Annotated in this window: 225 protein-coding genes, 2 tRNA genes, 2 pseudogenes and 1 other annotated feature (2 of these 230 cut by a window edge); of the genes and pseudogenes, 99 read left to right on the top strand and 130 right to left on the bottom strand. The window is 53.6% G+C overall.

Features of this window, described 5'->3' with window-relative positions:
• The 7 genes in view from N1689_RS07090 to N1689_RS07060 are tightly spaced (at most 58 nt apart) and all read right to left on the bottom strand, a layout consistent with a single transcriptional unit that may run on beyond the window.
• Window positions 1-1,015: the 5' portion of a phage late control D family protein gene (locus N1689_RS07090; RefSeq protein ID WP_260058380.1), read on the bottom strand. It extends 161 nt beyond the left edge of the window; the window shows 1,015 of its 1,176 coding nt (coding positions 1-1,015); its start codon is at window positions 1,013-1,015; its stop codon lies off the left edge, out of view.
• Window positions 1,012-1,539 carry a phage tail protein gene (locus tag N1689_RS07085; protein WP_260058379.1) on the bottom strand — a complete coding sequence of 176 codons (528 nt, stop codon included), beginning with the start codon at window positions 1,537-1,539 and terminating at the stop codon, window positions 1,012-1,014. The genes N1689_RS07090 and N1689_RS07085 overlap by 4 nt, the downstream gene beginning before the upstream one ends.
• Window positions 1,540-1,542: 3 nt before the next feature.
• A complete protein-coding gene (locus N1689_RS07080) occupies window positions 1,543-4,005 on the bottom strand; it encodes a phage tail tape measure protein (protein WP_260058378.1) in 2,463 nt (820 codons plus the stop codon).
• On the bottom strand, window positions 3,995-4,120 hold the full coding sequence (locus tag N1689_RS07075; protein ID WP_260058377.1) for a GpE family phage tail protein: 126 nt from the start codon (window positions 4,118-4,120) through the stop codon (window positions 3,995-3,997). Before N1689_RS07075 ends, N1689_RS07080 begins: the two co-directional genes overlap by 11 nt.
• Window positions 4,121-4,152: 32 nt before the next feature.
• Entirely contained in the window at window positions 4,153-4,431 is a 279-nt protein-coding gene (locus N1689_RS07070; protein WP_195857979.1) for a phage tail assembly protein, read from the bottom strand.
• Between the two features lie 58 nt (window positions 4,432-4,489).
• Entirely contained in the window at window positions 4,490-4,999 is a 510-nt protein-coding gene (locus N1689_RS07065; protein WP_010246672.1) for a phage major tail tube protein, read from the bottom strand.
• A gap of 12 nt (window positions 5,000-5,011) precedes the next feature.
• Window positions 5,012-6,181 carry a phage tail sheath protein gene (locus tag N1689_RS07060; RefSeq protein ID WP_260058376.1) on the bottom strand — a complete coding sequence of 390 codons (1,170 nt, stop codon included), beginning with the start codon at window positions 6,179-6,181 and terminating at the stop codon, window positions 5,012-5,014.
• A gap of 164 nt (window positions 6,182-6,345) precedes the next feature.
• Here N1689_RS07060 and N1689_RS07055 point away from each other — a divergent pair, with 164 nt between their 5' ends.
• The gene (locus N1689_RS07055) at window positions 6,346-6,471 is read left to right on the top strand and encodes a tail fiber assembly protein (RefSeq protein ID WP_260058375.1); all 126 of its coding nucleotides are present in this window, start codon (window positions 6,346-6,348) and stop codon (window positions 6,469-6,471) included.
• Between the two features lie 237 nt (window positions 6,472-6,708).
• Here N1689_RS07055 and N1689_RS07050 read toward each other — a convergent pair whose 3' ends face one another.
• The 20 genes from N1689_RS07050 to N1689_RS06955 all read right to left on the bottom strand — a co-directional run bounded on the left by N1689_RS07050 (window position 6,709) and on the right by N1689_RS06955 (window position 18,774).
• On the bottom strand, window positions 6,709-7,311 hold the full coding sequence (locus N1689_RS07050; RefSeq protein ID WP_260058374.1) for a hypothetical protein: 603 nt from the start codon (window positions 7,309-7,311) through the stop codon (window positions 6,709-6,711).
• Between the two features lie 217 nt (window positions 7,312-7,528).
• A complete protein-coding gene (locus tag N1689_RS07045; RefSeq protein WP_260058372.1) occupies window positions 7,529-7,933 on the bottom strand; it encodes a tail fiber assembly protein in 405 nt (134 codons plus the stop codon).
• Window positions 7,934-8,893 carry a phage tail protein gene (locus N1689_RS07040; RefSeq protein ID WP_260058370.1) on the bottom strand — a complete coding sequence of 320 codons (960 nt, stop codon included), beginning with the start codon at window positions 8,891-8,893 and terminating at the stop codon, window positions 7,934-7,936.
• On the bottom strand, window positions 8,890-9,498 hold the full coding sequence (locus N1689_RS07035; protein WP_260058368.1) for a phage tail protein I: 609 nt from the start codon (window positions 9,496-9,498) through the stop codon (window positions 8,890-8,892). Before N1689_RS07035 ends, N1689_RS07040 begins: the two co-directional genes overlap by 4 nt.
• Window positions 9,491-10,399 carry a baseplate assembly protein gene (locus tag N1689_RS07030; protein ID WP_260058367.1) on the bottom strand — a complete coding sequence of 303 codons (909 nt, stop codon included), beginning with the start codon at window positions 10,397-10,399 and terminating at the stop codon, window positions 9,491-9,493. The genes N1689_RS07035 and N1689_RS07030 overlap by 8 nt, the downstream gene beginning before the upstream one ends.
• Before the next feature lie 4 nt (window positions 10,400-10,403).
• Window positions 10,404-10,754, bottom strand: coding sequence for a GPW/gp25 family protein (locus tag N1689_RS07025; protein ID WP_260058366.1), 351 nt, complete (start codon window positions 10,752-10,754; stop codon window positions 10,404-10,406).
• Complete coding sequence (locus N1689_RS07020; protein WP_260058364.1) at window positions 10,751-11,341, bottom strand: phage baseplate assembly protein V; 591 nt, start codon at window positions 11,339-11,341, stop codon at window positions 10,751-10,753. The genes N1689_RS07025 and N1689_RS07020 overlap by 4 nt, the downstream gene beginning before the upstream one ends.
• A 72-nt stretch (window positions 11,342-11,413) precedes the next feature.
• Window positions 11,414-12,352, bottom strand: a complete 939-nt coding sequence (locus N1689_RS07015; protein WP_260058363.1) for a reverse transcriptase family protein — start codon at window positions 12,350-12,352, stop codon at window positions 11,414-11,416.
• Window positions 12,315-12,644, bottom strand: a complete 330-nt coding sequence (locus tag N1689_RS07010; RefSeq protein WP_010256704.1) for a helix-turn-helix domain-containing protein — start codon at window positions 12,642-12,644, stop codon at window positions 12,315-12,317. The genes N1689_RS07015 and N1689_RS07010 overlap by 38 nt, the downstream gene beginning before the upstream one ends.
• A 556-nt stretch (window positions 12,645-13,200) precedes the next feature.
• Window positions 13,201-13,623, bottom strand: coding sequence for a phage virion morphogenesis protein (locus tag N1689_RS07005; protein ID WP_260058362.1), 423 nt, complete (start codon window positions 13,621-13,623; stop codon window positions 13,201-13,203).
• Window positions 13,620-14,087 (bottom strand): phage tail protein, encoded by a 468-nt coding sequence (locus tag N1689_RS07000; RefSeq protein WP_260058361.1) that lies wholly within the window; start codon window positions 14,085-14,087, stop codon window positions 13,620-13,622. Before N1689_RS07000 ends, N1689_RS07005 begins: the two co-directional genes overlap by 4 nt.
• Window positions 14,020-14,292 carry an Rz1-like lysis system protein LysC gene (lysC, locus tag N1689_RS06995; RefSeq protein ID WP_242462570.1) on the bottom strand — a complete coding sequence of 91 codons (273 nt, stop codon included), beginning with the start codon at window positions 14,290-14,292 and terminating at the stop codon, window positions 14,020-14,022. The genes N1689_RS07000 and lysC overlap by 68 nt, the downstream gene beginning before the upstream one ends.
• On the bottom strand, window positions 14,189-14,611 hold the full coding sequence (gene lysB, locus N1689_RS06990) for an Rz-like lysis system protein LysB (protein WP_260058360.1): 423 nt from the start codon (window positions 14,609-14,611) through the stop codon (window positions 14,189-14,191). The genes lysC and lysB overlap by 104 nt, the downstream gene beginning before the upstream one ends.
• Window positions 14,608-15,117 (bottom strand): lysozyme, encoded by a 510-nt coding sequence (locus N1689_RS06985; protein ID WP_260058359.1) that lies wholly within the window; start codon window positions 15,115-15,117, stop codon window positions 14,608-14,610. The genes lysB and N1689_RS06985 overlap by 4 nt, the downstream gene beginning before the upstream one ends.
• Window positions 15,101-15,319 (bottom strand): HP1 family phage holin, encoded by a 219-nt coding sequence (locus N1689_RS06980; protein WP_010255079.1) that lies wholly within the window; start codon window positions 15,317-15,319, stop codon window positions 15,101-15,103. The genes N1689_RS06985 and N1689_RS06980 overlap by 17 nt, the downstream gene beginning before the upstream one ends.
• A 2-nt stretch (window positions 15,320-15,321) precedes the next feature.
• Window positions 15,322-15,525, bottom strand: coding sequence for a tail protein X (locus N1689_RS06975; RefSeq protein WP_064704198.1), 204 nt, complete (start codon window positions 15,523-15,525; stop codon window positions 15,322-15,324).
• Window positions 15,525-15,995 carry a head completion/stabilization protein gene (locus N1689_RS06970; RefSeq protein WP_260058356.1) on the bottom strand — a complete coding sequence of 157 codons (471 nt, stop codon included), beginning with the start codon at window positions 15,993-15,995 and terminating at the stop codon, window positions 15,525-15,527. The genes N1689_RS06975 and N1689_RS06970 overlap by 1 nt, the downstream gene beginning before the upstream one ends.
• 92 nt (window positions 15,996-16,087) lie before the next feature.
• A complete protein-coding gene (locus N1689_RS06965; protein ID WP_260058353.1) occupies window positions 16,088-16,756 on the bottom strand; it encodes a terminase endonuclease subunit in 669 nt (222 codons plus the stop codon).
• 3 nt (window positions 16,757-16,759) lie between these two features.
• Window positions 16,760-17,872, bottom strand: coding sequence for a phage major capsid protein, P2 family (locus N1689_RS06960; protein ID WP_260058351.1), 1,113 nt, complete (start codon window positions 17,870-17,872; stop codon window positions 16,760-16,762).
• A gap of 53 nt (window positions 17,873-17,925) precedes the next feature.
• Window positions 17,926-18,774, bottom strand: a complete 849-nt coding sequence (locus N1689_RS06955) for a GPO family capsid scaffolding protein (RefSeq protein WP_260058350.1) — start codon at window positions 18,772-18,774, stop codon at window positions 17,926-17,928.
• 144 nt (window positions 18,775-18,918) lie between these two features.
• On the opposite strand from N1689_RS06955, the gene N1689_RS06950 reads away from it, so the two are divergent.
• Both N1689_RS06950 and N1689_RS06945 read left to right on the top strand, forming a co-directional pair.
• Complete coding sequence (locus N1689_RS06950) at window positions 18,919-20,682, top strand: terminase ATPase subunit family protein (protein WP_260058459.1); 1,764 nt, start codon at window positions 18,919-18,921, stop codon at window positions 20,680-20,682.
• Window positions 20,682-21,710, top strand: coding sequence for a phage portal protein (locus N1689_RS06945; protein ID WP_260058349.1), 1,029 nt, complete (start codon window positions 20,682-20,684; stop codon window positions 21,708-21,710). The genes N1689_RS06950 and N1689_RS06945 overlap by 1 nt, the downstream gene beginning before the upstream one ends.
• 42 nt (window positions 21,711-21,752) lie before the next feature.
• Here N1689_RS06945 and N1689_RS06940 read toward each other — a convergent pair whose 3' ends face one another.
• From N1689_RS06940 to N1689_RS06890, 11 genes are all read right to left on the bottom strand, one after another.
• Window positions 21,753-22,862, bottom strand: a complete 1,110-nt coding sequence (locus N1689_RS06940) for a serine/threonine-protein kinase (RefSeq protein ID WP_260058348.1) — start codon at window positions 22,860-22,862, stop codon at window positions 21,753-21,755.
• Entirely contained in the window at window positions 22,859-23,926 is a 1,068-nt protein-coding gene (locus N1689_RS06935; protein ID WP_260058347.1) for a protein kinase family protein, read from the bottom strand. Before N1689_RS06935 ends, N1689_RS06940 begins: the two co-directional genes overlap by 4 nt.
• A 32-nt stretch (window positions 23,927-23,958) precedes the next feature.
• Window positions 23,959-25,068: a PP2C family serine/threonine-protein phosphatase gene (locus tag N1689_RS06930; protein WP_260058346.1), complete on the bottom strand. Its 1,110-nt coding sequence runs from the start codon at window positions 25,066-25,068 to the stop codon at window positions 23,959-23,961.
• Between the two features lie 337 nt (window positions 25,069-25,405).
• Complete coding sequence (locus tag N1689_RS06925; RefSeq protein ID WP_260058460.1) at window positions 25,406-25,585, bottom strand: hypothetical protein; 180 nt, start codon at window positions 25,583-25,585, stop codon at window positions 25,406-25,408.
• A gap of 106 nt (window positions 25,586-25,691) precedes the next feature.
• The gene (locus N1689_RS06920; RefSeq protein ID WP_260058344.1) at window positions 25,692-27,920 is read right to left on the bottom strand and encodes a replication endonuclease; all 2,229 of its coding nucleotides are present in this window, start codon (window positions 27,918-27,920) and stop codon (window positions 25,692-25,694) included.
• On the bottom strand, window positions 27,920-28,144 hold the full coding sequence (locus N1689_RS06915; RefSeq protein ID WP_260058343.1) for a TraR/DksA family transcriptional regulator: 225 nt from the start codon (window positions 28,142-28,144) through the stop codon (window positions 27,920-27,922). Before N1689_RS06915 ends, N1689_RS06920 begins: the two co-directional genes overlap by 1 nt.
• Entirely contained in the window at window positions 28,144-28,374 is a 231-nt protein-coding gene (locus tag N1689_RS06910) for a DUF2732 domain-containing protein (protein ID WP_260058341.1), read from the bottom strand. Before N1689_RS06910 ends, N1689_RS06915 begins: the two co-directional genes overlap by 1 nt.
• A gap of 67 nt (window positions 28,375-28,441) precedes the next feature.
• Complete coding sequence (locus N1689_RS06905; protein ID WP_260058340.1) at window positions 28,442-28,783, bottom strand: DUF5347 domain-containing protein; 342 nt, start codon at window positions 28,781-28,783, stop codon at window positions 28,442-28,444.
• Window positions 28,747-28,893 (bottom strand): phage filamentation protein Fil family protein, encoded by a 147-nt coding sequence (locus N1689_RS06900; RefSeq protein WP_404927776.1) that lies wholly within the window; start codon window positions 28,891-28,893, stop codon window positions 28,747-28,749. Before N1689_RS06900 ends, N1689_RS06905 begins: the two co-directional genes overlap by 37 nt.
• A 51-nt stretch (window positions 28,894-28,944) precedes the next feature.
• Window positions 28,945-29,454 carry a phage regulatory CII family protein gene (locus tag N1689_RS06895; RefSeq protein ID WP_260058336.1) on the bottom strand — a complete coding sequence of 170 codons (510 nt, stop codon included), beginning with the start codon at window positions 29,452-29,454 and terminating at the stop codon, window positions 28,945-28,947.
• Window positions 29,455-29,485: 31 nt separating this feature from the next.
• Window positions 29,486-29,887 (bottom strand): hypothetical protein, encoded by a 402-nt coding sequence (locus N1689_RS06890; protein ID WP_003854592.1) that lies wholly within the window; start codon window positions 29,885-29,887, stop codon window positions 29,486-29,488.
• A 108-nt stretch (window positions 29,888-29,995) separates the two neighbouring features.
• On the opposite strand from N1689_RS06890, the gene N1689_RS06885 reads away from it, so the two are divergent.
• On the top strand, window positions 29,996-30,838 hold the full coding sequence (locus N1689_RS06885; protein ID WP_260058335.1) for a phage repressor protein CI: 843 nt from the start codon (window positions 29,996-29,998) through the stop codon (window positions 30,836-30,838).
• Between the two features lie 137 nt (window positions 30,839-30,975).
• Window positions 30,976-32,265 carry a hypothetical protein gene (locus tag N1689_RS06880; protein WP_260058333.1) on the top strand — a complete coding sequence of 430 codons (1,290 nt, stop codon included), beginning with the start codon at window positions 30,976-30,978 and terminating at the stop codon, window positions 32,263-32,265.
• 371 nt (window positions 32,266-32,636) lie between these two features.
• On the opposite strand, the gene N1689_RS06875 is transcribed toward N1689_RS06880, so the two are convergent.
• The gene (locus N1689_RS06875; protein ID WP_253418868.1) at window positions 32,637-33,011 is read right to left on the bottom strand and encodes a phage baseplate assembly protein V; all 375 of its coding nucleotides are present in this window, start codon (window positions 33,009-33,011) and stop codon (window positions 32,637-32,639) included.
• A 382-nt stretch (window positions 33,012-33,393) separates the two neighbouring features.
• Between N1689_RS06875 and N1689_RS06870 the strand changes: the two genes are divergently transcribed.
• The 3 genes from N1689_RS06870 to N1689_RS06860 all read left to right on the top strand — a co-directional run bounded on the left by N1689_RS06870 (window position 33,394) and on the right by N1689_RS06860 (window position 35,356).
• A complete protein-coding gene (locus tag N1689_RS06870) occupies window positions 33,394-33,678 on the top strand; it encodes a hypothetical protein (protein ID WP_202604893.1) in 285 nt (94 codons plus the stop codon).
• A gap of 302 nt (window positions 33,679-33,980) precedes the next feature.
• A complete protein-coding gene (adhP, locus tag N1689_RS06865) occupies window positions 33,981-35,003 on the top strand; it encodes an alcohol dehydrogenase AdhP (RefSeq protein ID WP_161733103.1) in 1,023 nt (340 codons plus the stop codon).
• A gap of 215 nt (window positions 35,004-35,218) precedes the next feature.
• Entirely contained in the window at window positions 35,219-35,356 is a 138-nt protein-coding gene (locus N1689_RS06860) for a hypothetical protein (protein ID WP_167493426.1), read from the top strand.
• A gap of 104 nt (window positions 35,357-35,460) precedes the next feature.
• On the opposite strand, the gene N1689_RS06855 is transcribed toward N1689_RS06860, so the two are convergent.
• The 8 genes from N1689_RS06855 to betI form a co-directional block, all read right to left on the bottom strand.
• Window positions 35,461-35,646, bottom strand: a complete 186-nt coding sequence (locus N1689_RS06855; RefSeq protein ID WP_150015032.1) for a hypothetical protein — start codon at window positions 35,644-35,646, stop codon at window positions 35,461-35,463.
• A 116-nt stretch (window positions 35,647-35,762) separates the two neighbouring features.
• Window positions 35,763-36,023, bottom strand: a complete 261-nt coding sequence (locus N1689_RS06850; RefSeq protein ID WP_013358126.1) for a hypothetical protein — start codon at window positions 36,021-36,023, stop codon at window positions 35,763-35,765.
• Window positions 36,024-36,186: 163 nt separating this feature from the next.
• Window positions 36,187-37,329, bottom strand: coding sequence for an acyltransferase (locus N1689_RS06845; RefSeq protein ID WP_260058331.1), 1,143 nt, complete (start codon window positions 37,327-37,329; stop codon window positions 36,187-36,189).
• Between the two features lie 200 nt (window positions 37,330-37,529).
• Window positions 37,530-37,859 (bottom strand): multidrug/spermidine efflux SMR transporter subunit MdtI, encoded by a 330-nt coding sequence (gene mdtI, locus N1689_RS06840; RefSeq protein ID WP_161733099.1) that lies wholly within the window; start codon window positions 37,857-37,859, stop codon window positions 37,530-37,532.
• The gene (mdtJ, locus tag N1689_RS06835; protein ID WP_150015024.1) at window positions 37,846-38,196 is read right to left on the bottom strand and encodes a multidrug/spermidine efflux SMR transporter subunit MdtJ; all 351 of its coding nucleotides are present in this window, start codon (window positions 38,194-38,196) and stop codon (window positions 37,846-37,848) included. Before mdtJ ends, mdtI begins: the two co-directional genes overlap by 14 nt.
• Before the next feature lie 427 nt (window positions 38,197-38,623).
• Entirely contained in the window at window positions 38,624-40,306 is a 1,683-nt protein-coding gene (gene betA, locus N1689_RS06830) for a choline dehydrogenase (RefSeq protein WP_260058330.1), read from the bottom strand.
• A gap of 23 nt (window positions 40,307-40,329) precedes the next feature.
• Window positions 40,330-41,802, bottom strand: coding sequence for a betaine-aldehyde dehydrogenase (gene betB, locus N1689_RS06825; protein ID WP_161733095.1), 1,473 nt, complete (start codon window positions 41,800-41,802; stop codon window positions 40,330-40,332).
• Between the two features lie 14 nt (window positions 41,803-41,816).
• Window positions 41,817-42,410, bottom strand: a complete 594-nt coding sequence (gene betI, locus N1689_RS06820; protein WP_161733093.1) for a transcriptional regulator BetI — start codon at window positions 42,408-42,410, stop codon at window positions 41,817-41,819.
• Window positions 42,411-42,665: 255 nt separating this feature from the next.
• On the opposite strand from betI, the gene N1689_RS06815 reads away from it, so the two are divergent.
• The 4 genes from N1689_RS06815 to N1689_RS06800 all read left to right on the top strand — a co-directional run bounded on the left by N1689_RS06815 (window position 42,666) and on the right by N1689_RS06800 (window position 47,457).
• Window positions 42,666-44,696, top strand: coding sequence for a choline transporter (locus N1689_RS06815; protein WP_161733091.1), 2,031 nt, complete (start codon window positions 42,666-42,668; stop codon window positions 44,694-44,696).
• Window positions 44,697-44,830: 134 nt separating this feature from the next.
• Window positions 44,831-46,192 carry an MFS transporter gene (locus N1689_RS06810; RefSeq protein WP_222925380.1) on the top strand — a complete coding sequence of 454 codons (1,362 nt, stop codon included), beginning with the start codon at window positions 44,831-44,833 and terminating at the stop codon, window positions 46,190-46,192.
• 146 nt (window positions 46,193-46,338) lie between these two features.
• Complete coding sequence (locus N1689_RS06805) at window positions 46,339-46,551, top strand: DUF1272 domain-containing protein (protein ID WP_161733087.1); 213 nt, start codon at window positions 46,339-46,341, stop codon at window positions 46,549-46,551.
• A 258-nt stretch (window positions 46,552-46,809) separates the two neighbouring features.
• Window positions 46,810-47,457: a metallophosphoesterase gene (locus tag N1689_RS06800; protein ID WP_161733085.1), complete on the top strand. Its 648-nt coding sequence runs from the start codon at window positions 46,810-46,812 to the stop codon at window positions 47,455-47,457.
• 1 nt (window position 47,458) lies between these two features.
• On the opposite strand, the gene rsmF is transcribed toward N1689_RS06800, so the two are convergent.
• From rsmF to yebS, 3 genes are all read right to left on the bottom strand, one after another.
• A complete protein-coding gene (rsmF, locus tag N1689_RS06795) occupies window positions 47,459-48,886 on the bottom strand; it encodes a 16S rRNA (cytosine(1407)-C(5))-methyltransferase RsmF (protein ID WP_405038542.1) in 1,428 nt (475 codons plus the stop codon).
• A 329-nt stretch (window positions 48,887-49,215) separates the two neighbouring features.
• Complete coding sequence (locus N1689_RS06790) at window positions 49,216-51,849, bottom strand: PqiB family protein (RefSeq protein ID WP_260058327.1); 2,634 nt, start codon at window positions 51,847-51,849, stop codon at window positions 49,216-49,218.
• Window positions 51,818-53,062 (bottom strand): membrane integrity lipid transport subunit YebS, encoded by a 1,245-nt coding sequence (gene yebS / locus N1689_RS06785; protein WP_161733079.1) that lies wholly within the window; start codon window positions 53,060-53,062, stop codon window positions 51,818-51,820. The genes N1689_RS06790 and yebS overlap by 32 nt, the downstream gene beginning before the upstream one ends.
• A 214-nt stretch (window positions 53,063-53,276) precedes the next feature.
• Here yebS and N1689_RS06780 point away from each other — a divergent pair, with 214 nt between their 5' ends.
• The 4 genes from N1689_RS06780 (at window position 53,277) to htpX (ending at window position 57,760) form a co-directional block, all read left to right on the top strand.
• Window positions 53,277-53,777, top strand: a complete 501-nt coding sequence (locus tag N1689_RS06780) for a GAF domain-containing protein (protein WP_161733077.1) — start codon at window positions 53,277-53,279, stop codon at window positions 53,775-53,777.
• Window positions 53,778-53,873: 96 nt separating this feature from the next.
• The gene (gene proQ, locus N1689_RS06775; protein WP_033732888.1) at window positions 53,874-54,575 is read left to right on the top strand and encodes an RNA chaperone ProQ; all 702 of its coding nucleotides are present in this window, start codon (window positions 53,874-53,876) and stop codon (window positions 54,573-54,575) included.
• Between the two features lie 19 nt (window positions 54,576-54,594).
• Complete coding sequence (prc, locus tag N1689_RS06770) at window positions 54,595-56,634, top strand: carboxy terminal-processing peptidase (protein WP_260058326.1); 2,040 nt, start codon at window positions 54,595-54,597, stop codon at window positions 56,632-56,634.
• 244 nt (window positions 56,635-56,878) lie between these two features.
• Entirely contained in the window at window positions 56,879-57,760 is an 882-nt protein-coding gene (gene htpX, locus N1689_RS06765) for a protease HtpX (RefSeq protein ID WP_161733073.1), read from the top strand.
• Window positions 57,761-58,100: 340 nt separating this feature from the next.
• On the opposite strand, the gene N1689_RS06760 is transcribed toward htpX, so the two are convergent.
• Entirely contained in the window at window positions 58,101-59,471 is a 1,371-nt protein-coding gene (locus N1689_RS06760) for an MFS transporter (RefSeq protein WP_161733071.1), read from the bottom strand.
• A gap of 187 nt (window positions 59,472-59,658) precedes the next feature.
• On the opposite strand from N1689_RS06760, the gene kdgR reads away from it, so the two are divergent.
• Entirely contained in the window at window positions 59,659-60,450 is a 792-nt protein-coding gene (gene kdgR / locus N1689_RS06755; protein ID WP_222925382.1) for a DNA-binding transcriptional regulator KdgR, read from the top strand.
• 30 nt (window positions 60,451-60,480) lie between these two features.
• Here kdgR and N1689_RS06750 read toward each other — a convergent pair whose 3' ends face one another.
• On the bottom strand, window positions 60,481-60,717 hold the full coding sequence (locus N1689_RS06750; protein ID WP_161733067.1) for a YobH family protein: 237 nt from the start codon (window positions 60,715-60,717) through the stop codon (window positions 60,481-60,483).
• Between the two features lie 204 nt (window positions 60,718-60,921).
• Here N1689_RS06750 and N1689_RS06745 point away from each other — a divergent pair, with 204 nt between their 5' ends.
• The 4 genes from N1689_RS06745 to rlmA all read left to right on the top strand — a co-directional run bounded on the left by N1689_RS06745 (window position 60,922) and on the right by rlmA (window position 64,021).
• On the top strand, window positions 60,922-61,194 hold the full coding sequence (locus N1689_RS06745; protein WP_150014979.1) for a YebO family protein: 273 nt from the start codon (window positions 60,922-60,924) through the stop codon (window positions 61,192-61,194).
• Between the two features lie 18 nt (window positions 61,195-61,212).
• Window positions 61,213-62,217 carry an MBL fold metallo-hydrolase gene (locus N1689_RS06740; RefSeq protein ID WP_161733065.1) on the top strand — a complete coding sequence of 335 codons (1,005 nt, stop codon included), beginning with the start codon at window positions 61,213-61,215 and terminating at the stop codon, window positions 62,215-62,217.
• A 647-nt stretch (window positions 62,218-62,864) separates the two neighbouring features.
• Window positions 62,865-63,074 (top strand): transcription antiterminator/RNA stability regulator CspE, encoded by a 210-nt coding sequence (gene cspE / locus N1689_RS06735; protein ID WP_003852684.1) that lies wholly within the window; start codon window positions 62,865-62,867, stop codon window positions 63,072-63,074.
• Between the two features lie 137 nt (window positions 63,075-63,211).
• Window positions 63,212-64,021, top strand: coding sequence for a 23S rRNA (guanine(745)-N(1))-methyltransferase (gene rlmA, locus N1689_RS06730; RefSeq protein ID WP_161733063.1), 810 nt, complete (start codon window positions 63,212-63,214; stop codon window positions 64,019-64,021).
• On the opposite strand, the gene N1689_RS06725 is transcribed toward rlmA, so the two are convergent.
• From N1689_RS06725 to manX, 4 genes are all read right to left on the bottom strand, one after another.
• Window positions 64,018-64,476: a DUF986 family protein gene (locus tag N1689_RS06725; RefSeq protein WP_161733183.1), complete on the bottom strand. Its 459-nt coding sequence runs from the start codon at window positions 64,474-64,476 to the stop codon at window positions 64,018-64,020. The genes rlmA and N1689_RS06725 overlap by 4 nt on opposite strands.
• 94 nt (window positions 64,477-64,570) lie before the next feature.
• Window positions 64,571-65,416: a PTS mannose transporter subunit IID gene (locus N1689_RS06720; RefSeq protein ID WP_161733061.1), complete on the bottom strand. Its 846-nt coding sequence runs from the start codon at window positions 65,414-65,416 to the stop codon at window positions 64,571-64,573.
• A 15-nt stretch (window positions 65,417-65,431) separates the two neighbouring features.
• Window positions 65,432-66,232, bottom strand: a complete 801-nt coding sequence (locus tag N1689_RS06715; RefSeq protein WP_033733019.1) for a PTS mannose/fructose/sorbose transporter subunit IIC — start codon at window positions 66,230-66,232, stop codon at window positions 65,432-65,434.
• Window positions 66,233-66,295: 63 nt separating this feature from the next.
• Window positions 66,296-67,258 (bottom strand): PTS mannose transporter subunit IIAB, encoded by a 963-nt coding sequence (gene manX / locus N1689_RS06710; protein WP_222925383.1) that lies wholly within the window; start codon window positions 67,256-67,258, stop codon window positions 66,296-66,298.
• Between the two features lie 509 nt (window positions 67,259-67,767).
• On the opposite strand from manX, the gene N1689_RS06705 reads away from it, so the two are divergent.
• Window positions 67,768-69,360 carry a TerC family protein gene (locus tag N1689_RS06705; protein ID WP_161733057.1) on the top strand — a complete coding sequence of 531 codons (1,593 nt, stop codon included), beginning with the start codon at window positions 67,768-67,770 and terminating at the stop codon, window positions 69,358-69,360.
• Between the two features lie 133 nt (window positions 69,361-69,493).
• Here N1689_RS06705 and N1689_RS06700 read toward each other — a convergent pair whose 3' ends face one another.
• From N1689_RS06700 to pabB, 4 genes are all read right to left on the bottom strand, one after another.
• Window positions 69,494-71,056, bottom strand: a complete 1,563-nt coding sequence (locus N1689_RS06700) for an EAL domain-containing protein (protein WP_161733055.1) — start codon at window positions 71,054-71,056, stop codon at window positions 69,494-69,496.
• Window positions 71,057-71,280: 224 nt separating this feature from the next.
• Window positions 71,281-72,645 carry an L-serine ammonia-lyase gene (locus N1689_RS06695; RefSeq protein WP_161733053.1) on the bottom strand — a complete coding sequence of 455 codons (1,365 nt, stop codon included), beginning with the start codon at window positions 72,643-72,645 and terminating at the stop codon, window positions 71,281-71,283.
• 188 nt (window positions 72,646-72,833) lie between these two features.
• Window positions 72,834-73,397, bottom strand: coding sequence for a CoA pyrophosphatase (locus tag N1689_RS06690; protein WP_222925384.1), 564 nt, complete (start codon window positions 73,395-73,397; stop codon window positions 72,834-72,836).
• A complete protein-coding gene (gene pabB, locus N1689_RS06685) occupies window positions 73,381-74,760 on the bottom strand; it encodes an aminodeoxychorismate synthase component 1 (RefSeq protein ID WP_222925385.1) in 1,380 nt (459 codons plus the stop codon). The genes N1689_RS06690 and pabB overlap by 17 nt, the downstream gene beginning before the upstream one ends.
• A 110-nt stretch (window positions 74,761-74,870) precedes the next feature.
• On the opposite strand from pabB, the gene N1689_RS06680 reads away from it, so the two are divergent.
• A complete protein-coding gene (locus N1689_RS06680) occupies window positions 74,871-75,065 on the top strand; it encodes a YoaH family protein (protein ID WP_013358092.1) in 195 nt (64 codons plus the stop codon).
• 12 nt (window positions 75,066-75,077) lie between these two features.
• On the opposite strand, the gene N1689_RS06675 is transcribed toward N1689_RS06680, so the two are convergent.
• Entirely contained in the window at window positions 75,078-75,422 is a 345-nt protein-coding gene (locus N1689_RS06675) for a RidA family protein (protein ID WP_260058324.1), read from the bottom strand.
• Between the two features lie 67 nt (window positions 75,423-75,489).
• Entirely contained in the window at window positions 75,490-75,849 is a 360-nt protein-coding gene (locus tag N1689_RS06670; RefSeq protein WP_260058323.1) for a hypothetical protein, read from the bottom strand.
• 341 nt (window positions 75,850-76,190) lie between these two features.
• Here N1689_RS06670 and N1689_RS06665 point away from each other — a divergent pair, with 341 nt between their 5' ends.
• The 7 genes from N1689_RS06665 to rnd all read left to right on the top strand — a co-directional run bounded on the left by N1689_RS06665 (window position 76,191) and on the right by rnd (window position 84,409).
• Window positions 76,191-76,358: a hypothetical protein gene (locus N1689_RS06665; RefSeq protein WP_202604891.1), complete on the top strand. Its 168-nt coding sequence runs from the start codon at window positions 76,191-76,193 to the stop codon at window positions 76,356-76,358.
• A gap of 644 nt (window positions 76,359-77,002) precedes the next feature.
• On the top strand, window positions 77,003-77,740 hold the full coding sequence (locus tag N1689_RS06660; RefSeq protein ID WP_260058322.1) for a carbonic anhydrase: 738 nt from the start codon (window positions 77,003-77,005) through the stop codon (window positions 77,738-77,740).
• A gap of 249 nt (window positions 77,741-77,989) precedes the next feature.
• Entirely contained in the window at window positions 77,990-79,906 is a 1,917-nt protein-coding gene (locus N1689_RS06655) for an ATP-dependent DNA helicase (protein WP_260058321.1), read from the top strand.
• A gap of 44 nt (window positions 79,907-79,950) precedes the next feature.
• Window positions 79,951-80,649, top strand: a complete 699-nt coding sequence (tsaB, locus tag N1689_RS06650) for a tRNA (adenosine(37)-N6)-threonylcarbamoyltransferase complex dimerization subunit type 1 TsaB (RefSeq protein ID WP_260058320.1) — start codon at window positions 79,951-79,953, stop codon at window positions 80,647-80,649.
• Between the two features lie 60 nt (window positions 80,650-80,709).
• Complete coding sequence (locus tag N1689_RS06645) at window positions 80,710-81,306, top strand: Slp family lipoprotein (RefSeq protein WP_260058319.1); 597 nt, start codon at window positions 80,710-80,712, stop codon at window positions 81,304-81,306.
• A 206-nt stretch (window positions 81,307-81,512) separates the two neighbouring features.
• A complete protein-coding gene (gene fadD, locus N1689_RS06640) occupies window positions 81,513-83,189 on the top strand; it encodes a long-chain-fatty-acid--CoA ligase FadD (protein WP_161734044.1) in 1,677 nt (558 codons plus the stop codon).
• Between the two features lie 98 nt (window positions 83,190-83,287).
• Entirely contained in the window at window positions 83,288-84,409 is a 1,122-nt protein-coding gene (gene rnd / locus N1689_RS06635) for a ribonuclease D (RefSeq protein WP_161734042.1), read from the top strand.
• 53 nt (window positions 84,410-84,462) lie between these two features.
• Here rnd and minE read toward each other — a convergent pair whose 3' ends face one another.
• From minE to minC, 3 genes are read right to left on the bottom strand one after another with little or no spacing between them, the layout of a single operon-like run.
• Window positions 84,463-84,732, bottom strand: coding sequence for a cell division topological specificity factor MinE (gene minE, locus N1689_RS06630; protein WP_008925314.1), 270 nt, complete (start codon window positions 84,730-84,732; stop codon window positions 84,463-84,465).
• A gap of 3 nt (window positions 84,733-84,735) precedes the next feature.
• The gene (gene minD, locus N1689_RS06625; RefSeq protein ID WP_003852716.1) at window positions 84,736-85,548 is read right to left on the bottom strand and encodes a septum site-determining protein MinD; all 813 of its coding nucleotides are present in this window, start codon (window positions 85,546-85,548) and stop codon (window positions 84,736-84,738) included.
• A 33-nt stretch (window positions 85,549-85,581) separates the two neighbouring features.
• Window positions 85,582-86,295: a septum site-determining protein MinC gene (gene minC / locus N1689_RS06620; RefSeq protein WP_161734040.1), complete on the bottom strand. Its 714-nt coding sequence runs from the start codon at window positions 86,293-86,295 to the stop codon at window positions 85,582-85,584.
• A gap of 155 nt (window positions 86,296-86,450) precedes the next feature.
• Here minC and N1689_RS06615 point away from each other — a divergent pair, with 155 nt between their 5' ends.
• The 3 genes from N1689_RS06615 (at window position 86,451) to N1689_RS06605 (ending at window position 88,214) form a co-directional block, all read left to right on the top strand.
• The gene (locus tag N1689_RS06615; RefSeq protein WP_161734038.1) at window positions 86,451-86,726 is read left to right on the top strand and encodes a YcgL domain-containing protein; all 276 of its coding nucleotides are present in this window, start codon (window positions 86,451-86,453) and stop codon (window positions 86,724-86,726) included.
• Window positions 86,727-87,042: 316 nt separating this feature from the next.
• Window positions 87,043-87,702: a fumarylacetoacetate hydrolase family protein gene (locus tag N1689_RS06610; protein ID WP_222925393.1), complete on the top strand. Its 660-nt coding sequence runs from the start codon at window positions 87,043-87,045 to the stop codon at window positions 87,700-87,702.
• A 65-nt stretch (window positions 87,703-87,767) separates the two neighbouring features.
• Complete coding sequence (locus N1689_RS06605; RefSeq protein ID WP_013358078.1) at window positions 87,768-88,214, top strand: YcgN family cysteine cluster protein; 447 nt, start codon at window positions 87,768-87,770, stop codon at window positions 88,212-88,214.
• Between the two features lie 72 nt (window positions 88,215-88,286).
• On the opposite strand, the gene dsbB is transcribed toward N1689_RS06605, so the two are convergent.
• Window positions 88,287-88,817, bottom strand: coding sequence for a disulfide bond formation protein DsbB (dsbB, locus tag N1689_RS06600; RefSeq protein WP_161734034.1), 531 nt, complete (start codon window positions 88,815-88,817; stop codon window positions 88,287-88,289).
• Between the two features lie 471 nt (window positions 88,818-89,288).
• Between dsbB and fadR the strand changes: the two genes are divergently transcribed.
• Window positions 89,289-90,008, top strand: coding sequence for a fatty acid metabolism transcriptional regulator FadR (gene fadR, locus N1689_RS06595; protein WP_013358075.1), 720 nt, complete (start codon window positions 89,289-89,291; stop codon window positions 90,006-90,008).
• 43 nt (window positions 90,009-90,051) lie between these two features.
• Here the strand turns inward: fadR and N1689_RS06590 are convergent, their stop codons facing one another.
• Entirely contained in the window at window positions 90,052-91,587 is a 1,536-nt protein-coding gene (locus tag N1689_RS06590; RefSeq protein WP_033732860.1) for a SpoVR family protein, read from the bottom strand.
• Between the two features lie 504 nt (window positions 91,588-92,091).
• Here N1689_RS06590 and N1689_RS06585 point away from each other — a divergent pair.
• Together N1689_RS06585 and dadX are read left to right on the top strand one after the other, a co-directional pair.
• The gene (locus N1689_RS06585; RefSeq protein WP_013358073.1) at window positions 92,092-93,393 is read left to right on the top strand and encodes a D-amino acid dehydrogenase; all 1,302 of its coding nucleotides are present in this window, start codon (window positions 92,092-92,094) and stop codon (window positions 93,391-93,393) included.
• A 19-nt stretch (window positions 93,394-93,412) separates the two neighbouring features.
• Window positions 93,413-94,483, top strand: a complete 1,071-nt coding sequence (dadX, locus tag N1689_RS06580; protein ID WP_260058315.1) for a catabolic alanine racemase DadX — start codon at window positions 93,413-93,415, stop codon at window positions 94,481-94,483.
• Here dadX and N1689_RS06575 read toward each other — a convergent pair.
• From N1689_RS06575 to yeaG, 6 genes are all read right to left on the bottom strand, one after another.
• The gene (locus N1689_RS06575; protein WP_222925397.1) at window positions 94,476-95,669 is read right to left on the bottom strand and encodes a multidrug effflux MFS transporter; all 1,194 of its coding nucleotides are present in this window, start codon (window positions 95,667-95,669) and stop codon (window positions 94,476-94,478) included. The two genes, dadX and N1689_RS06575, sit on opposite strands and share 8 nt — an antisense overlap.
• 127 nt (window positions 95,670-95,796) lie before the next feature.
• Window positions 95,797-97,263: an undecaprenyl-phosphate galactose phosphotransferase WbaP gene (gene wbaP / locus N1689_RS06570; protein WP_161734028.1), complete on the bottom strand. Its 1,467-nt coding sequence runs from the start codon at window positions 97,261-97,263 to the stop codon at window positions 95,797-95,799.
• 376 nt (window positions 97,264-97,639) lie between these two features.
• The gene (locus tag N1689_RS06565) at window positions 97,640-97,873 is read right to left on the bottom strand and encodes a DUF1480 family protein (RefSeq protein ID WP_013358069.1); all 234 of its coding nucleotides are present in this window, start codon (window positions 97,871-97,873) and stop codon (window positions 97,640-97,642) included.
• Between the two features lie 78 nt (window positions 97,874-97,951).
• Window positions 97,952-99,679: a potassium/proton antiporter gene (locus N1689_RS06560; RefSeq protein ID WP_161734026.1), complete on the bottom strand. Its 1,728-nt coding sequence runs from the start codon at window positions 99,677-99,679 to the stop codon at window positions 97,952-97,954.
• A 248-nt stretch (window positions 99,680-99,927) separates the two neighbouring features.
• Window positions 99,928-101,202, bottom strand: a complete 1,275-nt coding sequence (locus tag N1689_RS06555; RefSeq protein WP_095707105.1) for a YeaH/YhbH family protein — start codon at window positions 101,200-101,202, stop codon at window positions 99,928-99,930.
• Between the two features lie 89 nt (window positions 101,203-101,291).
• The gene (gene yeaG, locus N1689_RS06550) at window positions 101,292-103,226 is read right to left on the bottom strand and encodes a protein kinase YeaG (RefSeq protein WP_003852739.1); all 1,935 of its coding nucleotides are present in this window, start codon (window positions 103,224-103,226) and stop codon (window positions 101,292-101,294) included.
• Between the two features lie 420 nt (window positions 103,227-103,646).
• On the opposite strand from yeaG, the gene N1689_RS06545 reads away from it, so the two are divergent.
• Both N1689_RS06545 and N1689_RS06540 read left to right on the top strand, forming a co-directional pair.
• Window positions 103,647-104,396 (top strand): MipA/OmpV family protein, encoded by a 750-nt coding sequence (locus N1689_RS06545; RefSeq protein ID WP_222925399.1) that lies wholly within the window; start codon window positions 103,647-103,649, stop codon window positions 104,394-104,396.
• A gap of 72 nt (window positions 104,397-104,468) precedes the next feature.
• Window positions 104,469-105,320: an aldo/keto reductase gene (locus N1689_RS06540; protein ID WP_222925400.1), complete on the top strand. Its 852-nt coding sequence runs from the start codon at window positions 104,469-104,471 to the stop codon at window positions 105,318-105,320.
• Here N1689_RS06540 and N1689_RS06535 read toward each other — a convergent pair.
• Window positions 105,317-106,216 carry a D-hexose-6-phosphate mutarotase gene (locus N1689_RS06535; protein ID WP_260058314.1) on the bottom strand — a complete coding sequence of 300 codons (900 nt, stop codon included), beginning with the start codon at window positions 106,214-106,216 and terminating at the stop codon, window positions 105,317-105,319. The two genes, N1689_RS06540 and N1689_RS06535, sit on opposite strands and share 4 nt — an antisense overlap.
• 74 nt (window positions 106,217-106,290) lie before the next feature.
• Entirely contained in the window at window positions 106,291-107,289 is a 999-nt protein-coding gene (gapA, locus tag N1689_RS06530) for a glyceraldehyde-3-phosphate dehydrogenase (RefSeq protein ID WP_013358063.1), read from the bottom strand.
• A 342-nt stretch (window positions 107,290-107,631) separates the two neighbouring features.
• On the opposite strand from gapA, the gene msrB reads away from it, so the two are divergent.
• Window positions 107,632-108,042 carry a peptide-methionine (R)-S-oxide reductase MsrB gene (gene msrB, locus N1689_RS06525; protein ID WP_222925402.1) on the top strand — a complete coding sequence of 137 codons (411 nt, stop codon included), beginning with the start codon at window positions 107,632-107,634 and terminating at the stop codon, window positions 108,040-108,042.
• Between the two features lie 4 nt (window positions 108,043-108,046).
• The gene (locus N1689_RS06520; protein WP_013358061.1) at window positions 108,047-108,328 is read left to right on the top strand and encodes a YeaC family protein; all 282 of its coding nucleotides are present in this window, start codon (window positions 108,047-108,049) and stop codon (window positions 108,326-108,328) included.
• Window positions 108,329-108,358: 30 nt separating this feature from the next.
• Here N1689_RS06520 and pncA read toward each other — a convergent pair whose 3' ends face one another.
• From pncA to sppA, 3 genes are all read right to left on the bottom strand, one after another.
• Window positions 108,359-108,967, bottom strand: a complete 609-nt coding sequence (gene pncA / locus N1689_RS06515) for a bifunctional nicotinamidase/pyrazinamidase (protein ID WP_161734016.1) — start codon at window positions 108,965-108,967, stop codon at window positions 108,359-108,361.
• Between the two features lie 16 nt (window positions 108,968-108,983).
• Window positions 108,984-109,997 carry an asparaginase gene (ansA, locus tag N1689_RS06510; protein ID WP_161734014.1) on the bottom strand — a complete coding sequence of 338 codons (1,014 nt, stop codon included), beginning with the start codon at window positions 109,995-109,997 and terminating at the stop codon, window positions 108,984-108,986.
• An 85-nt stretch (window positions 109,998-110,082) separates the two neighbouring features.
• Entirely contained in the window at window positions 110,083-111,945 is a 1,863-nt protein-coding gene (sppA, locus tag N1689_RS06505) for a signal peptide peptidase SppA (RefSeq protein ID WP_260058313.1), read from the bottom strand.
• A 173-nt stretch (window positions 111,946-112,118) separates the two neighbouring features.
• On the opposite strand from sppA, the gene N1689_RS06500 reads away from it, so the two are divergent.
• The 3 genes from N1689_RS06500 to N1689_RS06490 all read left to right on the top strand — a co-directional run bounded on the left by N1689_RS06500 (window position 112,119) and on the right by N1689_RS06490 (window position 115,087).
• The gene (locus N1689_RS06500; protein WP_161734010.1) at window positions 112,119-112,670 is read left to right on the top strand and encodes an NAD(P)H nitroreductase; all 552 of its coding nucleotides are present in this window, start codon (window positions 112,119-112,121) and stop codon (window positions 112,668-112,670) included.
• Window positions 112,671-112,862: 192 nt separating this feature from the next.
• Window positions 112,863-114,779, top strand: coding sequence for a DNA topoisomerase III (locus N1689_RS06495; RefSeq protein ID WP_260058312.1), 1,917 nt, complete (start codon window positions 112,863-112,865; stop codon window positions 114,777-114,779).
• On the top strand, window positions 114,776-115,087 hold the full coding sequence (locus N1689_RS06490; RefSeq protein ID WP_161734006.1) for a DUF1496 domain-containing protein: 312 nt from the start codon (window positions 114,776-114,778) through the stop codon (window positions 115,085-115,087). The genes N1689_RS06495 and N1689_RS06490 overlap by 4 nt, the downstream gene beginning before the upstream one ends.
• 33 nt (window positions 115,088-115,120) lie before the next feature.
• On the opposite strand, the gene xthA is transcribed toward N1689_RS06490, so the two are convergent.
• The 5 genes from xthA to N1689_RS06465 all read right to left on the bottom strand — a co-directional run bounded on the left by xthA (window position 115,121) and on the right by N1689_RS06465 (window position 117,896).
• Window positions 115,121-115,927, bottom strand: a complete 807-nt coding sequence (gene xthA / locus N1689_RS06485) for an exodeoxyribonuclease III (RefSeq protein ID WP_161734004.1) — start codon at window positions 115,925-115,927, stop codon at window positions 115,121-115,123.
• A 258-nt stretch (window positions 115,928-116,185) separates the two neighbouring features.
• Window positions 116,186-116,270, bottom strand: a tRNA-Tyr gene (locus N1689_RS06480).
• 36 nt (window positions 116,271-116,306) lie between these two features.
• A tRNA-Tyr gene (locus N1689_RS06475) sits at window positions 116,307-116,391 on the bottom strand.
• A gap of 144 nt (window positions 116,392-116,535) precedes the next feature.
• Entirely contained in the window at window positions 116,536-117,384 is an 849-nt protein-coding gene (gene purU, locus N1689_RS06470; protein ID WP_111140030.1) for a formyltetrahydrofolate deformylase, read from the bottom strand.
• A 56-nt stretch (window positions 117,385-117,440) separates the two neighbouring features.
• On the bottom strand, window positions 117,441-117,896 hold the full coding sequence (locus N1689_RS06465) for a YchJ family protein (protein WP_260058311.1): 456 nt from the start codon (window positions 117,894-117,896) through the stop codon (window positions 117,441-117,443).
• A 96-nt stretch (window positions 117,897-117,992) separates the two neighbouring features.
• On the opposite strand from N1689_RS06465, the gene rssA reads away from it, so the two are divergent.
• The 5 genes from rssA to N1689_RS06440 all read left to right on the top strand — a co-directional run bounded on the left by rssA (window position 117,993) and on the right by N1689_RS06440 (window position 123,501).
• On the top strand, window positions 117,993-118,898 hold the full coding sequence (rssA, locus tag N1689_RS06460; RefSeq protein WP_161734000.1) for a patatin-like phospholipase RssA: 906 nt from the start codon (window positions 117,993-117,995) through the stop codon (window positions 118,896-118,898).
• A 99-nt stretch (window positions 118,899-118,997) separates the two neighbouring features.
• Complete coding sequence (gene rssB, locus N1689_RS06455; RefSeq protein ID WP_161733998.1) at window positions 118,998-120,014, top strand: two-component system response regulator RssB; 1,017 nt, start codon at window positions 118,998-119,000, stop codon at window positions 120,012-120,014.
• A 193-nt stretch (window positions 120,015-120,207) separates the two neighbouring features.
• The gene (galU, locus tag N1689_RS06450; RefSeq protein ID WP_161733996.1) at window positions 120,208-121,116 is read left to right on the top strand and encodes a UTP--glucose-1-phosphate uridylyltransferase GalU; all 909 of its coding nucleotides are present in this window, start codon (window positions 120,208-120,210) and stop codon (window positions 121,114-121,116) included.
• A gap of 22 nt (window positions 121,117-121,138) precedes the next feature.
• Window positions 121,139-122,479, top strand: a complete 1,341-nt coding sequence (locus N1689_RS06445) for a UDP-glucose/GDP-mannose dehydrogenase family protein (protein WP_222925404.1) — start codon at window positions 121,139-121,141, stop codon at window positions 122,477-122,479.
• Window positions 122,480-122,493: 14 nt separating this feature from the next.
• Window positions 122,494-123,501, top strand: coding sequence for an NAD-dependent epimerase (locus N1689_RS06440; protein WP_253418772.1), 1,008 nt, complete (start codon window positions 122,494-122,496; stop codon window positions 123,499-123,501).
• 77 nt (window positions 123,502-123,578) lie between these two features.
• On the opposite strand, the gene hns is transcribed toward N1689_RS06440, so the two are convergent.
• The gene (hns, locus tag N1689_RS06435; protein ID WP_161733990.1) at window positions 123,579-123,989 is read right to left on the bottom strand and encodes a histone-like nucleoid-structuring protein H-NS; all 411 of its coding nucleotides are present in this window, start codon (window positions 123,987-123,989) and stop codon (window positions 123,579-123,581) included.
• Between the two features lie 408 nt (window positions 123,990-124,397).
• Here hns and tdk point away from each other — a divergent pair, with 408 nt between their 5' ends.
• The gene (gene tdk, locus N1689_RS06430) at window positions 124,398-125,018 is read left to right on the top strand and encodes a thymidine kinase (RefSeq protein WP_033783265.1); all 621 of its coding nucleotides are present in this window, start codon (window positions 124,398-124,400) and stop codon (window positions 125,016-125,018) included.
• A gap of 68 nt (window positions 125,019-125,086) precedes the next feature.
• Here tdk and adhE read toward each other — a convergent pair whose 3' ends face one another.
• On the bottom strand, window positions 125,087-127,774 hold the full coding sequence (gene adhE / locus N1689_RS06425) for a bifunctional acetaldehyde-CoA/alcohol dehydrogenase (protein WP_161733988.1): 2,688 nt from the start codon (window positions 127,772-127,774) through the stop codon (window positions 125,087-125,089).
• 448 nt (window positions 127,775-128,222) lie between these two features.
• Between adhE and N1689_RS06420 the strand changes: the two genes are divergently transcribed.
• The 7 genes from N1689_RS06420 (at window position 128,223) to oppF (ending at window position 136,831) form a co-directional block, all read left to right on the top strand.
• On the top strand, window positions 128,223-128,870 hold the full coding sequence (locus N1689_RS06420; RefSeq protein ID WP_161733986.1) for a YchE family NAAT transporter: 648 nt from the start codon (window positions 128,223-128,225) through the stop codon (window positions 128,868-128,870).
• Window positions 128,871-129,451: 581 nt separating this feature from the next.
• Window positions 129,452-131,077 (top strand): ABC transporter substrate-binding protein, encoded by a 1,626-nt coding sequence (locus N1689_RS06415; RefSeq protein ID WP_260058307.1) that lies wholly within the window; start codon window positions 129,452-129,454, stop codon window positions 131,075-131,077.
• 154 nt (window positions 131,078-131,231) lie between these two features.
• A complete protein-coding gene (gene oppA, locus N1689_RS06410; protein WP_161733982.1) occupies window positions 131,232-132,872 on the top strand; it encodes an oligopeptide ABC transporter substrate-binding protein OppA in 1,641 nt (546 codons plus the stop codon).
• Window positions 132,873-132,964: 92 nt separating this feature from the next.
• Entirely contained in the window at window positions 132,965-133,885 is a 921-nt protein-coding gene (gene oppB, locus N1689_RS06405) for an oligopeptide ABC transporter permease OppB (RefSeq protein WP_161733980.1), read from the top strand.
• A 14-nt stretch (window positions 133,886-133,899) separates the two neighbouring features.
• The gene (gene oppC / locus N1689_RS06400; RefSeq protein ID WP_161733977.1) at window positions 133,900-134,808 is read left to right on the top strand and encodes an oligopeptide ABC transporter permease OppC; all 909 of its coding nucleotides are present in this window, start codon (window positions 133,900-133,902) and stop codon (window positions 134,806-134,808) included.
• 11 nt (window positions 134,809-134,819) lie between these two features.
• A complete protein-coding gene (locus tag N1689_RS06395; protein ID WP_161733975.1) occupies window positions 134,820-135,833 on the top strand; it encodes an ABC transporter ATP-binding protein in 1,014 nt (337 codons plus the stop codon).
• Window positions 135,830-136,831: a murein tripeptide/oligopeptide ABC transporter ATP binding protein OppF gene (gene oppF / locus N1689_RS06390; protein ID WP_161733973.1), complete on the top strand. Its 1,002-nt coding sequence runs from the start codon at window positions 135,830-135,832 to the stop codon at window positions 136,829-136,831. The genes N1689_RS06395 and oppF overlap by 4 nt, the downstream gene beginning before the upstream one ends.
• Before the next feature lie 43 nt (window positions 136,832-136,874).
• Here the strand turns inward: oppF and N1689_RS06385 are convergent, their stop codons facing one another.
• Together N1689_RS06385 and cls are read right to left on the bottom strand one after the other, a co-directional pair.
• Complete coding sequence (locus N1689_RS06385) at window positions 136,875-137,198, bottom strand: HI1450 family dsDNA-mimic protein (protein WP_003853921.1); 324 nt, start codon at window positions 137,196-137,198, stop codon at window positions 136,875-136,877.
• A gap of 45 nt (window positions 137,199-137,243) precedes the next feature.
• Entirely contained in the window at window positions 137,244-138,704 is a 1,461-nt protein-coding gene (cls, locus tag N1689_RS06380) for a cardiolipin synthase (protein WP_260058304.1), read from the bottom strand.
• A gap of 170 nt (window positions 138,705-138,874) precedes the next feature.
• Here cls and N1689_RS06375 point away from each other — a divergent pair, with 170 nt between their 5' ends.
• Entirely contained in the window at window positions 138,875-139,048 is a 174-nt protein-coding gene (locus N1689_RS06375; protein ID WP_095707117.1) for a YciY family protein, read from the top strand.
• Between the two features lie 22 nt (window positions 139,049-139,070).
• Here N1689_RS06375 and N1689_RS06370 read toward each other — a convergent pair whose 3' ends face one another.
• Complete coding sequence (locus N1689_RS06370) at window positions 139,071-139,388, bottom strand: hypothetical protein (protein WP_161733971.1); 318 nt, start codon at window positions 139,386-139,388, stop codon at window positions 139,071-139,073.
• 345 nt (window positions 139,389-139,733) lie between these two features.
• Here N1689_RS06370 and ycgZ point away from each other — a divergent pair, with 345 nt between their 5' ends.
• The gene (gene ycgZ / locus N1689_RS06365) at window positions 139,734-139,976 is read left to right on the top strand and encodes a regulatory protein YcgZ (RefSeq protein ID WP_260058303.1); all 243 of its coding nucleotides are present in this window, start codon (window positions 139,734-139,736) and stop codon (window positions 139,974-139,976) included.
• 199 nt (window positions 139,977-140,175) lie between these two features.
• Here ycgZ and N1689_RS06360 read toward each other — a convergent pair whose 3' ends face one another.
• Together N1689_RS06360 and N1689_RS06355 are read right to left on the bottom strand one after the other, a co-directional pair.
• On the bottom strand, window positions 140,176-140,361 hold the full coding sequence (locus tag N1689_RS06360) for a hypothetical protein (RefSeq protein WP_253418760.1): 186 nt from the start codon (window positions 140,359-140,361) through the stop codon (window positions 140,176-140,178).
• 76 nt (window positions 140,362-140,437) lie between these two features.
• On the bottom strand, window positions 140,438-140,734 hold the full coding sequence (locus N1689_RS06355; RefSeq protein WP_003853909.1) for a YciI family protein: 297 nt from the start codon (window positions 140,732-140,734) through the stop codon (window positions 140,438-140,440).
• 197 nt (window positions 140,735-140,931) lie between these two features.
• On the opposite strand from N1689_RS06355, the gene tonB reads away from it, so the two are divergent.
• Window positions 140,932-141,681, top strand: a complete 750-nt coding sequence (tonB, locus tag N1689_RS06350) for a TonB system transport protein TonB (protein ID WP_161733965.1) — start codon at window positions 140,932-140,934, stop codon at window positions 141,679-141,681.
• A gap of 36 nt (window positions 141,682-141,717) precedes the next feature.
• Here tonB and yciA read toward each other — a convergent pair whose 3' ends face one another.
• From yciA to N1689_RS06330, 4 genes are read right to left on the bottom strand one after another with little or no spacing between them, the layout of a single operon-like run.
• Window positions 141,718-142,140: an acyl-CoA thioester hydrolase YciA gene (yciA, locus tag N1689_RS06345; RefSeq protein ID WP_161733963.1), complete on the bottom strand. Its 423-nt coding sequence runs from the start codon at window positions 142,138-142,140 to the stop codon at window positions 141,718-141,720.
• A gap of 58 nt (window positions 142,141-142,198) precedes the next feature.
• Window positions 142,199-142,738: a septation protein A gene (locus tag N1689_RS06340; protein WP_161733961.1), complete on the bottom strand. Its 540-nt coding sequence runs from the start codon at window positions 142,736-142,738 to the stop codon at window positions 142,199-142,201.
• Between the two features lie 51 nt (window positions 142,739-142,789).
• Window positions 142,790-143,524, bottom strand: coding sequence for a YciC family protein (locus N1689_RS06335; protein WP_222925409.1), 735 nt, complete (start codon window positions 143,522-143,524; stop codon window positions 142,790-142,792).
• Window positions 143,525-143,551: 27 nt separating this feature from the next.
• Window positions 143,552-143,968: a YkgJ family cysteine cluster protein gene (locus N1689_RS06330; RefSeq protein WP_161736509.1), complete on the bottom strand. Its 417-nt coding sequence runs from the start codon at window positions 143,966-143,968 to the stop codon at window positions 143,552-143,554.
• Between the two features lie 254 nt (window positions 143,969-144,222).
• Here N1689_RS06330 and ompW point away from each other — a divergent pair, with 254 nt between their 5' ends.
• Complete coding sequence (ompW, locus tag N1689_RS06325) at window positions 144,223-144,855, top strand: outer membrane protein OmpW (RefSeq protein WP_237566755.1); 633 nt, start codon at window positions 144,223-144,225, stop codon at window positions 144,853-144,855.
• Window positions 144,856-144,901: 46 nt separating this feature from the next.
• Here the strand turns inward: ompW and N1689_RS06320 are convergent, their stop codons facing one another.
• The 6 genes and pseudogenes from N1689_RS06320 to N1689_RS06295 form a co-directional block, all read right to left on the bottom strand.
• A complete protein-coding gene (locus N1689_RS06320; protein ID WP_009089937.1) occupies window positions 144,902-145,216 on the bottom strand; it encodes a BON domain-containing protein in 315 nt (104 codons plus the stop codon).
• A 149-nt stretch (window positions 145,217-145,365) separates the two neighbouring features.
• Window positions 145,366-146,169, bottom strand: coding sequence for a tryptophan synthase subunit alpha (gene trpA / locus N1689_RS06315; RefSeq protein ID WP_161736508.1), 804 nt, complete (start codon window positions 146,167-146,169; stop codon window positions 145,366-145,368).
• Window positions 146,169-147,359 carry a tryptophan synthase subunit beta gene (gene trpB / locus N1689_RS06310; protein ID WP_161736507.1) on the bottom strand — a complete coding sequence of 397 codons (1,191 nt, stop codon included), beginning with the start codon at window positions 147,357-147,359 and terminating at the stop codon, window positions 146,169-146,171. The genes trpA and trpB overlap by 1 nt, the downstream gene beginning before the upstream one ends.
• A gap of 45 nt (window positions 147,360-147,404) precedes the next feature.
• Window positions 147,405-148,766, bottom strand: a complete 1,362-nt coding sequence (trpCF, locus tag N1689_RS06305) for a bifunctional indole-3-glycerol-phosphate synthase TrpC/phosphoribosylanthranilate isomerase TrpF (protein ID WP_260058302.1) — start codon at window positions 148,764-148,766, stop codon at window positions 147,405-147,407.
• Between the two features lie 2 nt (window positions 148,767-148,768).
• Window positions 148,769-150,363, bottom strand: a pseudogene (trpD, locus tag N1689_RS06300) (bifunctional anthranilate synthase glutamate amidotransferase component TrpG/anthranilate phosphoribosyltransferase TrpD).
• Window positions 150,363-151,928: an anthranilate synthase component 1 gene (locus N1689_RS06295; protein ID WP_260058301.1), complete on the bottom strand. Its 1,566-nt coding sequence runs from the start codon at window positions 151,926-151,928 to the stop codon at window positions 150,363-150,365. Before N1689_RS06295 ends, trpD begins: the two are co-directional and overlap by 1 nt.
• Window positions 151,929-151,951: 23 nt before the next feature.
• Window positions 151,952-152,053: a sequence feature (Trp leader region), on the bottom strand.
• A gap of 120 nt (window positions 152,054-152,173) precedes the next feature.
• Here N1689_RS06295 and N1689_RS06290 point away from each other — a divergent pair.
• Both N1689_RS06290 and N1689_RS06285 read left to right on the top strand, forming a co-directional pair.
• Complete coding sequence (locus tag N1689_RS06290; RefSeq protein ID WP_260058300.1) at window positions 152,174-153,091, top strand: RNase RNM; 918 nt, start codon at window positions 152,174-152,176, stop codon at window positions 153,089-153,091.
• A 12-nt stretch (window positions 153,092-153,103) separates the two neighbouring features.
• Complete coding sequence (locus tag N1689_RS06285; protein ID WP_013358020.1) at window positions 153,104-153,724, top strand: L-threonylcarbamoyladenylate synthase; 621 nt, start codon at window positions 153,104-153,106, stop codon at window positions 153,722-153,724.
• 12 nt (window positions 153,725-153,736) lie between these two features.
• Here N1689_RS06285 and N1689_RS06280 read toward each other — a convergent pair whose 3' ends face one another.
• Window positions 153,737-154,384, bottom strand: a complete 648-nt coding sequence (locus tag N1689_RS06280) for a serine protease (protein ID WP_161736502.1) — start codon at window positions 154,382-154,384, stop codon at window positions 153,737-153,739.
• Between the two features lie 781 nt (window positions 154,385-155,165).
• Between N1689_RS06280 and rluB the strand changes: the two genes are divergently transcribed.
• Entirely contained in the window at window positions 155,166-156,056 is an 891-nt protein-coding gene (rluB, locus tag N1689_RS06275; RefSeq protein ID WP_061062581.1) for a 23S rRNA pseudouridine(2605) synthase RluB, read from the top strand.
• 54 nt (window positions 156,057-156,110) lie between these two features.
• Here rluB and cobO read toward each other — a convergent pair whose 3' ends face one another.
• Together cobO and N1689_RS06265 are read right to left on the bottom strand one after the other, a co-directional pair.
• Window positions 156,111-156,701: a cob(I)yrinic acid a,c-diamide adenosyltransferase gene (cobO, locus tag N1689_RS06270; RefSeq protein WP_222925412.1), complete on the bottom strand. Its 591-nt coding sequence runs from the start codon at window positions 156,699-156,701 to the stop codon at window positions 156,111-156,113.
• The gene (locus N1689_RS06265) at window positions 156,701-157,462 is read right to left on the bottom strand and encodes a YciK family oxidoreductase (protein WP_222925413.1); all 762 of its coding nucleotides are present in this window, start codon (window positions 157,460-157,462) and stop codon (window positions 156,701-156,703) included. The genes cobO and N1689_RS06265 overlap by 1 nt, the downstream gene beginning before the upstream one ends.
• 171 nt (window positions 157,463-157,633) lie before the next feature.
• On the opposite strand from N1689_RS06265, the gene sohB reads away from it, so the two are divergent.
• The gene (gene sohB, locus N1689_RS06260; protein WP_161736499.1) at window positions 157,634-158,680 is read left to right on the top strand and encodes a protease SohB; all 1,047 of its coding nucleotides are present in this window, start codon (window positions 157,634-157,636) and stop codon (window positions 158,678-158,680) included.
• A 27-nt stretch (window positions 158,681-158,707) separates the two neighbouring features.
• On the opposite strand, the gene N1689_RS06255 is transcribed toward sohB, so the two are convergent.
• Entirely contained in the window at window positions 158,708-158,956 is a 249-nt protein-coding gene (locus tag N1689_RS06255) for a YciN family protein (protein WP_150015109.1), read from the bottom strand.
• Window positions 158,957-159,327: 371 nt separating this feature from the next.
• On the opposite strand from N1689_RS06255, the gene topA reads away from it, so the two are divergent.
• The 4 genes from topA (at window position 159,328) to acnA (ending at window position 167,122) form a co-directional block, all read left to right on the top strand.
• Window positions 159,328-161,952 (top strand): type I DNA topoisomerase, encoded by a 2,625-nt coding sequence (gene topA, locus N1689_RS06250; protein ID WP_260058299.1) that lies wholly within the window; start codon window positions 159,328-159,330, stop codon window positions 161,950-161,952.
• Window positions 161,953-162,211: 259 nt separating this feature from the next.
• Window positions 162,212-163,186: an HTH-type transcriptional regulator CysB gene (gene cysB / locus N1689_RS06245; protein ID WP_013358012.1), complete on the top strand. Its 975-nt coding sequence runs from the start codon at window positions 162,212-162,214 to the stop codon at window positions 163,184-163,186.
• Between the two features lie 496 nt (window positions 163,187-163,682).
• Window positions 163,683-163,841, top strand: a complete 159-nt coding sequence (locus tag N1689_RS06240; protein WP_003853864.1) for a YmiA family putative membrane protein — start codon at window positions 163,683-163,685, stop codon at window positions 163,839-163,841.
• 599 nt (window positions 163,842-164,440) lie between these two features.
• Complete coding sequence (acnA, locus tag N1689_RS06235) at window positions 164,441-167,122, top strand: aconitate hydratase AcnA (RefSeq protein ID WP_222925415.1); 2,682 nt, start codon at window positions 164,441-164,443, stop codon at window positions 167,120-167,122.
• A gap of 31 nt (window positions 167,123-167,153) precedes the next feature.
• On the opposite strand, the gene ribA is transcribed toward acnA, so the two are convergent.
• Entirely contained in the window at window positions 167,154-167,747 is a 594-nt protein-coding gene (gene ribA / locus N1689_RS06230; protein ID WP_161736302.1) for a GTP cyclohydrolase II, read from the bottom strand.
• A 227-nt stretch (window positions 167,748-167,974) separates the two neighbouring features.
• Here ribA and pgpB point away from each other — a divergent pair, with 227 nt between their 5' ends.
• The 5 genes from pgpB to yciH all read left to right on the top strand — a co-directional run bounded on the left by pgpB (window position 167,975) and on the right by yciH (window position 171,591).
• Window positions 167,975-168,733, top strand: a complete 759-nt coding sequence (gene pgpB / locus N1689_RS06225; protein ID WP_253418755.1) for a phosphatidylglycerophosphatase B — start codon at window positions 167,975-167,977, stop codon at window positions 168,731-168,733.
• A gap of 134 nt (window positions 168,734-168,867) precedes the next feature.
• Entirely contained in the window at window positions 168,868-169,176 is a 309-nt protein-coding gene (locus N1689_RS06220; RefSeq protein WP_013358009.1) for a LapA family protein, read from the top strand.
• A gap of 6 nt (window positions 169,177-169,182) precedes the next feature.
• Window positions 169,183-170,352, top strand: a complete 1,170-nt coding sequence (lapB, locus tag N1689_RS06215) for a lipopolysaccharide assembly protein LapB (RefSeq protein WP_161736300.1) — start codon at window positions 169,183-169,185, stop codon at window positions 170,350-170,352.
• A gap of 196 nt (window positions 170,353-170,548) precedes the next feature.
• Window positions 170,549-171,268 carry an orotidine-5'-phosphate decarboxylase gene (pyrF, locus tag N1689_RS06210; RefSeq protein WP_260058298.1) on the top strand — a complete coding sequence of 240 codons (720 nt, stop codon included), beginning with the start codon at window positions 170,549-170,551 and terminating at the stop codon, window positions 171,266-171,268.
• Window positions 171,268-171,591, top strand: coding sequence for a stress response translation initiation inhibitor YciH (yciH, locus tag N1689_RS06205; protein ID WP_013358006.1), 324 nt, complete (start codon window positions 171,268-171,270; stop codon window positions 171,589-171,591). The genes pyrF and yciH overlap by 1 nt, the downstream gene beginning before the upstream one ends.
• 79 nt (window positions 171,592-171,670) lie before the next feature.
• On the opposite strand, the gene osmB is transcribed toward yciH, so the two are convergent.
• On the bottom strand, window positions 171,671-171,886 hold the full coding sequence (osmB, locus tag N1689_RS06200; protein WP_003853848.1) for an osmotically-inducible lipoprotein OsmB: 216 nt from the start codon (window positions 171,884-171,886) through the stop codon (window positions 171,671-171,673).
• 348 nt (window positions 171,887-172,234) lie between these two features.
• On the opposite strand from osmB, the gene araD reads away from it, so the two are divergent.
• The 3 genes from araD to N1689_RS06185 all read left to right on the top strand — a co-directional run bounded on the left by araD (window position 172,235) and on the right by N1689_RS06185 (window position 175,136).
• Entirely contained in the window at window positions 172,235-172,933 is a 699-nt protein-coding gene (gene araD, locus N1689_RS06195; protein ID WP_222925418.1) for an L-ribulose-5-phosphate 4-epimerase, read from the top strand.
• Between the two features lie 207 nt (window positions 172,934-173,140).
• On the top strand, window positions 173,141-174,124 hold the full coding sequence (kdgT, locus tag N1689_RS06190) for a 2-keto-3-deoxygluconate transporter (RefSeq protein ID WP_260058295.1): 984 nt from the start codon (window positions 173,141-173,143) through the stop codon (window positions 174,122-174,124).
• A gap of 145 nt (window positions 174,125-174,269) precedes the next feature.
• The gene (locus N1689_RS06185; RefSeq protein WP_003853843.1) at window positions 174,270-175,136 is read left to right on the top strand and encodes a crotonase/enoyl-CoA hydratase family protein; all 867 of its coding nucleotides are present in this window, start codon (window positions 174,270-174,272) and stop codon (window positions 175,134-175,136) included.
• A 12-nt stretch (window positions 175,137-175,148) separates the two neighbouring features.
• Here the strand turns inward: N1689_RS06185 and pdeR are convergent, their stop codons facing one another.
• From pdeR to N1689_RS06160, 5 genes are all read right to left on the bottom strand, one after another.
• Window positions 175,149-177,134, bottom strand: a complete 1,986-nt coding sequence (gene pdeR, locus N1689_RS06180) for a cyclic di-GMP phosphodiesterase (RefSeq protein ID WP_161736297.1) — start codon at window positions 177,132-177,134, stop codon at window positions 175,149-175,151.
• A gap of 159 nt (window positions 177,135-177,293) precedes the next feature.
• Window positions 177,294-177,584, bottom strand: coding sequence for a YbdD/YjiX family protein (locus N1689_RS06175; protein ID WP_013358002.1), 291 nt, complete (start codon window positions 177,582-177,584; stop codon window positions 177,294-177,296).
• Window positions 177,577-179,646, bottom strand: coding sequence for a carbon starvation CstA family protein (locus N1689_RS06170; protein ID WP_222925420.1), 2,070 nt, complete (start codon window positions 179,644-179,646; stop codon window positions 177,577-177,579). Before N1689_RS06170 ends, N1689_RS06175 begins: the two co-directional genes overlap by 8 nt.
• A 200-nt stretch (window positions 179,647-179,846) precedes the next feature.
• Window positions 179,847-181,781, bottom strand: coding sequence for an exoribonuclease II (locus N1689_RS06165; protein WP_161736295.1), 1,935 nt, complete (start codon window positions 181,779-181,781; stop codon window positions 179,847-179,849).
• Between the two features lie 112 nt (window positions 181,782-181,893).
• Window positions 181,894-184,197: an FdhF/YdeP family oxidoreductase gene (locus N1689_RS06160; RefSeq protein ID WP_161736294.1), complete on the bottom strand. Its 2,304-nt coding sequence runs from the start codon at window positions 184,195-184,197 to the stop codon at window positions 181,894-181,896.
• A 261-nt stretch (window positions 184,198-184,458) separates the two neighbouring features.
• Here N1689_RS06160 and N1689_RS06155 point away from each other — a divergent pair, with 261 nt between their 5' ends.
• The 6 genes from N1689_RS06155 to N1689_RS06130 all read left to right on the top strand — a co-directional run bounded on the left by N1689_RS06155 (window position 184,459) and on the right by N1689_RS06130 (window position 192,137).
• The gene (locus tag N1689_RS06155; protein WP_260058291.1) at window positions 184,459-186,045 is read left to right on the top strand and encodes a PTS transporter subunit EIIC; all 1,587 of its coding nucleotides are present in this window, start codon (window positions 184,459-184,461) and stop codon (window positions 186,043-186,045) included.
• 186 nt (window positions 186,046-186,231) lie between these two features.
• Entirely contained in the window at window positions 186,232-187,776 is a 1,545-nt protein-coding gene (locus N1689_RS06150) for a methyl-accepting chemotaxis protein (RefSeq protein ID WP_161736292.1), read from the top strand.
• A gap of 143 nt (window positions 187,777-187,919) precedes the next feature.
• Window positions 187,920-188,651, top strand: coding sequence for a YoaK family protein (locus N1689_RS06145; protein WP_161736291.1), 732 nt, complete (start codon window positions 187,920-187,922; stop codon window positions 188,649-188,651).
• A 684-nt stretch (window positions 188,652-189,335) separates the two neighbouring features.
• Complete coding sequence (locus tag N1689_RS06140; RefSeq protein WP_260058288.1) at window positions 189,336-189,521, top strand: general stress protein; 186 nt, start codon at window positions 189,336-189,338, stop codon at window positions 189,519-189,521.
• A 228-nt stretch (window positions 189,522-189,749) separates the two neighbouring features.
• The gene (locus tag N1689_RS06135; RefSeq protein ID WP_161736806.1) at window positions 189,750-190,319 is read left to right on the top strand and encodes a DUF4142 domain-containing protein; all 570 of its coding nucleotides are present in this window, start codon (window positions 189,750-189,752) and stop codon (window positions 190,317-190,319) included.
• A 921-nt stretch (window positions 190,320-191,240) separates the two neighbouring features.
• A complete protein-coding gene (locus tag N1689_RS06130) occupies window positions 191,241-192,137 on the top strand; it encodes a LysR family transcriptional regulator (RefSeq protein ID WP_161736805.1) in 897 nt (298 codons plus the stop codon).
• A gap of 5 nt (window positions 192,138-192,142) precedes the next feature.
• Here N1689_RS06130 and N1689_RS06125 read toward each other — a convergent pair whose 3' ends face one another.
• The 7 genes from N1689_RS06125 to sapA form a co-directional block, all read right to left on the bottom strand.
• Window positions 192,143-193,252, bottom strand: coding sequence for an oxidoreductase (locus N1689_RS06125; protein WP_222925424.1), 1,110 nt, complete (start codon window positions 193,250-193,252; stop codon window positions 192,143-192,145).
• Between the two features lie 217 nt (window positions 193,253-193,469).
• Window positions 193,470-194,258: an enoyl-ACP reductase FabI gene (gene fabI / locus N1689_RS06120; protein ID WP_090960651.1), complete on the bottom strand. Its 789-nt coding sequence runs from the start codon at window positions 194,256-194,258 to the stop codon at window positions 193,470-193,472.
• A 141-nt stretch (window positions 194,259-194,399) separates the two neighbouring features.
• On the bottom strand, window positions 194,400-195,203 hold the full coding sequence (gene sapF, locus N1689_RS06115; protein WP_161736802.1) for a putrescine export ABC transporter ATP-binding protein SapF: 804 nt from the start codon (window positions 195,201-195,203) through the stop codon (window positions 194,400-194,402).
• Between the two features lies 1 nt (window position 195,204).
• Window positions 195,205-196,200, bottom strand: coding sequence for a putrescine export ABC transporter ATP-binding protein SapD (sapD, locus tag N1689_RS06110; RefSeq protein ID WP_161736801.1), 996 nt, complete (start codon window positions 196,198-196,200; stop codon window positions 195,205-195,207).
• A complete protein-coding gene (sapC, locus tag N1689_RS06105) occupies window positions 196,201-197,091 on the bottom strand; it encodes a putrescine export ABC transporter permease SapC (protein WP_013357991.1) in 891 nt (296 codons plus the stop codon).
• On the bottom strand, window positions 197,078-198,043 hold the full coding sequence (sapB, locus tag N1689_RS06100; protein ID WP_161736800.1) for a putrescine export ABC transporter permease SapB: 966 nt from the start codon (window positions 198,041-198,043) through the stop codon (window positions 197,078-197,080). Before sapB ends, sapC begins: the two co-directional genes overlap by 14 nt.
• On the bottom strand, window positions 198,044-199,666 hold the full coding sequence (gene sapA, locus N1689_RS06095; protein ID WP_161736799.1) for an ABC transporter substrate-binding protein SapA: 1,623 nt from the start codon (window positions 199,664-199,666) through the stop codon (window positions 198,044-198,046).
• Between the two features lie 170 nt (window positions 199,667-199,836).
• Between sapA and N1689_RS06090 the strand changes: the two genes are divergently transcribed.
• The gene (locus N1689_RS06090; RefSeq protein WP_260058279.1) at window positions 199,837-200,040 is read left to right on the top strand and encodes a hypothetical protein; all 204 of its coding nucleotides are present in this window, start codon (window positions 199,837-199,839) and stop codon (window positions 200,038-200,040) included.
• Here the strand turns inward: N1689_RS06090 and N1689_RS06085 are convergent.
• From N1689_RS06085 to N1689_RS06075, 3 genes are read right to left on the bottom strand one after another with little or no spacing between them, the layout of a single operon-like run.
• The gene (locus N1689_RS06085) at window positions 200,001-200,441 is read right to left on the bottom strand and encodes a hypothetical protein (protein ID WP_260058277.1); all 441 of its coding nucleotides are present in this window, start codon (window positions 200,439-200,441) and stop codon (window positions 200,001-200,003) included. The genes N1689_RS06090 and N1689_RS06085 overlap by 40 nt on opposite strands.
• Window positions 200,419-200,835 carry a polymorphic toxin type 44 domain-containing protein gene (locus N1689_RS06080; protein ID WP_222925426.1) on the bottom strand — a complete coding sequence of 139 codons (417 nt, stop codon included), beginning with the start codon at window positions 200,833-200,835 and terminating at the stop codon, window positions 200,419-200,421. The genes N1689_RS06085 and N1689_RS06080 overlap by 23 nt, the downstream gene beginning before the upstream one ends.
• A gap of 3 nt (window positions 200,836-200,838) precedes the next feature.
• Entirely contained in the window at window positions 200,839-201,324 is a 486-nt protein-coding gene (locus N1689_RS06075; protein WP_122458382.1) for an Hcp family type VI secretion system effector, read from the bottom strand.
• Window positions 201,325-201,746: 422 nt separating this feature from the next.
• Between N1689_RS06075 and N1689_RS06070 the strand changes: the two genes are divergently transcribed.
• Window positions 201,747-202,982, top strand: coding sequence for an MFS transporter (locus tag N1689_RS06070; protein ID WP_405038494.1), 1,236 nt, complete (start codon window positions 201,747-201,749; stop codon window positions 202,980-202,982).
• A gap of 93 nt (window positions 202,983-203,075) precedes the next feature.
• Here N1689_RS06070 and pspF read toward each other — a convergent pair whose 3' ends face one another.
• A complete protein-coding gene (gene pspF / locus N1689_RS06065; RefSeq protein WP_260058272.1) occupies window positions 203,076-204,077 on the bottom strand; it encodes a phage shock protein operon transcriptional activator in 1,002 nt (333 codons plus the stop codon).
• 164 nt (window positions 204,078-204,241) lie between these two features.
• Between pspF and pspA the strand changes: the two genes are divergently transcribed.
• Genes pspA through N1689_RS06035 form a run of 6 tightly spaced genes read left to right on the top strand, consistent with a single transcriptional unit; the run spans window position 204,242 to window position 208,257 of the window.
• Window positions 204,242-204,907, top strand: a complete 666-nt coding sequence (gene pspA, locus N1689_RS06060; protein WP_161735236.1) for a phage shock protein PspA — start codon at window positions 204,242-204,244, stop codon at window positions 204,905-204,907.
• A gap of 35 nt (window positions 204,908-204,942) precedes the next feature.
• Window positions 204,943-205,170, top strand: coding sequence for an envelope stress response membrane protein PspB (gene pspB / locus N1689_RS06055; RefSeq protein WP_161735233.1), 228 nt, complete (start codon window positions 204,943-204,945; stop codon window positions 205,168-205,170).
• Window positions 205,167-205,517, top strand: a complete 351-nt coding sequence (gene pspC, locus N1689_RS06050) for an envelope stress response membrane protein PspC (RefSeq protein WP_013357981.1) — start codon at window positions 205,167-205,169, stop codon at window positions 205,515-205,517. Before pspB ends, pspC begins: the two co-directional genes overlap by 4 nt.
• Before the next feature lie 55 nt (window positions 205,518-205,572).
• Window positions 205,573-205,821, top strand: coding sequence for a phage shock protein PspD (gene pspD / locus N1689_RS06045; RefSeq protein ID WP_003853796.1), 249 nt, complete (start codon window positions 205,573-205,575; stop codon window positions 205,819-205,821).
• Window positions 205,802-207,199, top strand: a complete 1,398-nt coding sequence (locus N1689_RS06040) for a YcjX family protein (RefSeq protein WP_222925428.1) — start codon at window positions 205,802-205,804, stop codon at window positions 207,197-207,199. The genes pspD and N1689_RS06040 overlap by 20 nt, the downstream gene beginning before the upstream one ends.
• Window positions 207,196-208,257, top strand: a complete 1,062-nt coding sequence (locus N1689_RS06035) for a YcjF family protein (RefSeq protein ID WP_260058269.1) — start codon at window positions 207,196-207,198, stop codon at window positions 208,255-208,257. The genes N1689_RS06040 and N1689_RS06035 overlap by 4 nt, the downstream gene beginning before the upstream one ends.
• Before the next feature lie 42 nt (window positions 208,258-208,299).
• Here N1689_RS06035 and N1689_RS06030 read toward each other — a convergent pair whose 3' ends face one another.
• Genes N1689_RS06030 through N1689_RS06020 form a run of 3 tightly spaced genes read right to left on the bottom strand, consistent with a single transcriptional unit; the run spans window position 208,300 to window position 211,073 of the window.
• On the bottom strand, window positions 208,300-209,718 hold the full coding sequence (locus N1689_RS06030; RefSeq protein ID WP_260058268.1) for a hypothetical protein: 1,419 nt from the start codon (window positions 209,716-209,718) through the stop codon (window positions 208,300-208,302).
• 48 nt (window positions 209,719-209,766) lie between these two features.
• The gene (locus N1689_RS06025) at window positions 209,767-210,717 is read right to left on the bottom strand and encodes a glycosyltransferase family 2 protein (RefSeq protein ID WP_161735221.1); all 951 of its coding nucleotides are present in this window, start codon (window positions 210,715-210,717) and stop codon (window positions 209,767-209,769) included.
• Complete coding sequence (locus tag N1689_RS06020) at window positions 210,717-211,073, bottom strand: GtrA family protein (protein WP_253418714.1); 357 nt, start codon at window positions 211,071-211,073, stop codon at window positions 210,717-210,719. Before N1689_RS06020 ends, N1689_RS06025 begins: the two co-directional genes overlap by 1 nt.
• Before the next feature lie 229 nt (window positions 211,074-211,302).
• On the opposite strand from N1689_RS06020, the gene tyrR reads away from it, so the two are divergent.
• Window positions 211,303-212,868: a transcriptional regulator TyrR gene (gene tyrR / locus N1689_RS06015; protein WP_260058264.1), complete on the top strand. Its 1,566-nt coding sequence runs from the start codon at window positions 211,303-211,305 to the stop codon at window positions 212,866-212,868.
• Window positions 212,869-213,197: 329 nt separating this feature from the next.
• On the opposite strand, the gene tpx is transcribed toward tyrR, so the two are convergent.
• Window positions 213,198-213,701, bottom strand: a complete 504-nt coding sequence (gene tpx, locus N1689_RS06010; RefSeq protein ID WP_161735213.1) for a thiol peroxidase — start codon at window positions 213,699-213,701, stop codon at window positions 213,198-213,200.
• A gap of 146 nt (window positions 213,702-213,847) precedes the next feature.
• On the opposite strand from tpx, the gene ycjG reads away from it, so the two are divergent.
• Complete coding sequence (gene ycjG, locus N1689_RS06005) at window positions 213,848-214,831, top strand: L-Ala-D/L-Glu epimerase (protein ID WP_222925432.1); 984 nt, start codon at window positions 213,848-213,850, stop codon at window positions 214,829-214,831.
• Here the strand turns inward: ycjG and mpaA are convergent.
• Window positions 214,806-215,513 (bottom strand): murein tripeptide amidase MpaA, encoded by a 708-nt coding sequence (gene mpaA, locus N1689_RS06000; RefSeq protein WP_161735208.1) that lies wholly within the window; start codon window positions 215,511-215,513, stop codon window positions 214,806-214,808. The genes ycjG and mpaA overlap by 26 nt on opposite strands.
• Before the next feature lie 152 nt (window positions 215,514-215,665).
• On the opposite strand from mpaA, the gene N1689_RS05995 reads away from it, so the two are divergent.
• The 3 genes and pseudogenes from N1689_RS05995 to N1689_RS22080 form a co-directional block, all read left to right on the top strand.
• A complete protein-coding gene (locus tag N1689_RS05995) occupies window positions 215,666-217,285 on the top strand; it encodes an ABC transporter substrate-binding protein (protein WP_260058457.1) in 1,620 nt (539 codons plus the stop codon).
• A gap of 118 nt (window positions 217,286-217,403) precedes the next feature.
• The gene (zntB, locus tag N1689_RS05990) at window positions 217,404-218,387 is read left to right on the top strand and encodes a zinc transporter ZntB (protein ID WP_161735206.1); all 984 of its coding nucleotides are present in this window, start codon (window positions 217,404-217,406) and stop codon (window positions 218,385-218,387) included.
• A gap of 300 nt (window positions 218,388-218,687) precedes the next feature.
• Window positions 218,688-218,792 (top strand): annotated as a pseudogene (locus N1689_RS22080) (hypothetical protein); the annotation flags it as partial.
• An 86-nt stretch (window positions 218,793-218,878) separates the two neighbouring features.
• Here the strand turns inward: N1689_RS22080 and ttcA are convergent.
• Together ttcA and N1689_RS05980 are read right to left on the bottom strand one after the other, a co-directional pair.
• Complete coding sequence (gene ttcA, locus N1689_RS05985; protein ID WP_161735202.1) at window positions 218,879-219,814, bottom strand: tRNA 2-thiocytidine(32) synthetase TtcA; 936 nt, start codon at window positions 219,812-219,814, stop codon at window positions 218,879-218,881.
• Window positions 219,815-221,415: 1,601 nt separating this feature from the next.
• The gene (locus N1689_RS05980; RefSeq protein ID WP_150010231.1) at window positions 221,416-222,072 is read right to left on the bottom strand and encodes an MgtC/SapB family protein; all 657 of its coding nucleotides are present in this window, start codon (window positions 222,070-222,072) and stop codon (window positions 221,416-221,418) included.
• 184 nt (window positions 222,073-222,256) lie between these two features.
• Between N1689_RS05980 and N1689_RS05975 the strand changes: the two genes are divergently transcribed.
• A complete protein-coding gene (locus tag N1689_RS05975; protein WP_260058261.1) occupies window positions 222,257-222,532 on the top strand; it encodes a DUF333 domain-containing protein in 276 nt (91 codons plus the stop codon).
• A gap of 46 nt (window positions 222,533-222,578) precedes the next feature.
• Here the strand turns inward: N1689_RS05975 and N1689_RS05970 are convergent, their stop codons facing one another.
• Entirely contained in the window at window positions 222,579-223,571 is a 993-nt protein-coding gene (locus N1689_RS05970; protein ID WP_161735199.1) for a 2-hydroxyacid dehydrogenase, read from the bottom strand.
• Window positions 223,572-223,716: 145 nt separating this feature from the next.
• On the opposite strand from N1689_RS05970, the gene N1689_RS05965 reads away from it, so the two are divergent.
• The 3 genes in view from N1689_RS05965 to N1689_RS05955 are tightly spaced (at most 11 nt apart) and all read left to right on the top strand, a layout consistent with a single transcriptional unit that may run on beyond the window.
• Entirely contained in the window at window positions 223,717-226,344 is a 2,628-nt protein-coding gene (locus N1689_RS05965; protein WP_161735196.1) for a YdbH family protein, read from the top strand.
• Window positions 226,341-226,529: a YnbE family lipoprotein gene (locus N1689_RS05960; RefSeq protein ID WP_260058260.1), complete on the top strand. Its 189-nt coding sequence runs from the start codon at window positions 226,341-226,343 to the stop codon at window positions 226,527-226,529. The genes N1689_RS05965 and N1689_RS05960 overlap by 4 nt, the downstream gene beginning before the upstream one ends.
• An 11-nt stretch (window positions 226,530-226,540) precedes the next feature.
• Window positions 226,541-226,806 carry the 5' portion of a YdbL family protein gene (locus N1689_RS05955; protein ID WP_161735194.1) on the top strand. It continues 73 nt past the right edge of the window, so 266 of the gene's 339 nt are visible here — the first part of the coding sequence; its start codon is at window positions 226,541-226,543; the stop codon falls past the right edge of the window.

Raw genomic sequence — 226,806 nt, 5'->3', positions numbered from 1 at the left:
CCCTGACCGGCGTTTCCGGGTAAAGGTCGGCGCGGCCCATTGCGAGCGTGAGCGAGAACTCAGCGACGCCGCGCTGCAGCTTATCCCACTTTGCTTTAGCTGCCCGCATCGCTGCCGTTTTCGTCGCATACACGGTCGTTAGCATGAATATGTTGTCTTCTGTCCCTGCGAGATAATCCCCCTCTCTGGCCTCCGGTGTTTTGGCCGTGGTCGCCTTTTTCTTTTTAGCCGCCGGGTGCTCCAGCGCGCGCAGGTGCTTAACCTTCGGCTTTCGCTTCACTTTAACTTTCTTAGGCTTAGGGTCTTTTGTATGCAGCCAGCTCGCCGAGACGCCAGTGTATGCGCCACGGTCGGCAATGCTGAAGCTGTGCCGGTCGCCATCCTGCCGCGTGATAGTCATCTGCGGAATTGGCTTGCCGCTGGCGGTAACGCCGTTACCGGGTTTTATAAACAGAAGCCGACCGGCCTTCACTGCAGCAACCGCGCCGTACAGCGTGGCGAGCCGCGTCAGAAATTTAGCGTCAGTCTCCTGCGTCTGGTCGATGTGAGCCACGGCAATTCCGGCGAATCCATCGGCCAGCATTGGCTTTAAGTTATTGCGCCCGGCTATCTGCGTCACAACTTCCCCCAGGGTTGTGTCGTGATAGGACACCTCCCGGCGGGAATTGAGCGAGCCACGGAAATCAGCACTTCGGGCACGGATGGTCATGGTGTCCGGCGCGCCGTGGTGCTCTACCTCATCCACCGTGAAATTACCTTTGCCGAAAAGCGTCTGGCCTTTCCAGCCGAGAAACAGCGTAATCACTGCGCCGCGTACCGGCATAGTCAGCTGCCCGTCGGCGTCGTCCAGCTCAATATCCAGCTGGTCAGCCTCAAAGCCGCGATTATCGGTCAGCGTCATCGAGATAAGGCGATCTCGGATATTGGTTGTAACGTCTTTGGAGTTAACCTTGAGCATGAAATCCGGCGTCAGTTGCGCCCCGGCCTGCACCGGCAGGCTGCTTATCCCGATCATCCGAGCAGCCCCCCTGCAGATGAAATCAGACTACCGGCCGCAGACTTCACGCCGTCGATTGCTGACGTAAGCTGCCCTGACAGACTGCCGGAACCGCTAATAAGTCCGTCAGCCTGTTTCTTCAGATCGCCAAACATAGAGGTAAGCGACTCATCAACGCGCTTCAGGCTCAGGGTAAACATGATTTTACTTGCCGTCCCGTTGGGGTAAAACTCGCTGAAAGTGTTAGAAATACTCTCGATCACGTACATGCCGTAGATCATGCCGCTGCCGCCAATCAGCGGCCACGCCATCCCCTCGTCAGCCATCAGGCGGACGGTCATCAGCGACACCGAGCCGCCCGTGATTTCCGGGCGCAGCTCCCCGGAAAGCGTGATTTTTTCATCGCCCGGCCCGATAAACTGCGCCGACGGGCGCTGCCCGAACCGGCTGTTAGTGGGCCAGCGATAGTCGATATTCTGCTGCATATCCCCGTAAGGCAGGGTCTGTCGCATAAGCGGCATCATGCCGTAAATCATCATCATCGGTTAATCCTCCCAGCCCATTTTGCTGCGGTTCTGCGCCTGACGATTTCGCTGCTCTTTTGCCTGGTGCTGCGCCATCAGCGCCATTGCGTCGTCTTTGGTCATGCCCTCGTGCATGTTGATTTCATACTGATAAGTATTCTGGCTGCGGTCGGTGAATCCGCCCCCGGCTGACGGGGCTGAAACCGGGCGGTAAGGCGCGCCACCATAGGCGATGTTGTATTGCAGCCCGCCGGTATCTGCGCCCGCGCCGCCGGTTGCTACCGGATCCGGGGACGGGACTTTGTCTTTCAGGCCATCGGATTTCGTGTCGATAATGCCGAGCTTATCCAGCACCCAGTTGATGCCGCCCATAAGCTGATCGAGCGCGTGGCTCGGGATTTTCAGCGCCTCGGCCAGCATGTTGCCGAACTTTTTACCCATGTCTCCGGCGGCGGCAAGTTCGGTCTGCGTGGATTTCACCGGCTCCAGCAGTTTGCCGAACCAGTCCCACAGCTCTTTGACCTTGCCGCCTACCCACTCAAAAACCGGCTTCAGCGAACCAAAGGAATCACTGATCGGCCCCATCGCTGCGGTAAACCCTTCGGCCATGCCTGCTATAAAGGCGCTGATAGGCTCCCAGTATTTGCGCACCAGTAGCGCCCCGGCCACGATTGCCGCCACGACGGCCACCACCGGCAGCGTGATAGCGCCGAGCGCGGCCGTAATGGCTCCGCCCGCGATGCTGAATGCCGTGCCGAGAAACCCCGCACCGGCAATCAGGGTATTCACGCCCGCAATTACCGGCCAGGCTACCAGCCCGATTGCGCCCAGCGCCCCGGCCAGCATCAGCCCGCCCATTACCACTTTTGCTATACCGCCTGCCAGCGCAGGGTTAGCTTTAATCCAGTTATCAACCGTCAGCAGCAGTGCTGCCGTGTCCTGGGTAAGTGCGCGCAGGCTGCCGTCGTTCTGATCAAAGAGATCGGTGCCAATAGCCTCATAAGCAGACTGCAGCTCTTTCAGATCGCCGCCGAGATTATCCTGCATGACCTGGACCAGCTCGGACGTTTTACCATCAGAGGCTTTAAACGTGGCGGTCAGCTGATCGAGCTTACCTGTTGAGGCTGCGGTCATCAGCACGGCGGCCGATGAGCTGGCCTCCTCGCCGAATATGGTTTTCATGTACTCGGCGCGCTGGCCCGTTCCCAGCTTGTGACTATCAAAACTCGCCTGCATTTCTTTCAGGATGGTGAATATAGGGCGGGTATTTCCTTTGCCGTCAGCCGTTTTAATACCCAGCTCTTTGATAGCCTTGAATGATTCACCGGTAGGAGCCTGCAGCCTGCTCAGCACGGCGCGGCTTCCTGTACCTGCCATTGAACCTGTGATTTTGGCATCGTGCAGAGCGCCGACCATTGCTGCCGCCTGTTCGATGCTGACGCCCGCGTTTTTTGCTACCGGGGCGACGTAGGTCAGCGAGTCGCTAAGCCCGTCAAAGTCAGCGGCCGTTTTATTCATGGTCATCGACAGCACGTCGCCGATGTGTGCGACCTTATCGTTTGAGAGCTGGAAGGCTGATTTCATCCCCATCAGCAGCCCGGCGTTTTCCTCCATCTTGCGCTTGTTTGCCAGCGCCATGTTGAGCGTAACCGGCGTAACGGCCTGAACGGCAGCGGCATCGCCGCCGCCTTTGGCAATAACGATTTGCGCACCTGCCGCATCATCGGCAGAGGCGGCGGTTGTATCACCCAGCTGACGGGCCTGCGCACGCAGGGCTTTCATTTCCTGCGATTCTTTTCCCACGCCGAGCACGGCCTGCAGCTCGGAGTTCTTCTGTGCGAAATCAAACCCCGGCATCAGCAGCGACGTAGCCGCCATGCCGCCAACCGTTGCGGCACCGATACCGGCCGCGCCCATGTTGCGCACCTTACCCGACAGCTCCTGCCCTTTGCGGTAGCGCTCGCTTGTCTGGTTCAGTCGCTCCTGCTGTGCATTCAGCCGCTGCAGCTCCATTTTCTGGCGGCTCAGGCTGACCGTAGCCTGCGCCGAGGCGGATTTCAGGCGCTGTTGCTCGCTGCTCAGGGCTTTAGTGGAAATCCCCGCTGCGTTAAGCGCCTCGCGCTGCTGCTGCACCGAAAGGCGCAGGCTGTTGGACTTCGTCTGCAGCTCAGACGCTGCCTGACGGGCCTTTTCCAGTGCGCGGGCCTGCTGTGTCGTCGGGCGCTCCGTGTTTTTAAACTGCACGGCCAGCGCTGCCGCCTCCTGCTTTGCGTCTTTGAGGCTCTGCTGCGTGACGGCCAGCTGCGCACTGGCCTTGCGGAAGCCATCAATTTTCCCCGCCTGCGCGTCCAGTTCCTTAATCGTCGTCTGCGTCTGGCGTATGTCAGATGACAGATTTTTGGCAGCGGTCTGCACGGCTTTGAAGGGCCGCGAGGCTTTGTCTACCGCATTCAGCAGCACCTGCACTTTAAGGTTATTGCTCATCCGGGGTCGCTCCGCTGCGGATTAAGGCTTTATGCCGCCAGCCCATCAGCTCGGCCAGCGGCATGTCGTACATCTCGGAAGGTTGCCAGTGAAATATCGTGGCAATGTCGGCCATCAGGTCATTGACCGTCAGGCCGCGCGGCCAGTCTATTCGTCCGACTTCGACTGCAAAAAACCAATCACCTTGCCGCCCAGCGCAATCAGGTCAACCGGATCAAGGGCGTTACATTCGGCCTTAGTCAGTGCTGGCAGGGTAATGCGGGGCAGCACGGTCAGCAGGGAATCAACATCTGACTGGCACAGATCAGCCAGGCGCACGCCGCGCAGACTACCGGCAGTCGGCTTAATCAGCTCAACGCTTTTGATTTCGGTTTCGCCACGCAGCAGCGGGGTTTCAAACTCAACAACATTCTCTTTCTTTTCCATGATTATTCTCTGTTCACTGTAATCAGGTAAAGCCAGCGGCGGGCGCTGGCGTCAGGGTTTATACCAGGCCGAGGTTTTTACGGCGCTGCTCAAGACGGTCAACACCGTTGACCTTCTCCACCATGTTGATGGTGTCGATTTCGATCAGCTCTTTGCCGTTAAAGGTCAGCTTGTAATAGGTGTTTTTGGAGGTGATTTTGGTTTCGGTATCTTCACCCTGTTTGGCTTCGCCAAAATCAAACGACTGATGCTTACCGCGCACCTCAATCTCTACCGCGATTTCCTCGCCGGTATCGTCGCGCTGGTAAGAGCCGGTAAAGCGCAGGGGAATGTCAGACGCGCCCCATTGCGTGAGAACCAGCTCATCAATGCCGCCGATGCTCCATTCAACATCGAGTGCGTCATCTTCCAGACCGTTATCGATAAAGGCCGCGCCGCTCATGCCGCCTGCGCGGAACGGGTCGAGCTTGCGCGCCAGCTTCGGCAGGGTCACGGCGGTGACGACGCCCTGATAGCTGTTGGCGTTATTAAAAAGGTTCATACCCTTTAGTTTGCGTGGCAGTGCCATTTATCCGGCTCCTCAGCTGTTTACGGATGCGGCGAAGTTCGCCAGATAGGTGTCGGTAATGCGCTGGCGAAGGGTTAAATCTTCCAGCGGCGGCACCGGCGTGTAGTCGTAGTCAATAAAGAGCTTGCCTGCCTTCAGGGTGTCTTTATCGTTGGCACTTTCGTCATACCAGGCGGATGCACCCAGCAGATAACCGGCGTTAACCAGCTCGCGGAACTTCGCATTGATGCCCGCGATAATCTCGCGCACCAGAACCGGCGTCAGCGGCTTATCAACCGCCCACATGTGCGCCTCGGCCATCGTGTCGGCCAGCACCTGCGCCGTGCGGGTGTAGTTCTCAAACTGAAACAGCGGATCATCACTGCAGGTACGGTTGCCCCAGAAGCGGAAACCGTCTTTACGAATCAGCGTGGTGACGTCTGCCTCATTGAGCAGGTCGGCGTCGGTGCCGGTCTGCTGCAAATCCCAGAACACTGATGCGGAAATCCCGGTCACACCGTTGACGCCGACGTTAGACAGGGTTTTATGCCAGCCGGTGTCGTTGTCGATTTTGGCGCGCAGGCCCAGCGCACGGGCAGTGGCATAGGCCGTGTCGGATTTACTGTTCGCGGTGTTCCACGCAAGGAAATCAGGCCAGATAATCATCAATTCACGCTGGCTGAAGTTCTGGCGATACAGGCGGGCTTCGGAAATGGTTTTGCATTCCCACGCAGAAACATAGGCAAAGGCGCGCAGCTGCTGCGCGATGCTGGCAAGCGCGGTTGCCACCGCAAGCGAGTCCAGCCCCGGCACGCCGAGAATACGCGGCTTAACATCGAGCTGTGTCTGCGCGGCGAGCAGCGCTTTCATGCCGGTATACTGGCCGTTTTCATCCGTGCCGCCGATGATATTGGACGTGGTTTCGGCTTCGTCGGCACCTTCAGCCACGCGCACGACGACGGTCACAGGTTTGGACTGGTCAGCAATGGCCTGCAGCGCAGCCGCAAGCGTGCCTTTTTTGCCAGCCTTACCGACCGCGCCCTGCACATTGGTGATAAGTACCGGCGTATTGAGCGGAAAGGTTGCCGCATCCGCATCCTGCGCGGTGCAGACCATGCCCACGATTGCGGTTGATACGGTTGTAATGGTGCGCGTGCCATCGTTGACTTCGACGACGCGCACACCATGATGATAATCAGACATCTGATGCACTCCGTTTTGAGGGTGTGCTCAGGGTGTCAGGTCACGTACAGCAACGCATCTGATGGGGGTTTGCTGGTCAGTCAGCAGACAGAATTAATAATCTGGCGCTGCCTGTCGGCCGGAATGTACCGGTAAAGGGTTTTTACTGATACCACGAGAATGCAGTGCTGATTGCCAGCAGCAGACTGGCCGCTGAAATGGATAAGGCAAACCGGACCATTGCGCCGCTGCAGGATGCGGTTGATATTAGTATTGCATGTGATACGGAGATCACCCGCCTTGCAGAATGAAAACGGTATGGGTGGCGCTGAGCCGGATCGATACCAGCAAAGCGCCAGATATCGAATAGCCTTAAAGGGCGAAATAAAATAAGCGTGTCAGCTAAAATTTAAGCTAAAACTGTTCCTGAGAGAAATATATTTTCTTGAGTCCGCTTTATGTCAAAGGCGGACTCTGGTTACTGCACAACATCAATTATTATTAAAGATAAATCTATTAAGATTTTGCGAATCTCATTGAAAAGCAACTCAGCATGTTGATATCGTCAAAGATGAATTTGCATTAAAAAAGCCTTGATAGTCCTCATATAGCCCATGTGCACGTGCAAAACTTATTGCTTCATTAAGCTTGGATCTGGCGATGTTATACTGTTTCCAACCTTCTTTATCATTACATTCAGGAGTTGCCCTTAAATTAGCACCTGTTGCAGAAATTTCAGACATTAAGCTATTTAGTTTCTCTTCTGCTATTTGCCTACGCATTTCCACTGATGAAGCTCTCGCACTCTCATTAAGCTCAGCATTTAATTTCTCATATTTAATCTTTAAACTATCTAATTCCAAGAGTTTCTTGGCGTATGTTTCTTTTTCGCTTTTAATTGAGATCTCTTGCTTATATACTTCTTTCTCCCTTTTTAAAAACTCCTCCTGTTTAATGAGACCTTCATCGTAAAAAGCTTTAACCTGCTGGTCTAATTCATTTTTCTTATCATATAGAACTATATATTGCTGTACTAAAAAAGCACCAAAAGCGCCAAAAATAAGTAAAGAAACAATACAGGCGGCAAGGTTTTTACGAATGAAATTCGACATCTCTTTTAAATTCATGGCTTCCTCTTGTTGTTTGAGCATACATATAGCTTAATAAATCAATGCCAATTCTACTTTAAAATGTTATAAAATATCCAAGTATACTTGCCGTTCAAAAAATAATCACGCTCGTTATGTCTATCAGGTTGAGAGAATAATGTGGATTTATGTATGTTGCTCATGGCTGGCGGTGGGTTTTAAGTTTGGCTCAGCTCCACAATGCAGAACAAATACTGAGCCAGACAGTAACGCAGCCTTCTTATTGGACAGGCTGTTCAGGCCATATTATTTTTTTAGCATCTTCCGGGTTCACCCGCATCAGCATGATACGGTATTTTTTCCAGGCGATAAGCTGGCTTGCCTCATCATCTGTCGCTATCCCTAAATCGTTCGCATCTTGCAGGGGCTGGATAGCCGCGTCAGCTTCAGCCCTCAACCTGCTGCGCTTGTCTTCTGCCTGGCTGATAAGTTCATCTGCTGTCGGTAATGGCTGTTCAGTCAGGCAGGGCCGCATATCAGCACCACAGGCAATCAGCTTTCCTTCTGCCTGCCCGGACAGTAAATCAGCCCAAGCCTGTTCGGTAATATTGATCGCATCTTCCGGGATATCCCGATTAATGGCGGTATCATAAAAGGCATTATTCGAAGGCGAATATTTTTTCATTTAAATTCCTAACGCTATCCACCAGATGCCCTGCTGAGTAGTATCCGGGCCGCTGTTTGTAAGAGAGAAAGATGATTTATCGCGATATTGCACACCTACTGCGTATTCGCCTTTTGACGGAATTGAAGATCCCTTATTAGCAACAAGTGAAAATCCGGCACTTGGAAACGACACAGGAAGCGTAACAGTCGTGGTTGACTGCTGTGCAAAGGTGCCACTCCCCCATTGCAGGATTAGGCCGTTCGGGAATTTGCAGTACCCGTTACCGCTCTTAACTATTGAGAAGAAACTCATGTCAGGCAGCTGGCCGGTGCCATTACCTACGGTCTTTTTTGCCGCGTCGCCTAAACCGAGGTTTTTGAGAACGTCAGCAACCAGCCCGGCGTCTTTGATTTCTGCCAGGGCGCTTGCGATCTGCAGGTACTGGCTGTGTGGATTTTTAGCATCGGTGTGAGTTTTCATTACGCTGTCAGCGTAGGCTTTCACCTCGATCACAGCATCATCAACATATTTACGCGTCGCCAGCACTACTGATGGATCAATTTTCAGCGTGACGGCGGCTGTGCTGTTCACGATTAAAATCATACGCACGGTCTGCGTGCGCCCGCTGCCCTCGGCCAGCTGTGGCTTGTAGGTTTCCGGGCAGTTCGCCACCGCAATTAGCACGCCGTCGGCATCGTACAGGCCGATTTCACGGATCCAGAATCCGCCCTCGCTTTCCGGGATAATCTGCTCCGCGATAATCTGGCTGCTGTTTGCTGAGTCAATGGTCAGCGAATTAAGCTGCGCGCGGCGCTTCTCGCCGATGAGCTTAGTCTGTGCCGCGTCAGGCGTCGGCAGTGTGCCGCCACCATCCCCGACGCCCAATGATGTGATATTCACTTTCGAGCCGAGTGCGGCGGCGTTCGCCAGCTTTGCCGCGCCCTGATTGGTCAGCAGGGCAAAATATTTTGTCGTCATGCGCTCACTTCCGTCAGGTCAATAAGATGCACCGCCGCGCCGGAATAGACCGGCCCGCCGACGCTGATAAGTTCAGGGGTATAAGGATAAACAGTCAGCTCATCGCCGCTGTAGCTGGCAACGGCGACCGGCAGAGTGCCGTTAGCATCGAGATTAATGGACAGGCCGATAAGGTGACGGCTGCAGGGCTTGGCATCAGCTATCAGGCGCTCCAGTTCGTTATACATTTCCTCGGTAATGCCGGTATCCAGTACGCCCACGTCCAGCCGGAACGTGCCTGGCGCTTCACCAGTTTTCCACCACTCGATTATTTTGATGAGATAGCCCAGCGGCTCAACGACGCGCCGGATTGCCCCGATAGTGCCCTTGTGCCGGTGCACGTACTGCGAGGCGGCAACCACGGCGCGCTTTGTCGATTCAGGCCAGGCTGAATCCCAGCGGTCAACTGACCACGCCCACGCCAGATAGGGCAAAAGCTCCACCGGGCATGTGTACGGATTCCATAACTGGCGCAGCGGTACGCTCATCGCGCCTGGACTCGCCAGCGCCTCGGCAGCAGCAATCTCAAGGGGGGTCGAGCCGGTCGGTAGCAGGCGCTCATTCATCCGAGCCTCCGACGGTCAGCGTGTAGCCTGTGCAGTAAGCGGCCTGTGTTTTATCAAGTACCACATCTGCAGCAGGCTTAATCAGATTGACGCGCTGCACGCCCTCAACGTGCATAGCGGCATACAGCGCAGACAGGCGAATGTCGCGGCCGAGGCGCTTCTGTGCGCTTACAAAGGCGGCGAGCTTTGCCTCTGAGGCGGCGCGGATTGGCTCCGCTTCCGGCCCCGGATAGAGGTACAGCTCGGCCACGATTTCGTATTCCACAATCTTTGCTGACTGCACGCTCACCCGGTCGGCAACCGGGCGCACGTCCTCATCATTGAGCGCTGTATTCACCACGGCCAGCAGATCATCACCGGCCACGCCGTTGCCCTCACGCGCGAGCACTGTCACCGTGACCACTGAAGGCGACGTGCTGATGGCTGATGCATCGGCTACCCGGCCGTCAGCACTTCTGGCATGGTACTCATAAGCGCCGGTTGGCCCGGCCACGCTCAGCCCTTCAAAGGCGGAGGCGATGCGCAGCCGGAAATCATCGTTACTTTCCATCACTGCGGGGGTTGGCGGAATGGTTGTATCGTCGGCCGGGGTAATGATCAGGCGGGTTACGCCATTATTCGCGCCGAGCTGGTCAAGATCGGCATCCATGGAATAAGCCACCATGACGGCTTTTGCCGCCTCGTTGATGCGCTGGCGCAGGATCAGCTCACGGTAGGCATTTTCCTGCAGCAGCTTAACGATGGGTTCCGACTCCAGCGTCAGCGTGCGGGCGACGGCGTCCTGCTGGTCAGCAGAGTAAAGGGAAATCAGCGTAGCCTTTCGCTCGGCCAGCAGGGTTTCATAGTCCAACGACTCCACCACATCGGGCGCGGGCAGCTGGCTTAAGTCAATAGTTGCCATAGTCTCAGCTCACAGGAACGGTTAAGGAAAAAGGCTGCGCGCCGTCGGTGCGGTTGCCGAACAGCTCAACCACCATTGCGCCGTTGATATCCCACTCAAAGCTGATGGCGGTCAGCTTTACGCGCGGCTCCCATTTCAGGATCGCCATATAGCAGGCCGACATAATCTGCAGGCGCAGCGCCTCGTTTTGCGGCTGGTCAATCAGGGCGGATAAAAGCGAACCATACTGGCGGCGCATCACCCTGGTGCCGACAGGAGTCAGCAGAATGTCACGCACCGATTGCCGGATATGATCGAGGTCGGTCAGCGTGCCGCCGGTTTCCCGGTTCATGCCGATGTATTTTGCGGTCGTCATTGTGGGCCATCCGTTCTGCTACCGCCGCGCTGCACGCCGCCATGATCGTGGTCATCCACGACGACACCGTTAGAACTCAACTTGCCACCGCTATGCGTAACGTTGCCTTTCATCGTTGCGCCCTTTGTGACTTCCAGTTGCGCAGTTTTGAGCAGCGCTGTGCATTCCACTTCTGGCGAGTCGAACAGGATTTTTACCGCCGCTTTGATGGTTGCTGTCTGTATGCCGGTTGCGTTCAGCGCGCCGGTTTCCGGCTCGTACTCGATCACCGCGCCGTCAGGAAATGACCAGTGCAGCGCATCGGCCGAGGCAGACGGCGCTGGGTTGGCATCCGAGAAAATGCCCGGCAGTACAAAGCCGGTATCGAGTTCGCCGCCCAGGCACAGAATAAGAACCTGCTCACCCACTGACGGTGCATTCCAGGAGCGGGTTTTACCCGCGCGGGCGGTCAGCCAGTGCAGCCAGGCGGTCGTATTTTTTCCCGTATCGACACGGCAAAGCCCGCCGTCAAGGTTAACGGCCGACACGGTTCCGATGCGGATCAGGTTGCGCAGCAGGCGCTGGATTTCTGCGATTTGTTCGTTCATGGCGGTGAGAGTGCCTGGATATTTGGGCAATCTCAAAGGGGGAATGTTCTGTGATGAATCAGCAAACGAAATTTAACTGATGAGTTTAAAGCTTCTTAATTTATCTTTAAACCTGATATCAATATTTGATGCAGCATTTATTCTGCCAATCAATTTTGGTTCAACAGAGTTTGGCTCAAGCGTGTTGAGACTTTTTAAGACACGCCACTCTCTGAAGTCCTGATGAATATTTTTAAGAAGTTTATTTCTCACCTTAATTCCATCGCCTTGAACTATAACTCCTGTTATAAGCTTTGGATCAGCAGCTCGGTATAGCCTTGATTTTTCAGGGTGAGCGATGTGTTTGTATTGTGAAATTATTCTCTTCACATTATGAGCAAATCTTACATCAACAGCCGCTCCAGAAAACGTAAGATCATCAACGTAAATAGTCATTCGAATTGATCGTGAATCTGCAAAGGCGTGTAAACTTTCAAACATTTCGAAGTTAGCCCAGAAGGCAATAGGCATACTAATCCTGCTGCCTGTAGGGATATGTCTTTTATAGGTGCAGATGTTTGCGAGGATGTGGGAAACATCGCTTGCACACTTCAAATTTTTATAAAAAAAATTGAAGATCATACGATGAGTAGTAGAGGGGAAAAACGAAGTCACATCTGTAGTAAAAACAGGATGAAACCCCATGTGTTTTTTTGCATTAGTTATATTTGTACGCGATTTCGTTCCTGAATGTAAGTAGTCCGGGGTCGCGATACGGCATAGTAGCGATGCAATGCGTGTATGAACTATGTCTAGCTTTTTTTTGGGGCACTCGATGAGTCTTTTCTTTCCACCTTCCTTGTCTGTATAGAATGTATCGTAATTACTATCTGATTGGTAAAAAAGGAGATCGGATGGTTTGATGAAAAGAATTTCAGAAAGCTTTTTTTTAGAGGTGATTTTATACAAAGCGCTATCCTTCAAATTATAACACTTATCTTTCCTCTGTAGTTTTAGCTTTTTCCCTTTCATTCTTTTCGACACTCCATTCGAGAACTTTAAGAATCTTATCGGCGCAGCCTAGCCTAAACTTTTCAGCCAGACCATTTTTCTTTCCACTATCAAGCTCTTCCGAAAAGAAGACCATTGCAGAAATAGGAATATCAAATTCTTTGGAATATTTTTCTAACATATCGAAACTAACAGTTTTTTTGCCAGATTCGATTTCAGAAAGATAAGACTTAGAAATTAATAAGCTTTCTGCTAAATCAGATTGCTTAACATTATGATAAAGTCTTAGTGTCTTAAGGGCACGATTAATCATATAAACCTCTTTTGAACTTAGGCACACTTAAGAGTCGCTATGCTTGTCAATAAACTCCAGAAGGCGATAAATTCGCCATGCCCACTTGATGCACCAAACAGCTGCTCCGAGTAAGACACGAGTTTTTTTAAAGCGTTCGCTCGTCTTAAGTGCCTGCCAAAAACTGTTACCATTATTGTTCATCTTGCTTTCTCCTTGATACCAGGCCACGAAAGTGTGACCTGTTCGCCCTATCAAAGAAGAGAGTTTTTGGCAGTGAACCTATTTCAAGTGCATCGAGTGTCGTCACTCGATGCACACCCCCGGCTTTCGTCTACTGGAACTATCATCATTGGTACATTTGCAGCACATTGGATGGTAGCAGCGAGAGTGCGCGGGAATATTGTAGAGAATTAAATTCTCCGCGAGTGTTAAACACTCATGTCCTACTTGGCGACGTTCTCTCTTAAGTAACAGCCAAAATAGAATAAGATAAAAGTTCGCTATTCGTCAACTTTTTTCGCTATTTGCGAACAATAAATCATTTAACGCCTCCACAAAAAAATAAGTAAATGATTTAATTGATGTTTTTTTCATCCTCTGAATTCAATCCTAGTAATGGTCGCGTCTCATACTGCACTTCTTTACCTTTGCGCGATGGCCGGTCACGCAGCCCGTAATGATGCACGCGGGCCATGCGCTGCACGTTACCCGCAAACTCGATCACGGCCTCATTCGGGCTGGCCTGCATCTTCATGTATTTAGCCGTGCGCAGCTTTGCAAACATCTCGCGCTTTATGCGGCCCTTTTTGCTGCGCACCGGCTGCGTTTTACGGGCTTTAAAGGGCGTGCCGTCAGGTGCCTGCTGGCGCTTAATGTTCTGCTGCTGACTCGCGCGCAGCTTGCGGCCAATGCTGCGCGCCATTTCTTTACGCGCCGGGGCTGACAGGCTGCTGATAAGTGCCTCCAGACGATCATTTACCAGCTGCAGCTCGCTCATGCCTGAAGCTCGCTGACCAGCTCGCCGTGAACATAAAGCTGCGCCGGCCGCGTGTCATTCTCCGGCAGCGGGTTCTCGCCGACGTGGGTCACGTGCAGCCCGTCTTCGGCCTGCTTCACGATCACGCGCTCGCTCAGCTGCAGCTCAATACTGATATCGCTGGCCGTGTCGCTGATAACATCTGCCTCAAAGGTAAAGCCCGTCCGGCGCTTTTCCTCGGTTGCCATAATGTCGGGTTCATTCGTGCGCAGCCATGCCAGCAGCGGCACGATCAGCAGGTCGATGTTACCGGCGTAATCAGTAAAGACCATGTTAAGCCGGTACTGGTATTCAAACGACAGCGAGCTGGCAAGCGTCGAGACGATGCGCCCGCTGTCGATAAACACGTTCAGCGCGTCAGGGTTTCGCTGCAGCTCCGGCACGCTGTCGGTCAGCGCCTGGCGCAGTTGTTGAGGTTTCAGCATCGTGTTGTTCCTGGCAGTCTTTGATGATTTCGACCTGCAGCCCGCAGGCAGCGAGCGCAGCCTCTAACTGGCGATTATCCGCCGCCAGATCGCCCGCCGTTTTAAGGCTGTTTCCCGGCACCGGGCAGCTTGTCACGCGCGGACACCCAATCCAGATAATCTCTGGCGCTGGCGAAGGCCGGACGGGCGTGCAGCCGGATAACATCGTCAGGCAAAGCAGCAGCAGACCAGTCACGCAGTATCGGATTTGCATCGGTTTCTCTCTGTATGGTCATTTCACGGTTAAGCGCGGCTGTGCTGGCGCGCCCCTGCATCAGCCGCAGCTCGGCCTCGCGCTTCTGGCTGGCTCTCGCGTCGGCATCCAGCCTGGCTATTGCTTTATCCCGGCTCTCGATACCGGCCGACAGCGTACCGATAATGCGCTGTGCGCTGGTCAGGTCGTCCTTAGCGACTTTCCACTGCCAGCCGTTCACGCCCAGCACCAGCAGAGTGACGGCCAGCAAAGCGGCAATCAGGCGCGTCATGACACGCCCCGTAGGCAGTAGGCTGCCTCATTCGCGCGGCGGTTCTCCAGCCCGCGATTTCTCACGCCCTTAACAAACACCCAGCGCCGCAGCTCATTGCAGGCATCAGGCCAGTGCTGCAGCCTGATATAACGGGCAAAGGTCGAGCTGCAGGCGGCGCTCACACCGACGTTAAAGGCGAATGAAACGGCCGTGTCATAGACCGGCTGTGGCATATCGCTGCGCATACAGGCATCGATCCCGCGCTCGACGCGCATCACGTCATACACCAGATTAACCGCCGCCTGCCGCTCGCTGACCTGGCTTTGCGGCGTCACACCCTCTGTGTGACCGATACCGTTCGTCCAGACTCCGGCGCTGCACTGATAGGGCGAGGTGCGGCACCCCTCGGCGTTGGCGATGAGCGCAAGCCCGGCCTCGGACGTTTTCAGTGTTTTGAACTGTGGCAGCAGCGCCGCAATTGCCAGCACGGCCACCACGGCGCAGCGTTTAACGGTCTGGCTCAAGGCTCACCCCCCGCAGGCGCTGCAGCTCGTAGGTTTTACGGCGGTAATGCCAGTTGATAAAGAACGTCGCCACGTTAGTGATAAGCGTGATAACAGCCACGCCGGAACCGACCATAAAGGCGATATCCTGTGGCGTATGACGACCGAACCACATCAGGATGAGGCCAATCAGGTAGTTGATCACAGAGCTGATTTTTTCCATTTTTAGTCCCACAGGTTGACGGTTTCACCTGCTGAAGATTCAGGCAGATCAGGCAGAGTCACCTCGCAGCCGTGCGGCAGTACCGGCCCGCTTTCGGCGAGGCCCGGATTAGCCGCGTAAACTAGCTCGACGGCCTGACCGGTTCGCCCGTAATAGCGCTGACAGATTTCGTCAACGGTATCACCCTGCTGTGCGTAAACGTTCATCAGAGCAGATCCACAATGCAGCCAGGCTTACCGGCGATGCGGCTGATACTGAATCGCGCATCGCGCCAGTACTCGTCGGCGCTCGCCTCAATCTCTGCCGCCTTTTTCGTGCCGCTGGCGTCATAGCCGCGATAGCGCTCAGCGATGGTGGCGGGGGTCAGCGCACTGACGGCGGCAAGGTAGGCCGTAACCTTTTCGCTATCGCCGTCCAGCGCCTCCGCAGGCACGTCGGCCAGCGCCTTAAAGCCCGCCGCAATCTGTGCGGCGCGCCAGTCGTACAGCTCGGCGTTAACTTCTGAAATCGCCGTTTTCACGGCAAGGCGCAGGCGCTGCGCCGTGATCGTTCCCTCATAGCGCAGCGAATCGCGCAGCTGCTGCAGGTCAACGTCAGGCCAGAAAAACGTATTCTTTACCGGCGGCTCGGCAGCGTCTGCCGGTCGCGGGGCGGGGATAACAACCGTGTTATTCATAATCGGCCTTTGAAATAGGTGGGCGGTGGAGGACGGCGCAGACACTGAAAGTGCGTTGCCGTCCTGCCGCCCGTGCGCGGGGTCGCGTTAGGTCAGCGGCGGGCGATGGCCTGTTTTTTCATCGCCGTTCCCAGCCGCTCAATGTCTTTTTTGACGCCGCAGCCGTCATGCAGCTGATGCGCCCTTACAAAGTGGGTCATCGCCTCCGAAGCCCTGCCCGCATCGCGAAGCACATACCCGGTTATCTTGTGCAGCTTGGCGCGCACCTGATCGGGCATGTCTTCAGATTCCGTCATCGCAATGGTTGTCAGCAGCGGGTCAATATCGACCGGCTCTTTTGCCGTCCAGGCGCGCGTTGCCGCGCTGGCGACTTCCTCGGCCAGCAGATAGGGCAGGCTGGCGCGCTTGAAGCCGTCAGGCGACACAAGACCATGCGTCAGCGCGTACCGGGCAATCTCCAGCGCGCCGGGCACGTCGCCCGCATCGAGCCGCCAGATCATGACGGTCATCAGTACGGCATCCTGTGCGCCTTTGCCTTTCTCCAGCACGCCGGACACCCACGGCAGGTACTCAGGCAGCAGCTGACGCTTCATTTCCGCCTTGCGCTCGTTAGAGTGCACTTTCTTCAGGCGGCGCTTATCGTCGTTCAGCTTGATGAGCATCTGCTCATAGCCGCTGGCGTGGCGCAGCGGATTGTCGGCGTTCTGCGAGGCTTCGATAGCCTGCTGGCGCATGCGGTGACGTCGGGCAGGGCTTAACATGCGTTACGCCTCCGCTTTTCCGGTGCCAGCAGCGCCGCCGTTTTCTGCCGCTGCTTCCTGCGTTGTGGCTGCAGGTTCAGCGAACACGCCGACTTCGATGTTTTCAACCAGGCAACCGGCCGCGTAATCCTCGATCACGTAGTCCTCGTTAATGGACTCGTAGTTTTCGATGCGGTCGCGCTTCGGCACTTCGTCAATCAGGCGGCGGTGCGTACCTTCCTGCCAGTAAATCGACAGGTTATCGGTGCGGGTAATAAACATGGCGTCGGCCGGGAAGTACGGCACGCGCACCGCTGGCAGACCGCCGATGCGTTTCTGACTGATAATGACGTCAGCGGCCAGCTGCTCGGTATTGGCCTGCGACTGGTTGACGATCGGGAAGTACTTGTCAGCCAGCAGCTGACGGCCCACGATAACAACCAGCTCCGGGTCTTCCTGATACCACGGCTCGATCAGGGTGTTGGTGGCATCCATCACCAGCGCGTCGAGGTTGGTATAATCGCCGTTTTTGCCGACGCGGATTTTTTCAGAAACGACGGTGCCGTCTTCCTCGGTGATTTTGCTCATCACGCGCGCCGGTGCATCGTTTCGGTACTTCTGCAGCCAGCCTACGGCCACGTCCTGCAGCATCGGATTCTTGGCGCGGTTCGAGGTTTTGGCGCGGGTCACGCCGTTGAAGCCGATCATGATGCGGTCAAGCGCCTGGCGCTTTACGATGGCATCACGCAGGCGGGCCTGAAAATCTTCATAGCGCGCCCACAGGTCGAGCGTGTTATAGCGGATATGAAAGTCATAATTGACCTGCACACACTCATAACCCTGCTTATCCAGCGCGGCAAAGTCAGCGGTTTCGCGCTCGTCCCCGCCTGCCGTATCGGTCACGCTGGCAATCGAGCCGGACACGCCGATCCCGATTTTCTCTCCCTTCATTTCGGACACCGGGACGATGTTGATGCGGGTCAGGAAGTCAGAAGACTCCTGCACGCGGTTCATCAGGGTCTGCGTGACCGTCGGCTCAACGGTAAATTTCTTGTTCATGTCGTCGGTTTCGACGCCGTTCAGCTCGGCGAGGCGGGTCATGAACTGGTTAAACTTAAAGCGGGTATTCTTGCGCATTGGCGTTCCTGTTTTTATCTCTGTGTTAGGTTTAACGTTCAGGCAACGCCTGATTAGCAGTCGGTCTGCGCGCCGTACTTCGGATCGCTGCCGGTTGCCGCCGGGCGGCGTGTAAAGCTGCCGTCGGTCTGCGAAAGCTGGTCCTGCAGCGCAGCGAAAGCGGCGCGGTCTTCCCCGGCCTGCTGCTCGATAGCCTCAAGGCGTGCGCTGACGGATTGCTCCAGTGCCGACAGCTCCTGCGTCTGGCTCTCCGCGTTCAGCTGCACCTGCTCAGCGACGGCCGTTACCGCCGCACTGACGTCGGCGAACTGCTCGCCACTGGCCTTTTTCTGGCCGGTAAACATGGCGGTGATACGCGTCAGAAGGGACGGCGACGGCTCGGCCACTTCTTCAAACTCAATGACAGTTTCTTCAGCGGCGCTGAAAAGGTTGTCTTTATGCTGCTTGCGGGATTCCAGCGGGTTAGTGTTCGCCGAGGCGCTGAAGCTCAGGATTTCCGTGCCGAGGCTGGCCGGATTGTCGGTAACAGCCAGGCCGATTAGATATGCCTCACCGGTATCCGCGAACTTGGGGTTGTACTGAATTGAGGTATAGATTTTCTGGCGTGCTTTGGTCATAGCAACCAGCTCATCTGTTGGATCGATATCCCCATATAGCGCCAGCTTGCCTTTTAGCGGCCCGTCAGCAATTTCTTCAGCTGACAGCGCCACCACGTCACCAAAACGGCGAAACGGGCTGTCAGGCGTGATGCCTTTGATGTGCTCAAGGTCAATTCGTGCCCCGTACATCGTCGGGTCATAGTTTTTCGCCATTTGCGCAATGTGCTCACGCGGAATTGCGCGGCCATCAGTGGTTGCGCCTTCAACTGCGATACGAAAACGCTTTGCTTTGATTGCTGCCATTAATCAGGCTCCGGTCAGGTGATGGGTCGTTTCGGGGCCAGTTTCCCCGTCGCCACACAATCCCTCAACGAATGCCAGCCCGCTGATGCATCAGCAAACAGGGACAGCAGGCGCGCCATTTTCGGCACCGGTAGCCTTGCCGGTATGAAAACGACACCGACAACCATCATCAGCGATCCGCGCCGTCAGGCCGCGCTGCTTTACTGGCAGGGTTATTCCGTGCGCCAGATTGCGGAGACACTCGGACAGAAAACGCCAACCGTGCAGAGCTGGAAACTGCGCGACGCGTGGGACAACGTCGCGCCCATCAGTCGCGTGGAATCCAGTATGGAAGCCCGGCTGATTCAGCTCATCATGAAAGAGGTAAAGGGGAATGGTGATTACAAAGAGATAGACGCGCTCGGCCGTCAGATTGAGCGCCTTGCCCGCGTTGAGCGCTACCGCAGCAGCGGCAACGAGGCCGACTTAAACCCGAACGTGCGTAACCGGAACAAAGGCGAGCGCCAGCCGGTCGTTAAAAACGAGTTCAGCGACGAGCAGATCGACAAGCTGACCGGCGTGTTTATGGATAACTGCTTTGAGTATCAGCTCAACTGGCACCGCGCCGGGCTGACTCACCGCATCCGCAATATCCTGAAGTCCCGCCAGATTGGCGCCACGTTCTACTTTGCCCGCGAGGCGCTGATCGATGCGCTGACAACCGGCCGCAACCAGATTTTTCTTTCGGCCAGCAAGGCGCAGGCGCACGTCTTCAAAAACTACATTATTGACTTCGCCCGCCAGGCTGACGTTGACCTGAAAGGCGATCCGATTGTGCTGCCGAACGGCGCGCGCCTGATATTCCTCGGCACCAACGTGCGCACCGCGCAGAGCTATACCGGCAACCTCTATCTGGATGAATATTTCTGGATCCCGAAATTCCAGGAGCTGCGCAAAGTTGCCAGCGGCATGTCGCTGCACAAGAAGTGGCGCACAACCTACTTTTCCACGCCGTCGGCCCTGTCGCACAGCGCTTATCCGTTCTGGTCAGGCGAGCTGTTTAACAAGGGGCGGCGCAGCAAAGATGATCGTATCGAGATAGACCTGTCGCATTCACACCTGGCGAAAGGTGCGCTGTGCGGTGACGGCCAGTGGCGGCAGATTGTGACGGTTGAGGATGCGCTGACCGGCGGCTGCAACCTGTTCGACATTGACCAGCTGCAGCTTGAATACAGCCCGGCGGAGTATCAGAACCTGCTGATGTGTGAGTTTGTCGACGACGAGGCGAGCGTGTTCCCGTTCGCCGAGCTGCAGAGCTGCATGATCGACAGCCTGGAAGAGTGGGAAGATTTTAACCCATACCTGCCGCGCCCGTTTGCATACCGGCCGGTCTGGATTGGGTATGACCCGTCGCACACCGGCGACAGCGCAGGCTGTGCGGTAATCGCACCGCCGCTCGTTGCGGGCGGTAAGTTCCGCGTGCTGGAGCGTCACCAGTGGCGGGGCATGGACTTTGCCGCGCAGGCGAAATCTATCGAGGACTTAACGAAAAAATACACCGTGGAATATATCGGCGTTGATGCGACCGGCATCGGCCAGGGTGTTTTCCAGCTGGTACGCCAGTTTTACCCGGCCGCGCGCGAAATCAAATACTCACCGGAAGTGAAAACCGCAATGGTGCTGAAGGCGAAAGACACCATCAGCAGCGGACGGCTTGAGTATGACGCAGGGGCAACGGACATCACGCAGTCGTTTATGGCAATCCGTAAAACCATGACGGCCAGCGGCAACCGCTCGACCTACGAGGCGAGCCGCAGCGAAGAAGCCAGCCATGCTGACGTCGCCTGGGCAATCATGCACGCACTGTTAAACGAACCGCTTACCGCAGCCAGCGGCGGCGCTAATCCCTCAATTCTGGAATTTTACTGATGAGCAAACGCAGAGGCCGCAAGGCTCACACCGCCACCGCGCAGCCGGTACAGGCTACCGCAACGCAGCAGCACGCCGAGGCATTTACCTTTGGCGACCCGACACCGGTTATGGATAAGCGCGACATTCTGGATTACGCCGAGTGTATCGGCAACGGGCGCTGGTTTGAGCCGCCGGTCAGCTTTAGCGGGCTGGCTAAGAGCCTGCGCTCGGCTGTACATCACAGCTCGCCGATTTACGTAAAGCGCAACATTCTGGCCTCAACGTTCATTCCGCACCCGATGATGAGTCAGCAGGAGTTCAGCAAGTTTGCGCTGGATTATCTGGTCTTCGGTAACGCCTTTGCCGAGCTGCGCCGCAATGGTCTGGGTAAGCCGCTGCGCCTTGAAACCACCCCGGCCAAATTCACTCGCAGAGGCGTTAAGGATGGCGTTTACTGGTTTGTGAATGACTGGAAAGAGCCGCACGAATTTTCGGCCGGCAGCGTGTTTCACCTGCTGGAGCCGGATATTAATCAGGAGCTGTACGGCCTGCCGGAATACCTTAGCGCGCTTAACTCCGCCTGGCTGAATGAGGCGGCGACGCTGTTCCGCCGCAAGTATTACCAGAATGGTGCGCACGCCGGTTATATCCTTTACATGACCGATGCGGCGCAGAGCAGCAGCGACGTTGACCGGATGCGCCAGGCGATGCGTGACACGAAAGGGCTGGGTAACTTCCGCAACCTATTTATGTACGCACCTAATGGCAAGTCAGACGGGATCAAGATTCTGCCGCTCAGCGAAGTGGCGACGAAAGACGATTTCTTTAACATCAAGAAGGCCAGCCGCGACGACCTGTTAAGCGCCCACCGCGTACCGCCGCAGATGATGGGAATTATCCCGGACAATACTGGCGGGTTTGGGGATGTAGAAAAGGCATCAAAAGTTTTTGTTAGAAATGAACTTATTCCACTTCAGGAAAGATTTAAAGAATTAAATGCAAAGTTGAACTTAGACATAATCAACTTTAAAAGTTATGTATTCTAAAATGAGGCCTGATGTGTCACGTACATCAGGCCAAAATATTAGTCAATTTTTTAAGATGAGTATGGTTGCACATCGCCCTCGTGGATACCCGGGAAAAGTATTAAAACAAACCTCTTCACCGGCCTCAAAAGATGACTTGCCATATACTTCAGAGGAATGATAAAACCACTCCACGGCAGTATCGAGATCTCTTATAAATCCTGTTGAATCGAATGGAATACCATATGATGCTATGACACCCCTAAATCTTTCATCATTTGAATAACAAATTTTGTCGAAGCGAGCTAAAACCTCATCTGCAGTTGGACGAATGCTTGCATCAGGATTTAAACATTCTTGAATTAGATGCCATAACTCATCTTCAAGAGCTTCTACAGATTTGTGTCTTCCGAAAGTAGTAGGTTTTTTTAACTTGAATATCCCATCTTGATACCTAGCAACGTCTCGAATTGCTCTTCTACCTGTACCGAACGGAGGCTCGCCATTTAGGAGATGATAAGCAATACAACCTAGAGCCCATATATCCATAGGTTGACCAGCATTTTTCCAATCATCCCAGCATTCGGGTGCCATGTATGGTACGGCTCCAAAAAGAGTTTGAGACGTTGTCAGAGTATTATTATCTTTCTCGAATAACTCAATTTCCCTAGCTATTTCATTTTCTGCAAGTTTTGATATGCCAAAATCAGTAAGTTTTATGTTAGACATATTTAAATCATTGGAAACCATGATGTTGCTAGGTTTTAAGTCTCGGTGGCAGATACCATTCCCATGAGCTTCAACCAATGATTTCGTGAGATTCTTTATTACATGTGATGCAAGGTGAGGATCCAGATAATAAAAATCTTCTTCTAGCCTCTTTCCTAAATCCATACCCTCAATGTACTCTTCAATCATGAACGTTAGTTCGTCATCTTCATAATAGTCTAAGGTAGAAGCAACGTTAGAGTGATGTATTTTAGCTCCCATTTCTGCTCCACGCTTAAACCGCCTATCTTTAACACCGTGCTTGGGAGTTTTCAAAACAACAAATCTATCTAAAACAGTATCATGTGAATAATAAACCTCTTGCATCCCTCCCGCAGCGAGGTATTCAACTATGGTATATCTATCGATTAAAATATCACCTTTGTTAAATTTTGTAGTAATCATATAACAAGTTCCGGATGAGAAGATAAGAAAGTAACAAATCGACGGCTGGAGCCAAGATCTGGCTTTCCAAAAGTTATTAAACAAGCATTAGGAAGAGAGTTCCCTACTTGAGCTGGTGAGTTATTAATATATACATCTCCCAGAACCCCGCTAATTATGAAATCAAACCCGGTATAATTCACCACAATCTCACCATGACTAAGTTTGATTCTAACGCCAGTTTTTGAGTAAGATAGCTCATAAATACTGCTAGATTTTTCAACAAACAATCCTTTATGTTTATTATATAAAAGATGCTTGTAAATGATCGAAACTAACCTCTCTGCGTTCGGTCTCAAACTAGGGTCATAGCTTAAACAAGAATCTATTAGGCTAACTATTTCATTATTAACTTTTCCACCTAAGATATTCCCTATAGATGTATACGCACTATAAGACATTGGAGGCCTTTCGAGTAAAGCAGTGCAAAATCCTTTAAATGAAGAAACTAAGTTCCAAGCGCATATACCAAAGGCATAAATGTCCATTTCAGGGGTTATTTTTGCGTTATCTTTATATAATTCAGGGGCTGCGTAAATAACCGTCCCTCTATTTAATTTAGTTAAGTAATCCTCATCCGTAGAAGAAAGTCCAAAATCAAAAATTTTCAACACGCCTGTTTCAGTAGACTTTATATTTTCTAGTTTAAGATCACGATGTACTATGTTTGAGCTATGCAGGTCAAACAAAGCCTGACTTATTTGATATAATATAATTAGATATGAATAAGAATTAAAAGGAGTCTCTTTATGATAGCTTAAATAATCTCGACCTTTTAGATACTCAATTATTATCCCTTCAAGAAGGCCCGAGTCGGGGTTTATTATTAAGTCATAAATCTCAATTACATGGCGAGATCTTGCCTTAGATAACGATTGTATTTCGTTAACTAACTGATCGTTATCTTTGGGTTGACTCATTTTTTTGTAAAGAACCTCTCTGTCCAGGTAGGTATCTCTTACTAACTGGAGATTTCCAAACCCACCAGAAAAAGTCCTTCCTTTGATAGGTGTGTACCTTTTCAATTTTTTAATCCTTTATACTTATCCAGAGGTTATTATTCGGGTTTAGTGTCACTTTTGAGATGGAACTCCTCAATAATAATATCTTCCTTTTCTTTCTCTTTTTTTTCATTTTCCTTTTTCTTTAAGTCACCACTGCTTATTTTTTTACTACTTTTTTTATAGTTATTTTTTTTAAATTGGACATTCATTTCTTGAGATGTCAGAGCGAATTTAGTTTTACAATCACCACACCACAGTGAAATAGTATTGTAAAAATAAGAATCTTTGATATCTTCAATTTTTTGTTGGAGCGTTGCCAGTGAAGGAACAGCAATTACAGAAGAATTATCACCACCTCCTAGCCAATTAGAGGAAATTACAACTCTTCTAGCAACCTCATTAGGCGGAGAGTTTTTTATAATCTTCAAAAAGACCTCTTCCGACTCCTTCCATGCACCATCACTAGCTAAAATAAAACCTTCAGGGAAATTATCCTTATTATGGAAATTAAAATTTAAGTCAAATTCAGATCTGTTTTTTTCTCCCAAGGCTTGGCTTAAAGTTCCTCCTAACTTCATTTCTTTAAGAGCAGACATATCCTTTATCTTAAGATGAGCTAGTTCGTTTTCGAGAGTGTCATCAATGCTTATTTGATTTAAGTTTTTAAGAGAAGGCTGCCAAGAATAAACTCTACTATCACCAATATTTAATGCAATAGTCTCTCCAGATGAAGATGCGAGAAATAAGCTAAGTGTAGTGGCCCCTCTACCTGACAAAACTTCCCTGATTAATTTATCAGATTCTTGCACTACCTGTGTTAATTGATCACCAAGTGAGCCTCTATTATAGGAGTAGCTGAGTTTGGTTAATATAGTACTAATTGCTAATGATGCCGCAATGTCGCCAAACTCTGAGCCACCGACTCCGTCACACAGTAAAGCACAAAAATAATACTCTTTATTACTAAAATTAATAATACTTAATGCAAGCCTATCTTCATTGCGTTTTCTAACTAACCCAGGGTGTGTAGAAAAAAATAAATTGAAATCATCATCTTTGATGGTAAAACCCTGATTAAAAGAAGCATTAATGATTTCATTAAATACTTGTGCATGAAGAGGATCATTTAACATCTTAGAAATATCTTTGTTTCCTATCAACATATTCATGCCTATTAGCTATATGATTGCGAGCTAGATTTTTTTAGATATTTGTCATTGACTGTTTAACTAATCTAAACCTGAGGCTTTACAAAATCAAGAAGATGTTAATGCTTAGATTTCCCCTAGCGCGCAATGCTATCCCCGCCACGCCTGCCCGCTTTATGCATCGCTTTTCATGCAGGTGCATGTGTTACCTCTGAACGCGCCAGCACCGGCCTCACACACGCTAAGCGATCCAATTTGGATCATGCGGATTCATGCAAGCATATGCACTTTGATGCAGAAGCAAAAAGCCACCTGAAAGGTGGCTAGTGAACGGTAGGGAAGGGGCAATTAATCATTCAGCCTGGCGGTATATGGCAGCTTCGAAAACAGATGTGTCGATTGTCCCTGCCAGGTCGCTGATCATCGACAGTGCCATTTTTAATTCATCTTCTTTGCAGTGTGCGATCAGTGATACGTCAGCAATGAACTGGATGCGTGCAACCGTCTCGCTTAGATTATCTATGTCCATCAAATGATTAACTCCTTCTAGTCAAAATATACTGTATGTATAAACAGTATCATGACGTTTTGGAATCGTAAAGAATCGTGCGGTTCAGATTAGTCCGACTGCCGTTTTATTAATCAGGCAGCTGTATGCCTCTTTTTCTCGCGAGCGCTATGAAGCGCTTTAATGGAGTGGGATTTTTGCGCCGTCTATGAAAGAGGTAGCCGCTTGTACCGCTCCAGTAAGAAAGCTCCCCTACCTTGATTGTGTGGCCTTTCATCATGCGTAAAGCTTCACCGTCGGACAGTGTTAACCAGGAGATCTCGAAGAAACTCTTTTTCAACGCTTCCCGTTCTGTGCAATGACTTAGTTCAGTGTGATATTTGTCCGGCTCAGGTTGCTCCTGCGCTGGCTTTTCTCTTATTTGCTTAATAATCCTTCTTCGCTCGGCGCGAGTAGGGGACTTTGTGAAATCGATAGCTGCTTCAGAACCTGTTGGCTCCGTACAGTTATTGACAGAACTCCGAGAGGACGCGGGCGCGTCCTTAAATTCAAAACCCAAATCAACGGCACGTTTCTGGACAATCTTCCATTGCATCAGACGGGTTAAAATTGGCGTATCGTCGCCAACTTCAGTTGCGTAAACACCCTTGATGCGCACGGTTTCCTCGCCGTACTCATTCACGTCTTCGCTTGCCTGATACCATGTGCGCACAGCCAGCTCGTCACGGCGCACGAATGGGCCTCCCTGCGCGTTAACGTATCCGGCCCAGTCGCCTGCGTCGGCTGCATCATGCGCTGCCGCAAACTCAACGCTAAGTCCGTGTGCGGTTTCGCTGTCAGCCATGCGGCGCAGTTCGCGGTAAACCGTGACCGGCGCGCCGCCTACGAACTGGAATTGACGGATGTGCCAGCGTGCCGCCCAGGCAGAAACGGCCGAGGCGGTTTCTTTAAGGTCTTTGCCGCTTTCGTCGTCCGTCTCGCCGTCCAGCGCGTAGCCATCGATATTCTTGGAAATGTATTTAGCAACGTAACCCGTCGCGCTGCCTTTCTCCGGGTCGATAGCCTCGGCGTGAAAGCGGGCCTTACGGGCCTTGTCTGTTGTCAGCTCGCTGCCGTCTTCCTGCCTGGCGTATTCGCGCACAATCTCGCGCACGCGCTCAGCCTGCTTCGGGCGCATAAACATGAGCATGTGCCAGTGTGGAGTCGCATCATGATGAGGCTCAGCAACGCGGATCCCGAAGATGCGAATTTCTTCGCGGTGCAGCTTGGCGCGAATTTTCTGCCATACACTGCAGAGATAACGCTGGGTGTCGGCCGGGCTGGAACCGTTCCATTTACGGTTACGATGCCCGGTTTTGATTGTGGCGTGATAACGCGCGGGGGCGGTCAGCGTGTAGAATTCGCCGATAAAGCCCATTTCATTGCAGATGTTTTCGAAGCCACGAATGCGGGTCATTAGCTCGCAGCGGCGAATAGCCGGATTGGCCACACTGCCGTCATATTTCTCGATCAGGCTGATACGGTTGCCTTCTTCGTCTTCCAGCTCCATTCCCTTCAGAAACTCACGGGTGCGGCGCTTCTGCTCGCGCCACTCTGAAACGGTCATGCTGCTGGCATAGGGGGTATGCTTTTTGCTGACGTTTGCCAGTGCGATTTGGAGATGTTCACGCCATGATGCGGCGACGCGACGCAGCCTGCCTTTCCACCATTTTTCCTTCTGCATACGCAGGATTGCCGGAGTAACTTCCTCCGGGGCAAAAAGACGCGACGTGACCTTTTCCCACAGTGGAGGCGTCTGGCTCAGCTCGCGGGTGATGGTGGCAGCGGTCATGTAAACACGGTGCGTGTATTTGTAATCTGACTCGTCGCTGGCCTGCGCGTGCGCCTGCAACAGCTCGGCGAGGATGAAATTAGCAACATCCCCGGCCAGTAGATCGACGTCGGCGCGCGCCATGTCAGGCAGTCGGTTGAAGCGGCGCATTAGATTGAAAAGCTGACCACCTGCTACAGCCGTGTTGTCACGCTCAGTTGCGTTACCCCCGAGTAAATTTAATGTGCTCCCCTTCATTACGCCGACACGATATTGAGCGTTAACGGTTTCAACGCGTGGCAATGTGCGCTCAACAAATGTCTTTGTTAAGTACGCATTGGCGCGGGCTGTTCCCTGTGTCTTTTCCAGATCACTAACGCGGCGTTTAACGTCGAGCTGTATCACAGTCGGCTGCTTTTCAAGTAGCTCCTGCGCACGCACTAAAGCCGCAATCATCTGACTGCGGCTGCGCATTTCCTCATAGGTGGGATAGGGGCTGGCGATGGCTTCCCGTGGAGCATTCCACGGGTAAGCAAATTCCTCTTGCATCAGGCATTACCCTGCCGGTGTTTATTGCGATGTTCTTCAATTTCCTGGCAGGAAACACAGCGAGTTACACTCAAATACGCGCGGCGGCGCTTTTCAGGAATTGGGGCATCACAGTCTTCACAAAATGAGGCGCTTATAGCAGGCGCGCGATTGACGATATTGGCGATGTTGCGAGCCAGCATTTCATCGGTGCGCTGTTGCACGATGTCCATTGAGTCAGCCATTAATGCGACTCCTCAACCTGTGCCTGGATTTTTTCTGCTTCCTGATTAAGTAGCTCGGCTGCTTCGACACAGGTTAATTCTTCCCGACGAATTTTCGAGGCCAGGATGTTAAGGCGATATATCATGAGGTCAGCACGACCGCGACGTTCTTCGCGACGCGCATCATTCAGCATCATATCGAGTTCGATATAGGAACTAGGCTTAGTGGTACCAGATGATTTATTCAGCATGTGATTTTCCTTTCTTCAGGCAAAGCGAATCCCGGCGGGTTTACGCCAATTAATTGCTTTGGGTTATTTAGCTTAAAAGAGTCATTCGTTTGGGAAATAAACTCACAACGGCTTTCAGGTGGTTCATTGCGCAAATCAACGCGTTTCTTTCATCAGTAGTGAGATCAGTAAAATCGGCTGAGTGCCGGTCTTTACCGATGTTTGCCAGAAAGAAAATGGCACTTAAAGCACGTTTGTTATCCTGATAATTGCTGTCAGTAACATCGCGCATTTCAGCAATAAAACGGGCTACATCTTTTTCGCAATTACCGCCCATCAGATGAGCCCGAAGCAGAGCTACATGATTCAACGCGGCAACACGTTGACCGGCTGTCAGTTCGACCAGCATGGAATCGCCTTCGATAGCCATGATTTACTCCTCTTGGGTAATGCCTGTGCTTTGACTTCTGAAGCTGACGGCGTTACTGGATTCCAGCGCTTACCGTTTTCTCCCATGATCCAGCCGTGTCCGTATGACATGGATGGGCTTTGGCGTTTAAGCCTTGCTGCCAATGAGATCATGACTACCCCTCAACTTAAGCCAAATGATGCACCGATGCCGCTCATAGCATCGACAGTTGAGGACAGTGCCGGGTTAGCCTGAATTCGCGCCTGTACTGCCATTGCGGCTAGTGTTAAGCAGCGAATACCGCTATTAACGTTTTGCAGAAGGCCACGTTTACAGTTGGCTGTCATAGGTTCTGTAGAGGTTGCGCCTGCTGCTAACTGGCCTACTTCTGCGGTGGCTTTCATGACATACAGGGGGAATTTTTCATCTGCGACTTCATTTACCGGCACGCAGGGGAGGCACTGGATTTGTGCCAGCAGGCCATCAACCAACGTTGCATCCTCAGTGACATCGGTAAGGGCTAAAACCTCTAAGACGGTAAGCTGATGTGGCTGGTCTGGATTCAGCTTGTTACGCAACGTTTGCGCACGCATGCCGGACTGCTTAGCGACGTCTTCCATGTTGTGAGCTAACGCGAATTTGCGACAGGCATCGTCGTAATGGGTATGGGTAGAAACCTTGAAATCAAACATGCTCAGATCCTTCTTAACTTGCAAAATCAAGTTAGGGTTTGATGTAGCGGCATTTGATTGCCTGCTGGCGATTCTTCTCACGCCATGCAGCAACATTGATAAGCGGATTGCCATGTTTCGTCATGGTGGTCTCTACCACTTCGCCGGTCTTACGATTGGTGCGGTTCTGTGTATATGTGAAAGATGGAGTAGGGGCGAGCAGCACAACCCCGTTAGCAATCCATTTCTCCAGCACTGACAGGCTAATGCGGTTAGCTGCAGCAAAGTCCTGTTTGGACATTGTTGGGGATGTGGCGAGCGTGACGGCTTTGTTTACGGCGTCGTTTACCGCTTCGCTGATGGCTGGCATCAAAATCGCTGCGACATTGGCAATAAAATCTTGAGATTGCACTAAGTCAAATGCGTTCTGGCTGTTTGCATTTTCAGTATGCATAACGCAATATCTCCAGTTAAATAACGTGTTCTACGGTGTTACATGTGGTGTGTACATACGTTAGATCACAATTGTGCTCATGTAAACTACTTTTGTGGTTGGTTATGTATGCCTAACTTAGAGTCAAATGCCCAAGAAGTGATTGAGAGGTTGCTTTCGGCTTATGGTGTAACGACACAGCGCGCATTGGCTGAAGCCCTCAAGGTTCCCTCGAATAACGTAAGTGCATGGTCACAACGCAATAGTGTGCCGGGTAGCGCAATTATTAAGTGCGTGCTTGATACCGGCGTAGATCTGCAATGGCTTTTGTATGGGAAGCTTGCAAATGCAAGCTTGGAGCGAGCTGTAAACCTGCCTTCTGGCGAAGCTCTTTTGAAGGAAATCACATCCAATGGTGGTAAAGCAGTGCTGCGCAGAATCATGGATGCGTATGGATTCACCCTTCAAAAGCAACTTTGTGACCTGCTTGGCATTTCTTCTGGAACAGTAAGTACCTGGGTACGAAGAAATTATTTTCCTGGTGATGTAGTTGTGACATGCGCACTTGATACTGGTGTGTCACTGGAATGGTTAGCAACAGGGAAGGGGTCACACCTTAGAAAAATTACAGAAGACACTTATAACCAATATATACCACACAAGAGCTTGATATCAGGCGTGCTGAAAGACGTTGGGACTTGGTTAATCGACTTAAGCTTTATTCCGAACACGCTAACTAAGCCAGTTTTTATTTCAAGTAGCTTAGGGGCTTGGGTTGTCGACCTTAATGTCACGAGCATTAGCAATGGTCGATGGTTAATCGGCATTGATGATAAATATGATGTTTATGATATAACTCTGCTACCTGGACGTAGAATTAATGTGGCAGGTAGTGGAAGCCAATTTGTTTGCAATGTTCATGAAGTCAATCCGGCAGGTAAAGTAATTTTGACTATGAATTACACGGCATAAAATTCTTTTAAAAAATTCTATTATTGATTTAAAAATTAGATAGTAAGTATTAATGAAAGCAGTAAGCTGGTGCAAGCTTATTTTGGTTTTCTGTTTATGTGAACATGGGGTTTAGACTATTATAAGGATTTATTTAGATGAGCATAAGTGTATCTTCAAATAGCATAGATAGTATAATTAACCATCAATATTCATCATCTTCACCTACCAGCGAGCTGGGGCAGTTAGGTTTATTGTTTACTCCAGGATTTATAGATCAACTTGTTAATCTATTATTTAACACCACAAAACAAACTACACCTCCCAATGCATTAGTAACATTTGACGTTTCTTTTGGATGGATAGACAAAGTACCTTTGGCAAAATTTCTCAACTCTGAATATGATCACAACGGAAATAAAATTACTGAAAAAGTTGAGATAGGAGATATGCATTTTGTCTATAATGATAATCTCATTACAAATGGCAGTGGAAAAAGCTCTTGTGTTTCAGGGTCTTACGGATTAATTCTTCAGGCCAAAAGGGCGCCATCACTTGATATTCCTTCTGTGCCAGTTACAAAGAGTAATGCTATAAATAGCAGTACAGCTAAAGAATTTCATTTGTTGAGTAAATGGCCTTTGTTTGACCTTTATAAGACGTCGAAGAATAAAAATTCAATTTTGAATGGAATAAACATCAATAACAACCAAGCCAACATTTTAAGCTATGGTTGGTATGCTGCATGTCCGCCTACTAATAAAATTACGACAAATTGGTCCTGCAGATGGATGTGCAGTGAAGCCAAAATTAATTCTTCATGTGATTTATCGTTGGGGAGCGTTTTGGCAGCGTTTTATAATCGAACCATTTTGCGAACATTCAATGTTGGCGTGGGCTTCGATTTTATTGTTGGTTGGGAAAATTTCGTTAATAAAAATGCTGTACCACATTGGTCCGCGTTAAATAATCAGATTATTAGTATTTGTAATGAGCTTAAACTGCCATCTGTCGCGAACGTAAAAGCCAAGCGACTAATAAAAATGTCTATAATCAGAAATGATATATTCAGCAAGCTCCGTTTGTTGTATTCACGTAACCCACAGTTATTGCAGGCTATTCTAAAAAGAATTCTTGATGAAAGATATATCGAAGATTCTGAATTAAGAGAGTTGTTCTTATTCTTGGATGATCAGGGCCTTGAAAATAAGGATATATTAGAATTTGTTGGGAGGATGTTTAATCATGGAGAGGTGAGTAGAATCTTACCACATTTACGGGGCAGCAGAAATAAAGGCGATGATTTAAGCTTCGATGAAATACAGAATATTTTTCGAATGAATATAATCAACTTTGGTCGCAATGTTAAATCAGCCACGAAAGGTATATATGTGTTAAATATCTCTAGAACAATTCAGATTACTGATGGTGAGCCTAATAGGCTTTGATGACTGATTAATTGCATATTGGCTTTGAAATTGAGTGTTTTGCAAATTTCTCAGCCAATGAATCGCCATTTGTTGCTGTAAGCTATTGAAATAAAACAACTTAAATAGTATTCGGTCTTTTTTTGGCTGGAATTTAAAAAATTTAATACCTAAATCAACCAGTTAAAACCCATTCTGTTACCTGAATTTCTATTCTGCTGGAATTTTACCCGCCACTTTGTCGCCATTTTTCTTCGCCAGGAACGCCAGCGGATTGCATCCTCAGGATGAGCGGGCGCGAAGTGGATGTAATACATAATTATCCGCATCAACGTTATGCTTACGCTTGAACACGGCCGCTTGCACTCACTGCCATATGTGCTCAAGATCGGTCAGCGTGCAGCCTTGGGTGACTTCCAGCTGCGCAATTTTCGCAGCGTTTTGTATTCCACTTCAGCCAGGTCGAACAGGATTTTTAACGCCGTCTTGATGGTGGCCGTTTGTTTGCCGGTTTCGGCCAGTAGGCCAGTTCCCGGCTCGTACTCGATCACCGCGCCGTCATGAAATGACCAGTGCAAAGCATAGGCCGGGGTGTTGTCAGATAAAATATCTGACAGCATAAAGCCGGTATCAATTTCATCGCCCAGACACAGAACAAGAACTTGTTCGCCCACTGACGGCGCATTCCATGAGCGGGTTTTATCCGCATCGGTGCTCAGCCAGTTGATTGTGTTTTCAGGTAACAACACGGCATAAAGGGCTATCAATATTGAGGGCCGACACGGTTCCGATGCTGGTCACGTTGCGTAGCAGGCGCAAATCTTTAAGATTTGTAAGTTGATGGGGCTAGAGTGTCCCATCAACCAGAGAAAAAAGGGATTTAGCGTTTGTTCATGTATAGCTAAACATCAGAGGAAGTCAGAAAAGAAATAGTACCAAACCTCATCTTAGGTTCAGTAAGTTTCTGGGGACACTCTCGCTTAACTAGCAGCCCAACAGCAGAGAATAGCCTTTAAGGAACACAATCCTACCTAAAATTGACCTCAATCAACCTCTTCCAACATCCTCCCCAAACCCCTCACCATGTTTACCCAACGTATAAAAACTCAGTCGTAACCTGCCCCCGGTGATATTCAATCAGGATCTGTTATGTTCTTAAAAAAAGTTATCCCATGTGTAATTGTAGCGTTAGCGAGTGCCGCAACGTCAGGTTGTGTGATGGCTGATGGTGGTCATCATCGTGGCCCATCTTCTGACTGGCATCGTCATCATGAAAACCATCATAATGACGCCAGCTGGAGTCAGCACGCCGGACCTGCTTCGCCAGTAAACAATGCTTCTCAGCATATGGGACCACCACCAGCGCCGGATAGTGCCGCTCAGCATATGGGGCCGCCACCCGCTGACAGTGGCATCCACCGCTGGCACTCTTAAGACGCGTTTGAGCAAATAGTACGAAATCATCTGAAGCGACAAGGGGCTTTATTGCCCCTTTTAACGGGCAATCTTTACCTGACTAAAATCGTACCGTAAGCGCGCTTTATTTGTCCCCGACAGAAAACTCAAGCCTGACGAAGCGTTGCCGCTAAACACAATCCCGCGGCTTCACCTAAAAAACCGACCCCACTCGCAAAAGCCACAACAACTCCCGCAGCAAGCACCCAAAGCTTACCTGTCATCTTGTCATCACCGCGGTTTGGCTTATTCTTAACCTCCAATCAAATGGAGGAACGTTTATGAAAGCGGCAATTGCTAATAGTGAACACCAGGTTGAAGTGGTTGAGAAGACGCTACGTCCTCTCAAAACCGGCGAAGCGCGGCTCAGGATGGAATGCTGTGGTGTATGCCATACCGATTTACATGTGAAGAACGGTGATTTTGGTGATAAGACCGGTGTAACGCTGGGTCACGAAGGGATCGGTATCGTTGAGGAAGTCGCGCCGGATGTCACCTCGCTCAAGCCGGGCGATCGCGCCAGCGTCGCCTGGTTCTTCAAGGGCTGCGGACACTGTGAATACTGTAACTCCGGTAATGAAACGCTCTGCAGGGACGTCATCAATGCCGGTTTTACCGCCGATGGCGGCATGGCTGAAGAGTGTATCGTCGTTGCTGACTACTCGGTCAAAGTTCCCGACGGACTTGATCCCTTTGCCGCCAGTAGCGTTACCTGTGCCGGTGTCACTACCTACAAAGCGGTAAAAGTATCAGAGGTCAAACCGGGACAGTGGCTGGCGATTTATGGCCTTGGTGGGCTGGGTAATCTCGCTCTGCAGTATGCGAAAAACGTCTTCAACGCTAAAGTGATTGCGATTGATGTCAGTGATGGACAGCTGGCGCTGGCGAAAGAGATGGGAGCCGATCTGGTCGTTAACTCTGCCAGCGAAGATGCGGCACGCTTTATTCAGGAGAAGACCGGTGGGGCACATGCTGCTGTGGTCACAGCCGTCGCCAAAGCGGCCTTTAATTCAGCGGTGGACGCGGTCAGAGCCGGAGGTCGGGTCGTAGCAGTCGGACTGCCGCCGGAAGCAATGAGCCTGAATATCCCGCGACTGGTGCTTGATGGCATCCAGGTGGTGGGATCGCTGGTCGGAACGCGCAACGATCTGGCGGAAGCTTTCCAGTTTGCGGCAGAAGGCAAGGTGGTGCCGAAAGTGACCAAAAGGAAGATTGGTGAGGTCAATGCCATCTTCGATGAGATGATTCACGGCAAAATCCGCGGCAGGATGGTTATCGACTTTACCGGTCAGCCTGCCAGTTAGAACCCAACTGAGCGTTACTAAAGCCCGCGCATTGTGGGCTTTTTTATGTCAGCAGCGCCTGGTCCTGCCACGTGAAGGCCTTAACGCGTATTCCCCACAAACATTAATAAGCACGGCTTTATGTTTCATTGTATGATTTTCGCTTGCACTTTACCGGTAACATTATAGTTTATGAGGGGAAGGCATGATTACACACAACTGAAGGAGGGTTATTTATGGCGAAGCATCACTTACTTAAATCCATTGAAATTGCTGCAATTGTACTGTTTGTCCTGATACTGGCGTATCTGGCTGTGACCGGTCTGATGTCATCGACGGGCATGGATCACGCCTGGCCTTATCCCACTAAGTAACTGAGTGCGGCACCAGGGAAATTATAAATAATATAAATAATATAAATAGATAACCTTTCCCTCTCGAAAGGGATAAACCCCGCTATCGCGAGGTTAATCAGAGGTTACACCAGACTTACCGACAGCAGCGTCAGTTCTTCAGTTTCCAGCGACAGGCTTTTTTTGGTTTCGAACATAAAGGTCTCAAGCGCCTCCTCAACATCATCACCTTCAATAAAGGCATGCGTCGTAACATGATTTTCACCTTTTGGCTTAATGACGTAGGAAACAAACCACTTCTTCTTTTCCATGATGCTTTTCCTCTTCTGAAAATAGTAATGCCGCGTGGCGATAATGCCTTAACAGGCCGTTCTTTCGCCGGACTCTCAGCGGAACCTGACCTTAAACGCACCGTGGCCGATAAAGGCTAATCAAGCGGGGCAGGATGCAGCAGGTCAATTACGTCATCGATTTCATTGCTGGCTGCGTGGCGATCAAGGGCAACCGCATAATAGCGTCCCTTGCAGTAGTGCTTTGTTACCGCCACTCGATGGCCGGTATCGCTGTCAGCTTCACCGCCGCTCAGGGTCTGCAGATGGGGCGGGATAACCAGCTCACTTTCGAGTTGTTCTGCTTCAATGATCACCGCGCCACCGTCACTGGATAGCAGCAGATGCTGAATGCTCATGTTCTCTCCTTTGCTTCAGATTGCTAACCGGGAAAGTGTAGTTCACCTCAGCAGGCGTGCTGGCGAGGGCGCTTAATCATTGCGTGTACAGGGCTGATAAACGGTGTCAGAGGCAATAAAAAAGCCCCAGACAGGGGCTTTTAAGAAATGAGTGGACTGAAACTTAGCTGGTCTGATTGGCCAGCTTAGGCTTCAGTACGCGCTTACCCATCTGAATGCCGGGCTTCTCAACATACTTATAGAGTAAAGAGGCCAGCGCATAGGTCACCGGGATGGCAGATATGCAGACAATCAGGAAACGCATCATGTCGCTCTTAAACTCAAAGTCAGTATGAGTGAGCAGCAGGGCGATCAGCGGGATCACGATCAGCAGGTGCAGCAGGTAGACCGAGAACGAGACGTCGCCCAGCCACGTGCTGAGTCGGTTGTTCAGAAGTTTCCGCGGCAGGGCAATCAGCTGAGCCATCATGCTGCCCTGCGGGTATTGCCACAGAATCGCCGTCATACCGACGATCATCAGCGCCTCCATTATCACCTGCAGCTTAATCGCGTCCATGCCAATCGCCACGGTGACGACCGGGCCGAGCAGCGCATAGCCGACATAGAGCAGCGATTTACGGCGAATTGCCTCGGCCAGCAGCATTCCTGCCAGAAACATGTTCAGCTTAATCAGGATCATCGAAGGCATCTCAAACGCCTCATAATAATCGGCCAGCATGTACCGACCGGCGCAGCAGAGCGCCATGATGCCAATCAGGGAGGCGGCATAACCAAAGCGCAGCGTGACCAGCATGATGAACGGGAACAGCAGATAGAACTGCATCTCCAGCCCAATACTCCAGTCAGGTAGCACGGTTTTAAACCCATACTCGGGCAACATGCCGAACAGGAAGCTGAAGTGAGTCAGGATATTTGCCAGCGACTGGTCGTTGTAACGCGACGACTCCGTGGCGGTGCCGGAATAAAAATGCGCAATGGTGTCACGCATTTCACCAAACCACGGGCCATAAATCAGGGCAATGATTAACAGCAGATAGTAGAGCGGGGCGATACGGAAGAAGCGGCGGATCCAAAACTTCTTAATCGTCTCCGCGCTCTGCCATGGCTCTTTCTGCTGGCGCTCGACGTAGTTTTTCGCCATCAGATAACCCGATAACAGAATAAAAAGGTCGACCCCGATGCCCGGTGATGAAATTAGTGTGATATGGCAATGAACCAGTAAGCTGATATGGCCAACCAGTACCCAGAGAGAGGCAATGCCGCGTAACCCTTCCAGCTCCGTTGACCAACCTCGTGTTGCAGACATAACTTTTCCTCGTTTTTATCCGGCTTTTGGCGCTCACTAAGCCTTAAGGCAAAAGATATGTAAACGGGCCTTTACAAAAGTAAGAGGATTCCGAGCATAGAGATTAGGAAGAAATCAACTGCAAAAGGGCTGGAAAGCACGCAAAGGTAAGAGTGTACAAGCGCACACCCTTAACCAGAATTACTGATTGAGATAAGCGATCAGGCCAGCTTTAACAGGATCATGCCAGCCAGCAGAAGAGTCAGACCGGCCCAGCCTTTGCGGTTCAGTCGCTGGCCAAACAACACCCATCCAGCCGCGACAGTGGCAATAATCCCAAAACCGCCCCAGACTGCATAGGCGATCGACAGATCGATGCCTTTGACCGCCTGAGCGAGTGCGCTGAAAGCGAGCAGCACACAGCAGAGTGATAGCAGACCGTACAGCGGTTTCTTAAACCCATCAGAATATTTAAGGAATATGTTGGCGGCAATCTCCAGCACGATAGCAAGTGCCAGCCAGACGGCATGAATAAAATCAGCGATGACCATGATTAACCTCCGCTGATGATTGGGTGCCAGTCTTGATCAGCACAATCCCGACGATCAGCGTTACCAGACCGCAGATTTTCAGCGCTGACAGCGCTTCGCCAAATAGTTGTACGCTGAATAACGTAATCAGCATGATGCCAATCCCTTCCCATAGGGCATAAGCCACACCCAGGGCGATACGTTTGATGGCGAAACTCAGCAGAATATAGGAACAAGCGATCATGCCCAGCATCATGAGATAGCCTGAATGGCTGCCATTGAGGCTGGACCATTTCATGAAAAGGGTACCAATTATTTCAGTAACAATAGCGAGTGATAGTAAAACCCAGGCGCGCATGGGTGCTCTCCAGCAACGATAAAAGACGACCTGCCACAGTACACAGGGCAGACTCAGAACAGTGTCGAAGTGGTGAGGGGACTACAGGGCGTTACGCCAGTGCTGATCGGCGACGTTCCAGCCAGAAAGGAAGGTGGGGGTAAGATGTGACATGAACATTCTGCTCATAAAATTTACAACGCATCCACATTGTTGCTTCTCGTCAGTGGACGGATAATGCCTCCGGTGAAATACACGCCGGATTTATACCATTCTGCACATCATGAAATCAACAGCAGATGCTGCTATTTTTGATTCCTGTTGAGGTTTGATGGTTCAAAAATCAGTTTTTTTTAAAACGTATGTAGGGAAGCGCGAGTTCGTAAAACAGTGCAAAAAAAACCGGGCAACAGAATGCCCGGTTTTTGTTACGTGACACCGTCACGAATCACTCAGCGCGCTGCGGCACGGTGCGAACCGGCGCATCACCCGCGACATAGTAAGTGGCGGTGCTGCGTGGCAGCGGATTGCGGCCACGAATCTTATCGGCAATCTTCTCGCCAATCATGATAGTGGTGGCATTCAGGTTACCGGTGATAATCAGCGGCATAATCGACGCATCAACGACACGTAAACCTTCCAGCCCATGTACACGACCTTCGCCATCCACGACGGCCATCGGGTCGTTACCCATCTTACAGGTGCCGCACGGATGATAGGCGGTTTCGCCGTGGTTGCGCACGAACTCGTCCAGTTGCTCATCCGTCTGGCAATCCAGACCCGGACTGATTTCACGGCCACGATATTTATCCAGCGCTGGCTGATTGATTATCTGACGCGTAATGCGGATAGCATCGCGGAACTCATGCCAGTCCTGCTCATGTGACATGTAGTTGAACAGAATAGCCGGATGACGACGCGGATCGCGTGACTTCAGGCGCACATGACCACGGCTTGGCGAACGCATAGAGCCGACGTGACACTGGAAGCCGTGGGCATCAACAGCGTTAGAACCGTTATAGTTAATTGCTACCGGCAGGAAGTGATACTGAATGTTCGGCCAGCTGAACTCTTCGCGGCTGCGGATAAAGCCGCCTGCTTCAAACTGGTTGCTGGCACCGATTCCGGTGCCGTTAAACATCCACTCTGCACCGATTTTCGGCTGGTTCCACCACTTCAGGGCCGGATAGATAGAAACCGGCTCTTTACACTCATACTGCAGATACATCTCCAGATGGTCCTGCAGGTTTTCACCCACGCCCGGCAAGTCGTGCACCAGCGGAATGTCGAATTGCTTCAGCAGCTCAGGCGAACCCACGCCAGAACGCTGCAGGATCTGTGGCGAGGCGATAGCACCCGCGCACAGCAGCACTTCACGACGAGCCATCACTTTATTGATGGTGTTGCTGTCGCCCTGCAGATACTCCACGCCAACCGCGCGCTTGCCGTCGAAGATGATGCGATCGGTGGTGGCATGCGTAATGATCTTCAGGTTGGGGCGACCTTTGGCCATATCGAGATAGCCACGGGCAGTGCTGGAACGACGACCCTTTGGCGTCACGGTACGATCCATCGGACCAAAACCTTCCTGCTGGTAGCCATTCAGATCGTCGGTGCGTGGATAACCCGCCTGTACACCCGCCTCAATCATCGCTTCAAACAGCACGTTGTTGCCCGCTTTCGGCGTTGCCACGCAAACCGGGCCATCGCCGCCGTGGAAATCGTTCGGGCCGATATCACGGGTTTCCGCTTTACGGTAGTAGGGCAGGCAGTCCAGATAACTCCAGTTCTCCAGTCCCGGCTCGCTGGCCCAGTTGTCCAGATCCATCGCGTTGCCGCGGATGTAACACATGCCGTTAATCAGGGATGAACCACCCAGGCCTTTGCCGCGACCACACTCCATGCGGCGGTTGTTCATGTAAGGCTCTGGCTCAGTCTCATAGGCCCAGTTATAGCGTTTTCCCTGCAGCGGGAAGGCAAGGGCCGCAGGCATCTGTGTACGAAAATCAAAACGGTAATCCGGGCCGCCCGCTTCGAGCAACAGGACGCTCACGTTGCTTTCCTCGGTAAGACGGGTCGCCAGAACATTACCTGCGGATCCGGCTCCAATAATAATGTAATCAAATTCCATTCGTCGTTCCTCAGGTTAAGTGATTAAAAGACTGACTGAAAACGCGTCAGCTCAACCTGCACGGACTTCACCTGGGTGTAGCTCTGCAGCGTCATCAGACCATTCTCGCGGCCAATACCGGAGTGCTTGTAGCCGCCCACCGGCATCTCTGCGGCGGACTCGCCCCAGGTGTTGATCCAGCAGATACCGGCTTCGATCTGATGAATCACGCGGTGCGCTTTATTCAGGTCCTGCGTCACCAGTCCGGCGGCCAGACCAAACTCGGTATCGTTGGCGCGGCGGATCACTTCTTCTTCACTTTCATAGCTCAGGATCGACATCACCGGCCCGAAGATCTCTTCACGGACAATCTTCATCTCATCACGGCAGTTGGTGAACACGGTGGGGGCCACCCAGGCACCCTGGTCGAAATCACCACCAGTCAGACGTTTGCCGCCACACAGCACGCGTGCGCCTTCAGCAATGCCGGATTCGATGTAGCGCATCACGTTGTCGCGATGGCTGAAGCTGACCAGCGGACCAAAGTTGGTAGCCGGATCACGCAGATCGCCTGCTTTAATACGGGCAACGCGTTCGCTGATTTTGGTCTCGAACGCCGCCTGCAGTTTTGCAGGGATAAAGACGCGGGTGCCGTTGGTGCAGACCTGACCGGAGCTGTAGAAGTTCGCCATCATGGCGATGTCAGCGGCCAGATCGAGATCGGCATCATCAAAGATGATCAGCGGTGATTTACCGCCCAGCTCCATAGTGACCTCTTTCAGCGTTGACCCCGCTGCATTAGCCATCACTTTTTTGCCGCTGACAACGCCGCCGGTAAAGGAGACTTTGTCGATGCCCGGATGCTCGGTGAGCAACTGACCGGTCACCGAACCGATGCCCGGCAGCACGTTAAACACGCCATCCGGCAGGCCCGCTTCGGTGTAGATTTCTGCCAGCTTCAGGGCAGTAAGCGGAGTCATTTCGCTGGGTTTGAAAATCATCGCGTTACCCGCTGCCAGCGCGGGTGCGGATTTCCACAGGGCGATCTGAATCGGGTAGTTCCAGGCACCGATACCGGCGACCACGCCCAGCGGTTCGCGGCGGGTATAAACAAAGGAGGTTTCACGCAGTGGGATCTGCTGACCCTCCAGCGCCGGAACCAGACCCGCGTAGTACTCCAGCACGTCTGCACCGGTGACGATATCGACCGCTGAGGTTTCGCTGTAAGGTTTACCGGTGTCCAGCATTTCCAGCTCTGCCAGCTCATCATTACGCTCGCGCAGGATGTCGACGGCGCGACGCAGGATGCGTGAGCGCTCCATGGCGGTCATTGCCGCCCAGACCTTCTGGCCTTTTCTGGCGGCAGCAACGGCGCGATCGACATCTTCCTGGCCGGCGGCATGAACCTCTGCCAGGACTTCGCCGTTGACCGGGTTGATTGTCTGGAACGTTTCGCCAGACGCTGCGGCAACATAAGCGCCATCGATGTAGAGTTTCTGCTCGGTGAATCGGGACATGTTTTCTCCTTCCGTTATTCGTGCTCGCCAGCCAGTTGCTGACGGATGAATTGGGTGGTCAGTGTGAGCGCGATAGCGGGATCGAATGGCTTACCGCTTAGCGCGGCGCGCAGCCACAGACCGTCGATCAGGGCAGCCAGACCGTGTGCGGCCATGCGTGCTTTTTCCAGCGGCAGTTCACGCCGGAATTCGACCACCAGCGTTGAGTAGAGCCGACGGCTGCTGACCCGCTCAAGCCGGTTAAGCTGGGGCTGATGCATGCTACTCGACCAGAAGTCGAGCCAGGCTTTCATCACCGCGGTGTGCACCTGGGTTTCATCAAAATTTCCATCAACAATGGCACACAGCCGCTGTTCTGCAGAGGCATCGGCCAGCGGTTTTAGCCGCGACAGTACTGCCTCGCGTAGCTGACGCGTCACATCACGCATCGTAGCTTCCAGTAAACCGTTCTTGTCCTTGAAGTAGTGACTGATGATGCCGGTTGAGACCCCCGCCCGCCGGGCGATCTGGGCAATCGTGGCATCATTAATCCCCATCTCATTAATCGTGCTCAGGGTCGCATCAATCAGTTGCCGACGTCGTATCGGCTGCATCCCTACCTTTGGCATAGCTCCAGCTCCACCCTCAAATCGAGCCCCTATTTAATCTTTTTTTGATTGCACGTTCAATATAAAAAGAAAATTTGTTAGGATGCTGTTTTTTAAATGTAGCGTAAGCGAAACGGCAATGAGTGCTAAAATAGGCTGGATTGTCATAGCGATTAACAGGAAGTGACAGAACGAAACAGAGCCGCACGGCCTGAACACCGTGGGCGGCAAGACGTATCCATTGCGAATTTTCAGGACATTAACCAGAGGTAATCGATGAATAATCCACCTTCCGGTGAAAAAGACAGACTCAATCCCGTTGTATTTTATACCTCTGCCGGATTGATTCTGACGTTTTCACTTGTGACGATTCTCTACAGTGAACTGGCCGCGAGCTGGATCCTCAAGGCGGTCAACTGGGTTTCCGCCACCTTCGGCTGGTACTACATGCTGGCTGCCACCCTCTACATCGTCTTTGTGCTCTATATGGCCTGCTCACGCTTTGGCTCTATTAAGCTTGGGCCGGAGCACTCTAAACCCGAATTCAGCGTGCTCAGCTGGTCCGCCATGCTGTTTGCTGCCGGGATCGGCATCGACCTGATGTTCTTCTCGGTCGCCGAACCGGTGACGCAGTATATGCAGCCGCCGGAAGGAGCAGGGCAGACGCTGGAAGCCGCCCGCCAGGCGATGGTCTGGACGCTGTTCCACTACGGACTGACCGGCTGGTCGATGTACGCACTGATGGGCATCGCGCTGGGCTACTTCAGCTACCGTTATAACCTGCCGCTGACTATTCGTTCGGCGCTCTATCCCATATTCGGTAAACGCATCTATGGCCCCATTGGTCACACGGTAGATATCGCAGCCGTGGTCGGCACCATCTTTGGTATCGCTACCACGTTAGGGATAGGGGTCGTACAGCTGAACTACGGCCTGAAAGTGCTGTTTGATATCCCGGAAGGCCTGACCGCGCAGACCGCGCTGATTGTCCTCTCTGTGGTGATCGCTACCATCTCTGTGACGTCGGGTGTTGATAAAGGGATCCGTTTCCTCTCCGAACTCAACGTGATCATGGCGCTTGGCCTGATTCTGTTTGTGCTGTTCTTCGGCAACACCGAGTTCCTGCTGAATGCTCTGGTGCTGAACGTTGGCGATTACATCAACCGCTTCATGGGCATGACGCTCAATACCTTTGCCTTTGATCGTCCAACCCAATGGATGAACAGCTGGACGCTCTTCTTCTGGGCGTGGTGGGTGGCGTGGTCGCCGTTTGTCGGCCTGTTCCTGGCGCGTATCTCACGCGGTCGTACCATTCGTGAGTTCGTGCTGGGCACGCTGATTATTCCGTTCACCTTTACACTGCTGTGGCTGTCCGTGTTCGGTAACGCCGCGCTGTATCAGATCATTCACGGTAATACGGAATTTGCGCAGGAAGTAATGAACCATGCAGAGCGTGGCTTCTACAGCCTGCTGGCGCAGTATCCGGCGTTTAAACTCAGCGCATCGGTTGCCACCATCACTGGCATGCTGTTCTACGTGACCTCTGCGGATTCCGGTTCGCTGGTGCTGGGTAACTTCACTTCGCGGCTGAAAGACATTAACAGCGATGCGCCAAACTGGCTGCGCATCTTCTGGTCCGTGGCGATTGGGGTGCTGACGCTGAGCATGCTGATGACCAACGGTATCACTGCCCTGCAGAACACCACGGTGATCATGGGACTGCCGTTCAGCTTTGTGATCTTCTTTGTGATGGCGGGTCTGTTTAAATCACTGAAGATTGAGGATCACCGCCGTGCCAGCGCCACGCGCGACACTGCGCCCTATCTGGCGCATGCGACCGACCGTCTGACCTGGAAGAAGCGTCTGTCACGCCTGATGAACTACCCGGGTTCGCGTTACACCCAGCAGATGATGGAAAAGACCATTTTCCCGGCGATGCAGGAAGTGGCAAAAGAGCTGGAACTGCGTGATGCCCGCGTCACACTGGAAAGCGTCGAGGCAGATGAGGCGAACCCGATTGGCTATCTGGATCTGCGTGTTCATCTGGGCGAAGAGCAGGACTTCATTTATCAGGTCTGGCCGCAGCAATATTCGATTCCGGGCTTTACCTACCGCGCCCGTAGCGGTAAGTCGACCTACTATCGACTGGAAACGTTCCTGATGGAGGGCAGCCAGGGTAACGACCTGATGGATTACAGCAAAGAGCAGGTGATCATCGACATACTGGATCAGTATGAGCGACACCTGAACTTCATCCATCTCAACCGTGAAGCGCCGGGCAGCAATATCAGCTTCCCAAGCGTGTAAACCAGGCCCGTCAGCACTGTGCTGGCGGGTTTTTTTTTGCCATCGACGAGCCGTTACACGCCGTCGCCTGCCGATATCGTCTATCTTTAGGGCTTTGCTGGCCTGATGCCTGAAGGGTATAGACAGGGAGTCATATGGGAAAAATATTCAGTACGTTTCTGCCGCTCTACACCACCACGCTGCTGATGCTGCTTGGTTCCGGTTTACTGACCACCTATGTCTCATTACGGCTGGCCAGCGAGCAGGTTAACGGCGCGCTGATTGGTGCAATTATCGCGGCAAACTATATCGGGCTGGTCATTGGCGGCAAGGTGGGGCACAACCTGATCGCCCGCGTCGGCCATATCCGTGCCTACGTCGCCTGCGCCGGGATCATTACCGCCTCCGTGGTGGGTCACGGCCTGACTGACTTTATTCCGCTTTGGGTCTTTCTGCGTCTGATTATCGGACTCTGCATGATGTGCCAGTACATGGTGCTGGAGAGCTGGCTCAACGATCAGGCGGAATCGTCGCAGCGTGGCATGATTTTCGGCTTATATATGGTCGCTACCTACCTTGGGCTGAGTGGCGGGCAGGTGATACTGAGCCTGCAGACCGGATTTGGTGTGAGTACGCTGCTGATTGTCGCACTCTGCTTCGCGCTCTGTCTGGTGCCGATAGCGCTGACCACCCGCACCCATGTCAGGCCGATGACGCCCGCACCCATGGAACTGGGCTATTTTATCCGCACCATCCCCAAACTGCTCGGCACCACACTGGTAACCGGCATGGTAATTGGTGCCTTCTACGGTCTGGCACCCGTTTATGGCAGCAGCAAAGGCTTCACCACCGGTCAGACCGGCTATTTTATGAGTCTTACGATCTTTGCCGGGCTGGTGTCGCAGTTTCCACTGAGCTGGCTTTCTGACCGCTACGATCGTCAGCGACTGCTGTTTATTATTGCGATGCTGTTTGCCGTCATCTGCGTGCCACTTATCCTGCTGCCGCATCTGACGTTTGACTGGATGATCGGCATCGCCTTTGCCGCCAGCATGATGCAGTTCGCGCTCTACCCATTGCAGGTGGCGCTGGCCAACGATCAGGTGGCCGCCGAGCGCCGCGTGTCGTTAACCGCCTGTCTGCTGATGGCGTTTGGTATTGGTGCCAGTATCGGCCCGCTGGTGGTCGGTGCGCTGATGCAGCCGCTGGGCAGCAATATGCTCTATCTCTTCTTTGCGCTCTGTGCGCTGGTGATTGGCGGACTGAGTTTTGTCCGTGCGCCAGGTCCGCTTCCGACAACCGAAGTCCCGCTGCCGCACGTGGTCATGCCTGACAGTCTGGCGACCTCGCCACTGGGTGCTGCGCTGATCCCGACGCTGGAAGAGGAGGTGATTCAGGCGTCAATGGGCGGTCAGGCACCGGAGGAGGAGTACGGTGGGGACGAGGGCGCGACTGATGAAGAGGCATTGTCCGACGATCATCCCGGGGAGGTTTCCGAAGATCAGCGCCATAAATAGCCGCGACAGGGCAGGACCTTGTTCGCCAGGCTTTGCATGGCTTTATGCATAATGTCCGGATCTGGCTCACTTCTGTCCGGTCACTGGCTCGACAGGCGGGCCAGCAGCAGCGATGCTGAGTCACCCGCTTCTTCAGGAGTCATACCATGCTGGAACTGCGCCCGAACTGTGAACACTGTGACGTCGATCTGCCGCCATCGTCTCTGGCGGCACGCATCTGCTCGTTTGAATGCACCTTCTGCGCTGACTGCGATGAGCATTTCGCGCATGTTTGCCCCAACTGCGGCGGTGAACTGGTGCGCCGTCCGGTGCGTCCGGCAGAGAAACTACAGAAATATCCGGCCAAAATGCGCAGCTGATCTCAAATGACGACGATTACGTCAGAGGCAGAATAGCCTGCGTGGCCCGATGCCGTTATGATGAATCTCGTCCCTGACAGAGCTACCACCTTAACTGAGTGCCGGAGATAAGCGCCGGGAGGGACGCACTTTTCTTCCACCCTCTGTTTCTCTTCGCCCCACAGCCTTACTGGTTCTGTTTCCCCGTTCATCACGCCGATTCGTGGCCAGCCCTGACTATACTCTGATAATGTTTTCAGCAGAGAGGCGCATGCACCCATGTATTACGACGTCCTGAATGGCGCAGCATGGCGACGGATCTGGGTGGTGGGCGATATCCATGGATGCCGCCGCGAACTCGATGCGCTGTTGCAGCAGCAACAGTTTGACTCTCAGCAGGATTTACTGATTTCGGTAGGCGACATTATTGATCGCGGGCCCGACAGTCTGGGTTGTCTGGCCCTGCTGGACGAGCCCTGGTTTCGCTGCGTGCGCGGCAATCATGAGGAGATGGCGCTGGCGGCGTTGCAGGGACAGGAAATGGCGCTCTGGCGGATGAACGGCGGCGACTGGTTCTTCCGGCTGCGGGGCGCAGCGTTAATCGCGGCACGTCATGCGTTGCGGCGCTGTGGTGAACGGCCGCTGATACTGCATCTGCAATTGGGTGAGCGCACTATTGTGATTGCCCATGCAGATTATCCGGCCCGGGAATACGCATTGAATAAGTCACTCGACTGGCAAAAGGTGGTCTGGAGCCGTCAGCGGCTGGAGGACCTGGAGTCAGGTGAGCAGGCGGGCATCCATGGCGCAGATGCCTTTTACTTCGGTCATACCCCGCTGAAACAGCCGCTGACGATTGCCAATCTGCATTACATCGATACCGGCGCCGTGTTTGGCAATCATCTGACGATGCTGCAACTCAAGTGAGTTAGCGGAACAGGCGACCGTCGCGCACCAGTTCGCGCGGATAGCTGTTCTTGATGCGGGTGCCAACTTTCTTCGCCAGCCCCAGCGGCTGCTGCTGATAGGTCACAATCATCTCATTGTTAACGGGTGCCGTTTCCGGATAGATATCCCGGCCGCGATACCACTCTTCAGCTTCTGCCGCCGTGAGCTCAAAGGCCTGCGTCGCATCGGGTTGCGCCAGTGCAATCACGGCTTCATGCTGCCAGCGATAGCCTTTAGCAAAGGTTTCTGCCAGCTTCAGGCCAATGCGCGAAAAGCGCACTTTGCCCAGCAGCGGGGTGACAGCTTTCGGGAAGAGCCAGATCTCTTTATCACGCTGCCACAGCTCCAGTGCGTCATCCCATTTGATAGAGACAGTGGCGGCGGCCTGTACGATCTCACTTTCCAGCTTACGGTTGAGATGGGAGAAGGGCAGCTTACCCACTTTGTAGCCCGGCAGGGGTAAGGGCTCGACTGACGCGATTTTACGCAGACGCGCCACGAAAAAGCCTTCGCTGTCGAACATCTGCGGAAAGACATGCAGATAGCCTTCGGGCGTCGCGGCCTGATCACCACCCTCAAAAAGCCTGTCGAGCGGCACGACCTCAACCGCGTCCGGATAGCGCTGCAGCAGCCAGCTAATCACCTGCTGATTCTCAATCTGATTCAGGGTGCAGGTTGAATAAACCAGCGTGCCGCCAGGTTTGAGTGCGTGAAAGGCACTGTCGAGCAGATCACGCTGGGTCGCGGCGATCTCTTCGGTACTCGCCAGCGACCAGTTTTTCAGTGCATCCGCATCTTTACGAATCACGCCTTCGCCGGAGCAGGGTGCGTCGAGGAGGATGGCGTCGAACTGCTCCGGCAGGGCGGGCCCGAAGACCCGCGCGTCAAAGTGCGTCAGGGCACTGTTGCTGACGCCGCAGCGGCTGATGTTAGCGTGCAGCACTTTGACCCGGCTGGAGGAGAATTCGTTTGCCAGGATTACGCCCTGATTGCCCATTCGCGCCGCAATCTGGGTGGTTTTGGAACCCGGTGCCGCCGCCATATCCATCACGGCGCTGACCTCTGGCTGGGTATCAAACAGTGCAGTTACCGGCAGCATGGAGCTGGCTTCCTGAATGTAGAACAGGCCGCTGAGATGCTCAGCGACGCTACCCAGCGGCAGGCTCTCATCTTCCCGGCTGATCCAGAATCCCTCTTCGCACCACGGCACCGGCGTCAGCTTCCAGTCATACCCGGCGGTCTGGCTCAGGAAGGCAGCTACGCTGATCTTCAGGGTATTGACGCGAATACTGCGGCGCAGCGGTTGCTGACTGTAGGCGATAAACTGCGCGAAGCTCGCCTCATCGGGCAGGCTCTGACGCATTAATGAGAGAAAATCGGCGGGGAAAAACGAAGACGCATCTGACACGGGCACATTCCAGTTAAGGCAAAGGCGGCAGTGTAACATGAGGAAAGAAAACGGGCAGCCAGGCTGCCCGTTTGAGAGTGAGAATAACGTGAAGGCTCAGGGAGCATACGCCTTTCGCAAAGACGCTAAAGACGCCATCCCAGGCATGCTCAGCGCGGGCGATTACGCACCTCATCCCTGAGGTGCGCCCGTAAACGGGCCAACGCGTTGCGTTGTTCAAAAACGCTCCCGGCGTTTTTGTCCATGGCCCGCGATGCTTTGCTACAGGCGTATACTCCCATCGCTTTACGTTTTGAGCCGTCTGAAAGAGGCGGCTCGTTCAGAGTAAATTAACGCGGAGACGGAATCGCCGTTCCCCAGGTACGCCACTCTTTCGGCGCTTCATCCTGCAGCAGGAAATGTTTATCCGGGTTCGCCTGTGGCGCCAGCGGCACCGTTGGTGGCGTCGCAAACTGAATACCGCCGCGAATAAACTGCTGGAAGGTCCCGGTTTTCACCACGCCGCCCACCAGACCGAAGTCGAGGTTGTATCCGGACGCCAGCCAGAACACCGAATTGTTCCGCACCAGATGCTGGTACTTCTTACTGATGCGAAGGGCGATCTGCACGCGGTCGGCCATATTACCCAGTGACGTGCCGGTGACGGTACCCACTTCCACACCCCGGAACAGCACCGGCGTACCCAGCGACAGTGAACCGGCCTCAGTGGCATCAACATAAATGTTCAGGCCATTCAGGTAGCGCGAATCGGTAATGGTGCTTTCCTGCAATTCAAAGGTGCGTGCAGCACCGCCTTTGCCCGGATCAACGTTGACGTACGGCTGTAACAGGGTCTCCAGATGATTTACACCCGTAGCGGAAATCTCCGGTGAAACCACTGAGAAACGGCTGCCGAGGCGGGCAAAATCATTCACATATTCAGGGTAGAGTACGGCTTTCGCCACGACCTGATTGTTATCTTTGCTTAACGACAGTGACTCCACCTGACCGACGTTGATACCCAGATAACGAATCGGCATCCCGGCAGAGAGCTTGCTGGCGTCATAGGTGTGCAGCGTAATCTGACTGCCCACCGCGCGGGCGGCGGTTTCAGAGGAGTAGAGCATGCGTTTAGCCCCTGTGACCGACTGCGCACCACTCATATTGTCGAAGCTGATTGCGCCTTTCAGCGCACGGTTAAGGGGCGATGCCTGCACCGTCAGACCGCTGCCGTTAAGGCTGACGCGTGCGCCACCCTCAGCCCAGAACACGCTTTCGCTGGTCAGCAGCTTGCGATACTCCGGCTGAATATGCACCGCAATATCAAAAGCGTCAGCGCGCGGCGTCACTTTGACAATCTCGCCCACCTGGAATTTACGGTAAAGCACGACCGAACCGGCCTGTACGTCAGGCAGGCTGTTGGCGGTCAGCATCAGCGTCGTGGACGGGCCATCGCCGGTAATGCCTTCGTCCGCTTTTTCAGCATCGGCAAACAGCGGATAGGCGCTTTTTGGCTCGCCTTTTTTGCCCGGCTCCAGCCGGATGCCGCCATCTACCCACTCGCGGGCGCTGGCACCTAATACCTGCATGCCATCAAGACCGAACTTCACATCGAGGCGACTGTTGACGATAAATTTGCTGTCGCCATGCACCAGATTGCGATTTTCAGGATTGACCGCGACGACGAAATTGACGCCATTTTCATCCAGCGAACGTGACATGACCTGACCAATCTGCATACCGTGCAGCATCAGCGGCTGGCCCTGATCGATGCCGTAGCTCTCTGGTGCGCTGAGTTTGACCGTGAGTACGTTGGGTTTCTGCAGCAGGGTCTCATTCGACGCCAGCACGGTGAAGTGCTGCTGCGGCTCGCCTTCACCCGGCACCAGTTCCAGCGTATTACCGGTCAGCAGCGCGCTGAGGCTGGTATCGGTCAGGCTGATTTTCGGGCTGTGCATTTCGATGCGGGTACCGCTGCGCATCAGTCCAACCACAGAAGGATCAATCGTCAGCTCGCCGGTCACCTTGCCGCCATCCAGCAGGTTCAGTTTAGTCAGCGTACCCACCTCCAGGCCCTGGTACATCAGCGGGGTGCTGCCGGCCTTGAGATTTTTACCATCAGGCAGGTCAAGCGTGATTTGCACGCCGCGCTGGCTGTGCGCCAGATCGGGATAGAGCCGGTAGTTCTGCTCCGCTTTGGCGGTTTCCGCCCCCTGCGGTGAGTCAAACGCAATCGCGCCATTGACCAGCGCCGCCAGACTCTCCAGCTGCACTTTAGCGCCGCTCAGGCTGACGTCCGCATTGACGCCCGACACGTTCCAGAAGCGGCTGTTGGTCTTCACCAGATTAATAAAGCGACGCTCAATCAGCACATCAATTGCCACGCCATCGGCCTTATTATCAATACTGTAGTCATAGACCCGACCAACCGGAATTTTACGGTAGTAGACCAGCGAGCCAGTGTTGAGAGAGCCAAGATCGGGCGCATGCAGATGGATCATCAATTCGCCGGTATTGACCCGGTATTTCGGTTGCGTATCCAGCGCGGTAAACGCCTCGCTGGGTTTACCTTTACCCGGCATCATCCCGATATAGTTACCGCCGACCAGCGCATCCAGACCCGAGACGCCCGCCAGTGAGGCTTTGGGCGTCACCAGCCAGAACTGAGTATCCTCACGCAGCGCGTCGCGCATGTCGCTCTTGATGCTGGCTTTAATCTGGATTCTACGATAGTCGTCGCTGAGATTAATGCCCTGCACGGTGCCCACTTCTACGCCCTGATAACGGATCGGGGTACGACCCGGCACGATACCATCCGCCGTCTGAAAATTGATGGTGATGGTGGTGCCGCGCTCCTGATAATTAGTCCAGAGCAGCCAGCAGGCGATCAGCATCGCAATGACCGGCAGCAGCCAGAAGGGCGAAATTTTGCGCTTATTACGCAGCGTTGCGTTAGTCGGTGTAGTCGGCGTTTCCTGTTGCATGTGCATCCCAGAGCAGGCGGCTGTCCAGCCACTCAACAGACATAATGGTCAGGATGACGGCCGCGCCAAAAAACAGCGCAGCCGGTCCCATGGTAAAAGCCAGCAGCTGATCACGGTTGACCAGCGACATGGTTAACGAAATGACAAACAGATCGAGCATGGACCAGCGGCCAACCCAGGTCACAAACCGCAGCAACCGGATGCGGGTTCTCAGTCCCTGTTCACAGCGGAAATGAATGCTAAGCAGCAGCGTCAGCATGACCAGTACCTTGGTAAAGGGCACCAGAATACTGGCGATAAACACAATCGCTGCCACCGGAATATTGCCTTCACCCAGCCCCAGGATGCCGGAGAAGATGGTGTCCTCGCGCCGTGAACCGTTCAGGTAAACCACGGAAATAGGCAGCAGATTCGCAGGGATCAAGAACACAATCGACGCGATCAGCGCAGCCCAGGATTTCTGCAGGCTGTGGCGGCGACGGAAGTCGAGCGGCGTATGGCAGCGCGGGCAGCGGCCCCGTTCATCAGCGATGCCGGTGTTATGACAGTTGAGGCAGACCTGCATGTCGTCACGGGCCATATTGCCGGGGCTTTGCGGGTAGAAATGCTCCCACAGCTGTTCCATATTCAGATGGATCATGGTCAGCACGCTCAGCACCGTCAGGGCAATGTAGGCCGCCAGCCCATAGCCAATCTCCAGCGAAGCATAGTCCTGCACCTTGATGGATGCCACGGCGATGCCGACCAGGTAAATATCGAGCATTACCCACTCTTTGAGCTTCTCCAGCATGATCAATACGGGCCGCAGGTTCATGCCCAGACGATGACCAATACCGAGATAACAGATGCCGGCGACCAGCGTTACCGGCGCACCGATGGTGCAGAACGCCACCATTGAAGCGGTCAGCACATCACCCTGCTGAGTCATCTGAATCACCCCTTCCAGCACGCTGGCATTAATGCGCATACCCAGCAGCCGGATATCCACCAGCGGCAGGGAAAAAGCGAAGGGCATTAACACGATCATGGTGGCGGCCATGGCCATCAGTCGGGTCATTGGCCAGTCGCGTCCACTGAGAATCTCAGCGTTGCAGCGCGGGCAGTGTGCCGACTGATGCGTTTTCACATCCGGTAAGGAAAAAAGGGTATCGCATTGCGGGCAACGCTGATAACGTGCGTGAGGCAATGTCTGGCTGATAGCGTGAATTTTCATAGGGTGATGCAATTTTCGCTCTTCAGAGGGAACAGATATTGGTCATTAAGACATTGTCTGTGTGCCTGTCTCGGGCATCACGCTTCGATCCACAGAATGCTAAGGGTATAGCAACTAACGCTATGATTCACCTTGTGGCTCTGGATATTTAAAACTTATTTTTAACGAACGGTCTCTATTGCCCCGTTCAGATGTCATTGGTAACGGTTAAATAATGAACAAAACTGCCTTTTACGCCGATTTGAATCGCGATATGCGCGCCTTGCTGGCGGGAGAAACGGCGTTCCTCGCCGCAATGGGAAACTTTAGCGCGCTGCTGTACGAACGTCTCGATGGCGTGAACTGGGCAGGTTTCTATCTGCTTACGGAAGCCGATACGCTGGTGCTTGGCCCGTTCCAGGGGAAAATCGCCTGTGTGCGCATTCCGGTCGGTAAAGGTGTGTGTGGCACGGCGCTGGCAGAAGAAAAAGTGCAACGAGTCGATGATGTGCATGCTTTCCCGGGCCACATCGCCTGTGACGCTGCCAGTAATGCTGAGATTGTGATTCCTCTGAAAGTGAATGGCACTGTGGTTGGGGTGCTGGACATCGATAGCGTGGAGTACAATCGCTTTGACAGCGACGACGAATCGGGGCTGGTCAAACTGACTGATGGGCTTTGTGAAGTGCTTGCGAACAGCGACTTAGAAAAATATCTGCAGCTGACGCGCAGCTAATCGACTGGATCACATGGCATTTAGCGATGTTGTCATTATAATGTCGCCTGTTCATGCCTGCGCTGGTCGGCAAACCCGTTGTAATCAGGAAATTTCATGGAAAATCAACCTAAGTTGAATAGCAGTAAAGAAGTCATCACTTTTCTGGCGGAGCGCTTTCCGCACTGCTTTAGCGCTGAAGGTGAAGCGCGTCCGCTCAAAATCGGTATCTTTCAGGATCTGGTCGAGCGTGTTCAGGGCGAAATGGGTCTGAGCAAAACACAGCTGCGTTCCGCGCTGCGTCTCTATACGTCAAGCTGGCGTTATCTGTACGGCATCAAAGCCGGTGCGATTCGTGTCGATCTCGACGGTAACGCCTGTGGCGTGCTGGATGAGCAACACGTTGAGCATGCACGTAAGCAACTGGAAGAAGCGAAAGCACGCGTCCAGGCGCAGCGTGACCAGCAGCGTGCTGCACGTCGTGAAGCGGGTGAAAGCGAAGAGGGCGCGGCACCGCGTCGTCCACGCAAGCCCGCGCCACGTAAGCCTGCAGAAGGCGATGCTGCGCGTAAACCACGTCCGCAGACGACTGCACCGCGTGCGACCGCCTCACAGCATCGCAAGCCAGCCCCACGTCCGGAGCAGGAAGCCCGACCCATCACTGATACCTCAACTTTGCAACCCGGCCAGAGTATTAAAGTTAAAGCAGGCAAAAGTGCGATGGACGCTACCGTTCTTGAAGTATCAAAAGACGGCGTTCGGGTCCAGCTCGCTTCCGGCATGGCAATGATTGTGCGCGCAGAACACTTGCAGTTCTGAAACGGAGGCTAACCCCGGCATGAACACCCTTTTTAAAGTTGGACTTATTGCGGGCCTGCTCTTAGCAGGCCCAACCTTCGGCGCAGAGAATATTACCCGCGCCGATCAGATTCCCCAGCTTCACGAAGACCCGCAGGATCCGACGGTCAGTGAGCGCGTCACCTCGCGCTTTACCCGTTCCCACTACCGCCAGTTCGATCTGGATCAGAACTTTTCAGCGAAAATTTTTGATCGCTACCTGAACATGCTCGACTACAGCCACAATGTGCTGCTGGCGTCAGATGTGGCGCAGTTTGCCAGCAAAAAAACCACCGTCGGCGATGAGCTGCGCAGTGGCAAGCTGGATCTCTTTTACGATATTTATAATCTGGCGCAGAAACGCCGTTTTGAGCGCTATCAGTATGCGCTGACGGTGCTGGCACGTCCGATGAATTTCAGCGGCAATGACACAATCGACATTGACCGCGCCAAAGCGCCCTGGCCGAAAGATCAGGCTGAACTCAATGCGCTCTGGGATGCCAAGGTCAAATATGACCAGCTGAGTCTGAAGCTGGCGGGCAAAGAGGATAACGAGATCCGCGACGTTCTGACCAAGCGTTACAACTTTGCTATCCGTCGTCTGGCCCAGAGCAACGGTGAAGACGTTTTCCAGCTGGTGATGAACGCGTTCGCCCGCGAAATCGATCCGCACACCAGCTATCTGTCGCCGCGTAACACTGAGCAGTTCAACACGGAGATGAGCCTGTCACTGGAAGGCATCGGTGCGGTACTGCAGATGGATGACGACTATACCGTGATCAACTCGATGGTCGCAGGTGGCCCGGCCGCGAAGAGCAAAGCCATTACCGTTGGCGATCGCATCGTCGGTGTTGGTCAGCCAGGCAAGCCGATGGAAGATGTGATTGGCTGGCGTCTGGATGATGTCGTGGCAAAAATTAAAGGACCCAAGGGCAGCAAAGTGCGCCTGGAAGTTCTGCCCGCCGGTAAGGGTACTAAAACCCGTACTGTGACGCTGACGCGTGAGAAAATCCGTCTTGAAGATCGCGCGGTTAAACTGACCATCAAAAATGTCGGCAAGCAGAAAGTGGGCGTGCTCGATATTCCTGGTTTCTATGTCGGCCTCACCGACGACGTGAAAGTACAGCTGCAGAAACTGCAGAAACAGAACGTCGATAGCGTCGTGATCGATCTCCGTACCAACGGCGGTGGTGCGCTAACCGAAGCGGTCTCGCTTTCCGGCCTGTTTATCCCGAGTGGTCCGGTGGTGCAGGTTCGCGACAATAATGGTCGGGTGCGTGAAGACAGTGATAACGACGGCGTGGTCTACTACAAAGGTCCGCTGGTGGTGCTGGTCGATCGCTTCAGCGCCTCCGCCTCTGAGATCTTTGCTGCTGCGATGCAGGACTATGGTCGTGCAGTGATTGTCGGCGAGCCAACCTTTGGTAAAGGCACCGTTCAGCAGTATCGCTCGCTGAACCGCATTTACGATCAGATGCTGCGTCCGGAATGGCCAGCGTTAGGCTCCGTTTCTTATACGATCCAGAAGTTCTATCGCATTAACGGCGGCAGTACACAGCGTAAAGGCGTCACGCCGGATCTGCTGATGCCAACCGGCGTTGAAGCGGCTGAAACCGGTGAGAAATTTGAAGATAACGCGCTGCCGTGGGACAGCATCAAAGCGGCAACCTATACCAAAACCGGTGATGTTAAACCGCTGGTTGCGCAGCTGACGAAGCAGCATGCGGACCGTATCGCTCAGGATCGCGAGTTCCAGTACATCATGAAGGACATTGCCCGTTACAATGCTCTGAAAGATAAGCGCAACATCGTGTCACTCAATCTTGCTCAGCGCGAGAAAGAGAACCACGAAGATGATGCGTCACGACTGGAACGAATCAACGCGCGCTATCAGGCCGAAGGCAAAAAACCGCTGAAAAACCTGGATGAGCTGCCGAAAGATTATAAAGAGCCGGATCCCTATCTCGACGAGACGGTGAAGATCGCGAACGATCTTGCGCAACTGGAGAAATCCCAGCCAGAGGCGCCAGCGGCGAAATAATCCGCTATTGCCAGAAAAAGCACCGCTCAGCGGTGCTTTTTTTTGTACTCAGAAAAGTTTCCAGTAAGCAATGATTAGCGCTGGTGAAGGTGCCTGAAGGCTGGGCTACTCATCAGGCGTGTCAGAATGTAAAGTTATGTCTTTTTAGGCACTTAAACGTTAAGGTCGCTTGAAAAGCCGCCCAATGCTCATAGGATATGTATCCGCGTATAGGCGCGTGAACTACTGAGGAAGATTAACAAAAATGATGCGTATTGCTCTTTTCCTGATGACCAACCTGGCTGTGATGTTGGTATTCGGGCTGATTCTCAGCCTGACAGGGATCCAGTCAAGCAGTGTTCAGGGCCTGATGATCATGGCAGGCCTGTTTGGCTTCGGCGGTGCGTTTGTTTCACTGCTGATGTCGAAGTGGATGGCGCTGCGTTCGGTTGGCGGTGAAGTGATTGAACAGCCACGCAATGAAACCGAGCGCTGGCTGGTGGATACCATTGGCCGTCAGGCCCAACAGGCGGGCATTGCGATGCCACAGGTCGCGATCTATCACGCACCTGATATCAATGCCTTTGCGACTGGTGCGCGTCGTAACGCCTCACTGGTGGCTGTCTCAACCGGTCTGTTGCAGAACATGAGCCGTGATGAGGCGGAAGCGGTGCTGGCGCACGAAGTGTCGCACATCGCCAACGGTGACATGATCACCATGACGCTGATCCAGGGTGTGGTGAACACCTTCGTGATTTTCGTTTCACGTATTCTGGCACAGATTGCGGCGGGCTTTATGTCCGGCAACCGTGATGGCGAAGAGAGCAGCAACGGCAATCCGTTGGTCTACTTTGCGGTGTCGATGGTGCTGGAGCTGGTATTTGGTATTCTTGCCAGCATCATCACCATGTGGTTCTCGCGTCATCGTGAGTTCCACGCCGATGCCGGTTCAGCGAAGCTGGTCGGTCGTGAGAAGATGATTGCGGCGTTGCAGCGCCTGAAAACCAGCTACGAACCACAGGAGCCGAGCAGCATGCTGGCATTCTGTATCAACGGTAAAGGTAAATCATTCAGCGAGCTGTTTATGTCGCATCCGCCGTTAGATAAGCGTATTGAAGCACTGCGCAGCGGTCAGTATCTGAAGTAGCGTTAAGCAGAGCAAAAAAGGCGACCCGCGGGTCGCCTTTTCTGTTTAGAAACCATAATCAGACTGCCTCTGACAGCAATATCTTAGCTCAACATGCAGGGAACCCGGGCAGAGGAGGAAAGCGTCCCGCGCCAGGACAAAAACGCCGGGAGCGTTTTTAAACAACGCAACCGTTGGACCGTTTACGGTCGCACCTCAGGGATGAGGTGCGCAATGGTGCGGGACGACCGTCATGGATGACAGAAGTCTTTCCGAGCTGACCGGGTTCCCTGTGAAGGCCCGGCCTGACAGCGAATCGGCTCACCCTCTGCCAGGTGGGTCGCCTTTTCTGTTTCTGCCATCAGGCGCGGGTCTGCGTCATCCGCGACACACTGACCAGTGCGGCCACGGCGGCAAAGCTGCCCGCCAGCAGCAGCGAAACGTGCGTCCCACGTTCATTAAACAGATTAAACATCAGTGCGACCAGCGCGGCACCCATACTCTGTCCCAGCAGGCGCGCAGTACCCAGCATGCCGCTGGCACCGCCACTGCGATTACGTGGCGCGGAGGTGACAATCGTGTGGTTGTTGGGTGACTGGAACAGCCCGAAACCGGCACCGCACAGCATCATGCGCCAGATAATATCGCCATCATCCGGATTTACCGGCAGCCACGCGAGCAGGAACAGTCCCAGCGCGAACATCGCCAGTCCAATTCCACCCAACAGCCCGGCATGCACCCGTTCAATCAGGCGGCCGGCAATCGGCGCAAATACCATCGTTGCCAGCGGCCAGGGCGTCAGCAACAGACCGGTTGCCACCTCATTACGCTGCAGGACGTTCTGCAGAAAGAAGGGCAGTGAAACCATCGCCAGCATCTGGGCGCAGAACGAACAGACCGACGTCCCCATCGACAGGCTGAAAATCGGGATACGCAGCAGATCAACCGGCAGCAGCGGCACCGCCATGTTGAGCTGACGACGAATAAAGAACCAGCCAATGACCAGCAGCGCAATGACCTCGGAGAGCACCAGCAGATGACTCTGTCCCTGAGCAAAGCCGCTCAGCGCGGAGATGATCAGACCAAAGAACAGGGCATTCATGATCGCGCTGGGCACATCGAATTTTTGTGTTGTGGCTTTCTGCGGGTTATCAGGCAGCGTTCGCAGCGCCAGCCAGAGCGCAATGGCACCCAGCGGAACATTAATCAGAAACAGCCATTTCCAGCTGGCGACCGAGAGTATTGCTGCCGCTACCGTCGGCCCTGCCGCAGTTGACACCGCCACCACCAGCGAGTTGATCGCCATACCGCGTCCCAGATACCGCTGTGGATAGATAATGCGTATCAGCGCGGTATTCACACTCATCAGCGCCGCGCCGCCCAGGCCCTGCAGCACACGGGCAAAGGTCAGCATGGTTAGCGTGGTCGAAAAGGCGCAGAACAATGATGTCGCAATAAACAGTGCCAGGCCTGCCTGGTAGACGCGGCGGTAGCCCAGCATATCGCCCAGAAACGAGAGCGACAGCAGCGAGACGATAATCGCAATCTGATAAGCATTCACAATCCAGATCGACTGCGCCGGGCTGGCATTCAGCTCACGCGATATGGTCGGTAACGCGACATTGGCAATCGCGCCGTCTAACACCGCCATGGTCAGGCCCAGCGCAATGGTAACGATGGCCATATAGCGCTGACGCGTGGGTAATCCATCCTGAGGAGGAGAGCGTGTCATAAGTTAATTACTAAAGAGGGTGAATATCATCATGCTAATGAAATAAGCGCGGAAAAGCAGCGTCCGGACGAATAAAAAACTGTCTTAAAATATGACTCAATGGTTAAAGCATTGCTGCCGACCTGTGCGTCACTCTATACTGACAGTCCGTTCCATTTTTTTTGAAACAGATTTAACAAGGTGCGCGATGTCCTCTGCTGAAAATGATAAACAGCCCGATTCCGTCTCTTCAGTGCTTAAAGTATTTGGCATTTTGCAGGCGCTGGGTGAAGAGCGCGATCACGGTATTACCGAGCTTGCGCAGCGCGTGATGATGTCAAAAAGCACCGTCTACCGTTTTCTGCAGACCATGAAGTCGCTGGGCTATGTCACGCAGGAAGGTGAAAGCGAGAAGTATTCACTGACGCTGAAGCTGTTTGAACTGGGTGCCAAAGCGCTACAGAACGTCGATTTAATCCGCAGCGCGGATGTGCAGATGCGCGAGCTGTCGCGTCTGACCAAAGAGACGATTCACCTTGGGGCGCTGGAAGAGGACAGTATTGTCTACATCCATAAAATCGACTCGCTTTACAATCTGCGCATGTATTCGCGCATTGGCCGCCGCAACCCGCTGCATACCACCGCAATTGGTAAAGTCCTGCTCGCCTGGCGCGATCGCAGCGATGTTGAGGAAATTCTGCGGGATGTGGAGTTCAAACGCAGCACGGCCAATACGCTGCTGAGCGCGGAGGCGTTGATCACGACGCTGGATCAGGTCAGAGTGCAGGGTTATGGCGAAGATAATGAAGAGCAGGAAGAGGGGCTACGCTGCCTTGCCGTGCCAGTGTTTGATCGGTTTGGCGTAGTGATTGCGGGACTCAGTATCTCATTTCCCACCATTCGTTTTTCAGAAGATGCCCGCCAGGATTATGTGGCGATGTTGCATCGGGCGGCCCGCACGCTCTCAGCAGAAATGGGCTATCACGACTACCCATTCTGAACAAAGCGGGCCATCCGGCCCGCTTTATCACTAGTTATCGATCACTTCTCCGCTTTTCTTCAGCAACGGACAATCCGTCACGCCCACCACACCGCTGTCAGTATGCAGATACTGCGCGTTGATGACGCCGCGAGCGGTAAGATAGCTGCACTGCAGGCCAAGTCCGGCGGCATTTTTAGTACTGCCGGTTAACACGCCATAGCCGGTAAACAGCATTGCCAGCCAGATCACCGCCAGCAGGCCTATTGTGCGAATAAACAGTTTCATTGTGTCTCCTTGTGAAAGATAACTCAGCGCGCCACCTGGTGCTGCCGGTTATGATGATACCAGCATGCCTCGCTTTTCTGACGGGATCGATCAGAGATAACTGAAACGGCAAATTCTGCATTGATGTATCTCCCATTATCTTTTGCGATGGCTACAGGTAGAATGAGCGGTTGTTTAATTTCCACTGAGTTTTACGAGGCAGTTATGAATGAGTTAGCCGCAAATTCGGGCCCCCTGGTCAGCTATGGTCTGCTGGTCATTATTTTGATTGTGGCGTTTATCGCCTGGTTCTTTGTAAACCGGGCCAGCGTGCGCGCGGGTGAGCAGATCCGTTTACTGGAATCCTTACTTGAAGAGCAGAAGAAACAGAATCAGCTGCTGCGCCGTCTGATTGAGATGCAGCCTGGGGCAGAAAGTAAAAAAACCGAAGACGATCGGGAAAAGCGCGACTTTATCCGGTTAATCCCGGAACGTTAATCACACCAGAGAGACGGAATGGCCTGGAAAAATCCGTGGTATGACAGCAGCAAAACGCATCACACGCCAGAGGGATTTCGTAATCCTGAACCGGAGCAGCGCAGGCCGGGTGACCTGAAACGCTGGCGCAGGGAGCGCAAAGCACTGGGGCTACCAATACCCCCACAGCAGGGTTATGCGGCGTTCACCAGGCAATGGTGGCAGCCCGCGGATATCAGCGGCAGTGACGATCGTATCTGGTGGCTTGGACATGCTGCCGTACTGTTACGGCTTAAGGGACAATATATCCTGATCGATCCGGCACTCGGCTCACGCGCCTCGCCGCTGGCGTTTGCGGGGCCACAGCGTAAAACACCCGCACCCATCAGCATCGCTGATCTGCCACGGCTTGATGTCGTGCTGATTTCACACAACCATTACGATCATCTGGATAAACCGACGGTTAAAGCGATTATCCGGCATTTTCCGCAGGCGACCTTTATTGTGCCGCTGGGACTGGCGAAATGGTGCAGAGCGCAGGGCGTAAATCAGGTGCACCAGCTCGATTGGTGGCAGCAGGTAACGCTCGGTAATCTCTGTTTTGATGCGGTGCCAGCCCGTCACTGGAGTATGCGAACCCCATGCGATCGCAACCGTTCACTCTGGTGCGGTTGGGTCGTACGCTCTGCCTCACTGCGTTTCTGGTTTTCTGGCGACAGTGGCTACAGTGACCGCCTGCAGGAGATTCCGGCCCGGCTTGGCCCGTTCAGCGTGACTGCGTTACCGATTGGCGCGTATGCACCTAAATGGTTCATGGCAAGCCAGCACATGGATCCCGATCAGGCGGTGGCGTTATGGCAGGCAGCAGGCAGGCCATTGACGCTGCCTATTCACTGGGGCGTGTTTGAACTGGCCGATGAGTCGCTGGATGCGCCACCACAGGAACTGGCGAATGCGCTACAGCGGGCAGACGAACATAATGGCCGCTTCGCCCCCTGGCGAATAGGCGAAGGTCGCAGTCTGAATAATTGCAGCCAGGAATAATCCTAAAGCCTCCGGTGTAAATAAAAGACGGAGGTTTTTATCAGACATCAATTTTTCAAATCGAAAGTTAAATTCTTAATAAGTAAAATCCGCATCCCTGCTTTTATTTGGAGCAAGGCTAATGGCTGGCTCCTGCTTTTGGTGCAAAAAAAGCGTTATTTGTACGAAATAAAAGGCGCTGTACAGGATTGACGCCAGATTTTGGATATCTACAACCGTTACCGCTTCGCTTATTCATTTCGCCATTGCCATATTTGTGAAATATTAATTTCTTATGGTATCCATCGGGTTATGCCTGGCAACACAGGCAGGAGCGCGCGCTGGCCGCGCATGGACTTTATTCTCAGACACATTTGTAGACCCCGCGGAACAGGCAATGTGAGCCTTCTGGCAAATATGTGCGCAGGCGCGTCAGGGCTTTAAAAATGGCTTGCCATTATTTTTGGGATATGTGATAACAATTCGTGGGTTAAACGAGGTACAGTTCTGTTTATGCATGGCATCTTCAGTAAAGAAGTACGAGTAAAGACGTTGACGTTGAATACCGCTTCCTTGCCGAACCTTAATTAGTGCCTCATGCAGTAATGTCTCTGGTTTTTCTGTAAGACAGCTTTCGGGCTAAATAAACATCTAAAGGAATTTGCAAAATGGCAAAGATTAAAGGTCAGGTTAAGTGGTTCAACGAGTCTAAAGGTTTTGGTTTTATCACTCCTGCTGACGGCAGCAAAGATGTGTTCGTACACTTCTCTGCTATTCAGGGCAACGGTTTTAAAACCCTGGCTGAAGGCCAGAGCGTTGAGTTCGAAATTCAGGACGGCCAGAAAGGCCCGGCAGCTGTTAACGTCACTGCTATCTGATTCGACTCCGCCTCGGTGCATTGCACCCTGACACGGAATCTTAAAGCCCTGGCTCTACAGCCGGGGCTTTCTTTATGCTTCCGATGCGGAAACGTTAAGGTTACACTGCGCCGCGTTATCTGATGCCGGAGCACCTGATGTCCCTGACTTGCCCTCTTTGTCACTCTCCATTGACCTTTACCGACCGCAGCTGGTGCTGCGAAAACCGCCATCAGTTCGATCAGGCAAAAGAAGGGTATGTCAATCTGCTGCCCGTTCAGCATAAACGGTCACGTGAACCGGGTGACAGTGCAGAGATGATGCAGGCACGACGGGAATTTCTTGAGGCAGGCTATTATCAGCCGCTGCGTGAGCAGGTAGTCAACCTGCTTGCGCCGGTGCTGAATCAGCCAGAGTGTAAAATCCTGGATATCGGCTGCGGTGAAGGGTACTACACCGCAGCACTGGCAGAGGCGGCAGGCGAAGAGGCCCAGATTTATGGGCTGGATGTCGCCCGAATGGCCATCCGGCTGGCAGCAAAGCGTTACCCTGCGGTGCGCTTCTGCGTCGCCTCCAGCCAGCGCTTACCCTTTGCCGATCACTCACTGGATGCGATTGTACGCATCTACGCACCCTGCAACGAAGCGGAACTGGCCCGTGTGCTGAAGCCGGGTGGCCTGGTGCTGACGGTTACCCCAGGCCCGCACCATCTGCAACAGTTCAAAGCGCTGATTTACCGCGAAGTGCAGCTGCATGTGCCAGAGCAGAAAGATTATCCCGGCTTCCGGCAGGTAGCGCAGCATGCCCTGCGCTACCCGATGGCATTAACCGGCGCAGCCGCCACAACCCTGCTGCAGATGACGCCTTTTGCCTGGCGGGCACGTGAAGACGTCTGGCAAACGCTGCAGCAGAGTGAGCTGTTCGGTTGCGATGCGGATTTTACCCTGACAATGTGGCAGCGCGACTAGCGCGCGTCGACCAGCGTATTGTAGATGCGCTCCAGGTCGTCGAGCTGCTGCACGGCAATCAGCAGACGGCGCTGTTCCAGCTGAATGACCAGAATGCCATCCTCAGAAAGATTCATGCCCTGAATCCGCCGGTAATCGATCCAGACGCCGGCGTAAAACAATCCCTCATTCTTCATCAGCAGCGTGGGTTTGCGCAGCCAGAAGAGCCAGAACGCCATAAAACTCAGCACCATCAGCAGTGAGGTGGTGAGCTGCGGGCCATGATGACTGACATTGTTCCACAGCAAAATCAGCAGCAGGCCGATGAAAATCAGACTGTCGAGTTTATGCTGCCTGCGCAGTGTTACCCGTAGGCGGGTCGGCCCGTGCCGACGTGGCAGAATAGCCTCATGGTAAACGGCAAATCCCATCAGGACGGCGACACAACACGCAATCAACGCGTCAGTTAAAGACATCACTTCTTCTACCTCAAACAGGGTGAGCTCAGCCGGTTGTGGCTCAGCTCACCACGCTTAAAAGCCGGGAGCAGAGGCTCCCGGCAGGATGAAATTACAGACCGAGCAGGCCGATCCAGTAACCAAAGATACCGATGGCAAAGAAGCCGACGATAATCCATAGCGCATTCACTTTACGGCGTAACAGCCACATACACCCAAAGGTCAGCAGCAGTGGCACAATGCCTGGCATCAGCTGATCGAGGATCGACTGTACCGTGGTAACAGTGGTTTTGCCGGTAGAGTCAGTGATGCGCGACACCACCAGCGGGATGTTGACGTGCGTCCACTTGTTGACCAGCGCCCCCATGACAAACAGCCCCAGAATCGAGGCGCCCTCCGTGAGCTTCTGCAGAAAACCGCCGCCCATGTCGCTAACGATGTCGATCCCTTTGCGATAGCCATACGCCACGCCGTAGTAGCGGGTCAGCAGACGAGCCAGGTTAAACAGTATAAAGAACAGCAGGGGACCCAGCAGACTGCCGCTCATGGCGATACCGGCACCCAGTGCGGCAAACACCGGACGTACCGTACCCCAGAAGATCGGGTCGCCAACACCGGCCAGCGGTCCCATCAGCCCGACTTTCAGGCCGTTAATCGCACCGTCGTCGATAGGTGCGCCGTTGGCACGCTGCTCTTCCATCGCCATGGTGACGCCCAGTACCGGTGCGGCGACATAGGGATGGGTATTGAAAAACTCCAGATGACGTTTTATCGCCTGCCTGCGCTCATCGTTATTCTCAGGATAGAGACGGCGGATGACCGGCACCATTGAGAAGCAGAAGCCCAGCGCCTGCATACGCTCAAAGTTCCATGAACCCTGGAAAAGGTTAGAGCGCAGAAAGACGGCGCGGACATCACCGGGGGTCAGTTTCTTTTCAACTTTCGTCATATCAACCATGTGATCACCTGTTCCTTAATCGAGTTCGTTATCAAGATCGTTTGCGGTTGCAGCACCTGTGGGTGCTCCCGCCACACGGTTGTATTTCGGGCTGAGCTGAATATAGAGCACTGCCATAACCACGCCAATCACGCCCAGCGCCACCAGGTTAAAGTTGGTGAACGCTGCGGTTACAAAGCCGAGGTAGAAGAACGGCATCAGATAGCCTGCGCGCATCATGTTGATGACCATCGCGTAACCGACCACCACAATCATGCCACCGGCGATATTCAGGCCATTGGTGACCACTTCAGGAATAGAACTCAGCAACGCATGAACGGCACTGGTGCCGACAGAAATCGCCACAATCAGCGCCGGGATGGCGATACGCATTGCCTGTAACAGCAGGGCAGAGACATGAATCCAGGAGATGGCCGTAAGATTGCCTTTCTCGGCGGCTTTATCAGCCGCGTGCTGGAAGGCCACGGTCAGCGTACGCACGATAATGGTCAGCACCTGTCCGGCTGCAGCCAGCGGAATCGCCAGCGCGATACCGGCACCCACACTCTGACCACCAGCGATGACCAGGATTGTCGAGATGATAGAGGCGAGGGCGGCATCAGGAGCAACCGCTGCACCGATGTTCATCCAGCCCAGCGCAATCATCTCCAGCGTACCGCCGATGATAATACCGGTTTTCATATCACCCAGTACGATACCAATCAGCGTACAGGCGACAAGCGGACGGTGAAACTGGAACTCATCCAGAATTGACCCCATACCGGCAATACAGGCGACAATAAAAATCAAAATAATTTGTAGCGAGGTTATTTCCATCATACTTCTTGTCCTCAGCAGGTTAATCAGGAGCCCGGAAACGCAGGCGCAGAAGTGCTTCTGTTACGCGTTTACTTTCGCAATCAGATCCATCATTTTCAGTTTTTGATCGCTGGAAACTTTACGCACTTCCAGTTCAATATTACGTTCATTGAGTTTGCGGAATGCGGCAATATCTTTCTCATCAACCGAGACCGCATTATTGACCTGGGTTTTCCCCTGGCGGAACGCCATACCACCGATGTTGACCGTTTTAATATCGACACCCTGTTCAACTACGCGCAGGACATCGGTAGGGTTGGTAAACAGCAGCATGACGCGATCCTGACCATACTTCGGGTTGTTCCATACCCGGACCATTTTGTCGACATCCACCACATGAGCCGTCACGCCGGGCGGCGCGACCTGCGTCAACAGGGTTTTGCGCACATGATCGTTGGCCACTTCATCGCTGACCACAATAATACGCTGAACGTTTGTCTCTTTAGTCCAGCGCGTCGCGACCTGCCCATGAATCAGACGATCATCAATGCGCGCCAGCCCGATCTTCATGTGATCCCCGGGGGCCATCGGCTTAGCTGGTTGCGCCGCCGCGGCCGGTTTCTCAGCAGCCGGTGTCGGTGCTTCTTCTTTGGCTTTCAGGGCTTTGACCCCTTCACGACCGGTCTCCACCGCCACGGCGACCAGTTCGTCAAATCCGGGATCGTCATCGCGCGCCATCAGCGTTTCAACCAGCATCGGAATATTGACCCCGGCAATAACCTCATAGTGTGGCTTGTCGACAACAATGCGGCTGGCCGCATTGAACGGGCTGCCGCCCCAGGTATCGACCAGAAAAAGAACCCCTTTACTGGTATCCAGTTCTGCCAGTCGTGCCTGATATTTTTCAATCAGCGTTTCTGCATTTTCACCGGGGACAAAATCTATCCAGCCGATATTCTCCTGCTCGCCTAAGAGCATTTCTGCTGTTTTCAGCAGTTGTTCCGCTGCCCAGCCGTGTGTACCAATTACAATCGCAATGGTCACGTGCTACCTCCGTTCGCTAGAGATGCTCATCTGAGTAAATGAACTGTATTGAGACATGTTTTGATTATACGTTTAACCCGGTCATTCGACTTTCTGATATAGCGTCGAAAAAACAGGGGTTAACTTCATCAAGGCGGTAAAGTCGCGATTTATTTTAGTGATCGAAAAAATAAATTATGTGATGTCCGTCAGCTATTCACCCCGTGAAGTGGCGCTTTACCTTTTTTATGCGCCCGATCATCCCTTACAGAGATTGTAAAAATAAGAAAATTTTTTGACGCAATTTGCCGACCTGATACATTAACGTTCTGTTTATTGCTCAGGAGTAACGGGCTTCAGCCCACCTTTATGGATCGTCACCGACGTCGCTTAATCTGTTCTTTGCGCCTGCTGGCGCGTCACCCTTCGCCTCACGGCGTTTTCACCGCTTTCCCGACTACCCGGATGTCACGCTTCGCTGCGCTGACAGGCACCGGCTCGATCTGTTCCCTGTTCTGGAGTCATAAATAATGGAATTTTTATTCGACCCCTCAATCTGGGCGGGTTTACTGACGCTTATCGTGCTGGAAATCGTACTGGGTATCGATAACCTGGTGTTTATTGCCATCCTGGCCGACAAACTGCCGCCAAAGCAGCGTGATAAAGCACGCCTGATCGGCCTGTCGCTGGCGCTGGTGATGCGGCTGGGTTTGCTGTCGCTGATCTCCTGGATCGTCACGCTGACAACGCCTCTCTTCAGCGTAGGCGGTTTCAGCTTTTCCGGACGAGATTTAATCCTGCTGTTCGGTGGTTTCTTTCTGTTGTTTAAAGCGACCATGGAGCTACACGAGAGGCTGGAGAACCGTCAGCTTGATGGTTCCGCAAATCGCGGATACGCCAGTTTCTGGGCAGTGGTGCTGCAGATTGTGGTGCTGGACGCGGTCTTCTCGCTGGATGCGGTGATTACCGCCGTAGGTATGGTGAATCACCTGCCGGTGATGATGACCGCCGTGGTGATTGCCATGGGGGTGATGCTGCTGGCGTCTAAACCGTTAACCAACTTTGTTAACGCGCATCCGACCGTAGTGGTGCTCTGTCTGAGCTTCCTGTTAATGATCGGTCTGTCGCTGGTGGCAGAAGGCTTTGGTTTCCATATTCCTAAAGGCTACCTCTATGCGGCGATTGGCTTCTCAATTCTGATTGAGCTGTTCAACCAGATTGCACGTCGTAACTTTATTCGCCATCAGTCAAATCGTCCAATGCGTGAGCGTACCGCAGAGGCCATTCTGCGCCTGATGGGCGGCCGTAATCGTGCGCTGGCATCCAGCAATGGCAATAGCAGCGGTAACACCAGCACCAGTGAAGAGTCTGCGCTGACGGAAGCGATGCCGCAGGAAGCGTTTAAAGATGAAGAGCGTTACATGATTAATGGTGTGCTGACCCTGGCTTCCCGCTCGATTCGCAGCATTATGACGCCGCGCGGTGATATCTCCTGGGTCGATGCGAATCGTCCGGTGGATGAGATTCGCGGTCAGCTGCTGGATACGCCTCACAGCCTGTTCCCGGTCTGCCGGGGTGAACTGGATGAAATTGTTGGCGTGGTGCGCGCCAAAGAGCTGCTGGTGGCGCTGGAGCAGGGTGTTGATGTGGCGACCTTCGCGGCGAATACACCGACCATTGTGGTGCCGGAGACGCTGGATCCGATCAACCTGCTTGGCGTGCTGCGTCGTGCTAAAGGCAGCTTCGTGATCGTCACCAATGAGTTTGGCGTGGTGCAGGGTTTGATTACGCCGCTGGACGTGCTGGAAGCGATTGCGGGTGAATTCCCGGATGAAGACGAAACGCCTGATATTGTTGCAGATGGCGATGGCTGGTTAGTGAAAGGCGGAACCGATCTGCACTCGCTGCAGCAGTTACTCGACTTCCATGAGCTGGTCGATCCGACAGAAGATCACGCCTCGCTGGCGGGCCTGCTGATTGAACAGAAAGGGCAGTTACCGCTTCCTGGCGAGGTGATTGATATTACGCCGCTGCACTTCCAGATTATCGAAGCGACGGATTACCGTATCGATCTGGTGCGTGTCACCAAAGATAAACCGCATGACGAAGAGGAAGAGGGTTAACGCTTCCCGTTGTTGCTGAGGCGCTGCCGGTATTACCGGCCGCGCTGAATCTCTCTGACAGCCGCTGCTGAAACGCCGCGGCTGTTTTTTTGTGGGGAAGTCGTATAAGGGCGGAACGGCGCTGACGCGGCAGTTAACGGTGCGTATCAGCCTGATGCAGCGTCAGCCAGGCTGGAAAATCTTCCAGCGGCATCGGGCGGGCAAAATAGTAGCCCTGCAGATGATCCACACCGCGTTCGCGCAGATAAGCTGCCTGTTCAGCCGTCTCTACCCCTTCGGCGACCAGACTGATATTCAGGCGCTGGGCCAGCGAAATCACCATATCCGTTACCGTGGCGTTAATGGCATCCGTACCGATGGCCGCTGTGAAAATCTTGTCGATTTTGAGCACGTCTGGCTGTAAATCTTTCAGGTAGGAGAGCGAGCTGTGACCGGTGCCAAAGTCATCAATCGCCAGCCGGACGCCAATGTCGTGCAGTTGTGCAATCACCGACTGATCGACGACCGGCAGGGCATCCCGTTCAGTGAGTTCCACCACCAGTTGCGGCACCGGACTGGCAGGCCACCACAGGTTCTGCAAATCTTCCAGAATGGCGCGGTCGCGGAAATGACTGGCGGCCACATTGATGGCGATATGAAAGGCGGGATCATTGGGCAACTGAGGCAGATGCCTTACTACCTCGTTCAGCACAAAGCGCGTCAGCGGCTTGATCAGGTTCTGGCGCTCGGCCAGCGGAATAAAGACATCCGGTGCGATCCAGCCCTGTCGGGCGTTATGCCAGCGCAGCAGTAATTCTATCCCGTCACACCCGCCGCTTTTGCTGTTGATCAGCGGCTGACAATAGACCATAAACTCACGGGCCGTGATGCCATAACTGATTTGCCAGCTAAGGCTCATGCGATTTGCCGTCGCAAGCCAGATAATATAGCCCATCAGCAGGCTCAGCAGCAGCGCCAGCGGCAACTGTGAGGGAAGTGTCGCCAGCGCCAGCCGTGTCGGCGAAGGGCCATAGAGGGTAAGGGTAAACGGGTAGCGCAGCGAGCCCTGCTCGTAGCTCACTTCGTCATCTGCCGGCACCGTTGGCTGTATCAGCGGATTGCCATATTCCAGGCTCTCACCATTGACGTTAAACACGGCGCGTTCCACCCAGGGCAGTTGGGGTTCCAGCAGATAATTGCTCATCATTTCAATGTTGATGACCTGCAATATTCCCGACCGGTTATCCAGACTTTTTGGCGTCCATAGCAGTAAGACCGGCGAGCCTTTCAGCAGATACTGGTCGGTTGACAGGGTCATACGCTGGCTGTTGAAGGCAAGGTCAGGATAAGTCTGGCTGAAAGGGATATTGCGCGAGCCGTAAATACTGGAGCAGTAAAGCATGTCGTTTTCGACCAGTAGAATGGCACGAACCGTCTGCAGTGATGAAATTTTTTCGACGAGCGGAAAACGCACGTCCTGACAGGGAACGCCTACCAGCCCCAGCGTATTATTGGCTGAAACCTCCAGCGGTGAAAACATCCTGTCAAACCGCATAATCGCTTTGTCGGCAAAAGCCATCGCCTGCTGTTCAATACGTGACTTCTCTTCGATATAGCGAAAGGCCAGCGTTAATATCAGCATTACGGTGGCGATTGACAGGGCGATCAGCAAACGCTTGCGCCTGAATTGTCCAACAAATTGCTGGGCCATAAACATCAGTATCCACCTTCCCAAAAAGCCAGAAAAAAGCAAAAAATACGGGGTTAGTATCGGCACGGCCAGATCAATATTGAGGCCGGAATGCAGAAAAGCGGGTCTGGAAAGCTGCGCAGACCGGACGGCTGCGCGGAAAACACTCTACCGTTTAAACCTGCGCTGAGATAGCGCAGGATGCGGATTTTATTACGTTTGCATGTTATTTAAACGATTAAACGTTTCGCTTAGTCACACTGAACTTTAATCGCCAGACCGCCACGGGAAGTTTCACGGTATTTCGCGTTCATATCCTTGCCGGTCTCATACATGGTCTCAATAACCTTATCCAGCGAGACGCGGGGTTCACTGGTGCGACGGAGTGCCATACGCGCCGCGTTAATGGCTTTTACCGAGGCGATAGCATTACGTTCAATGCAGGGAACCTGAACCTGACCGGCCACGGGGTCACAGGTCAGTCCAAGGTTATGCTCCATGCCGATTTCAGCGGCGACGCACACCTGCTCCGGGCTACCGCCCAGCAGCTCTGCCAGACCAGCGGCCGCCATCGAACAGGCGACACCCACTTCACCCTGGCAGCCCACTTCCGCGCCTGAAATAGAGGCGTTCATTTTGTACAGCACGCCTATAGCGCCAGAGGCGAGGAAATAGCGCAGGAAAATATCGGGCGTCACCGGCTCGATAAAGTGATCGTAGTAAGCCAGCACTGCAGGCACGATACCGCAGGCACCGTTCGTCGGCGCGGTCACCACACGGCCACCCGCGGCGTTCTCTTCGTTGACCGCCAGGGCATACATATTGATCCAGTCGATAACAATCATCGGATCGCTGGAGTGCTTGGTGGAGGAGGTCAGCAGGCGACGCAGGGAGGCGGCTCGACGGGGTACGCGCAGCGGTCCGGGCAACACGCCTTCAGTATTCAGACCGCGATCAATACAGGCCTGCATGGTCTGCCAGATGTGGGTGAAATAGGCATGAATCTCGTCGCGGCTATGCAGTGCCAGCTCATTTTTCATCACCAGACCCGACAGCGACAGACCGGTTTCGCGGCAGTGCGCCAGCAGATCTTTGGCGGAGTGGAACGGCCAGGGCACAGAGACTTCATCCAGTGCCGACTGACCGAAGTGCTCTTCATCCACAATAAATCCGCCGCCCACAGAGTAATAGGTTTTCGACAGGATCAGCAGGTCGCCCGCGAATGCCAGCAGGCGCAGGCCATTTTCATGCAATGAGAGGTTCTCACTGCGGAACACCATGCCGCCTTCACGCGGGAAATCGACTTCATGCGCGCCTTTCGCCAGCAGCAGTCGCTCACGCTGTTCGACATCTTTAATGAAAGCGGGGATCGCATCGATATCCACCGTGTCCGGCGATTCGCCCGCCAGACCCATAATAATGGCGATATCCGTGTGGTGGCCTTTACCGGTCAGAGACAGAGAACCGTAAACATCCACGGCGATCCGGGTGACCTCCTGCAGCTTTTCCTGTTCGCACAGCAAATCCACAAATTGTTTACCCGCTTTCATCGGGCCGACAGTATGCGAACTCGAGGGGCCAATGCCCACTTTGAACATGTCGAAAACACTAATCACAGGTGACACTCCTCACATTTATTCTCAGTCTGCCGGGGCAGTTTATGGCGCCCATAGTAATGGTCATGCACCGGAAAAGAGCAGCTTTTCGCATGAAATAAACTTATCAAAACAGATAGAAAAAATTATAGCGCAGCCCGGCAGGTCGCTGATGGGCTGGAAGGGAATAAAAAAGAGGAAGAAAGGTCTCAGAAGGCGATCTGCGTACTCAGTGAACGGATAATTCCTGCTGTCATGCCCCACACCAGATAATCCTGATAGCGCGACAGCCAGACCGGATGGCGTACACCCGCCCGATGCACCTCCAGCGCGCTGTAGCGGCTGAGCTGCAAAGCCTCGGCCAGTGGCATCTCGAAGGCACTGCTCACCTCATCCGGATTAATCGTTAAGCGCAGGTCGGCCGGAATAATGCCCAGCACGGGTGTCACCTGAAAGCCGGTGCTGCTGGTGACAGCGGGCAGCGCGCCTAATATCTCGACCTGATGTGGATCGATACCGACCTCTTCCTGCGCTTCACGCAGGGCGGTGGCGATCAGCGAGGCGTCGGTGTCATCCTGCATCCCGCCGGGAAAGGCGACCTGTCCGGCGTGTTTGCGCAGGGCGTGCGAGCGCTGCGTCAACAAAAGCCCCGGTTCATGGCGGGCTATAATCGGCACCAGCACCGCGGCATGACGTCCGGAGAGATGCTGCGTGCTGCGGGCCGGCTGCTGAAGCAGAAAACGGCTGCGAAAAACCTCAAGCGTCAGTGCCAACTGAACCTCCTGTCTGTTCCAGTGCCGGTAAAATCCGGCTGACTTTATCGAGCGTTTCCTGATATTCCGCTTCAGCATCGCTGTCTGCTACCAGGCCGCCACCCGCGGCACAGTAAAGCTGTTGGCCTTCGGCGATCAGCGTGCGGATCGTGATACTGGTGTCCATCCGGCCACACAGGCTGAGATAGCCGATACTGCCGCACCAGGCATTGCGCCGCTGCGGCTCCAGCTCATCAATAATCTCCATCGCCCGAATTTTGGGCGCACCGGTTATCGAGCCGCCCGGAAAACAGGCGCGCAGCAGATCGGTGGCCTGCAGGGTGTCAGGCAACTGTGCGCGCACCGTGCTCACCAGATGATGGACGGCGGGGAAGGGTTCAACCACAAACAGTTCAGGCACCGTGACCGAGCCGGGCTGCGCCACGCGGCCAATATCGTTGCGCAGCAAATCGACAATCATCAGGTTTTCAGCCCGATCTTTCTCCGCATGGCGCAGTGCCTCAGCCTGTTGCGCATCGGCAATCGGATCGGCACAGCGTGGCCGGGTACCTTTAATCGGTCGGGTTTCAATCTGGTTTTGATTCAGCGACAGAAAGCGCTCCGGCGACAGGCTGAGAATCGCACTTTCCGGCAGGCGCAGAAACGCGCTGAACGGCGCCCGGTTAGCCGCGTTAAGCAGAGTAAACGCCTGCCACTCATCACCCTGATAACCGGCCTGAAAACGCTGCGCCAGGTTAACCTGATAACAGTCACCGGCCTGAATATAGGCCTGAACCGCGGCAAAGCGTGCGGCGTAATCGGCATAGCTCAGATTGGAGCGCCAGCGGCTGGTCAGTGAAAAGGGCACGATTTCACGCGCGGGCCACTGCGCCAGCCAGGCGGCGCGCGCTTCAGCGTTCTTCAACGCCACCAGCGTCAGGGTTTGCTGATGATGATCGGCAATCAAGGCCCAGTCATAGATCCCCACCGCCATGTCCGGCGTGGTGAGATCGGCTGTGGCTTTTTGGGGCAGTGACTCAAACCGGCGGCCCAGGTCATAACCAAACAGGCCCAGCGCACCGCCCTGAAACGGCAAAGCCTCACTGGCTGTGGGTCTGATGCCCAGCGCATCACACTGCTGCTGCACCAGCAGCAAGGGATCCGCGGTCGATTCGGTGGTGCCGGTCGTGTCGCTGATGGTCGTGATCGGCCCGCGGGTCACCAGGGTGACGCGGGGATCGGCGGTCAGAATGTCGAAGCGGTTGTCGCTGTGGCTGGCCTGCGCGGAGGAGAGCAGCATCGCCCACGGCAGATGGGCAAGGGTGGCAAAACGCTGTGTCAGCGCATCCGGGGTATAATCAAGCGTGAGGGTTTCAACAATCATCAGGCAGATAAATCAGAAAGCAAAGAGGCGGTCAGACTGACATATTTTTTCCCGACTGGCACCTGTTAGTTCCGCATGGGATACTGTCTGCCCCAACGCAGGAGTAGAACATGTTTATTGGATTACCGGCTCTCTCACATGAGCAGCAACAGCAGGCCGTTGAACGTATTCAGGAGTTGATGACGGGTGGTTTATCGAGCGGTGAAGCGATCGCCCAGGTGGCGCAGGAAATCCGTCAGAATCACAAGGGCGAACAGATTCGGGCGTTATTCGACGACGAAGATGAAGAAAACGAAGAGGAATAACACCCGACATCGTTAACGTGCAGCGATAATTTTAATTTCGATTTTGTACTTTGGATTCAGCAGGCCGGCCTGAACGGTGCAGCGCACCGGCGCATTACCCGGTGAGACCCAGGCGTCCCAGGCCCGGTTCATGGCGGGGAAATCGGCTTTATCCACCAGAAACAGCGTCGCATCCAGGATCTTACTTTTATCACTGCCGAGGCGAATCAGGATCGCGTCAATGACCGCCAGCGCATTGGCGGTCTGCGCTTCTGCGTCGGCATCCAGATTCTCAGGCACACTGGTGTAATAGATGGTGTCGTTGTGGATCACAGCTTCGGACATACGATGTTCCGGGTCAATGCGGGTAATACTCATCGGTTTCTCCCTGGTTAAGTGCGCATTAGCCTGGCACACTCCCGACATCGCTGTCACGCCTTACGCCTTACAGGCAGCGTTGCACAATCGCCTGTCTGTCCGCTATTACCTGAGGAGCCATCCGGAAGGTCGTGAAATATTTTACCTTTGCCCCTTTTCTGTGGGGAGAGATATCCGCAAAAATCGAATCTTCCCAGGTAAAGACGCTGATCTCGTTGCCGTTCGGCTGGGTGTGGGTGGTGTTATCTCTGGCAATAACGCTGGTGGTTGACCAGCCACGATAAATACAGTCGCTGAGCTGAGGGACGGTACGGGTGCTTTGACCCTGAAAAACGGGTGGCTGCAGACGAGCCTGATCAGAAGTGGGAGCCTGGCAGCCGCAAAGCAGCAGCACGCCAGCCAGAGAGCCGATGCGGTAATAGTTCATAACATGCCTCCGCCTGAGTCAGGCAGTCGGGTTAAGGCCATCTGCATAACATCGCCTGAACGACAATGTTAAGCCAGTCTCAGCACGTCAGCTTACGGGTGCCACATCCCAACAGTAAGCTGATTTAATCATTATAAGCCGGGCCTTTGTTTCCTCGCTGCGTTCCTCTGCATTTGATAACTGCATCACACTGTCGGGCTGGCAGCTTTCAGGGTGGAGGGCGATTGCCGCTCCTGCTGCCAGCCCTGACAGGCGGGCAACGGGACAGAATTCAGGACAGTGCCGGCTTAAAAATGTTATAAATCAGCCGTAAAATCGCGCCACTGGATGAGGATGAGAGCATGGCGAATACGCAGTATCTTTTTTGGGTTATGGCTGGCGCACTGACGCTGCTGTTTATTGTTATCGCGGCGTTTGTGGGTTTATCCAAAGGCACTAAGCCAGGCGTGATCACCTTTGCGGTGCTGTTTATCATCATGCTGGCGGGCGCGCTCTACATACGCCATTAGCGCCATGCGGTGAGTTCATTTTCAGTCTATTACAGCAAGTTTACGCCTGGCTCACACTTCAGGCGGAAAATATGCGGCCGGTGGTGACAGTTAACTATGCTCAGTTGAAATAGCAGCACTGCTATTTATCACCGGAGGTAATTATGTCTGAACGTCCTGATTATGATGAACCGTTGCCAGATGATGCTGAGATCTATCCGGAAGATGAAGAAGAGGATGAGGAGGACGATCCGTTAGAAAAGGATGTTTAACCGTCTCAAAGGGATAGTTGTCGAGGTGCCTTTCTTCTGATTCAGGCTTACACCGCAAAACCGCCAGTCGTGCAGTTTTGCGGTTTCTCACTTCTGTAGCCTGCACCGATTCACCTCTTTCTGTGCTGTTTTCTCTCTGAGCCTGCCGACCCATTTTTTCTTCAGGTTTGTTGCTGAGTCGATTTCCTGAAGCAGGAAGTCCATATTAATGATCGTAAAAATCGTTATTTGAAATAAAAAATCTACAAGTAATATTTATTAAATTAACATCGATAGAAATTATAGACTCATTATTCATTCCTGTTTTAATTAACCGCATTTTGTCATCTTGCTGACGCAAAGCTGAGAGGAATAGTATTCCAGCCGCACATTAGCTTATTAAGCAGGGATAAAATGAAACAACTAAAAATGTTAAGTCTGGTTATAGCGATTTCGTCTGTCAGCGCAGCAGGTGCCGCGGAGCCGCACTGGACCTATGAAGGCAAAGCCGGTCCGGCGCACTGGAGTGAACTGACCAGCGACTTCCATATGTGTCACGAAGGCAAGTCACAGTCGCCCATTAATATTACAAATCCGATCGAGGGACATTTACAGCCACTTGATCTGGCTTATCACACATCCGCTGAGAAGGTGATTAACAACGGTCACACCATTCAGGTAACGGTTGATGAGGAAGATGACTTTGTGCTGGATGGTGAAAAATTCACACTGCGTCAGTATCATTTTCATACACCGAGTGAAAACCAGATTAACGGAGAAACCTTTCCGCTTGAAGCCCACTTTGTTCACAGCAAAGAGGATGGCGATCTCGCCGTGGTCGCGGTGATGTTTAAGGTTGGTAAAGAGAATCCGGCACTGGTGCCCTTAATTGACGCAATGCCGAAAGAGGAAAACAAACAGGTAAACATTAACCGGCAGGTAGATTTGCGCGCACTCTTTCCCAGAGACCTGCACTACTATCGCTTCAGTGGTTCCCTTACGACGCCACCCTGCAGCGAAGGTATTCGCTGGCTGGTGCTGAAAGAGCCGGTTACGCTCTCTCAGGCGCAGCTCGACGCCTTTAAACAGGCACTGAAAACCACCAATAATCGTCCGCTGCAGCATCTGAATGGCCGGATGATTGTGCAGTAATAACGGTTTTTAGCGCTTCTTCTGCCTGTGCAATTGACTGATATGTCATCAGGCATATCGGCAACGCGACGGGTTTTTTTCAGGCGGCTTCGGGCCGCCTTTTCTGTGCCTGTCAGCTGTAAATCGGGCTGATATAAGAGGGTGTTGGTATCGGCATGAGAATTATAAGTTTTTGATATTTTTCGATTTTGCTTTGTTAATCCAATACTGACATAATTACAGTGTTTTTGCCGTTCTTAGTGAGGGTATGTGGCAGACGATTTTGCAGTGGATGGCGCGCTGGCGCTGGCGATCGCAGGCTTTAAGCCGCGTGAAGCACAACGTGAGATGGCGCAGGCGGTATCTGAAGCCGTAAAACAGCAGGGTGAACTGGTGGTCGAAGCCGGAACCGGCACCGGTAAAACCTATGCTTACCTGGCACCCGCTTTACGGGCTGGTAAAAAAGTGATTGTCTCCACTGGATCCAAAGCGCTGCAGGATCAGCTCTATGCCCGCGATCTGCCCACGATGATCAAGGCGCTGAAGTTCAAAGGTAAAACCGCCTTACTGAAAGGGCGCTCCAACTATCTCTGTCTGGAACGTATGGAACAGCAGTCGATGGCGGGCGGCGATCTCACCGCGCAGGGGCTGACTGACCTGGTGACGCTGCGCAGCTGGTCATCACAGACGGAAGATGGTGACATCAGCAGCTGTGCGGGCGTCACCGAAGACAGTCCGGTCTGGCCGCTGGTGACCAGCACCAACGATAACTGCCTCGGCACCGACTGCCCGCGCTATAAAGAGTGCTTCGTGGTCAAAGCGCGTAAGCGCGCCATGGACGCCGATGTGGTCGTCGTTAACCACCATCTCTTTCTTGCCGACCTGGTGGTGAAAGAGGGCGGCTTCGGCGAACTTATTCCCGAAGCGGATGTGATGATCTTCGACGAAGCTCATCAGTTGCCTGACATCGCCAGTCAGTATTTTGGTCAACAGCTTTCCAGCCGTCAGTTACTCGATCTCGCCAAAGATATCATTACCGCCTACCGCACCGAAGTTCGCGATGCCCAGCAGCTGCAGAAATCCGCTGACCGCCTGGCGCAATGCGCGCAGGATTTCCGCCTGTCACTGGGCGATCCCGGCTATCGCGGAAATCTACGCGAGCTGCTGAGCGATAATCAGATTCTGCGTATGTTCACCCTGCTGGATGATGCACTGGAGCTCTGCTATGACGTCATCAAACTCTCGTTGGGTCGCTCAGCTCTGCTGGATGCCGCCTTTGAGCGCGCCGCGCTCTACCGTACCCGGTTAAAACGGTTACGGGCGATTAACGAGCCGGGCTACAGCTACTGGTATGAATGCACTTCCCGCCACTTTATCCTGGCGCTCACGCCGCTCTCGGTAGCGGAACGCTTCCGTGAGGTGATGGATAACCGCAAGGCCGCATGGATTTTCACCTCGGCCACCCTGGCGGTAGATGAGAAAATGGCCCACTTTGCCGAACGGCTGGGTGTCAATGCGGCAAAGAGCCTGATCCTGAACAGTCCGTTTGACTTTGCGAAGCAGGCTTTGCTCTGTGTACCACGCAATCTCCCGGAACCTAACCGTCCCGGTGGCGCGCGCCAGCTGGCCGCAATGATGAAACCGTTGATCGATGCGAATAAAGGCCGCTGTTTCTTCCTCTGTACTTCGCATCTGATGATGCGAGAGCTGGCCGCAGAGTTTCGCGCCTCGATGACACTGCCGGTGCTGGTGCAGGGTGAAACCAGCAAAGGTCAGTTACTGAAGCAGTTTATCGAGAAGGGTAATGCTCTGCTGGTGGCGACCAGCAGCTTCTGGGAAGGCGTGGATGTGCGGGGTGATGCGCTGTCCCTGGTGATCATCGACAAACTACCGTTCACCTCACCGGAAGATCCGCTGCTAAAAGCCCGAATGGAAGATTGCCGGATTCGCGGCGGCGATCCCTTTGCGGATGTGCAGTTGCCGGATGCGGTGATTACCCTGAAGCAGGGTGTAGGCCGTCTGATCCGTGATACGGACGATCGTGGTGTGCTGGTCATTTGCGATCAGCGTCTGGTCTCACGGCCTTATGGCGCACTGTTTCTTAACAGCCTGCCGCCGACGCCGCGCACCCGCGACATTGCTCAGGCCATCGCCTTTATCCGCCAGCAACCCGAACCAGACGCGTAATTTTATGCTAAGATGCGCGCCGTTTTCTTTCTTCTGAGGTAGTCATGTCAGCCCGAATTTTAGCGCTGGATACGGCGACAGAAGCCTGTTCAGCCGCCTTGCTGAATCAGCAACAGATTGATGCCCGATTCGAGATTGCTCCGCGCGATCATACGCAGCGTATTCTGCCGCTGGTCGAGGAACTGCTGCTGGCGCAGCAATTGGAACTGACCGAACTGGACGCGCTCGCCTTTGGCCGGGGTCCTGGCAGTTTTACCGGCGTGCGGATCGGTATTGGTATTGCTCAGGGCCTGGCACTGGGCGCATCACTGCCGATGATCGCCGTTTCCACCCTGGCGACGCTGGCGGAAGGGGCCTGGCGTCTGCACGGTGCAACCCGGGTGTTAACCGCTATCGATGCGCGAATGGGCGAGGTTTACTGGGCCGAATATCAGCGTGATGAGCAGGGTGTCTGGCAGGGTGAAGCCAGCGAATGCGTGCTGTCCCCTGAGGCAGCACTCACCCGGATGCAGGCGCTCTCTGGCGACTGGATGACCGCCGGCACCGGCTGGCAGGCCTATCCTGCCCTGCAGCAGGGACACGATCTGACCCTGAACACCAGCGACGTTACTTTGCCTGCCGCACAGGATATGCTGCCACTGGCGATGCTTGCGCTGGCGCAGGAGAATACGTTGCTGCCGGAGACGGCGGAGCCGACGTATCTGCGTAATGAAGTCGCCTGGAAAAAATTACCTGGCCGGTAAAATACACGCAACTTATTGTTATGCATCCAGTCTAACGCTTTACCTAACGGGAGAACGTCTATGTCGTCAATGTGTGGTAAAGGCCTTTCAGGTCTGCTGCTGACCTGTGTGCTGGCGTTAACCGGTTGTGTCTCCGTTCCTGACACACTGCAGGGCAGCTCACCTCAGCCACAGCAGGATCTGTTGCGGGTGATGAGCGATCCTTCGCTCTTTGTCGGGCAGGAATCGCGCTTTGGCGGCAAGGTAGTGAATGTCACTAACCTGAACGGCAAAACCCGGCTTGAGATTGCGGCACAACCGCTGGATGAGAGCGCCAGACCGCGTCTGGGGGCGGCCTCGGTTGGCCGGATTTATGCAGACATTCACGGCTTTGTTGATCCGGTGGATGTCAGAAACCAGTACGTTACCGTGCTGGGTACGCTGAAGGGCACGGAGCAGGGTAAAATTGGTGAGGCCGATTACAAATTTGTGGTCATTGATGTGCGCGGTTATCAGCGCTGGCGCATTGCCCAGCAGGTAACCGCACCGCCACAGCCAATGGATCCCTGGATCTGGTATGGTCCGACCCGTCATCGCGGCGGATACTGGGGACCTAATCCCTACTGGGGAATGGTCAACACCGGACCCTCAGAGGTGCAGACCATCCTGACCGAATAAGTGTAAACATGATTTATCCAGCCCGGTCGCGGCGCTCGCTACCGGGCTTTTTATTGGCCTGTTTTCCCGGCACGAAATTTAGTGATGCACTTCGCAACCTCAACATGCCGAAACAGGCAAACTGGTACAATCAGTTAAAATATTGTTAACAAACCAGATTGGCTGAGGCAGCGATGGAAATACAACATAATTATCGGGGTGGATCCTTGAATAAGGTTTGGCTGAAACGCTACCCGGCAGATGTACCTGCCGAAATAAGTGCAGATCGTTACACCTCGCTGGTGGATCTTTTTGAGCAGGCAGTAAAACGCTACGCCGATCAACCCGCATTTCTGAACATGGGTCAGAAGATGAGTTATCGTCAGCTGGAAGAGAAGAGCCGTGCCTTTGCTGCTTATCTCCAGCATCAGCTGGGCCTGAAAGCAGGTGATCGGGTGGCGCTGATGATGCCTAACTTACTGCAGTATCCGGTGGCCCTGTTTGGTGTACTGCGTGCCGGTATGGTCGTGGTCAATGTGAATCCGCTCTACACGCCGCGTGAGCTGAAGCATCAGCTCAATGACAGTGGTGCCAGCGCCATCGTTATTGTCTCAAATTTTGCGCATACCCTGGAAAAAGTGGTGGCTGAAACCGCTGTGCGGCATGTCATCCTGACCCGGATGGGCGATCAGCTGGCACCGATAAAAGCCACACTGGTTAATTTTGTTGTCAAGTATGTGAAGAAGCTGGTGCCCAAATACCATTTACCCGGCGCCATTTCGTTTCGTCAGGTGCTGGAAGTGGGTGCCACGCTCAATTATCAGCGACCGACTGTCTCGAATGACGATCTTGCCTTCCTGCAATATACCGGCGGCACCACCGGCGTGGCGAAAGGGGCAATGCTGACCCATCGCAACATGCAGGCGAATCTGGAGCAGACCCGTGCGACATACGGTAAGGTACTGCGTGACGGAAAAGAATTTGTTGTCACCGCGCTGCCGCTTTACCACATCTTCGCTTTAACCGTGAATGGCCTGCTGTTCCTGGAGCTGGGCGGTCAGAATCTGTTAATCACTAATCCCCGCGATATTCCCGGCTTCGTTAAAGAGCTGGGTAAAGTTCCGTTTACCGCGATTACCGGCGTGAACACGCTGTTTAATGCGCTGCTCAACGATGAGCAGTTCAATAAACTCGATTTTTCAACGCTGCGCCTCTCTGCGGGTGGCGGAATGGCAGTGCAGAAAGTGGTGGCTGAGCGCTGGGAAAAGCTCACCGGACACTATCTGCTGGAAGGCTACGGCCTGACCGAATGTTCGCCGCTGGTATCCGTCAATCCGTATGACATCAGCTGCCATACGGGCAGTATCGGCCTGCCGGTTCCTTCGACCGACGTACGCATTCTCGATGATGCCGGAAACGAAGTAGTGCCGGGGGAGCCGGGCGAACTCTGTATCAGTGGTCCGCAGGTGATGCTGGGCTATTGGCAGCATCCGGAAGCAACAGCGGAAGTGCTGAAAAATGGCTGGCTCCACAGCGGTGATATTGTTACCGTTGACCAGGAAGGGTTCATTCGCATCGTTGACCGCAAAAAAGATATGATTCTGGTCTCCGGTTTTAATGTCTATCCGAATGAGATCGAAGATGTACTGATGCAGCACCCGAAAGTGCGTGAAGCCGCGGCAATTGGCGTGCCCAGCGACCTGTCAGGCGAAGCAGTAAAAGTCTGCATCGTGAAAAAAGAGGCGTCGCTGACCAAAGAAGAGGTGCTCGATCACTGTCGCCGCCAGCTGACCGGTTACAAGGTGCCAAAAATCATTGAGTTTCGTGATGAGTTACCGAAAACCAATGTGGGCAAGATACTGCGACGTGAGCTGCGCGACGAGGCGAAGCCCGGCGCGAACTGAATCTGTATAAGAATTGAGGTTGAACGCCGGCATGTCCGGCGTTTTTATTGTTTTTAACATGGAGCGCCGCGCGTTGTTGGCTGCGGTGGAAATCAGACGTGAATTATTCCCTTATCGACCAGGATGAACAACTGGCTGACGTGTGTCAGAAAGCCCGCCAGCATACAGCGGTGGCACTGGACACCGAATTTGTCCGCACCCGCACCTACTACCCTCAGCTTGGCCTGATCCAGCTGTTCGACGATCACCAGCTGGTGCTGATTGACCCGCTGAATATCCGTGACTGGTCACCCTTTATTGCGCTGCTGACCGACACCCGCGTGACTAAATTTCTGCATGCCGGAGGGGAAGATCTGGAAGTCTTCCTGCACCGTTTCGGCGTGCTGCCGACGCCTATGATTGACACTCAGATTCTGGCAGCCTTCTCCGGCCAGCCACTTTCCTGGGGCTTTGCTTCCATGGTGGCGCATTTTACCCAGGTCGAGCTGGATAAAAGTGAATCCCGTACCGACTGGCTGGCGCGCCCTCTGACCCAGCGTCAGTGCGAGTATGCGGCGGCGGACGTTCACTATCTGCTGCCGATTGCCCGTCAGTTGATGATCAACACGGAAGAGGCTGGCAACATGGCGGCGGCACTCAGTGAGTGCGATAACCTCTGTCAGCGCCGTCTCGACAGCGTGGCACCGGATGAAGCCTGGCGGGATATCACCAATGCCTGGCAACTGCGTCCGCGTCAGCTGGCGGCACTGCAGCGGCTGGCGGCCTGGCGTCTGAAACTGGCGCGTGAAAAAGATATGGCGGTGAATTTTGTGGTGCGCGAAGAGCATCTGTGGAAAGTGGCGCGCTTTATGCCTGGCTCTCTGGGGGAGCTGGATCATCTGGGGCTGTCAGGCCACGAAATCCGTTTCCACGGCAAAACGCTGGTGGCGCTGGTGGCCGAAGCGGAGGCGCTTGACGAGAATGAACTGCCGGCACCGCTGGGCAATCTGATCGACCATCCGCACTATAAGCAGGTGTTTAAGGCGATGAAGGCGCTGGTGCAGCAGGTCAGTGAGCAGAGCGGATTCAGTCAGGAGTTACTGGCGTCACGACGTCAGATTAATCAGGTATTAAGCCAGCACTGGGGCCTGAAGCCACAGGGACGTCAGCCGGAATTACTCACCGGATGGCGGGGCGAACTGCTGAAACCCGGCATTGAGGAGATTCTTGCGGGTTGTTAACCGGTTAAACTTCCCCTGCCACTGCGCAGGGGAAATTCAGGAAACGGTCAGCGTCATTTAGTCACTTCATCCGTTTCTGGCAGCGTGACGTTCAGCTCCAGAATCGAGATGTCATCACCTTTCTGATCGAGCTGTACCGTGACCATTTCCGGATCGATCTTCACATATCTGCAAATCACTTCCAGAATGTCGCGCTTAAGTTGCGGAAGATAGTGGGGCTCACTGTCGCCCCTTCTCCGTTCTGCCACGATAATCTGCAGCCGTTCCTTGGCTATGTTGGCAGTGTTCTTCTTCCGGGATAAAAAGAAATCAAGTAATGCCATGGTTTATCCCCCGAACAGGCGTTTCAGGAAACCCTTCTTCTCTTCTTCGATAAAGCGGAAGGGGCGTACTTCACCGAGTAACCGTTCAACGGTATCGGCATAGGCTTTGCCAGCATCAGATTCGCCGTCAAGAATCACCGGCTCACCCTGGTTAGAGGCACGTAACACCGATTGATCTTCAGGGATCACACCGACCAGAGGAATGCGCAGAATTTCCAGCACATCTTCCATGCTCAGCATATCGCCACGGTTTACCCGGCCAGGGTTGTAGCGGGTCAGCAGCAGATGCTCCTTCACCGGGTCCTGACTGTTTTCAGCGCGGCGGGATTTCGATGAGATGATGCCGAGGATACGGTCGGAGTCGCGGACAGAAGAGACTTCCGGGTTAGTGGTGATGATTGCTTCGTCCGCAAAGTAAAGTGCCATCAGTGCGCCCGTTTCAATCCCTGCCGGTGAGTCACAGACGATGAAGTCAAACTCCATTGCGGCCAGATCGTTCAGGACTTTCTCAACACCTTCACGGGTCAGCGCATCTTTATCGCGGGTCTGCGATGCAGGCAGAATGTAGAGCTGCTCAGTGCGTTTGTCGCGAATCAGCGCCTGGTTCAGCGTGGCATCGCCCTGGATAACGTTAACGAAGTCGTAGACCACACGGCGTTCACAGCCCATGATCAAATCCAGGTTACGCAGACCGATATCAAAGTCGATAACGACCGTCTTTTTGCCTTTCTGCGCTAAACCGGTGGCGATGGCCGCGCTTGACGTGGTCTTACCAACGCCCCCTTTACCGGATGTAACTACAATAATGCGTGCCATAAATGTTGATTTCCTTAACAAAAGAAAAGGGGCCTAATTAAGTGTCTGGATAGTCAGCGCGCCATCCTGCAGGCACAGGCGCGCGGCTTTACCAAAAAATTCTTGCGGGATCTGATCCATGATCCAGTACTCTCCGGCAATCGAGACCAGCTCGGCAGCCAGGTTAGTACAGAAAATCTGGCAGTTGCGATCGCCGCTGGCACCTGCCAGAGCGCGACCGCGCATCATGCCGTAAATATGAATGTTGCCATCGGCGACCAGTTCGGCACCGGCACTGACGCTGCTTGTGATGATTAAGTCGGCGTCACGCGCATAAATCTGCTGGCCTGAGCGCACCGGCGTGTTCACGATGCGGGTTTTCGCTGCTGCCGTCTCGGTTACAACCGGCTGTGGTTCAGGAATGGGGGCCGGCTGCTGTGTCTCGGCGCGCGGTCTGGACTCTTTGCCTTCTGCCAGTACCGGCAGCCCTGCACGGGCGATCATGCGTTTCAAAGCATCATCTTTGCAGCCGCTTACGCCGACAATGCGTAAACCGGTAGCAAGAATGGCCTGCTGTAGCTGTTTCCAGTTAACATCGGCACTCAATGTGGCGACGTTTAGCACCACCGGGGCGTTTTTCAGGAAATCGGGAGCCTGGTCAATCTTGTCCTGGAGTGCCTTGCGAATCACCACAGGGTCATGGTGATGCAAATGGACGACAGACAGGGTGAAACTGCTACCTTTGAATTCGATTGGCGTTTGCGACATCTGTCCCGACTCAGTCCTGTTTTCACTACCGTTAACCCGGCGATGATAAAATCATCGCTGAAGCGCTAACGGTGAATATTCGAAGTTCTGCAAGCATGTTATAGTTACAGCTATATTCAGACAAGCCTCAACGCCGGTTAATTCGAGTAAAAAATATGTTTTGTGTGATCTACAGAAGCCCGTTACGTGACCAGACTTATCTCTATGTTGAAAAAAAGGACGATTTTTCGCGCGTTCCGGAAGAATTGCTGAAAGGATTTGGCAAGCCGCAACTGGCGATGGTGCTGAAGCTGGCGGACCGCGACAGGCTGGCTAACGCAGATATCAATAAAGTTAAGCAGGGATTGAGCGAGCAGGGTTATTATTTACAGCTTCCACCGCCGATTGAAAGTCTGCTAAAAATTCATTTAGAGGCCGATAAAAAAGTTTAACTCGGATTCTTCTGTAAATATAAATCCTGTCGGTGCGATACTGCAGGGTTAATATTGCTCTGAAGCTGCGCAAAATTAACGGCGCAGCTTATCTGTTTACCCCTGTTTAAATACCCAGTCCACATTTTCACACCTTATTTGTACGATTATTCAGCACGCCAGGGGCATCGTTTACGCTTTTTGACAAATTCCGCACCCCGGATGGTTAAAAGGATCTTATTATCACGCTCTGTTGCTGGCATTTCGATCAACGCATCAGCAAACATCAACCCGCCAGCCGCGCTGGCACAACACCTAACCTGAACAGGGGATGAGCATGTATCAGCATCATAACTGGCAAGGCGCTCTGTTAGATTTTCCGGTCAGCAAAGTGGTTTGCGTCGGCAGTAATTATGCAAAACACATTAAAGAGATGGGCAGTGCGACCCCAACCGAGCCGGTAATCTTTATCAAACCGGAAACAGCGCTATGTGATTTGCGCCAGCCGCTCTCTATTCCCGACGCCTTTGGCGAAGTTCATCACGAAGTAGAACTGGCGGTGCTGATAGGTGCGACGCTGAAGCAGGCGAGTGAAGAACACGTGGCTAAGGCGATTGCAGGCTATGGCGTGGCGCTGGATCTGACGCTGCGTGACCTGCAGTCCGGGTTGAAAAAAGCGGGCCAGCCATGGGAAAAATCCAAAGGCTTTGATAACGCCTGTCCCATCTCCGGTTTCATCCCGGTAGCCGAATTCAGTGATGATCCACAGAATGTCGAGCTTAAGCTGGTGGTAAACGGAGAAGTGCGTCAGCACGGCAACACAGCCGATATGATTCACAAAATTCTGCCGCTGATTGCACATATGAGCCACTATTTTACGTTGCGTGCAGGCGATGTCATTCTGACCGGGACACCTGAGGGTGTGGGGCCGATGCGCTCGGGTGACAAGCTGGACGTGTCGCTGGCGGGTCACGGCATCAGCACGCGTGTACTCTAAAAACTTGCATCACCGCAGCATAGGCTTTATAAGGTGCGTTTCAGGCATAACCCGGACAAATCATCATGACTGACACCCCTTTCTGGCAACAAAAACGCCTGGCACAAATGAGCGATGAGGAATGGGAATCCTTGTGTGATGGTTGTGGCCAGTGTTGCCTTAACAAGTTGCAGGACGCTGACACGGATGAGATTTACTTTACCAACGTCGCCTGCAATCAGCTCAATATTAAAACCTGCCAGTGCCGTAACTATGAACGCCGCTTCGAATTAGAAGAGGATTGCATCAAGCTTACGCGCGAAAATCTGACCACCTTCAACTGGCTGCCGCGCACCTGCGCCTACCGGTTGCTGGGCGAGGGCAAAGGATTGCCGGTCTGGCATCCGCTGCGGGCTGGTTCGAAAACCGCGATGCATGCGCAGCGAATTTCGGTGCGTTATATTGCAGTGCGGGAGAGTGAAGTGCGGGACTGGGAAGATCACATTATTGATCGTCCCGATCGCAACGGCTAAGCGCCACTGCCTCATCTGAAACGTAAAAAGGCTGCCACTGGCAGCCTTTTTTGATCTCAGCAACGTTTCGTGTCAGCGACTAAAGAGATCGCGACGCTTAGGTTTGAAAGGCTGGGCAATCAGTACCAGCACTGCGACCAGCAGATAACCGGCAAATACCCCTATCATCCACTGCGGCATGCTGAGCGTCAGGAAAGTCCAGCTACGTTCTGCGCAGTCACCGCTGGCCAGAAACACCGACGGCAGCCACTTATCCAGCGGTAATCCGCTGGGGAAACGGGCGGCAAAATCACAGGTAGTAAACGGGTTTGGATGCAGCTGAATCATCGTGTGTTCATAAGAGAGACGCAGACCCTCCCAGGCACTGTAGATCCATAACGCCAGAGCGCCCAGACGCAGCGGTGATTTCGGTGCAATCGCACCCACCAGACCCGCGCCCAGTACACCAAACAGCGCATTACGTTCATAAATACACATCACGCAGGGCTTTAGTCCCATCACGTGCTGAAAGAAGAGTGCCGTTAATTCCAGTGCAAGCGCTGTCAGTGCCAGTAATAACCAGGCTCCCCGACCACGAGAACATTGATTCAGATATCGCAACATATTGCATTCCCTGTAAACGTTAATGCCACGCAGTGTAAACCAAAAGCGCGGGCAAACCAGCCAGGGACAGGGAAAAATCGTGTGCAAACATGACCTGATTCTGATCCAGAGCAGGTTACATGAGGATAAGCGGAGGCCCTCAGGGTTTTGCCTGCTCAGTAAACAGCTTGAAGGTGGGGACGTTAAGAAAACCCGGCTGCGATCGACAGGAAGCGAAACGGCAAGCGCAGGCCATCCGGTACCAGCATGCTGTACTTTCAGGATGTTTTTCTGCTGGTTTTTGAGACTGAATGTTCCCGCGCAGAAAAACGTGCACCCGGCCGTCGCCTTATAACAGTTGCACTCGTCGCCAGCCAGTCTGAAATATGCGCCCGCGCCCGGTTTTAATGGTTACGCAGGCTATATCCGCTATAGGGCGTCTGGTATGATGAGTCCCCATCATGATTAGAAAAGCAACGAGAACACATTGCTATGGTTATAAAGGCTCAGAGTCCAGCGGGATTTGCTGAAGAGTATATTATTGAAAGCATCTGGAACAGTCGCTTTCCGCCCGGATCGATTCTTCCTGCTGAGCGTGAGCTTTCTGAATTGATTGGGGTGACACGCACTACATTGCGTGAAGTGCTGCAGCGTCTGGCACGTGACGGCTGGCTGACGATTCAGCACGGCAAACCGACGCGCGTGAACGATTTCTGGGAGACATCTGGCCTGAATATTCTGGAGACGCTTGCCCGCCTTGATCACGACAGTGTGCCGGTGCTGATTGACAACCTGCTGTCAGTCCGCAGCAATATTTCATCAATTTTTATCAGCCGTGCGCTGCGCCATCATCCGGACAAGGCGCGTGAAGTGCTGGAGACGGTAAGTGCCGCGGCCGATCAGGCGGATGCCTATACCGAACTCGACTATCGGGTGTTCCGCGGTCTGGCATTTGCATCAGGTAATCCGATTTACGGTCTGATCCTCAATGGCCTGAAAGGCCTCTATACCCGTGTAGGTCGTCACTACTTTTCCAGTGCGGAAGCGCGTCAGGTCGCGCGTGATTTCTATCTGACACTTCTGGCGCTGTGCGACAAAGAGCCAGGACAGGATGAGATTGTAGAGGTGGTGCGCAACTATGGCCGCCGAAGCGGCGAAATCTGGCACAGTATGCAGAAGAACCTGCCAGACGACCTCGGTAATAAGCGATAAAAAAAACCGGACATCGCGTCCGGTTTTTTTTATGTTTAGCCTGTCAGAGCGATGAACCGCGCGGCGGATTACGATCCAGTAACTCAACGCTACCATCTTCGTTCTGCTGTTCCAGAATCACATCAAATCCCCACAGACGATGCACATGCTTCAGCACCTCGCGACGACTCTTATCGAGCGGCGTCCGGCTCTGCGGCACATAACGCAGAGTCAGTGAACGGTCACCGCGCACATCCACGTTATAGACCTGAATGTTGGGTTCGAGATTACTCAGGTTGTACTGCGCAGAGAGCTGCTGGCGAATTGCCCGATAGCCTGCTTCATCATGAATAGCGGCGATTTCGAGATAGTTATTGCGGTCATCATCCAGCACGGTAAACAACCGGAAGTCACGCATCACTTTCGGCGACAGGAACTGGCTGATAAAACTCTCATCCTTGAACTCACGCATCGCAAAATGCAGCGTTTCCAGCCAGTCTGAACCGGCGATATCCGGGAACCAGTAGCGATCCTCTTCGGTCGGTGACTGACAGATGCGCTTAATATCCTGCATCATCGCAAAGCCTAAGGCGTAAGGATTGATGCCGTTATACCACTGACTGTTATAGGGTGGCTGAAACACGACGTTAGTATGGCTGTGCAGGAACTCCATCATAAAGCGTTCAGACACTTTGCCTTCGTCATAGAGGTGATTCAGGATGGTGTAGTGCCAGAAGGTTGCCCAGCCTTCATTCATCACCTGGGTCTGTTTTTGCGGATAGAAATACTGGCTTACCTTGCGCACGATGCGCAGAATCTCACGCTGCCAGGGCTCCAGTAGCGGAGCGTTCTTCTCCATAAAGTAGAGCAGGTTTTCCTGCGGCTCAGAAGGGTAGCGCGCGGCTTCAAAGGCCACGGCTTCTGTTTCACGCCGTGGCAGCGTACGCCACAGGGTGTTCACCTGGCTCTGCAGATACTCTTCGCGGCTTTTCTGTCGCGCCTTCTCCTCCTGAAGGGAGATTTTTTGCGGGCGTTTATAGCGATCAACGCCATAATTCATCAGGGCATGGCAGGAGTCGAGCAGCCGCTCGACTTCTTCGACGCCATAGCGCTCTTCGCAGTCACTGATGTAGTTTTTGGCGAACAGCAGGTAATCGACAATCGATCCGGCATCCGTCCAGCTGCGGAACAGATAGTTATTCTTGAAGAAGGAGTTATGGCCATAACAGGCATGCGCCATCACCAGCGCCTGCATGGTCATGGTGTTCTCTTCCATCAGGTAGGCGATGCAGGGGTTGGAGTTGATAACGATTTCATAGGCCAGACCCTGCTGACCATGCTTATAGCGCTGCTCGGTCTCAATAAACTTTTTACCGAATGACCAGTGTGAATAGTTGATGGGCATGCCAACGCTGGAATAGGCATCCATCATCTGTTCTGAGGTAATCACTTCAATCTGGTGCGGGTAGGTATCAAGCCGGTACAGTTTAGCAACCCGGTCTATCTCTGCTAAATAGACATCAAGCAGTTCAAATGTCCAGTCTGGTCCGTCATTGAGTCGTTTGCTGTCTCTGATGGCTTCGTCAAAGATCGTCGTCATAGCGCACCTCTTTTTTGCAAACCGGCTGACCCGAAAGACAACCCGTTCTGGTTATTTAAGGCTTCATCCTGAAAAAGGGAACCCGAAAAAAACTGAGCGAACACAACAATGATAGCCCACTGTCGCTTATCCGAAATGCGAACTCAAACGAATTCTTTGGCACAAAATCATTCAGACAGATGCGGCAGAGAAATTAATAGCTTTTAATTCGAACGTTATTTTAAAACGCGGAATATCATCCTGTTTATAAGCAGAATGTATGGGGTTGAAGCATTCTCCTGCCATGCGCAGATTTAACTGCCTCCGTTGTCATTTATTTCTGTGTTTATGGAATAAGACGCATAAAGCGCTGAAATTGGCTGTGCGACAAGATTTTAGTTACCTGAAAAGTGAAAAAGATGTGAAATAGATGCTGAATTTATGGGGTGGTGTCCGCTGTGTAAATCCGCTGACTATCATCTCCTGAACAGTGAATTATGCTTTTACATGCCGGGTGGGGGAGCTATGCACGTAGTCATTCTTGGAAGTGGTGTGGTTGGCGTGGCAAGTGCCTGGTATCTGGCGCGTGCCGGACATCAGGTTACGGTCATTGATCGTCAGCCTGCTGCGGCGATGGAGACCAGCGCAGGAAATGCTGGTCAGATCTCACCAGGTTATGCCGCGCCCTGGGCGGCACCAGGCGTGCCGCTGAAAGCAGTGAAGTGGATGTTCCAGCGTCATGCGCCGCTGGCTATCCGGCTGGATGGCAGTAGTTTTCAGCTGGAGTGGATGTGGCACATGCTGCGTAATTGCGACATCAACCATTATCAACAGAACAAAAGCCGCATGGTGCGGATTGCCGAATACAGTCGTGACTGTCTGAAAGCGTTGCGCGCTGAGACCGGCATCGCCTATGAGGGTCGTCAGGGCGGAACATTGCAGCTTTTCCGCACGCAGCAGCAGTTCGACAGCGCCAGTAAAGATATTGCGGTGCTCCGCGACGCGGGCGTGCCCTATGAGCTGCTGGAGGCGCATGAGCTGTCTCGCGTGGAACCGGCGCTGGCGGCAACCCAGCATAAACTCACTGGTGGACTGCGCCTGCCTAACGATGAAACCGGTGACTGCCAGCTCTTTACGCAGCGACTGGCAAAAATGGCCGAAGAGGCGGGCGTGGTTTTCCGTTTTAACACCCCGGTCGATCACCTGCTGCGCGATGGCAATCGCATTTATGGTGTGAAGTGCGGCGAGGAGATCATCAAGGCGGACAGCTATGTAGTGGCCTTTGGTTCCTACTCGACCGCACTGCTGAAAAACGTCATTGATATTCCGGTCTATCCGCTGAAAGGCTACTCACTCACTATTCCGATTAAAAATCCTGAGGCTGCACCGGTTTCGACGATTCTGGATGAAACCTACAAAGTGGCGGTGACCCGGTTTGACGATCGTATCCGCGTCGGCGGGATGGCGGAAATTGTTGGTTTTAACACCAGACTCACCGAAGCGCGGCGGGAAACGCTGGAGATGGTGGTCAGTGATCTCTATCCTGAAGGCGGTCATCTCGCGCAGGCGAGTTTCTGGACCGGTCTGCGTCCGATGACGCCAGACGGTACGCCGATTGTCGGTGCCACGCCACTCTCCAATCTTTATCTCAATACCGGTCACGGTACGCTGGGCTGGACGATGGCGTGTGGTTCTGGTCAGTTGCTGGCCGATCTCATCTCCGGTAAAAAGCCAGCCATTGCGGCGGATGACTTAGCGGTGTTCCGCTACTTACCCGGTTTCGCGGCGACCTCATCGCCGCTGCGTAACGCCAACGCAACTCGTTAAGTATTCAGGGAGAGAGAGGATGTCACGTCCGATTGTCGCTACCATTAACCAACAGGCGCTTCGTCATAACCTGACTGTTGTTCGCCAGGCGGCGCCCGTATCCCGCGTCTGGTCAGTGGTGAAAGCCAATGCTTATGGCCATGGCATTGATCGTGTACGCGAAGCGTTATCTGCCACCGACGGCTTTGCGCTGCTTAATATGGAAGAAGCCATTCTGCTGCGCGAGCAGGGCTGGAAAAAACCGATTCTGCTGCTGGAGGGATTTTTCCAGCCAGAGGATCTGCAGCTGATTGACCGCTATCGCCTGACCACCAGCATACACAGTAACTGGCAAATCAAGGCGCTAGCCAGTGCGAGCCTTTCTGCGCCGATTGATATCTATCTCAAAATGAACAGCGGCATGAACCGTCTGGGCTTTCGCCCGGAGCAGGTTTCTGGCGCCTGGCTGAAGCTGCGGGCGCTGAGCAATGTTGGTGAGATGACGCTGATGGCCCATTTTGCCGATGCCGAAAATCCGCAGGGCCTGATTGCACCGCTGCAGCGTGTTGATCAGGCGGCGGAGGGGCTGAACTGCCCGCGGTCGCTCTCGAATTCCGCCTGCACCTTATGGCATCCTGAAGCGCATTTTGACTGGGTCCGGCCCGGTATTATTCTGTACGGTGCGTCGCCCAGCGGTGACTGGCAGGACATTGCCGGCAGTGGCCTGAAGCCAGTGATGACCCTGAGCAGTGAGATTATTGCGGTTCAGCAGTTACAGGCGGGCGATGGCGTCGGTTACGGCTACCGTTATCACGCCAGCACGTCGCAGCGGATTGGCGTCGTAGCCTGTGGTTACGCCGATGGCTATCCGCGCCATGCCCCGACGGGCACGCCGGTCTGCGTCGATGGCGTGATGACGCAGGTGGTTGGCGCCGTTTCCATGGATATGATCACGGTGGATTTAACCCCCTGTCCGCAGGCGGGCATCGGTTCTTCTGTTGAGCTGTGGGGTGAGCAGGTGAAAATCGATCAGGTGGCAAAAGCGGCCGGAACGGTAGGGTACGAACTGATGTGCGCGCTGGCACCCCGCGTCCCGGTCACGGTTATTTAAGCGCCGTCAGGCTGCCGCGCATCTTTCTGCTGCAGCGCCAGGCGATAAAGGCCAGCGCTGCACCCAGCAGCATCATCAGACTCAGCGACAGCTTCTCCGCCACCGGCAGCGCGACGGTCACCAGGCTGCCTGCCGCACCACCGGCCATCTGAATAAAGCCCTGCAGGGCGGACGCCACGCCCGCCTGTTGCTGATAGGGCTCCAGCGCATAGCTGGTGGCCGGTCCCACCGTAAAGGCCAGTCCGGCCACCGACACGGCGACCGGGAACATGTAGAGCGCCCAGTGCGTCTGCATCTCCGCCGGGAAAATCTGCATCCCTGCCACCAGCAGCACCGCGCCCAGCAGCATGGTGAAGAATCCCATTGCCAGGCAGAACGGCCGACCTGCTTTACGAATCGCTTTATTCACGAACATACTGACAAACATGATCCAGAAACCGTTAGCGCCGAACGCAAACGAGAACTGGATCGGCGTCAGCCCGCCTTCGGTCATTAGTACCTGCGGTGCCAGCGACACATAGGTCAGCACCATACCCAGCGCACCGGCATTGGCAAAGGCGAAGGCCAGGAAGCGCGGCTGACGCAGAATTTCAGCGTACTGTTTAACCGGTAATCCTTTTACCCGCAGCGTATCAGCCGGACGTGTTTCTGGCAGCCATATAATCACCAGCAGCGTAATCAGCACGCCGTAGGCGCAGAGGAACCAGAAGGGTGCGCGCCAGTCGAAGGCGCTGGCCAGGAGTCCGCCCAGCAGCGGTGCCAGGGCTGGAACGATGTTCAGTGCACCGTTCAGAAAACCATAGGCGCGGGCGGCATCATCACCGCTGAGGCGGTCGCGGACGCCGCTAAAGGCGACTACCGCGCTGCAGCAGACGCCACAGCCCTGCACCAGACGGGCAAGGACGAATAGCGGAAATGAGGTGGCGGTAGCGGCGATGGCGCTGCCGGTGATGTAAAGGCCCAGCCCCAGCAGGGCAATCGGCTTACGGCCATAGTTGTCCACCAGCGGACCGGTCACCAGCTGGCCCAGTCCCATCACCAGCAGAAACAGAGGAATGGTGGTCTGTACCAGTGAGACCGGCGTATCCAGCCCTTCAGCGATTTGCGGCAGCGTGGGCAAATAGAGATCGATGCCTAAAGGTGCCAGCAGCACCAGGCTTAATAACAGCAGAGTAAATTTTTGCATAACAACCAGAGGGTAAACGTTCTGTTAAAAAACGAGCGCAGAGGGTAATGATTCAGAGGCAAAAAAGATAGAGGAAGTCGTGCGGAAAGTGCGATGCCTGCTGTAAACAGGCATCGCAGGGTCTTGCTTAGTAAGCACCGTCGCGGCGTAGCACCACGCCTGCGGTTTTGAACAGGATCGCGATATCGGTCCAGAGCGCCCAGTTTTTGACATACCAGGAGTCAAAATAGACGCGGGTATCATAGTCGATATCGTTACGTCCGCTGACCTGCCAGAGGCCGGTCATGCCTGGCTTGGCCATCAGGTAGTAGTCGACGTCACCGGCATAACGCTCCAGTTCAGCTTCGATGACCGGACGCGGGCCGACCAGACTCATCTCACCGCGAATCACGTTCCAGAGCTGCGGCAATTCGTCGAGGCTGGTTTTACGCAGGAAGCTGCCAATCCGGGTTACGCGCGGGTCATTCTTCAGTTTGAAATCTTTGTCCCACTCCATCCGTGCCTCTTCACTGGTCGCCAGCAATTTCTCCAGCACCTCTTTGGAATTGGTCACCATGGAACGGAATTTCAGACATTTGAATTTTTTGCCATTCTGGCCCACACGTTCGTGACCATAAATTGCATTGCCGCCGTCACGTTTCACCATATAGCAGAGCAGGGCGAAGATTGGGCCAAGGAACAGCAGCAGCATCGACGCTACGACGATATCAAAGGCACGCTTCATGAAACGTGAAGAGTGCTTCGCCAGGTTATTGCTGACTCGCAGGATCATCACTTCATGACTGAAGATAAAGGACATGTCGGTGCCGTAAAGCGGCACGCCGCGCAGCGTCGGGATCACCGAGACGGACCGGCAGTTCATCTTCGACAGGAATTTCAGCCAGCGATCGCGCATCGGCTGCTGCTCATACTCCATGGCAACAATAAACTGCACATTGTCACGGTCAATGGTCTGCCAGTTAATGTCTTTCCAGGTGATCACTGGCACACCATTCACGCTCTGCTGAGCAGGAACCTCATCCACCGAGATAAAGGCCTGCACGTTGTAGCCCAGGATCTCTTCACTCTGCAGCGCCGCATACGCTTCAGTGGCGTTGCGGCCGGAACCGATAATGATGGTTTCTTTCTGCCACTGGCCCGCCTTGTTAATGGCACGTTTAACCAGAGCACGCATCAGCGGCAGCAGCAGCAGGGCATATGTCCAGCTGAAGACCCACACCATGCGGGAGAAGTCCCATTTAGAGAAGGCGATAAGCGCCAGGTCAAGCAGCGAGAAAACAAATAATGTTTTAACGATCTCTTTCAGTTCAAACCAGAAGGGTTTGCGATAGGTGTAATGGCGCAGACGTACCCAAAACCAGCCGGTACACATGACTGACATAATAAACTGAGCCACAAAACGATATTCAATCTGATGCGGTGGAATAAAGGTATCCAGCTCGCCCCAAATACCCTGTATCGTCGCGGCAGATAAAAACAGCGCCAGGTTGAGTGCAATCAGATCGGAAAAACTCAGGGCGAATTTCACGATGATATTTTTACGCGTTCCGCTCCACGAGCGGCTCGGGCTATTCATTATCAATGTACTTGCCATAAAACCTGCTCTCTTTCTCAAGTAAAAGATGGCCTGATCAGAATCAAATACGCGCTCAGGAGTGGGCCTCTGAAAAATTAAAAAATAATTTTCAGTCTGTTGCAGTCAGTACAGCCAGTGCAGCTGCAAAAAAGGTAACGATTAAAGCGTGATGGTAATCACGAAATGTTGCAGCATTGAGAATGAGTATGCAGGAGTTATTTGACAGAGTTAATACGGAAAAAATCTGAAAACATCAAAAGTGATTAAAGTTTTAAATCTATAACTACATGTTTTTGTTTAATAAAATAAGGAAGAGGTCAGTTATAACCAAACTGTTTAAGACACTTTTTAGGAATTACCGCCAAATCATATGACTGGCGGTAGTGATAGTGACTCAGGCAGGTTTCTTTAAAATCCAGCGGTCCTGCTGTTTATCGTAGTGGCCAATCTGCAGATTCACTGGCTCCCCGTCAATCCAGGCCGGTACGCTGGTATCACGATCCCAGCCATCGAGTTGGGTAATTAAGCCGGGATTGGTGTGACAGGGGATACTGACGGTGTCGGCGTTCTCACTGTCAAGATCGGCATCTACAATCTCATAACGACCAATTTTAACCACGTGTCCCATTCATTTCTCCCGTTTTAACTGGCATTGACTGTTAAGCTTAGCGCACTGAGAGAAAATAACGTGGCTGAATGATTAGGATTATTCCTTCTCTTCAGCCGGACGGACACCAATCTTAACGATGCGGTTATCCTCTTTCTCCGCGACGGTCCAGGTCAGCTGATTCCACTCCACCTGATCGCCGACGACTGGCGAGCCACCCAGCATCGCCAGCACCAGTTGCCCCAGCGACTGCTGATCGTTGGTGCGCTCATCAAGCTCGAGTCCGTAAATCTGCGCAACGTCGCGCAGGCGGGCCTCTGCATCCAGAATAAAGTCACCAAAGAAGCGCTGGTCGAGCGAAACCGGCGGCGACTGGCTAAACATTTTGCCCAGCGCCGGAAGATCGCGCTCACGGCCAATCACGCAGATGACGTCGTTCTCTTTCAGCCGTGTGCCGCCGTTGGGGTGCATCAGTACATTGTCACGGAACAGGGCAGCGATGCGGGTCTCGCGCGGCATCTTTAGGTCACGCAGCGCGGCACCGACGCACCACTTGTCGGCGCTGAGCTGATAGACAAACTGCTCCCACGGGTTTTCCGGGTGAATGTCCAGACCGATACGGCTGATCGGCGAGGCGGTCGGCGGCACCACTACTTTGGCTTTTTTCGCCGCAAAGCCCAGCGAGGTACCCTGCAACATCAGGGAGACCAGCACCACAAAGAAGGCGATATTGAAATAGAGCGAGGCGTTCTCTAAGCCGGCCATCATCGGGAAGACTGCGAGGATAATCGGCACCGCACCGCGTAAGCCGACCCAGCTGATAAAGACCCGCTCGCGGGTGGTGAAGTTGCGGAATGGCAACAGGCCAATAAACACCGACAGCGGACGCGCCACCAGAATCAGCCACAGGGAGAGGATCATCGCGGGTACCGCGATATGCCATAAATCAGACGGCGTCACCAGCAGACCCAGCACAATAAACATGCCAATCTGGCTCAGCCAGGCCATCCCATCAAAGGTCTGCAGAATGCCGTGACGGTTACGAATCGGGCGGTTGCCCAGTAAGAAGCCGCACAGATAGACCGCCAGGATGCCGCTGCCCTCTAACACGGTGGTGAGGGCAAACACCAGAATGCCGCCACTCAACGCCAGTAGCGGATAAAGCCCTGGGGCCAGACTGATCCGGTTAATCAACTGCTGCAGCGCCCAGCCACCACCCAGGCCCAACACGATACCCAGACCGAACTGCTGCACCAGATGCACCAGGAACATCCAGTCAAGGCCGCTGCGGCCCTGTTCAATCATCTCTATCAGGGTGATGGTCAGAAACACCGCCATTGGGTCGTTACTGCCCGACTCAATCTCCAGCGTAGAGCTGACGCGCTCATTCAGGCCTTTGTCACCCAGCAGGGAGAAGACGGCGGCGGCATCTGTGGATCCGATAATGGCGCCAATCAGGAAGCCCTGCATCATGTCCAGGTTAAATAGCCAGGCGGCCACCACGCCGGTCAGACCTGCGGTGATCATTACCCCGACAGTGGCCAGCGACAGCGCAGGCCCCAGCGCGACTTTAAACGAGCTGGCTTTGGTTCGCATGCCACCATCCAGCAGGATGATCGCCAGTGCCAGGTTTGAAATCAGATACGCCGCGGGATAGTTATCAAAGGCGATGCCGCCGATACCATCAATACCGGTCAGCATACCCAGTGCAAGGAAGATAACCAGAATAGGAATGCCCAGCCGGGACGAGAAAGAGCTGAGCAGAATACTCGATGCGACCAGCACGGAACCAATGATAAACAGACTGTAGACAATAGTGTGGTTCAAACCCGGTCTCCTGAGATATGACAGTGCGATGCAGCAAGGGGTGACAAATATCCATGCTATCTCTGAAAGATAATGTTTTATCAAGGAGTTGTCATTGTGAAAATGCGTATTATACGAATTGCTTAACAGCATATGGAATCAGATTAATGTGAAGAATGAGGGGGTTGGCAGGCAAGCGGGAGAAAACAGACTGTTTTAGCATGTTATTCGGCAGATAAAAAAAGCCGGTGATTAACCGGCTTAGTGCATCAGGCTTCCGTTGCCTGTTTATGGAACAGCGATCGGAATACCGGATAGATATCTTCCGGCTCACGAATATGTTCAATGGCAAAGTTATCAAACGTCGCCTGCAGATGCTCATACTCGCGCCATAGGGTCTGATGCGCCCGGCGGGTGATCTCGATATAACTGTAGTAACGCACGACCGGCAGAATGTGCTTCGCCAGAATCTCATGACAGAGCGGCGAATCGTCGGCCCAGTTATCACCATCGGAGGCCTGAGCTGCATAGATATTCCATTGCGCCGGGTCATAACGCTCTTTTACTACCTCATCCATCAGTTTCAGCGCACTGGAAACGATGGTGCCGCCGGTCTCCTGAGAGTAGAAGAACTCCTGTTCATCCACTTCTTTAGCCTGCGTATGATGGCGGATATAAACCACATCGACATTCTTGTAGGTGCGGCTCAGGAACAGGTAGAGCAGGATATAGAAGCGTTTTGCCATGTCCTTAGTCGCCTGGTCCATCGAACCGGAGACATCCATCAGACAGAACATCACCGCCTGGCTGGAGGGCTCCGGTCGCTTCTCAAAGTTTTTGTAGCGCAGATCGAAGGTGTCGATAAAGGGCACCCGTTCAATGCGCGCCCGTAACTCGGCAATCTCTCTACGCAGCCGTTCCTCCTCCAGCAGTTGTGCCGGTTCAGCATTCTCAACTTCCTGCAGCGTCTCTTCCAGTTCGTGCAGCATGCGGCGTTTACCTGCCGTCATCGCCGTACGACGCGCCAGTGAGTTCTGCAGTGAGCGCACAACGCTGATATTGGCTGGCACGCCATTAGAGGTGAAACCGGCCCGGTGGGTCTTATACTCATTAAGCTGACGATGCTGGTTGCGACGCAGGTTAGGCAGGGCGAGATCTTCAAACAGCAGGTCAAGATACTCATCTTTCGATATCTGAAAGACAAACTCATCCTGACCTTCACCATCCTGACTGGCATTGCCCTGACCACTGCCGCCACCACCGCTACCCTGCGGACGCTCAACGCGGTCATTCTGAACAAAATGGTCGTTGCCCGGATGGACCCGATGGCGGTTACCGCCGCGGCCCTGATGGAAAATGGGCTCATTAATATCGTCAATCGGGATAGAGACGGACTCACCGCTGCTTACGTCGGTCACCGAGCGTTTATTGATGGCCTCGGAGATCGACTGCTTAATTTGCGACTTATAACGGCGCAAGAAGCGCTGGCGGTTAACCGCGCTCTTGTTTTTGCCGTTAAGCCGGCGATCGATGAAATAGGCCATGGTATTCCCCCAAACTACATTGTAAGCAGGCCGGGCGAACCCGACCCTGTCAGACCGGTATCACTTACCGGCAAGCTTACAGACTCTTATCAGGACGATTTACGCACACGCAGATACCATTCGCACAGCAGGCGAACCTGTTTGCGGGTATAGCCTTTTTCCATCATGCGATCGACAAAATCATCATGCTTTTTCTGCTCATCGGTAGAGGTCTTGGTGTTAAACGAGATGACCGGCAGCAACTCTTCCGTATTTGAGAACATTTTTTTCTCAATCACGGTGCGCAATTTCTCGTAACTGGTCCAGTTTGGATTGCGACCGTTATTGTGTGCCCTGGCGCGCAGCACGAAGTTGACGATCTCGTTACGAAAATCTTTCGGATTACTGATACCAGCAGGCTTCTCGATCTTCTCAAGCTCCGCGTTGAGCGATTCACGGTCAAACAACTGTCCGGTATCGGGATCGCGATACTCCTGATCCTGAATCCAGAAGTCGGCATAGGTCACATAGCGATCAAAAATGTTCTGACCATATTCAGAGTAGGATTCCAGATAGGCGGTCTGAATCTCTTTGCCAATAAACTCAGCATATTTGGGAATCAGATAACCTTTAAGGTGCTCAAGGTATTTCTCAGCCTGATCCTGCGGGAACTGCTCACGTTCGATTTGCTGCTCAAGCACGTAGAACAGATGCACCGGGTTAGCCGCTACTTCGGCGTGATCGAAGTTAAATACCCGCGACAGGATCTTAAAGGCAAAGCGGGTTGAAAGACCGTTCATACCTTCATCCACACCGGCGTAGTCGTGATATTCCTGCCATGACTTCGCTTTAGGGTCGGTATCTTTCAGGCTTTCGCCGTCATAGACCCGCATTTTAGAGTAGATACTGGAGTTCTCCGGATCCTTGAGACGTGACAGGATAGAGAAGCGTGCCAGCGTTTCCAGCGTACCCGGTGCGCAGGGCGAGGTTGCCAGCTCACTATGATTAAGCAGTTTGTCGTAAATTTTGATCTCTTCAGAAACCCGCAGGCAGTAGGGCACCTTGACGATATAAACGCGGTCAAGGAACGCCTCATTATTCTTGTTGTTACGGAACGTCACCCACTCTGATTCGTTGGAGTGCGCCAGAATAATGCCGTTAAACGGCAGCGCCGAAATCCCCTCGGTGCCGTTGTAGTTCCCTTCCTGCGTTGCTGTCAGGAGGGGGTGCAGCACCTTAATCGGCGCTTTAAACATCTCCACGAACTCCATGATGCCCTGGTTCGCGCGGCAGAGTGCACCAGAGTAACCGTAGGCATCAGGATCGTTTTGCGCGTGGTTTTCCAGTTTACGGATATCCACTTTACCCACCAGAGCAGAGATATCCTGGTTGTTCTCATCACCCGGCTCGGTTTTGGCGATCGCCAGCTGTTCCAGAATCGACGGCCAGACTTTTACGACTTTGAACCGCGAAATATCGCCACCAAAGTCGTGAAGGCGTTTCGCGGCCCACGGCGACATGATGGTGCCGAGGTAACGGCGCGGCACGCCATACTCTTTTTCGAGAATATGCGCGTCTTCCTGCGGATTGAACAGGCAGAGAGGATGATCATTGACCGGACTGCGTTCACCGTCAGCGCTCAGCACATAGATGGGCACCCGCTGCATCAGCGACTTAAGCCGTTCCGCCAGGGAAGATTTACCACCACCGACCGGACCCAGTAAATAGAGGATCTGTTTCTTCTCCTCAAGTCCCTGAGCGGCATGTTTCAGATAGGAGACGATCTGTTCAATCGCTTCCTCCATGCCATAAAATTCCTCGAACGCCGGATAGCGTCCCATCACACGGTTGGAGAATATTCTGGAAAGGCGTGGCTCCTGAGCAGTGTCGACCATTACTGGCTCTCCGATGGCCATTAACAGTCGCTCTGCAGCGTTGGCGTATGCACTGCGATCCTGCTTACAGATAGCAAGAAATTCCTGCAGTGTGAACTCTTCGTCCTTGGCAGCTTCATAACGCTGACGATAGTGATCGAATATATTCATAGCGATGCCCGTCCTTTCGTTTTTAGCACAGGTAAGGAGCGTAATTTAAGACGTGTAGCAGCTCCCGGAAGATATTCTCTGTTGAGTACAGCAACCCTTATGCCAACCTGATCTTTTTTATCGGGATACACAACTTTTATGGTTACTCTGCTCGTACAAAATCTCTGCTGTTAATTCTAACTGTAGATGGCTTCTAGGAAATTTCCTCCACGGGTTTGAGCGAATGAGGGGGAGATCAAGACGAATTCGGATCAGTTAAGAGATGAGTTCGTATGGGTGATGCTTTAACTTAACGTGTTTTTAACCTTTGGTGCCACATTCATCTGTTGGTTGCTTAAAGGATTTCGATATAAGTTAATCCAGCCGTAAAAAAACGTTAGACTTCCTGTTTGATTGTTATATTTATGGAATGAATAAATTGTGAACCAATTCAAATTTAAGACGCTTGTTGCACTTTTACCCTGTTGTTTACTGGCGGCGCACGCCAGTGCCGCTCCGCTTTCTGTAGGGGCATCGGTTATCTATGCCGACTCACCTTATCGTGGCGGACAGGACCGTTATCTTCCGGTTCCGGTTATCAATTATGAAGGTGAAAACTTCTGGTTCCGTAGCCTGCAGGGCGGTTACTACCTGTGGAAAGATCCTCAGAATCAGCTCTCTCTGACGCTACTGGGCTCACCGCAGGAGTACAAACCCAGCGACAACGATCTGGGCGATATGAAAGGGCTGGATAAGCGCCGCATGACGCTAATGGGTGGCGCAACCTATCGTCACACCGCCGACTGGGGGGTTGTCCGTACGGCATTGCTGGGCGACGTGCTGAATAACAGCAACGGCATGATCTGGGACCTGACTTACCTCTACCCCATCCAGATGGGCGACTTCAGCCTGACGCCGGGCATCGGTGCCATGTGGAATAGCGCCAATCAAAACCGTTATTATTACGGTGTTTCCGCGCATGAAAGCGCACGTACCGGCATCAGTCGTTACAATCCGGACGACAGCTGGTCACCTTATGTTGAGCTGAGTGCCAGCTATCAGATTGCAACGCAGTGGAATGTTGGCGTGGTAGGACGTTACACCCGCTTTGACAGCGAAATCAAAGACAGTCCAATGATTGATAAGAGCGGGCAGACGACGATCTGGACAGGTGTCAGCTACACCTTCTGATAACGCACCGAAAGAGGGCACCCAGTGCCCTCTGTTCTTTTATGGGGCCTCAGAATGAGGCGGGAGAGCAGAATGCACAACACGATTAACTTCGCTGGCTTCAATAACCTGCCGTTAATCGGGCAGGGCACATGGTATATGGGCGAAAACCCGGCGCAGCGGGCCGGTGAAGTCGCGGCATTGCAGGCAGGTCTTGAATGTGGATTGCAGCTAATTGATACCGCCGAAATGTATGCAGACGGCGGCGCTGAAGAGGTGGTCGGGCAGGCACTGCAGGGGCGTCGCGATAAAGCGTTGCTGGTGTCGAAGGTCTATCCGTGGAATGCCGGCGAAGTGGATGCCATTGAAGCCTGTGAGCGCAGCCTGCGCCGTCTGCAGACCGATTACCTTGATCTCTACCTGCTGCACTGGCGCGGTAATATCCCGCTGGAAGAGACTCTGCGCGCCATGGAGCGCCTGCAGCAGCAGGGCAAGATTCGTCACTGGGGCGTCTCGAATTTTGATACTGATGATATGGCCGAACTGTGGGACGAACCCGGAGGCGAACAGTGTGCGACCAACCAGGTACTCTACCATCTGGCTTCACGCGGTATTGAATTTGATCTGCTGCCCGTCTGTCAGCAGCGTGGCGTGCCGGTGATGGCCTATTGTCCGCTGGCACAGGCTGGACGGCTACGGGACGCGCTGTTTACCGACGTGGTGCTGAATCAGATTGCACAACAGAAGGGCATCAGCGTGGCGCAATTACTGCTGGCCTGGGTAATTCGTCAGTCTGGCATCATTGCCATTCCCAAAGCCAGTTCTGTGGTTCATGTTCATGAGAATGCTGCGGCACTGGAGGTGGAACTGACCGATGAAGAATTGCAGCTCATCGATCGTGCCTGGCCAGCACCACAGCATAAATTACCGCTGGATATCGTTTAGCCGTTGACCCTGTCGCTGGCTGCGGCTTTCTTCTTCAGGCGGAATGTTGTAGCCAGACGTGCTGGCTTTTCACCTGCGCTGCGTAACGGTTTGCTGATACGTGCCGTCTCTACGCAGACCATCGTCTTGTAACCTTCATTTGCCATGTCCGACATACTGCAGGAGAGTTCAACACCCGGATTCCACGTGACAACGTCACTATGATGATGGTGATAAACCTCAATCTGCCGTTCACCCGCCGTATCATTGATGACCGAGCAATCTTCTGCTGCAGTAAAAATACGGTCGATGCGCCCCGGATAACGCTGTCTGCCATCACTGCTGGCAACCTCGCCATTATTGACTTTGTCGATATAGCGGTTGCCCAGACCGGAGACCTCAACCCCGTTGATGTCACTGACGGTAAAGTAGCTATGCAGCGCTGCCGTGGCTTCAAAGTCACCATGAGCTTCCAGCTCAATCTCACAATGCTGACCCAGGCGGAAGCGGGCGATAAGGGTAAATTCGTGTGGCCACAGTTTCAGCGTCTGAGCGTTGCTCTCCAGCACCAGCGTCAGCATCACGCCATCTTCATTCTCATCATGCGCCGTCAGTTTCCATGTCTGAATCCGGGCAAAACCGTGAGCCGGTTCGCCTGCCGGACCAAACCAGGGCCAGCAGATCGGTACACCGCCACGAATCGCTTTGCCTGGTGAAAACAGACTTTTGCCGCTCAGCCAGAGTACCGGCTTTTCGCCACTCGGCTGCCAGGCGATCAGGTGCGCGCCCTGCAGCGTAATCGCTGCGCGTACCTTAGGGTGACTGATGACAATCGTCGGCAGTTCGCCAACCTGACGCTGGGAAAGGTAAGGGGAGATCTGCGTGACTACGGGCAGAGAAAACAGTTTATCTTGCATGTTCGATTCCTTCCTGTGCGGATCAAAAAAAGGGCGACCGAAGTCGCCCTTAATCTTAATGATGTCTGTCTGCCTTATTTAGCAGAAACCAGCGCAATCAGGTCAAGAACTTTGTTTGAATAGCCAGTTTCGTTGTCGTACCAGGAAACCAGTTTCACAAAGTTGTCGTTCAGCGCGATACCCGCTTTAGCATCAAACACTGAAGTCAGGACTTCGCCGTTGAAGTCGGTAGAAACCACGTCATCTTCAACGTAGCCCAGAACGTCTTTCATCTCACCTTCTGCAGCAGCTTTAATGGCAGCACAGATTTCTTTGTAAGAGGCCGCTTTTTCCAGACGCACGGTCAGGTCAACAACGGAAACGTTAGGGGTAGGTACGCGGAATGCCATACCGGTCAGTTTGCCGTTCAGCTCTGGCAGAACTTTACCAACGGCTTTTGCTGCGCCAGTTGATGAAGGAATGATGTTCTGCGATGCGCCACGGCCGCCGCGCCAGTCTTTGTGAGACGGGCCATCAACGGTTTTCTGGGTAGCAGTGGTAGCGTGAACAGTGGTCATCAGACCTTCAACGATACCAAACTTGTCGTTGATGACTTTTGCCAGCGGTGCCAGGCAGTTGGTGGTACAGGAGGCGTTAGAAACGATATCCTGGCCATCATATTTGTCGAAGTTTGCACCACGAACAAACATTGGGGTGTCATCTTTAGATGGACCGGTCAGAACGACTTTCTTAGCACCTGCGGTGATGTGTTTACGCGCGGTTTCGTCGGTCAGGAAGATACCGGTTGCTTCCGCAACAACGTCAACGCCCACTTCATCCCACTTCAGGTTCGCTGGATCACGTTCAGCAGTAACACGGATTTTTTTACCGTTAACCACCAGTGCGCCATCCTGAACTTCTACGGTGCCGTCGAAACGACCGTGCGTAGAGTCATACTTCAGCATGTACGCCATGTAATCCGCGTCCAGCAGGTCGTTGATAGCAACGATTTCGATGTCAGAACGCTTTTGAGCAGCACGGAAAACGATGCGACCGATACGGCCGAAACCATTGATACCTACTTTGATAGTCATATATTCCACCAGCTATTGGTTAGTGAATAAAAGGTTGCCTGTAAAATTACAAAAACCTTACCAGGCGTCAAGCGGAATCGTGTCAATTGTTGCGACAGGTCAATTCGCCTGACAGGAATAATTCGATGCGCAACCGCTTGCGCGCCGCCAATGATATCGCGTTTCGTCGAACCAATCGCCGAATATATAGGGATGCCCGGGATAAAAGGTGATCAAAGTCACAATTACGCTTTGCAGTGGACGGCTTGAAAGGGTGAGCACAAAAAAAGACCCGGTAATGTTGATCATTTGTTAGAATAATAGTCGAATTTTTCAGAATGGCACTTCCCCGGAATCCTAAAAATGGCTAAAGACACCGCACCCGACGCAAAAATCGCCGAGCTGACAGAAATGCAGCGTTATGTGACACAGCAACGCGGAACGGAACCGCCTTACAGCGGCGCACTGCTGCACAACAAGCAGGAAGGGATTTACCACTGCCTGGTCTGTGAGGCGCCACTTTTTCTCTCAGAAACTAAATATGATTCTGGCTGCGGCTGGCCCAGTTTCTATCAGCCGTTCAGTGACGATGCAATTCGCTACATCGAAGATAATTCACACGGCATGCAGCGTGTTGAGATCCGCTGTGGCAGCTGCGATGCACATCTGGGGCATGTCTTCCCCGATGGCCCGCAACCGACCGGTGAACGCTACTGTGTTAACTCCGCCTCGCTGAATTTCACCGACGAGCAGGGCGAACAGACAAAAGGGTAAGGCGATGAAGGAACAACTTGAAGCGATGCTTGCGTCGATGACACCTGAAGTCTACGAACGACTGGCAACAGCAGTTGAGATTGGAAAATGGCCGGATGGCGTGGCACTGACGCAGGAACAGCGCGACAACTGTCTGCAACTGGTGATGTTGTGGCAGGCAAGACATAACGATGCGCCGCAGCATATGACCATCGCTAAGGGCGGCGAGATGGTGATGAAGTCGAAAAAAGAGCTGAAAGAAGCGTTCGGCATCGATCCGGATGTCACCCGCATTCATCTGCACTAAAAAAAAGCTGGCGTCATGCCAGCTCCTTTTTTAAATCAGAATCGCGCCCTGCGCCGTCATCTGAGCAAAGGCGATTTCACTGTCCTCAGGATTGAGATTAACGCCGCGGCAACCTTCTTTGACCACCTCGACGTGATACCCCAATTCCAGCGCATCCAGCACGCTATATTTCACGCAGTAATCTGTCGCCAGCCCCAGCATCACCAGATGGGTGATGCCACGCTCACGCAGCCAGCTGTCCAGCTCGGTTTTACGACGGTGGCCATTATCAAAAAAGGCGCTGTAGCTGTCGACATCCTGATCTTCACCTTTATGGAACGTCGCATCGAACAGTGAACGATCCAGACCGGGATGGAAATCCGCACCTGCTGAGCCCTGAATGCCGTGATCGGGCCACCAGATTTGCGCCAGACCATTTAACTCGCCCAGCGTGTAGACCGGCTCACCGGAAACCGAGGCAAAGCTGCCGTGATCGGCCGGGTGCCAGTCCTGCAGGGCCAGCACGCATTCACCGTTCTCACGGAACAAACGCGCATAGCGATTAGCCACCTCGACCGTGTGGTCGCCCTCATGGACTGCCATCGGGCCGCCGGGGCAAAAATCGTTCTGAATATCAATAATGATGAGTGCCCGCTTCATTACATGTCGCTCCGTTTCAGTCTTCAGTCAGTTCGCCGCGCAAATTCTGCTGCATTCTGGCACGGATTTGATCGGCAGAGAGTTCCTGACTGAGTAAAAAGTGTAGCTTGGTCAGCGCGGCTTCTACCGTCAGGTCAAATCCGCTAATCACGCCAGCCTCTTCCAGCGCATTGCCGGTGGCGTATCCGCCCATATTCACCTTGCCTGAAATACACTGTGTCAGGTTTACTACCACGATACCACGTTCGCTGGCCTGCTGAAGTTCGGCCAGAAATTCCTTGTTCTGCGGGGCATTGCCCACGCCATAAGAACGCAGGATCAGCGCCTTCACCGGCTGACGCAGGAAGTTACGCACCACGTCGGCGGAAATTCCTGGATAGAGGGTGACCACACCAATGGGCTGAGGCGTAATGGTGTGAACGTTCAGTTCACCCTGACCGGACGGGGCAGGTGGCGTATTGAGGCGGCGAATATGAATGCCCGCTTCCAGGAGTGCGGAGAGGTTCGGCGAAGCAAAGGCGTTGAAGCCATCGGCATGAGCCTTGGTGGTACGGTTACCGCGATAAAGTGTGTTATTAAAAAACAGAGACACTTCGCTAATCGGATAGTTAGCCGCTACATAAAGAGAATTCAACAGATTCTGCTGACCATCTGAGCGCAGTTCCGCCAGTGGAATCTGCGACCCGGTCACGATCACCGGCTTGGCCAGATTTTCCAGCATGAACGAGAGCGCAGAGGCGGTAAACGCCATGGTGTCAGTGCCATGCAGAATCACAAAGCCATCGTAGCGATCGTAATTTTGTCGGATATCGTTGGCGATAAACTGCCAGTCTTCCGGGGTCATGTCGGATGAGTCGATCAGCGGCTGATATTCATGAATGGTGAAATCAGGCATCTCGGGGCGGTGGAACTCGGGCATATTCGCCAGCTGCTGCTGCAGGTGCCCTGAGACCGGAATATAGCCCTGCGCAGAGCGCTGCATACCGATTGTCCCGCCCGTGTAGGCTACGTAGATGTTTTTCTTTTGCATTAGAGAACTCAGACTCGCCATAAAACGCGCAGTATAAGGGGAATAGCGGGGAAAAGCAGCCCGACCAGCGGCCGGGCTGAGAGGTTTATCGCACTTCGCCGCAGTTCAGGCAGAAGGCATAACGATTCTGAGGATCGTTCTGCTTGTCGAACAGACCCGGCTGGGCTTTCATGGCACTCATCACATCCAGCATCGGTGCGGGCAGCCAGGCTTTCAGCGTATCCGGCAATACGGCCTGTACAGAGGCGTTCATCTGGCCCAGCACCATATCCAGGAAGGTCGGTTCATCCTGATACCAGCTCAGCATAGGTTTACTGACTTTCGCCAGCTCGCCCGCCTTCTTCACGGCATCATCGAAGTCACCCAGCGCATCCACCAGACCATTGGCTTTGGCATCGCTGCCGGTCCAGACATGGCCCTGCGCGATCGCATCAATCTGCTCTGGGGTTTTATGACGCGACTTCGCCACCAGACCCACAAAGTTGCGGTAGCCATTTTCGATAGTCAACTGCATCAGCTGCTGAACTTCCGCTGGCAGCGCTTTGGTGGTAGAGATATCCGCCAGCGGGGAGGTCGCGACACCATCTGTGTGTACGCCAATGCTGTCCAGACTGTTCTCCAGCGTATTAATCACACCGAAGATACCAATCGAGCCGGTCAGCGTGCTGGGGTTCGCCACAATATAGCTGGCAGGCGTTGAGATCCAGTAACCGCCGGATGCCGCCATGCCGCCCATAGAGACCACAATCGGCTTACCTGCGGCCTGGGCCGCCGCCAGCTCTTCACGAATGGCTTCCGAAGCCGTCACGCTGCCACCCGGGCTGTTGACCCGCAGAATGATCGCTTTGATTTTTGGATCGAGACGCGCATCGCGAATCTGCGCGGCCGTGGTATCACCACCCACGTTGCCCGGCGTCTCTTCGCCATCCATGATGGCACCGCTGGCCATGACGACCGCAATGTTGCCATCCTGCTGCGAGGAGGCTGGTTTCACGCTGTAGTCATAGATGCTGACGCTACGGTAATCGTTGCTCTGCTTATCCAGACCAAAGGTTTTTACCAGCTCCTGATCGGCTGCTGCACGGGAACCCAGGGCATCGACCAGCTTGTTATCCAGCGCATATTGCGCGGTATCGCCTTTAACCGCGTTTAAACCAGCAATAATCGCTGCTGCGCCAGGGAAGAGTTGTTCCAGCGTCAGCTGGCGATTCGCTGCTACGGTATTCAGGTAGTTCTGCCACAGCTGACCGACCCAGCGGCTGTCAGCATCACGTGCCGCTGGTGACATGTCGTCACGCAGGAATGGCTCGACCGCTGATTTATAGGTCCCGACACGGAAGACGTGTGAGGTGACTTTCAGCTTCTCCAGCAGGGTTTTGTAGTAGAGTCCATTGGTGGCGAAACCATGCAGATCCACGGTGCCCTGCGGCGACAGATAGATTTTCGTGGCGTAGCTGGCAAGGTAGTATTGCGCCTGGCTGTAGCTGTCGCCCAGAGCATAAATTGGCTTGCCGCTGTCGCGGAATTCACGCAGCGCTTTACCCACATATTGCAGCGAAGGCTGATCGCCACCGGCAAACTCGCGTAGATCGAGCACCATGCCTTTAATGTTGCTGTCACCTTTTGCCTGGCGAATGGCATCGACCACATCAAACAGGGAATTTTCCTGTAAGCGATCACTGCTGGCACCCAGCAGCTGGCGACCAATTTTACTCAGACGGTTGCTTACCGACGGTTTATCCACCAGCACGCCGCTGAGATCGACCTTCAGCGCGCCCTGCTGAATCGGCGCTGAACTGCCGCCCGATCCGCTGACCTGCAGCCAGATCCCTACACCCACCACAATCAACAAAATCAGGAAAATATTCAGAATAAATTCCCTGATAAAATTCAATACCCGCCAGCTCCAGCGGAACAGACCTGCAATTATTCGCCACAATGTGCGCATCAGACTCTCCATAAATATGTAGCAGGAAGTGGCCGCCGCGCGGACCAGACTTCCCCGACGAGCTCATCCTAAAGAGCGGCGTGTGAAAAGTCAGCAGGAAATCACTGCACACTGTTACAAAAAATCTGCCTGTGCCAGGATAATGGCAACATTACAGAGATCGGGAGAGAAACATGGACGCACTGGAGTTACTGGTCAACCGACGTTCGGCTTCACGCCTGACTGAGCCGGCACCGGCAGGTGACGCACTGGAAAATATCCTGCGGGCTGGCATGCGCGCCCCGGATCACGGCACGCTGCAACCCTGGCGCTTCATCATTGTAGAAAATGAAGGGCGTGACCGGATGAGTCAGCTGCTGGAGAGGGCGGCACGCGATAGCCAGCTGGATGAAAAGGCGATTAATAAAGCGAGCCAGGCGCCGTTTCGCGCACCGATGATTATTACCGTGGTGGCACATTGCGAAGAGCACCACAAAGTGCCGCGCTGGGAACAGATTGCCTCGGCCAGCTGTGCGGTGATGGCGATGCAGATGGCAGCGCTTGCTCAGGGTTACAACGGTATCTGGCGCAGCGGTCCCTGGACCGATGACGAGCAGGTACGGCAGGGTTTTGGCTGCCGCGAGCAGGATGCCATTGTTGGCTTCCTTTATCTGGGGACCCCGCAACTGAAATCCAGCACCACGGTGCTCCCGCCTGACACCGCGCCTTTCGTTCGCTACTTCTAATCTGCATGTCCGGTTCCGGCAGGGGGCATTTCAGCCCTGCCTTTTGCACGGTTCCTGTGCAAACGATCGCTAACACCGCGCGTCACGCTTACGCCCGAAGCCCTGCCAGGCTAACATAGCCCCAAGATTCAAACCGACAGCGAACAACCGGTTATCACTGTGTTCCCCTGATGTTAAGGATGTCCTGATTCAATGCGTTTGTTTATTGCGGAAAAACCGAGCCTTGGGCGTGCTATCGCAGATGTGCTGCCGAAACCGCATCGCCGCGGTGATGGCTTTATTGCCTGCGGCAACGATCAGATCGTCACCTGGTGCGTGGGACACCTTCTGGAGCAGGCGCAGCCCGACAGTTATGACAGCCGTTACGCACGCTGGTCGCTGAACGATCTGCCGATCATCCCGGATAAATGGCAACTGAAACCGCGTCCGTCGGTCGCGAAGCAGCTGAAAGTGGTTGAAAGTCTGCTGGCGCAGGCGAGTGAAGTGGTGCATGCCGGTGACCCGGATCGGGAAGGGCAGTTGCTGGTGGATGAGGTGCTGGATTACCTTAACCTGCCGGCTGAAAAACGCAGCAAAGTGCAGCGCTGTCTGATCAACGATCTTAACCCTCAGGCAGTGGATCGAGCCGTAAATCGCCTGCGTGAGAATCGCGAGTTTATCCCGCTGTGCGTCTCTGCGCTGGCCCGCGCCCGGGCGGACTGGCTTTACGGCATCAACATGACCCGTGCCTGGACGCTGCTGGGACGCAATGCTGGCTACGATGGCGTGCTGTCGGTAGGTCGGGTGCAGACACCGGTACTGGGGCTGGTAGTCCGGCGCGATGAGGAGATCGAAAACTTCGTGCCGAAAGACTACTTCGAAGTTAAAGCACATATCCTCACGCCGGATGGTGCCAGATTTGTTGCCAGCTGGATCCCCAGCGAAGCCTGTGAGCCGTGGCAGGATGAAGAGGGGCGTCTGCTTAAACGCGCACTGGCCGACCATGTGGTAGCGCGTATCACCGGTCAACCCGCTATCGTCACGGCCTACAGTGATAAGCGCGAAAATGACGTCGCTCCGCTGCCATTCTCCCTGTCCAGCCTGCAGATCGAGGCCGCAAAACGGTACGGACTGAGTGCCCAGACGGTTTTGGACGCCTGTCAGCGGCTCTATGAAACACACAAACTGATTACCTACCCGCGTTCAGACAGCCGCTATCTGCCGGAAGAACATTTTGCTGGTCGTCATGCGGTCTTAAAGGCGATACAGGCGCATCAGCCCCAGCTTACCCCACCAGCAGACTTTAACGCCGATCGCAGAAATCGCTGCTGGGATGATAAAAAAGTCGATGCTCACCATGCCATTATTCCCACGGCCCGAAGCAGCGCGGTAAAGCTCAGCGAAAATGAACAGCATATCTATGAGCTGGTGGCACGCCAGTATCTGATGCAGTTCTGCCCGGATGCAGTATTTCGTAAATGTGTCATCGACCTTGATATTGCGGGCGGAAAATTTGTGGCGAAAGCGCGCTTCCTGGCTGAGGCGGGCTGGCGCGCACTGCTGGGCAGCAAAGAGCGTGATGAAGAGAACGACGGCATGCCGCTGCCAGAGGTGGCGAAGGGTGATGAGTTGCTGTGTGAGCGTGGCGAGGTGCTGGCGAAGCAGACTCAGCCGCCACGGCCGTTTACCGATGCGACGATTCTTTCTGCAATGACCGGCATCGCCCGTTTCGTTCAGGATAAAGAATTAAAGAAAGTGCTGCGTGCGACCGATGGTTTAGGAACGGAAGCCACACGTGCCGGCATTATCGAATTACTGTTTCGTCGTGGCTTCCTGGTGAAGAAGGGCCGTTACATCAATTCCACGGATGCCGGACGCGCCCTGATTCACTCTCTGCCCGATCTGGCCGCGCGCCCGGATATGACGGCGCAGTGGGAATCGACACTGACGCGTATCAGCGAAAAGGCCTGCCGCTATGATGAGTTTATGCAGCCGCTGGTGCAGACCTTAACCGGCCTTATCCAGCAGGCGCGGCAGCAGCCTGCGGCGCATGCATTTCGGGGATTACCGTCCACCGGACAGAAACGTCCGGTGCGCAAAACCAGGCGTAAAGTGAAGGAGACGGAATGAGACATTATTCAGTATTACTGGCCCTGGCTCTGATGCTGGCGACCAGCGCAGTGCAGGCCAACAGTCGTTATCAGTCGATGCCACAACAGGGCAACAATGGTGTAAACACTGATGTAGTGGTGGATATGCCGCCTGAAGCCTGGACGCAGTCAGAGAGACGTCAGCAGGACTGTCTCCGCTGCTGTATCTTTGAGAACCGCAACTACACAGAAGGTGCGGTAGTGAAATCTGAGGGCGTGCTGCTGCAGTGTGCGCGTGATGAACAGTCTCTTGGCACCAACAACCTTATCTGGAAGATAGTGAAATAGCCGTCGCGTGGCGCTCTGCCACGCGACCATTAATTAAAAGTGGAAGGTTGACCAGATGGGGGCGTGGTCAGATGGTTTTTCCATGCCCCGGATCTCATAATCAATGCCGGTCTCAACGCAGTGCGACGCCAGGGTTTTGCTCGCCAGCACCAGATCGATGCGTAACCCGCGATTATCATCAAACCCTTTCGAACGGTAATCGAACCAGGAAAAGCGATCCGCCACCTCCGGATTGTGCTCACGCCAGGTATCAACCAGTCCCCAGCCCAGCAGGCGGTCCATCCACTCGCGCTCTTCCGGCAGGAAGGAGCATTTGCCGGTGCGCAGCCAGCGCTTGCGGCTCTCCTCACCAATACCAATATCCCGATCGGTGCTGCTGATATTCATGTCGCCCATAATCAGAACCGGCTTATCAGCAGGCAGATCCTCGGTCAGCAGACGTTGCAGATCGCGATAGAACTTCTCTTTAGCCGGGAACTTGGTGGGATGGTCGCGACTTTCGCCCTGCGGGAAATAGCCATTAATCACCGTGATGTCGCCAATCGGGCTGGGAATTTCCGCCATGATCAGGCGGCGCTGGGATTCTTCATTATCGCCCGGAAAACCCCGGCTGACTGACACTGGCTGAGCTTTGGTTAGCAACGCCACGCCGTAATGGCCTTTCTGACCATGATAAAAGACGTGATAGCCAAGCTTTGCCACCTCCTCCAGCGGGAACATGTCGTCATGGACCTTGGTTTCCTGCAGACCGATCACATCGGGCTGATGCTGCTCGACAAGCGCCTGAAGCTGATGTGGGCGGGCACGCAACCCATTGATGTTAAATGAAACAAATTTCATGAGATCGACCATTGTTCAGCAAGTAATGGGCGAAGATGGTAGCGATTTTTATTGAGAAAGTCATGACGGAACAGACTGAGATTGTGCGAAAGCGGGTAAGAAACGTGAGGAGGCGTAAGGCAGACCAGGAAGCTCAGGTATCGTTTTGGGAGTCGTGTGCACGATGCCCGACCCGAACCTTAATCGAAGGTTCTCATCCCTCTCCGCGCAGAACAGGAGGCTGTGGTGTTTTTTTGGGATTAAGTGCGACATGCAGGATGGTGGTGGGAGAAGGATTCGAACCTTCGAAGTCTGTGACGGCAGATTTACAGTCTGCTCCCTTTGGCCGCTCGGGAATCCCACCAGGGATTGAAGTGGCTTAAGATGATTCAGATTCAGATGGTGGTGGGAGAAGGATTCGAACCTTCGAAGTCTGTGACGGCAGATTTACAGTCTGCTCCCTTTGGCCGCTCGGGAATCCCACCATGGCCTGAATCTTTGTCTCTTAAAGCGGGGCGCATCATACCAAATGCGATAAGGGTGTAAAGCGCCCACTGGCAAAACCACAACTGTTTGCCCACTTTTTACACGTAGCGCTGAATCTGCAGGCAATTCAGCGTCCTGGCTGATTAAAGAATAATCGTACGGTTGCCGTAAACGAACACGCGCTGTCCCAGCACTTTATACAGTGCGTTGCTCAGTACATTCTTTTCTACGTCGCGACCGGCACGCATCATCTCATCCGCGGTATAGCTGTGATCAACGTTAATCACATCCTGCATGATGATGGGACCTTCATCGAGATTGTCATTCACGTAGTGCGCGGTAGCACCGATGATTTTCACGCCACGCTCATAAGCCTGGTGGTAAGGGCGGGCTCCAATAAAGGCGGGCAGAAAGGAGTGATGAATATTGATAATCTGGTTCGGATAACGCTGTACGAAAGCGGGCGTCAGAACGCGCATATATTTTGCCAGCACCACGTAATCGGGCTGATAGCGGTCAATCTCTTCTGCCATGCGGTTATCGTGCTCTTCCCGCGTCAGCCCCTCATGACTCACCAGCACAAACGGAATATCGAAACGCTCAACCAGTGAACGCAGGGTATCGTGGTTACCCACTACCGCTGCAATTTCCATATCCAGGCCGCCAAACGCGCTCTTCATTAACAGATCGCCCAGGCAGTGTGCCTCTTTAGTCACCAGAATCACCACGCGACGGCGACCGGCACTGTGAAGTTCCCGCACTGAACCCTGCGGCAGGGCGCTGTCGAGATCAGCGAGCAGGGTATTATCGTTGAAAATTCCTTCCAGCTCGGTGCGCATGAAAAAACGCCCGGTGCGATGATCAACAAACTCATTGTTCTGCACGATATTAAGTTCGTGCTTGTAACAAATATTGGTGATTTTGGCGATCAGACCTTTTGCATCGGGACAAATGGTTCGTAAAACTTTTCTTTGCATGGTTTGCGCTTGCATCTCAATCAGAGTCCTGTCAAAGCATTAGGGTGTAAACCGCTGGGGTAGCCGTCAGCTTAACCACAACATTTTTTGTATTTTTTGCCACTGCCGCACGGGCAGGGATCGTTACGCCCGACGGGCGGTATTGTACCGTCAACATAGTACCAGCGTTGATCCTCGCGAAGAAAGCGTGAACGCTCATGAATGGTATGAATGTTTGTTTTCTCGCGGTATCGCGCAAAAAAGGTAACGAAAGCTTCGTTCTCATGGTTTCCATGATTACAACGGGTTACATTCAGGCTAAGCCATTCGGTGCCCGGAAAACTTTCAGATAAAAGCCCCGACAGCCCCGGATGCCGTTTGTCAGGATGCCAGGTTGCAACCAGATAGTCCGCATTCTGCTGAACATAGGCGCAATAACGGGATCGCATAAGTTGTTCAGCTGTAACAGGAGTCTGGTTACCCTGCAGAAAGGGCCCGCAACATACGCTATACTGCTCTCCGCTACAACATGGGCAGGTTTCTGACACATTGTCTCCCGGGAATGATGAGTCGATTTCACAAGCGCGCTATGTTAGCTGACCCCACGTTGTGACGCTACGTATTGACGGCAGGACCAGATACAAATGAGAAAGGTAAGAATTGGATTGGCTCTTGGATCTGGCGCGGCCAAGGGATGGGCGCATATTGGCGTGATTAACGCGCTGGAGCGGGCCGGTATTGAGATTGACGTTGTTGCAGGCTGCTCAGTCGGCGCACTGGTCGGGTCTGCCTATGTGAATAACCGTTTACCGCTGATGGAAAAATGGGTCAGTGCATTTCGCTACTGGGATGTGATTCGCCTGATGGACGTCTCCTGGCAGCGTGGCGGGTTGTTACGCGGCGAAAGAGTATTCAGCCATGTCCGTCAGCTGATTCCCAATGATGCGATTGAGCACTGTAATAAACCCTTTGGCGTGGTGGCGACCAACCTCAGTACCGGACGTGAGCTCTGGCTGACCGAGGGCGATCTGCATCAGGCAGTACGCGCATCCTGCAGTATGCCAGGTTTATTACCGCCGGTGGGCTACAATGGGTATTGGCTGGTGGATGGTGCTGTGGTTAACCCGGTGCCGATTTCACTGACGCGCGCCCTGGGGGCAGACATTGTTATCGCCGTTGACTTACAGCATGACGCACATTTAATGCAGCAGGATCTCTTTTCCGTTACACCTCAGAACAGTGAAGAAGAAGCCGCCGCAGCGGCATTAAGTTGGGGGGGGAAGTTGCGACAGCGCCTGGTGAATTTCACCCAGCGCCGTGCATCTCAGTCACCTGGCGCGATGGAGATTATGTCTACTTCTATTCAGGTACTGGAGAATCGCCTTAAGCGAAACCGTATGGCAGGCGATCCGCCCGATGTTTTGATACAGCCGATCTGTCCGCAAATTTCGACGCTGGATTTTCATCGTGCTGAAGAGGCCATTGAGGCAGGCAGGGCCGCCGTAGAGAAGAAAATGGATGAACTATTACCACTGGTCCGTGGCAGATAATCAGGTTGTTCATTCAAAACGGTGACTTCGGGCAATTCTGAAAGGCGCAACTGCGTTTTATGAACCACTATTGAATTATCTGGTACGCAGGGGGAAAGAATGGAAAAACCACTACTCGGCAAAAAGATACTCATTGTCGAAGATGAGGCTGTTTTCCGTTCGTTGCTGGACCAATTTTTGTTATCGATGGGTGCTGTGACGTTACAAGCGGAAGATGGTCTGGAAGCAATTGCACAACTACAACAGCATACTGTCGACCTGATTATCTGCGATCTGGAAATGCCCCGTATGAGTGGCATCCAGTTTGTTGAACATATTCGTACCCGTGGCAATGTCGTGCCGATATTGATCATCTCGGCCACTGAAAACATGTCCGATATCGCTCATGTGCTGCGTCTTGGGGTGCAGGATGTGCTGCTTAAGCCACTCAAAAACTTCGAACGCTTCCGTGAAGCGGTTTATGAGTGCCTTTATCCCTCAATGTTCACCTCAAAAGTGGAGGAGGATGAGCAGCTTTTCCAGGACTGGGATGCGCTGGTTCGCGATCCAAAAGCAGCCGCCAAGCTGCTCAAGCAACTTCAGCCGCCGGTACAGCAGACCATTGCCAACTGCCGGATTAACTATCGCCAGTTGACGATGGCCGAGCAGCCTGGTCTGGTACTTGATATCGCGGCACTCTCCGACAAAGATCTGGCGTTTTACTGTCTCGATGTGACGCGCGCCGGTGATAACGGCGTGCTGGCGGCACTGCTGCTGCGCGCACTGTTTAATGGCCTGCTGCAGGAGCAGCTCACGGGCCAAAAACAACGTCTTCCGGAGCTGAATGGACTACTCAGACAGGTCAATCTGCTGCTGCGTCAGGCGAACCTGAGCGGTCAGTTCCCGCTACTGGTTGGTTACTATCATCGCGGTTTAAAAAATCTGATTCTGGTTTCGGCCGGATTAAACGCCACACTACATGTGCATGCCCATCAGATTCAGCTCAGTAATGGTGTCCCGCTTGGCACTATGGGCAGCACCCATCTTAATCAAATCAGTCAGCGCGCAGATAACTGGCAGTGCCACGTATGGGGCGCGGGTGGTCGCATCCGGCTGATGCTGTCTGCAGAAGAGTAAGGGTAAAAAACAGAGAGATTCTGGCGATGAACTCAGGGCCAGAGTTTAGCTTTACAGTTGGGTAATAGTCTTAATTTCGACAGTTTAGTCCCTTCCAGGATAAATCCGTTCGATACTAACTGATATACTCATTTCCGATTTTAAACCGACATATCAAGTATTAACTTGAACGGCCTATAAGAGAGGTATCTTAATGTCTGCCAATAATACCAAAGTAAAAAAAGCGGTAATCCCGGTAGCGGGTTTGGGTACGCGTATGCTCCCGGCTACCAAAGCGATTCCAAAAGAGATGTTACCGCTGGTTGATAAGCCGTTAATCCAGTATGTCGTCAACGAGTGTATCGCTGCTGGCATCAACGAAATTGTGCTGGTTACGCATTCATCAAAAAATGCCATCGAAAACCATTTTGATACCAGCTTCGAACTGGAATCAATGCTGGAAAAACGCGTTAAGCGTCAGCTGCTGGATGAAATCCAGTCAATCTGCCCGCCACACGTTACCATCATGCAGGTCCGTCAGGGCATCGCTAAAGGTCTGGGTCACGCTGTGATGTGTGCACACCCGCTGATCGGTGATGAGCCATTTGCGGTCATCCTGCCAGACGTCATCATCGACGAATATGAATCCAACCCAACCAAAGATAACCTGGCAGAAATGCTGAGCCGTTATGAAGAGTCTGGCCGCAGCCAGATCATGGTTGAGCCGGTTGACGATGTTACCGCGTACGGTGTTGTTGATTGCCAGGGCGCAGAACTGAACCCAGGCGACAGCGCACCTATGGTTGGTGTGGTTGAAAAGCCTAAAGCGTCAGAGTCACCATCAAATCTGGCCGTTGTAGGTCGCTATGTGCTGTCTTCAGACATCTGGCCACTGCTGGCGAAAACTCCTCCAGGTGCAGGCGGCGAAGTTCAGCTGACTGACTCCATTGCGATGCTGATGGAAAAAGAGACGGTTGAAGCTTATCACCTGAAAGGCGTGAGCCATGACTGTGGTAATAAGCTGGGCTACATGCAGGCTTTCGTTGAGTACGGTGTTCGTCATCCGGTATTGGGCAAAGATTTCTCTGAATGGCTCGATGGCGCAGTTGGCAACAAAAAGTAATTCATAAACACAGGATAACTCGATGAAAGTCACTGTATTTGGTATCGGCTATGTCGGTCTGGTTCAGGCTGCGGTGTTAGCCGAAGTCGGACATGACGTTCTCTGCATTGATGTCGACGCTAATAAAGTCGAAAATCTGAAAAAAGGCATCATTCCTATTTTCGAACCAGGTTTAACACCGCTGGTAATGTCCAATTACGAAGCGGGTCGTCTTAAGTTCAGCACCGATGCTGAGCAGGGCGTAAACCATGGTGTTATGCAGTTTATTGCAGTCGGTACTCCACCGGATGAAGACGGCTCTGCCGATCTGAAATATGTGACCGCCGTAGCGCGCACTATTGCGCAGCATATGAACGATCACAAGGTGGTTATCGACAAATCAACCGTTCCGGTTGGCACAGCAGACAAAGTTCGTGCAGTAATGACGGAAGCGCTGAAAGCGCGTGACGCCAACATCACTTTCGATGTAGTTTCAAACCCGGAATTCCTGAAAGAGGGTGCAGCAGTTAATGACTGTATGCGTCCGGAGCGTATTGTTGTCGGTACTGACAACGACGACGTGGTAGAACTGTTACGCGAGCTCTATGAGCCGTTTAACCGTAATCACGATCGCATGATCATGATGGATATCCGCAGCGCGGAGCTGACCAAGTATGCCGCAAACTGCATGCTGGCAACCAAAATCAGCTTTATGAACGAGATGTCTAACCTGGCTGAACGTTTAGGTGCGGATATTGAGAAAGTACGTCAGGGTATCGGTTCTGATCCCCGCATTGGCTATCACTTTATCTATCCTGGCTGTGGCTACGGCGGCTCCTGCTTCCCGAAAGATGTGCAGGCGTTAATCCGTACCGCTGAGTCCATTGGCTATCAGCCACGTCTTTTGCAGGCGGTGGAAGATGTGAATGACAACCAGAAAAACAAGCTGCCTACCTTTATCAAGCGTCATTTTGGTGACGATCTGAAAGGTAAGACGTTTGCACTCTGGGGTCTGTCATTTAAGCCGAACACTGACGATATGCGTGAAGCCTCCAGTCGTGTGCTGATGGAAACGCTGTGGGAAGCGGGCGCATCTGTTCAGGCGTTTGACCCTGAAGCAATGGATGAAGCGCAGCGCATCTATGGTCACCGCAGCGATCTGAAGCTGATGGGTACCAAAGAAGCCGCACTGCAGGGCGCAGACGGTCTGGTCATCTGTACGGAGTGGCAAAACTTCCGTGCGCCTGACTTCGACGTTATCAAAAATGCACTGAAAGAAGCCGTGATTTTTGATGGTCGTAACCTGTATGATCCAGAGCGTATCAGCAAACGCGGTTTCGTTTATTATGCAATCGGCCGCGGAGCGTCTATTCAAACTGCATAATTAACGAGGGATTTATGAACTTTCTGGTCACCGGCGCCGCAGGCTTTATTGGTTTTCATGTCAGTCAGCGTCTGCTGGCCGCCGGTCACCAGGTTGTCGGTATCGACAACCTGAATGATTATTACGACGTAAATCTCAAGCAAGCCCGTCTCAATTTAATTAAAGCCGATTCTGGTTTTACATTTATTGAGATGGATCTGGCGGACCGTGACGCAATGGCGTCACTGTTCGACCAGCACACATTCCAGCGCGTTATTCACCTTGGCGCTCAGGCTGGCGTCAGGTACTCCATTGAAAATCCCCATGCCTACGCAGACTCAAATCTGATCGGTCACCTCAATATCCTTGAAGGCTGTCGTCATCATAAAATTGAACATCTGCTCTATGCCTCATCCAGTTCAGTTTATGGCCTGAATCGCAAAATGCCGTTCTCAACCGAAGATAGCGTTGATCATCCGGTTTCTTTATATGCGGCGACTAAAAAAGCTAACGAGTTAATGTCGCACACTTACTCGCATCTTTATCAGCTGCCGACGACCGGATTGCGCTTCTTTACCGTTTACGGTCCCTGGGGCCGTCCTGATATGGCACTCTTTAAGTTCACCCGGGCAATGATTGCAGGTGAAGCGATAGATGTTTATAACCAGGGCCAGATGAAACGCGACTTTACCTATATTGACGATATTGCTGAAGCGATTGTCCGTCTGCAGGATGTTATTCCGCAACAGGATGATAACTGGACTGTTGAAACCGGTTCACCTGCAACCAGCTCTGCGCCTTATCGGGTTTATAATATTGGCAACAGTCAGCCGGTTACCTTGATGAACTATATCGAAGCGATTGAGAAAGCGTTGGGGATTACGGCGAAGAAAAACCTGATGCCAATGCAGCCCGGTGATGTGCTGGAAACCAGTGCGGATACCGAAGCGCTGTATAAGGCCATTGGTTTTAAACCGCAGACCGGAGTCGAAGAGGGCGTTAAAAACTTCGTTGACTGGTATCGCGATTTCTACCGCGTCTGATTAAAAGAAAAAGGAAGCTCCGGCTTCCTTTTTTATTGGGGTAGCAGGCTAACGCTTAAGCAGCGAAGCAGTCAGCATTACAGTAAAAAATCGTCCAGCGTTTTACCCTGTTCTTCCAGCGCTTTTTTAATCACGGCCGGTGTCCGTCCCTGACCTGTCCAGGTTCTGGACTCGCCTTTTTCATCGGTATAACCATATTTGGCCGGGCGCACTGAGCGTTTACCTTTTGCCGCAACCCGGTGAGTGGCGGTCAGCGTGTTAATCAGTTCATTCGGGTCGATTCCATCCGCCAGCAGCATTTCACGATACTGATTAAGCTTACGCGTGCGTTCTTCATTTTCTGCCTGAAAATGTGACTCTTCTTCGCGGCGTTCTTTTACCACCACGTCCAGTTTTTCCAGCATCTCTTCCAGCGTTTCGACGGAATACTCTCTGGCCTGGGCGCGCAGCGTACGGATATTATTAAGAACTTTTAGTGCTTCGCTCATTGTCCTGGTCTCTGAATAAGGAAAAAGTTGTGTTGCCCGCTAATAGTAGTGGTGACATTAAATAACTTCAATCTTAAAACAATATCAGAACGATAATTCCCTGAGTAATTAAAATAATCACAGTAAAAATTTCACGGTTATGGCAAATAAAAAAAGAGTTTCCGCAAGTCTGATATGCAATAAATTTAATGTATTTAGCGTGGTAACAAAAATGTCATTCCTTTTGTTGCGGGTAAAATAAGCAAAACTTATCCAGCGTGAAGCGCACATAACCGGCTCCCGGCTATGCACCAGGATGAATAACCGGTCAGCCGTTACGCTTTAATTACCGCTACACCGCAATGTATTACCTGCACTTTGTGTTAATATGCGCGCCATTCCGTTAAGTCCTGATGAAGATACGCTCCTATGGCTCAACTCTATTTTTATTACTCTGCCATGAATGCAGGGAAATCGACGGCACTGCTGCAATCCTCCTATAACTATCAGGAGCGCGGCATGCGCTCGCTGGTCTATACCGCTGAAATCGATAACCGGTTTGGTGCCGGGCAGGTGAGTTCCCGTATCGGACTTTCGTCACCGGCCATGCTCTACAATGCTGAAACCGCACTCTATAGTGACATTGCCGCCGAGCATGCCGCGCAGCCAATCCACTGTGTGCTGGTTGATGAGAGTCAGTTCCTGACCCGGGAGCAGGTTAAAGCACTCTCTGATGTCGTAGACGATCTGGATATTCCGGTGCTCTGCTATGGCCTGAGAACCGACTTTCGCGGTGAACTGTTTGTGGGCAGTCAGTATCTGCTGGCATGGGCTGACAAGCTGGTTGAATTAAAAACCATTTGTCATTGTGGCCGCAAGGCGAGCATGGTGCTGCGACTGGATAGCGAGGGTAAACCTTTCAGCGAAGGCGAGCAGGTGGTCATTGGCGGTAACGAACGCTATATCTCCGTCTGCCGTAAGCATTATAAACAGGCGATAGAGCAGGGGTCGTTACAGGCGATTCATGGCGCACAGACTCCGCTGAATTAACCGCATCATTCAGGTAATAAAAAACCCGCCGCGGCGGGTTTTTTTATCAGACAGTCAGAACCGGACTATCAGACTTTCTTCACTTTCTTATCAACCTTCACGCCTTTCACCGGCTGCTCAGAGACAGCTTCGGCGACACTTGAGAACGGTTCGACAAATTCACGTCCGTAGTAGGTATCGAGCATAATCTGTTTCAGCTCAGCAATCAGCGGATAGCGTGGGTTCGCGCCGGTACACTGGTCATCGAACGCATCATCGGCCAGTTTGTCGACTTTCGCCAGGAAGTCCGCTTCCTGCACACCGGCTTCGCGGATTGAGGTCGGAATACCGAGTTCAGTTTTGATCTCGTCCAGCCATACCAGCAGCTTCTCAATTTTCTGCGCGGTGCGGTCGCCTGGTGCGCTCAGACCTAAGTGGTCAGCAATCTCTGCGTAACGACGACGCGCCTGCGGACGATCATACTGGCTGAATGCGGTCTGTTTGGTCGGGTTGTCATTCGCGTTATAGCGAATAACGTTCGAGATTAACAGGGCATTAGCCAGGCCGTGTGGGATATGGAACTCTGAACCCAGTTTGTGTGCCATTGAGTGACAGACCCCAAGGAATGCGTTGGCAAACGCAATACCGGCGATAGTTGCGGCATTGTGTACGCGTTCACGCGCCACCGGATTTTTTGCGCCTTCGGCATAGCTGGCCGGCAGGTTCTCTTTCAGCAGTTTCAGTGCCTGCAGCGCCTGACCATCAGAGTATTCATTCGCCAGCACAGAAACATAGGCTTCCAGAGCGTGGGTGACTGCATCCAGACCACCGAAGGCGCAGAGTGAACGTGGCATATCCATCACCAGGTTGGCATCGACAATTGCCATATCTGGTGTCAATGCATAGTCAGCCAGAGGATATTTCTGACCGGTCGCATCGTCGGTTACCACAGCGAACGGTGTGACCTCTGAACCGGTACCTGAGGTAGTCGTGATGGCAACCATGCGTGCTTTGACGCCCATTTTTGGGAACTTGTAGATACGTTTACGGATGTCCATGAAACGTAACGCCAGCTCTTCGAAATGGGTTTCGGGATGTTCGTACATCACCCACATGATTTTCGCGGCATCCATTGGGGAACCGCCGCCCAGGGCAATGATGACGTCAGGTTTAAAGCTGTTCATCTGCTCTGCACCTTTACGTACGATGCTCAGCGTTGGGTCAGCTTCAACTTCGAAGAATACTTCAGTCTCGATGCCGTGTGATTTCAGCACGCGGGTCACCTGGTCAGCATAACCGTTATTGAACAGGAAGCGGTCAGTGACGATAAAGGCACGTTTCGCGCCGTCCGTTGCCACCTCTTCCAACGCAATTGGCAGTGAACCCCGACGGAAGTAGATGGATTTAGGAAGTTTATGCCACAACATATTCTCAGCTCGCTTGGCGACAGTTTTGGTATTGATCAGGTGTTTTGGACCGACGTTCTCTGAAATAGAGTTACCGCCCCAGGAACCACAACCCAGCGTCAGAGACGGCGCCAGTTTAAAGTTGTAGAGGTCACCGATACCGCCCTGAGAGGCCGGGGTGTTGATCAGAATACGCGCGGTTTTCATTTTGTCGCCGAAGTAGTGCACGCGCTCAGTCTGGTTATCCTGGTCGGTGTAAAGGCAGGAGGTGTGACCGATACCGCCCATGGCGACCAGTTTCTCGGCTTTATCTACAGCATCCTGGAAATCTTTTGCCCGATACATTGCGAGGGTAGGTGAGAGTTTTTCGTGGGCAAATGGCTCAGACTCATCCACCAGTTTCACTTCACCAATCAGGATCTTGGTGCTCGGCGGCACGGTGAGACCGGCCATCTCTGCAATTTTGAAGGCAGGCTGACCCACGATCGCCGCATTCAGACCGCCGTTTTTGAGGATGATATTCTGTACGGCGCTTAGTTCAGCACCCTGCAGCATGTAGCCGCCATGGCTGGCGAAACGTTCACGCACGGCATCATAAACTGAATCAACCACAATGACAGATTGTTCAGAGGCGCAGATCACCCCGTTATCAAAGGTTTTTGACATCAGAATGGAGGCAACGGCACGTTTCACATCGGCGGTTTCATCAATCACTACCGGCGTGTTACCGGCACCGACACCAATCGCCGGTTTACCGGAGCTGTATGCTGCTTTCACCATGCCCGGACCGCCGGTGGCGAGAATCAGGTTGATGTCAGGGTGATGCATCAGCTGGTTTGAAAGTTCAACAGACGGGGCATCGATCCAGCCGATAATGTCTTTCGGCGCACCGGCAGCAATGGCGGCCTGCAAGACAATATCGGCAGCTTTGTTTGTCGCATCTTTGGCGCGAGGGTGTGGCGAAAAGATAATGCCGTTACGGGTTTTAAGACTGATTAATGCTTTAAAGATGGCGGTTGACGTTGGGTTGGTTGTCGGGACGATACCGCAAATCAGGCCAATCGGCTCGGCGATGGTAATCGTACCGAACGTATCGTCAGTGGCTAATACACCACAGGTTTTTTCATCTTTATAGGCGTTGTAGATATACTCGGAAGCAAAGTGGTTTTTAATGACCTTGTCTTCGACGATGCCCATACCGGATTCGGCAACGGCCATCTTGGCTAGCGGGATTCTGGCGTCAGCGGCGGCAAGGGCGGCGGCACGGAAGATGGCGTCGACCTGTTGTTGAGAAAAGTTGGCATATTCACGCTGGGCTTTTTTTACACGTTCGACCAGTGCATTGAGTTCAGCGACATTGGTTACGGCCATGGTGTTCTCCTGAAGGAAGTTAAACTTTTTTAGTAAACAATCCTGCGTCCTGAGTATAGTCACGCTGAAATAACGTGACTGGCTGACAGGTAAATCCCGGATTTTCAACTGTTTACTGAACGAGTCTTCTGCTGGCGTTAGCGAGCTTTCTTATCCTTCCGTTAAGAAAAGATTACCTGGTTTGGGGTAGGTCAATTTTGATGCAGATCAATTTAAGCGCAAGCTGACACCTTTCAGCAGCCCTTTATAGTGCTTTCCTGTTAAGTCAGCGTGCTCCTGTGCTCAGCCGTCCTGGCAGTGGCTAAATCCAGCCACTTTTTAATCTCTGGCGGAAAGCGCTAATTGCTTTGCTGTTCATCAGGATAAATACCCAGGCGCACATCTGGCGTCTCTGCACGTTTTCACATACATTAGGCGCGTTTTCCCCCCTGTGGTACGGAGTAGAGTTGTGAATCCAGCGCTGTTAGATCTATCAGGCTACATAAAATTTTTTGTCGGGCTCTTTGCGCTGGTCAATCCGGTAGGCATTATTCCGGTGTTCATCAGCATGACCCGTTATCAGGGGGTAGCTGAGCGTAACAAAACCAACCTTACAGCTAATCTGGCCGTTGCCATTATTCTCTGGACGTCACTTTTCCTCGGCGATGCGATTCTGCATGTGTTTGGCATCTCGATTGATTCCTTCCGGATTGCGGGCGGGATTCTGGTCGTCACCATTGCCATGTCGATGATCAGCGGCAAGCTGGGCGAGGATAAGCAGAACAAACAGGAGAAGTCAGAAACGGCGATTCGTGAAAGCGTGGGGGTTGTGCCGCTGGCATTGCCACTCATGGCGGGGCCGGGTGCCATCAGCTCAACCATCGTCTGGAGTACCCGCTACCACAGCTGGCTCAATCTGCTGGGATTCACCCTGGCCATTGCTATTTTTGCCTTCTGCTGCTGGCTGCTGTTCCGCGCCGCGCCGTTAATGGTGCGCATTCTTGGGCAGACCGGTATCAACGTCATTACCCGAATTATGGGCCTGTTACTGATGGCGCTGGGTATTGAATTTGTTGTGACCGGCATGAAGTCGATTTTCCCCGGCTTGCTGAACTAGAAACTCACTTATTTCATGCAGCGAAGCGAATTGGTGACCTGAATTGGTGCAGTAAGGTAATTTATTGCACCATAGTAATGCGGTCATTCATCCTGCTTAATAAAAACAGACGATTATAAATTCCGTTACTGTGGGTTTGCTCACAGACTTTTTTTCTCAGAATAATGTCACTATTTTCACACGATAATCTGCTATCTGATCTCCGCTCAACCCGATAAATACCCAGGCTTCAGCGGCCAGCCTGAATTTCATCACGTCGATGCTCTTTTTATCAATACAAATACCAAAACAGACGCTTTTTGTAGCTGCATAACGCCCTGGAAACAGGTTTCCAGCTAAATAGCCTATTTTTCATATCGATATAATATTTTCAGGACGAAAATTAACACTTTCGCTGCCTGACATCTCATGATAAAAGAGAATTAGTTAACATTTTAGCTATTTTGCTTTGGCGCCCCTTCGCGGCTTCTGATAATTTTTGGCCCAGCGTAAATTTTTTCTCCGAAAGTCCAAAGTGAGAACGCTTTTTGCTTAAGCCTATCGGGATACTTAATTAAAGGTTGGCGTTTCGCATGATTGGGATGAAAAACTTGCAACAACAGCGGTCAGCAATCGCACTCTTTTTGTTCACGGCTTTTTCTCCGGCTTATGCCGCCACCATTCCGCCTGGAACGGTTCTGGCCGCCCAACAGCAAATAGTGATCAACAACGGAAGCGAAGTCTCTTCGCTGGATCCACATAAAACCGAAGGCGTGCCGGAATCTAATGTTATCCATAACCTGCTGGATGGCCTGGTTAACACCGATAACCGCGGTCAGGTTGTGCCGGGCGTCGCCAGAAGCTGGGAAAATCCACAACCCACGGTCTGGATTTTTACTCTGCGTGATGATGCAAAGTGGAGCAATGGCGAACCGGTGACGGCCGCTGATTTCGTTTATAGCTGGCGTCGGCTGGTGGACCCGAAAACAGCATCGCCATATTCCAGCTATCTGCAGGCAGCTCATTTTGCCGGTATTGATGCCATCCTCGCCGGTAAAGCATCACCCGATCAATTGGGCGTAAAAGCACTTGATGCCCATCGCCTGCAGATTACCCTGAGTGAACCCGTGCCTTACCTGGTGGCGATGTTAGCGCACACGGCGATGAAGCCGGTTTATGCGCCAGCCATTAAGCAGTGGGGCGACGCCTGGACCCGTCCCGGTCACTACATCGGTAACGGTGCCTATACACTGAGCGACTGGGTGGTGAATGAAAAAATCGTTGTGACGCGTAATCCCCTCTACTGGGACAATGCGCATACGGTGATTGAGCAGGGGACCTTCCTGCCGATCGCTTCTGAAAACAGTGACATTAATCGCTATCGCAGTGGCGGTACGGATATCACTAACAGTGCGATACCGCTAGAGATGTTTGGCAAGCTGCGCAAAGAGCTGGGTGATGAAGTCAAAGTCAGTCCGCTACTTTGCACCTTCTACTACGAAATCAACAACAAAAAAGCGCCGTTCACCGATGCACGGGTGCGCGCTGCGCTGAAAATGACCCTCGATCGCGAGGTGATTGCCAATAAGATCATGGCTCAGGGACAGATTCCGGCCTATAGCCTCACGCCACCGTTCACGGCTGATATTAAGCTATCCCCGCCTGAATGGTTCACCTGGACCCAGGCGCAGCGTAATGAGGCGGCGAAAAAGCTGCTGGCAGAGGCGGGCTTTGATGCCAGCCATCCGCTGAACTTTACGCTGCTCTATAACACCTCTGATCAAAATAAGCGGCAGGCGATTGCCGCCGCGTCGATGTGGCAGAAAAATCTGGGCGCGAAGGTGACGCTGCAGAATCAGGAGTGGAAAACCATGCTGGAGACCCGTCATCAGGCCCAGTATGACGTGGTGCGTGCCACCTGGTGTGCCGATTACAACGAGCCCTCCACCTTCCTGAACATGCTGATCAGTAACGCCTCGATCAACACCGCGTTTTACAGCAGCGCGACCTTCGATCGCTTAATGGCGGAAACGTTGACGGCGGGCAGCGAGGCGCAGCGCGTCGACCTGTATCAGCAGGCTGAAACACAACTCGACAAAGACTCACCAATTGTGCCAGTTTACTACCGCGTAAGTGTGCGCCTGGTAAAGCCCTGGGTTGGCGGCTTTACGGGCAAAGACCCGCAGGACATGACAGACCTGAAGTACTATTTCATCAAACAACACTGATCTGATCGCCGTTTCGGCGAGACAGTCGGGACACGCATCAGCGTACAGACCATTTTGGGGTCAATCTCCCTGGGAACAGGCCAGGGAGCCCGGAGACGGGGGACGCCGTGGCGGAGCATCGCCACGGTGACGATAATAAAACTGGAGTGTAATAATGAACAACATCACGAAAAAAAGCCTGATTGCAGCGGGCGTTTTTGCCGCAGTGAGTGCCCTGGCAGGGAATGCGGCTTTCGCGGCAACCGTGCCTGCGGGCGTTGAGCTGGCCGCTAAACAGGAGCTGGTTCGCGGCAATGGCGATGAAGTACAGTCGCTCGATCCGCACAAAATCGAAGGCGTGCCGGAAGATAACGTGGCGCGCGATCTTTACGAAGGTCTGCTGGTCAATGACAGCAACGGTAAACCGATCCCGGCCGTAGCGGAAAGCTATGAAAATAAAGATTTCAAAGTGTGGACTTTCCACTTACGTAAAAATGCCAAATGGTCCAATGGCGAGCCGGTCACCGCGCAGGATTTCGTCTACAGCTGGGAGCGTCTGGTCGATCCTAAAACCGCCTCACCGTATGCCAGCTATCCGCAGTATGGTCATATCCTGAACGTCGATGACATCATCGCCGGTAAAAAACCAGTTACCGATCTGGGCGTAAAAGCTATTGATGACCACACGCTGGAAGTCACCCTGAGCGAGCCGGTTCCCTATTTTGATAAGCTGCTGATTAACTCCGTCATGTCACCGGTTTACAAACCGGCGATTGAGAAATTTGGCGATCAGTGGACGCAGCCGCAGAACTGGGTCGGCAACGGTGCCTTTAAGCTTGAAGCGCACGTGATTAACGAACGTATCACCCTGGTGCGTAACCCGAACTACTGGGACAATGAACATACGGTGCTGAACAAAGTCACCTTCCTGCCGATCAGTTCAGAAGTCAGTGACGTTAACCGCTACTTCTCCGAGAACGGCAGCGACATGACCTATAACAACCTGCCAATTGAGCTGTTTAAAAAGCTGCAGCGTGACAACGGTAAAGAGCTGCACGTCGATCCATATCTCTGCACCTATTACTACGAAATCAACAACCAGAAAGCGCCATTCACCGATCCTCGCGTGCGCGCGGCCCTGAAGCTGGGTCTGGATCGTGACATCATGGTGAATAAAGTGCTGGCGCAGGGCCAGAAACCTGCCTATAGCTACACGCCACCAGCGACCGACGGCATGGACATTCTGCCGCCAGACTGGTTCACATGGTCACAGGACAAACGTAATGCCGAAGCGAAGAAGCTGCTGGCTGAAGCGGGCTACACCGCTGACAAACCGCTGACCTTTAACCTGCTGTATAACACCTCCGATCTGCACAAGAAGCTCGCGATTGCCGCCTCGTCGATCTGGAAGAAAAACATCGGCGTAAACATCAAGCTGGAAAACCAGGAGTGGAAAACCTTCCTGGATACCCGTCATCAGGGTAACTACGATGTGTCGCGTGCGGCCTGGTGTGCGGACTACAACGAACCCACTTCCTTCCTGAACACCATGGTGTCCAACAGCAGCAGTAACACATCGCACTATAAGAGCGATGAGTTTGACAAAGTGGTGCGTGACGCGATCAAAGCCCCGGATGCGAAAGCCCGCGCAGTGGATTATCAGAAGGCTGAGCAGATCATGGATAAAGACAGCACCATCGTACCGGTTTACTACTACGTAAATACGCGTCTGGTGAAACCTTATGTCGGCGGTTATACCGGTAAAGATCCACTGGATAAAACCCTGGATAAAAACTTCTACATCATCAAACACTAATAGCATTCAGGCTATCAGCAGTGGCGGCGCGTCTGGCGCCGCCTTTTTTAATTTTTTATATGTTGTGAAGCAACAGCCTGGTAGGTACGGCAATGTTAAAATTCATCCTGCGTCGCTTGCTTGAAGCGCTACCGACGCTGTTCGTCCTGATTACTATCTCCTTCTTCATGATGCGCCTGGCCCCCGGTAGTCCTTTTTCCGGCGAGCGTACGCTGGCACCCGAAGTCATGGCCAACATTGAGGCGAAGTACCACCTCAATGATCCCATTGGTAAACAGTATGTCGATTACCTTGTGCAGCTGGCGCACGGCGATTTCGGCCCGTCGTTTAAATACAAAGACTATTCGGTCAACTATCTGGTCGCACATGCGTTCCCGGTTTCTGCCAAACTCGGTCTGGCTGCGTTCCTGCTGGCGATAGTGCTGGGCGTCACCGCCGGCGTCATCGCTGCGCTCAAACAAAATACGTTGTGGGACTTCGCGGTGATGGGGGTGGCAATGACCGGTGTGGTGATACCCAGTTTCGTGGTCGCACCGCTGCTGGTCCTGCTGTTCGCCATCAGCCTGAAATGGCTGCCGGGCGGTGGCTGGAATGGCGGGCAGTGGAACTACATGCTGCTGCCGATGGTGGCGCTGTCGCTGGCGTATATCGCCAGTATCGCGCGTATTACCCGTGGATCGATGATTGAAGTGATGCACTCCAACTTTATCCGCACCGCGCGCGCCAAAGGCCTGCCGCTGCGCCGCATTGTGCTGCGTCATGCGCTGAAGCCCGCCTTGCTGCCGGTGATCTCCTACATGGGACCGGCGTTTGTCGGCATCATCACCGGGTCGATGGTCATTGAGTCGATCTATGGTCTGCCGGGTATCGGTCAGCTGTTTGTGAACGGTGCGCTGAACCGTGACTACTCACTGGTGATGAGCCTGACCATTCTGGTCGGTTTGCTGACCATTATCTTCAACGCGATTGTTGACGTGCTCTATGCCGTTATCGATCCAAAAATTCGTTACTGATTGCGGAGTTCGCCATGATGTTAAGTAAGAAAAACAGCGAAGCTCTTGATGCGTTCAGTGAGAAGCTGGAAGTAGAAGGGCGCAGTCTCTGGCAGGACGCGCGTCGTCGTTTTATCCATAACCGGGCGGCCTTAATCAGCCTGCTGGTGCTGCTGGTGATTACCCTGTTCGTGATCTTTGCGCCGATGATGGCGCAGTTCACCTACGACGATACCGACTGGGCCATGATGTCCTCGCCGCCGGATACCACTTCCGGCCACTGGTTCGGCACTGACTCATCGGGTCGTGACCTGCTGGTGCGCGTGGCGATTGGTGGCCGTATCTCCCTGATGGTGGGTGTGGCCTCAGCGCTGATCGCGGTGATCGTGGGCACACTTTATGGTTCGATTGCTGGCTATCTCGGCGGCAAAACGGACTCGGTGATGATGCGTATTCTGGAAATCCTTAACTCTTTCCCGTTTATGTTCTTCGTCATCCTGCTGGTGACCTTCTTTGGTCGTAATATCCTGCTGATTTTTGCCGCTATCGGTATGGTTTCATGGCTGGATATGGCGCGTATTGTGCGCGGCCAGACGTTGAGCCTGAAGCGTAAAGAGTTTATCGAAGCGGCCCATGTCGGCGGGGTATCAACCTGGAAAATCGTGGTGCGCCACATCGTGCCAAACGTGCTGGGCGTGGTGGTGGTTTACGCCTCGCTGCTGGTGCCAAGCATGATCCTGTTTGAATCCTTCCTGAGCTTCCTCGGTCTGGGTACGCAGGAGCCTTTGAGCAGCTGGGGCGCACTGCTCAGCGACGGCGCCAACTCGATGGAAGTCTCACCCTGGCTGCTGCTCTATCCAGCGGGCTTCCTGGTGGTTACGCTGTTCTGTTTCAACTTTATCGGCGATGGCCTGCGTGATGCCCTCGACCCGAAAGATCGTTAAGGAGTTTCCCGATGACTATTCATGAATTTCAGCCAGCGATGGCGGCCCGCGCGGGAAGCGAACAGCTACTTACGGTCAAAGATTTACGCGTGACCTTTGGCACGCACGATGGGGATGTGACCGCCGTTAATGACCTCAACTTCTCGCTGCGCGCCGGTGAGACGCTGGGCATTGTTGGCGAGTCCGGTTCCGGCAAATCACAGACGGCCTTTGCCCTGATGGGGTTGCTGGCAAAAAATGGCCGCATTGGCGGCTCGGCGATGTTCAACGGCAAAGAGATCCTGAACCTGCCTGAGAACCAGCTTAATAAACTGCGCGCCGAACAGATTGCAATGATCTTCCAGGACCCGATGACGTCGCTGAACCCCTATATGCGGGTGGGCGAGCAGTTGATGGAAGTGCTCAAGCTACACAAAGGGATGAACAGCGCACAGGCGTTTGAAGAGTCAGTGAGAATGCTGGACGCGGTGAAAATGCCGGAAGCACGTAAACGCATGAAGATGTACCCGCATGAGTTCTCCGGCGGGATGCGTCAGCGCGTGATGATTGCCATGGCGCTGCTGTGCCGGCCAAAACTGCTGATTGCCGATGAACCGACCACGGCGCTGGATGTGACGGTGCAGGCGCAGATCATGACGTTGCTCAACGATCTGAAGCGTGAATTCAACACCGCTATAATCATGATCACCCACGATCTCGGCGTGGTGGCCGGGATCTGCGATAAGGTGCTGGTGATGTATGCCGGACGCACCATGGAGTATGGCCGCGCTCGCGATGTCTTTTATCAGCCTGCGCACCCTTACTCAATTGGTCTGCTGAATGCAGTGCCGCGCCTGGATGCGGAGGGCGAGAGCCTGACCACCATTCCGGGCAATCCACCCAACCTGCTGCGGCTGCCGCAGGGCTGTCCGTTCCAGCCGCGTTGTCCGCACGCAATGGATATCTGCACCCAGGCTCCGCCGCTGGAGCCGTTTGGCGAAGGCCGTCTGCGTGCCTGCTTTAAGCCGGTGGAGGAGTTAGTATGAGCACCGTAGCTGAAAAAAGAGTGTTACTGGAAATCGCCGACCTCAAAGTCCATTTTGATATCAAAGATGGCAAGCAGTGGTTCTGGCAGCCGTCAAAAACCCTGAAGGCAGTGGATGGCGTCAGCCTGCGCCTTTATGAGGGAGAAACGCTGGGCGTGGTAGGCGAGTCTGGCTGCGGCAAATCGACACTGGCACGCGCCATTATCGGTCTGGTTAAAGCCACGGAAGGTCGGGTGGCCTGGTTAGGCCGCGATCTGCTGGGGCAGAGTGAAGAGGAGTGGCGCAAGGCGCGCAGCGATATCCAGATGATTTTCCAGGATCCGCTGGCGTCGCTGAACCCGCGTATGACCATCGGCGATATCATCGCCGAGCCACTGCGCACCTACCATCCAAAAATGGCGCGGCAGGAAGTGAAAGACCGCGTCAAAAATATGATGATGAAAGTGGGGCTGCTGCCCAACCTGATTAACCGCTACCCGCATGAGTTTTCGGGCGGTCAGTGTCAGCGTATCGGTATCGCCCGTGCGCTGATTCTGGAGCCGAAGCTGATCATCTGCGATGAACCGGTCTCGGCGCTGGATGTTTCGATTCAGGCTCAGGTGGTGAATCTGCTGCAACAGTTACAGCGTGAGATGGGGCTGTCGCTAATCTTCATTGCCCACGACCTGGCTGTGGTGAAGCATATCTCTGATCGGGTGCTGGTGATGTATCTGGGGCATGCGGTGGAGCTGGGTACCTACAGCGAGGTCTACAGCAATCCGCAGCATCCTTACACCCGTGCGCTGATGTCTGCCGTGCCGATCCCCGATCCTGATCTGGAAAAAAATAAGCAGATTCAGCTGCTGGAAGGGGAGTTGCCGTCGCCGATTAATCCGCCGTCAGGCTGCGTGTTCCGCACCCGCTGTCCGATCGCCGGCCCGGAGTGTGCGAAAACCCGGCCGCTGCTGGAAGGCAGTTTCCACCATGCGGTCTCTTGCCTCAAGGTCGATCCGCTCTAAAGCAAAACGCCGGGCATGTGCCCGGCGTTTTCTTATCTGATGCTTACTCGCGCCACAGGATATGACAGAGCTTGTGATCTTTCTCGCGGCACAGCAGCACGCGGGCAAAGACATCAGTGATTGGCTCACCATCCGCTTCACCCAGCCCGATGACTACCTCGGCGAAAAAGTCCGGGTTCAGATCAAAATCGACATGGTCTTTCCAGTCTTCAGAGGGATCAAACAGCTCTGCGCCACCGCGCTCTTCGAACTGCAGATTGAAGAGAATGACGTCTGCCGGGTCGAGATTGTCGACGGCCAGTTCGAGAAAAATATCGTAGGCCTGTTCCAGCGTTTCATCTTCGGTAAGGCGATTATTCAAATCCATAGTCTGTCCTGTCGGCCTGCGGCCATTTACACAATCTGGCTCGTTTTACAGTAAAGGACTGAAGAAGTAAAACAGTCGTTCGACGATGCGCTGCCACCAGGCACGTTTTGCCCAGCGCTTACCGTCCAGCAGGCGGGAGCGGGCAATGTAGTCATCCTGCACACAGGCGAGATCGCTGCCAAATCCTGCATCATCCACCACCAGCGTCACTTCAAAATTCAGCCATAAACTGCGCATATCAAGGTTAACGGTTCCCACCAGACTCAGCTGTCCGTCGACCAGCACGCTTTTAGTGTGCAGCAGACCATCTTCAAACTGATAGATTTTCACGCCCGCTTCCAGCAGTTCGCTGAAGAAGGAGCGGCTGGCCCAGCCGACCAGCAGGGAGTCGTTGTGGCGCGGCACAATCACGCTGACACTCACGCCACGCTGCGCAGCGGTACAGATAGCATGCAGCAGATCGTCGCTGGGCACTAAGTAGGGTGTGGTCATAATCAGCTGTTCACGCGCTGAATAAACCGCGGTCAGCAGCGCCTGATGGATCATATCTTCCGGGAAGCCAGGTCCGGAGGCGATCACCTGCACGGTGTGGCCGCTCTCCTGCTCAAACGGCATGATGTTGCGATCGGGCGGTGGGGGAAGAATGCGTTTACCGGTCTCAATCTCCCAGTCACAGCTGAACACAATGCCCATCGCGGTCGCAACCGGGCCTTCCATACGCGCCATCAGGTCAATCCACTGGCCTACACCCGCGCTCTGTTTAAAGAAGCGTGGATCCACCAGGTTCATGCTGCCGGTATAGGCAATGTAATTATCAATCAGAACGATTTTGCGATGCTGACGCAAATCCATTCGCCGCAGGAAGACGCGCAGCAGGCTGACCTGCAAGGCCTCCACGACGTCGATACCGGCATTGCGCATCATGCCGAGCCATGGGCTGCGGAAAAAGTTGACGCTGCCTGCGGAGTCGAGCAGCAGTCGGCAATGAACGCCACGGCGTGATGCGGCCATTAGCGATTCGGCGACTTCATCCGCCAGGCCGCCGGGATGCCAGATGTAAAACACCATCTCAATGTTATGACGGGCCAGCTGGATATCACGAATCAGCGCCTGCATGACGTCGTCGGCGCTGGTGAGCAACTGAAGCTGATTGCCCTTAACCCCGGCAATGCCCTGACGATGGTAGCAAAGCTCAAACAGTGAACGGGCAACGTCACTGTGCTCGGTGGCAAAAATTTCACGGCACTGTTTCAGGTCGTTGAGCCAGCGTGCGGTCGACGGCCACATAGTGCGGGCGCGCTCCGCGCGACGTTTGCCCAGATGCAGTTCGCCAAACGAGAGATAAGCGATAATACCCACCAGCGGCAGAATATAGATAACCAGCAGCCATGCCATCGCCGAGGTTACGGCCCGGCGCTTCATTAATACACGCAGCGTAACCCCGGCGATCAGCAGCCAGTAACCAAATACCAGCAACCAGCTGATCAGGGTATAAAAAGTGGTCATAAAGTGGACATCCCGTTCGCGCTTTCGTCTGGCAAGTTTACGTGCAGATCATCGCTAACGAAACCCTTTATCCCGGACAGTCTCGATGAGAGATCTGATTTGGCATTACGACGGAGATCTCTATAATGCCTTCGCACAGGTCTTGCATGTATGAAGTCAGAGAGGATGTGATGAAACGAAGCAGAAATGAAGTGGCGCGCTGGAGAATGTTACGTCAGGTGCATCGCCGCCGCTCCCGCTGGCTGGAAGGGCAGTCGCGGCGTTACAAGCGTATCCATTGCATTCGCCATCAACTGGCACAGCAGCAACGTCGCTCGATCCTGTTTATTACGCAGTTAGTTTAGGTTATATCGGCAGCAGCCCTGCTCAGGCTTCAAAAAATCCCGACTCTGCCATGACTCGTCGCGCTATAGCATGCTCCTGACGCGACGCACCCCGGTCACTGACTTCGCGCATGAGGCACTCCATCGTGCTGCCCAGCGCCGCTGGTCTGCGATACCCCGTCCGATCGTACCATTCGTAAGACCATTTTCCCGATTTACGCTGGTAATAGAGGGTCAGCCATGCAGAGCAATTTGCAGGATAACCACTCATGACTTCGATTTTCGGATCAATAATCGCCACAATTCGGGATAGCAGTGGCTCGATCAGAGTAAGTGACTGGCCGGGATAGGTTTTATTCATAATTTGCCCGCGATTACGCTGTGCTTCCATTCAGAGGTTTAACTCACAAAAGCTAAATGTAGACAGCTCTGCCAGATAATTCCTCCCGACGGCTAAAAAAATGACACAGAGATCATTTTTTAAAGCTAAACAGGCTATCTCAAGGTGTAATTTAAGAGGTGTACAGCCGCTGACGTTAAACCTGTACAACTTTACATTTTTGCAAGTCACTGTTCCTAAATGATTTATTCATTTAATCAGCAGGCACGGCGAAATTTTGAGTTAAATATCTGTACAGTTAAGGGGTTGTTGTATAACTTTACCGTATCGGTTACTAACTTTTAATGAATCCTATGAGGGCCAACCATGCAGACTAACGTTCGTATTACCGCTTCAGTATCTGACCTCTCCGCTTATTTACACAGTGCTGCACAGCCTTCACAGCAGGCCATTCTGGGGTCTGTCGTGACGGAAATCATCGCTTCTGGCCGTAGCCTGAACCGTAAAGCGATTTGCTCAAAGCTGATCAGCCGTTTACAGCATGTCACCAGCCCGGAAGAAGAGCAGCACTATCATGCGCTGATTGGTCTGATTCTGGACAGGGGTTAATTCAACGCCACTATGCCAGTGAGTGACGGGAAAACAAAGCGGGCTAACTTAACGAGCAGGCCCGCTTAGCCATAAATAAGCTCTTAACGGTCAGGCGGAGAGCGTCGCGTTCAGCCGTATGGGCAGAGGAGTAATGCAGTACGAAAGCTTTTTCTGACAGGGGTATTTACGCTGATATCGCAATAAGCTGCATGAATCATTAACCCGAAAGACGTTGTGACGTCATCATCAGCGTTACATTCACCAACTGCAGTGCTGCCGCCAGCACGATCAGCATCACAATCCACTGCTTTTTACTACGCCAGCCCTCTGTTCGCCAGAGGTATAGCGCACCGCCAATCAGTAAAGCGATAATTGCCAGTAGCCCCAGAATGATTATCTGCATCTTTCCTCTCTGAATATTCAAAACAAAAATGGCGTCTGTGCCAGGCACAGACGCCATTTTGACTGCAGATACGTTATCAGAAGACGCGTTTAAACGGCTTAACCGAGACCTGTTTATAGACGCCCGCCGCAAAGTAAGGATCATCCTGGGCCCATGACTGTGCGGCTTCTAAGGACGGAAACTCAGCAATAACGGTTGAGCCAGTGAAGCCCGCCACGCCGGGATCGTTGCTATCCACAGCAGGCATTGGGCCTGCGATGATCAGGCGTCCCTCCTCCTGCAGCAGTTTGAGCCTCGCCAGGTGGGCAGGGCGCACGGCGTTACGTTTTTCCAGTGACTCTGCAGTATCTTCTGCATAAATGACGTAAAGCACTAAGGAACTCCTGGTTATCAGAATTTTGCAACACGTTAAGGGATTGACGATTAGAGTGCAAACGAAACCTGTGGGCGGCTAATGGCTCAGCATAAAGGGCTAAAAAGCGCTTTTCTTCAGGCCGGATGGCGGGAGTTATTGAAACTGATTGCTATTTGCATTTAAAATCGCTGCTCTATTCAATCACTGCGACTGTTATGACCACGCTGACTATGCCATTTCCTAAACGCACGCCTGTCTCCATGTTGTTGTCTGTTGCTCTGCATGGAGTCGTGATTGCCGGAATTCTTTATGCTTCATTCCAGCAGGTGATTGAGGTGCCCAAAGCATCGCAGCCCATCAGCGTTACCATGGTCGCGCCCGAAGTCCAGCCCGAGCCAGCACCGGCTATCGCAGAGCCGCCTGCGCCACAACCTGAACCGCAGCCTGAACCGGAGCCACAGCCAGTGCCGGAACCGCCAAAAGCGGAGCCGGTACCCCTTCCGAAACCTGAACCGAAGCCGAAGCCTAAGCCTAAACCAAAGCCGGAACACAAACGGGAGCAGCCAAAACGCGAGGTGAAGCCGCGTCAGGAGAGCAAACCGAAGGCCGACCCGTTTAAGCAGGAAGCCCCGGCGACGCAAAACAAACCGACCACGGCGCCAAAATCTACACCGTCACCTGGCTCATCGGCCTCAACTGGCCCTAAGGCACTGAGCGTGAGTAAGCCTGGCTATCCTCAGCGTGCTTTTGCATTGCGGGTAGAAGGACGTGTAAGGGTGAAGTTTGATGTGGACAGCGACGGACGGGTGGATAACATCCAGATTCTCTCTGCTGAACCGCGCAATATGTTTGAGCGGGGCGTAAAGCAGGCGATGAAAACCTGGCGCTATGAGAAAGGAAAGCCAGGACAGGGTCTTACCATGAATATCGTGTTTAAAATTAATGGTGGTGCCAGCATTGAATAAGGTACCGGGTCAGGCAGACGCCGCCTGACCCGTCACTTATCCAGCAGGCTGCTGATTGGCGCGACCGGCTGGCAGAGGACGGGAATTGCCCGCATTGTCGACCGCCACATAAATAAACACCGCTTCCGTCGCAATGTAAGTTTGTCCAATCGGCTCAGACGACACTTTTTTGATCCACACTTCCACATTAATCGTCATGGAACTGTTGCCGGTACGAAGACAGCTCGCATGGCAGCTCACCACATCGCCCACCGCGACGGGCTTCATAAATGACATGCCGTCGACGCGAACCGTCACCACGCGTCCTTCAGCGATCTCTTTCGCCAGGATAGCGCCACCCATATCCATCTGTGACATCAGCCAGCCACCAAAAATATCGCCGTTGGCGTTGGTGTCTGCTGGCATGGCGAGCGTACGCAGCACCATTTCGCCTTTCGGCAATTTATGTTTTTCGCCCATTGCTTCCACTTCTATGCAGGTGAATGCTAAAAAAATGCCCGGCGGACCGGGCAGATGATTATTTTTGTTCCTGCTGCGGCATCTGTCGCCAGATGTAAAGCCCGCTGAGCAGGGTAAACAGTAAGGTCAGACCGGAGAGACCGAACACTTTAAAGTTAACCCAAAACGCCTGAGATAACCAAAAGGCGACATAGATGTTTACCAGGCCGCAGATGAAGAAGAATAGCGCCCAGGCAACGTTGAGCCGACGCCAGACCGCATCGGGCAGGTGTAACTCTTTGCCCAGCATGCGCTGAATCAGCGTCTGCTCCATAAACCACTGGCTGTAGAGCAGGGCGGCGGCAAACAGGCTGTAGATCACCGTGACTTTCCACTTAATGAACTCATCGTTGTGGAACACCAGCGTCAGGGTGCCAAAAACCGCCACCAGCACAAAGGTGAAAATCGTCATCTTTTCCAGCTTGCGATAGAGCACCCAGCTGACAACCAGCGCCAGGCCGGTGGCCACGATCAGCGCGCCCGAGGCGACAAAAATGTCATACAGCTTATAGAAGATGAAAAAGACCACCAGGGGGAGAAAGTCGAGTAGCTGCTTCATAGTTTTTCCATTCAGAGTTGGCTGCGAATGTGCCCGAAGGCACACCGCCAATCAACGTAACAGCATATAGAGCCGATAAAGATAGATAATCAACATCGCTGAAACCACATTGCCAGCCGCGGTAAAAATCACCGACGAGACATTGAGGGGTAATACCGTCAGCGATGAGAAGAAAAGCATCACAATGACTTTAGCCAGCAGCCAGAGCAAAATCGCCGGGGCGATCAGCCTGACATTCTTCCACGCCATCCGCATACTGGCGCGCATGGCGGCAAAGACACCCATCTTCTCACTCGCCACCATCACCGGCGCCAGCGACAGCAGGATCGTCAGCAGAATGCCTGGCACGACCAGCACCATAAAGCCCAGCTGCGCGACCAGCGTCATCAGGAAGGTGAGCAGCAGCAGCTTTGGCAGCAGCGGTGCTGAGGCACCAATGGCCCGCAACGCACTGACACGCTGGCCGGAAGAGACCATCGGGATCAGATAGAGCATACCGCCAAGCAGCAGGGTATTCCCCATCAGCGCGGCAAAAGTGCTGGCCGCTGAGGCGCGCAGCAGTACCTGTTGCTGTTCCGGTGACATATTCTGCACCATCTCAAATAACGAACTGGCGCTGTCATCGCCCTGCTGCAGGATGGCCATCTGATCGGCACCAGGCGTCAGCACATGCACCAGCATGACGGTGACAAACGCGGCCAGCAGCGACATCAACAGCACCGTAGCCAGTTGATGGCGCGCGAAATTTCCTGTGTCACGGTATAACGAGCTTGCCGTGATAGACATGTACACTCCTTGGAGGAACCGGGTTAATTAACCCGGCGATTGTACATGTTCTGGCAGCTCCGGGGCACCCGGCAGGGCATAACTTTCTGTAATATGAGGTAAAGAGGGCGCAAAAAGGGCAGGAAGGCCATAACGCGCGCGGGCGCGATCGCAGGCTTCATTATGGATACCTGCTTCACCCGACATTGAAAACTCCCGACAGGGCGTCGGACGTTGTTCATAAATGCCGCAGGAAACGCAGCCGCCAATGTCGCCCTGCAGGGCGACGCAGCGGGGCGCACGATCGTTGGTACCCCGCATGTTGCGCATTAACAGGCCTAAAGGCTCCGTTAATTCAGTGGGAACCAGACCGCCCGCATCATCGGCTTCAGCCCAGTAAAATGAGACGCGGAAATGGGCGCAGCAGGCGCCACAGCTGACACAAGGGTTAGAGAGCTCACTCATTTGATCACCCGCCCCTCCCAGGGCATCGAACCAAAATCAACAATGAAGATAAGCAACATAGGGCCAGCGAAATTATTCAGCAAGCGGAATTTGCATGCTGCTGACAGCGCCGAAATTGATCTAAATCAATTCATTGTTTTTTAAGCAATTTATCTCAGGGGTACTGAGTGCAATTTTCTGTAAATCGCGTTAAATAATTGCCAGCAAAAAAAGCGATTCCGTTCGCGACATTAACATTAAGCAAAGGAGTGATAATGAAACTGGCAAAATGCGCGATGCTGCTGGCCCTGGCCCTGCCTCAACTGGCGATGGCCCACGAAGCAGGCGACTTCTTTATGCGTGCCGGCAGCGCTACCGTCCGGCCGACTGAGGGTTCCGATAATGTGTTAGGAATGGGCGAGTTCAGCGCCACTAATGACACACAACTCGGCCTGACCTTCACGTACATGGCAACAGACAATATTGGTGTTGAGTTACTGGCCGCCACGCCTTTCCGTCACAAAGTCGGTCTTGGCCCGACGGGTACGCTGGCTACCGTTCGCCAGTTACCGCCGACGCTGATGGCGCAGTACTATTTCTTTGACAGCAAAAGCAAAGCGCGCCCTTACGTTGGCGTGGGGATCAACTACACCACCTTTTATGATGCCGATTTCAACCAGACGGGCCGCGATGCGGGCCTGACCGATCTCAGCGTGAAGGACTCCTGGGGTGTGGCGGGTCAGGTCGGTCTGGATTATCAGATTAACCGTGACTGGATGCTGAATGCATCAGTGTGGTACATGGATATTGATACGGAAGTGAAGTTTAAAGCAGGAGGCGAGCAGCAGAATATCAATATGCGCATCGATCCCTGGGTCTTCTTCTTCGGAGCGGGTTACCGTTTCTGATGAGAAAAAGGCCGCTGAATCAGCGGCCTTTTTTTCTGTTACGACGTTATTTGATCTGCATATTGTTGACGACTGACTTCACGCCCGGCACGCTGCGCGTAACCTGAACGGCACGATTCGCCATCTGTGGTGATGAAACAAAACCGCTCAGCTGAACTTTACCTTTGAAGGTTTCTACGTTGATTTCAGTCGATTTCAGCGAGTCATCTTTCAGCAGTTCACCTTTCACTTTTGTGGTCACCACGGTGTCATCAATATAGCCACCGGTTCCCTCTTTGGTTGCGGTTGGCGCACAGGCGCTCAGTGTCAGCGCAACCACGCCCGCCAGTACAGCACCTGTCAGCAGTTTAACGAATTTCATTGCTCTCTCTCCCTGTCACAAAATGGATGCGACGTTACCGTAACGGCGCATTGTCATTGTGGTGCAGATTTTGCAAAAAGGGCAAATAGCGGAATGAAAAAAAAGGAAACAAATCATGCCTTATCGCGCGATAAGGCATGATGGCAGGATTAACGGCTGGCGGCCTTGAGGCGGCTGACAAAATTCTTAAGTTCACTCAGCATGACCTCAGGCTCTGCATGGTGTTTTTCAATGATTCTGACAATCGCAGATCCGGAGATAGCACCCGCTGCACCGGCAGCGATCGCTTCTTTCACCTGTTCCGGTTCTGAAATACCAAAGCCCTGCAGCGGCGGCGCGGCGTGGTATTCACGCAGCTTGTCGATCAGGTGCTGCAACGGCAGGCTGGCACGGTTTTCAGCACCGGTCACACCCGCGCGTGACAGCAGGTAGGTGTAACCCCGTCCGTGTGACGCGATCTCGCGCAGCAGCTCATCGCTGGCGTTAGGCGGACAGATAAAGATAGGTGCTATGCCATGACGCAGCGCCGCCTGACGGAAGGGTGCAGACTCTTCAACCGGCACATCCGCAACCAGCACCGAATCCACACCGGCTTCAGCACAACGGGCATAGAACGCATCCACGCCGTTGGTGAAAACCAGGTTAGCGTACATCAGCAAGCCAATCGGCAGATCCGGGTATTTACGGCGGATAGTCGCCAGCATTTCAAAACACTGGCTGGTGTTGGTACCCGCCGCAAAGGCGCGCAGCGTGGCGTTCTGAATGGTCGGGCCATCTGCCAGCGGATCGGAGAAGGGAATACCCAGCTCCAGTGCATCCGCGCCACCTTCCACCAGCGCGTCAATCACGCGCAGTGAAAGCTCCGGAGAGGGATCGCCCAGCGTAACGAAAGGAACGAAAGCGCCTTCGTTATTCGCTGACAGCCGTGTAAACAGTTGATTGTAACGTTCCATCAGATTTCTCCCTGCGCTGTCAGAATGTCATGAACGGTGAAAATATCTTTGTCGCCGCGGCCAGAGAGGTTGACCACGATCAACTGCTCTTTTTCTGGTTCAGCGTGAATCATCTTCAGGGCATGCGCCAGAGCATGAGAAGACTCCAGCGCCGGAATAATCCCTTCCGCACGGCACAGCTGTTTAAAGGCGTCCATCGCTTCATTATCGGTAATGGAGACATACTCCGCGCGACCAATGCTGTTCAGATGCGCATGCTGCGGACCCACTGACGGGAAGTCGAGGCCGGCAGAGATTGAATAAGACTCCTCAATCTGGCCATCGTGGGTCTGCATCATCGGCGATTTCATACCGAAGTAGATGCCGACGCGACCATGTTTGAGCGGTGCGCCATGCTCGCCGGTTTCAATGCCGTGACCGGCGGGCTCCACGCCGATCAGCTTCACGCTGGTCTCATCGATGAAGTCGGCAAACATCCCGATGGCATTTGAACCGCCGCCTACGCAGGCGAGGATCGCGTCAGGCAGGCGGCCTTCTCTTTCCAGAATCTGCTTTTTGGTCTCTTCACCAATCATGCGCTGGAACTCACGCACGATAGTCGGGAAGGGATGGGGACCCGCCGCGGTGCCGAGCATATAGTGTGAAGTCTCATAGCTGCCAGACCAGTCACGCAGCGCTTCGTTACAGGCATCTTTCAGCGTGGCGGAGCCGCTGTGAACCGGGATCACTTCTGCACCCATCAGACGCATACGAAACACGTTAGGAGACTGACGTTCGACATCTTTCGCACCCATATAGATGCGGCACTTCATGCCCAGCAGCGCACAGGCCAGCGCGGAAGCGACGCCGTGCTGACCGGCACCGGTCTCGGCAATGATTTCGTTTTTGCCCATACGTTTAGCTAACAATGCCTGACCCAGCACCTGGTTGGTCTTATGCGCGCCACCGTGTAGCAGATCTTCACGCTTAAGATAGAGGCGGGTTTTGGTGCCTTTCGTCAGATTTTTACACAGTGTCAGGGCAGTAGGACGACCGGCATAGTTCTTCAGCAGGTCGGTAAACTCGGCCTGAAACTCAGGATCTTTCTGGGCGTCGACAAACGCCTCTTCCAGCTGGCGCAGGGCTGGCATCAGGATCTGCGGAACATACATTCCGCCAAATTCGCCAAAGTAGGGATTCAGTAACGTCATTTTTCTCTTCCTTTCTCGGGCCCGCCGTTGAGCAGGCCAGGCAAATCAGTAGGCACGCAGCGTCTGAAACACCGCGGCAATTTTTCGGGCATCTTTGATGCCAGGCGCGCTTTCCACACCAGAGTTGAAGTCCAGTCCGGCACAGCCCAGCTGCGCGGCTTCAACACAGTTATCCGCACTCAGGCCACCGGCCAGCAGCACATTGTCCAATGTCTGCCCCTGTAACAGCGACCAGTCAAAACACTGTCCGGTTCCGCCATCACCATTATCAAATACATAGCGGTCGACATGTGGCCAGTCGCGCGCAGGTAATGCGCCTTCAATGCGAAGTGCTTTCCAGATTTGAATCTCTGCAGGTAAGGAAGCACGCAATTCTGCCACAAATTCCGGCGTTTCATTGCCGTGAAGCTGCACTGCTGACAGCGAAATCGCACTGGCCTGCGTGACAACGTCACTGATGGAGTGGTTGCGGAAAACCCCGACGTAACGCAGCGGCGCGGCGACAATCACATGTTGTGCCGCGGCGGTGTCAATCTGGCGCGGTGACCCTTCCGCGAAAATCAGACCGCCATAGATTGCACCGGCTTCATACGCAGCGCGGGCATCTTCGGCACGGGTCAGACCGCACACTTTATTGCTACCCAACGTAACCCGACGTACCGCACCGGTCAGGTCAGCTTCTTCCATCAGGGCAGACCCAATCAGGAAGCCGTTGGCAAAGTGGCTCAGCTCACGAATATCTGCGTAGCTGTTTATGCCTGATTCGCTGATTACGGTGACGCCGTGTGACAGGCGTGGCGCCAGCTGACGAGTGCGGTTGAGATCGATAGAGAGATCGCGCAGGTCGCGATTGTTAATTCCCACGACTTTTGCCTGCAGCGCGATAGCCCGCTCCAGTTCCTCTTCATTACTCACTTCCGTCAGGATGCCCATTTTCAGGCTGTGCGCTACGGCGGCCAGCTGACGATATTGCTCATCATCCAGCACAGACAGCATCAACAGGATCGCATCCGCCTGGTAATAGCGGGCCAGATAGATCTGATAAGGGTCGATAATAAAATCTTTGCACAGCACCGGCTGGGTGATGGCGGCGCTGACAATCGGCAGAAAGGCGAAGTCACCCTGAAAATATTTCTCATCGGTCAGCACGGACACCGCAGAAGCATAGTGGCGGTAAACCCCGGCTATGGCGGCCGGATCGAAATCCTCGCGAATCACACCTTTTGAGGGCGACGCCTTTTTACATTCCAGGATAAACGCAGTTCTTGCACCCTGCAGCGCGTCATAGAAATGACGGCTGGCAGGTTCAATGCTGTTCTGAAAGGTGGAGAGAGGCTGCTGCTGCTGACGGGCTTCCACCCAAATCGCTTTGTCCTGAACAATTTTTTCTAACACGGTGCCTTTCATGATTATCCTCTTGCTGCCAGTGCGACAACACGCTCATAAGCCTGTCCGCTGCGGATGGCGTTAAGCGCCTGCTGTGCGTTTTCACGCAGATCTTCCTGACCGAATACTTTAAGCAACATCGCCACGTTGACGGCGACCGCCTCCTCATGGGCCTGCTGGCCATTACCCTGGAGTAAAGCCGTCAGAATGTCACGATTTTCTTCCGGCGTGCCGCCCGCCAGCGCCTCTTTGGGATGGAAGCCAAAACCAAAGTCTTCCGGCGAGAGCTGATAGCGGGTAATTTCCCCTTCACGCAGCTCAGCCACATGGGTCACATCGTGCAGCGCCACTTCATCCATGCCGCCACCGTGAACCACCGCGGCGCGCTGATAACCCAGTACTTTCAGGGTCTGCGCAATCGGCAGCACCAGTTCCGGGCTGTAGACGCCAATCACCGCCAGTGGCGGGCGCGCCGGGTTGATTAATGGGCCTAGCACGTTGAACAGCGTGCGGGTCTTCAGCTGCTGGCGCACTGGCATCGCGTGGCGAAAGCCAGTGTGATACTGCGGCGCAAACAGGAAGCAGACGTTAAGGTCGTCCAGCGCCTGACGCGCCCGGTCAGCGGGCATATCAAGGTTGATTCCAAAGGCGGCCAGCAGGTCAGACGAGCCCGATTTACTGGAGACGCTGCGGTTGCCGTGCTTCGCCACTTTCAGACCGCAGGTTGCGGCAACAAAGGCGCTGGCCGTGGAGATATTAATGCTGTTACTGCCATCGCCGCCGGTGCCGACGATGTCGGCAAACGCGTATTCCGGGCGGGGAAACGGTTTAGCATCTTCCAGCAGCGCCGTCGCGGCTCCGGCGATCTCTTCCGGTGTTTCACCGCGTACTTTCATGGCGATCAGCGCGGCAGCGAGCTGCGTTGGCTCCAGCTGTCCGGTAATAATGGCGCTGAATAGCTGATGACTCTCCGCCTGATTCAGCGTCTGCGCCTGGTAAAGTTTTTCCAGTGTCTGTTGCATGATTATTCTCCCTGTTACTTTGCCAGCGCCCAGGCCAGCGTCTGCTCAAGCAGGCGCGCGCCCTGAGAAGTCAAAATCGATTCAGGATGGAACTGAAACCCGCAGACGCGATCGGTTTCATGACGAACCGCCATCACCATCCCGTTAAAGCTGGCGTTGACTGTCAGCTCATCCGGCGTGTTGCTGCCCACCAGCGAGTGATAGCGCGCCACCGGCAGTGGATTACTCAGGCCGGCAAACATCGCCTCGTCGTCATGGACGATAGACGAGGCTTTGCCGTGCAGGATTTCGCCCGCCTGGCCTACATGGCCGCCATAGGCTTCCACAATCGCCTGATGGCCCAGGCAGATGCCGATAATCGGCAGACGTCCACGCAGCACCCGCAGCAGTTCCGGCATACAACCGGCATCTTTTGGTGCGCCGGGACCCGGTGACAGCATCAGCACCGGATCTTCCATCCGCTCCAGCTGTGCAATTAGCAGTTCAGCGGGCAGGTTGTTGCGGTAGATCACCACGTTGTGACCAAAGGTCCGCAGCTGATCAACCAGGTTATAGGTAAAAGAGTCGATGTTATCGAGCAGCAGAATATCGGCCATCAGAAGATCTCCTTGCAGTGATGGGCAGTCGCGATAGCGCGCAGAACGGCACGGGCTTTATTGCGGCTTTCATCCGCTTCAGCCTGCGGATTCGAATCCAGCACCACACCAGCGCCCGCCTGAACGGTGGCGACGCCATCTTCGACATAGGCCGAACGAATAACGATGCAGGTGTCGAGATCCCCCTGCGCGGTGAAGTAGCCCACCGCGCCACCATAGCTGCCGCGACGGGTGCGTTCAGCACCGGCAATCAGTTGCATAGCGCGAACTTTTGGCGCACCGCTCAGCGTGCCCATGTTCATACAGGCGCGATAGGCGTGCAGCACGTCGAGGTCGGCGCGCAGCGTGCCGACGACGCGGGAAACCAGATGCATCACGAACGAGTAGCGATCAACTTTGGTCAGGTCAGCCACGTAGCGGCTGCCTGGCACGCAGATGCGCGCCAGATCGTTACGCGCCAGATCCACCAGCATCAGATGTTCAGCCAGCTCTTTATGGTCGGTGCGCATCTCCAGCTCAATGCGGCTGTCGAGATCGCGGTCCAGTGAGCCATCGGCATGGCGACCACGTGGACGGGTACCGGCAATGGGGTAGATCTCAATCTGACGAGAGGTCGCGTCATACTTCAGCGAGCTTTCCGGCGATGCGCCAAACAGGGAGAAATCCTGATCCTGCATAAAGAACATATACGGGCTTGGATTGCTGTTTTTCAGCGTGTCATAGGCGGCCAGCGGTGACGGGCACGGCAGTGAGAAGCGGCGTGATGGCACGACCTGGAAAATTTCACCGATGCGAATCGCCTGCTGCATGGTGCGAACCACATCACAATACTCTTCATCGCTCTGGCTGGTGGTCAGCGTCATCTGTTCGACCTTTTGTACCGGCAGCGCAGGCGCTGGCTGCAGCATCTGGCCGTGCAGTTGCTCAATACGGCGTTGCAGACGCTGGAACTCGCTGGTGGACGGGCAGAACAGGCTGGCCTGCAGACGCGCACTGCGGGTCTGGTGATCGATCACCAGTAACGTCTCTGCCAGGTAGAAACAGTAGTCGGGGCAGCGTTGCTGATTATCCAGTTCCGGCAGGGTTTCAAAACCAGCCACCAGGTCATAGGCAAACAGGCCACCCAGCAGCACGGCTTCGCGCTCGTCGGCAGAGGCGTTAACCAGCTGTGGAATCAGACGCAGTGCATCAAACACCGAGAGTGTTTTGAGACGGGAATCTTCGTCCTGATGCGGATCGGTGCTCTGCGGAAAAGTCAGCTCACGTCCATCGGGACGGACCTGATTGCTGACGGAAGCGGGCAGGGCCTCATCCAGCAGCGGCAGCACGGCACGGCCATTTTCTGACAGCGCCTGAACGACAACCGTATTACCCATGGCGCTGATACGCAGCGCGCTGTCGACAATCAGCAGACTTTTTAAATTACGCTTGCTGTCGATATCCGCAGATTCGAGCAGCAGGGTTGCCGGACGTGCGCCGCACAGCTGGTGAAACACTGCGGCCGGATCTTCGCGGTAAGGCGCGGTGCCGGTAATCAACTTCACTGTAGGTTTCGCATTTGGCATGATGATTTCTCTGAATTTCGCTCAAAAAAAAGCCCGCTCGGTGGCGGGCTCAGGTATTAGCACAGCGTTTACGCAAAGTGTGCACGATCCTGTCGCCCGTTTTCGGGAACATTGCGCCAACCGTTTAAATGCGTGATTACAACAGCCATGATTGAATACCCGTTACGTGTGAACTTGTGTACTAGTTAACGGGTTCATGGCGTAAATGTCAATACACTTTTTCACTGACCGTGAAAATCGTTATCATGCTGGCCGGTTTAGTTTTAGCAGGAGTTCTCTTGAGCGATATCGCCCGTTTCCCGGTTTATGATTTACACAGCCACACGCGCGCCTCCGATGGCTTACTGACGCCAGCCGCGCTGGTGCAGCGAGCCGTTGAGATGCGCGTGGGCGTACTGGCGATCACCGATCACGACAGCGTTGCAGGGGTAGAGGAAGCGCAGCAAACGGCACGCGACCACGATTTACCAATAAAAGTGCTGCCCGGGGCAGAGATCTCCACGCTGTGGGAGAACCATGAGATTCACATCGTCGGCCTGAACATTGATATTCACCATCCGGCGATAGTGACCTTTCTGGCCGGACAACATGACTGCCGCCGGACGCGGGCGCAAGAGATTGGTGAGCGACTCGCGAAGGCACGTATCCCGGATGCGCTGGCGGGTGCGATGCGTCTGGCTGATGGCGGCGTCATTACCCGAGGTCACTTTGCCCGCTTCCTGATTGAGCAGGGCAAAGCGGACAATATGGTACAGGTATTCAAAAATTATCTGGCGCGTGGCAAAACCGGCTACGTGCCGCCACAATGGTGTACAATTAAACAAGCCATTGATGCGATTCATCATTCTGGTGGGTGTGCCGTGCTGGCGCATCCTGGCCGATATGGCTTATCGGCGAAGTGGCTCAAACGGCTGGTCGCCCATTTCCGCGAGGCGGGCGGCGATGCGATGGAAGTCGCGCAGTGCCAGCAGCCACCCAATGAGCGTACAACGCTGGCACAATATGCCAGAGATAATGCACTGGCCGCATCACAAGGTTCTGATTTTCATCAACCCTGCCCGTGGATTGAACTGGGTCGTAAACTCTGGCTGCCCGCAGCGGTTGAGCCGGTCTGGGAACGCTTCCCGGATCTCGCGCCCGGCCTGACAATCACGGAAAGGTGACACGAGGTTTCTATGAGTCAATTGTTTCACATTCATCCGGACAATCCCCAGCCACGGCTGATTAACCAGGCGGTCGACTACCTGAACAAAGGCAGCGTCATTGTCTATCCCACCGATTCCGGCTATGCGCTGGGCTGTCGGCTGGAAGAGAAGGGCGCGATGGAGCGGATTTGCCGTATCCGTCAGCTCGACGGGCACCACAACTTCACCCTGATGTGCCGGGATCTCTCTGAGCTGTCGGTTTATTCGCAGGTGGGTAACTCGGCTTTTCGTCTGCTGAAAAACAATACGCCAGGCAACTACACCTTTATTCTCAAGGCGACCAAAGAAGTGCCGCGTCGCCTGATGAATGAAAAGCGTAAGACCATTGGTCTGCGCGTGCCCTCCAATCCGGTAGCGCTGGCGCTGCTGGAAGCGCTGAATCAGCCGATGATGTCGACCTCATTGATTCTGCCAGGCAACGATTTTACCGAGTCAGACCCGGAAGAGATCCAGCACAGCATTGGTAAGCTGGTCGATCTGATCATCGACGGTGGTACGCTGGGTCAGCAGCCGACCACGGTGGTCGATCTGACCACCGATTCGCCGGAAATCGTGCGTGAAGGCGTGGGCGATACCCGCCCGTTCCTGTAATTACGTCGGGCTTCAGACACCGCGCGTCGGTGTCTGAGCCAGATTCGACTCTAACCAGTTCTTAAACTGACCGTAAGGAATATAAAGTGATACATCTTTGAGGATCACTTTGTTATTACGCCCATTCCTGATCGAGTCAGAATAGCCAACAATAACGCCGCCCAGCGTATCATCCCGGTTATACACGCCACCGCCAGACATTCCCTGAACGACGCCCGCATTCGAGGCCATCGCTAAGCAGGGACTTTTATTCCATTTATTCCGAATAGCCGTGCGGGCTAAATTAACCCCGGACGATTCAACCGGCATCGCTGAAATAAAGCTGTAGCCATACATTTTAACTGGATCACCGATGTCACTGCTGCGGAACTTAGTCAGCGTGCTGGCATCATTCTTGTGATAAATAATCGCAAGGTCGCAATAAGGGTGATAAGACTTAACGCGCTGCACGGCGGTTTTAGCCACGTGCGCAGCCGTAAGGCTATATTCAGGCGTCAGAGGAATGCTGGTGCCCAGTGTGCCCAGACCGAGGATCGTCGGAATGCCTGTCACGCTCATATCTACGTGCTGCATCGCCGTACGACTGTACTCGGTGTGGCCCACGGAACACCCGCTCAGCACCAGTGCAGCAAGCACCGGGCTCAGAAACAGGTTTCTCATGATGTTTTTCTTTATTCAGGCATGTCGGGAAATCCCTGGTGAAGATTTTTGACATGCAAGCAAGGTTCATCACTGAACCGTATTAACGCAACAACTCCGGATGCGCCGGTTTATTGGATTAATGTAAAAACACTTTTTTTATTAACGAATCAATTAAGCAAGACTCAAATGTCGCAAGAACGCTTTATCGCGTGCTTTGCTTTTTTATTATGCTGCCGTGATAAAGTGTATCAGCTTAATAATGTCGTACAATTTATTAAAGCTAATAACAATCAAATTGCATGAGAAATAAGGTTTTAAATCAATCTTCATTAGGAATAATCTGACTTTTTGATTTTGGCAGTGCATACGGAATGATTAAATTCAATTAACCAGCATTTTATGCTGTCTTTGATATTTTTTTTAGATGTTATAAAGCCTGGTAAGAGTGATGGAAGTGTAAGATAGCGTTAAGGTTTTATTCTCAGAATATCGCGTTGATGAAAAACGGGTGGTTAGAAAATTTAATAGTGATCAGCTATAAAGTTTTTGATACACGCGTTTTATTAAACATATTCTCTTACCATACGCCGCGTTTTTTATTAAATCAGCAGCAAGGATTATCAGAGCTCAAACTATGAGAGGTTAACCTTTCTTTATTTACGATGGCACTATCCATAAAGGGCGTTACTTCAGCGTTAAATGCCTGTATAATGGGGCAAACTTGCTAAGTTAACTTGTTGATTTAGAAAGGATTATCACCCAATCATGACGCCTGGGAAGGCGACAAAGAGGAAGCTCAATGAGCGAAAAGTTACAGAAAGTCTTAGCGCGTGCCGGACATGGCTCGCGTCGTGAAATCGAATCAATGATTGCTGCCGGCCGTGTCAGCGTTGACGGCAAAATCGCCACCCTGGGCGACCGCGTCGAAAGCAGCAAATCTCTGAAAATCCGTATTGATGGCCATCTGGTATCGATTGCTGAATCAGCAACCGAAGTTTGCCGCGTGCTGGCTTACTACAAACCGGAAGGTGAACTCTGTACCCGCAGCGATCCTGAAGGCCGCCCGACGGTGTTTGACCGTCTGCCTCGTCTGCGCGGTTCACGCTGGATTGCCGTTGGCCGTCTGGATGTGAACACCTGTGGTCTGATGCTCTTCACTACCGACGGTGAACTGGCGAACCGCCTGATGCATCCGAGCCGTGAAGTGGAACGTGAGTATGCGGTGCGCGTGTTTGGTCAGGTAGACGACGATAAAATTCGTCAGCTGAGCAAGGGCGTTCAGCTGGAAGATGGCCCGGCTGCGTTTAAAACCCTGAAGTTTGGCGGCGGAGAAGGCATTAACCAGTGGTACAACGTCACTCTGACGGAAGGACGTAACCGTGAGGTGCGTCGTTTATGGGAGGCGGTCGGCGTACAGGTCAGTCGTCTGATGCGCGTGCGCTATGGCGATATCACCTTACCAAAAGGCCTGCCGCGCGGCGGCTGGACCGAACTGGATCTGCCTGCGGTGAACTACCTGCGTAACCTGGTGGAGCTGGATGATGAAACGGTCACCAAGCTGGTGGTCGAAAAAGATCGTCGTCGCACCAAGGCGAACCAGATTCGTCGTGCAGTAAAACGTCACAGTAAAGTGAGCAGCACGCCACGTGCGCCACGCCGCAATCCGGGCAGCAAACGTAACGCCGGTTAATATCGTTGCCCGATCGCTAAAAACGCAGCCCCAGGGCTGCGTTTTCTTTTTATGTTACCAGTCAATTCCCTGCTGAGCCTGTATACCGGCATCAAAGGCGTGCTTCACCGGCCGCATTTCCGTCACCGTATCCGCCATTTTAGTCAGGCGACGATGACAGCCACGTCCGGTAATGATGACGCTCTGATGCGCCGGGCGCTGTTGCAGGGCAGTGATCAGATCGTCCAGCGGCAGATAATCCATGCTGACCATATAGGTTATTTCGTCGAGCACGACCAAATCGAGCTGCGTATCGGCCAGCATCCGTTTTGCATGCTGCCACACGGCCAGACAGGCGGCAGTATCCGTTTCGCGGTTCTGTGTGTCCCATGTGAAACCGGTTGCCATCACCTGAAACTCAACACCATGCTGTTCCAGCAGGTTACGCTCACCATTCGGCCAGTCCCCTTTAATGAACTGAACAGCCGCTGCGCGTTTACCGTGTCCGGTGGCGCGCAGGGCGGTACCAAAAGCCGCAGTGGTTTTGCCTTTGCCATTGCCGGTAAACACCATCAGGATGCCACGCACCTCGGTGGCTGCTGCAATCCGCGCATCGACCTGCTCCTTCAGGCGCTGCTGACGCTGCTGATGACGATCGTCAGCCATTACTCTGCGGCTCCGGGTTTTCTGCCCGGCTGCGCATCAAAGCTGATACCGGTTTTGCGCCGGCTGTCATCACCCATCAGATAAAGATAGAGCGGCATCAGATCGGCAGGTGTTTTCAGCTTGTTAGCATCTTCCTGTGGGAAGGCGCTGGCGCGCATTTTGGTCCGCGTTCCGCCCGGATTAATGCAGTTCACCCGCAATGCCTGCGTTTTATACTCATCGGCCAGTACCTGCATCATCCCTTCGGTGGCAAATTTAGAGACGGCATAAGCGCCCCAGCCCGCGCGACCGGTACGGCCAACGCTGGAGGTGGTAAAGACCAGTGAACCGGCATCTGACTTTAACAGCAACGGCAACAGCGCCTGGGTCAGGAAGAAGGTGGCGTCCAGGTTGATGTTCATCACCTGCTGCCAGATCTGAGGGTCGAGTTCCGCCAGCGGAACGATTTCACCAAGGATACCGGCATTGTGCAGCACGCCATCAAGGCGAGAAAACTGCTGTGACAGCTGTTCTGCTACCTGATGGCAACGTTCCGGCGTCGCTTCAGCCAGGTCGAACACGACGGTATGAGCAGCACATTTATTAAGTTGATCGATTGCCTCTTTAACCCGCTGAAGTTTCTCAGGGCTACGGCCCATCAGGATCACTTCAGCACCATAACGGGCATACGTCAGCGCCGCTTCCCGACCAATGCCATCTGAAGCACCCGTGACAAGGATAATACGGTGATTGAGCAGGTCGCTTTTCGGTTGATAATGCACAGCGGGGTCCTCCGGCGAAAACAACATGATTCCGCTTTATGCCCGAATTTACGAATGGGCGCAATCGCCAGACTACCCATTCTGTGCCGGCTGCTGGCATTTCAGGCGACGGAGCAGGGTAAAACGGCTAAACTGGCGAATTGTTTTTTTATTCTTTGTGAAGGCGACCTGATGGATTTTATTTCAACGTATGGACTGTTTTTAGCGAAAGCGGTGACACTGGTGGTTGCCGTCGCTGCGATTGTCATGATTATCATGAATGCCGCGTTACGCAAACGGGCACAAAATGGTCAGCTTCGTCTGACCCATCTGGGTGATGACTATCAGCAGATGAAAGAGGATTTGCAGCTGGCAAAAATGAAGCCGCAGGCGCAGAAGGTCTGGCTGAAAAATCATAAAAAAAGTGAAAAGCTGAAAGCCAAAGCGGAAAAACAGGCGGCAAAGCAGGGACAGACAGACAGCGTTAAGCCCACGCTCTACGTTCTTGATTTTAAAGGCAGCATGGACGCCGGTGAGGTGAGCTCACTGCGTGAAGAAATTTCAGCTGTGCTGGCGGTGAAGCAGCCTGGCGACGAAGTGCTGCTGCGCCTGGAAAGCCCAGGCGGCGTGGTGCATGGCTATGGCCTGGCAGCATCGCAGCTGCAGCGTCTGCGTGATGCGGGTCTGCACATCACGGCAGCCGTAGATAAAGTGGCAGCCAGCGGGGGCTACATGATGGCCTGCGTGGCCGATCGCATTGTGGCGGCACCGTTCTCGATCATTGGCTCCATCGGCGTGGTTGCGCAAATCCCTAACTTCAACCGCCTGCTGAAGCGTAACGATATTGATGTTGAGCTGCATACTGCCGGACAGTACAAGCGCACGCTGACGCTGTTCGGTGAGAATACCGAAGAAGGGCGCGAGAAATTTCAGGAAGATCTTGATGAAACGCACCTGCTGTTCAAGCAGTTTGTTCACCAGATGCGCCCGTCACTCGATATTGACCGGGTGGCAACCGGAGAGCACTGGTATGGTCGTCAGGCGCTGGATCTCGGCCTGATTGACGAAATCGGCACCAGCGATGACCTGATCATCCGTCAGATGGATCAATTCAGCGTACTTGGCGTGCATTATGCACGCCGGCGTAAAATGATGGACCGTTTTACCCAGAGCGCCGGCTCGGTGGCGGAACGGTTGCTGCTGAAACTCTGGCAGCGCGGCGAAAAGCCACTGCTTTGATGCGAAACCCGGCCTGTGCCGGGTTTTTTATTCCAGGTGATAGCGCGGCGACAGCTCCACAGCAAGGTATTTGAAGACGTTAAACACCGCCGTGGTTTTCGTGGTCGGCAGTCCATCCGCATCAAGAAAGAACGGTCCGCGAAAGACCAGCACATCCGCCTGCTGAATCACCTCATCCGCCTGCATGCCTGCTAAATAATCATCATGTTCTTTAATCAACGCATTGGCCTTTTCCAGCAACGCCTGACGGGAAATAGCCTGAGTCGATCTCTGCATTTATTCGCTCCTTTTTGACAGCATCCAAATTCTTTCTATATTACTGGCCTGTCTCGCACTGTGACAAATCGGTCTGAACGATGAAAACCTGGCGTAAGTTCGGGCTGAGTGCTAATTAAGTTGCGTAACAGATTTTATCAGGTAGAGTGTGGGCGATTCCGATTTCAGGGATTTTGCACCGGGATGTGCGAAGAGTTCAGATGGAAAAAGCACGCTTTATCATGCAGTTGCAGCAGGCCGCATCATCTGATCTGAGATTGACCCCTCCGCCTTGAAATGTTAAACAGGCGCAGCAATATTGAACCCACTGGGTTTTTGGGCATCCAATCCTCTCCCGTTAAGCAGGATGTTTTCATTAGGTAAAGGTAAATATGGGTAAAGCACTCGTTATTGTTGAGTCCCCGGCAAAGGCTAAAACAATCAATAAATACCTGGGTAGTGACTACGTGGTTAAATCCAGCGTAGGTCATATCCGGGATCTGCCGACCAGTGGTTCAACCGCGAAGAAGAGTGCTGACGCCTCGACAGATAAGAAAGTCAAAGACGCTTCAACTGACAAGAAAGTCAAAAAAGTTAAAAAAGATGAGAAAGCCGCACTCGTCAGCCGCATGGGTGTAGACCCCTATCACGGCTGGGAAGCGGATTATCAGATTCTGCCCGGCAAAGAGAAAGTGGTTGCTGAACTGAAGGCGTTAGCCGCTAATGCTGACCACATCTATCTCGCAACCGACCTTGACCGTGAAGGGGAAGCCATCGCCTGGCACCTGCGGGAAGTCATCGGTGGCGATGACTCGCGCTTCAGTCGTGTGGTCTTCAACGAAATCACCAAAAATGCGATTCGTCAGGCATTTGAAAAGCCGGGCGAACTGAATATTGACCGGATAAATGCGCAGCAGGCGCGCCGTTTCATGGATCGCGTGGTGGGCTATATGGTCTCACCGCTGCTGTGGAAAAAAATCGCCCGTGGCCTCTCTGCCGGCCGTGTGCAATCTGTTGCGGTTCGCCTGGTGGTGGAACGTGAACGTGAAATCAAAGCCTTTGTTCCCGAAGAGTACTGGGAAGTTAATGCCGCATTGACCACGCCAAAAGGCGATGAACTGTCGATGGACGTGACGCACAAAGGTGACAAAGCCTTCCGTCCGGTCAATCGCGACGAGACCTATGCCGCGGTAGCGCTGCTGGAAAAAGCGCGTTATGAGATCGTCGACCGTGAAGATAAGCCGACCAGCAGCAAGCCGGGCGCACCTTACATCACCTCGACGCTGCAGCAAGCTGCCAGTACCCGTCTCGGCTTTGGCGTGAAGAAAACGATGATGATGGCTCAGCGCCTGTACGAAGCCGGTCACATCACTTATATGCGTACCGACTCAACCAACCTGAGTCAGGATGCGGTCGCCATGGCGCGTGGCTATATCGAAAATCATTTCGGTAAAAAGTATCTGCCTGAAACCGCCATTACTTACGCCAGCAAAGAGAACTCCCAGGAAGCGCACGAAGCGATACGTCCTTCTGATGTGGAAGTGGTGGCGGAAAAGCTGAAGGATATGGAAGCGGATGCGCAGAAACTTTATCAGCTGATCTGGCGTCAGTTTGTTGCCTGTCAGATGACACCAGCAAAATATGATTCCAGCACCATTACAGCGGCGGCGGGTGAATTTAAACTCAAAGCGAAAGGCCGTATTCTGCGTTTCGATGGCTGGACCAAAGTCATGCCTGCGCTGCGTAAGAATGATGAAGATCGTACATTGCCAGCCGTCAGCGTGGGTGATGTTCTGGATCTGCAACAGCTTCTTCCGGGTCAGCACTTCACCAAGCCACCGGCGCGCTTCAGCGAAGCGTCACTGGTGCGTGAACTTGAGAAACGCGGCATCGGTCGTCCATCCACTTATGCGGCTATTACCTCGACCATTCAGGATCGTGGCTACGTGCGGGTAGAGAACCGTCGCTTCTATGCGGAAAAAATGGGTGAAATCGTTACTGATCGTCTGGAAGAGAACTTCCGCGAACTGATGAATTATGATTTCACCGCCCGCATGGAGAGCAGCCTCGATCAGGTAGCCAATAACGAGGCGCAATGGAAAGCGGTTCTCGATCACTTCTTCGCCGACTTTACTCAGCAGCTTGAACTGGCAGAGAAAGATCCTGAAGAAGGTGGCATGCAACCGAACCAGATGGTGCTGACCTCGATTGCGTGTCCGACCTGTAGTCGTCAGATGGGAATCCGTACCGCCAGCACCGGCGTTTTTCTGGGCTGCTCCGGCTATGCGCTGCCGCCTAAAGAGCGCTGCAAACAGACCATCAACCTGATTCCGGAAAATGAAGTCCTCAATATTCTGGAAGGCGATGATGCTGAAACTAACGCCCTGCGTGCCCGTCGACGCTGCCATAAGTGTGGCACCGCGATGGACAGCTACCTGATCGACAATGAGCGTAAACTACACGTCTGTGGTAATAACCCGGAATGTGACGGTTACGAAATCGAGAAGGGCGAATTCCGCATCAAAGGCTATGACGGCCCGATAGTGGAGTGCGAGAAGTGTGGTTCGGAGATGCACCTGAAGATGGGACGCTTTGGTAAGTACATGGCGTGTACCAACGAAGAGTGCAAAAACACCCGCAAGATTCTGCGCAGTGGTGAAGTCGCACCGCCAAAAGAAGATCCGGTTCCACTGCCAGAACTGGCGTGTGAGAAGTCCGATGCTTACTTCGTGTTGCGTGACGGCGCAGCGGGTGTTTTCCTTGCGGCTAACACCTTCCCGAAATCACGCGAAACGCGTGCACCGCTGGTGGAGGAGCTTCAGCGCTTCAAAGATCGTCTGCCTGAGAAGTTGAAATATCTGGCCGACGCGCCAGCCGCCGATCCGGAAGGCAATAAAACGCTGGTGCGCTTCAGCCGCAAAACCAAACAGCAGTATGTTTCCTCTGAAAAAGAGGGTAAGGCAACCGGCTGGTCCGCCTTCTATATAGACGGAAAGTGGCAGGAAGCGAAAAAGTAATCCACACAGGCCAGCGTTTGCTGGCCTTCTTCTTACTGTTTTTACCCGATTTGACCACTGACACTGACAACGCACCACATTCAGGCCAGCGCTCGCTGGCCTTTTTCTAAGCCTTATATCAATCCGTTCTACTCTGTCACTTAAAATGATATAGTTGTTATAGCATTTCCGACCTTTCCTGATGCATAGCATTTCTTGACCCTTGCGACTATACGTCAAGCGGGGATGCGACTCTGTAACTTACCGGGATGGAATAGATATGAAATTACAGCAGTTGCGCTATATCGTCGAAGTGGTGAACCATAATCTCAATGTCTCTTCGACAGCGGAAGGTCTCTACACCTCTCAACCCGGCATCAGTAAACAGGTGCGTATGCTGGAAGATGAGCTGGGCGTGCAAATTTTTGCCCGCAGCGGTAAACATCTCACTCAGGTGACGCCTGCAGGCGAAGAGATCATCCGTATAGCGCGTGAAGTTCTCTCCAAAGTCGATGCGATCAAATCCGTTGCCGGCGAGCACACCTGGCCGGATAAAGGCTCGCTTTATGTCGCCACCACACATACCCAGGCACGTTACGCGCTGCCAGGCGTCATCAAAGGATTTATCGAGCGCTATCCGCGCGTCTCTTTACATATGCATCAGGGTTCGCCAACCCAGATCGCCGAAGCGGTTTCCAAAGGCAATGCGGACTTTGCCATAGCCACTGAAGCCCTGCATCTCTATGACGATCTCATCATGTTGCCGTGCTACCACTGGAACCGCGCGATTGTCGTCACGGCGGATCATCCGCTGGCCGGAAAAGGGCAGGTGAGCATCGAAGAGCTGGCTGAATATCCGCTGGTGACCTACACCTTTGGCTTTACCGGGCGCTCGGAACTCGATACGGCCTTTAATCGGGCAGGATTAACACCCCGCATCGTCTTCACCGCTACTGATGCCGACGTCATTAAAACCTATGTCCGTTTAGGTCTGGGCGTGGGGGTGATTGCCAGTATGGCGGTGGACCCGGTGGCCGATCCTGATCTGATTCGTATTGAAGCTGCCGATATCTTTACCAACAGTACTACCAAAATTGGCTTCCGCCGCAGCACCTTCCTTCGCAGCTATATGTATGATTTTATCCAGCGTTTTGCACCACACCTGACCCGAGACGTGGTGGATACCGCCGTGGCGCTGCGCTCAAATGAAGACATTGAGGCGATGTTCAAGGACATTAAGCTGCCATTTAAATAGCGTTGATGCTCTCCGCGACAACATAAGGCTGCCTGGTGCAGCCTTTTTTGTTGTCAGGCTTTAGCGCCAAATGAGAATCAAAAGTTTTTATGATTTTTTTGTAAATGAAACATTGATCACATGTTTTCCGGTTGGGCTTTCTTAAATGCGAAATACAACACACTTTTAACTATGTCACTTTGCGACTCGCCAGGATTATTCCCATACTCCAGTTAAGAGCTGATGTGTGGAGCCAGTAAACATAAGGTTCTTTAGATGTATCTTTAGTTTTAAATGGATCTGTTTTTAATTTAACTCAAATTTTTTAGCTGACTGTTTAATTAAATATTCGTTCGGGAGTTAATGATTTCTTACGTTATCGAAGCCTATTGATTAATACCGTTAATCGTTTTACTCAATAAAAATAACTGGATTTTTGGCCTTAACGCGTTTAGGATTCCTCCTAAATCTTAATCGATGTTATCAATCATTTTGTTGAGAGTGATTATCAAAAACTATGAATACACGACTGACTGTACAACCGGGTTTCCCGGCAAAAAGCACCAAGGTTGAGCGTACTGGCAATACCCGTCGCAATGCCTGGTTAACCGTATTCGCTGCCTCTGCGCTATTCTGGGTAGTTGTAGCGTTAATGATTTGGCGTATCTGGGGCTAAAGCCATGTGGGCACATACACTCAGTCATAAACGTTCTTTGACCACGGGTCAGCACAAGCCAGTATCCTGTAAAGGAAAAGAAGCCCTTGCAAAGGACGAAAAAGTGTCTATCCCCGAGTCATGGGATTTGAGTGATAACCAGCGACTGTTTATAGAGTCGTTTCTGGATCCTGAAAACAAATAACGTTGTAAGACCATCTCTTCGTCATTGCTCTTTTATAACCGGAGTTTCCGGTGGGCTTTTAAATGCCCCTATCCACATCCAGTAAGACCAAAGGGTGTCGCCGATTGACAGGCGACCGCAAAAACTTTTACGCCCGATTCCGGCGAAGGAGTGAACCAAATGAATATTATTAAAATGTCCTGGCTTAGCGCGTATGCTTTCTCCTTTGCGTTCTGGTCTGCGGCGGTGTGGATAACACTGTAATTTGAATTAAATCACCTCTTTCTGATGCCTCGTGTTTTCACGGGGCATTTTCGTTTTCAGGCGATTGTAGCAATTTGTGTTGTAATCAAAACGTTAACGAATTTGTGGTCTATCTTTAACATAAACCTTTGTCTCACTAAGGTTTAAGACCATGAACGAAAAAGGAGGAGCTATGTCGTCTACCCTACGCGAGCAGAGTCAGGAAATACTGCAGGTCGACACCAATAACTATCACATCTTCAGTCTTCCCCGCGCTGCTCAACAACTGGGCAATATTGATAGCCTGCCCAAATCTCTCAAAGTTCTGCTGGAAAACTTACTGCGCTGGCAGGATGGCGACTCTGTCACCACTGAGGACATCCAGGCGCTGGTTGACTGGCAGAAAGATGCCCACGCCGACCGCGAAATCGCCTACCGGCCAGCCCGCGTATTAATGCAGGACTTTACCGGCGTGCCGGCGGTGGTCGACCTGGCGGCCATGCGCGAAGCCGTGAACCGTCTGGGCGGCGATGTAGCCAAAGTGAATCCGTTGTCGCCCGTCGATCTGGTTATCGACCACTCGGTCACTGTGGACCATTTTGGTGATGATGACGCTTTTGAAGAGAATGTCCGGCTGGAGATGGAGCGTAACCATGAGCGCTATGTTTTCCTTCGCTGGGGTCAGAAAGCGTTTGATAAATTCCGCGTCGTGCCGCCAGGAACCGGTATCTGTCATCAGGTGAACCTGGAATATCTCGGCAAGGCGATCTGGCATGAAACCCTTGATGGCGAAGAGTATGCCTGGCCCGATACGCTGGTCGGTACCGATTCTCATACCACCATGATCAACGCGCTTGGCGTGCTGGGATGGGGAGTCGGGGGCATCGAAGCGGAAGCAGCCATGCTGGGTCAGCCTGTCTCCATGCTGATCCCGGATGTCGTAGGTTTCAAACTTACCGGCAAACTGCGCGCAGGCATTACCGCAACTGACCTCGTTCTGACTGTCACTCAGATGCTGCGTAAGCATGGCGTTGTCGGTAAATTCGTTGAGTTTTACGGTGACGGCCTGGCCGACCTGCCGCTGGCAGATCGTGCGACCATTGCCAACATGGCCCCTGAGTATGGCGCAACCTGCGGATTCTTCCCGGTTGATGACGTCACGTTGAGCTACATGACGCTGACCGGACGCGATGCCGATCAGGTAGCTTTAGTGGAAGCGTATGCCAAAGCGCAGGGGCTGTGGCGCAATCCCGGCGATGAGCCGCGTTTCACCAGTACCCTGGCACTGGATATGAACGAGGTGGAGTCGAGCCTGGCAGGACCAAAACGTCCGCAGGATAGGGTGTCGCTGGGCGATGTGCCCGCTGCGTTTGATGCCAGCAACGAGCTGGAAGTGAATCAGGCGCAAAAACCGCATAAAAATGTTGAGTATACCGACAGCGGCACCGGCCTGACTCACACACTGACCGATGGCGCGGTGGTGATCAGTGCGATTACCTCCTGTACCAATACCTCTAACCCAAGCGTGCTGATGGCGGCCGGTTTACTGGCGAAGAAAGCGGTAGAGCGTGGTCTGAAACGTCAGCCGTGGGTTAAAGCCTCGCTGGCACCCGGTTCTAAAGTGGTTTCCGATTATCTGGCCGTCGCGCAGTTGACCTCGTACCTCGACGAGCTGGGCTTTAATCTGGTCGGCTATGGTTGCACCACTTGTATCGGTAACTCCGGCCCGCTGAAAGATGAGATTGAGACTGCGATCAAAGCGGGCGATCTCACAGTTGGTGCCGTTTTATCCGGCAACCGCAACTTTGAAGGTCGTATTCATCCGCTGATTAAAACCAACTGGCTGGCTTCGCCGCCGCTGGTGGTGGCTTACGCGCTGGCGGGTAACATGAAGATCAACCTGCAGACGGAGCCGCTTGGCCACGATCGCCAGGGCCAGCCGGTCTATCTGAAAGATATCTGGCCGTCACCGGAAGAGATCGCCACAGCCGTGCAGCAGGTCACCAGTGATATGTTCCATAAAGAGTACGCCGAAGTCTTCGATGGCACGCCAGAGTGGCAGGCGATCAGGGTCAGTGAAGCGGCAACATACGACTGGGATGAAGGCTCGACATACATCCGTCTGTCGCCGTTCTTTGATGATATGGAGAAAGAGCCTAAGCCGGTGCAGGATATTCGCGGTGCGCGGGTGCTCGCCTTGCTTGGCGATTCTGTCACTACGGACCATATCTCGCCAGCGGGCAGCATTAAAGCGGAAAGTCCCGCCGGACGCTATCTGCTGTCACACGGCGTTGAGCGCAACGATTTTAACTCCTATGGGTCGCGTCGTGGTAACCATGAGGTGATGATGCGCGGCACCTTTGCCAATATCCGTATCCGCAATGAGATGGTGCCAGGCGTAGAAGGTGGCTATACCCGACACTATCCGAGTGGCGAACAGCTGGCCATCTACGATGCAGCGATGAAATATCAGGCTGAAGGGGTGCCGCTGGCGGTCATTGCGGGTAAAGAGTATGGTTCTGGCTCCAGCCGCGACTGGGCCGCTAAAGGGCCGCGTCTGCAGGGGGTGAGGGTGGTCATTGCCGAATCGTTTGAGCGTATTCATCGCTCCAACCTGATTGGGATGGGCATTTTGCCACTGGAGTTTCCGCAGGGCGTGACGCGTAAAAGCCTGGGGCTGACGGGTGAAGAGCGGATTGATGTGGAAAACCTTCAGGCACTGACGCCAGGCTGCAGCGTGAAAGTCACGCTGACCCGTGCTGACGGCAGTAAGGAAGAGCTGGACACCCGCTGTCGCATTGATACCGGCAATGAGCTGACCTATTACCGCAATGATGGCATCCTGCACTACGTTATCCGCAATATGCTGGACTGATAAAAAAGCCGGGGAAACCCGGCTTTTTCATTTATGACTTCGGCAGCAGATGCCCCATCTTTTCCGCTTTCGTATCCAGATAGTGCGCATTCTTCGGATTTCGTCCTGCGACCAGCGGCACACGTTCAACAATGTTGATCCCGGCTTCGCTGAGGATCTCCACTTTGCGCGGATTATTGGTCAGCAGACGCACTTCATTCACGCCCAGCAGTTTAAACATATCTGCGCACAGGGTGAAGTCGCGCTCATCGGCGGCAAAGCCAAGCTGATGGTTCGCTTCTACGGTGTCATAACCTTTATCCTGCAACGCATAGGCGCGGATCTTATTCAGCAGACCAATGTTACGGCCTTCCTGGCGGTGATAGAGCAGCGCGCCGCGACCTTCTTCTGCGATGGCATTGAGCGCGGCTTCCAGCTGAAAACCACAGTCGCAACGCAGGCTGAAGAGTGCATCGCCGGTCAGGCATTCGGAGTGAACGCGCGCCAGTACCGGCTCGTTATCATTAATATCGCCAAAGACCAGTGCAACATGGTCATGTCCGGTTGCCAATTCTTCAAAACCAACCATCAGGAAATCTCCCCATGGCGTGGGCAGTTTGGCTTCTGCCACCCGTTTAAGCTGCATGTGACTCTCCAGAACCTTCAGAGGATGCACTATCATCATGATAGCGCACAGGCCAGTATGGCCCGACAAACGTGCAATATTGTGCCACAACCCGGAAGCGGGCTGGTAATCTCTGAGACCAATTGCAGTGATAAAGCACAATTATCCAATCGGCAACGGTTATGTTATTCTTTTTTAAGCTAAAGTTATGCAAATGTTGTCATTTGACGCCAGGATAAGGGAAGAAGATGTTTAAGATTTCGCGTCGTACCACCTTCGGAATGCTGCTGCTGCTCATCATGCCGGTTGCCGTCTGGCTTACTGGCTGGCGCTGGCAGCCAGGTGAAAGCAATGCGCTGCTGAAAGGTCTCTTCTGGATGACGGAAACCGTCACCAATCCGTGGGGTATCGTCACCAGCGTGCTGCTGAGCGCCTGGATGCTCTGGTGCCTGCGCTTTCGCCTGAAGCCTGCCATATTGCTGCTGCTGATCATGAACGCCACTATTCTGGCGGGGCAATACACCAAATCTTTTATCAAAGAGCAGATTCAGGAGCCGCGTCCCTATGTGATCTGGCTGGAGCAGCATCACGGGCTGGATGAGAAGACTTTTTACGAGCTGAAACGTAAACAGCGTGGTGAAATGGTGACTTCACTGATTGCCGATGAGACACAGATTCCGGGCTGGCTGAAACGGCACTGGGCGTTTGAAACTGGCTTTGCTTTTCCGTCCGGGCATACCATGTTTGCCGCCAGCTGGGCACTGCTGGCACTGGGTCTGCTCTGGCCGCGTCGGCATTATAAAACCGTGGTGGTCATTTTTCTGTGGGCGACGGGCGTGATGGCAAGCCGTTTGCTGCTGGGCATGCATTGGCCACGCGATCTGGCGATGGCAACCGTGCTTTCCTGGTTGCTGGTCACCGTTGCGACATGGCTGGCACAGCGTTTCTGTGGCCCGCTGACGCTGCCGCCGGATGAGCAAAAAGAGGTGGCACAGCGGGAGCCCTGATTGTAATTCACCCTTAAGACCCCATATTATTAGTCGGGCCTGCGCAAAAGCGACTCGCCCGATGCTGCTGGGAGCAGCATTTTTGCCGGAGTTTTGGCATAATTCTACCCGATAACCTCACAACAGGATGCACTGTGAAATATTTGCTGATTTTTTTAGTGGTACTGGTCATTTTTATTATTTCCGTCACCTTAGGCGCGCATAACGACCAGGTCATTACTTTTAACTATCTGCTGGCGCAGGGTGAGTTCAGCATCTCGACCTTACTGGCATCACTGTTTGGCGCAGGTTTTGTGCTTGGCTGGGTCATCTGTGGGCTGTTCTGGTTGCGGACCCGTGTTTCACTGGCCAATGCCAATCGGAAAATTAAGCGTATGCAGACGCAAATTGAGCAGAGCACCGCCCTGGCGACCACGCCATCTTCTCCGGCTGGCCGGGAATAATCCTCAATGCATGAATTGCTGTTTCTGTTACTGCCGGTTGCGGCTGCCTATGGCTGGTATATGGGCCGCCGCAGCGCGCATCAGGATAAGCAACAGGAAGCCAACCGGCTGTCACGTGAATATGTGGCGGGCGTCAATTTCCTGCTCTCAAATCAGCAGGACAAAGCCGTTGACCTGTTCCTCGATATGCTAAAAGAGGACAGCGGCACGGTAGAGGCACATCTGACGCTGGGTAACCTGTTCCGATCGCGCGGAGAAGTCGACCGCGCTATCCGTATCCATCAGGCATTAATGGAAAGTGCTTCCCTGAGCTACGAGCAGCGTCTGCTAGCCATTCAACAACTCGGTCGCGACTATATGGCAGCGGGCTTATATGACCGCGCAGAAGATATGTTTAAGCAGCTCACCGATGAAACGGATTTTCGCATCGGCGCGCTGCAGCAGCTGTTGCTGATTCACCAGGCCACCAGTGACTGGCTACAGGCCATCGAGGTTGCAGAACGTCTGGTTAAGCTCGGCAAAGAGAAGCAGAAGGGCGAAATCGCCCACTTCTACTGCGAACTGGCGTTACAGGCGATGAGCAGCGACGATCTGGATCGTGCCATGGGCCTGCTGAAGAAAGGGGAGGCAGCCGATCGCAACAGTGCACGCATCTCTATCATGATGGGCCGTATTCTGATGGAAAAAGAAGATTTCGCCAGAGCGGTGGGTCATCTGCAGCGCGTGCTGGATCAGGATAAAGAGCTGGTGAGTGAAACGCTGAGCATGCTGGAAACCTGTTTCCAGCGGCTCAATCAGCCTGACGCCTGGGCAGACTTTCTGCAGCGCTGTGTGGAACAGAACACCGGCGCGGCAGCGGAACTTTATCTTTCTGACATCCTTGAGCAGCAGCAGGGCGCTGAAGCGGCACAAAACTATATCAGTCGTCAGCTTGAGCGCCATCCGACGATGCGTGTTTTCCATCGCCTGATGGATTTAAATCTGCGTGAAGCAGAAGATGGCCGGGCCAAAGAGAGTCTGATGGTGCTGCGCGACATGGTGGGTGAACAGATCCGCACCAAGCCGCGCTATCGCTGTCAGAAGTGTGGTTTTACCGCGCACGCACTTTACTGGCACTGCCCATCCTGCCGGACGTGGTCTTCAGTGAAGCCGATTCGTGGTCTCGACGGCCAGTAAAGTGGCCGTTATGACCGATTTAATTGCACCCATAATAGTTACAACATACTATATAAATACTCATCAACCAACTTTAGCAGTCGTGCACTTATTGCCAGGCAGAATGGCAATGGCGATTGTGATGGCCAGACACCGCGGGTAGAATGCTTGCCGTTTGTCAATCGCGCCTGCGGGTGCTTACTGCAGAGGAAATGCCATGCCTTCACCCCACAACGTGACCGCTTCGCCGATTCTGGTAGCGCTGGATTATCATGACCTCGACAGCGCATTGCGTTTCGTCGACCAGATCGATCCCCGCAGTTGCCGCCTGAAAGTGGGCAAAGAGATGTTTACGCTGTTTGGTCCCTCGCTGGTTAACACTCTGCAGCAGCGTGGTTTTGAGCTGTTCCTCGATCTTAAATTTCACGATATTCCCAATACCACCGCGCATGCCGTAGCTGCCGCTGCCGATCTTGGCGTCTGGATGGTCAACGTTCATGCCAGCGGCGGGGCGCGGATGATGAACGCGGCGCGTGAGGCGCTGCTTCCCTTTGGTAAAGATGCGCCGCTGTTGATTGCGGTGACCGTACTGACCAGCATGAATGCAGACGATCTCAGAGAGCTGGGCATTACGCTTTCCCCTGCCGAACAGGCAGAGCGACTGGCAAAACTGACCCAGTCGTGCGGACTGGATGGGGTGGTCTGTTCCGCACATGAAGCGGTCCGCTTCAAACAGGTGATGGGTAGGGAGTTTGCGCTGGTCACGCCGGGGATTCGTCCGGCAGGCAGCGATGCCGGCGATCAGCGTCGTATCATGACACCGCAGCAGGCGAAGCAGGCGGACGTAGACTACATGGTTATCGGGCGTCCTATTACGCAATCCGCCGACCCCGCCGCCGCCCTGCAGGCGATTCTGGCCAGTCTGGAGACACAATAATGGCGAATGACAATCCACTGGTTTATTCAACCGACAGCGGGCGCATCACGCAGCCGGAGCCAAAAGCAGAGCGGCCAAAAGGGGATGGTGTTGTGCGGATCCAGCGTCAGACCAGCGGACGCAAAGGCAAAGGCGTCTGCCTGATCACCGGCATCGACCTGGATGATGCGGCTCTGACGCTGCTGGCGGCAGAACTGAAAAAGAAGTGTGGCTGTGGCGGTTCGGTAAAAGAGGGCGTTATTGAAATTCAGGGCGATAAACGCGACTTGCTGAAAACCCTGCTGGAAGCCAAAGGGATGAAGGTCAAACTGGCGGGCGGATGAATAAAAAAATCGGGCTACCAGAGTAGCCCGATTGTCATGCAGATGCTTAGCGTAGCCGATTATTCTTTTAATAAGGTCCTTAGTGGACCTGATGACCAATAATACCACCGACAGCGGCGCCGCCGACTGTGCCGAGTGCGCTACCATTGGTCAATACTGAACCCCCAATCGCACCCGCGCCCGCACCAATGGCGGTATTGCGGTCACGCTTAGACCAGTTAGAACAGCCGCTCAGTGCAACAGCTAACGTGGTCGCCAGTACAACGGCAGTGATTCGTTTCATTGTTGTTGTCATACACTTCTCCTTTGATGTGCTCACAGAGGCAACACTCTTAGTATAGCTCCGATATTTCCTCAGCCCGCTTGTGTCGCATCATTGCCGCGTCCGTGACGGCATCGAAATGTGATCACCATGGACAAACCGTTTGTAGCGGGTGAGGCACAATGCCGGACCGGACAGGTCCAGGCATTGCCTGAGAAGATTCTAAGCATTCTGGATAAATTCCGAAGATAGAAAATTCTGAAATCACGACACATTTTTGCATTCACAGCCATTCCTTCTGCGTTTATAGCCATTTGCTCCATAACCCTTTGGCGTCTGACTCCGCAAAATTCAGGGACGATTGTCAGCAGGAGAAAAGGCATGCTGGAACACCTTAAACAACAGGTTCTGGAAGCGAATCTGGATCTACCTAAATACAACCTGGTGACCTTCACCTGGGGCAATGTCAGCGCGGTTGATCGTGAACAGGGTTTGCTGGTGATTAAACCGTCTGGCGTAAGCTATGACGTGATGAAGCGCGACGACATGGTGGTCGTCGATCTGGCGAGTGGCGAGGTAGTGGAAGGGGATAAACGCCCTTCATCGGACACGGCGACACACCGTGCGCTCTATCTCGCCTGGCCAGAAGTCGGTGGCATTGTCCATACTCATTCGCGGCATGCGACCATCTGGGCGCAGGCTGGACGACCGATTCCTGCCTGGGGAACCACCCACGCTGACGATTTCTATGGCGAGATCCCCTGTACCCGCGCAATGCGCAACGAAGAGATTCAGCACGAGTACGAGTGGAATACGGGGGAAGTGATTATCGAAACCTATGCGCAGCGCGGATTGTCACCTTCGGCAATTCCTGGGGTGCTGGTCAACTCGCACGGCCCGTTTGCCTGGGGCAAAGACGCCCATGCGGCCGTGCATAGCGCGGTAGTGCTGGAGGAGGTGGCCTATATGGGCCTGTTCAGCCGGCAGTTGACACCAGACCTGCCGCCGATTAACCAGACGCTGCTTGACCTGCACTATCTGCGAAAGCATGGCGAGAATGCCTGGTACGGGCAAAAATAACAGGCGGGACGCAATAGCGTCCCGCTTTTTATTAGTCTCTTTTGAGACTTGTATGGCGATCCCCGTCATAATTAACAAAACAACTTATCATTAAAAATAAAACAGCGTTTCATTTTATCGAGTCGATCACTGTTTTGATTACCTCAAGTCACTACTTTGCCTGCATCGCCTTCGGGCACCCTCTGGCATAGCAAAGGTGACATGTATATGCACATCAAACGGGCAATAGATAAAATTCCGGGCGGCATGATGCTCATTCCGCTGTTTATCGGCGCACTCTGCCATACGTTCTCACCGGGGGCCGGGAAATATTTCGGTTCTTTCACCAACGGTCTGATGACCGGCACCGTGCCCATTCTGGCCGTCTGGTTCTTCTGCATGGGAGCGTCGATAAAACTCAGCGCCACCGGAACGGTACTACGCAAATCCGGCACGCTGGTGCTCACCAAAATTGCCGTGGCATGGGTGGTGGCCGCAATCGCCTCACGAGTGATGCCGGTAAATGGCGTAGAAGTGGGGATGTTTGCCGGCTTATCGACGCTGGCGCTGGTCGCCGCGATGGATATGACCAATGGCGGTCTTTATGCCTCCATCATGCAACAGTACGGTTCTAAAGAGGAAGCCGGTGCCTTTGTGCTGATGTCGCTGGAGTCCGGGCCATTAATGACCATGGTGATTCTGGGCACCGCCGGTATCGCGTCATTCGAGCCGCACGTGTTTGTCGGCGCGGTCCTGCCGTTTGTGGTGGGGTTTGCATTAGGGAATCTTGATCCGGAGTTGCGCGACTTCTTCGGAAAAGCGGTACATACGCTGATTCCCTTCTTCGCTTTTGCACTGGGCAACACCATTAACCTGGGTGTCATTGCGGAAACCGGCCTGCTGGGCATCATGTTGGGCGTGGCAGTTATCATCATCACCGGCATCCCGCTTATTCTGGCCGATCGGCTGATTGGTGGGGGGGATGGCACGGCGGGCGTGGCCGCATCCAGTACGGCAGGCGCGGCGGTGGCTACACCGGTGCTGATTGCCGAAATGCTGCCGCAGTTTAAACCGGTTGCCCCGGCGGCCACGGCGCTGGTGGCCACTTCCGTGATTGTGACCTCTGTGCTGGTGCCCATCATCACTGCCATCTATTCAAAACGTCTTAAGCGTCTTCATGTTGCCGTCGGACAGCGTGCCGCTATTAAGTAACCCGCCTAATCAATCCCCGACGCGCCAGTCGGGGATCACTCTGGATTTTATGTTGTAAATCAATCTCTCATTTGGTCTGGCCTCACTCTGCATTACGCTGATGTGGCGTATTTAACGCATCAAAATATAAACAGAGGATGAGACAATGACAGTTATTAACCAAGCAACGTGCAGATTATTTACCGAAGTCGGCAATACCACGCAGTTAGTCGCCTATTACGAAGAAGGGCGTCGTACCATGTGGATGATGCTGCGTGCTCAGCCCCGTCCGAGCTTCAACCACGAACTGATTGAGGAGATCATGAATCTGAGCTATGCCGCTCAGCGCTCCGGTCTGCCAATTGATTTCTGGGTCACCGGCTCACTGGTGCCGCAGATGTTTAACGCCGGGGGCGATCTGCGTTTCTTCGTCGAGTGCATTCGCAATAACCGCCGTGAGGCGCTGCGAGCCTATGCCCGTGCCTGTGTGGATTGTATCCATTCGGCCGCACGCGGTTTCGATACCGGCGCGGTGACGCTGGCGATGATTGAAGGCAGTGCGCTGGGCGGCGGATTTGAAGCGGCGCTGGCGCATCACTTCATTCTGGCGCAGAACAACGCACGGATGGGCTTCCCGGAAATTGCCTTTAACCTGTTTCCTGGCATGGGCGGCTATTCGCTGGTGGCGCGTCGTTCCGGCATGAAACTGGCAGAGGAGTTAATCTGTGAAGGGGAGTCCCATAGCGCGGAGTGGTATGAGACGCGCGGACTGGTGGATAAAGTCTTCCAGCCTGGCGACAGCTATCGTGCCACACGCACCTTTATCGATACGTTACGGCCTAAGCTCAATGGCGTACGGGCAATGCTGAAAGCGCGTCAGCGCGTGCTGCAACTGTCACGCGCTGAGCTGATGGATATCACTGAGGATTGGGTTGATTATGCCTTCACTATCGAACCCAAAGACATTGCTTACATGGAACGCCTGGTACAGTTACAAAACCGCCACAGCGCATCACTGCGTAAAGCGGGTTAATCTTAACCAGCGTTAAACGCGGGCAGGATGCTTAGCCAGCCAATGCCCAAATTGTTCCGCGGGCATTGGTTTTGCGTAATAGTAACCCTGACGCCCATCGACACCACTTTTGAGGACAAACTTCTCTTCATCCGGGTTCTCAATACCCTCAGCGATTACCTGCAAATCGAGCGCCTTGGCAACGGCGACGATAGCGCGCACCAGCGACTGTGAAACCGGCTGCTTGTTAATGTCGCGGATAAAGCTCTGGTCGAGTTTGATGGCATTGATTGGCACGCGTGCCAGCTGAGAAAGCGAAGAGTAACCGGTGCCAAAGTCATCCAGGTGCACCTGTGCGCCCAGTTCCTGAAACTGCTTCATCAGCTTCAGCGCTTCAGTTTCATTCTCAATCAGGCAGCTTTCGGTCAGCTCAATATCGATGGGGCAGTCGGTGACATGAGCTTCGTGCAGCGCCTGTTTCAGGTCAGTGTAGATGCTCTGATCAATCAGCTGGCGGGCCGAAACGTTGACGGCGACGCGCAGAAAAATGCCCTGCTCACGCCAGGCGATAATCTGCTTCAGCACGTTGAGCATGACCCAGCGTCCCAGCGGCACAATCAGCCCTGACTCTTCAGCATAGGGAATAAAGTCAGCAGGCGAGACCAGACCACGCTCTGGTGAGTTCCAGCGCACCAGTGCTTCGGCGCTGCGGACCTGGCCATCGCTGTCGATTTTTGGCTGGTAGTGCACCAGCAGATGATCCAGTTCCAGCGCCTTGCGCAGGTTAGTATCCAGCCACAGATACTCGAAGACGCGCTGGTTCATCTCAGCCGCAAACACGCAGAACTTGCCGCGCCCATTCTCTTTGGCGTGATACATCGCGGTGTCCGCGTTGCGAATCAGGCTCTCGCGATCGTCGCCATGCAGCGGCGCGAAAGCGATGCCAATAGAACAACCGCTGTAAACTTCGATTAGCCCGATACGGAACGGCTGACGCAGCCGCTCAAGAATGCGGGAAGACATCGCTTCCAGTGCCGCCTGGCTGGTGTGCTCAGCCAGCACCACAAATTCGTCGCCACCCAGACGGCCCAGAGTCTGGTCTTTACCCAGACAGCTGAGGATGGCCAGTGATACTGCCTGCAATAACTGATCGCCGAACATATGACCGTAGGCGTCGTTCACTTTCTTAAAATTATCGAGATCAAGATAGACCACGCCGGTCTCATCACCTTCAGATCGCTCCAGCGCCAGGCTAATCTGTTGATGAATGGCGTTGCGATTGGGTAAACCGGTCACCGTATCGGTGTTTGCCAGTACCCGCAGACGTTCCTGGGCGCGTCGTTCCTCGGTGATGTCTGTGCCAGAACAGATGAGGAAAATTTCATTTTTTCCACTGCCGCTGTGAACAAACTTATTACGAAACAGAAACAGTCGCTGACCTTTTTTGGTTTTAACCCAACGCTCAACCTCATAAGAGTTGCCGTCGCGGAAGAAGCCCGCAATGTTGCGTCGTGACTGTGAGGCTTCCTGTTTGGTCATAAAAAGCTGAAAGACGTTACGGCCAATAACCTCGTGCTCATTCAGGCCGGTATATTCTTCACTCAGGCGGTTAAAACGCTGAATATTGCCGCGCTGATCGAGGATGACAATCACCGAATTAGCTTCAGAAACCACCTGTTCAGCGAATGAAAGCCCGAGAGTTAAATCGCGGGCAACCGCAGACGTATCACCCCAGGCAGAGGCGGTGCCAGCCCATGAAGCCTGATTCACTTTACGTCCGACAAAATGCATCGGCACGTCAATGCCCTGTAGGGTCATAGTCAGATTGATGCTTGAGGTGATGACCGGCATCGCGCGGATCATGGCGGCCTGACCGGGGGTCAGCGGCAGGGCAATATTGGTTTGTGATGACTCATCTTCGGCAAAATGCAACGCATCGCTGTCCGCGGTCAGACGCCAATGAGGGCTGGTTGTACCAAAAAGAGTGTACAACAACGTTTGCCCGTGTTCATCGGTCATGGAAACTTCCTCCGGGAAGTGCTATGCAGGCGTTATCTCATTATTTTAGCAACAGTATTCATCATCTGACGCCAGCACAAGATGCAAACCAAATATATTTTCCCATCCAGATAAGAATGGCACAAAAAAGCCCCGACGACGCGGGGCTGTAGCGTGCGGTCAGCAGGGACATTTACCCAGTTTACCCGCCTGGCTGGGGAAGCGGGCATCCAGGCAGTAGCGGTGGAAATCACGCTCATTCATCGGCGGCTGGTCGGGATGATGCAGACGCATATGCTGCAGATATTTTTGATAATCCTGGACCCCGACCATTAAGCGGAAGCACTGTTGCAGACCGCGCCAGAATCCCCGCCAGCTGAGTGCCTGCGGCATCGGCGAAGCCGTCAGGTGGCAGCGAATAATCTGCCACTCACCCTGTGGACGATGGCCCTGATGAATGGCATCAGACATGACGTACCACCTTGTTACGCAGCGCCGCAGGCGTCTCGCTGGTGGTCGGCACCGCACTGTTCAGCGCACGACGAATCACAAAGAACGCGGCGACCAGCATCGTGACCGCCACCAGCATAAAGAAAGCGCACAGCGCCGCATTGATCTGATTGCTGAACACAATGGTCTGCATATCCGCCACGCTTTTTGCTGGCGCAATGATCACCCCTTCATCCAGCCCTTTGCGGAACTTACTCGCCTGGGCCAGGAAGCCAATAGAGGGTTTTTCATGGAAAATTTTCTGCCAGCCCGCGGTCATCGAAGTGATAAACAGCCAGACGGTGGGCAGAATAGTCACCCAGGCGTAGCGCTGCTTTTTCATTTTAAACAGCACCACGGTGCCGAGAATCAATGCCATCGACGCCAGCATCTGGTTGCCGATGCCGAACAGTGGCCACAGGGTGTTAATGCCGCCCAGTGGATCGACCACGCCCTGATAGACAAAGAAGCCCCAGCCCGCGACTGCGACGGTGGTACCCGCCATATTCCCCAGCCAGGATCGGTTGTTCGCCAGAGAAGGCACCACGGTTCCCACCAGATCCTGCACCATAAAACGGCAGGCGCGGGTACCCGCATCCACGGCGGTCAGGATGAACAGCGCTTCGAACAGAATGGCAAAGTGATACCAGAAGGCCATCATCGCCCGGCTGTTAAAGATCTCGGTAATGATGTGGGCCATGCCGACCGCGAAAGTAGGCGCGCCGCCTGCGCGGGAGAGAATCGAGCCTTCACCCACGTCCCGCGCAATCCCGCTCAGCATTTCAGGCGTCACGACAAAGCCCCAGCCATTGATCACCTGTGAAGCGCTTTCAACGGTGGTGCCAATCAGTGCAGCGGGTGAGTTCATGGCAAAGTAGACGCCCGGATCCAGCACCGAGGCACAAATCAGCGCCATGATCGCCACAAATGACTCCATCAGCATCGCACCATAGCCAATAAAGCGGATATGACTTTCCCGCTCTACCAGCTTCGGCGTTGTGCCGCTGGAGACCAGTGCATGGAAGCCGGAGATCGCACCGCAGGCAATGGTAATAAACAGGAACGGGAACATCGCACCGGAGAAGACCGGGCCGGTGCCGTCGATAAATTTGGTCACCGCTGGCATTTTCATCTCAGGCATGGCAAAAACGATGCCCACTGCCAGCCCGACAATCACGCCGATTTTAAGAAAGGTCGAAAGGTAGTCGCGGGGTGCCAGCAGCAGCCAGACCGGCAGCACAGAAGCAATAAAGCCGTAAATCACCAGTACCCAGGTCAGTGAGGTGCCTTTCAGGGTAAAGAAGGGCCCCCAGTAAGGATGCTGTGCGACGTCGCCGCCATAAATAATCGCCGCCATCATCAGCACAAAGCCAATCAGTGACACTTCGGCGATTTTACCGGGCCGGATAAAGCGCATGTAGACGCCCATAAACAGCGCAATGGGAATGGTGGCTGCAATGGTAAACAGGCCCCATGGGCTGTTCGCCAGCGCCTTCACGACAACCAGCGCCAGCGCCGACAGGATAATGATCATCACACCCAGCGCGCCAAGCATCGTCACCACACCGGCAAACGCACCCAGCTCCTGCCGCGCCATCTCGCCCAGAGAGCGGCCATCACGGCGGGTTGAGATAAACAGGATCAGGAAATCCTGAACCGCGCCCGCCAGCATGACTCCAACCAGAATCCAGATGGTTCCCGGCAGAAATCCCATCTGCGCCGCCAGAATCGGGCCGACCAGCGGACCGGCACCGGCAATAGCCGCAAAGTGATGACCAAACAGCACCCATTTATTGGTCGGGACATAATCGAGTCCGTCGCTCAGCCGCTCGGCGGGGGTCATCCGGCGATCGTCCAGTTCGAAGATATTGCGGGCGATAAACAGGCTGTAGAAGCGATAAGCGATGCTGTAACAGGCGACAGCGGCTATCACCAGCCAGACTGCGTTGACGTGTTCGCCGCGGCTGAGGGCCAGCATGGCGAAAGCGCCCGCGCCGATTAACGCCACTACTAACCAGATCACACTGGTTTTGACGTTTTTCATGACTAACTCCTTGTAGGGACCGAGAGGAAAGCGATCGAAAACAACGAGTTAAACTTAATGTAATGGAATGTAAGTGAAAGTTAATCAGTGGAGAAGTGTGAAGCGGGGTACAAATTTAACGTTTTTGCAACGCAGGTAGGGTAGAAACAGGCGGGATAACCAGGTTATCCCGCCAGATTTATCGCTTAAACACACCGTGTTCAGACGGCGGGACGGGCCACAACGCTGCGGGTTTCCATACGGACTTCGGCGATGGTGACATCAATGACGTCAGTGACGCGGTAAACCACTTCACCTTTGATCTGTACGCTGCCATTTTCCTGGCTGAGGACCAGCTCATCACGCACTGCGTGAATGAACGGTGCCGGGATAAAGGCGACGGCGCCAAACTCGACCAGGCGAACGCGCATACCGCCACGCGAAACATCAATAATCTCAGCGCTGAAGCGACGGTCAGTGGCCGCAAACGGGGCCAGATAACGGGCGTAGAGCCAGTCGCCAACATCACGTTCCGCCATCCGGTTCAGGCGGCGGCGCTCACTCATCGTCACCGTTACTGCATCATCCGGGCGGGCAATAGTCTCACCGCGAATAATCGCCTTCAGCAGACGATGGTTGATCATGTCGCCGAACTTACGAATCGGTGAGGTCCAGGTGGCGTATGCCTCCAGACCCAGGCCAAAGTGGGGGCCAGGCTCAGTGCTGATCTCCGCGAAGGTCTGGAAACGACGGATGCGGCTGTCGAGGAACTGGGTCGGCTGGGCATCAAGCTCACGACGCAGCACGCGGAAACCATCCAGCGTGGTGATCGCCTGTGCATCCACGGAAATACCGTGATTGGCCAGCACGGCGGCAGCCTGCTCAGCATTGGTGGCGTCGAAACCGGCATGGACGTTGTAGATACCAAAGCCGAGACGGTCACGCAGCACTTTCGCCGCACAGACGTTTGCCAGAATCATGGACTCTTCAACGATGCGGTTAGCGATGCGGCGAGGTTCAGCCACGATCTCCAGCACTTCGCCTTTTTCACCCAGCAGGAAGCGGTAATCCGGGCGATCTTTAAACACCAGCGCGTGGGTCTGGCGCCACTCGCTGCGCGCCAGGCAGAGACGGTGCAGCAGACGAATCTGTTCCGCAATTGCCTCACTCTCCGGCTGCCAGGTGCCGCTGTTTTCCAGCCAGTCAGAGACGTCGTCGTAGGCCAGTTTGGCTTTGGACTCAATCCAGGCAGCAAAGAACTCAACGTCATCACTTAAGGTGCCATCGGCGGCCACCGTAACGCGGCAGGCCAGCGCCGGACGGCGCACATTCGGACGCAGCGAGCAGACATCATCAGAGAGTTCGCGCGGCAGCATCGGGATGTTAAAGCCCGGCAGGTAGTTGGTGAACGCACGCTGTGCCGCCAGCTTATCGAGCTGACTGCCTTCCGCCACATAGGCAGTCGGATCGGCGATGGCGATGGTCAGACGCAGCGTGCCATCATCGTGCGCTTCCACATAGAGCGCATCATCCATATCCTGGGTGCTGGCGCTGTCGATGGTGACGAAATCCAGCGCGGTCAGATCTTCACGCGTCAGATTTTCATCCATCATCTCGCCAAAGCTGACATCGGGCGCTTCACGCTCAAGGTTATGACGCGACAGCGTCACCCACCACGGCGCCAGATGGTCATCGGCTTTGACAATAAAATCGGTAAGTTCGGCATAAAAGCCGCGATCGCCCTTGAGTGGATGGCGACGCATTTCCGCCACAGCCCAGTCGCCATTTTCAAATGCATGGCTGACATCGCGTGCAGGGCGACACTGAATGGCATCTTTCAGCAGGGGATGATCCGGCACAATCGACAGGCGATCGTCTTTCTTCTGCACCCGGCCAACAAAGCGGCTCAGGAACGGTTCAATCAGGGTTTCCGGCTCAGCGCTTTCGCGATCTTTATCACTGTGGATCACGGCGGTGATACGATCGCCATGCATCACTTTCTTCATCTGCGGTGGCGGGATGAAGTAACTTTTTTGCGCATCGACTTCCAGAAAGCCGAAGCCTTTTTCGGTGCCTTTAACGACGCCTTCAGCACGAGGCGTTTGCGAATGGAGCTTCTCTTTCAGCTGCGCGAGCAGCGGGTTATCCTGGAACATAATTTTTACGTTTCGTTGGCTGATTGCGGCTGACAGTTTTACGCGAATCGACGCCGCGCGGCAAGGCAAAAAGCCGGACGAACCGGCTTTTCAGGGAGTGGCGAAGGCGCTATCAGGCGATGCGCTGATCGGCCAGTGCCTCAGAGCGTTCCAGCTTTACCGGCACCGATTTAGAGGTCGGTGTACCGCTGTCATCGCCAAAGCTGTTCAGCGGCACCAACGGGTTGGTTTCGGGGTAATAAGCCGCCAGGTTACCGCGCGGAATATTGTAGGGAACCAGTTTGAAGCCGCTGACACGACGGGTGATGCCATCATTCCACAGCGTTTCGATATCAACATTCTGGCCTTCGGTGAAGCCCAGATCTGCCATATCGTCCGGGTTGATGAACACCACTTCACGCTGACCAAACACGCCACGGTAACGATCATCAAGACCGTAAATAGTGGTGTTGTACTGGTCATGGGAACGCAGCGTCTGCAGCGTGAACGGCACATCCTGATCCAGCGTCGGGAACAGCGAGGTCGGCAGCGCTGAGGCGTTGAACTCCGCTTTCTGGCTTGGCGTATTAAAGCGCAATTCCGCTGCTGCATTGCCCAGATAGAAACCACCCGGGATATCGCATTTGGCGTTGAAGTCGGCAAAGCCCGGAATCGTCGCGGCAATGTGCTCACGGATCAGGTTGTAATCACCCGCCAGCTCGCGCCATTTCACTTTCTCATCGCCCAGCACCGCCTGGGCGATACCCGCAACAATCGAGGTTTCTGAACGCTGCGTTTCCGCCAGCGGAATACCGATCCCTTCAGAGGCGTGAACCATGCTGAAGGAGTCTTCCACGGTGATAAACTGATTGCCGGTCGCCTGGATATCGCGCTCGGTGCGCCCCAGCGTTGGCAGAATCAGCCCTTCGTGTCCCGGCACCAGATGGCTGCGGTTCAGTTTGGTGCTGATATGTACGGTCAGACCACAGCGTGACAGCGCCTCTTCGGTGCGGGGTGAATCGGGCGCAGCCGCAGCCAGATTGCCACCCAGCGCGATCAGCACTTTGACTTCATCACGCAGCATCGCGTTCAGCGCTTCAACGGTGTTGTGGCCTGGCGCACGCGGTGGCTCGAAACCAAAATGATTACCCAGCGCATCCAGGAAGGCTTTAGCCGGTTTCTCATCAATACCCATGGTACGGTTGCCCTGCACATTGCTGTGACCGCGAACCGGGCAGAGGCCTGCACCTTTTTTGCCCAGCTGCCCAAACAGCAGCTGCAGGTTGGTGATTTCGCGCACCGTGTCGACCGAGTGTTTATGCTGGGTAATGCCCATCGCCCAGGTACAGATCACGCGGTCAGCGCTCTGGTAGATCGCCGCAGCTTCGCGGATTTGCGCCTGAGTCAGACCAGACTGCGCCACAATCTGCATCCAGCTGGTGTTATCCACGGCGTCGAGATAGGCCTCAATACCGTTGGTTTTGGCATTAATAAACGTCTGATCAAACAGGCCACTTTCACCAGCTGCCAGACGCGCGCGATGGGTTTCCAGCAGGGATTTGACCATGCCCCGCACCGCTGCCATATCACCGCCAAGGTTCGGCTGGTAATAAGAGGAGCTGATATTGCCCGCTTTCGAGGTCACCACTTCCAGCGGTTTCTGCGGATCGGCAAAACGTTCCAGACCGCGCTCGCGCAGGGTATTAAACGTGACGATCTTCGCGCCGTGATCGGCAGCGTGACGCAGGCTGTGCAGCATACGCGGATGGTTGGTGCCAGGGTTCTGCCCGAAGACAAAAATGGCATCAGCGTGGTCGAAATCATCCAGGCGAATGGTGCCTTTGCCGACGCCAATGCTGCGCTTCAGACCAGTGCCGCTGGCTTCGTGGCACATGTTGGAGCAGTCAGGGAAGTTATTGGTGCCCATCAGGCGGCCAAACAGCTGATAAAGCCAGGAGGCTTCATTGCTGGCGCGACCAGAGGTGTAAAGCTCCATCTGGTCCGGATGGTCCATCGCCTTAATGTGCTGCGCGATCAGCGCAAACGCATCATCCCAGCTGATGGGCTCGTAGTGGTCGGTTTCCGCGTTATAGCGCAGTGGATGGGTCAGACGCCCCTGATACTCCAGGAAGTAGTCACTCTGGGTATAGAGCGTTGTCACGCTGTGCTTCGCGAAAAAATCGCTGTCGACCATGCGGCGTGTTGCTTCCCAGGTCACCGCTTTAGCTCCGTTTTCGCAGAAGCTGAAGGTACTTTTATTGTCATCACCCCATGCGCAGCCCGGACAGTCAAAACCGCGTGCTTTATTCATGCGCATCAGGTTGCGCATATTTTTCAGTGCCGCTTTGCTGTCAAGAACGAAACGCGTGGTGGCTTCCAGTGAACCCCAGCCGCCCGCAGCCGCGCGGTAGGGTTTGATTTGGCGTTTAAATTTCATATTGAGTGCAGGCTTTTTATAGTAGGAATTATTGTTTGGTGTTTGTTATCAGGTTATAGCCTGATGGTGAAACAAAGTCTGCAGATATCCTCATACCTTGTCTAATTGATTGACTTAATGGTGCGATAGCTGGCGTTTATCGTGCATCGGCCAGATTTGTGATGGTGGTCAGATTTTACTCGCCTTTAACTGGCTGATAACGGGAGTTCTCACCACAACGCGCTAATACTTGCTGTTCACTCTCAGAGAGGGCACAAATCTATGAAACAGCTGACCAGCCAGATTCATGCGTTCGGCAAAGCGTTGATGATGCCAATCTCGGTCATCGCTGCCGCCGGTATTTTCCTCGGGCTGGCGGCAGCGATGCAGAACCCGGCGGTGACCGGCGAGGCCTTTGCGCAGATGCAGGTGCCGCAGTTAATCATTGGGTTTATCCGCAAAGTCGCCGGGGCGCTGTTTGCTAACCTGCCAGTCTTCTTTGCAGTAGCGAGTGCCATCGGACTGGCGAAAGCGGAAAAACCTACCGCTGCCTTTGCCGCGGTGATTGGCTATATCGTGATGAACGTCGGTATCAGCGCGACGCTGGCGGCCAAAGGGATCACCGCCGCCACCACCACACCGGCAGCACTGCAGCAGGCGGGGATGGATCAGACCACCGCCATGATGACCTCAGCGGAATATATCAACATGCTGGGCGTCTTTACCTACAACATGAGCGTGCTGGGCGGGGTGATTGCCGGTCTGATCACGGTGGTACTGCATAATCGCTTCTATACCCAGCAATTGCCCACGGCGATCAGCTTCTTTGGCGGACGGCGTTTTGTGCCGATCGTTACCGTGGTCTGTCTGCCGCTGGTTGGGGTACTACTGGCCCTGATCTGGCCGACTATTGGTGACGGTATCGCCTGGATAGGTCAGATGATTGGCAAAAGCGGGCAGTACGGCGCATTTTTGCTGGGTGCCTTTGAGCGCATCCTGATCCCCACCGGTCTGCATCACATCCTGAATGAAACCGTGCGCTTTACGCCGATTGGCGGCATGGCGGTGGTCGATGGTCAGACCGTTGTCGGCGCGCTCAACATCTTTAATGCCTCGCTGACTCATCCGGGTTCTATCCCCGATGAGACGCTGCGCACCGCCACGCAGTTTCTGGCACAGGGCAAGATTCCGGTGATGATGTTTGGTCTGCCCGCTGCGGCGCTGGCGATCTACCACACCGCGCGGCCCGAACATAAACAGCGTGTCAAAGCACTGGTGATGGCGGGCGCACTGACCTCATTTACCACCGGGATTACCGAGCCGCTGGAGTTCTGCTTTATCTTTGTCTCGCCGGTGCTCTACCTGCTGCATGCTTTCCTGACCGGCCTGTCGTTTATGCTGATGTCGATGCTGCATCTGATGATCGGCAATGTGCAGGGTGGTGTCATCGATCTGGTGGTGTTTGGCATGCTGGGCGGCGCGAAAACCCACTGGTGGTGGACGCTGGCGCTGGGGATCATCTACGCGCCGATCTACTACTACGCATTCCGGCTGGTGATCACCCGGATGCATGTCGAGACGCCGGGCCGCGAGTCGGAGGAAGAGAAACCGCAGCAGGTCGCTGCGGATGAGCGGACACAGGTGATCATCAGCGGGCTGGGCGGGCAGGCCAATATTGAAGATGTCGATTGCTGCTTTACCCGTTTGCGGGTAAGGGTCAAAGAGATGAATCAGGTGGTCGATCAGACATTGATGAGCACCGGTGCTAACGGGGTAAATCGCGTCAGCGAGCATGACATTCAGGTGATCTACGGCCCGCAGGTTGAGAAGATCGCTAACGAAGTGAAAATGGCGCTGGGCGTCGCGTAACGACAGTTCTCTTCAGACGTGATTACTTCGCTAACCGTCCGGCGCTCGCGGGCGGTTAGCACCTCTTCCTGCAGATATGCAGATCGCTGCCGTCCCGCTTATTGTAACTAAAAAAAGCCCAGCCCTAATGGGCCGCATCTTTCTGCCGATATAGCGACTCATCCTCCTTATTATCGGAACTTCGCGATGTCGTTAAAAAAGTCCTCCCTGATTATCTTCACCTTCCTGCTGGCGTTGTTTCTTACCAGCGTGGCAATCAGTACCTGGCTGCTGATTCAGAGCAATCATTCTTTGAATGCGGTCAACAAAGAGATCCGCGTGGTGCTTTCGGTGATTGACCCGATCAACCATAGCCGTACGCTGCGTGTCCGTCTGATGGAGTACATGAAGGAGATTGAGGGCAGTGACGCCAGCAATCCCGCCACGCTGGACAGCGTGCGGACCGTGGCGGGTAAAGCGGATGCCGCATTCCAGGCCTACATGAACGCGCCGCGTCTGCCGGGCGAAGAGGCGGAAGCCGACGCCTATAGCCAGGCTTATCAGGCCTATCGTCAGCAGGGTTTACAGCCGTTGATCGAGGCGGCAGAGGCGCACGATCAGGTGCGCTTTAAAAATCAGATTGCCACCGTGGTTCGCCTTGATCGTCAGTATGAAATCATTCTGGACCGTGTTCTGGCGCAGCACGAAACCTACGCCAAAAAGCTCAACAGCGACGCACAGAGTCACTTCACCTCGGGTGTTACCCTGCTGGGTCTCTTTGGCGTGCTTTTTTTTGGCATCGTCATCGCCATTTACATCTTCATGAAGCGCTATGTGCTTTCGCCAATCAATGATGCGCAGGAACACTGTAAGCTTATTGCGGCAGGCGTTCTGGATGCCACAGTGCCAGTGAAACCGGGTTCACGCAGTGAAATTCAGATGCTGATGGGTTCGCTGGAGCAGATGCGCAGCGCGCTGACTGCCATTATTCTGCAGGTGCGGGATTCAACCCGCTCAGTCTCTACCGCCTCGCAGGAAATTGCGGCGGGTAACATCGATCTCGCCTCGCGCACCGAACAGCAGGCCGCCGCGCTGACGGAAACCGCAGCCAGCATGGAGCAGCTGGGCGCAACGGTGAAACAGAACACTGAAAACGTCTTTGAAGCCTGTCGTCTGACCAGTGAAGCGGTGAAAAATGCGGAAAGCGGCGAAAAAGTCTCGCAGGAAGTGGTGACATCGATGGCGCTGATTAACGCCAGCTCGAAGAAGATTGAAGAGATCACGACCGTTATCGACAGTATCGCTTTCCAGACGAACATTCTGGCGCTGAATGCGGCCGTCGAAGCCGCCCGTGCGGGTGAGCAGGGACGTGGCTTTGCGGTAGTCGCAGGGGAAGTGCGTAATCTGGCCCAGCGCAGTGCTACCGCAGCCAAAGAGATTGAGGGGCTGATTGCAGAATCTGTCTCCATCATCCACGCCGGTTCCGATCAGGTCAGCCGGACGGGCGAAGCGATGAGCGCGATTATCTCCTCAGTCAGCCGCGTGAATCTGCTGATGGAGCACATCTCTACCGCATCTGATGAACAGAGTCGCGGCATCGGTCAGATTGAACAGGCGGTCACCGAGATGGACAGCGTCACCCAGCAGAACTCGGCGCTGGTTCAGGAATCTGCGGCGGCGTCGGCCTCGCTGGAGGAGCAGGTGCAGTACCTGACGCAGTCGGTCTCCACCTTCCGTCTGGCAAACAGCTAACTGGTTTCATCCGCGCTGCGTCTATGCAGCGCGGGATGCTGTGATGCGTCTCGTCAGGCAGAGAAGAGCATGTTTGATTCCGCGCCTTGTGACGGCGGCAGAATGAGCGGATTATACAGCTTTTCACTGAATACGGGGTTGTCATGCTAATCAGCACAGAAAGTGCCCGCAGCAACAGCGCCGATACCCGACTGGCCTGCACGCTTGCCGCTGCTGCAGGCGCGCTCAATACCGCCGCCTTTGAAATTGTCGGTTTCTTTTCAGCTAACATGACCGGAAATGTCTCGCTGCTTTCCGATCATCTGGCAAAAGCCAGTCTCGGGCCGGGCCTGTTTTTTCTGTCTATCGTCCTGCTGTTTATTGCGGGCTCCGTTTTTTCAACGCTGATGATTAATGCCGGGCACCGCAGGAATATCCGTACTATCTATGCCTTCGTTATCCTGATTGAGGGCATCGCGCTGATTACGCTGGGCATAATTGAGAATCACTTTCCGCCGCTGTCGCCCGGTGTAGTCTTGATCCTGAGTCTGAGTTTTTTGATGGGGCTGCAGAATGCGGTGGTAACGCGCATCTCCAATGCCCGCGTTCGCACCACTCATGTCTCCGGTACGGCGACCGATATTGGAATCGAGCTGGCGATGCTGTTTGAGGTGCTGCGGCGCAAAGTATCACCGAAAGATGCACCGATCTGGCTGGGGCGGCTGCGGCTGCACTGCCTGACACTGCTCTCGTTTCTGGTTGGCGGAATTGCCGGTATAGGGCTTTACAGATTGCTCAGCTATGATTTTTTATTGCCGGTGGGAGCCGGGTTACTCTGTCTGGCGCTGAACGCCATCTTTACCAGGCCAGTAAAATCAAAGGGCATACTTAATTAAGCCAGACAATTATCTCTGCTGCTTGTATCAGGATTGCGCAAATCCGGATTGCATCATTCCGCCAGCGCAGATGAACCGTGTGGTTAAAGAGCTGAGCTATAGCAGGATAATAATAAGCATTATATTCTGGTTAATGCTGCCACCAAATCAGTAGCACAAACACGCTTAAATGTGCTCATGGATAATTAACATCGGCATGACACAATGATTAACTGGAAAATGAACTGAGAGAATATCGCCTGCCCGTCAGCGTTCCTTCTTATCTTTGAACGCTCATATAAAAATCAATAAATCATTGATTTAATGGCCCGTTCGGTCATGCCAGTATTTTATTTTTTGTCTTTGTCGAAATTATCCCGCTCTGGTTTTCATGCATTTCTGCAGACCCCTTATACCAGCCCATAAACTGATAATAACTGATTAAAATGCCGGTTACAGAAGAGTGGGTCATAAGAATCATCTCAAAAGAAACTTAAATTAAGTTGTACAATGAGTGGGTTTTTTGTACAAGCTTTATTCCGAAGCTGTTGCTTATGATAGATAAAAATTCTTTTATAAGCGGAGCGGAAGACATTTTTAATGTTTTTGTTCTGCTGCAATTAACTGTTTATGTTTGTGATTATCTGCAAAGGCAACCATGCTTAATGAGTAAACTCTATTTGAAATGATATATGAGGAAAAAATATGACGAATCATCGGGGCGGGGCAGGTAATTTTGCAGAAAATCCACAGCGTGCTGCAGAAGCAGGAAGTAAAGGAGGGAAGGCCAGCAGTGGAAATTTCAAAAATAACCCTGAGAGGGCGGTTGAGGCCGGCCGTAAAGGCGGCTCAGTCAGTCGAAGGGGTAAGACACAGGAAGGCCGTGTTTAAATTGATGAACGGCGTCAGGTTTAATTGAAAGGTGCTCTGTCCGAAACTTTGTGCCTGCTTTTTTATTGTCTGTTTGCGTAAGTTACAGCCATTCAGTGGCAGAACAACATTCTGACTGATTTCTTAAAATCGGAGGTCCACTTTATGGACCATGACATTTGTTATTTCACGTCGATGATAAAGAGCGTTATCTGCCATCGATCTCTTCGTGATATTAAGGAGAATATAATGAAAAAGAATCACTCCCTCAAAGGGTTGCTGGCTATATCGGCAGTCGTCACCCTGTTCAGCACTGTCAGCGTGCAGGCCCAGACTGAGACGAGCGCCCCGCAGGGCGGGAATGCAGAGCAGACCGTTGCCAAAGGTAAGCTCAGCGCGGGCGATGAAAAAGCGCTGAAAGATATGGCGCAGGCCAACATTAACGAAGTTGCCGCAGCCAGAATTGCGCTGAGTAAAACACAAAGCGCTGACGTCAAAATCTTTGCTCAGAAAATGGTCGATGATCACAGTAGCGCTCTGACAAAAGTTAAGGCGGTTGCGCAACAAAAAGGCGTGACACTGCCTGCTGAGCCGGATGCTAAACACAAGGCCATGGCCGATAAACTGGAAAAGCAGAGCGGTGGCGCATTTGATAAAATGTATATGGAAAACGCAGGCGTAATGGACCATAAGATGGTGCTTTCGACGCTGAAGAGTGATGCCATGAAGATAAAAGATCCGGATGTGAAGACACTGGCAGACGAACATACCCCTGTAGTCGAGCAGCATCTGAAATCTGCCGAGCATATGGCGATGTAACCGAATTAACCGGTTAATGCGTAATGAAGCCGTCCGGTGAACACCGTGTTGCTGACCGGACGCCTTTTTCAGCGCTGGCTGGAAATATCGACTGATTAGCCTCTTTCTGCATGCTTAAGTCTCTCCAGAGAGGTCTTTATAGTGGGCCGGACTGACGCCACGTGTGAGCAGAAGACCGCCATGACTATCAAATAAAGGTCGCAACCGTGTCCATTTCCAGGTCTGGTAGTGAGCCGGAACGCGTCTAAAGCATTGTTGACCAGAAGTTCGGCCAGACCTGAGTTAAGAAGGGCTACAGGATGGCTATTCGCCTGTAAGCTGGCTCTGTACCCGACGAGACTTGTGATAGTCTTCATCGCACTCAACTGAACAGACCGCAGTGCTGGCTACAACAGCTTCATCTTTACATCACATGCTTAATCCTTGAGATCCTTGAGACTTTTGAATTTTGGCTTACGGGCTGCAAGAGATGCGGAAAGATGCGCTTCTTCACGCACCTGAGCCTGGTCGACTTCATCCACAAATATTCTTAACCTCATCGAATTTTAACTAATCAGACACAAATCAATCACTGCAGAGAAATTCTTTGTATCCACAGATGCGCCAATTGTGAGAGCGGCTAAACAGAATTGAATCATATCTTCTTGTTTTCAAATTAATTTATTCTGATGTCATGAGCGCTACGGGAAAGTGTAGACGGAAGTTCTGCTTTACAACAGGCTCAGGCAGAACAGGATATGAGCTTTACTGACTCACTGTCTGACGGGTCGGGTCTCTGCCAGTTTGAAGCATGACTGCATTAGGCATAATATAAACGTAATAATGGCAGTAAGAGGGTAGTTAAATTTTAATCCATCGCTTAGTGCATAAAAGTATGCCCCTCTAAAATATTAATCTGTAAGTTACTGATGGTAAAAGAACATCGACATTAAACAACTTATTTACCTGTGTAACCTGGAGCGGGAACGTCATTTCGGACGAGCCGCGGAAGCCAGTTTTGTCACACAACCCACACTCTCCATGCGCCTGAAAAATCTTGAGCGCGAACTGGGCCTGCCGCTGATTAACCGCAGCAATAACTTTGCCGGTTTTACGCCAGAGGGCGATCGGGTACTGGCGTGGGCGCGGGAAATTGTTTCGGTCTATCAGGGACTGAAGCTGGAAGTGGAATCGCTGAAACATGGGGTGAACGGTACGCTGCGGGTTGGCGTAGTGCCGCAGTGCAGCGTGGCATTGCCGCTTCTGCTGAAAGCCGTGCAGGCGCGCTATCCTCAACTCGACTATCGCATTGCGGTGCTCAGTGCTGACCAGCTGCTGGAAGCGTTAAACAGCCACACCGTGGATGTCGGTATTGGCTTTTTCGAAATGGCGACGCTACGGGAGCTTCATTTCCAGACCGAGATGCTGGCCGATCGGGGCGTTGAAGCCATATTCCATCCCGACCATTTCCCGGCGCTGGTGGCAGAAACTCCGCTTACGCTGGACGAGCTGGCACAGCAGCCGCTCTGCCTGGCGGAGCCGACGCGCTATTTCCGGCGTTATCTTGATATGGCTTTTCGCGAAGCGACGCTGGTGCCACGGGTTATCGTGGAGAGCGCCTCTGTCATGCAGCTGATGCAGTGTGCACAGGTCGGTCTGGGGCTTCTGGTGTCGCCGGTCGGTCATCTGCTGCCCGCTTCATTACAGGGATTACAGCAGCGCGCCATTACGCTGCCGCCGATGGCGCGCCAGGCGGCGCTGGTCATCGCCGAACCTGGCCGAGCCACACCGCTGGCTCAGCACTTTTTTGACGAAGCACGTGGTCTGTTGCCGGTTTAGCCCGGCTACTGCGCTTCGCCCAGGGCGTAAAACAGGCGACTGTTCCAGTTTCCTATCGCGACAAGCTGAATCAGCGCGAACAGTGCCTCAGGCTCCCAGCCCGCCTCCATCAGCGGTTGCAGGTGAGCCGCGCTGAATCGCTCAGGAGAGCGGGTCAGCTGCGCTGCCAGCGCAATAATCTGCTGCTCTTCACCTTGAGATACCCCGTCCACACCGTCAATTAAAACCTCATTCCCGGCCAGCAGCCGGAACGCCCAGCGACTGCCCAGAATACGGGCGGCGGTCGCCTCTGCCAGGGTGTTTTCCTGCGAGAGATGCTGACGCAGCTGCGCCCAGCCATAGAGCGTCGACGGGTCGTGAACCAGCAGCCATACCGCATCCTGCATGCCGGGCAAAGACTGACAGCGGGTAACGGCAGCGAGCTGCTCGGCACTGGCATACCGCAGCTCCAGCGGCTTCAGCACGGGCTGCCAGTGGGCAGGCTGGTCAAAACCGGTGGCGTCGGCGTCGGATGGGGCAGTGGTGCCCGGTAACCAGCGTACCGGCTGGGCCTGCAGCGCCTGTAATCCGGCGACGACGCGGGCCTGATAACTGACAAAGCCGATCACCTGATTCAGCGTCACAATATCGGGTTCGGTCAGGCCTACGGCATCCAGAGCGGTGATCGCACTGGCGTTAATCAGCTCAGGCTGCATCGCCAGCAGGCGCGCATACTGCGTAATCTGGGTCAGGCGGTTATTACTCTCGCGCGAAGAGTCAGGGCCGGGCAGCGGATTCAGGCGGGCAGAGTAGTGATTACACAACCGCTGTACACCTGCGACCTGCGCCACGGTCAGCGCGGTGCTGAGGCGGTCGTAGAGCGTTAAGGTGTGCGTCAGCGAGGTAACAACGCGATCGGGAAACAGCAGCTGTGCCAGATCGCGTGCTGCCAGCAGGGCTGGCTGATTCGTGCGCAGCAATGACTGCACCACGGCGTTATCGGCATAGCAGCCCAGGAGGAAACGATCGTCGATATGGGCGGCCTCTGGCACCAGCGGTGCGGCCTGAGCGGTACGTGGACTGGTCTGGCTCTCGTAAAACCAGTGGTTATGGCCCGGATAGCGGCGTTGTTCCATGATCAATCCTTTTACAAATTCAGGTTCGGCATGCAGGCGGCACAATCTGAAAATGTGCATTAACCGAAGGGCAGGCTTATCGTCGCTGATGGGCCGTCCGGGGCAAAAGAATGATCGGTGATAATTAATAGCGTTACGGTATAACGGCAGCGAAATCAGGCGGGAAGGGCAAGGCGGGCGTATTGAGAAGGGCGAGCCAGGCTCGCCCTTGCAGAACTTATTTCAGTTCCAGTTCGTTCATTGCGGCGATGCTGAAGCCGCCATCAACGTGTACCACTTCACCGGTGATGCCGCCAGCCAGATCAGAGCAGAGGAATGCTGCTGAATTGCCGACATCTTCGATGGTAACGGTACGGCGAATCGGGGTAACCGCTTCGCAATGTGCCAGCATCTTACGGAAATCTTTGATGCCTGATGCGGCCAGGGTACGGATTGGACCGGCAGAAACGGCGTTAACACGCACGCCTTCAGGGCCCATCGCGTTTGCCATGTAACGCACGTTAGCTTCCAGCGACGCTTTCGCCAGACCCATGACGTTATAGTTCGGGATCGCGCGTTCAGCACCCAGGTAAGAGAGGGTCAGCAGCGCAGAATTTGGATTCAGCATCTCGCGGCACTCTTTGGCCATCGCGACGAAGCTGTAAGCACTGATGTCATGCGCGATTTTAAAGCCTTCGCGTGTAACGGCATTCACGTAATCGCCAACCAGCTGATCGCCTGGGGCGAAACCGATAGAGTGAACGAAACCGTCAAATTTCGGCCAGGTTTTTGCCAGTTCAGTGAACAGCGATTTGATGCTCTCATCTTCGGCTACGTCACATGGCAGCACGATGTCTGAACCCAAATCTTTAGCAAACTCTTCCACACGACCTTTTAACTTGTCGTTCTGGTAGGTGAAAGCCAGTTCTGCGCCCTGTTTGTGCATCGCCTGTGCAATACCGTAGGCGATGGAAAGTTTACTGGCAACGCCAGTAATCAGAATGCGCTTACCGGAAAGAAAACCCATAGCTGTAATCCTTATGGTCATTGTAGTTGGCGGCCGCATGGTTAAAAAGTAAGCGACCGACGTTAATCGACGTGCGGATTCTAGCACGTCTCTCATAAATCAGGTAAATCGGCCCGCAATTTCCGCGATATGCAGCAAAAATCAGCGCTCGCGCCGCCAGGCTTCGGCACTCAGTGCTTCGCCAAAATGGCTGCTGATCAGGCGTCGGGTCAGATCGTGCAGCGGGGAGGCGAGCACATCAGCCGTGCCGCCGCGCTCGACCACTTCGCCCTGATGCATCACCAGCACCTTATCGCTGATGTGCTTCATCATGCCCAGATGCTGAGTGACATAAATGTAGGCGATTCCGTGTTTCTCCTGCAGTTCCAGCATCAGATTCACCAGTTGGGAACGCATGGTCATATCCAGTGAGGCCAGCGCTTCATCGGCCACAATCACTTTGGGTTGCAGGATCAACGCGCGCGCCAGGCCCAGACGCTGTTTCTGACCGGGTGCCAGCATGTGCGGATAATATCCGGCATGATCGCGCAGTAATCCCACCTGACGCAGAGTAGCGATAATGCGTTTTTCGCGCTCTTCCGCAGTGAGTTCGGTATTGAGTCGCAGCGGGAACTCCAGGATCTGGCTGATGCGCTGACGTGGATTGAGTGAGGTTGAGGGATCCTGAAAAATCATGCGGATGCGCTGGCTGCGATAGCCGTAATCGCCAAAGGTAAGCGGATGGTCGTCAATCAGAATCTCACCTTCAGTGGGGGCGATCATGCCGCTGAGCATCTTCGCCAGCGTGGACTTGCCGGAACCGTTTTCACCGATAATCGCCAGCGTCTGCTTTTCGCGCAGGGTAAAGCTGACCGACTTCACCGCTTCAACGTGCTGGCGGCGGAACAGGCCGGTGCGATAGCGAAAGGTTTTACTCAGGTTGCGCACTTCCAGCAGGGTCTCCATGCTACTGGCCCTCCATATTCAGCGGGAAATGACAGGCGAAGAGATGTGTCTTACTGCCGGTGAGGCGCGGCGTTTCAACACATTTGCGTTGCGCGTAGGGGCAGCGCGGCCCCAGACGGCAGCCAATCGGCAGGCTTTCCAGCGAGGGGATGGCGCCTGACAGCGTATTGAGACGGCTTTTATGCGGCAGCGCGCGGCCAAAGTCGGGCATCGCCCGAATCAGCGCCTGCGTATAAGGATGATGCGGCGTACTCATTAAATCTTCGCTCTGAGCGGTTTCCACCGTCTGACCGCAGTACATCACGTTAATGCGGTCCGCCCACTGACTCATGCTGCGCAGGTCGTGGCTGATCAGCAGAATAGTGGTGTTGTTATTCTGGTTCAGACGGCTTAGCAGGCGGAATATCTGCGCCTGCGTCGTGGGTTCCATAGCATTGGTCGGTTCATCGGCAATCAGCAGACGCGGCTGGTTAGCCAGCGCAATGGCGATCATCACTTTCTGGCATTCGCCTTCGGTCAGCTCGTAGGGGAAGCTGCGCATGATGTCTTTATGATCTTTGATGCCGACGCGATGCAGCAGTTCGATAGCGCGGGTTTTGCGCCAGAACCAGAAGCGTTTAAGCCATGGACCTTTATACGTCCAGCGTGGGATCACCTGCATCAGCTGACGGCCAATGCTCTCAGAGGGATCGAGACAGGATTGCGGCTCCTGAAAAATCATTGAAACGTTATGTCCGATAATGCGACGGCGCTCGCGCGGGGAGAGGCGCAGCAGGTCCACATCATCAAATACCATGCGATCGGCGGTCACGCGCCAGTTATCGTTGGTCACGCCGCAGATAGCTTTGGCGACCAGACTTTTACCGGAGCCGGACTCACCAACCAGACCCCGTATTTCACCTTCGCCCAGCGTCAGATTAACACGGTCGACCGCTTTGACCGGCCCGTCAGCGGTCATAAATTCAATGGTCAGATTACGGATATCAAGTAATGGCATTTATTCCACTCCCGCTTCGACGGCGCGACGGATGCCGTCACCGAGCAGGTTAACAATTAATACGCTGACCATCAGCGCCACACCGGGCAACATCACGGTCCAGGGCGCAACGTAGATCAGCTCCAGCGAATCGCCCAGCATCGCACCCCATTCCGGCGAAGGCAATTGCGCGCCGAGGTCAAGAAAGCCGAGTGCGGCAATATCCAGAATCGCCATCGACAGCGCGCGGGTAATTTCGGTAATCAGCAACGGTAAAATGTTTGGCAATATAGCGTAGCGCAGAATATTACGGCCACGCGCACCGTCCAGGCGTGCGGCAACCACATACTCTTTTTCCAGCTCATCATGCACGGCACTGTAAATCTCGCGCACCAGGCGTGGCATCAGCGCCAGCCAGACCGCCAGCAGGGCATGCTCAAGACGCGGCCCGAGAAACGCCACTACGATAATCGCCAGCAACAGCGACGGAAGAGAGAGCAGGGTGTCCAGCACGTGGTTCATCACCGCCGAGCGAATGCCGTGCGTCATGCCCGCCAGCACGCCCAGCACCAGCGCGCCCAGCGTAGCGAATAGCGTCACAAGAATCGCCGAACCCACCGTCGGGCCAGCACCACTCAGCAGGCGACTCAGTACGTCACGGCCCAGATCGTCGGTGCCGAGGAAAAACGAGACATCGCCGTAGCGCGACCATGACGGCGGCAGCAACTGATATCCCAGGAACTGCTGGTCGATACCATAAGGTGCCATGAACCCGCCAAACAGGCAGAGCAGCAGCAATGCGCCAAAGCCATACAGGCCGACCATCGAAATCGGGTTGCCATAGAAATGATGCCAGCTCTGACGAAACGCGCTGGGCAGGCGTTTTTCGGCGTAAATATTATCGGAGGGCATACCATTCCTTATGTTTCAGCGGATTCATTGCCGCACCAATCACGTCAGAAATCACATTCACCAGAATCACCAGCCCGCCAATCACCATCACACCCGCTGAGATCGCCGCATAATCCTGCTGACGAATCGCGTTGATCAGCCAGCGGCCCAGACCAGGCCAGTTAAAGACCATTTCGGTGATCATCGCCAGCGTCAGCATGGTGGAGAATTGCAGGCCCAGACGCGGGATGACGGGCGGTAACGCGTTGTGCAACACATGGCGGCGGATCACCGTAAAGCGCGAAAGACCGCGCGTGGCCGCTGCTTTGACATAATTTTTATCCATCACATCGCTGGTGCTGTTGCGCAGCAGCCGGATCACTTCTGTGGTCGGCGCCATCGCCAGCACCAGCACCGGCAGAATCAGGTGGGACAGGGCGCTGATAATCATCTCATGCCGCCAGGGCGAAGGACTCAGCCAGGCATCAATCAGCGCAAAGCCGGAGATATTCTGCACCGGATAGAGCAGGTCGTGACGTCCCGATACCGGCAGCCAGCCCAGGGTCAGCGAGAAGAACAGCGTCAGCAGCAGTGCCAGCCAGAAAATGGGTGCAGAGAAGCCGATCAGGGCCACCGCACTGATAGTTTTATCCTGCCATTTATTGCGCATCACACCGGCGCAAATCCCCAGCGGGATACCGACCAGCAGCGCAAACAGAAACGCCAGGATACAGAGCTCCATGGTGGCCGGGAAAACCTCACGCAGCTGCAGCCCAATCTCCTGACCGTTGGTGCTGGAGACGCCGAAATCAAACTGCAGCATCCCTTTAAACCAGAACCACCAGGCATCGGAGAGCGCAGCGCCTTCCAGCGGGGCGTTAGGGGTAAAGTAGCTCAGGCTGAAGCTGACCAGCGACAGCAGGAACAGGGTAATGAGCAGCAGCAGCAGGCGGCGCAAAATATAGATAATCACTTACTTACCCTCATCAGCTTCACGATAAACTCCGGCAAACGAGGCGTTGCCAAACGGACTCAGTACCAGCCCTTTGATATCATGACGAAATGCCTGCAGTCGCAGAGAGGAGGCCAGCGGCAGCACCGGTAACTCCTGCGCAAGAATCTGCTGCGCTTTGTCATAACTGTCGATGCGGCCAGAGAGTTGTTGTGATAACAGAGCATTCTGGAGCGTTTCGTCAAAAGCCGGAGAGCACCAGTGCGCGTAATTGGTCTGCGAGCGAATCGCCGCACAGCTGAGTAGCGGGCGGAAGAAGCTGTCCGGATCGTTACTGTCGGTTGCCCAGCCTGACAGCGTCAGATCATGATTCATTGCCATCAGCTGCGCCTCCTGAAAACGTCCCTCTACCGGCACAATTGTCAGCCGGACGCCAACCTGCGCCAGATCCGCCTGTAACAGTTCGGCGGTTTTCAGCGGGCTGGGATTCCACGACTGCGAGGCGGCAGGCACAACCAGCCTCAGATGAAGATCGCTGATGCCGAGTGCAGCCAGCGCGGCGCGGGACTTCCCGGGATCATAGCCGGTAATGCGTGCATCATTGTCATAAGCCCATGATGCGCGCGGTAATATCGAAGCGGCCGTTTCGGCAGTGCCGTAATAGATCGACTCCATTAACCGCTCATTGTTGATGGCCAGCGCCAGCGCATGCCGCACTTCAGGGCGGTCGAGCGGCGGTTTACGGGTATTAAAAGCCAGATAGGCGATGTTCATACCGGGACGCAGCGTCATCCGCAGGCGCGGGTCATCGCGCAGTATGCTGAGCTGGCTTGCAGCGGGATAGGCAAGTACATCGCATTCACCGGTTAACAGTTTGGAGAGGCGCCCGGTTCCGCCGGAGCCAAGATCGATCACCGCCTGTTGCAGACGCGGCACCCCACGCCAGTAGTGAGGATTGCGCGCCAGACGGATGTACTGACCGGTGCGATATTCACTGAGCTGATAAGGACCGGTGCCCACTGGCTGACGATCCATCTCTTCCTGACGGCCCTTAGCGGTGAGCTGGTCGGCATACTCTTTCGACAATACCGGCGCATAGTGGGTCGCCATATGCCACAGGAACGAGGCATCCGGGCTGTTAAGCCTGAACTCAACCGTTCTGTTGTCGATCTTCTTCACGCTCTGTACGGAATCGGCAAATTGCAGACTATCAAAGTAGGGGTAGTTACCGCCATTGACGTTATGCCAGGGGTGATGACGGTCAAACATCCTTGCAAAGCTGAAGACCACATCGTCGGCGTTCAGCGGCCGGGTCGGGCGAAACTGATTAGTCTGCTGAAACTGGACGCCACTGCGCAGATGAAAACGATACGTCGCGCCGTTATCGCGTACTTCCCAGCTCGACGCCAGATCGGGCTTGAGACGATAGGTGTAGGGATCGACATCCAGTAAGCGGTCATACAACTGTGCTGCCAGCGTATCGACAGTCAGCCCGCTGCTGGCCATCTGCGGATTAAAGGTGTTCAGCGTCCCGCTGACGCAATAGACAAAGCCGGTCTGACGTATATCACCGGCAGGCGCTGACCACGCAGGGGCACTTAACGCGCTGAGGCCAAGCAACAGCGAACATAGTAGTTTTAACATAGAACTCAACGATTTTGAGGCATTAACCGAAGTGTATCGCAAAGCGGGCATAGTCCCAAAACCTGCAGCCACTGGCAGCCTGATTTTCGTCATCGCAACGCATAATGCGCACACAGAAGGTGTGGTAATGAGAAAAATTCTCAATAACTGCTTTACAGATGATAATAAGAATGATTATTATTCACCTGCACTTCGACGGTGGCTCTGCCGAAGAAGAGCACGACATTGCTCACATTGCTTCCAGTATTGTTGCCCGCCTGTTGGCGGGCTTTTTTTTGGCTTTTGTAGAGTGGCATGCCTGTCTGGACGGGGAAGAGATTGCAAGCAAAGGAGATCAAAGTGGTGAGGCGGTGAGGAAGACCGGGACGGAATAGGGCTCCTCGTTGATGCGAATACCAGGCAAATTGTGGAAAGCGAAAATCTCGCCGTTAATCGTCAAATATATCGCCTTATCACGAACGCGAGGAAAGACGTCATCATCTGAGGTGATCAGGAAAGGCTTTAGGTCGTCGTTCAGACTTTCTTTAAAAGATTCATCGCTTCGGGATGCATCATAAAGATAAAAACGGTATGAGAAGGCAGTTGTGGCACCCGCACTGGCTTCGGTGATGTAAAGGTTAATCCGGCTGCTGACGTTAACTTTCCTGATGATTGACTGTTCAAGCGGTGATAACTGCGAAAGCCGCCAGCCTGCAAAGACAATAGTCATCAGCATCAGCATCAGCATCAGCATCAGAACCAGCGTGCGCTTTTTAAAAACCGGAACGTTTTGCATAATCTATCCCAGCTCTTATCCAGTATTGATCGTCAGGGTCATCTCCAAAAGGCGCTGCGCCATACCAGACATCAAATTCCTCTCTGCGGGTTCCGGCCCGGTTTTGCGCCCAACCGGCTGCGCGAAGAAGAACAGCGTCTTTTATTCCAGCGGCATGCCCCACAGCACCATAATGAAAATTACCAAAATGTTCATATTGGCTCCCCTGTTGAAATTTATAATCCCATGGGCCATGTCCTTTAACCTGGTTATAAAACCAGACATATGTCAGGGCTGAGGGTCCCCTGTGAAAACGTGCAACCATCATATTGTTTATCAACAAAACTCCAGCTGGAGTAAATGAAAGAATATCATAAGGAGGAGATGGAGATGCCGCTAAGGCAGGATATCTCATGATTTATGCCTTTTCATTCCAGCTATCTGAAAAAATGATGTTACCATCACAATGCTTCCAGGTTATTTTCTCGTAAGCAAACTCAACGCATTCAAGATGATTATGTTTTTCTTTTTCAGGGTCTTTAGTGTCATGCATAATGGGCGAGATACCGACAATTCTGACATTTTCAAGTAATATGTTGAAGTATTCTTCTTCCTGACCTGCGTAGTTGATATTGTACCATCTGAACTCGGCTGACCTTAATGTTTGTCCAGTTGCCACTGCTTTATAAAGGTAGGGAGAAGATGAATCGAATTCTTTTTGAACGATGATGGGTGCATGTTTTCTTGTCCCTGTGGGCTTGCCTGTCATAGAATCAGTCGGCAGTCTTAAGTTATGAGAAAAACCCGTAACTTCAATGCTTCCCTCTCGGTCTTTAACATCTACTGAACCATTGATGCTCGCACCACTATCATCTTTCAACCAAAGATATGCTGGAATAGCCATATTAAAAATCCTTTAATGGGTTAAGTTATATTCCTTTTGGAGGAGAGTTAATGCTGGCTTCGCATAAACCTCAAGTGCATATTAAAAAAATCGAAGGCATAATGATAAAGATCAATATTTAATAATTTCATATGTAATGGCTGGGATCTTTCCACACCATGGTTATGTAGTGCGAAATGGATTATTCAATTAATTGCTGTAAATCTGATTAAAAGCCACTTCAACTATTAACGGGTATTGGTATCATTAGTTTAGTTAAGATTCAAACCAGAATAGTAAATCATGTAATCCCTTGAATTATAGATTGTGTTTATATCCGCATGCATTCGATGTATCTGACGCTGGAAAGTGTAATATCGCGCTTAACTTTTACAAAAACGCAGGTACTATAAGCTCATCTTCTGGTCACCTACTTCCTGGCAATGAATAAATTCCAAAAAAACGCTCAGGCTTTTCAGCATTCATCCTTTCGTTACCTCTTTTTCGGACGTCTCTTCACCGTACTGGGCAATGGAATTGCTCCCATTGCGCTGGCTTTTGCGGTACTGGATATTGGTGGTTCTGCCTCTGACTTAGGGATAGTTGTTGCGTCCCGCTCACTGTTCAACGTGCTATTTCTGCTGGTAGGGGGTGTCATTGCCGATCGCTACTCACGCAGCCATGTATTAGTTGTATCGGCGCTGGTTGCCGCTGTTTCTCAGGCTATCGTCGCCTGGTCTGTACTCCATGGTTCAGCAACCGTCATTAGCCTGACTTTGCTGGGTGCCCTGAATGGTGCGGCAGCAGGCATCGCTCTGCCAGCTTCGTCTGCGCTGGTTCCGCAGGTGGTTCCTGCAACGGATTTGCGTCAGGCTAATGCTTTAATTCAGCTGGGGATTTATGGCGGTACGGTAATGGGGGCATCGCTGGGGGGAATTATCACCAGCGCTGTCGGGCCGGGATGGGGACTGGCAATTGATGCGCTGGGTTTTGCCGTTTCCGCGCCGCTCTATTTCCTGATCCGTGTGAAATCGAATAAAGCCGCGACTTCGCAAGGCAATATCCTGCGTGATATCAAAGAAGGCTGGGCAGAGTTCGCCGGACGAAGCTGGATTTGGTCGATAGTCCTTCAGTTTGCCATTATCAACGTCGCGTTCAATGGCATCGTCGTGGTACTGGGCCCAATGATTGCCGATGCCTCTTTCGGACGGGCGCGATGGGGGATTATTGTGGCCGCCCATAGCGCGGGTTTAATTGCAGGTTCATTTCTGGCTATGAGATGGCATCCACGTCGTGATCTCTTTATTGGCGCGATGCTGGCAGGTCTTTACGCACTCCCAATACTTATGCTGAGCCAGAATGCGTCAGCAGCACTGCTGATAGCAGGGTTCTTTATTGCTGGCATGTCATTGGGCCTGTTCGGCGTAACCTGGGCGCACGCATTACAGACTCATATTCCACCGGATAAGCTGGCTCGCGTGTACGCTTATGATGCGATGGGTTCCTTTATCGCCATTCCCTTTGGACAACTGGTCGCGGGTCCGCTGGCAACACACTTTGGTATGAGTGCTGTATTGCTGATGTCAGCGCTGGCCGTGGTGATGGCTACCGCTGGCGTCGGTCTGGTTCCTGCCATCAGGCAACCTGAAAAAATGGGGACTAAGTCGCACAACACATAATGGATAGATGGCTCAACGTGAAAAACAGCCCGGTTTATACCGGGTTGTTAATTCACAAGGACGAGAAAAAATCATAGGTTGGAGTGGCGTAAATTAACTCTCTGCTTTTATATCGTGCTTCTTCATCATTGCACGCAACTGATGATAGGTGACGCCTAATAATCCGGCAGCGCGGCGCTGGTTATAACGAGCCTGGTGCAGGCTGGCATCGACCAGATCCCGCTCCTGCTGATTCTGCCATTGACGCAGATCCAGCGGCAGAGCAGGCAGGCCGCCACGCTGCGTCTCCTGACTGAATCGCGGGAGCACAACCGGTTCAGAGCGTGAAGCGAACGGGTTGATAATGACATTATCCAGCGGCAACTCGCTGCTGTTGTGACGATAAACCGAACGCTCGACCACATTTTTTAGCTCGCGAACATTGCCGGGCCAGTGGTAATCAAGCAGGGCCTGCTGCGCTTTAGCGGTAAATCCGGGAAACAGCAACAGGCCAAGCTCGCGGCACATCTGGATGGCAAAATGGTCGGCCATCACCAGAATATCGCTGCGACGTTCGCGCAGAGGCGGCAACTGAACCACATCAAAGGCAAGACGATCCAGCAGATCGGCGCGGAATTTCCCTGCCGCCGCCAGGGCAGGCAAATCTTCGTTGGTGGCGCAGACCAGCCGTACGTTAACCTGCAGGGCATGATTGCCGCCTACGCGCTCCAGCTGCCCGTACTCAATTACTCTGAGCAGTTTTTCCTGCACCAGCATTGGTGCGGTTGCCAGCTCATCCAGAAACAGCGTGCCGCCGTCAGCACGTTCAAAACGTCCCAGATGGCGCTTCTGTGCCCCGGTAAAGGCACCGGCTTCATGACCAAACAGCTCAGAGTCGAGCAGATTCTCATTCAGCGCGGCGCAGTTCAGTGAGATAAAGGGTCCCTGCCAACGGTCAGAAAGATAGTGCAGTCGGCTGGCGATAAGCTCTTTACCCGTGCCGCGCTCGCCAATCACCATCACCGGTTTCTCAAGGGGAGCCAGTTTTGAAACCTGCTCCAGTACCTCCAGAAAATTATTAGACTCACCCAGCAGATTATCATTAGTGCCTGTCATGATGAATTTCGCCATCCCTTAATCATTTTGACTATCTTAAAACAAGGCGAAAAGGCTGTAAAATTTAAAATTACATTAAAATCAATATGATAAAAAGTTGGCACGCATATTGTATTAATCAGGCAGGGCATCACGTTTTAAAACATTAAAAGAGGAACATCATTATGGGTATTTTTTCTCGTTTCGCTGACATCGTAAATGCCAACATTAATTCCCTGCTGGAGCGTGCGGAAGATCCACAGAAACTGGTCCGCCTGATGATTCAGGAAATGGAAGACACGCTGGTCGAAGTGCGTTCCACCTCTGCCCGGGCGCTGGCTGAAAAGAAACAGCTGTCACGCCGTATTGATCAGGCTGAGCTGCAACAGGCTGACTGGCAGGAAAAAGCGGAGCTGGCGCTGCGCAAAGACAAAGATGATCTGGCGCGTTCGGCGCTGATTGAAAAACAGAAACTCACCGACCTGATCGCCTCCCTGAAACAGGAAGTGGGCCAGGTTGAAGAGACGCTGGAACGCATGAAAGGCGAAATCAGCGAGCTGGAGAAAAAACTGAGCGAGACGCGTGCTCGTCAGCAGGCGTTGACACTGCGTCATCAGGCGGCTTCTTCATCACGCGATGTGCGTCGTCAGCTCGACAGCGGCAAAATCGACGAAGCGATGGCTCGGTTTGAATCTTTTGAACGTCGCATTGACCACATGGAAGCCGAAGCTGAAAGCCACGGTTTTGGTAAACCTAAAACTCTGGACCAGCAGTTTACTGACCTGAAAGCGGATGATGAAATCAGCCAGCAGCTTAATGCGCTGAAAGCCAAAATGAACCGCAGTGAGTAATCATCGACGTTGCGATAAGTGATTAAGGAGAGTCAATGAGCGCACTTTTTCTCGCCATACCGCTAACGATCTTCGTGCTGTTTGTCGCACCGATCTGGTTATGGCTGCATTACAGCAACAAACGCAGCGGCGGTTCGGAACTGTCGCAAAGCGAAATCCAGCGCCTGCAGCGCGTCACGCAGGATGCGCAGCGGATGCGTGAACGTATTGATGCGCTGGAAGCGATTCTGGACGCCGAGCATCCTAACTGGAGGCAGCCATGATGAAAGGTCGTAAATTATGGCGCAAGCCTGATGAAGGCAAGCTGATGGGCGTCTGCGCGGGTCTGGCAGAGTATCTCGACATTCCGGTTCGCCTGCTGCGGGTTATTGTGGTGTTATCGCTGTTCTTTGGACTGTTTGTCTTTACGGTGATCGCCTACTTCGTGCTGGGTTTTGTGCTGGATGAGAAGCCTGCCAATGCCAGTGACGGCGAACGCCAGCCAACCGCCAGCGAGTTGCTGGATCAGCTGGAGAGCACCCTGCAACGGGATGAGCGCAACGTGCGCGACCTGGAGCGCTATGTCACGTCTGAAACCTTCAGCGTACGCAGCCGTTTCCGCCAGATTTGATTATTTTATTCCCGGGCCGTCTTCAGGCCCGTCCGCTCTCTCTATGGAGGTGTTGATGTCTTTTTCGCGATCCACTGCTTTTCGTCACCGCGCGGCACCTGCATTGAAGTCGGCGGCTAAATTCATCATTATCAATGCTGTTACCTACGGTCCTGCTGGTGTGACTGGCTGGGCGGTAAAATCGGTAGCGCGACGCCCGTTACGTCTGTTGCTGGCTGTGGCACTTGAGCCACTGCTGAAACGCGTGATGAACCGGGTGGCATCGCGCTTCATCAGGGAGAACGATGAAAAGACTGCAAACTGAATTAGTGGCGTTGATGAACCGTGGCGTCGATCGCCACCTGCGGCTGGCGGTCACCGGTTTAAGCCGCAGCGGTAAAACCGCCTTTATCACCTCACTGGTTAATCAGCTTTTAACGGTTCACAGCGGCGCACGTTTGCCGCTGTTTTCCGTTGTGCGGGATGAACGCCTGCTGGGCGTGAAACGGGTGCCGCAGCGCGACATGGGCACGGCGCGTTTTACCTACGACGAAGGTCTGGCACAGCTCTACAGCACGCCGCCCGCCTGGCCCACGCCAACCCGCGGCGTCAGCGAAATGCGTCTTGCGCTGCGCTACCGGCCTAATGATTCACTGCTGCGCCATCTGAAAGAGACGGCGACCCTCTATCTTGAGATTGTCGACTATCCCGGCGAATGGCTGCTCGATCTTCCGATGCTGGCGCAGGATTACCTCACCTGGTCCCGACAGATGAACGCTCTGCTGCAGGGCGATCGCGCTGAGTGGGCTAAGTCGTGGCGCGCACTTTGCGAAAAACTCGACCCGTTAGCACCCGCCGATGAAACCCAGCTGGCGGAAATTGCTGCCGCCTGGACCGACTACCTGCATCGCTGTAAAACGGAAGGCTTACACTTTATTCAGCCGGGCCGCTTCGTGCTGCCTGGCGATATGGCAGGCGCGCCCGCGCTGCAGTTCTTCCCCTGGCCGACTTCTGATGAGGCGCAACTGACTAAGCTTGCGCAGGCCGACAAAGGCAGCAACTTCAGCATGTTGCAGCAGCGGTTTAACTACTACTGTCAGCATGTGGTTAAAGGCTTTTATAAAAACCATTTCCTGCGTTTTGATCGCCAGATTGTGCTGGTGGACTGTCTGCAGCCGCTGAACAGCGGACCTCAGGCGTTTAATGATATGCGACTGGCACTTACGCAACTCATGCAGAGTTTTCATTACGGTCAGCGCACCCTGTTCCGCAGGCTGTTCTCACCGGTAATCGACAAATTACTGTTTGCCGCCACCAAGGCGGACCACATTACCAGCGATCAGCATGGCAACATGGTGTCTCTGTTGCAGCAACTGGTGCAGGATGCGTGGCAGAACGCGGCATTTGAAGGCATCAGTATGGATTGCATCGGGCTGGCGTCAGTGCAGGCGACGCAAAGCGGGCTGGTCGATCACCGTGGCGAGAAGATCCCGGCCCTGCGCGGTCATCGACTGACCGATGGCGAGCCGCTCACCGTCTATCCCGGCGAAGTGCCGCCGCGCCTGCCCGGTAACGCTTTCTGGCAGCAGCAGGGTTTTCAGTTTGAACAGTTCCGGCCGCAGCAGCTTGACGTTGATCGTCCGCTGCCGCATATCCGCATGGATGCCGCGCTGGAATTTTTATTGGGAGATAAATTGCGATGAGCGATCCGCTGAAGCCGCGTATCGATTTTGCCCATCCGCTGGATGAGAGCAGCACGACGCCGCTGCGTCCGGCGCAAACCTTTGAAGCAGAAGCGCAGGCTGCGTTTCTGGCGGTGCAGGATGAAGATGCCGCCGTTGAAGAGGAGGGCGCAGGTGAACGGGCGGTAGAAGCCGCGCTGAAGCCTAAGCGGAGCCTGTGGCGCAAAATGGTGACGGCAGGCGCACTGCTGTTCGGCGTCAGCGTGATGGCGCAGGGTGTACAGTGGACGCACGATGCCTGGCTGGCCCGCGACTGGTTTTCGCTGGGCAGCGGCGTGGCAGGTGGCCTGATCGTCCTGGCCGGTGTGGGCGCGCTGACCACCGAGTGGCGTCGCCTCTATCAGTTGCGTCAGCGCGCAGAGGAGCGGGATGTGGGCCGCGAGCTGCTGCACAGTCATGGTATCGGCAAAGGCCGCGCATTCTGCGAAAAGCTGGCGCTGCAGGCGGAGCTGGATCAGGCGCATCCGGCTCTGCAGCGCTGGCATGCTTCACTGCACGAAACCCACAATGACAGTGAAATTGTCCGTTTATATGCACAGCTGGTGCAGCCAGTGCTGGATCGTCAGGCGCGACGCGAGATCAGCCGTCATGCAGCGGAAGCCACACTGATGATTGCGGTCAGCCCGCTGGCGCTGGTGGATATGGCGTTTATCGCCTGGCGTAATCTGCGGCTGGTCAACCGTATCGCGGCAATCTATGGCATTGAGCTGGGTTACTTCAGCCGCATCCGGCTATTCCGTCTGGTGCTGCTTAATATGGCCTTTGCCGGGGCATCTGAACTGGTGCGGGAAGTGGGTATGGACTGGATGTCGCAGGACATTGCCGCCCGGCTTTCTACGCGGGCCGCGCAGGGTATTGGTGCAGGGTTATTAACCGCAAGACTGGGCATAAAAGCGATGGAGCTTTGCCGTCCATTGCCCTGGCTGGAGCAGGATAAGCCGAGGCTCGGCGACTTTCGTCGTGAGCTGCTGAGCCAGTTAAAAGAGGCGCTGCAGAAGGGCGGCAATAAGTCCGCCTGAACCTTTGGAGGACAATAAAGGCGGCCTTGCCGCCTTTATTATTTAATGCGGCTGACGCAGGACCTGCCGCGAATCGATAGTCAGGCACTCACCCGGACAGGCAGATTCATCAGTGATCACCGGGTCCGCTGGCAGCGTAAAAGCCATCCCATTCTTCTCCCTGATAAAATGCGCCATTCCGGTGAATGTCCATGACATGCTCAGGCCCAGCCCGCCGAAATCATCATATTTACGTAACGTCGCAACCTTCGGCAGGTACTCCCCGGTCAGGCGATAATAGAGTGCGCCCTTAAAATCTTTCGGAACCTGCTGAATGATTGCCTGATCGAGCAGGGCAAACTCTTTGCGAGCCGGAACGGAGTAGCCGTTGATCAGATGGCTTATCGTCAGCGAGCCAGCCGCTATCACCAGCAGCGTATAAAAAGGCTTTTTCCATTTTATCTTTTTGCTGATTTCAAACAGGCCGAGAATAAATGCGCTGGTGGTAATCAATGCACCGGCAATCAACGTGCGGTAAGCAGCCATGCTTTCGCTGACAATCAGATTGGGCAGTGCGGCGATCAGCAGTAAGACGAACATCAGATAAAATTTGTCGTTGCCTGCGGCTTTAATTTTCTTAAGCCCAAAACCAATAATGGTCGCAGAGAGGATCACCGACACCGTTTTTGCACCGAGATCAAAGTTGCAGATAACGTTTTTCAGGTACTCGGTAAAAAACCATTTCAGCTTAACCGGGATGTCGTAGCTGAATGCCGAGCGGGGCAGCGTGTGACCATAAAGCTGAACGGGCAGCACCTTCGAGGCGAGTAGCGCAGCAAACATGCCTGCGCCCAGCACCATCAGTGAGATTAGCGCCTGTTTCTTATCAATTTTCCGCGCGGAAAAGCAGAGGTCCAGCGCAGCAAAGAAGGTAAAGCTCATTGCGGCCGGTTGGTAGAGACAGAAAGCGATGGTCAGCAGGCAGAATGCTAACAGCCTGGCTGGGATGCCCGGTTTAATCGACAAACGGTAGCTGGCACCCGCCAGTAAAATCGCAGCGATATAGGGGAAACAGGATGCCCATGCAACGTAAACCTGAAATGAAGGGAGCAGACAAATCAATAATGCAAAAGTGATCCGCTGAGCCTGATTCTCCAGCAGCGCATCTTTCTGACAAAGGGTATAGATGTAATACCCGGTAAAAATGAGCAGAACAAGGGCGACAGAACGCAACAGCGCCAGTCGTTCTACGCTCTCCACCAGAAAAGAAGCACTGTACTGAATAACGCCATACACCGGCCTGCCGGATAACGTGTCCCAGTTTAAGATGCTGAGCTTGTCAGAGTTAGCCCAGTAGAGATTTGTCCAGTCATCGGTATAGGCGTAATGGGTTAAATAAGCGGGGCTATAAGCAATCAGAAAAACGATCGCAATAAGTAAAAAAACCTTACGGTGTGTCAGTACGGTATCAGTGGCGAACATTTTACATCCTTATTAATCAGGCCATCTCTCTGCGCCTGAACGCGCGGTTTAATCCGTGTTCTGAGGCGGGGTTAGTCTGGTCGTCGCGGATTTTCGCAAAATATAGCGAGGCCGGTTTTTGGTTTCCATATAGATGCGGCCAATATATTCACCCAACACACCAATGCCAATAAGCTGAACCCCACCGAGAAAAAGCACAGAAACCAGAATAGAGGGGTAGCCGGGCACCGGATTACCGAACAGCAGTTTATCCACGATCATCCAGAGTCCATACAGAAAGGCCAGCGAGGCCACTAAGAAACCCAGATATGACCAGATGCGTAACGGAACAGTAGAGAATGAGGTCAGTCCCTCAAGCGCAAGATTCCACAGCTTCCAGCCGCCGAATTTACTGCGGCCAGCAATTCGCTCAGTGCGTACATATTCCACGATGTCCGTCTGTCCGCCGACCCAACTCAGAATGCCCTTCATGAAGAGATTTTTCTCGGGCAGCAGCTTAATGTTCTCAACCACTTCACGCGACATTAGCCGGAAATCACCGACGTTCTCTTCTATTTGCGGATCGCTGATACTGTTGTGCAGTTTATAAAACCAGTGCGCAGTTTTGCGTTTGAGGTGACCATCGGCACGTCTGTCAATCCGCTTGGCTAACACGATATCAGCGCCCGCCTGCCATTTTCGGATCATGTCGGGAATAATCGCGATCGGATCCTGCAAATCCACATCAATCGGGATAACGGCGTCGCCGGTGGCGGCTTCCAGTCCGGCAAATAGCGCCGGTTCCTTGCCGAAATTACGAATAAATGACAGGCTGCACACCAGTGGATCGCGCTGGCTCAGTTGCGTTATCAGCTTATACGTTGCGTCTGTGCTGCCATCATCGATAAAAACAATCTCAACCTGCCACTCTGCAAGCGCTTCATATTTTCTGACCGCATCATAAAAAAGAGGGATGACCTCCTCTTCATTAAATACCGGCACCACCAAAGAGATTTTCATTATTCTCCTTTGAATACAACAAAGCGGGAAAAAAGAAAGCCACATACCAGACTGATAGCCGATGAGGCAATCAATGTAATAATTGGATAGAGGCCCAACCGGTCAGCCAGATAACCTACGCTGAATGCCATCGCGCCCATAAAAACGAGGTAAAGAATATAACGCCATGCCGTGGCCTGCTGTTTAAAGGTCCAGCGCGCATTAACAAAGAAAGAGAAGGTGACGGCCATGCAAAAAGCAATCAGGTTAGCGGTCGATTGCATGAGACCCATGCTCAGGGCGAGGAAAAAGGTCAGCCAATGAATCAGGGTATTAACCATACCCACAGTCAGATATTTTGCGAAGAAAGTCAGCATTTTAAAATCAATTCTACTCAGTTAAGAAAAATATACCGTAATCAGCCCGCAATCAACAGTCCGGTGCTGACAAAGACTGACATTCAACCGGAAATGATCGTCGACAGCAGGTTAGGACAAAACCTCACCATACGAGCCAGAACTGTCAACATTTCCTGACAGACACCTTTCTGCAGGTGCGCCACATAGCGTATTATTGTTTTATCTGAACCTGATTAAGGCGAACGCAATGCGTCTGGAAGTGTTCTGTCAGGACCGTATCGGTCTGACGCGTGAACTGCTTGACCTGCTGGTGGCACGCAACATTGATTTACGCGGTATCGAAATCACGGCACTGGGCCGCATCTACCTGAACTTTTCTGCACTGGAATTTGACGCCTTCAGTAATCTGATGGCGGAAATCCGCCGTACACCCGGCGTAACAGATGTGCGCACGGTTACGTACATGCCCTCTGAACGGGAGCATCGCGCGCTGAGTGCGCTGCTGGTGGCGATGCCGGATCCGGTCTTCTCTATCGATCTGAAAAGCAAGGTTGAACTGGCGAATCCCGCTGCTCAGAACCTGTTTAATCTCGATGAAGAGAAGATGCGCAACTTTAGCGCCGGTCATCTGATTAACGGCTTTAATTTCCTGCGCTGGCTCGAGAGCGAACGTGTTGAGGCGCAGGCCCAGCATGTCGTCATTGAGGGGCGTGATTTTCTGATGGAGGCACGTCCCATCTACCTGCCGGGTGAAGAGGGCCAGAGCGACAGGCCGGTTGGGGCGATGGTGATGCTGAAGTCGACAGCCCGTATGGGCCGCCAGTTGCAGAATCTGGTGGTTACCGACGAATCGGAGTTTGACCATATCATTGCCGTCACGCCGAAGATGCGTCAGGTGGTCGATCAGGCACGTAAACTGGCGATGCTTGATGCGCCGCTACTGATTGTTGGCGACACCGGGACCGGGAAAGATATGCTGGCACGCGCCTGTCATCTGCGCAGTGCCCGCGGGAAAAATCCTTTCCTGGCGCTGAACTGTGCCTCTCTGCCCGACGACGTGGCGGAAAGCGAGCTGTTTGGTCATGCTGCCGGCGCTTATCCGAATGCGCTGGAAGGCAAAAAAGGCTTTTTTGAGCAGGCCAATGGCGGCTCGGTTCTGCTGGATGAAATTGGCGAGATGTCGCCAAGAATGCAGACCAAGCTGCTACGTTTTCTTAATGACGGTACTTTCCGTCGCGTCGGCGAAGAGCATGAAGTGCATGTCAATGTGCGGGTGATTTGCGCCACACAGAAGAACCTGATTGAACTGGTGCAGCGGGGCGAGTTCCGCGAAGATCTCTTTTATCGTCTCAATGTGCTGACGCTGCAACTGCCGCCGCTGCGCGATCGTCCACAGGACATTCTGCCACTGACTGAGATGTTTGTGGCCCGCTTAGCGGATGAGCAGGGAATGGCGCGTCCGCGTCTCTCGCCACAGCTCAATGCGTTTCTGACCCGTTATGCCTGGCCTGGCAACGTGCGTCAGTTGAAAAACGCGCTGTATCGGGCATTAACCCAGCTGGAAGGTTACGAGCTGCGTCCGCAGGATATCGTGTTGCCCGAACAGGCGCTGGATGTGTCACTCGGAGATGAAGCCCTGGAAGGGACACTGGATCAGATCACCAGCCGTTTCGAACGTTCGATTCTGACGCGGCTTTATCTCTCTTATCCCAGTACCCGAAAGCTGGCAAAACGGCTGGGTGTTTCGCACACCGCGATTGCCAATAAGCTGCGGGAATATGGTCTGGGGCAGAAGCGTACCGAAAGCGAATAAGCTTTTCAGTTCCTCTTAGCAGACTCATGGCGAATCTGGCAGTCATAGATTAACTCAACGCGAAGCGTTGGCCCGTCTACGGGCGCACCTCAGGGATGAGGTGCGTAGTAACAACGCCGGGAGCGTTTTTGAACAACGCGAAGCGTTGGCCCGTCTACGGGCGCACCTCAGGGATGAGGTGCGTAATTGTGCGGGCCGGGCGGTCATGGATGACAGATTTTGCGTCTCTCCGATCTGACCCAGTTTTCTGTGCAGGCTCGTTCTGACAGCTAATCGAGCCAGACATTATCTGTAACATCGGCGAATAACCTGGCTATCCGCTTTTTGTATTACTTCAACGCGGCCAGCGCAGCGTCGTAATCAGGCTCAGTAGTGATTTCATCAACCAGCTGGCTGTAGAGCACTTTATCGTTCTCATCCAGCACGATCACCGCACGAGCAGTCAGACCTTCCAGCGCACCATCGGCAATTTCCACGCCATAATCATACTTAAACTCTGAGCCGCGCAGCGTCGACAGGGTCACTACGTTGCTCAGGTTTTCTGCGCCACAGAAACGTGACTGGGCAAACGGCAGATCCGCTGAAATACACAGCACCACCGTATTATTCAGTTCACTCGCGGCCTGATTGAATTTGCGCACTGATGAAGCACAGACGCCGGTATCAACACTCGGGAAAATGTTCAGAATCTTGCGTTTTCCTGCATACTCAGAGAGCGCAACGTTGACCAGATTTTTAGCGACCAGCGTAAAAGCTTTAGCTTTATCGCCAGCCTGAGGAAACTGACCAGCAACTGGCACGGCGTTACCCTGAAAATGAACAGTCTGAGACATAGTGATTCCTTTTGATGAGAAAAAACATCCAACACAAAACGGCTAAAGATAGCCGTTGTTTATGACATAAATGTTAAGGGTTTACGAGTTCAATTGTTGAATTTAACGTGGCGGGCTGCCACTGCGTCCTACATTCTGGAGTGGAAATGAGAACGGTAAAAAGTTACCCCGAAGCCTGGCCATTGCATACGCCGTTTGTCATTGCCCGTGGAACGCGAACCGAAGTCAAGGTGGTGGTGGTTGAAATTGAGGAGGACGGCGTCAAAGGCGTCGGAGAAGCGACCCCTTATGCGCGCTACGGTGAAAGCGAAGCCTCGGTGCTGGCGCAAATCGCCACGCTGCTGCCTGCGCTGCAACAGGGCATGACGCGTGAAGCGCTGCAACAGGCACTGCCTGCTGGTGCCGCGCGCAACGCCATTGACAGCGCCCTGTGGGATTTGGCCACACATCAGCAGCAGAGCAGCCTCTGGCAGCTTAGCGGCGTTACCGCGCCTGAGGATGTGGTCACCGCACAGACCGTCAGTATCGATACCCCGGAAGCGATGGCCAGCAGCGCGCTGGCGCTGTGGCAGCATGGTGCAACGCTGCTGAAGGTTAAGCTTGACGATAATTTCATCACCGAACGGCTGATGGCGATCCGCGCCGCCGTGCCGGACGCGACCCTGATTGTGGATGCGAATGAGTCATGGCACGCCGAAGGCCTGGCAGCACGCTGTCAGCTACTGGCCGATATCAATGTGGCGATGCTTGAGCAGCCACTGCCCGCGGATGAGGATGCGGCACTGGAGAATTTTATCCATCCGTTACCGATCTGCGCTGATGAGAGCTGTCATACCCGCGAAAGCCTGGCGGCACTACGAGGCCGTTATGAGATGGTCAACATTAAACTGGATAAAACGGGTGGACTAACCGAGGCGCTGGCACTGGCCGATGCGGCTCAGCAGCAGGGCTTTACGGTGATGCTGGGCTGCATGCTCTGCACCTCGCGGGCGATACGTGCTGCGTTGCCGCTGGTGCCGCAGACCCGCTTCGCCGATCTTGACGGGCCAACCTGGCTGGCGGCCGATGCAGAACCGGCGATCAACGTGCGCAACGGTCAACTGATTATTGCTGCCAGCGCAGCAGGTTGACCATCATCTCAAGGTAAGTCTCTGTGGCTTCATCCACGGAAATCACCGGCATTTCAGCGGTGACGCAGGGCAGACTGAGATCGTTACACCAGCTGCCGAATGAGCCTGGCGTGTCATAGCCGACGCTGCTGACTCGGGGAAGGCGGGTGTGGCTGGCCAGCCAGCCGCCTATATCCACCTGATGCGGATCGTCAATGCAGCCCAGCGGTTCATGCCATGAGACGATCCAGCACGGCTTAAGCTGATGAATCAGAGCACAGAGTGCCTGGGTTTCCGGTTCCGAACCCGGATGCGTACCGGTTGAGAGCGCCACATCACGCGCATCGGCCGCGCTGTTCCAGCGATATACCGTCTCGCCTGATTGCCAGTTTGCGGCGGGGAAGTTACGGTTGAGATCGACGCCATTTGCGTTAGCGCGCAGCCCAAGCTGGCAGCCATCCGGATTGACCGCTAATACCACATGGTGCCGACGCATGCCGTCGGGCAGCGTGCGTAATGCGGCAGAGAGCGTCGCGATGGCCGCATTCTCATCACCGTGGGTGCCGGCAAGGATCAGACCGCTGTCGGGATCGCCCAATGGGGCCGGAAACCACAGCAGCGGTGCGCCCAGCACAGAGCGGCCATACTGCTGATAGGGAACGTCAAGTTTGCCCCGCAGGGGTCGCGGATGGAGTGGTGACATACTCATTTCCTCAAAGGATTTTACTCAAAGTAGCGGAAAAGCCGTGTGCGGAAAATAGCTATTTATCTGTCAGCCATTTGCGCTAAAGTGCCCTGCACAAGCTGTATCAGCAACAGACTGATGCAGCACTTCTTTGGGGTAAAGGAGTGATGATGGTTAAGACCTTTCGCATGACGCTGGCAGCAATCAGTCTGAGCAGTGTTATCACACCCGCTATCGCGGCGAATCCACCCGCTGGCGCACAGCTGGCTGAACAGCAGCAGATCGTTCGCCACATTAAAGATGAACCCGCTTCACTTGATCCGCTTAAAGCAGTCGGACTGCCGGAAATTCAGGTGATTCGCGATCTGTTTGAAGGCCTGACCAATCAGGATGCGCAGGGCAAAATTGTGCCGGGCGTGGCGCAGAGCTGGAGCAGTAGCGACAACAAAACCTGGGTCTTCACCCTGCGCAATAACGCGCGCTGGTCAAACGGCGATCAGGTTACCGCACAGGACTTTGTCTCCAGCTGGCAGCGCCTGGTCGCTCCTGAAAACAGTTCGCCCTTTGCCTGGTTCGCGGGTTTAAGCGGCATTGAAAATGCGGCAGCCATTACCAAAGGCGAAATGACGCCCGATAAGCTGGGTGTGGTCGCTCAGGGTAAAACGCAGCTGAAAGTGACGCTGGATCGTCCGGTGCCGTGGTTCCCGGCGCTGGTGGCTAACGTCGCGCTCTTCCCGGTTCCTCAGAAGACGATTGCGCAGGAGGGCGACAGCTGGACGGCACCCGGCAAACTGGTGGGCAACGGTGCCTATCAGCTCAGTGAGCGGGTCGTAAATGAAAAAATCGTCCTGATCCGTAATCCGGACTACTGGGATGATGCGCATTCGGTGCTGACAAAAGTGACCTTTGTCCCGATCAATGAAGAGTCGAGCGCCACTAAGCGCTATCGCGCAAATGATGTCGATATCACCGAATCCTTCCCTAAAAATATGTATGCGATGTTGAAAAAAACATTGCCGGGTGAGGTCTACACACCTGACCAGTTAGGCACCTATTACTATGCTTTTAACACGCAGAAGGGGCCGACTGCCGATGTGCGGGTCCGCAAAGCGCTTTCATGGTCTATCGATCGCAAAGTCATTGCTGAAAAAGTGCTGGGCACCGGTGAGAAGCCGGCGTGGCACTTTACGCCAGATGTAACAGCAGGCTTTAAGCCATTGCCCACTTTCATGCAGCAGCACGATCAGAACACCCTGAACGCGCAGGCGAAAGCGCTGCTCGCCGCCGCCGGTTATGGCCCCGCTAAGCCGCTCAAACTTAAGTTGCTCTACAACACCTCTGAGAGTCATCAGAAAATTGCGATTGCTGTGGCCTCGATGTGGAAAAAGAACCTCGGGGTAGATGTCACGCTGGAGAATCAGGAGTGGAAAACCTATATCGACAGCCGTAATAGCGGGAACTTTGATGTGATTCGTGCTTCGTGGGTGGGTGACTACAATGAGCCATCTACCTTCCTGAATCTTCTGACCTCAGGCAACAGCAGTAATATTTCGCGTTTCAGCAACGCGGATTATGATGCGACCATCGCCAAAGCCAGCAAAGAGACAAATGACCAGGCGCGCAACAGCGACTACAACCGGGCGGAGCAGATCCTGGCTGAACAGACGCCCATTGCCCCTATCTATCAGTACACTAATGGCCGCCTGATTAAACCCTGGGTCAAAGGCTACCCCATCACCAATCCTGAAGACGTCGCCTACAGCCGTGAACTCTGGATTGAAAAGCACTAAGCCTGTCATGGCCGGTTTTCCGGCCATCGGCTGACATCTTTCTACACAGCCCGGAGATTGCAACTCAACGCCGTCACGCTAGACTGTATCATATTGATTTTAGTAGAGAGGCGACGGAGTGGACGTTATTGAAGGAAAAGCATTACAGGTTTCAGATGCCATCATTTCCTGCCAGCTGGATGGCAAGGGGGGAATGATCCCGATTGCTGAAGATGAAGTCATCCAGTGTGAGCAGCCCTGCTGGCTGCATCTGAACTATACCCATCGCAAGAGCGCCGAATGGCTGCAGTCCACGCCACAAATCCCCGATGCTGTGCGTGACGCGTTAGCGGGCGACAGCATGCGTCCCCGCGTGAGCAGGCTGGGCGACGGATTTATGATTGTGCTGCGCAGCGTTAACCACAACACCGATGCACGTCGCGACCAGCTGGTGGTCATGCGGGTGTTTATCAACGATAAGCTCATCGTCTCCACCCGGCGGCGCAAAGTTTCTGCCGTCGATGAAGTGCTCACCGATTTGCAAAACGGCAATGGCCCGATTGACTGCGGCAGCTGGCTGGTGGATGTCTGTGATGCGCTGACCGATCACACCAGCGAATTTATTGAAGAGTTACATGACAAAATTATCGAGCTGGAGGATGCGCTGCTCGATCAGCGGATGCCCGCGCGCGGCGAGCTGGGCCTGCTACGCAAACAGCTGATTGTGATGCGGCGTTATATGGCCCCTCAGCGCGATGTCTATGCCAGGCTGGCCAGTGAAAAACTGGCCTGGATGGATGACAGTGAACGCCGCCGGATGCAGGAAATTGCCGACCGTCTGGGGCGCGGGCTGGATGATCTGGATGCAGGCGTGGCGCGCACTGCGATTCTGGCTGATGAGGTCGCCTCTGCGATGGCGGAGTCGATGAACCGCCGCACCTATACCATGTCACTGATGGCGATGATCTTTCTGCCCGCCACGTTCCTGACCGGCCTGTTTGGTGTCAATCTGGGCGGCATTCCGGGCGGCGAATGGAAATATGGTTTTTCAATCTTCTGTCTGCTGCTGGTGGCACTGGCAGTAGGGGTCGCAGGTTATCTGCGTAAACGGCACTGGCTCTGATGCGACAAAGGTAATGCGGCAATCCCGCTATGTGGGCTGAAAATCCCGTTAAGCGAACAAAAGCTGATCGACATCAAGAACCCATTGTCGCTGCTGACGCAAACTCTCTCCCGCAGGTGAATGCAACGTCAAGCGATGGGCGTTGCGCTCCATATTGTCTTACTTCCATATTTAGAATTGATGCATAGCACATTTAATTCGAAACATGCCGGCCAGTGTGCCGGCTTTTTTTTGTCTGCCTGGCTGTAACGCCGTTCCTTATCTAAGCTTAAACTCCATTCGCAAGAAAAGGAGTACGGCATGAGCGCGATTCTTAACAGCGAGCCGATCCCCACGGATCCAGTCCCGATTCCTGAGCCAATTCCCCAGCCGCAACCGCAGCCTGATCCACCAACCGATCCGGAATTTCCGCCGATAATGGATCCACCGCCACATCGCAACATATAAAAAAGGGCGTGCTGCCTGCAGCACGCCCTTAATCTTTTCCGGACTTATTTAATCTGTAGTACATCCAGACGCACGCTGATATCGGGTGCATCGTCTTCATCGACCCGCCAGCCGACAGGCTGTGATGGCAGCGTTTCCCGGTCAAAGGCGAGATCGCCGCCATCAACGACTGCATCGCCATGTTTGATGCCTTTAAAATCGAACAGATTGACATCGGCCAGGTGCGACGGCACCACGTTTTGCATCGCGCTGAACATGGTTTCGATGCGGCCAGGATAGCGCTTATCCCAGTCACGCAGCATATCGGCTACCACCTGACGCTGCAGGTTCGGCTGAGAACCGCAAAGGTTGCACGGGATAATCGGGAACTGACGTGCTTCGGAGAAACGAATGATATCTTTCTCACGGCAGTAGGCCAGTGGACGGATCACAATCTGCTTACCATCGTCGCTCATCAGCTTTGGCGGCATCCCTTTCAGTTTTCCACCGTAGAACATATTCAGGAACAGCGTCTGCAGGATGTCATCGCGATGGTGGCCCAGCGCAATTTTAGTACAACCGAGTTCTGTCGCGACGCGATAGAGAATGCCACGGCGCAGGCGCGAGCAGAGTGAGCAGGTGGTTTTGCCCTCAGGTACCTTATCTTTGACGATGGAGTAGGTATCTTCTTCGACAATCCGGTACTCAACACCCTGCGACTCAAGATATTGCGGCAGGATGTGCTCAGGGAAGCCCGGCTGTTTCTGGTCGAGATTGACGGCAATCAGGCTGAAGTTGACCGGTGCGCTTTTTTGCAGACTGCGTAAAATTTCCAGCATGGTGTAGCTGTCTTTACCGCCCGACAGGCAGACCATGATGCGGTCACCTTCTTCAATCATATTAAAATCTGCAATCGCTTCGCCGACATTACGACGCAAACGCTTCTGCAGTTTATTCAGGTTGTACTGTTCTTTCTTGTCAACCGTTTGATTATCTTGCATTTTTACCTATCTCAAAAACCAGAAAGCGTAGCTAAAGGGCAAATTGATGCACGCCCAGCCAGTCACTTCACTGTGATGTTACGAATATGCAGCGTATGGTACGGATTGTTGCCGCGAAAGCCAGCCCGGAGTGAAGTAATCAGCGGATAATCGCCGTCAGAGTCATCGGCCGCGTGACCCGTCTGGGCAATCATTGTCGGAATGCGGTGCTGAGCAAGCGCGTGAGGAAAGAGGGCAGGCTTTGCTTTGTCGTGAGCAAACGGAAAGCGTTCAGCTGCGCGATGTCAGCTGACGGGCACATCTTTCCACTGACAATCAATTTCATCACTGTGCGTTGAGCAGGACGGCGGTGATGACGGGTAAGCATCAGTCCGCGCATGATCTCTTTTAACTGCACAGCTTGTGGCCATAAAAATGACAGAGATAATTAAAAAAATTTTCATCAGCACTACCGAATTAATAAAAAACACAGCATGCGCTGCCATGACTCAATCGGGACTAAATAGATTTCGGGTAGTATTTTTATGATTTGATGTACATCAAAAGAAATGTTTTCATTAAATTATCAGAGAGTCAGATATTAATCGCTGCTTTCGTTTTTCAGGTGATAATCTTAAAAAAGGGCTCTGTTGAATGTGCGTTGACCCGTTGGGTTTATAATAATAAATTCAGACGTACTGGCGTGTTATGCATCTCATTAAAACGATGGTTTTATCATCTCTTAGCACGCACTAAAAAGTGATTTTTTAATAAATCAGGTGATGTTAAGGACATCTGATAAGCAGATTTCGCAAGAGCGGGTGTTTACGTTTTATGCTTAAATGCGTTTACGCAGACTCTCTTATAAAGTGAACTGTCGGTTCGCACATTTCGTCAATACAGACTGCCTGTGAAGCCGTTTAATGTCGGGCTATCAATGTGAATAACAAATGAATCAATATTTAATGTCTATGAGGCATCCCGATAAAAATCGTAAAATAAAAAAGTACGGCACCAGATTTATTGTGACGCTGATACTCTTTTTACTTTGCTATGTTGCGGTTATGTATTGCGGTGTTCTGCTGCTGGTCAACCGGCATGGCTTACTCCATTTTATGCTGCACTGAATTCAGCCGCAGGCCTTAAAAATCCAGCGATAAGCATGATGTAAAAAATGCCTGAGTACTTCCAGAATATCTTCCGCACTTTCTTCAGCCAGACATTGTCCGGTCTCCAGCGCGTTATTAACCGAGTTCCGATGATCCAGTATCATCATGATCCCCGCAGCACCCGCAATCAGTGTAAAAATCAGCAAGATTAATGCTGGCTGGTAATTTTTGCGCGAAGCAGCAGGCAGGGTGTCTTCAGAATGGTCAGAGTCTTGGCGCATTTGTCCCCGGGTAAAATGATTACATTGATAAACAATAACGGATTATGCCATTAATTATCGGCACGCACTATGTCTCAGGTCAGTCAGTAAGCTTCTTTACAGGATAGCCAGATGTGCGGTCAGCCAGATTTGGATGGGGGAGTGCAGAAGGCGCTGGCTGCTACTCACCGCCTTCTGCGATGTCCGGATGCCTGCAGGGAGACATCGGGTATGAGCGGCTTTTGTGGCGGAATCACATCATTTCCAGCGACTGAACGCCCTTGATCTCCATAACCTTATCATAAAGGTACGCATCGTTTGATTTGCGGGAAAGCGTCACCTGGACACTGAGTTCACAAAGACCGCTCTCTTCATCACGATTAATCACCGTCACATTGCCGTAGCGTATGCCTTCCCGCTGCATGACCAGCAATACCAGCGGCACGCTTTTAGGCTTAAGAAAAACCAGCAGTGTATGGTGTTTGCCGATTAAAAGATGACTGAGGCGGCGAAACACTTCCAGCACGACCAGCGCCAGCACCGTGCCATAGATGCCGATCTCATACATGCCGCTGCCGATTACCAGACCAATCGCTGCCGTTACCCACAGGCCGGCCGCCGTGGTTAAACCCTTCACCACCTGCTTCTGGATCATAATGGTGCCCGCGCCAAGAAAGCCCATTCCGCTGACCACCTGAGCGGCAATACGGCTGGGGTCCAGTGCTACGTGGTCGCTGCTGAGCATGTCGGCGAAGCCATATTTCGACACCAGCATAAACATGGCACTGCCGATACCGACCAGAATATGCGTACGTAATCCCGCTTCTTTAGCCCGCATCTGCCGCTCCAGGCCTATCAGGCCGCCGAGAATACCGGCCAGCGCTATGCGAATTAACATATCCATTAACATGGGTTTACTCCGAATTAATATGGGCTGAAAAAGGGTGGCAGTTCAGTGATAACAGGTAAACAAGATAATTCTGCTTGCAAATGACGCTGCAGAATTTTGTAAAAAGCTGTTTCACCTCTCGACCCCTTGTGCTGCCTGACATATGCTGAGCCAGCCTTTTACCTCAATTCCCGGAGTCCGACTGATGAAAGCAGACACCTTTTTGCTGGCCGGTGCCGCGCTATTACTCTCTGCCTGTAGCAGCAACAGTGATGATAACGAGCCACCGCAACAAGCCACCGCCGCCCATATCCAGCCACGGGTGGTGATGTCTTCCCTGGCAGAAAGCACCTGTTCGAATGCAGGCGGAACGCTGGCATTTTCGCATCAGCTGGATGGCTCGCGCGTGGGAATGTGTCAGTTAGTGAATGGACGCCGCTGTGATGAGCAGGCGTTGATTGGCGGGAATTGCGCGCGCTGATGAACGGGCCGGATTTCTCCGGCCCGCGCAGTCACACCGAGAACAGTCAGGCTGAGAGTCGGTTCGGGCAGTTTTCACCCCGATCGAGCTGGCTGAGATTACTCAGCGTCGTTTCAGAAATGGCGGTCAGCGCTTCTGCGGTTAAAAACGCCTGATGGCCAGTGAACAAAACGTTATGGCACGCTGACAGACGACGGAATACGTCGTCCTGAATCACATCATTCGACTTATCTTCAAAGAACAGATCGCGTTCATTCTCGTAGACATCCATGCCAAGCGCGCCGATTTTCTGCTGTTTTAGCGCGTCAATGGCCGCCTGTGAATCAATCAGACCACCGCGACTGGTATTGATAATCATGACGCCATCGCGCATCTGTTTAAACGCGTCGGCGTTAAGCAGATGATGATTCTCCGGCGTCAGCGGGCAGTGCAACGTGATGACGTGAGATTCAGCGAACAGCGTCTTCAGATCGACATATTCCGCGCCCAGCTCCAGTGCCTGTTCGCTTGGGTAAGGATCAAACGCCAGCAACCGCATACCAAAACCTTTCAGAATGCGCATCGTCGCAATCCCGATTTTACCGGTGCCGATAACGCCCGCAGTTTTGTTGTGCATATTGAAGCCGGTCAGCCCATCGAGCGAAAAGTTCGCGTCACGGGTACGCTGATAAGCGCGATGAATACGGCGGTTCAGGGTCATCATCAGGCCGATCGTATGTTCAGCCACCGCTTCTGGTGAGTAGGCTGGAACCCGGACGACTTCCAGACCCAGCTCTTTCGCCGCAGCCAGATCGACATTATTGAAACCGGCACAGCGCAGCGCGATGTATTTCACACCCAGTCCGGCCAGTTCTTCCAGTACCGGACGGCTGCCGTCATCGTTAACAAAGATGCAGACGGCATCGCAACCCACAGCGGTTTTAGCCGTGCTTTCAGAGAGTAAAAAGTCATAAAACACCAGTTCAAAGCCGAACTGCTGATTGACCTGCTCAAGGTATTTCTGATCGTAATGTTTAGTGCTGTAAACCGCGATCTTCATTGTTATGCTCCTGCAGAGTGATAAACCAAGGATAACGTTTTCTGACCGACTTTGCTGAAACTGCTGATTTGCGCCTGGCGCAGGCCTTCACCTCTGGCAGATTACATGCCATCATCGTTGTCAGGATATTGTAAGGAAAAGGATTATGGCTTTTATGCCACGGATTTTCCGGCGACGGCTGGCGGCCATTCTGGCGGTTATCCTGCTTCTGCTCGGCCTGATCTTAACTGTGACGCAATGGCTGCCGCGGCTGGCCGGCATCTGGCTGCCTGACGGGACGCGCATTGCGTTGTCAGGCGCACCCCGCTGGCGTGAAGGTGGCCTGTGGTTACCTCAGATCCGTTATCTCGCTGGCGATTGCTCACTGGCCACCGTAAAGGCGGTGTCACTGGGCTGGCATCAGTCACGCTGGAAACTCAATGCTGAAGCGCTGACGCTGGATAGCGCCTGCCTGCAACAATTACCTGCCAGTAACAGTACGGCTGCGCCCAAAACGCTAGCCGAATGGCAGGCAATGCTGCCTGGCGCCGACGTTCATCTGGGCAAATTAATCGTTACGCCGTGGCAGACGTATGCGGGCGCGCTGGATCTGACGCTGGAAAAAGATCGCCAGCAACTCAGTTACCAGGGCGATAATCTGCAGCTGGCGGCCACGCTGACCGGTCAGCAGCTCGCTATCCGTCGCCTGACGCTCACCCATCCTGCACTGCCTGACCCCGTCACGCTGAGTGGTCATCTGGCGTTACCCACCTTTGCCACTGATTTGCCGGTGAACGGCGATGTGACCGGACAGCTGGCGCTGGACGCGCTGCCGCATCCCCTGAAGCTGACGCTTAACTGGCAGCAGCAGCAGGGCGAGCTACGCGTGGCAATGGCCGAAGTGACCAGGCCGCTTCTCAGACTGCCGTGGCAGATCAGCCGCGATCAGATTCGGATTGAAAAGGGCGAATACTTCTGGCCGCTGGAGGCTCAGCCGCTATCAGGGTTTGTTAACCTGACGCTGGATAACTGGCAGTCTGGCCTTGAAAGTAGCCAGATTAGCGGTCGCGTTAACCTGCTGACCCAGGGACGCGGCGGCAAGGGCAACGTGGTGCTGGGCATAGGTCCTGGTAACCTCAGCCTGACCAACAGCAACCTTCCCTTTCAGTTGACCGGTGAAAGCAAACTGGCCGCTCTGCAACTTTATGGCTCGATTCCTGGTGTGCTCAGTGGATCGCTACTCGATCCTCAGCTGGTGCTGCAACCTAAATCGCTGCTGCGTCTGCGCGGTCGGCTGCTGTCAACGCTGGAAGTGGACGAGGCGCGCTGGCCGCTGGCGGGTGTGCGGCTCTCCTCACAGGGCATTGATGGTCGCCTGCAGGCGATTCTCAACGCACACGATGCCAGTTTTGGCCGCTTCCGGCTGCATCTCGATGGTCGCGCCACAGACTTCTGGCCCGATAAGGGCGAATGGAACTGGCGCTACTGGGGCGGAGGCGAGATGCTGCCGCTGCAGGCGCGCTGGGATGTTAAAGGAACCGGTGGCTGGCACGATACGCTGATCCATCTTGACACCCTGTCTGCCGGCTTTAATCAGCTGGCGTACGGCAGCGTCAACATAGCAAAACCGCGTCTGACGCTGACTGCACCGGTAGACTGGCAGCGTGATGCGGCGCATCCGGCGTTCAATGGGCATTTCCGCCTGCAGGCAGGAGAGACCCGCTTCAGCTATGGCGGACATCTGGCAGATTCCATGCTCGACTTTGAGGCTAAAGGTCGTGATCCCGGCTATTTCCTCTGGCGGGGCGAGTTAAAAGCGGGCAAGGTCGGCCCGCTGCGTGTGAATGGTCGCTGGGACGGCGAACGGTTACGCGGCCAGGCCTGGTGGCCCGCTCAGTCGCTGACAGTATTTCAGCCACTGCTCAGCCCCGACATGAAAATGCAGATTCAGGGCGGCAGTCTGCAGGCACAGGTCGCTTTTTCCGCCGCCAGCGATCAGGGCTTCCAGGCCGGAGGCCACTGGACGGTCAGACAGGGCAGCGTCTGGACGCCTGACAGCCAGGTGAACGGTATCGACTTCTCGCTGCCGTTCCGATTTCATGATCAGCAGTGGCAGTTTGGGCAGCACGGCCCGGTATCACTGCGCATTGCCGAGGTTAAGAACCAGTTTGCGATGCAGAACATTCGCGCCGACCTGCAGGGGAACTGGCCATGGTCTGAACAGGCGCCGCTGACGCTGCAGGATGTCAGCCTCGATCTGCTGGGCGGACAAATCACGCTGCCATCCCTGCGTATGCCTCAGCATGAGCCAGCCCGGGTGTCGCTGCGTCAAATCAGCCTCAGCGAACTTGTCACGGCGCTGAAGCCTAAACAGTTCGCCATGTCGGGCAAGGTTAACGGTGAGCTTCCGCTGTGGCTCAATAACCCACGCTGGCTGGTGGAGAAAGGGTGGATTGCCAACAGCGGTCCGCTGACCTTCCGGCTGGATAAAGATATGGCAGATGCCATTACCGGCAATAACGTGGCGACGGGCGCCGCGCTGGACTGGTTACGCTATATGGAAGTCTCCCGCAGCTGGGCCACGATCAATCTGGATAATCTTGGCGACCTCACTATGGAGGCGCAGGTGCAGGGCGTGAGCCAGTTCAGTAACCGTCGTCAGACGGTTAATCTCAACTATCATCATCAGGAAAACCTGTTTCAGCTCTGGCGCAGCCTGCGCTTTGGCGATAATTTGCAATCCTGGTTAGAGCAACATGCGACTTTGCCATCGAACAAGGACACTTCACCATGAGCCTGAGGGCACTACTGGTTCTGGCAGCCGGACTGCTGAGCATCGGCTGCGTGCCGCGCATTGAAGTCACGGCACCCAAAGATCCCATCACCATCAATATGAACGTAAGAATCGAGCATGAGATCCACATTAAAGTTGATAAAGATGTGGAAGCGTTACTGAAAAACCAGAGCGGTCTGTTCTGAGGAGAGCAACGATGAAACGCATAAGCGCGGCGCTGTTCCTCGCCCTGGCGATAGCTCAGCCTGCCTGGGCACTGACGCTCGATGAGGCGCGGCAATCGGGCCGGGCAGGTGAAACGCTTTCCGGCTATCTGGCGGCACGTTCGCAGGACAGTGAAACGCTGGCGCTGGTGCAGCGGATTAATGCCGGACGTCAGCAGGAGTATCAGCGGCTGGCAGAGCAGAATAATCTCTCCACGGCTGACATCGCCAGTATTGCCGGACAGAAGCTGGTGGGCCG

Source organism: Pantoea sp. XY16 (assembly GCF_025153065.1).
In the GTDB taxonomy this organism is placed as follows: Bacteria; Pseudomonadota; Gammaproteobacteria; order Enterobacterales; family Enterobacteriaceae; genus Pantoea; species Pantoea alfalfae.
This window is presented reverse-complemented; position numbering and strand designations above follow the sequence as displayed.

Excerpts from the sequence above, each read along its gene's own strand:
- N1689_RS07085 (WP_260058379.1), bottom strand. The coding sequence starts at position 1,539 with ATGATGATGATTTACGGCATGATGCCGCTTATGCGACAGACCCTGCCT.
- N1689_RS07080 (WP_260058378.1), bottom strand. The coding sequence starts at position 4,005 with ATGAGCAATAACCTTAAAGTGCAGGTGCTGCTGAATGCGGTAGACAAA.
- N1689_RS07075 (WP_260058377.1), bottom strand. The coding sequence starts at position 4,120 with ATGGCCGACATTGCCACGATATTTCACTGGCAACCTTCCGAGATGTAC.
- N1689_RS07070 (WP_195857979.1), bottom strand. The coding sequence starts at position 4,431 with ATGGAAAAGAAAGAGAATGTTGTTGAGTTTGAAACCCCGCTGCTGCGT.
- N1689_RS07065 (WP_010246672.1), bottom strand. The coding sequence starts at position 4,999 with ATGGCACTGCCACGCAAACTAAAGGGTATGAACCTTTTTAATAACGCC.
- N1689_RS07060 (WP_260058376.1), bottom strand. The coding sequence starts at position 6,181 with ATGTCTGATTATCATCATGGTGTGCGCGTCGTCGAAGTCAACGATGGC.
- N1689_RS07050 (WP_260058374.1), bottom strand. The coding sequence starts at position 7,311 with ATGCTCAAACAACAAGAGGAAGCCATGAATTTAAAAGAGATGTCGAAT.
- N1689_RS07045 (WP_260058372.1), bottom strand. The coding sequence starts at position 7,933 with ATGAAAAAATATTCGCCTTCGAATAATGCCTTTTATGATACCGCCATT.
- N1689_RS07040 (WP_260058370.1), bottom strand. The coding sequence starts at position 8,893 with ATGACGACAAAATATTTTGCCCTGCTGACCAATCAGGGCGCGGCAAAG.
- N1689_RS07035 (WP_260058368.1), bottom strand. The coding sequence starts at position 9,498 with ATGAATGAGCGCCTGCTACCGACCGGCTCGACCCCCCTTGAGATTGCT.
- N1689_RS07030 (WP_260058367.1), bottom strand. The coding sequence starts at position 10,399 with ATGGCAACTATTGACTTAAGCCAGCTGCCCGCGCCCGATGTGGTGGAG.
- N1689_RS07025 (WP_260058366.1), bottom strand. The coding sequence starts at position 10,754 with ATGACGACCGCAAAATACATCGGCATGAACCGGGAAACCGGCGGCACG.
- N1689_RS07020 (WP_260058364.1), bottom strand. The coding sequence starts at position 11,341 with ATGAACGAACAAATCGCAGAAATCCAGCGCCTGCTGCGCAACCTGATC.
- N1689_RS07015 (WP_260058363.1), bottom strand. The coding sequence starts at position 12,352 with ATGAAAGGGAAAAAGCTAAAACTACAGAGGAAAGATAAGTGTTATAAT.
- N1689_RS07010 (WP_010256704.1), bottom strand. The coding sequence starts at position 12,644 with ATGATTAATCGTGCCCTTAAGACACTAAGACTTTATCATAATGTTAAG.
- N1689_RS07005 (WP_260058362.1), bottom strand. The coding sequence starts at position 13,623 with ATGAGCGAGCTGCAGCTGGTAAATGATCGTCTGGAGGCACTTATCAGC.
- N1689_RS07000 (WP_260058361.1), bottom strand. The coding sequence starts at position 14,087 with ATGCTGAAACCTCAACAACTGCGCCAGGCGCTGACCGACAGCGTGCCG.
- lysC (WP_242462570.1), bottom strand. The coding sequence starts at position 14,292 with ATGTTATCCGGCTGCACGCCCGTCCGGCCTTCGCCAGCGCCAGAGATT.
- lysB (WP_260058360.1), bottom strand. The coding sequence starts at position 14,611 with ATGACGCGCCTGATTGCCGCTTTGCTGGCCGTCACTCTGCTGGTGCTG.
- N1689_RS06980 (WP_010255079.1), bottom strand. The coding sequence starts at position 15,319 with ATGGAAAAAATCAGCTCTGTGATCAACTACCTGATTGGCCTCATCCTG.
- N1689_RS06975 (WP_064704198.1), bottom strand. The coding sequence starts at position 15,525 with ATGAACGTTTACGCACAGCAGGGTGATACCGTTGACGAAATCTGTCAG.
- N1689_RS06970 (WP_260058356.1), bottom strand. The coding sequence starts at position 15,995 with ATGAATAACACGGTTGTTATCCCCGCCCCGCGACCGGCAGACGCTGCC.
- N1689_RS06965 (WP_260058353.1), bottom strand. The coding sequence starts at position 16,756 with ATGTTAAGCCCTGCCCGACGTCACCGCATGCGCCAGCAGGCTATCGAA.
- N1689_RS06960 (WP_260058351.1), bottom strand. The coding sequence starts at position 17,872 with ATGCGCAAGAATACCCGCTTTAAGTTTAACCAGTTCATGACCCGCCTC.
- N1689_RS06955 (WP_260058350.1), bottom strand. The coding sequence starts at position 18,774 with ATGGCAGCAATCAAAGCAAAGCGTTTTCGTATCGCAGTTGAAGGCGCA.
- N1689_RS06950 (WP_260058459.1), top strand. The coding sequence starts at position 18,919 with ATGAAAACGACACCGACAACCATCATCAGCGATCCGCGCCGTCAGGCC.
- N1689_RS06945 (WP_260058349.1), top strand. The coding sequence starts at position 20,682 with ATGAGCAAACGCAGAGGCCGCAAGGCTCACACCGCCACCGCGCAGCCG.
- N1689_RS06940 (WP_260058348.1), bottom strand. The coding sequence starts at position 22,862 with ATGATTACTACAAAATTTAACAAAGGTGATATTTTAATCGATAGATAT.
- N1689_RS06930 (WP_260058346.1), bottom strand. The coding sequence starts at position 25,068 with ATGTTGATAGGAAACAAAGATATTTCTAAGATGTTAAATGATCCTCTT.
- N1689_RS06920 (WP_260058344.1), bottom strand. The coding sequence starts at position 27,920 with ATGCAAGAGGAATTTGCTTACCCGTGGAATGCTCCACGGGAAGCCATC.
- N1689_RS06915 (WP_260058343.1), bottom strand. The coding sequence starts at position 28,144 with ATGGCTGACTCAATGGACATCGTGCAACAGCGCACCGATGAAATGCTG.
- N1689_RS06910 (WP_260058341.1), bottom strand. The coding sequence starts at position 28,374 with ATGCTGAATAAATCATCTGGTACCACTAAGCCTAGTTCCTATATCGAA.
- N1689_RS06905 (WP_260058340.1), bottom strand. The coding sequence starts at position 28,783 with ATGGCTATCGAAGGCGATTCCATGCTGGTCGAACTGACAGCCGGTCAA.
- N1689_RS06900 (WP_404927776.1), bottom strand. The coding sequence starts at position 28,893 with ATGTCATACGGACACGGCTGGATCATGGGAGAAAACGGTAAGCGCTGG.
- N1689_RS06895 (WP_260058336.1), bottom strand. The coding sequence starts at position 29,454 with ATGTTTGATTTCAAGGTTTCTACCCATACCCATTACGACGATGCCTGT.
- N1689_RS06890 (WP_003854592.1), bottom strand. The coding sequence starts at position 29,887 with ATGCATACTGAAAATGCAAACAGCCAGAACGCATTTGACTTAGTGCAA.
- N1689_RS06885 (WP_260058335.1), top strand. The coding sequence starts at position 29,996 with ATGCCTAACTTAGAGTCAAATGCCCAAGAAGTGATTGAGAGGTTGCTT.
- N1689_RS06880 (WP_260058333.1), top strand. The coding sequence starts at position 30,976 with ATGAGCATAAGTGTATCTTCAAATAGCATAGATAGTATAATTAACCAT.
- N1689_RS06870 (WP_202604893.1), top strand. The coding sequence starts at position 33,394 with ATGTTCTTAAAAAAAGTTATCCCATGTGTAATTGTAGCGTTAGCGAGT.
- adhP (WP_161733103.1), top strand. The coding sequence starts at position 33,981 with ATGAAAGCGGCAATTGCTAATAGTGAACACCAGGTTGAAGTGGTTGAG.
- N1689_RS06860 (WP_167493426.1), top strand. The coding sequence starts at position 35,219 with ATGGCGAAGCATCACTTACTTAAATCCATTGAAATTGCTGCAATTGTA.
- N1689_RS06855 (WP_150015032.1), bottom strand. The coding sequence starts at position 35,646 with ATGGAAAAGAAGAAGTGGTTTGTTTCCTACGTCATTAAGCCAAAAGGT.
- N1689_RS06850 (WP_013358126.1), bottom strand. The coding sequence starts at position 36,023 with ATGAGCATTCAGCATCTGCTGCTATCCAGTGACGGTGGCGCGGTGATC.
- N1689_RS06845 (WP_260058331.1), bottom strand. The coding sequence starts at position 37,329 with ATGTCTGCAACACGAGGTTGGTCAACGGAGCTGGAAGGGTTACGCGGC.
- mdtI (WP_161733099.1), bottom strand. The coding sequence starts at position 37,859 with ATGGTCATCGCTGATTTTATTCATGCCGTCTGGCTGGCACTTGCTATC.
- mdtJ (WP_150015024.1), bottom strand. The coding sequence starts at position 38,196 with ATGCGCGCCTGGGTTTTACTATCACTCGCTATTGTTACTGAAATAATT.
- betA (WP_260058330.1), bottom strand. The coding sequence starts at position 40,306 with ATGGAATTTGATTACATTATTATTGGAGCCGGATCCGCAGGTAATGTT.
- betB (WP_161733095.1), bottom strand. The coding sequence starts at position 41,802 with ATGTCCCGATTCACCGAGCAGAAACTCTACATCGATGGCGCTTATGTT.
- betI (WP_161733093.1), bottom strand. The coding sequence starts at position 42,410 with ATGCCAAAGGTAGGGATGCAGCCGATACGACGTCGGCAACTGATTGAT.
- N1689_RS06815 (WP_161733091.1), top strand. The coding sequence starts at position 42,666 with ATGAATAATCCACCTTCCGGTGAAAAAGACAGACTCAATCCCGTTGTA.
- N1689_RS06810 (WP_222925380.1), top strand. The coding sequence starts at position 44,831 with ATGGGAAAAATATTCAGTACGTTTCTGCCGCTCTACACCACCACGCTG.
- N1689_RS06805 (WP_161733087.1), top strand. The coding sequence starts at position 46,339 with ATGCTGGAACTGCGCCCGAACTGTGAACACTGTGACGTCGATCTGCCG.
- N1689_RS06800 (WP_161733085.1), top strand. The coding sequence starts at position 46,810 with ATGTATTACGACGTCCTGAATGGCGCAGCATGGCGACGGATCTGGGTG.
- N1689_RS06790 (WP_260058327.1), bottom strand. The coding sequence starts at position 51,849 with ATGCAACAGGAAACGCCGACTACACCGACTAACGCAACGCTGCGTAAT.
- yebS (WP_161733079.1), bottom strand. The coding sequence starts at position 53,062 with ATGAAAATTCACGCTATCAGCCAGACATTGCCTCACGCACGTTATCAG.
- N1689_RS06780 (WP_161733077.1), top strand. The coding sequence starts at position 53,277 with ATGAACAAAACTGCCTTTTACGCCGATTTGAATCGCGATATGCGCGCC.
- proQ (WP_033732888.1), top strand. The coding sequence starts at position 53,874 with ATGGAAAATCAACCTAAGTTGAATAGCAGTAAAGAAGTCATCACTTTT.
- prc (WP_260058326.1), top strand. The coding sequence starts at position 54,595 with ATGAACACCCTTTTTAAAGTTGGACTTATTGCGGGCCTGCTCTTAGCA.
- htpX (WP_161733073.1), top strand. The coding sequence starts at position 56,879 with ATGATGCGTATTGCTCTTTTCCTGATGACCAACCTGGCTGTGATGTTG.
- N1689_RS06760 (WP_161733071.1), bottom strand. The coding sequence starts at position 59,471 with ATGACACGCTCTCCTCCTCAGGATGGATTACCCACGCGTCAGCGCTAT.
- kdgR (WP_222925382.1), top strand. The coding sequence starts at position 59,659 with ATGTCCTCTGCTGAAAATGATAAACAGCCCGATTCCGTCTCTTCAGTG.
- N1689_RS06750 (WP_161733067.1), bottom strand. The coding sequence starts at position 60,717 with ATGAAACTGTTTATTCGCACAATAGGCCTGCTGGCGGTGATCTGGCTG.
- N1689_RS06745 (WP_150014979.1), top strand. The coding sequence starts at position 60,922 with ATGAATGAGTTAGCCGCAAATTCGGGCCCCCTGGTCAGCTATGGTCTG.
- N1689_RS06740 (WP_161733065.1), top strand. The coding sequence starts at position 61,213 with ATGGCCTGGAAAAATCCGTGGTATGACAGCAGCAAAACGCATCACACG.
- cspE (WP_003852684.1), top strand. The coding sequence starts at position 62,865 with ATGGCAAAGATTAAAGGTCAGGTTAAGTGGTTCAACGAGTCTAAAGGT.
- rlmA (WP_161733063.1), top strand. The coding sequence starts at position 63,212 with ATGTCCCTGACTTGCCCTCTTTGTCACTCTCCATTGACCTTTACCGAC.
- N1689_RS06725 (WP_161733183.1), bottom strand. The coding sequence starts at position 64,476 with ATGTCTTTAACTGACGCGTTGATTGCGTGTTGTGTCGCCGTCCTGATG.
- N1689_RS06720 (WP_161733061.1), bottom strand. The coding sequence starts at position 65,416 with ATGGTTGATATGACGAAAGTTGAAAAGAAACTGACCCCCGGTGATGTC.
- N1689_RS06715 (WP_033733019.1), bottom strand. The coding sequence starts at position 66,232 with ATGGAAATAACCTCGCTACAAATTATTTTGATTTTTATTGTCGCCTGT.
- N1689_RS06705 (WP_161733057.1), top strand. The coding sequence starts at position 67,768 with ATGGAATTTTTATTCGACCCCTCAATCTGGGCGGGTTTACTGACGCTT.
- N1689_RS06700 (WP_161733055.1), bottom strand. The coding sequence starts at position 71,056 with ATGTTTATGGCCCAGCAATTTGTTGGACAATTCAGGCGCAAGCGTTTG.
- pabB (WP_222925385.1), bottom strand. The coding sequence starts at position 74,760 with ATGATTGTTGAAACCCTCACGCTTGATTATACCCCGGATGCGCTGACA.
- N1689_RS06680 (WP_013358092.1), top strand. The coding sequence starts at position 74,871 with ATGTTTATTGGATTACCGGCTCTCTCACATGAGCAGCAACAGCAGGCC.
- N1689_RS06675 (WP_260058324.1), bottom strand. The coding sequence starts at position 75,422 with ATGAGTATTACCCGCATTGACCCGGAACATCGTATGTCCGAAGCTGTG.
- N1689_RS06670 (WP_260058323.1), bottom strand. The coding sequence starts at position 75,849 with ATGAACTATTACCGCATCGGCTCTCTGGCTGGCGTGCTGCTGCTTTGC.
- N1689_RS06665 (WP_202604891.1), top strand. The coding sequence starts at position 76,191 with ATGGCGAATACGCAGTATCTTTTTTGGGTTATGGCTGGCGCACTGACG.
- N1689_RS06660 (WP_260058322.1), top strand. The coding sequence starts at position 77,003 with ATGAAACAACTAAAAATGTTAAGTCTGGTTATAGCGATTTCGTCTGTC.
- tsaB (WP_260058320.1), top strand. The coding sequence starts at position 79,951 with ATGTCAGCCCGAATTTTAGCGCTGGATACGGCGACAGAAGCCTGTTCA.
- N1689_RS06645 (WP_260058319.1), top strand. The coding sequence starts at position 80,710 with ATGTCGTCAATGTGTGGTAAAGGCCTTTCAGGTCTGCTGCTGACCTGT.
- minE (WP_008925314.1), bottom strand. The coding sequence starts at position 84,732 with ATGGCATTACTTGATTTCTTTTTATCCCGGAAGAAGAACACTGCCAAC.
- minD (WP_003852716.1), bottom strand. The coding sequence starts at position 85,548 with ATGGCACGCATTATTGTAGTTACATCCGGTAAAGGGGGCGTTGGTAAG.
- minC (WP_161734040.1), bottom strand. The coding sequence starts at position 86,295 with ATGTCGCAAACGCCAATCGAATTCAAAGGTAGCAGTTTCACCCTGTCT.
- N1689_RS06615 (WP_161734038.1), top strand. The coding sequence starts at position 86,451 with ATGTTTTGTGTGATCTACAGAAGCCCGTTACGTGACCAGACTTATCTC.
- N1689_RS06610 (WP_222925393.1), top strand. The coding sequence starts at position 87,043 with ATGTATCAGCATCATAACTGGCAAGGCGCTCTGTTAGATTTTCCGGTC.
- N1689_RS06605 (WP_013358078.1), top strand. The coding sequence starts at position 87,768 with ATGACTGACACCCCTTTCTGGCAACAAAAACGCCTGGCACAAATGAGC.
- dsbB (WP_161734034.1), bottom strand. The coding sequence starts at position 88,817 with ATGTTGCGATATCTGAATCAATGTTCTCGTGGTCGGGGAGCCTGGTTA.
- fadR (WP_013358075.1), top strand. The coding sequence starts at position 89,289 with ATGGTTATAAAGGCTCAGAGTCCAGCGGGATTTGCTGAAGAGTATATT.
- N1689_RS06590 (WP_033732860.1), bottom strand. The coding sequence starts at position 91,587 with ATGACGACGATCTTTGACGAAGCCATCAGAGACAGCAAACGACTCAAT.
- N1689_RS06585 (WP_013358073.1), top strand. The coding sequence starts at position 92,092 with ATGCACGTAGTCATTCTTGGAAGTGGTGTGGTTGGCGTGGCAAGTGCC.
- dadX (WP_260058315.1), top strand. The coding sequence starts at position 93,413 with ATGTCACGTCCGATTGTCGCTACCATTAACCAACAGGCGCTTCGTCAT.
- N1689_RS06575 (WP_222925397.1), bottom strand. The coding sequence starts at position 95,669 with ATGCAAAAATTTACTCTGCTGTTATTAAGCCTGGTGCTGCTGGCACCT.
- wbaP (WP_161734028.1), bottom strand. The coding sequence starts at position 97,263 with ATGGCAAGTACATTGATAATGAATAGCCCGAGCCGCTCGTGGAGCGGA.
- N1689_RS06565 (WP_013358069.1), bottom strand. The coding sequence starts at position 97,873 with ATGGGACACGTGGTTAAAATTGGTCGTTATGAGATTGTAGATGCCGAT.
- N1689_RS06555 (WP_095707105.1), bottom strand. The coding sequence starts at position 101,202 with ATGGCCTATTTCATCGATCGCCGGCTTAACGGCAAAAACAAGAGCGCG.
- yeaG (WP_003852739.1), bottom strand. The coding sequence starts at position 103,226 with ATGAATATATTCGATCACTATCGTCAGCGTTATGAAGCTGCCAAGGAC.
- N1689_RS06540 (WP_222925400.1), top strand. The coding sequence starts at position 104,469 with ATGCACAACACGATTAACTTCGCTGGCTTCAATAACCTGCCGTTAATC.
- N1689_RS06535 (WP_260058314.1), bottom strand. The coding sequence starts at position 106,216 with ATGCAAGATAAACTGTTTTCTCTGCCCGTAGTCACGCAGATCTCCCCT.
- gapA (WP_013358063.1), bottom strand. The coding sequence starts at position 107,289 with ATGACTATCAAAGTAGGTATCAATGGTTTCGGCCGTATCGGTCGCATC.
- msrB (WP_222925402.1), top strand. The coding sequence starts at position 107,632 with ATGGCTAAAGACACCGCACCCGACGCAAAAATCGCCGAGCTGACAGAA.
- N1689_RS06520 (WP_013358061.1), top strand. The coding sequence starts at position 108,047 with ATGAAGGAACAACTTGAAGCGATGCTTGCGTCGATGACACCTGAAGTC.
- pncA (WP_161734016.1), bottom strand. The coding sequence starts at position 108,967 with ATGAAGCGGGCACTCATCATTATTGATATTCAGAACGATTTTTGCCCC.
- ansA (WP_161734014.1), bottom strand. The coding sequence starts at position 109,997 with ATGCAAAAGAAAAACATCTACGTAGCCTACACGGGCGGGACAATCGGT.
- sppA (WP_260058313.1), bottom strand. The coding sequence starts at position 111,945 with ATGCGCACATTGTGGCGAATAATTGCAGGTCTGTTCCGCTGGAGCTGG.
- N1689_RS06500 (WP_161734010.1), top strand. The coding sequence starts at position 112,119 with ATGGACGCACTGGAGTTACTGGTCAACCGACGTTCGGCTTCACGCCTG.
- N1689_RS06495 (WP_260058312.1), top strand. The coding sequence starts at position 112,863 with ATGCGTTTGTTTATTGCGGAAAAACCGAGCCTTGGGCGTGCTATCGCA.
- N1689_RS06490 (WP_161734006.1), top strand. The coding sequence starts at position 114,776 with ATGAGACATTATTCAGTATTACTGGCCCTGGCTCTGATGCTGGCGACC.
- xthA (WP_161734004.1), bottom strand. The coding sequence starts at position 115,927 with ATGAAATTTGTTTCATTTAACATCAATGGGTTGCGTGCCCGCCCACAT.
- purU (WP_111140030.1), bottom strand. The coding sequence starts at position 117,384 with ATGCAAGCGCAAACCATGCAAAGAAAAGTTTTACGAACCATTTGTCCC.
- rssA (WP_161734000.1), top strand. The coding sequence starts at position 117,993 with ATGAGAAAGGTAAGAATTGGATTGGCTCTTGGATCTGGCGCGGCCAAG.
- rssB (WP_161733998.1), top strand. The coding sequence starts at position 118,998 with ATGGAAAAACCACTACTCGGCAAAAAGATACTCATTGTCGAAGATGAG.
- galU (WP_161733996.1), top strand. The coding sequence starts at position 120,208 with ATGTCTGCCAATAATACCAAAGTAAAAAAAGCGGTAATCCCGGTAGCG.
- N1689_RS06445 (WP_222925404.1), top strand. The coding sequence starts at position 121,139 with ATGAAAGTCACTGTATTTGGTATCGGCTATGTCGGTCTGGTTCAGGCT.
- N1689_RS06440 (WP_253418772.1), top strand. The coding sequence starts at position 122,494 with ATGAACTTTCTGGTCACCGGCGCCGCAGGCTTTATTGGTTTTCATGTC.
- hns (WP_161733990.1), bottom strand. The coding sequence starts at position 123,989 with ATGAGCGAAGCACTAAAAGTTCTTAATAATATCCGTACGCTGCGCGCC.
- tdk (WP_033783265.1), top strand. The coding sequence starts at position 124,398 with ATGGCTCAACTCTATTTTTATTACTCTGCCATGAATGCAGGGAAATCG.
- adhE (WP_161733988.1), bottom strand. The coding sequence starts at position 127,774 with ATGGCCGTAACCAATGTCGCTGAACTCAATGCACTGGTCGAACGTGTA.
- N1689_RS06415 (WP_260058307.1), top strand. The coding sequence starts at position 129,452 with ATGAAAAACTTGCAACAACAGCGGTCAGCAATCGCACTCTTTTTGTTC.
- oppA (WP_161733982.1), top strand. The coding sequence starts at position 131,232 with ATGAACAACATCACGAAAAAAAGCCTGATTGCAGCGGGCGTTTTTGCC.
- oppB (WP_161733980.1), top strand. The coding sequence starts at position 132,965 with ATGTTAAAATTCATCCTGCGTCGCTTGCTTGAAGCGCTACCGACGCTG.
- oppC (WP_161733977.1), top strand. The coding sequence starts at position 133,900 with ATGATGTTAAGTAAGAAAAACAGCGAAGCTCTTGATGCGTTCAGTGAG.
- N1689_RS06395 (WP_161733975.1), top strand. The coding sequence starts at position 134,820 with ATGACTATTCATGAATTTCAGCCAGCGATGGCGGCCCGCGCGGGAAGC.
- oppF (WP_161733973.1), top strand. The coding sequence starts at position 135,830 with ATGAGCACCGTAGCTGAAAAAAGAGTGTTACTGGAAATCGCCGACCTC.
- N1689_RS06385 (WP_003853921.1), bottom strand. The coding sequence starts at position 137,198 with ATGGATTTGAATAATCGCCTTACCGAAGATGAAACGCTGGAACAGGCC.
- cls (WP_260058304.1), bottom strand. The coding sequence starts at position 138,704 with ATGACCACTTTTTATACCCTGATCAGCTGGTTGCTGGTATTTGGTTAC.
- N1689_RS06375 (WP_095707117.1), top strand. The coding sequence starts at position 138,875 with ATGAAACGAAGCAGAAATGAAGTGGCGCGCTGGAGAATGTTACGTCAG.
- N1689_RS06370 (WP_161733971.1), bottom strand. The coding sequence starts at position 139,388 with ATGAATAAAACCTATCCCGGCCAGTCACTTACTCTGATCGAGCCACTG.
- ycgZ (WP_260058303.1), top strand. The coding sequence starts at position 139,734 with ATGCAGACTAACGTTCGTATTACCGCTTCAGTATCTGACCTCTCCGCT.
- N1689_RS06360 (WP_253418760.1), bottom strand. The coding sequence starts at position 140,361 with ATGCAGATAATCATTCTGGGGCTACTGGCAATTATCGCTTTACTGATT.
- tonB (WP_161733965.1), top strand. The coding sequence starts at position 140,932 with ATGACCACGCTGACTATGCCATTTCCTAAACGCACGCCTGTCTCCATG.
- yciA (WP_161733963.1), bottom strand. The coding sequence starts at position 142,140 with ATGGGCGAAAAACATAAATTGCCGAAAGGCGAAATGGTGCTGCGTACG.
- N1689_RS06340 (WP_161733961.1), bottom strand. The coding sequence starts at position 142,738 with ATGAAGCAGCTACTCGACTTTCTCCCCCTGGTGGTCTTTTTCATCTTC.
- N1689_RS06335 (WP_222925409.1), bottom strand. The coding sequence starts at position 143,524 with ATGTCTATCACGGCAAGCTCGTTATACCGTGACACAGGAAATTTCGCG.
- N1689_RS06330 (WP_161736509.1), bottom strand. The coding sequence starts at position 143,968 with ATGAGTGAGCTCTCTAACCCTTGTGTCAGCTGTGGCGCCTGCTGCGCC.
- ompW (WP_237566755.1), top strand. The coding sequence starts at position 144,223 with ATGAAACTGGCAAAATGCGCGATGCTGCTGGCCCTGGCCCTGCCTCAA.
- N1689_RS06320 (WP_009089937.1), bottom strand. The coding sequence starts at position 145,216 with ATGAAATTCGTTAAACTGCTGACAGGTGCTGTACTGGCGGGCGTGGTT.
- trpA (WP_161736508.1), bottom strand. The coding sequence starts at position 146,169 with ATGGAACGTTACAATCAACTGTTTACACGGCTGTCAGCGAATAACGAA.
- trpB (WP_161736507.1), bottom strand. The coding sequence starts at position 147,359 with ATGACGTTACTGAATCCCTACTTTGGCGAATTTGGCGGAATGTATGTT.
- trpCF (WP_260058302.1), bottom strand. The coding sequence starts at position 148,766 with ATGAAAGGCACCGTGTTAGAAAAAATTGTTCAGGACAAAGCGATTTGG.
- N1689_RS06295 (WP_260058301.1), bottom strand. The coding sequence starts at position 151,928 with ATGCCAAATGCGAAACCTACAGTGAAGTTGATTACCGGCACCGCGCCT.
- N1689_RS06290 (WP_260058300.1), top strand. The coding sequence starts at position 152,174 with ATGCTGGCCGGTTTAGTTTTAGCAGGAGTTCTCTTGAGCGATATCGCC.
- N1689_RS06285 (WP_013358020.1), top strand. The coding sequence starts at position 153,104 with ATGAGTCAATTGTTTCACATTCATCCGGACAATCCCCAGCCACGGCTG.
- N1689_RS06280 (WP_161736502.1), bottom strand. The coding sequence starts at position 154,384 with ATGAGAAACCTGTTTCTGAGCCCGGTGCTTGCTGCACTGGTGCTGAGC.
- rluB (WP_061062581.1), top strand. The coding sequence starts at position 155,166 with ATGAGCGAAAAGTTACAGAAAGTCTTAGCGCGTGCCGGACATGGCTCG.
- cobO (WP_222925412.1), bottom strand. The coding sequence starts at position 156,701 with ATGGCTGACGATCGTCATCAGCAGCGTCAGCAGCGCCTGAAGGAGCAG.
- sohB (WP_161736499.1), top strand. The coding sequence starts at position 157,634 with ATGGATTTTATTTCAACGTATGGACTGTTTTTAGCGAAAGCGGTGACA.
- N1689_RS06255 (WP_150015109.1), bottom strand. The coding sequence starts at position 158,956 with ATGCAGAGATCGACTCAGGCTATTTCCCGTCAGGCGTTGCTGGAAAAG.
- topA (WP_260058299.1), top strand. The coding sequence starts at position 159,328 with ATGGGTAAAGCACTCGTTATTGTTGAGTCCCCGGCAAAGGCTAAAACA.
- cysB (WP_013358012.1), top strand. The coding sequence starts at position 162,212 with ATGAAATTACAGCAGTTGCGCTATATCGTCGAAGTGGTGAACCATAAT.
- N1689_RS06240 (WP_003853864.1), top strand. The coding sequence starts at position 163,683 with ATGAATACACGACTGACTGTACAACCGGGTTTCCCGGCAAAAAGCACC.
- acnA (WP_222925415.1), top strand. The coding sequence starts at position 164,441 with ATGTCGTCTACCCTACGCGAGCAGAGTCAGGAAATACTGCAGGTCGAC.
- ribA (WP_161736302.1), bottom strand. The coding sequence starts at position 167,747 with ATGCAGCTTAAACGGGTGGCAGAAGCCAAACTGCCCACGCCATGGGGA.
- pgpB (WP_253418755.1), top strand. The coding sequence starts at position 167,975 with ATGTTTAAGATTTCGCGTCGTACCACCTTCGGAATGCTGCTGCTGCTC.
- lapB (WP_161736300.1), top strand. The coding sequence starts at position 169,183 with ATGCATGAATTGCTGTTTCTGTTACTGCCGGTTGCGGCTGCCTATGGC.
- pyrF (WP_260058298.1), top strand. The coding sequence starts at position 170,549 with ATGCCTTCACCCCACAACGTGACCGCTTCGCCGATTCTGGTAGCGCTG.
- yciH (WP_013358006.1), top strand. The coding sequence starts at position 171,268 with ATGGCGAATGACAATCCACTGGTTTATTCAACCGACAGCGGGCGCATC.
- osmB (WP_003853848.1), bottom strand. The coding sequence starts at position 171,886 with ATGACAACAACAATGAAACGAATCACTGCCGTTGTACTGGCGACCACG.
- araD (WP_222925418.1), top strand. The coding sequence starts at position 172,235 with ATGCTGGAACACCTTAAACAACAGGTTCTGGAAGCGAATCTGGATCTA.
- kdgT (WP_260058295.1), top strand. The coding sequence starts at position 173,141 with ATGCACATCAAACGGGCAATAGATAAAATTCCGGGCGGCATGATGCTC.
- N1689_RS06185 (WP_003853843.1), top strand. The coding sequence starts at position 174,270 with ATGACAGTTATTAACCAAGCAACGTGCAGATTATTTACCGAAGTCGGC.
- pdeR (WP_161736297.1), bottom strand. The coding sequence starts at position 177,134 with ATGACCGATGAACACGGGCAAACGTTGTTGTACACTCTTTTTGGTACA.
- N1689_RS06175 (WP_013358002.1), bottom strand. The coding sequence starts at position 177,584 with ATGTCTGATGCCATTCATCAGGGCCATCGTCCACAGGGTGAGTGGCAG.
- N1689_RS06170 (WP_222925420.1), bottom strand. The coding sequence starts at position 179,646 with ATGAAAAACGTCAAAACCAGTGTGATCTGGTTAGTAGTGGCGTTAATC.
- N1689_RS06165 (WP_161736295.1), bottom strand. The coding sequence starts at position 181,781 with ATGTTCCAGGATAACCCGCTGCTCGCGCAGCTGAAAGAGAAGCTCCAT.
- N1689_RS06160 (WP_161736294.1), bottom strand. The coding sequence starts at position 184,197 with ATGAAATTTAAACGCCAAATCAAACCCTACCGCGCGGCTGCGGGCGGC.
- N1689_RS06155 (WP_260058291.1), top strand. The coding sequence starts at position 184,459 with ATGAAACAGCTGACCAGCCAGATTCATGCGTTCGGCAAAGCGTTGATG.
- N1689_RS06150 (WP_161736292.1), top strand. The coding sequence starts at position 186,232 with ATGTCGTTAAAAAAGTCCTCCCTGATTATCTTCACCTTCCTGCTGGCG.
- N1689_RS06145 (WP_161736291.1), top strand. The coding sequence starts at position 187,920 with ATGCTAATCAGCACAGAAAGTGCCCGCAGCAACAGCGCCGATACCCGA.
- N1689_RS06140 (WP_260058288.1), top strand. The coding sequence starts at position 189,336 with ATGACGAATCATCGGGGCGGGGCAGGTAATTTTGCAGAAAATCCACAG.
- N1689_RS06135 (WP_161736806.1), top strand. The coding sequence starts at position 189,750 with ATGAAAAAGAATCACTCCCTCAAAGGGTTGCTGGCTATATCGGCAGTC.
- N1689_RS06125 (WP_222925424.1), bottom strand. The coding sequence starts at position 193,252 with ATGGAACAACGCCGCTATCCGGGCCATAACCACTGGTTTTACGAGAGC.
- fabI (WP_090960651.1), bottom strand. The coding sequence starts at position 194,258 with ATGGGTTTTCTTTCCGGTAAGCGCATTCTGATTACTGGCGTTGCCAGT.
- sapF (WP_161736802.1), bottom strand. The coding sequence starts at position 195,203 with ATGGAGACCCTGCTGGAAGTGCGCAACCTGAGTAAAACCTTTCGCTAT.
- sapD (WP_161736801.1), bottom strand. The coding sequence starts at position 196,200 with ATGCCATTACTTGATATCCGTAATCTGACCATTGAATTTATGACCGCT.
- sapC (WP_013357991.1), bottom strand. The coding sequence starts at position 197,091 with ATGCCCTCCGATAATATTTACGCCGAAAAACGCCTGCCCAGCGCGTTT.
- sapA (WP_161736799.1), bottom strand. The coding sequence starts at position 199,666 with ATGTTAAAACTACTATGTTCGCTGTTGCTTGGCCTCAGCGCGTTAAGT.
- N1689_RS06090 (WP_260058279.1), top strand. The coding sequence starts at position 199,837 with ATGATTATTATTCACCTGCACTTCGACGGTGGCTCTGCCGAAGAAGAG.
- N1689_RS06085 (WP_260058277.1), bottom strand. The coding sequence starts at position 200,441 with ATGCAAAACGTTCCGGTTTTTAAAAAGCGCACGCTGGTTCTGATGCTG.
- N1689_RS06080 (WP_222925426.1), bottom strand. The coding sequence starts at position 200,835 with ATGAGATATCCTGCCTTAGCGGCATCTCCATCTCCTCCTTATGATATT.
- N1689_RS06075 (WP_122458382.1), bottom strand. The coding sequence starts at position 201,324 with ATGGCTATTCCAGCATATCTTTGGTTGAAAGATGATAGTGGTGCGAGC.
- N1689_RS06070 (WP_405038494.1), top strand. The coding sequence starts at position 201,747 with ATGAATAAATTCCAAAAAAACGCTCAGGCTTTTCAGCATTCATCCTTT.
- pspF (WP_260058272.1), bottom strand. The coding sequence starts at position 204,077 with ATGACAGGCACTAATGATAATCTGCTGGGTGAGTCTAATAATTTTCTG.
- pspA (WP_161735236.1), top strand. The coding sequence starts at position 204,242 with ATGGGTATTTTTTCTCGTTTCGCTGACATCGTAAATGCCAACATTAAT.
- pspB (WP_161735233.1), top strand. The coding sequence starts at position 204,943 with ATGAGCGCACTTTTTCTCGCCATACCGCTAACGATCTTCGTGCTGTTT.
- pspC (WP_013357981.1), top strand. The coding sequence starts at position 205,167 with ATGATGAAAGGTCGTAAATTATGGCGCAAGCCTGATGAAGGCAAGCTG.
- pspD (WP_003853796.1), top strand. The coding sequence starts at position 205,573 with ATGTCTTTTTCGCGATCCACTGCTTTTCGTCACCGCGCGGCACCTGCA.
- N1689_RS06040 (WP_222925428.1), top strand. The coding sequence starts at position 205,802 with ATGAAAAGACTGCAAACTGAATTAGTGGCGTTGATGAACCGTGGCGTC.
- N1689_RS06035 (WP_260058269.1), top strand. The coding sequence starts at position 207,196 with ATGAGCGATCCGCTGAAGCCGCGTATCGATTTTGCCCATCCGCTGGAT.
- N1689_RS06030 (WP_260058268.1), bottom strand. The coding sequence starts at position 209,718 with ATGTTCGCCACTGATACCGTACTGACACACCGTAAGGTTTTTTTACTT.
- N1689_RS06025 (WP_161735221.1), bottom strand. The coding sequence starts at position 210,717 with ATGAAAATCTCTTTGGTGGTGCCGGTATTTAATGAAGAGGAGGTCATC.
- N1689_RS06020 (WP_253418714.1), bottom strand. The coding sequence starts at position 211,073 with ATGCTGACTTTCTTCGCAAAATATCTGACTGTGGGTATGGTTAATACC.
- tyrR (WP_260058264.1), top strand. The coding sequence starts at position 211,303 with ATGCGTCTGGAAGTGTTCTGTCAGGACCGTATCGGTCTGACGCGTGAA.
- tpx (WP_161735213.1), bottom strand. The coding sequence starts at position 213,701 with ATGTCTCAGACTGTTCATTTTCAGGGTAACGCCGTGCCAGTTGCTGGT.
- ycjG (WP_222925432.1), top strand. The coding sequence starts at position 213,848 with ATGAGAACGGTAAAAAGTTACCCCGAAGCCTGGCCATTGCATACGCCG.
- mpaA (WP_161735208.1), bottom strand. The coding sequence starts at position 215,513 with ATGTCACCACTCCATCCGCGACCCCTGCGGGGCAAACTTGACGTTCCC.
- N1689_RS05995 (WP_260058457.1), top strand. The coding sequence starts at position 215,666 with ATGGTTAAGACCTTTCGCATGACGCTGGCAGCAATCAGTCTGAGCAGT.
- ttcA (WP_161735202.1), bottom strand. The coding sequence starts at position 219,814 with ATGCAAGATAATCAAACGGTTGACAAGAAAGAACAGTACAACCTGAAT.
- N1689_RS05980 (WP_150010231.1), bottom strand. The coding sequence starts at position 222,072 with ATGTTAATGGATATGTTAATTCGCATAGCGCTGGCCGGTATTCTCGGC.
- N1689_RS05975 (WP_260058261.1), top strand. The coding sequence starts at position 222,257 with ATGAAAGCAGACACCTTTTTGCTGGCCGGTGCCGCGCTATTACTCTCT.
- N1689_RS05970 (WP_161735199.1), bottom strand. The coding sequence starts at position 223,571 with ATGAAGATCGCGGTTTACAGCACTAAACATTACGATCAGAAATACCTT.
- N1689_RS05965 (WP_161735196.1), top strand. The coding sequence starts at position 223,717 with ATGGCTTTTATGCCACGGATTTTCCGGCGACGGCTGGCGGCCATTCTG.
- N1689_RS05960 (WP_260058260.1), top strand. The coding sequence starts at position 226,341 with ATGAGCCTGAGGGCACTACTGGTTCTGGCAGCCGGACTGCTGAGCATC.